This is a genomic window from Bradyrhizobium sp. sBnM-33 (genome assembly GCF_032917945.1).
Taxonomy (GTDB): domain Bacteria; phylum Pseudomonadota; class Alphaproteobacteria; order Rhizobiales; family Xanthobacteraceae; genus Bradyrhizobium.
In genome coordinates this window covers 2515383-2746068 of sequence record NZ_CP136624.1, presented here as the reverse complement: position 1 = coordinate 2746068, position 230686 = coordinate 2515383, and the positions used below count along the sequence as shown (strand labels likewise).

The window sequence follows — 230686 nt, the reverse complement described above, 5'->3', positions numbered from 1 at the left end:
AGGACTGCTGCAACGATACTGAATTGGGAGCGATCGAAGCAGCCCTTGACTGAGGATAAGCGGTCCACTGAACAAGAATGTGCAGGCAGAGCATCGCGAAATGGCGTCCGAGCGAGCACTAAGATCAGCAATTGAGGGCAAGACATTTCGCTATCCGTGAATGACGTCTGGATGAGGCGCGGAAAGCGGAGCTGCGAGCAGCTGAGCCCCTCCTCGGCTCGACAACCAAGTGTCCAGACAATTGGCGGTATTGATCCACGAACAGCGCGATCTGGTTTGCATCACGCGCGGGTGTTTTTCATCGATCTAGACCCAGACTGGTTTCATCGCTTGCTCCTCCCCTAGCGCGCCGGATTAATGTCGTTGAAGCCGCAGATCGCAGTCGGCAGCGACATTCGGCTTGGCCGTTGGTGGTCATGAGGAGGCACACCTCAATTGATCGTCCGGCGAAGCGCCCTGCAAGAGTCGCGCAACATCGATGGTGGAGCGTTCAAATCCCAGAGAGTTGCCAATGAGGCAAAAAGTAGCTCAGAGCGGCTGACTAGGGCTTCCAAAGAAGCTGCTCTGCCGCCAAATTCGAGAACCGCCGCCGCTTCCAATTTATTCCGCTCGCGCGCCGCATCGAGAGCACACCCGCGCGTGGCGGGCGCTCCCGTTGCAGCGCCCCTTCCCGGTGCATGCCGCTACGAGAAATCGGCCACTTTCAGGCCAAGCCGCACCCGGCGCGACTTCTGCTAGCCAGTCCCCGGGCCTAAATTGAGCCGGTCGAAGTACCAAGAAGGATCGTCCCCCGACGAATCCGTTTCGATGTATTCTTCGCCCGAATATTTCTCGACACTTCCTTCGTTTTCGTCATCACTACTCTCAACCTTGGAGAGATATAGCCGAGGCTTGTCCGCCCGCTGCCATTTTCCCTCATCGTTCAGCGTCCACTTGTCGGGATGCTGCCTAGGGTCAAGCACATATTCATTGTCATCTTCATTGTCCCCTACGTGAACAAAACCCATCTGCTCTAGACGGGGCTTCACCTCATCCGTGGCAGGACGCGACATGACCAACGCCCGCTTGCCGTCAAGCCGAAGTTGATGTTCCAGCAGAACATCGCCTGCGTTCTCGACGAGCGGATGAGTAACCCGGAGACCGACAACGGACGAGACGTGTTTTCGCCCAGGAAAGTGCCGCTCCCACGCCTCCCCTCCCATGCGACGTCGACCTTCGGTCTTTAGAAGCCCGACACTCTTGTCACCCAATTGATAGCTGAAATATCGCGCATGGTCCGAATCCTCTACGGTGGATCCGGCTCTGGCGACCATCGCTGTGCGCTCAGCCTTTTCGGAAACAAAATCCGAGTATTCTTGCGGATTATCGGCTATGTGCTTGATGTCCTTACCGTAAAAATTTCTCAGTTCTTCCCTGAATGACTCCCTGTCAATCTCATCGATGGGAGGTTCGGAAATGAGGGAGTACGGCCGTGTCGCCCCCGAGGACGAACCAGGCGCCGTAAGCGTTTCCGTAAACCTACGGCCATCTGCTGATAGCTCCGATTCATCGGCCTGGCTCACACTTGGAACTTGGCTGGAAGAACCAGTGATTCTGCTACTATACATGCGGTTCGCTCTCCCTATCGCAACGTACTGGCCTACTCGAAGACCTGTGGACAATGATAGGCGCCCGAGCTGACAATAAGCTGACGCACAGAGGGGGCGCATCACCCTAGCCCCAATTGCGCACCATCGTTCGCGCGACATGGGGAATGCACCACATGTCCCTGCGCCATGGCTTGAGGTCGTTCTCGGCCAGCCGGCGACGCACGGTCTCGCCCGACAGGCTGTCGTGATCGGTGAGCTTGACCATCGTGTCGGCCAGCAGCGTCAGCGTCCAGCGTTTGCGGCCGGTGGGCGGCTTGGCGCATGCGGTCGCGACCAGCAGGGCCTCTTCCTTGCCCGTCAGCTTGCGTTCCGCGCCCGGACGCGGCTCCTCGCTCAAGGCCCGCTCCAGATTGCCTTCCACGAAGCGGCGCTTGGTCCGGCCGACGGTGGAGAGGCTGACACTCACGGTCCGGGCAATCTCCTCGTCGCGGCGGCCCCGATCGGCCGCCAGCAAAATCTGCGCCCGCTTGAGCTTGCGGGCGGCGTGTTTGCCGCCGCCGAGCATCGCCGTCAGTTCATCGCGCTCGGCTTGGCTCAATTCGACCCGATAACGTACATTCATGCTTTGCCTCCTTGTCGGAGGCCGGGACGAATCCAACGATGAGTCAAAAATCAGGCGCGCGTTTCACCGAGAAGCAGGGGCACTACCTCGCTTTCATCCATACCTATTCGTACATGTTCGGACAGCCGCCCGCCGAAGCCGACATCCAGCGCCATTTCCGCGTCAGCCCGCCGACTGTCCACCAGATGATCGTCACCCTCGAACGGAACGGCTTCATCCGACGTCAACCCGGCGTCCCCAGAAGCATCGAGATTCTCTTGCCACCGGAAAACTTGCCATCCTCAAATGGCTCGGTATCAAAACGTCAAAATCACTATGATGAACCACTAGGAATGCTGAAAAGTGAGTCTCCCCGCACCGCCCGCCGCGCCGCATCATCGAAGCGGTCATGTTTGACCGGCCGATCGGTTCAATGTCGGCGCGCGAGCTTCCATCCTTGTCCGAGGATACGTGGGGTACTCTTCGGGATCGGCTAACGGACGGCGCCCGTGGTAGACAAGACGGGTTGACGGCCAAGTGCCTGCGCTGCGAAAGCCGCGTTTTTTTATTCAGACACGAAAGCAAGGCGAGCGCCGGCTACCCTATTTTGTGCTCTATAAGGGCGGGGATCCTAGGAGCCTGTCCGAGTAATCGGATTTTTCTCGACGAAGAACAAGCGTCGTGATTCAAACGGTGGATGAGCAAGACATTTCGTCCTTGGGACGTTGATCAGGTTTGGCTGCTGCCGCCATCGATCCAGGATTTGATGCCTTCCGGGCACACGGCCCACTTTGTGCGCGACACGGTTCGCACCGGCTTGGACCTGTCGCGGATCATGGATGTCTACGACGAGGAGCGCGGCTTTCCGCCCTATCATCCTGGCATGATGGTAGCGCTGCTGCTTTATGCGTACAGCCAGGGGATCTACTCGTCGCGCAAGATCGCACGGGGCTGCGAGGAGCGGCTGGATTTTGCGGCTGTAACGGGGATGCAGCGTCCGGACTTCCGCACGATCAGCGAGTTCCGCAAGCGGCATTTGGCTGCGCTCTCCGGATTGTTCCGGCAGGTTCTTGCGCTGTGTCGCGCGGCGGGGCTCGTGAAGCTTGGCCACGTGGCGCTCGACGGCACCAAGATCAAGGCCAATGCCGGGATCAACAAGGCGATGAGCTATGGCCGGATGAAAGAGGCCGAGCCGAGGCTTGCGGCGGAGGTCGAGGGCTGGCTGGCCCAGGCCGCCCAAGCCGACAAGGCTGAGGATCGTCAGCTCGGAGCCTCGAAGCGTGGCGACGAAATGCCCGAGTGGATGGCCAACAAAGAGAAGCGGCTGGAGAAGATCCGGACCGCCAAGGCTGCGCTGGAAGCTGAAGCCAAAGCCAAAGCGGCCTCGAAGCCGGGCGACGACCGCTCCGGCGACGGCGGCAAGGGCCGGCCGGGACGCAAGTCCAAGCCCGTCACGGCAGAGCCGAGCGACAAGGCGCAGCGCAACTTCACCGATCCCGACAGCCGCGTGATGCCGACCAAAAACGGCTTCATCCAGGGCTACAACGCACAGGCCGCCGTCGATGGCGCCCATCAGATCATCGTGGCGCACACGCTGACCAACTCGCCAAGCGATCAGGCGCAGCTTGCGCCATTGCTCGATGCCATCAAAGCCAATCTCGGGAAGAACCCGGATGAAGCGTCGGCCGATGCAGGCTATTGCTCGCAAGCCAATCTTCGCACGCTCATTCGACGCCGGATCGAGGGCTACGTCGCCACCGGACGGCAAAAGCACGGCACCAAGGCGGCCACGACAAAAAGAAAGCTCAAATCCGGCACGCTCGTCGCCAGAATGAGCACAAAGCTCAAGCGCGCAGGCTATCGAAGCCGATATCGATTGCGAAAACAAATCGTCGAGCCCGTCTTCGGTCAGATCAAGCAGGCAAGAGGCTTCCGCCAGTTCCTCCTGCGCAGCATCGACAAGGTCAAAGCCGAATGGGCCATGATCTGCATCGCCCACAACCTCGCAAAACTCGCCGCCGCACGCTGAGGAGAACCTGTCTCCCCAAAAAAAGCTTCAGAACCCGCTTCGCTTAATCCTAAGTCCATTATAGGGACAGGCTCCTAGAGAGCGGTTTTCGGTTGATGTGAATCGGAACAGTAAGGGGGTTCCCAGAGGCGCGCAAATCAGATTCGAGTTGCTTTGACAGCAACGGCGAGGTCGCGCGATGGCGAAGGGATACTCGAAGGACCTCAGGGCGCGGGCGGTTGCGCTTGTCGAAGACGGCGAGAGCAGACGGGAAGCGGCGCGGGTGCTCGGTCTCAGCGCCTCGACCGCAATCCGCTGGATCGAGCGCTGGGCGACAACGGGCAGTGTAGCGGCATGCCCGGCACGGGCCACTGCCGCTCGCCGCTCGAGGCGCATCGCCAATGGCTGCTTGATCTGGTCGCAGCGGAGCCGGACTTGACGCTCGAAGAGATTCGCGCGCGGCTCAAGTCCGAGAAGCGGCTGAAAACCGGCACGACCTCGGTCTGGCGCTTCTACGAACGCCACGATATCACGTTCAAAAAAAACTCTGCACGCCGCCGAACAGGATCGTCCTGATGTCGCTGCAGCGCGTGCCGAGCTGAAGGTCGAGCAATCCAAGCTTGATGCGCCGCGCCTCGTGTTCATCGACGAGACGGCGGTTACGACGAAGATGGTCCGGCATCGCGGCCGCTCACCGCGTGGCGAGCGTCTCGTTGCGAGCGTGCCCACGGCCACTGGAAGACGCTGACGCTTGTTGCCGCGTTGCGCATCAACGGCCTGACGGCGCCTTATGTCATTGACGGCGCGATGGATGGGCCATCGTTCCTCGCTTATGTTGAGCAGATCCTCGCGCCGATGCTGCGAAAAGGCGATATTGTCTTCATGGAAAACCTGCGCACCCACAAGATCGACGGCGTTCGCCAGGCGGTCGAAGCGGTCGGCGCCAAAGTGCGCTATTTGCCGGCCTACTCGCCGGACCTCAATCCGATTGAAATGGCATTCTCGAAGCTGAAGACGGCGCTGCGCAAGGGTGCCGCGCGCACCAGAAGGAGCGCGAACTGTACGAGCACCTCGCCGCCCATTTCAGGCAGCTTGCCGAGCAAATCGAAAAGGCCATGGCCGAACGGTCTGAGTGAGCGATTAAAAACCGTGCTGTCCGTTTCCTGCCGCCCCGCAAAGGAGAGAAGGCGGCTTGATAAAGCTCCGCAATTCTCGTCACTCCATCCGAAGTCAGTTCAGAAAACTCATTCTCGCGGGCCCGCTTGAGAGTCCGCCTGCATTCTGTTGCAGAAACCCGAAGAGATTATTTAGCGTTCGTTCCGGCATGTCGACGATATTCTCGACCCCTCGTGCGGAAGTTATCGAAGCTCTGCAAAATCGGGTTTCCTTCGGAAGATCCTGTTCGACGGTCCTCTGCACGCATTCGTACAGAAACTCGGCGTGTGGCGTCGCGTCGAAGAAGCGGTAAAAGTCGCCCGGTATCGTTCACGACCTTCATGTTGCCTTGTGGCGTCGGATCCCCATTCAACACACGGAAGCAATCTAATCGAATAGCTTTCCAGCACTTCCTTGTATTCGCTGATCTTGTCGAGAGTGACTGCCGAAACCGGAATGTCGATTCCAGCGGGATTGAAATCCTCGTCGTGCCAGAACATGGTGCATCAGCTATCGGTGAATGCGGCCATTGCCGTCCTCAAAGCGGTGGATAAAGACGAAACCGAAGGCCAGCACGGCGGCGGCGACGACTGGATCAAGCTCATTTTCCGCCGCATGATCGAATGCGATTGGTCCGCGGACCAGGGAGGCGATATCTTCGTGGCGCGCGCTGATATGATCCGGGATCGGTCTTTGCGTCTCGCGGTCGTGGTCGCCGACGAAACCAGCTTCGGTACGGAAGCCGAGCTTCACGAAGCGCTCATCGCCGATCGCGATGCGCTGCACGCGTAGAACCTCTGCCTCATCGAGCGGTCCCCGTCCCGCCTTCCCGATGACCATTCCCCATCGCTGGATACGGTCCTGCGGTGGTCTCTCGCCTTCTATTGACGTAGCTCGACTTTGAGTCTTTGAGGAGAAGAACGGCAGCGGTTCGCGAGCAGATCTTTTGGAATCTGGCTCACTACGGCGCGGGCGCGTTCCTTGATATCCAGCGCAACAGACCCACCAGTACTGGCGTCTTGAAAACGAGCGGGCAGAAGTCCGGTGTACCCGGCAGATTGTTGCGGACACGATGCCGTGCCGAATTCTGCCCGGAACTGGCGTACTGGAGCTCGGTGTCAACGGAGATTCAAGTCGGCGCCCCAACAGCCATTCATGGAGAAACTAGATGCGACGTGTGTAGAGTTCTTGAAGGAGACGTCCTCTCGGGCGTGACTATCCGAAAGGTACCGCGTTTACCGTGAGGAAACTTCGGCAGGTAAAAGGTTTGCCACGAGAGGCGCTGGCGCACCGCGCGGAGACGATCGAACCTAACGTCAATCAGCGATACGTATGGTTTTACAATCTCATCCTCGCGGCCGGGCCTCACATGAGCAAAGCTTAATGCGGGGCGGCGCGTCTCTCTCCGTTTCGTGATGACTGGCACGGACAGTGCCGTGTAGGGTGCCCGTGCTTTCGCGCCCCGACCGCATGTTCGGGCTTCCATAAGGATCATGATGCCCTCACACCGAGCGACCGCCCTTTTCGTTGCCGCACTTGTTTGCACGACCTCGCTGTCAAGCAGCGGCCTCCGCGCCCAGACCACGGTTACCTCCGAACGCCCCGCCAGCTTCACGCTCGACAACGGCCTGCAGGTTGTGGTGATCCCCAATCACCGCACGCCTGTCGTGACGCAGATGATCTGGTACAAGCTCGGCTCCGCCGACGAGACGCCGGGCAAATCCGGGCTCGCGCATTTCCTCGAACATCTGATGTTCAAGGGCACCGCCAAGCACCCGGCCGGCGAGTTCTCGCAGACCGTGCGGCGGGTCGGCGGCAACGAGAACGCCTTCACCTCGGTCGACTACACTGGCTACTACCAGCGCGTGCCCCGCGAGCAGCTCGGCTCCATGATGGAGTTCGAGGCCGACCGCATGATCGGCCTCATCCTCAAGGACGAGAACGTGCTGCCCGAGCGTGACGTCGTGCTGGAAGAATACAACATGCGCGTCGCCAACGAGCCGGACGAGCGGCTGACCGAGCAGATCATGGCCGCGCTCTACCTCAACCATCCCTACGGCCGCCCGGTGATCGGCTGGCACCAGGAGATCGAAAAGCTCGACTGCGAGGATGCGCTCGCGTTCTACAAGCGCTTCTACGCCCCGAACAACGCAATCCTGGTCATCGCCGGCGACGTCGACGTCAAGGACATCCGCCCGCTGGTGGAGAAGAACTTCGGTCCGATCCCGGCGCAGCACGCGATCCCCGCGAAGCGCGTGCGGCCACAGGAGCCGATGCCGGCGGCGCCGCGCACCGTGACGCTGTCGGATCCGCGTGTCGAGCAGCCCGGCCTGCGCCGCTATTATCTGGTGCCGGCGGCCGCAACGGCGGCAACGGGCGAAAGCCCCGCGCTCGATGTGCTCGCGCAATTGATGGGCGGCGGCGCCAACTCCTATCTCTACCGCGCGCTGGTGATCGACAGGGGTCTCGCGATCAGCGCCGGCGCTGGCTACGATGGCACGGCGCTCGACCCGTCGCAATTCTCGATCTCGGTGACCCCCAAGCAAGGCGTCGAGTTCGCGCCGATCGAGGAGGCGATCGACAAGGTGATCGCCGACCTCGCGCAGAATACCGCACGCGCCGAGGACCTCGAGCGAGTCAAGACCCAGCTCATTGCCGAAGCGATCTACGCCCAGGACAATCAGGCGACCCTGGCGCGCTGGTATGGCGGTGCCCTGACCACCGGTCTCAGCATCGACGATATCAGGAGCTGGCCGGACCGCATCCGCGCCGTCACCGCCGAGCAGGTGCGCGACGCCGCGGCCAAATGGCTCGACAAGAAGCGATCGGTGACCGGCTATCTGATCAAGGATACTGCGCCGAAACATAAGGAGAAGCGCTCGTGACCTATTCCCTCACCCGCCGCGCGGCACTGATCGGCGGCGCCTGCGCCGCGATGCTGACGCTGTCATCCGCGCCCTCGCAGGCTGCAGCCAAGATCCAGCGACTGGTGTCGCCTGGCGGCATCGAGGCGTGGTTCGTGCAGGACGCGACCGTGCCCCTGATCGCGATGAAATATGCCTTCAGCGGCGGCGCGAGCCAGGATCCGGCCGGCAAGCCCGGCGTCGGCAATCTGGTCGCCGACCTGCTTGAGGAAGGCTCAGGCGATCTCGATTACAAGACCTACCATGAGCGGCTCGACCGCCGGGCCATCAAGTTGAGCTTCTCCGCGACGCGCGATCACTTCCGCGGCTCGCTTCGCATGCTCAAGGACAACAAGGACGAAGCGTACGACCTGTTGCGGATGGCGCTGACCTCCGCGCGGTTCGAGCCGGCCGACGTCGAACGCATCCGCGCCCAGGTGATCTCCACCCTGCGCCGTGAATCGACCAATCCGTCCTCGCTGGCCGACCGCAAGGTCCTCGAAGTCGCGTTTGGCGATCATCCCTATGGCAGGCCGGCCACCGGCACGCTGGACAGCGTACCGAAGATCGAGATCGCCGACCTGAAGGACTATGCGCGCCGGATCCTCGCCAAGGATACGCTGCGCATCGTCGTGGTCGGCGACGTCGATCCCGATACGCTCGGCAAGCTGCTCGACAAGACCTTCGGCGCCCTGCCGGCCAAGGCTGAACTGACGCCGATCCCCGACGTCGTGGCGGCCAAGCCGCCGCAGCGCGCCTTCATCCCGCTCGACGTGCCGCAGACCGTCGTCACCTTCGGCGGACCCGGCATCAACAGGCACGACCCGGATTTCATGGCGGCCGATGTGGTGAACCACATTCTCGGCGGCGGCCCGTCGTCGCGGCTCTTCAAGGAAGTGCGCGAGAAGCGCGGGCTGGCCTATTCGATCCATGAAGCGCTGCTCTGGATGGATCACTCCGCGCTGTTCATCGGCGAGACCGGCGCCCGCGCCGATCGCGCCGGCGAGACCGTCGATGCGGTCGAGAAGGAAATCTGCCGCATCGCCGAGGAGGGCCCGACGCAGCAGGAGCTCGACGAGGCGAAGTCCTATCTCAAGGGCTCGCAGATGCTGGCGCTCGACACCTCCTCCAAGCTGGCGCAGGAGATGCTGCAGTATCAGCTCGACAAGCTGCCGATCGACTATATCGAGAAGCGCAACGCCATCGTCGACGCGGTGACGCTTGATGACACCAGGCGGGTCGCGAAGAAGCTCTGGGGCGACGGCCTGCTCACCGTAATCGTCGGCCGCGCCCCGCAGGTGGCCGCCCAGCCGGCAGCGGCGACCCCGAAGTCGAACTGACGCTTTCTAGGCGCACCTCCGTTGCGGCTTATCCCTGTCCCTACCCCCTCCCCCGCGAGGGGCCGCAAGGGGGGACCTGAACGGGGCGCTCACCTCACAGCGCGTTGCAGATGACTCCGAAGTCATTGGGATCAGTAAGGGGCGCATTGGCGGACGGACTCCCTACGGGCTCCCTCCCCCTTTGCTGACGGGATCCCCGAAAGTGATTGATCGAGAGGGAGGAGCCTCGCAGCTCCGCCCACCGGGTCACCGGAGGCGGTCGCCCGCCCCCGGTTCTCACAGAACGTGGCGTGCGGATTTCCCGCACCACGCTCTTCGGCAGTTGGTTCACAGCTTTCACTGCTATCTGTTCAAGTTTCGTTTCCCCATGTGGCCGGCTTTCCCGTCCTCGGAGTGTCGGGTCGGGGGAGTCGCCCATTGAAGGGCTTGCCTCCGCCCGCCGCTCAAACGGCTCGTGCAGTTTTCCCGCAAGCCGCTTTCATGAATGGGCTTTCGTGATCTGAAGTGAAGGGATCAGTGAGACAAGGCAAGGCAAGGCAAGGCCAACTAGTGGTTCATCACAGTGATTTTGACTCTTTGGCGGTGGTTGGATATGCGCGGCCGAGTTTGGCGCGGGCTTTGTCGGTTGTGAACATCCATTTGATGCGGTCTCGTGCTTTGTTTCGCTGCCGTTGCCATGCTGCGATCTCTTTTCGGAGCCGTTTGGGATCGTCGATGCGGCGGCCGAGACACTGGCGCTGTAGCACGCTGATCTCGCACTCGATTCATGTTGAGCCAACTGGCGTGCTTCGGGGTGAAGTGGAATTCGAGGCGACGCAGGATGCGACGGGCCTCGGCGGGCGCAAATGCTTGATACAGCGCCCCAGGCTTATGGATCGACAGATTGTCCTGCACGACACGGATACAGGCGGCATCGGGATAATGGACGTCGACGAGTTCACGCATGCAGTGGGCGTAGTCCACGGCCGCGCGGCGGTCTGTTATCTTGACGTTGCGCCAGCCGCGATGCGGATCGAAGGTGACGAAGAGATTGACGGTGCCGTTGCGGCGGTACTCATAATCGTAGCACTCGCGCTGTCCGGGCTTGGCCGGGATCGGCTGACGCACCTCGCCGATGAGCTGGACGGGGGTCTCGTCGAAGCAGACCAGCGGCCGCTCGGAATCCGGCGCCTCGGAATAGAGATCGAGCACGTCCTCCATGCGGGCGACGTATTCGCCGTCGACATGGGGAATGCACCACCACATGTCCCTGCGCCATGGCTTGAGGTCGTTCTCGGCCAGCCGGCGACGCACGGTCTCGCCCGACAGGCTGTCGTGATCGGTGAGCTTGACCATCGTGTCGGCCAGCAGCGTCAGCGTCCAGCGTTTGCGGCCGGCGGGCGGCTTGGCGCATGCGGTCGCGACCAGCAGGGTCTCTTCCTTGCCCGTCAGCTTGCGTTCCGCGCCCGGACGCGGCTCCTCGCTCAAGGCCCGCTCCAGATTGCTTTCCACGAAGCGGCGCTTGGTCCGGCCGACGGTGGAGAGGCTGACACTCACGGTCCGGGCAATCTCCTCGTCGCGGCGGCCCCGATCGGCCGCCAGCAAAATCTGCGCCCGCTTGAGCTTGCGGGCGGCGTGCTTGCCGCCGCCGAGCATCGCCGTCAGTTCATCGCGCTCGGCTTGGCTCAATTCGACCCGATAACGTACATTCATGCTTTGCCTCCTTGGCGGAGGCCGGGGCCAATCCAACGATGAGGCAAAAATCAGGCGCGCGTTTCACCGAGAAGCAGGGGCACTACCTCGCTTTCATCCATACCTATTCGTACATGTTCGGACAGCCGCCCGCCGAAGCCGACATCCAGCGCCATTTCCGCGTCAGCCCGCCGACTGTCCACCAGATGATCGTCACCCTCGAACGGAACGGCTTCATCCGACGTCAACCCGGCGTCCCCAGAAGCATCGAGATTCTCTTGCCACCGGAAAACTTGCCCATCCTCGAATGGCTCGGTATCAAAACGTCAAAATCACTATGATGAACCACTAGGTGAGAATGAGGGAAGTACTTTTAGCGCCAGTGGCGGACGTCATTCTTCAGTCGATCCGACGGCGAGCCGGAGGTGAAAGGCCGGCCCTGAATGTAGCCGCTGGATTGAACCCAAAATGCGAAAGCATTGTTGCCGTCTTGGCGGCACGAGGGGGACCGGCGTCATTTGTCATCTATCTTGTCGTACCAGTCGTGTCCGGTTGCGGACGTTGATGTGGAGAATCCGACTACTGCACCTAAATCATTCCGCGGGTGCCGCTTCGGGCACGTGCTTTTTCTTCTTCAAGCGACGCGCACAGCACTTTCGCGTTCGGCACGCCGATTGCTGAGATGAAGATGCCGCAGTTAAAAGGCGGCGCGCTGGTCACCGACCCAGGAATTCACAATGAGACTTGCTCGATTGATATTGATCAATGCGGCGTTGAGGCTAGTCGTAACTGTACAAGCGGCAGACATTAATGTGGCCCTCGCCGCCAACTTAACCGCACCGACCAAGGAGATAGCCTCGACCATCAAGCGGACGGCTGGTCACGGGGCAGCTATGAGATCGGGCGCGAATGGACAATGTTACAACCACGTCACGCAAGGTGCGCAATTTCAGATCTCGGCCGACACGCGACCAACGGAGCTGGTCGTGGATGAAACCGTACTACCGGAAGGCCGCTTCATCAACACGATCGGAAACTTCCTACTTTGGAAGAGTGCGAATCTCGTGAACGGCGCGGAGATGTCCAAGAGGATGGCCTTCGTAAAATTATCGATCTGCCTCGCCGAGACACCTTTTAAGGTAGCCGTGATCGAGTCAGTGAGTTCGCCCAGCGTTCATGAGGCCATGCAGCCGAAGGGCATCGAGGGCGCGACAGTCACGCGGGCGGATCAATACGAGATCGGCTATGACGAGCTCGCCTTCGTCACGAGATTTCAATTGATTGGTGATGATGCCTCGCGCTGGCTGATGCCGCAGGAGCTCCATGGTCCCATTGAGCAAGGTGCCGCGTCGTCGAAGGGAAGCGCCGACCGCGAAGCAACGCTGGGGTTCATCTCCGAAAGGCCTGAGGCTCACGTGATCATTGAGCGCTATGGTTAGGTGCTCGAAGAGCCAGCCCTGGACCGCAGGTCGGCTGGGATCTGGTAGTCGGCAAGGCGGACGATCAGGCTCGCCAGCCTCACGGCCGTGATTCTATCGGCATCGGGATGGCGACGTTCACTTGACTTGGTGATCTCGATTTGCTGGGACCCAAATCGACTAGCGCAGCGCAAGCATGGGATACGGATGACGCACTGGGGCAAACCACAACCGCGCGTGATTGAAGGCGGTAAGGCCGATCGCGCATTGCATGCTGATGCTTCACAGCCGCGGATAGTGTGGAACTTCTGGCCGCTTGCGGCGGTCCTCCTCAACGCGCTACTGTGGGTCGGCATCTGCTGGGTCATTTACGCGTTCTCATGAGCAAGGCGGCGTGGCCAAAGCAGCCAAGTTCGCGCCACAAGGATGGGCGCGTTGGCAAGCGCCATCTGGCATACACGCCTGAGGTCATCGACTGACCTCTCTCAGCGGGTCGCGAATATTGGAGGCACGTGCGTACGCACGCCAGTTGGATTAGCCCAACTTAAGCCGTCACCAACGCCAGACGCCGCAATACGCTTCGCCATTGCGCCCTACCACCTAATCAGCCGCAATTCCAGATCGGCCCGGTCGGCGTCCGCGTTCAGCACGGGCCAAAGCTGCCGCCATTGTAGCGGCTGTCGTAAAAGCCGGGCCGGCCGAAATAGTGCCAGGCGCCATCATACCCGTAGTAACGGGGGACCGGGTCAATGTACCAAGGGCGCCGGTCGCGGCGTGCCGATCGCCGCATCGCGTCTTTCTGGGCGTAAAGTGGAAGGCTGTTGTTCAGCGGCTGCTGGTCACCCGGCAGGAAGCCATAGCCGTGCCAGCGCGGAGCCGGCCGCTTTTGAAGCGGTGCGGCCAGAGCGCGACTGATAACAGCGACAGGACGATAGCAGTGAAGAGATACACAAGGCGGGACATGCGGACACCATAGACAGTCGATCGTTGAGAGGCCATTCAAATCCAGGTGCAAAGCTCACGCGCCTATGCAGCTGCGGCATTTTCTATCGCCGTACGCCGGACGATCTAACTACCCCCTTCTTCCACAGCCGAAATCCGCCCTCGAACGCGTTGGTGTTGACGCCGAGGCGGACCTTGCGCGGCAGCTTGTCGACCTTGCCGGCGTTGCCGCCGCCCAGCATGATGTAATCCGGCTCCACGGCTGCGAGCAGGCGCCTGATGACGTCATCGACCGTGCGTTTGCTATTTCTTCCTGCCAACGCGCTTGAGGGCTGCGGCGCCGACATATTGCTCGAATGTCTTGCCGTTGCGGTACGGCAGGTGAGCCAGCTCCATCAATTCCAGAATGCCATCCACGATCATCGCGGAGCCAAGACCCGTGCCGAGGCCGAGGAACAGCATTCGGCCGCCCTGATAGCTGCCGATCGCCTGCATCAGCGCATCGTTGACGACCTTGGTCGGGCGATCGAAGGCCCTTTCGAAATTGAAGCCGGCCCACCCGAGACCGAGATTGTGAGGCTCCGACAGGGGCCGGTTGTTGACCACAGGTCCGGGATATCCGACCGCGACGACGTCATAGGACCAGTCCTTCGTCAGCGCCTTGACCTTCCTGACCATCACTCTCGCTGATAGCTCGGGATCGGACGCAAACGCGCGCCTGGTTCGCTCCCTGTTGGTCGTGACCTTCACACGCGAACCACCGATGTCGATCACGAGGACCGTATGCCGCGATGCTTGCTTGCCCGCTTTCTTCGCCATGAAGCCGCGCCCTGCTCGGCCGGATGATCATAACTCCAGCCGATCCTTACCTGAAGCAGGGAGACAAGCAGCATCACAGCTTTGTTCTCCATTCGACTCTATTTTGTTCGCAAGGAACGAATCGGAATCGCGCAGATCAGTGCGGGCCAATTCTTAACAACGCGTTTGCTTCGTGCTTGCACGCGGATGCAGCAAGCAGCCGGATGAAACGAAACAAGCATAGCCCGGATCAGCAGAGCGCTATCCGAGCCTGCTCGGTCGATCGATCTTACCCTAACCCCCGCCCTCCGGCTTGATCCCCGCCTTCGTGATCGGCAAGAGGCGCGCTCCTCGCTGTCGCGAAAGGCCGATATCTCCTGCGGCGTGGTCGGCCAGGTGGCGGCCCCTATGCGATATGCGAGGCTGCTACGGGTCTTGGGTCAGATCTCAGTATACGTGCTGAATATGCTGGCGAGCCGTGACATTCCCCAAGCGTAACACAGCCTGAAGTGGCCGCTATGTGACTCCATCCCAAGATCAGCCACAGAATCGATTACAATGTAACGCATCGGAAGATCGCCATAAACGGAAATCGATTTTATGGTGTTTGGTGCTGGGAAACCTTTGCAGCCTCCGTTCAGGACCGCGCGTAGAAGCGCGGCCGTTGCGATATCGAACTAGGAGATGCCCCCATCCGGTAGTAGGAACGACAGACAGGCTGATCGAGATGTTCGGAAAATCGCGCATCATTTGAGCTCTGCAAATCAGTCCTAACGGTGCAGCTTAGACGCGTTGGCGAACGCGCTCTCCATGCCAGAACCACAGAAAGCGCTTTTGATGTTGCACGCGCGGCAATGCACAGTGTTACACCTCGCACAGCGCGAGTGAAACGGCACCGTTGTATCGGTCATCGCACAAACGGCTGCATCCGACTTAACACCGATGAATGCGGTCGAGCGTCGATCTCCTATGCTGAAACAGCACCGGCCCGACGCACACTGCCGGGTATGAGGTGCGTCGGGCCGGTTGGGGCATGGCGCGGCACCTGGCCGTGTCCAACCCAGATAAACCCGTGCAAATAATATGCCACACGAAAAGGTGCCGATGATCCGCGTCGAAATCGCCGGTGTCCGGCCACACGGATTTTCATTTGCGGGCGGGCGCGCGTACGTATGGGCCATCTCCTCCGGGCTTAGTTTGCGTTACGCCATCAAGATCGATTTGATCGGTGGCCGGACGATTGCCGAAATTCGATGTCGGGGAGACTTCCTTTGCGCGGCCTGTGACCAGAGGGACGCCGATATCCGAACGGATTAGATTTACTGCGTCACAAATCATGACGGCGCATGAGCTTCCATTTCGATAGCGCAGCACGGACATCTAGGTAGCGTCTAAGCAAATACGCTCGCGAGGCACCGCCGCATGGTAGCGAACGAGTCCGGCATGTCACCCTCTGTTCTGAGCGGGAGCGCCGCGGGTCAGCCAGTCATTGCGATGAGCGGGGCGGACCCGGAGCCGCGCAAAGCGCGAGGTCAAGAAGTCAACGCTGCCGTCGCGCCATTTGACATTCCGCCAAGCTTGTTTCGGTATACCGAGATCAAAGTCCCTTGACCGAGCAAGTATTTTGCTCGTCGTCCCATCGCATCAATTTCGCCGGCGGTCCATTCCCCGACCATTTCTTCGGGCGGTGCGTCCCTGCCGGGCGGCCACACGGAGTGCTCGGCAAGATGCCCGTTTCTTGAATGCTCGTTCGAAACTCTTCCGCTTACGCTTATATGTGAGCCTGCACCCTCTCGGTCATATCGGCCTCCTTTGCATTCACGCACTATTGCCGTTTGTACTTTCGACGCTGCCACCCGCTGGACCAAACAGTGCAGAGGGTGTCACAAATGGTGAAGCCACTTCGCATACCTTACGTACCGAGGTTGTGAGGTTGGATTATCCTTCGCAACGACTTGCGCGCGGTTGCGACACGTGTAGTTGTTGCGACCGAATATGTCCGGACTCCGCCAGGCTGTTTGCGAACACGACATCGGGCAAGTTGGCGCTTGCGTTGCCTGCGGTTGTTGTGGAGGAGAAGAGCGTATGAAGTTCAGTGGCAGACGCCTTTCGATCCTGTTGTCCTTGCTTTCGGCTGTAAGCGTGAGCACGATCGCCAAGGCCGATGAGCCCTCGCCGAAATACGCCGAGGTGCTCAGTGCCCTGCAGGCCGGCAAGAATGTGAAGCTCATACTGGACCTGAACCGCTGTACCACCGTCGATGGCGGCAAGCCCGGGCCGGCCACGCAGGCCGGGTTGGTTATAAGTGCCTTCAGGGTGACGGCCCAGAACGGCATCAGCTTTGCCAATGCGCATCAAACCGTGGATTGACGGAATACATTCCGCCACAGCCTCAGCCGCGAAGGCAAGCTTACGGTGCGGGCCTTCAAGCTGACCGCCGGGGCGACCGAAGTCGTGAATCAGGGCGAATTCATCTGCGAACTGCCGGACGGCGCGAAGTTCGTTTGGGACACTGCGCAGGGCCACGGTGCGGCTTCGCTACCCTGATCCTTTCGAGTGGAGATCTATCGAGCCATAACACGGCAGCCGAGATCGTGATGGCGGCCAGGTCGTTTCTGGCCGTCTTTTCGTAGCCGGTCGCCACGCGGCGAAATTGCTTCGGTTTACCGAAGCAGCACTCGATGAGGTGATGCTGACCTGCCAGGGCTGTTGAAGCACTCAGCCGCGTTCGCAAACGAAGCTTGTATCGTCGCCATTGTGTATGAAGAATTGGCCGACGAGCCTGCCCGCAGTGCCGATCATAACCGATCCGCGACCGCAGGCGGGGTCATTTTCGTCGTGTCCTTCCCATGAGAAACTCCGAGCAGGCCGAACCGTCTCGCGCGCTGTAGCGGACGTCGAGAAGGCGCTTCAGCGCACCGAAGGCGATTTCACAATCGGACTTACCCTCGAAGGTGAGATGCGCCTCTTCGACAAGATCGAGGAAGTCGCTGTCCCAGTTGTCCATTTCGGTGATGCGCCAGCGGCAATGGCCTGGGCGAAGCCGGGCACCTTGGCCATCAGCCGGCCCCGGCAGCCGCACCAGATGAAGTCTTCTGCATCGCAGGCAGGCGGTTACGCCTGCATGGTCCGTCAAATTTGAGTATGACTACCTGCATTTTGGCGGGCCGAGTGTCGCGACCGCTCCGACCGTGCAGTTTCCACCGCTTGCAATTCTTCCGGCGAACACAACCAGCCTATCGAGCAACTATCACATTGGAAAGGTCGGGTTGAATTACCACTTTGGCGCCGACCCGCGGGCGGCGCAATGGTCTGACGCGCCGCTGTATGCAAAAGAACCCACCAGCGTGCCGCCCATTGCGTACACGGCCGATTAGTCATTCGAAGGCGGATCGCGGCTCTGGCGCAGCCGGGGACGATTCCAATGAGACCATAGCGCTGCGCCTCATATACCTGGAGATCCTAGCATTCTCATCTCGAGGCTCACTTATCACGGACTGGACAGACTTCCGGAGAACTATTTGGCGGTCTTGACAGCCCGTGGGGAATATTCCTGAAGGGCAATATTGGCCCCGGGCGCTTCAACAAAGGAAACATAAACAATGAAGATTGGGGCATCGAACGCTCGTTGTCCTGTATCAACAGGCCAGGCCAACGGAAGGTTCACATACTACACGGCCGACGCCGGTTACGATTTGCTGCGCGGCACCAACCATAAGGTCGGCGCATTCATCGGCTGGCCCTATTACGGCCAGAGCTCCGACTCGACGGGATGCGTGCAAATCGCCAACCCCATGTATATATGCCGGCGCCGGCTGACAGGATCATTGGCAGCCAGCATACTAACTGGGATGCATTTCGTGTCGGTCTAAGCGCCGAAACCATGCTCACGGAGCGTTGGCGCTTAAGCACCGACGCGCTTACCTGCCGTGGACCAATTACAGTGGTCGTGACAACCATCTCTTTCGCCATATGACCCACTTCACTGATCAACGCGGGAATGGTGGCGGGGGTACATCTCTCGCCTCGAGGGCGTCCGCAGGTTGGTCGCACAAGTCATCGATGGTGTCGAGTTGCGTTCTCGCAAGGGGATCCTTGCTCCCCGGTTTTGTTTACGACAAGGTCATCCGGGATTGTCGCATTCTTCTGGGCGGCGTGCCCTTTCATGGTTCAGGAAACGACTCGACGTGGCTTGCGGACTTCCGCGCGAAGGTCGAGGCGCTGCCCATATCTTACGTGATGAAGCCCAAGCTTATTGAAGCAGCCATCGAAGCAATGATCAGGTTCGTCCAGCCGGCCTACGTCGATTTGATTGCGGCGGCGGGCCGGCTCGAGGCCTCGTCCAGCACGTGACGATGGCGCCTGGAAGCACCCCAACGGGGGTTGAGTTCTACGCGCAGGCGCTCAGGCACATGACCACGACGGAGCCGTCGGCGACACAAATCCACGAGTACGGGCTGGAGGAGGTCGGCCCGGATCCACGGAGAGATGGAAAGATTAAAGAACTCGCTTGGCTTTGGTGGCGACCTCGCCGCTTTTTTCGAGCACATCAAAACAAGCCCCAAACTTGTCTATCCCGATACTGAGGAGGGACGGAGCACCTACCTCCGCGAAACCTCCCGCGTTATGGATGCGATGTACCGCGATCTCGGCAATTCTTTTGGCAGGCTTCCCAAGGTTGGGTGCGTATCGCGATCCGATGTTCGTGAGCATCCACAAAAACATCTGGCCCGGTTCAGTGGAATCGTCCAGGCGGACTGCTACAACGGCTTCGAGCCGCTGTTCGATCCGAAGAAGAAAGCGCTGCCGATCATGCCGGCATTTTGCCTCGCGCATGCGAGGCGAAAGTTCTTCGAGCTGGCCGACATCGCAAAAAATGCCCGGGAGGGCAAGAAGGGTAAGCCGATCTCCCCGATAGCGCTGGAGGCGGTCAGACGCCTCGATGCACTCTTCGTCATCGAGCGCGAGATCAACGGCTTGACCGCCGCCGAGCGGCTCAGCGTGCGACAGCAAAAGAGCAAGCCGCTGTTCGACCGAACGCGCCACACTCTCGCGCTCCTCCGCGGTTCGCGAGCCGATCGACTACATGCTCAAGCGCTGGGCCGACTTCGCCCGCTTCCTTGATGATGGCAGACTCTGCCTGACCAACAACGCTGCGGAAAGAGCGCTGCGCGGTATCGCTCTCGGAAGACGCAATTGGATCTTTGCCGGTTCTCAGCGCGGGGCAGACCGCGCCGCTGTCATGCTGACGCTTCTCACCACCGCACGCCTCAACGATGTCGACCCGCAAGCCTGGCTCGCCGATGTTCTGGCCCGTATCGCCGATCTGCCTGCCTCGCGCCTGCACGAGTTGCTTCCTTGGGAATGGAAAAGGCTACGCGCGGTCGAGAAACACCTCTGATCAGCGGTCCGTCGCAACCTGAACGTCTCAACCGGCTAGCGACCATCATAACCCAGACCGTCTATGCGCGCGCGTAATCGTTGCGCGGCAGTCCTCGGATGCGTAACGACTAACTGAAGTGACGGGCTCTCGCGAGGCCGCCCCTTGATGTAGGCAGGTCGGACGTCGGCCAAATAACGGCTATATGACAGCTTGTCCTTAACGCGCACCGAATGTCACCTCACGAACACAAAGGTCAATTGGGTGTTGCCGGCGTTGCGGCGGATGGCGCGGCGCCTGGCTGTACTGCCGCTGGCGGCGGCGTCGTGGCCGATGGCGCGGTGGTCGACTGGGCTGCGGCCTGCGGGGAGCTGCCGACGATGACGGTGAGCAGACCCTGGCCCCACAGCCGCTGCGCCGCCTTCCTGGCATCCTCCAGCGTCACCGCATCGACGAGCGCGCAGTGCTTCTCGATATAGTCGATCGGCAGCTTATCGAGCTGATACTGCAGCAGCGCCCGCGCAAGCTTTGACGAGGTATCGAGCGCCAACATCTGCGAGCCCTTCAGGTACGACTTGGCATTATCGAGCTCCTGCTGGGTCGGGCCTTCCTCGGCCATGCGGCGGACCTGCTTTTCGATCTCTTCCACCGTCTCGCCGGCGCGATCGGCGCGGGTGCCGGTATTGCCGACGAACAGCGCGGAATGATCCATCCAGAGCAGCGTCTCATGGACGGAATAGGCGAGCCCACGCTTCTCGCGGACTTCGCGGAACAGCCGCGACGACAGACCGGCGCCGCCGAGGATCTGGTTGACGACATCGGCCGCCATGAAATCCGGCTCGCTGCGGCGGACGCCCGGACCGCCGAAGCTCAGGACCGTCTGCGGCACGTCGAGCGGAACGTAGACGCGCTGCGGCGGCTTTGCCGCAACCACATCGGGGACCTCTGTCAACTGCGCCTTGGCCGGCAGGCTGCCAAAGGTCTTGTCGAGCAATTTGCCAAGCGTCTCTGGATCGACGTCACCGACCACCGCGATCTTGAGCGTGTCCTTGGCGATCACGCGGCGGACATAGTCCTTCAGATCGGCGACGTCGATTTTCGGCACGCTCTCGACCGTGCCTCCGGCCTGGCGAGCATAAGGATGATCGTTAAAGGCGACTTCAAGGAACTTGCGATTGGCGAGCGTTGAAGGATTCGTGGAGTCACGCCGAAGGTTCGCGAGCACCGCCGCACGGATCCGTTCGACATCGGCCGCATCGAAACGGGGCGAGGTCAGCGCCATTCGCAGTAGGTCGAAGGCCTCGTCCCTGTTGTCCTTGAGCATGCGCAAGGAGCCGCGAAACTGGTCACGGGACGAGGTAAAGCTCAGCTCAATGGCGCGGCGGTCGAGCCGCTCGTGAAAGCTCTTGGAATCGAGATCGGCGGAGCCTTCGTCGAGCAGGCTGGCGACCAGGTGACCGACGCCGGGCTTCTCAGCCGGGTCCTGGCTGGCGCCGCCGCCGAAGGCATATTCCATCGCGATCAGCGGGACGGTGGCCTCCTGCACGAACCAGGCTTCGATGCCACCGGGCGAGATCAGGCGCTGGATCTTGGTAGCGGCAAATGATGGTGCAGAGCCGAGCGTCGCGATCGCGAGCGAGGCCCCACCGAGGACGGCACGCCGAGTGAGAGAATGGGTCACGAGCGCTTCTCCTTACGTTTGGGCGCAGATTCCTTGATCAGATAGCCGGTCACGGAGCGTTTCTTGTCGAGCCATGCTTGCGCGGCCTCGCACACCTGCTCGGCGGTGACGGCCCGGATGCGGTCCGGCCAGCTTCGGATATCGTCGATGCTGAGCCCGGTGGTGAGCGCGGTGCCATACCAGCCCGCAAGCGTCGCCTGGTCATCCTGGGCGTAGATCGCTTGCGCAATCAATTGGGTCTTGACGCGCTCGAGATCCTCGGCGCGCGCGGGATTTTGCGCGAGGTCGGCGATCACCTTGTCGATCGCGTCCTCGATCTGGGCGAATTCGACGCCAGGTTTCGGCATGACAGAGATCATGAATTGCGAGGCATCAAGCGAGGTGCCCTCGTAGCTCGCGCCCGTGCTGCTCGCGAGCTGCTTGTCGATCACCAGCACGCGGTAGAGATAGGAGTTGATCCCGCCGCCCATCAACTGCGCGAGCACGTCAAGCGCAGGGCTCTCGCCTGCGGCCGCAGTGGTAGCCGACGGCACGAGATAGGAGCGGCGCCAGGTGGGCTGCTCGACGCGGGGATCGGAGAGCGTCACGGTGCGGGGTGCCGCGGGCGTCGGCTCCTGTGGCCGCACGCGCTTCGCGGGGATCGCGGGCTGCGCAGGAATGTCGCCAAAATTCTCTTCCACCATCGGGCGGATTTCCTTGGGATCGACGTCGCCGGCGATGATCAGGATCGCGTTATTCGGCGCGTAGAAGCGCTTGTAGAACGCGAGCGCGTCCTCGCGGTCGAGCTTCTCGATCTCCTGGCGAAAGCCGATAATGGGGCGGCCGTAGGGGTGGTTGAGGTAAAGCGCCGCCATCATCTGCTCGGTGAGCCGCGCATCGGGATTGTTGGCAACGCGCATGTTGAATTCTTCGAGCACAACATCGCGTTCGGACAGCACGTTCTCATCTTGGAGAACGAGACCGGCCATGCGGTCGGCCTCAAATTCCATCATCTTCGTCAGCTGCTCGCGCGGCACGCGTTGGTAATAGCCGGTGTAGTCGGGCGAGGTGAAGGCATTCTCGTCGCCGCCGACGCGCAGCACGGTCTGGGAGAATTCGCCGGGCGGATGCTTCGCTGTGCCCTTGAACATCAAGTGTTCGAAGAAATGCGCAAGCCCCGATTTGCCCGGCGTCTCATCGGCGGAGCCGACCTTATACCCAATCATCTGGGTCACGACCGGGGTACGATGATCGGGGATCACCACCACCTGCAAGCCGTTCGCAAGCGTGAAGCTTGCTGGTCGTTCCGAGGTGACTGTGATCTGGGTAAGCACGCTCTTGTTTTCAGCAACGTCCCGGAGGCTAGGATTGCTGCTATTATCCCTTTTGTATTCGGCTCTGTATTCGACCGCCAGCGCGGTGGGTGTCGTCAAGGCCATTGCAACAATGGCCGTGCCTAGCACCTTGGTTGTCACGGAACTACAATTCTTCATGCCATCGCCTTTTGGTCACATCGAGATTCACATTCTGCAACGGACGATCCCGACAAAGCAGAGAGCCGCACGCCGTTGGCAAACAATGGAGCAAAAGCCGTGCCAATCGCCTAATGCTTCCGCGCACCGCTGCGCGGGCAGCTGGACGCAAAACGAAGCGCCGCGCGTTCTTTCTCTTCCGAAAGCCAAAGCCGCACTTGTTTGGTATCTGCCAACATGTTGCGAACACGACATTGCACACGAAAACGCACGACAACTCGCCGCCTCGCGCTTGCCTAAATCCTGCGACGCCGCATACTGGCGCCTTGATCTCGCGCCAGAGGCACTGCTCCGCCGTTTCGTGGCCGCGCCGGCGCCCGCCAGGAAACATCCAAAGCTTGTCGCGGCGCGGCCGCACCAGGAGTACCCGGCCGCTTCGACGCCTGCCACCAGCACGGCCAAGCGATCATCGTTTCGATCGATCAATATGCCGAGAAAGCGTTTGGCAAGCGAGACTATTTCCTAAATAGGCCTCCCGGTTTCAGGGGCCGGAGCGACCAAATCCCGAGGTCGACGTCATCTGGGTCTATGGCGCCGGCGAACACGGCGTCATGGCCTTCACCGACTTCGGAAATCTGATCGAGCTCGTCCGGATGCACAAAGAAAATCCGACTTGGCTCAAGCGCTGGCCGCCCGACTAATACAATCAACCTGCGGCCTACGCCGGATGCGTACGGATTTTGTCGAGAACCGGCGAAGCATCAGGAACTGTGATTAGGCTCTGCGTCGCCATCCTCTTTAAGCGTCGGCCACTCCTCTGCGCGTCGGGCTAGCTTCTCATATTCCTCGGCGATCTTAAGGAGCCTATCTCTGGACTTGCCTTCAGCGAACGACACCGCTTTGGTCCGCGTCGCTTCCGCACGGCCTCGCCAGAATTTGGGATCGTAGAACGGATCTATCGGTTTCATGCAAATGAGCATGCAGTTCGTACATTAAGAAAATGCGACATCAGCCCCTCCAACATTACGTAGGCCGCCCTCCCCGCAAAATTCACAAATTCGGCCCAATTGCCTATATCTCGGAAGGAGCGAAGCCACGGGGCGCGATTCGCTTGAGAAAGCCGAAGCGGGGCACACGCATTGAGCGGTTGATAGAGTTGCTTTGCTCATGCCTCGTACACACCTGGTGGCAGCCGGACCAGCACGATACCACCCCCAGCCGCCACGACCTCCTTCGAAAGCGCACTCGGTCAAGTTTCTGCCAGGACGAAGGTTTAGACGCGCAGCATCTAAACCGCCCGCCATCTCGGGCTTGAAAGCTCTTTCCTCTTCGAACTGCTACCACGTCGCGCGATTTGCGCTGACTGGGATCGCAAACCAATCTAATGTTTCGATCTCTCCGACTTGCCGGCTTGGAGGGATCAGCCGTGCTGGAGCTGTCACTTCTAACACGTGCACGGCTGCCCTCGGCCTAGATGGGAATGAAACTGAGATTTTCCGCGCCAGTGAAGGCCTCTCACTCTGATTCGCGCGAGATGGCTCGTGGGGGCGCACGAGTTTGGACATATCCACACGAGCAGTCCTCGAAGGGGCTTGAATCGTACGCAGCGTTAGATTGTACGATCTTAAAAGCAGGTGGCGCCCCTAAGGCCATCTAAAAGCCTCCCGCCAGGTGATGAGAATTGCGAATGTCCCAAACTCTTAAGCTCACGCCGCAAGGGCCCGTCACGATCCTCGAGCACTCCCCCGAAAGCGAAGTGATCTATGGAGCGCATGGCGAACTGGCCAAGTTGCAGCCGGAACAGGACGAAGCATTTGGCACAATCTCGATCTCCGATGTCACGCGTGCCGCTCCTCGCAAGAGGTGGAATGCAGGTCGCGAGAGCGGACCATGTGGGTGATGGCCCCAGCTGTTACAGGCCGATAATGGTTCGCACTCCCCAACCAGGTGCAGCTTCGGGGGCGTGTTGGACGTAGCTGAATGCCGGAATTGCTGGCGGGGTATACCTTACCGCTATCGTAACTTCTTTCGTCTAGCCGGGCCGCAATCGTTGTTTCGCCCTGCTTGGCGGCTCTGAGTATCGGCCGACTGGCGGGTTGTTAGCCGCCTCCTCGCGCTCGGAAAATTACGGTATCTCACGACTAAGCGACCGAGGCACCGCTGCGATGGGTGTACAGATACGCAATGTGCGCTTCCGCGGCCGTCAATGCTTTGAATGGTTCCGGCCTGTTTCCCGGTAGACAGGTCATACTGCGCCTCGCGCAGGACGAACAATACCGCAGGATGTATCGACTTGAAGAGGATATCGTGAATCAAAAGCAGCGAACGCATGGGTCTTGGTTCTTCAAAGCACACCGCTGTGCAACAGCAGTTGCTGTTGCTGTTGTGACGACAACAGCTCTATGCACCGAACAGGCGGGTGCGCGAGATCGGCCGGCGACACCGGAGGAGCGAGAGGCTTGCACTCCGGACGTGTTTCGCTTTTGTGGCAGCCACATACCTGATGCAGGCGCCATTACTGCCTGTCTCAGAGCCAAGTTCACAAACCTGAGTGACCAATGTCGCTACGTGATATCAGTTCGAGACTCTGCCAAAGGAAAGGAAGGCTCGAAATGAGCCAGCGCCAATAGGCCGGCGCCTTCGATCGCCCGCGCTTCGAGACTAGACGACCGATTCCATGAACTTGGCAGTCATGGAACGGGAGGTTTGTTTGTGGATTCCTCGTTTGCGATTGACTGAACGAGGAGTTTCATCATGGCAGGATGGCGGCAAGCGGTCGAGTTGGCGATGACCGACGAAGAGATTGAAACGTTGACGGCTCTTTCGCGGTCGCGGACCGAACCGGCGCGCCGGGTATCGCGGGCTGCGATGCTGCTTGCCTACCGCGAGACCCCGTCGTTCTTTGCGGTGGGACAAAGACTTGGCGCCCATCATCAGACGGTCCAGCGCTGCGTCGAGCGGGCGGCGGCTGATGGCGCGCTGGCGGCGCTCGATGAGCGCCCGCGACCGGGCAAGGAGCCGGTGATCACGCCGGCGGCCAAGGCCTGGCTGGTGTCTCTGGCGTGCGACAAGGCCAAGGAGCATGGCTATCCGCACGAGTTGTGGACGACGCGACTGCTGGCCCGCCATGCCCGCGAGCACGGACCAGAGGCCGGACATGAATGTCTCGCCCGTCTGGTTCAGGGCACGGTGTGCAAGCTTCTCGGTCAGCAGGAAATCAAGCCGCACAAGGTGCGCTACTATCTTGAAAACCGCGACGCCGAGTTCGAGCAGAAGATGGCTGAGGTTCTGTATGTCTATCGCGAGGTCCAGGTCCTGAAAAAAGCCGCCGCCCGATCGAAGAAGTCGGACAAACCGGTAGCGATCGTCTCCTACGACGAGAAGCCGGGAATACAGGCCGTCGCGACGACAGCGCCGGATCTGCCGCCTGTGCCGGGCGTACATGCGACCTTCGCGCGCGATCATGAGTACAAACGTCACGGCACGCTCAGCCTGTTGGCGGGCATTGACCTGCTCACCGGGAAGGTCCACGCGCTCGTCAAAGACCGCCACCGCAGCCGAGAGTTCGTAGAATTCCTCAAGCTTCTCGATGCCGCCTATCCGGCCAGGACCGCGATCAAGTTGATCCTCGACAATCATTCCGCGCACATCTCGAGGGAAACCAGAGCCTGGCTCGACACACGACCGGCAGGCCGCTTCCAGTTTACCTTCACGCCCAAGCACGGCTCCTGGCTCAACCTCATCGAGGGCTTCTTCTCCAAGTTCGCCCGCTCCGTCCTGCGTCACATCAGGGTTACATCAAAGCACGAACTCAAAGAGCGCATCATGGCCGGAATCGACGACGTCAATCGCCATCCCGTCGTCCATACTTGGTCCTACAAACTCGCCGACGCCGCCTGATATGATTCGAACCAAGAAAACGATGATCTAGTACCTCGTCACAGTGATTATGACTCTTTGGCAGCGACGGGATAGGCGCGGCCCATTTTGGCGCGAGCTTTGTCGGTTGTGAACATCCAATTGATGCGAGCGCCGGCGGCGTTTCGTTGTCGTTCCCAGGCGTCGCGGCGGAGCCAGTGTGGGTCGTCGTTTCTGCGGTCCAGGCACTGGCCCGCGGAGCACGCCGATCTCGATCTCGACCATGTTGAGCCAACTGGTATGCTTGGGGGTGTAGTGGAACTCCAGGCGGCGCAGAATCCGTCGGGCTTCGGCGGGTGCGAATGCCTCATAGAGGGCGCCTACGGAGTGGATCGACAGATTATCCTGCACCACCCGGATGCACGCGGCGTCGGGATAATGGACATCGACGAGTTCGCGCATGCAGTGGGCGTAGTCTACTGCCGTCCGCCGCTCGGCGACCTTGACCTTGCGCCAAGGGCAATGGACGTCGATGCAGACGAAGAGATTGACGGTGCCGTTGCGGCGGTACTCGCAATCGTAGCGTTCGAGCTGGCCCGGTTCGGGTGGGATCGGCTGGCGAACCTCGCCGATGAGCTGGACCGGGCTCTCGTCGAAGCAGACCACCGGTCGGTCGGGATCGGGCGCCTCGGCATAGAGGTCGAGCACGTCTTCCATACGGGCGACGTATTCGCCGTCGACCTTTGGAATGCACCACATATCCTTGCGCCAGGGCTTAAGACCGTTTGCGGCCAGCCGCCGGCGCACCGTCTCGCCTGACAGGCTCTCGTGATCGGTGAGATTGACTATCGCCCCGGCCAAAAGCTCCAGCGTCCAGCGAGCGCGGCCCTGCGGGGGACTCGCGCAGGCGGTGGCCACCAACAGGGCTTCCTCCTTGCCGGTGAGCTTGCGCTCCGCCCCAGGACGCGGCTCCTCGCTCAGCGCCCGCTCCAGATTGCCTTCCACGAAACGCCGCTTGGTCCGGTACACGGTGGAACCGCTCACCGCTACCGTGCGCGCAATTTCTTCATCGCTGCAGCCGGCATTGGCTGCCAGCAATATCTGGGCGCGCTTGAGTTTGCGGGCGGCCCGTTTGCCCTTGCTCAACATCGCGGTGAGTTCACTGCGTTCGGCTTGGCTCAGTTCGACCCGATAACGTACATTCATCCCGACCTCCCTGTTGGAGGACCGGACGAATCGACAAATGAATCGAAAATCAGGCGCCGCGCGCAGCCTCAGCGCTCAAGGCTTCACGGAAAAGCAAGGCCAGTACCTGGCTTTCATCTACACCTACGCCCACATGTTCCGGCGCCCGCCCGCCGAGGCCGACATGCAGCGCCACTTTCAAGTCAGTCCGCCCTCGGTACACCAGATGATCGTGACGCTCGAACGAAATGGTCTCATCAGCCGTCAACCCGGCATCGCCCGAAGCATCCAAATCCTCGTGCCTCCGGAAGACCTGCCCATCTTAGATTGGCTCGGAATCAACCAGTCAGAACCATTGTGACGAGGTACTAGTCCCCGGCTGAATTCCAGGACGGCAACGCTGGATGAGGACAGATGAAAGGGCGCGGGCAATTGAGGCGGCACCAACCGCTTGCGACTGACGGAACTCCCGGCATCGGGCACTTGCTTGGACGAATAGGCGAAATGCATACGTTACCCTTCCACACCATTCTGATCGCCAACAGAGGCGAGATTGCCGTACGAATCATCAAGACTTTGCGAAGGCTGGGGCTTCGCTCTGCAATTGTCTACCACGATGCCGATGCGGGGACGCCGGCTGTCTCCATGGCTGACACGGCGATTGCCATCAGCGGTCGCACGCCAATAGCTGCCTATCTCGATATCGCGCCATCGCTGCTGCCCACAAGGCGAGCGCCGACGCCCTTCATCCGGGTTATGGATTTGTCTCCGAGAATGCTGAGTTCGCCAGGGCCGTGATAAAGGCGGTCATTGCGTTCATCGGGCCCGCCCCTGAAAGCATAGAACTGATGGGCGATAAAATCCGGGCCCACAACTTCGTTCAGCGGAACGGTTTTCCGGTCGCACCTTCGGCGATCGAAGAAGATGATCCAGCGACATTCACATTCAGGACGCGAGCTGTTGGAGTTCCTTTGCTGGTGAAACCATCGGCGGGCGGTGGCGGCAAGGGCATGCGGATCGTACGCGACCTCGCTACCCTGGAGGACGCGATTGCGCAGGCGCGCAGTGAGGGGCAGAGGTACTTCGGCGATGGCCGGCTTTACGTCGAACGATATGTCGAAAACCCGCGGCACATCGAAGTATAGGTGCTCGGCGACTCCTTCGGAAACGTGGTCCATCTCTTTGAGCGAGAGTGCTCGGTGCAGCGCCGGTTCCAGAAGATCATCGAGGAGGCGCCGTCGCCCGCACTGTCGCCAGAGTTGCGCAAGCGGGTCTGCGAAACGCCGCCAGCATCGCGCGCGCCGCCAACTATCGAAACGCAGGCACTGTCGAATTCATCTTTGACGGTGGAGAGTTCTATTTTCTTGAGATGAATACGCGTCTGCAAGTCGAGCATACTGTGACCGAGATGATCACCGGCATCGATCTTGTTGCTCAACAGATCTATGTCGCCGCGGGCCGCGAACTTGGATTTTCCCAGTCCAATATCGTCTCGAGAGGACACGCGATCGAGGCTAGACTGTATGCGGAAGCCCCGGAACGTGGATATGTTCCGACGACTGGTAAGGTACTTGTTCTTGAGTACCCGGACGGCGACGGCGCACGGATCGACAGCGGCATCTTGCAAGGCCAGCAGATCACGACAGCGTTCGATCCCATGCTCGCAAAGATCATCGCGCATTCGCCGACGCGCATTGAGGCTGCGCTGAAGGCCCATCGCGCGATGCGGGAGCTGGTGCTTCTCGGCTGCGAGACAAATGCAAACTTTCTCACACGTATCCTCCGCGACGAGGCATTTCTGAGCGGACACGTCCATACGGGATATCTTGAGGAAAATCCGCACATCGCATCGGCCGAGCCTGCGTCCGACTTATCTGCCTTCCTCGCCACAGCCGCCCTCCTGACGAGACCTATCCGCGAATGGACAGATGCCGTGCCCGAGCTTCACGCAGCGCTGGGCAGCTGGAGAAACTGACGTGAAACACTATTTTGAAGTTGATGGCGTAGATTATCAGTTATCGCTTTCACGTTGCCAACAGGGCTATCGCCTTCTCTTGAGTAACAAAGTGATTGGCCCAATCGTGTTCTCCCAGTAAGGCGACGTTTGCGGCGTCCTTACCATCGCTGGCGAAAGCGAACCGGTCAGGTTCGCCATCGACGGCGAGGTTATTCACGTGCACATCCGCGGCAGGACGCGCATTTTGCACTACCGCGACCCGTTGAGAACGCTCGCTTGCGCGAATAATGAGGCAGATCATCTCCTGGCCAGCGCGCCAATGCCGGGTCTCGTCGTTACGACCAGCGTTTCGCCTGGTCAACCCGTTTCCGCAGGCACGGCGCTGATGAAAATCGAGAGCATAAAGTTGGAAACCATCATACGCTCTCCACGGGACGGCGTGATCGACCGAATTCACTTCAACGGAGGCGAGAGCTTCGAGCGAGGCGCAGTGCTGGTTACGCTCTCAGAGGAAGGGCGTTGAGATGCAGCGGATCGCTTCTGCAGCGGATGTCAAATCTCACGAATTCCGCCTCAACGAACTCCACAATAGACGACTTGCGGCCGAATTGAAGGAACGACAACGTGTCGTCCGCTTCAACCGTCCTGAACGAGACCTTGAGCGCCTGCATCGGCAAAACAAGTTGTTTGTACGTGATCGGATCGAGGCTTTGCCCGATCCAGAAACTCCGTTCCTCGAGCTTTCGACGCTAGCCGCTAACAAGGCTTACGACGGCGAGGTGCCTGGCGCTGCGCAGGTCGTCGGCATCGGCATCGTAGCGGGTCGCGAGGTCATTGTTCACGCGGATGACGCCAGCGTGAAGGGCGGCGCATGGTATCCGTTGTCTGTCACGAAGATCGTGCGGGCCTTGGACATAGCGATCGAGAACTGTCTGCCAGTGGTTCATCTGTGCGACTGTGCTGGTGGTTTCCTGCCTTTGCAGGCGGAGTTCTTCGCGGATCGATACTACGCGGGTCGACTCTTCCGCAATCAGTCCATTCTCTCAAAGTCGCCATCGCAATGGGTCATTGCACCGCGGGAGGGGCGTACGTTCCGGCGCTTAGCGACTACAACATCATCGTGGAGGGAACGGGCGCGATTTTTCTAGGAGGCCCCCCGGTCATGAAACCGCCACGGGCGAGACGGTATCCGCCGAAGAGCTTGGTGGCGCTCATATGCATACCAGCGTGTCTGGGACGAGTGACTATTTCGCAAGCTCCGAGATCCACGCGATTGCCATCGCACGGGACATGTCGCTCGCTTCAATCGTGCCACGAAAGCCTCGATGGATCGAGTCTCTCCTGAACCGCCGGCGTACGACGCGTCCGAACTCTACGGCATCATTCCCAGGGATCCTCGAGTGCAGTTCGACATGCGGGAGATCATCACCCGTCTGGTGGATGGCACCCGGTCCACGAATACCAGTCTCTCTATGGCGAGTCTCTGGTGTGCGGCTTCGCGCGGCTTTATGGATATCAGATCGGGGTTATTGCAAACAATGTGTGCTGTTCAGCGACAGTGCGCTGAAGGGCGCTCACTTCATCCAATTGTGCGACAAGAACCGAACGCCCCTGCTCTTTCTGCAGAATATCACGGGTTTCATGGTCGGCCGCGAATACGAACGGCGCGGCATCACCAAGGATGGCGCCAAGCTGATCATGGCCGTCTCTGGGGCGTCGGTGCCCAAGTTCACGGTCGTTTGCAACGGCTCCTACGGAGCGGGGACGTTCGCTATGGCCGGGCGGGCTTTCGATCCACGCTTTATATTCACCTGGCCGCAGTCTCAGATTTCTGCGATGGGTGCAGAGCAAGCAGCAGGCGTGCTCACCCATGTCAAGGCAAGACAATTAACCCGCGAGGGTGGACGCCTGTCTGAGCAGGAGTTGGCAGCTATTCGAGAGCCGATTCTGGAAGAGTATCGGGAACGATCGAGCGCCTGTTATGCAACTTCCGAAATCTGGGACGACGGCATTCTTGATCCTGTCGACACCAGAAACGCGCTCGCAGTCGTCCTGAGCGCTTAGCTCAATACACCGATTGAGGCGCCACATTGCGGCGTGTTCAGAATGTAGCGATCGGATCAGGGCCGCCTTGGCGGGATCATCGAGGTAGAGCAGCGCGATCCAGCCGCACATGAAATGGAAGTCGGCGCGATAATCGCAAAGCGCAAGGCGCCGATTATACCCACCCTCGATCTGGCTGGCTTCAAATCGGCGGCCGGTCTACCTCCACACCGAACGGAAAGGAAGACAAGTGAAACGCATTACCTTCGCCGCGGCGTTGCTCGCGCTGACGCGCGCGGCGCACGCTGGCCCCGAGCTCGAAGCCAGCGGCCGCTTCCTTGCCGGCATCCGCTCGATCAACGTCACCATGCATCGCGTTCGCCCACACAGATCAGGCGCGGCAAGCCGAAAGAAATGTCCAGCCTCGGCGCGCCGTCGCACATCGACGCCGATTACAACGACTGCGGTGCGGTCGGAGCGGTGCGTGCGTCCCTTAACGGGTCGCACAAGACCGGAGAGATCATCGCGAGCAGGATTGCGGCGAGGAAGACCAGGGTGAGCGCGAAAGCGTTTCACCGAAACTACCAGAGCAAGATACAGAGGACAGTCAGAAGCAGAGCAGAGTAATCCGCGCATCCCCGATCGGCGCCGTAACAGATCGCTGGGCGTCATAGGAATATCCGTGTGCCCCCTGATGGATTCCTGACCGCACCACCACGATTCCGGTCCGTCGTCCCGTACTGCAGAACAAACACCGTCCCGTTGAAGCGAGGGATTGAATGCCACCCAGAAGCCGCCGTTTGATTGATGACAACTCCCATCATCGCCTTGGATGACGCAGCTCGAACGCTAGCATTGGTGAGGGATCGCTGGCTTGCTGCTGGCGAATACCGGCGAGGTATCGATGGCGCTCTCCACGGTTTTAATCGCAATCGTGGCCGCGTTGTTGTCAGTTCATCTGAGGACAGGCGGATCCGGTTTCAATGTGCCCATCGTCGACACTCTCGAAGCAGCTAGAAGAGATGGGCTTCAAACCAGTTTCGGTGTGGACCAGTGAGCCGCTGAAGTCTGGCAACCTCACGCAGCACTGCGAACGGTTTCAGAAATGGTCTGTGCCCGTACGACGTCATCACGCAAATGATGATCTATGAGTATCGGATGCCGATATGTCGTTGAACGAACGCGATGTGCTGTCGCAAACACGCAACCGGGCTATCGCCTTAGGCCGGATTCGCTCTTCGCGCGCGGCCGAATCGATGTTTTCGTCGCCCCCCGAGCGGGTCCAGGAGTACACTTAGTGGACAACGCCAACAAACACATAGCGCTTGAAGAACACTCGGGTCGCGAGCAGGTGGTAAAAGATGGAAAATGGCATCACGGCCCGAACCGCGAAGATACTCAGCGCGCCCTTCACAACGGCGGACTTCGCAGCTTTGTCAAAAGGGCAGCCCTCGATTCGGTCCCGTTTGCGCTTTGCGCTCTGATATTGATCAACTGTGGAGCTGCGCTTGCAGTCTTGGCGTTCCTCGAACGTATATCAACCAGAGCCACAATCGATCCGAGCCTTATCGGCGCCCTCGCCTCAGCAACGCTGTCCTTTGCGTTGGGGGCCGCGCTCGCTTTGCTCGCAATGTTCGCCTGCGCCGCAGCTGAAAGGGCGGTTTCGAGGCTCAGTACTTGTGAGCCACCAAGGATCCAAAAGGCACGCCGCTAGCGCGCTGCAAAGACCGCGCGCGTTTGCCACGTCTGTTCGCTTTCTTCCGCGCTGGCCTCGCTAGCTTTATTCGCTTTTGGAATGTCCGAGACGAGCTCCACACCCCCCGATGCTTCTGCAGAGGTAAGCTGCCCAAGTGCCCGCGAGCTGAGAACCCGCCAGGAGCCCCCGCCCATGCAGTGTCCGAAATGCAACTCCGATAACTGGTGCGAAATCGCATCGCATGATCCCTGGAGCGGTCGACCGATGATCCTGCAATGTCTGCGGCGAATATACTGAGCACAAGCTCGCTGAGCGCGAGGAGGCGTACGGCGCCCTGACCGGCGAACACCAACCGACCCGCCGGCTTATCCTGGATGCCCTTGAGAATGCTGGTCTAACGATCGTCCGCACCTTAGAAACAATGGGAGGCCTGCGCATGGGCCCTGCCATTCCTTGCCCGCCCACCCTGTATCCCCGGCTCCGGAAAACGCGGGACTGAGAGGCGGTGCCTGATCGTCATGCGGGCTTCACGCCGTTATGGCCGATCTGAAGCGGCAGGTCGAGCGAGTGGCATCGAGCCGGCGCGATGGAGCTATCGCCGAAAGTTGGTGACGGCGGGAATCGGAAAGGCGGCATATCGTGGGGGTGCTTGACGCCTCCACTTCTCCACCAAAGGAGCGATATGCCGTGTCCAAAGATAACATCATCCAGCTGATTCAGCCAACGAACGTCGTCGATCAACTCACGGAAATCCTACGTACTGGGGCACGTACTCTGTTGGCCCAGGCGATTGAGGCCGAGGTCGCGGACTTTCTCGGCAAGCATGCCGATTTGAAGACCGCAGACGGCCACCAGCGGGTCGTGCGCCACGGTCACCTGCCGGAGCGCGAGGTGATGACCGGGATCGGTCCGGTCGCCGTCCGCCAGCCGCGGGTGCGCGATCGCGAGGCGGACGTGACCTGCCCCGACCGCATCCGGTTCTCTCCGTCGATCCTGCCGCCCTACATGCGCCGCTCGAAATCGATCGAGACGCTGCTGCCGATCCTTTACCTGAAGGGTATCTCCACCGGCGACTTCTCCGAGGCGCTGGCGGCGCTGCTCGGCAAGGATGCCGCTGGGTTGTCGGCATCCGCCATCGGCCGCCTGAAGGACGGTTGGCTTGACGAACACACCGCGTGGCAGAGGCGCGATCTGTCGGCGAAGCGCTACGTCTACATCTGGGCCGATGGCATCCATCTCCAGGCACGTCTCGAAGACGAAAAGCAGTGCATCCTGGTGCTGATCGGCGCGACGCCGGAAGGCCGCAAGGAACTGGTCGGCTTCACCGATGGCGCCCGCGAGAGCGCGCAGGACTGGCGCGATCTGCTGCTCGATCTAAAGCGGCGCGGGCTCGAGGTGTCGCCGCGGCTCGTCATTGCCGATGGCGCACTCGGGTTCTGGAAGGCCGCCGGCGAGGTCTGGCCGAAAACGCGCGAGCAGCGCTGCTGGGTGCACAAGACCGCGAACGTGCTCGCCAAGTTGCCGAAGAGTCAGCAGCCGAAGGCCAAACGCGCGTTGCAGGAGATCTGGATGGCCGAAACCAAGGCCGCCGCCGAGTTGGCGTTCGACGCCTTCATCGAGAGCTACACGCCCAAATACGAGAAGGCGGCCGACTGCCTGAGTAAGGACCGGGACACGCTACTGGCGTTCTACGACTTCCCGGCCGAGCACTGGAAGCACCTGCGGACGACCAATCCCATTGAAAGCACCTTCGCTACCGTGCGCCACCGCACGATCCGATCGAAGGGTTGCCTGTCCAACAGGACGGCGCTCGCGATGGTCTTCAAACTGCTGGAGGCCGCGCAGAAAAGCTGGCGTCGTCTCGATGGCCACAACCAGTTGCCAAAACTCGTTCTCGGTGTGACATTCAACGACGGGATCGAGGTCATCGCCAAACCGACTGACCGTCAGCCCATAACCGCCGCCGCCTGACCGGCTCGGCCGTCACCAAAATTTGGCGATAGCTCGCGCGATGTGCGTTTAGCTAACTATTTCCGTACCGCAACCTCTTGCGCCGCAGTACGGCGAGCACTCGAGGAGGCCACAATCAAGAATAGTGCATAAGCTCGGGGACTCTGAACCGCATCTATTCCACATTGGACGACATGCTCTATCCGCCGCTTCGTGCAATCACGTGGACGCGGCTAGGAGTTGCGGCGGGATCTGCAATGTCGCGATGTCGGCTCCGCTCACCTCACCGCGCGCGTCGCTTGGGTGCAATAAACGTCGGCATTGCAGAACAAGTCGGCTGGGGCACGTATCGGGCTGCCGTTTTTCAATTCTTCTTCTTTGCGCCCATAGGGGATCTTGAGCACGTCTGTCTGGAAACGCCCGCAGTGAGTGTTCTCATATCAGTCAGACTGCGCTGGGAAGGGTTTTCCACGATTGCGGCGGCCTGCATGTGGCCGCTTGTTTCCTCGTACCTCAGGAAGCGGCACAATGGAATACTGGAATAATGTTCAGCCAAGCCACTGAAGGGGGTTGAACCTTACGCTGCGTCAGGTTGTAGGCTTGGAAACCAATTATGACCAAACCTACACCACGCAAGCAATGGTTATCGGCTAACGCGGCAGCGGGGTTGCCGTGCACATGATTTCAGGCTTGGAACTGACGCCTATTCGAATTGACTTCCCACTGATGAAGCCGGAAAGCTGCGAGATCGTGCCGTTTGTCGAGTTCGCATCGGACGAGAGAAGAGCCAAAAGAGAGTCTTCAAGCATGTTGTGCGACAAGCGGCCCCCCGCCCTCGTCACCAAGCTGGACCATCGGGATCGGCTCATCGATCAACGAGGTCGCCTTCGCCCACGCAACCGCTGCCACTAGCAACAGCTAGCACGTTCGAAAGCACGATGAACGCCTTCAACTCGAATATTGGCAAAGTCGCCGGCGGCGCCACGCTGACCCGCGAGGAAGCGGCATCCGCTTTCGACAGCATGATGTCAGGCGAAGCCACACCCGCGCAGATGGGTGGACTTCTCATGGCGCTGCGGGTGCGCGGCGAGACGGTGGAAGAGATTACCGGCGCCGCTTCCGCGATGCGGAGTAAGATGCTGCGAGTCAGTGCGCCGCACGATCCCGTCGACATTGCCGGCACTGGCGGCGACGCTTCGGGCTCGGTCAACGTGTCGACCTGCGCCGCTTTCATCGTCGCTGGTGCTGGCGTGAGGGTTGCCAAACATGGCAATCTCGCACTGTCCTCGCGCTCGGGCGCTGCCGACGTCTTGGCGTCGCTCGGCGTGAGGATCGACATCACCCCTGAAGACGTCACTCGCTGCGTGCACGAAGCCGGCATCGGCTTCATGTTTGCGCCGGTCCATCATCCCGCCATGAAGCACGTTCACCCTACCCGGATTGAGCTCGCTACCCGCACCATCTTCAATCTACTCGGACCGCTGTGCAATCCGGCCGGCGTCAAGCGACAGATAGTCGGAGTGTTTTCGCGGCAGTGGGTGCTGCCCTTGGCGCAGGTGTTGAAGAATCTTGGCGCTGAGTCAGTGTGGGTGGTGCACGGCTCGGACGGACTCGATGAGATCACCCTGACCGGGCCGACCTTTGTTGCCTCGATTGAGACAAGCGAGATCCGCACCTTCGAAGTGCCCCCTGAACAGGGCCGGCCTCCCCCGCTGCGGCAGCGTGGGGCTGAAGGGCGGCGATGCCGATGCCAATGCAGTCGCGCTGCAAAGCGTGCTCGACGGCGCCCCAAGCCCGTATCGCGATATCGCGCTTCTCAATGCGGCCGCGGCATTGAACGGGGGCGGCCGTGCCAAATCCTTGAAGGAAGGCGTCGCCCTTGGGCAGAAGTCGCTTGATAGCGGTGCCGCGGCGGCGCGATTGAAACATCTAGTCGCAATCTCTAACGACTGACAGCCGAGCTGACCGATGTCCGACATTTTGACCAAGATCGAGGCCTACAAGCGCGAAGAGATCGCAGCCGCCAAGCGCGCCTTGCCGCTTTCAGAGGTCGAAGCGCTCGCGCGGGGGGCCCCGCCCCCGCGGGGTTTTCTCGCCGCCATCTGCAACAAGCACGCAGCAGATGAGTATGCGCTGATCGCCGAGATCAAGAAGCCCTCTCCCTCCAAGGGCCTTATCCGGGGCGACTTCGATCCGCCCTCGCTTGCCAGGGCCTATGAAGCGGGCGGCGCGGCCTGCCTGTCGGTGCTGACGGATACGCCCTTCTTTCAGGGGCACCCTGATTTCATGATGGCAGCGCGAGCGGCAACATATCTGCCGGTGCTGCGCAAGGACTTCATGTTCGACACCTATCAGGTGGTGCAAGCGCGCGCTCAGGGGGCCGACTGCATCCTGATCATCATGGCGGCGCTCGACGACGAAACCGCTCGCGAGATCGAGGCTGCGGCCCTGGCCCATGGCATGGATGTGCTGATCGAGATCCATGACCGCGACGAGCTCGATCGGGCGCTAAAACTTCGCTCGCCGATGATCGGCATCAACAACCGCAACCTGCGCACCTTCGAGACCACGCTTACGACCAGCGAGGCGCTGGCGCCGCTCATACCGAAGAATCGCCTGATCGTCGGCGAAAGCGGTATCTGCGGCCCGGGCGATGTTCTGCGTCTTTCGCGGCTTTGCATTTCGACCTTCCTGGTCGGAGAAAGTCTGATGCGGCAGGCTGACGTGACGGCGGCGACCCGCGCGCTGCTCTCGCGCGAGGCGGCGGTTTCGACCGGAGTGCAGTGATGGCGCGCAAAGTCTCCAAGCCGAGCTCGCTTCGCTCCGAATACGGCTCGCCTCAAACGATAGTGAGGTATCGCCGCTGTTGGCGACGGCTAGTCAGCATCCAGAAGGTCCGCGCAACTCAATCAGCACCGAGCCGGTGGGTCTCCCCTGCATTTGACGACGGCCGAGAAGTGCGGCCGGTGATGGTGGGGCGAAATGCACCGTTTGCACGAAATAGCGGTGCATTAGCCTGAGACGGTTAGAGCAAAGTCATGGAAAGTTTTCACAACTCGAGGCCGATGAGGGCAGTCTATGCTCGGAGCAGAGCGCTTATCAGGCTGCAGGATGCGTACCGTATCAATCTTGCTGAGCTAATCGAGGCTAGGGCGGCGCCTGAAAGATCGACGGCCACTCAGATTGCCAGAGCCGGTGCGAAGCGCACCACCGAGATCGTCGAAAAGACAGGCGACTCGGGGACTCGCGCTTCGCGGTACCGCGAAGGAGACAAACAATGATGTCTTGGCGGATGATCACGGTACTCGGATCGATCGCAACGATCGAACTCATGTTTCGTAAGTTTCGTGAGGTGATCGATACAGACGACTCGATCTCGCCCGAGCTGCGGCTTTCGTTGCACGCGACGCTGGATGAGCGTCTTCTCTTCGGGAAAGAGCGCCTTTTCAACAGTATCGGAAAACAAGGCGGCGCGGCGGCCATGCCCATATCACCACCGAGGAACGATTCGCAGTGAATGACGCCACGCGCAGACAGATCACGGACCGCCAGCCCTTCGGACGTACGGGCCGCCTTCGCTGTCGCTACGCGACGAGGACGCGGAACGTATTCGATCTGACGCAAAGGCACGCTGAACGCTATCATCCAAGCGGAGCCACCGATTGTGTTTAGCCGCATCGCCAGATCATGCTGTGGAGCAGTCAGATTATCGGTGCGATCAAACCCGCACTGCGCGGAAGCAAGTTCGAGAGTCGCGACCAACGCAATCTCCGCATAGTTCAAAAGTTCGAGGTCAAACGCCACTCCGGAGCTGGGCTATGAGCTGCCAATCGCCTCCCCGGATCAGCGATATTCAGTCCATCGAGGCGATCGAGTTTCGCCAAGCCATGCGAAATCTGGCGAGCGGCGTCTCCATTGTAGCGACCGGAACGGCCGTCCGACGGCGAGGGTTAACGGTCAGTTCTATTACTTCGATCTGCATGGAGCCGCCCTGCTTGCTGGTCTGCATTAATGCCAGTTCCGAAACTCACGACGCGATACTCGCCAACGGCACTTTTTGGCGTGAGTCTTCTCGGCGGCAATCAGCAGGACCTCGCACTGCGTTTCGCCGGCCGGCATGGCGCAAACGCTGTCCAAGTTTCGATACAGCGCCATGGGATCAGGGCGTTCTTGACGTACCGGTTCTGCAAAGCGCAGTTTGTGTGCTCGAATGCGTCTTGCATCACCACCAACTCGTCGGCACCCATGGGGATCTTTATCGGCCGGATTGTCGCGACGCGATCAGCTCAAGGCAATCCACTCATCAACTTCCGTGGCGAACTTCGAACGTTACTGTACGGCTGAGTGCAGGTTTTCACCGCAATGTCGCCATTCGTAACGACACCCTACGGCTAAGGCTATGTTGAGAGCCACAATGAAGGAGCCGAGTTATGATGATAGAATACTTGCCCGAGAGGGGAGTGCAAATGGCGGAGCCCTTCGATTTTTGCGGGTTTAAGCTCGTCTTGAAGGGCCCGTATGCCGCTAAGCCTTCAGACTTGAAAGGGATCACGCTCGTTGACCACGACAATGCGCTGATGCCTATTTAGTGCCTATCCTGCCTGGCTGCCCCAAGGACAACAAAACCTGGGAAGCAGCCTACGCCAAGATGGTCGCAAGCGCACGCGAGCGCGGCTGGATTGACGCTAAAGTAAATGCAATTCGCGCACACATCGAAAGAAGGTTCTGATCAGAAAGATCCGAAGCAGCTCGCATCCTGAGTTAGTGCCCTGCATGCAAGTGACACTCGTCCCTAATCTGTCTCGATAGCGACTCCTTTGGCAGCTCGGCTTCTTACCCAGAGGCGAACAGCATGATGGCGGCCAGAAGATCAGCCCTGAATGGGAACCCGACACGCATCAGCTGCGCCGCTCACTAAGACGGCGCCTTAAGGCCTTGGCGCTGGCAACGCTAGCCCGGCTCGGCCCAGATCCTATCAGGAAATGGCGGTGCTTTTTCAGTTTTCGTATCATCGCTGCTCCCGGAGGCTTAGGAGTTTGAACATATTCACACGACGGCCGCCCAAATAGGACTTGAATCGCACGTGGCGTCAAATTGTACGATCTCAAAGTAGGTGGCGCCGGCTTCCGGCCGCGCCGCGCTCAATCCGAGAAGCGTGTTTTGTTCTGTCCGCACAGATCCCTGGGAGCTGGTATGGCGACAAGATCGCGCAAACGCATAAAGGTCGATTGGGCTGCAGAAGCTCCCAAGGAGCTGTGGCGGCAAATTTCGCTCGTCACGATCGGCGCGACATCGCAAGAGATTGCCCGGTATCTCGGAGCGGCATGTGAAAAGACCTGACGGCTCCAGGAAGATCTTGCTAGTCAATCACACTCAAGGCCAATGCCGGGCCATTGTCGGCCTCAAAGGTGGACATGCCGGAGCCGCCTATATGTGTGGCGAGCCTGTATTGAGAAGATCGCGCAGGAAACTCTCGTCATGGTGCGCTTATCACCATTGTCTGATGCACGCAGCCCCTGTCGAGCAACACTGAAGTACGTGAGCAAGAGCCTACACTTTAAGTCTCCGGATTACATCCACCCTACCTGAGCCTCACGAGATCGTCACAAGCTGAACTCTTTTGCAGATACCTGACGGAAGGCCCCTCATCTAAGACAATAAAGCCGTAATCGACACCTTCCGAGCGACGTAGAGGAGCTCTCATTGGCCGCTTCGGGAGGCAAGTACTGTGCAAGCCAGGGAAAACGGAAGACTGATGGTTGATCTCTGCACGCTGATTGAGCGCAACGCGGCGTTCACTCCCGACAAGCCCGCGATCAATTTCGAGGGCGAGACCTTAAGCTACGCGATCTTCAATCAACGGATCGAGCAGGTCGCGCGCGCCCTAAAAAGCCAGCTCGGTGTCGAGAGAGGCGATCGCGTCGCGATCCTCAGCCTTAACCGGCCTGACCATCTGGTGCTGCTCTATGCCTGCGCGCGGCTCGGCGCAATGCTCGTGCCATTGAACTGGAGGCTTGCGGTCGCCGAGCAGCTCTTCATCCTGTCCGACGCCGCCGCCAAGGTGCTGGTGATCGAACACGCCTTCGAGGCACTCCTGCCGGCGCTGGCGGAGCAACTGCCGGATATCTTTGTCGTCGGCTTGGATTTTGCGCCCCTCGGCGGAAGCAAATGGGATGGCCTTCTAGACCGAGGGCGCGGCGATGGTCGCAATTTGTACACGGACCTATCCTGCCCACTTCTGATCGTCTATACCTCGGGCACGACAGGGCGGCCGAAAGGGGCTGTGCTGCGCCAAGAGGCCTTGCTGTGGAATGGGGTTATGAGTCAGCACATGCATGGCCTCACCTCGGCTGACCATGTCTTGACAGTGTTGCCGCTGTTCTACGTGGGTGGCCTCAATATCCAGACGACGCCAGCGTTGCATCACGGCGCGACGGTTACGATCCACACGCGGTTTACGCCAGAGGCGACGCTCGCTGCGTTCGAGCGCGAACGGCCAACTCTGGCCGTGCTGGTTCCTGCCATGATTCAAGGCCTGACCGAGCATCCCAAGTGGTCGACCACCGACCTAAGCTCACTCAGAGCAATTTCCACCGGCTCAACCATGGTGCCGCAGCACCTGATCGAACGCTTTGTCGCACGCAGCGTACCAGTGCTGCAGGTGTATGGCTCCACGGAGACCTGCCCAATTTCTGTCTATACGAGACTCGGCGGTGATCTCTCGCGTGAGGGTACGACTGGCCTGCCCGGCCTTTTCTGCGAAGCGGCAATCATCGATGATGGGGGCAACAAGCTGCCGCCAGGCACCCTGGGCGAGATCGCAGTGCGCGGGCCTAATGTTTTCTGCGAATATTGGGGCAATCAAGAAGCAACGCGCGAGGCGCTGCATAACGGCTGGTATCACACTGGCGACATCGGCCGCCGCGATGCTGATGGGTATTTTTGGGTCCATGATCGCAAGAAGAATCTGATCATTTCCAGCGGGGAAAACGTTTATCCGGCAGAAGTCGAGCGTGTGCTTATGGAGCATCCCGATGTCGCAGAATGCGCTGTCGTCGGTCGGCCCGATTCGCGCTGGGATGAAGTACCAGTCGCCTATGTGATCAGGCAGTCGGGCGTGCGGATTGAAGCGGAAGCACTGACCGCGCATATGCAGTCGCAGCTCGCCCGTTTCAAAGTGCCGCGCGAAATCATTTTCACGGAAGAATTGCCGCGAACGGGGTTGGGCAAGATCCAGCATTTTATGCTCAAAGAGCTCGATGCGCAATCAAGTCGGTAAGGAGGCACCAAATGAATATCGCGGATTGGGCGTTGGCAATATTTCTCTTGCCGCCTGCACGCGAACTTATGTCTCTAGCTCACTGAAGTCGTTTCGAACAACTGTACCTACATGAATACGCTTCCGCACGTTCATCGTAGTGCCGGACCGATATGCCAAGTACCACGGAGCTCGTTGATGCCGCGGATCCTAATTATGAACGCCGGTACCGCCCAAATGTCGGGTGCCGATCTGACGGCAATCCAACTTTCGCTTGCCGCCAAGTCAGCCTGGCGCTCCGTATGGTTTGCACAAGCGGGCGACCTAATTGTCTCTCCGGTAGCGATCCCAACTGATCTGCTACGCTACGTTGGCGCGACGCTAAGGTTCGACCCATCGACCGTCTTGGTGCTCGTGCCAGAAAACGCGCACGAGACCCGGGTCCTTAGTGATTTCACTCTGCAGTCCAATACAATTGTTGAACAAATCCGACGCCACATTCGTGAGAAAACACATTGGAAACTCTGTGCTTGCTACTCTACTGAAGGCGTTGCGCGCTTAGCGGCGATGCTCGGCATACAGCAGAAAGGGAACGACTTCGCTCTGCAGCGAGGCCCTGATCTATTGAACCGCAAGAGCCACTTCCGTCAATTGGCAACAAGTGTCACGCTTCCGTTGCCCAGTGGATGCATAGCAACAAGCTCAGAAGAATTGTTCAGAGCGGTCAACTCCCTAAGGCTTGAAACCGGCAGCGTCATTGTAAAATTAGACAATGGAGCCGGCGGGGTTGGAAATGTCATATTAACCGGCAAGGGGAGCGCTCCACTACCTGGGGCAAGGGAGACCCGCCGGGTCCTTTGGCCGTCGTTTGATCCTGATGCACTTTGGTCTGAGATGACAACCCCCTCGTGTAAAACAGTGGTCGTAGAATCATACCACTTGGCCAGTTCTCTGTTCTACCTTGAGTTCGAAATCGAGGAAAATGGTTCAATCGCATACGTCAACAGTGGAAACATACGTCTGCATGGAAGCGAAGGTCGGGCCGAAAGAGCTCTCGTCTGGACTGGTCTAGAGCTTCCAAGCGACTTGAGCAATGAGCAGTACTCGACCGCTTACGCGCACGCCTATCGATTTGTGGAGCTTGCGCGGACCTTGGGTTACCGCGGAATGATCAATATAGATGCCATTTTCTCGATCGACGGGCGGCTGCTGTTTAATGAAGCGAACGGTCGGTGGGGCGGTGGCTCGGTACTGCACAGCATTGCTGACCGGTTGCTAGGAGCCGACTGGTCCCATTCCTACGTGATTTCATCTGTGCGGAACGTCCGACTAAACTCCCTCCAAACGGCACTTGATTGTTTTGTCGATGAAGGATTGCTATTTGATCGCATACACAAGGAAGGCGTTATTCCGCTTGCCGCCGACCAAGAGGCAGGCACGGTGGAGTGTCTCGTGATCGCGCGCGACAGGCTGGTGGGCCGGAATTTCGAGCATCGATTATTGACGATGCTCTGATTTGGATCACTGCCCCATGTTCCGCTCTTCAGGATGCCTTCTTCGGTCCATTTGTTTCAGCTTGAACAACATCCCTATTCCCAACCATGTGTTGAAGCCAAAACGCGCCCTAAGAAGATGGCGAAGCACTCTCTTCCAGGTTGACTGGCGCAGCACTGTCGATTCTTCCGTTCCAAACCCAAGTTGTTCGGCGCACCAACCTTGTCAGGTTTCCTATACCACGCAACCGTGCAAACGGTTTAGTTCTGGGACGACGCGGAGCACGAGAATGCCGGAGCGATGCAGATCGGCACCCAAATCTGCAGTCATTGGCTACATTCTTTAGTTGATTAAAGTAGTTAGGCAGATCGGCTGGACGTACAATATCTTGTCCGGGATATGAGCCTCGCACTTTGACCATCATTGCGCCAGTGGTTAGCGTTCCCCTCTCCTCTTCACGCAGCAAAACTCGCTCCAGTCTGATAACTTACCATCCAGCATCACTGTACAGACGATAGCGACGGGCGAGGAAGACAGCAAAGTATCTTCGTGCGTCGAGTCCGGCATTCGTCTAGTTAGGGAATGCCGGCCTGCATCCATAGACCTCATTCGCACGCCATCATAATCCATTCTATCTAGCTTAGCTACTTTCCGGCGCAAAAAATCGGCGGCCTTGTGCGGCTGCCAGAATCGCTCGCTGTGGCGAAAACTGCAAGGTCGGACGGATTGGCGTTGACTTGAAGCGGCAGCGTTGATTCATTCTTATGAATGATTCGTGATCGAGCCCTTCAAACGCGTGAGAAGCTTGTCGACAAGCTACCGGTCACTGGCGAACTGCTGCGCGGCTCGCTGCTGGAGCGCACGGTTCGTCATAAGAGCGGCTGCCAGAAATGCGCGCGCGGCGAAGGGCACCAGGTGCATGTCCTGACGGTAAGCTATGCGGGCGGACGCGTGCGTCAGTTCAGCGTGCGGCGCGAGCGCGTTGCCGAGGTGCGCCGTTGGCTGGACAATTACCAGAAGCTGAAAGACGCGATCGAGGCGATCTGCGAGCTCAATCACCACCTGCTGCGCCCTGATGCGGCGCTGCCGCGGGGGAGGAAGAAACGTGATTGAGATGCGCAGAGCGCAACTGAGCTTCGGCGACGGCTTGATCGCCGGGGAAGTGATCGATCTTCGCGAAGGCTGGATGACCCATGCTGACCGGGTTCTGGCGGATGAACAGATCGTCGGTGCGGTGTACGAGGCGCTGGCGAGACGACATCCCAAGAGTCGTGGTCGGCTGGGGGCGCCGGCCGAGGTGGTGTTGCGATTGTTGATCCTCAAGCACGTTCGCAACTGGAGCTATCACGTGCTGGAACGCGAAGTGCGCGCCAACCTGGTGTACCGCGACTTCACCCGGGTGGGCGGCGGCAAGACGCCGGACGCCAAGACGATGGGGCGCTGGGGCCTGGCTGTGGATCCGGAAACAATCAGGCAGATCCACGACCGGATCGTGCAAATCGCGCAGCAACAAGGGGTGACGCAGGGACGCAGAATGCGCGTGGATACGACGGTGGTGGAGACCAACATCCACTACCCGACCGACAGCATGTTGCTGGGCGACGGGGTCAGGGTGTTGATCCGCACCATGAAGAAGGTCACCAAGATCGTCGGCACGGCCGGAACAAAACTGCGCGACCGAACGCGAAGCGTAAAACTGCGCCTGCTCGATATCTCGCGAACCGCACGTGCCAAAGGACCGCTCAATCACGAGAAGCTCAAGCAAGGCTACCGGCGGCTGTTGAACTCGACGAGCCGTGTGGTGGGGCAAGCGAAGCGCTTCTCCCATGAGATCGCCACCGGCGTGAAGCGGGCCAGGGGCATCTTGAAGCGGCTGGCGCTGCAAGGCTTGCGGCAGGAGCTGGAAGCGATGATGCCGCTGGTACGGCAGGTGATGCGGCAGGCCCGGGAACGCATCTTCCGCGGCAATACGCGGGCAGAGGACAAGCTCTTCAGCGTGTTCGAGCCCTCGACGGAGATCATTCGTAAGGGCGTAGGAGACCTTTCAATTACCCACATTTGACGTCGGATTTGAACGACGCGCCGCGGGCGAAATCTTGAATCGGCAGAATCTGTTGTGATTCCTTGTTGAGCACCTGATTCGGAAGTGTGGGGTGCGCGATGGGGCTGGTGTTGACGGAATGCGCGGAGGCACGTTCTCAGCGAGTGACGACGGGTGTCGAGACGTGGGTTGATCGGGAAACTGCGGGATGCGAGTTTAAGGATGAGCGGCTTGGCCGCCGGTTCTGCAAATTGCTCGCACAAATCGGGAGCGACATGGGTCAAAGCATCCCGCTGGTTTGTCAGGATTGGGCCAACACGAAGGCCGCCTATCGCTTCTTCTCCAACGAACGGGTCAACGAGGCGGATATTCTTTGCGGTCATTTCGAGGCGACGCGCGGGCGCGCAGCGACGACGGAGGGACCGATCCTCGTCCTCCATGACACGACGGAATTCAGCTTCAAGCGCGAGAAGCCGGATCTGATTGGCTTTACGGGCAAGACGGCAGGGCGCACGCAGTGCGGCATCCTGATGCATTCGAGCCTCGCCGTGACGACCGAGGGGCTTCCGTTCGGACTGGCGGCAATCAAGTTCTGGACACGCAAGAAGTTCAAGGGGACGACGGCGCTGAAGCGAAAGATCAATCCGACACGGGTTCCTATCGAGCAGAAGGAGAGCATCCGCTGGCTGGAGAATTTACGGCAATCGACCGAACTTCTCGCTGCCCCTGCACGATGCGTTCATATTGGTGATCGCGAGAGCGACATCTATGAGCTGTTTTGCCTGGCCGAGGAGGTTGGAACGCATTTCCTGGTGCGAACCTGTGTTGATCGGCTTGCCGGGGACGGCAATCATACAATTGCCGACGAAATGGACGAGGTCACGGTCAAAGGCCTACATCGGATCAAGTTCAAGGACGACAAAGGCGATCCGGATGAAGCGCTTCTCGAAATTCGTTTCCGCAAGCTTCGAATTCTGCCGCCGATCGGCAAGCAGAAGAAATATCCCGCACTCACTCTGACCGTGATCCATGCTCAAGAGCGGGGAAGGCCGAAGCGGCGAAAGAAGATCGAGTGGAAGCTCCTCACCGATCTCCCGGTCCAATCGCGCAAGGACGCCATCGAGAAGATCGAATGGTACGGGTTGAGGTGGAAGATCGAGGTCTTCCATAAGATCCTCAAATCGGGCTGCAAGGCGGAGGAGTCGAAATTGCGAACCGCTGAGCGTCTGGTCAATCTGATCGCGGTTTTCTGCATTGTGAGTTGGCGCGTCTTCTGGATGACGATGCTCAATCGTTCCTCGCCGAATGCCCTACCGCAAACGGCGCTGACAGATCCTGAAATCAGGCTTCTTGATCACTTGGTGAAAGACAGGGATGGCAATCGCTCTCGACGAAGCACACTCTCGCACTATGTGGTCAAGATCGCGCGGCTCGGCGGGTACTTGGCCCGAGCCAACGATCCGCCTCCAGGAAATACCGTGATCTGGCGAGGACTATCGCGGCTGACCGACATCGAACTGGGAGCCGCGATCGAGGCAAAAATTATGGGTAATTGAAAGGTAGGAGACCCCGCATAGCGCGGCGTGTTCGAACAGCAGAGAATCTCCTTGTGATTTGTAAGGAGACTCCTGTGAGCGAACGTATGTCTGATAGCAGAAGCTTCGAGGTTCTCACGGCGAGCCCTGTGCGGCTGTCGAACAGTCCGGCGCGCAGTTACAGGTCATGGTCGGAGGAGGAGAAGGCCAGGATCGTGGGAGAGACGTTGGTTGCGGGAGCAAATGTATCGGCGATTGCGCGATCAAATGGGCTCGATCCGTCGCAGCTTTTCGCGTGGCGTCGCAAGGCGAAGGCCTCTGGAGTGGTTGTGCCATTGGCAGCAGCGGCGAACAAGCCGGTCAAGTTCGCGCGCTTTGATGCGATGCGGAGCGACTTGGTAGAAATCGTTATCGGCGATGTGGTGGTTCGCGCCGGCGGCGACGTCGAGCCTGCCCGGCTTGCCGACGTGATCCGGGCGGTTCGCAAGGCATGATCCCGGCCGGCGTGCAGGTTTATGTAGCGAGCACACCGGTTGACTTCCGCAAGGGGGCGACCGGCTTGATGGCTCTGGTGCGGGACGGCGGCGCTGATCCATTCAGTGGCGCGCTCTACGTCTTCCGTTCGAAAAGAGCAGACCGGATCAAGGCGGTTTGGTTTGATGGTACAGGAGTATGTCTGTTCGCCAAGACGCTTGAGGAAACGCAGTTCTGCTGGCCCCGGATTGGGCCGGTCACGGTGCGGTTGAACCACGCGCAGTTGCTTGCGCTGGTCGATGGCTGGACTGGAAGAAGGTCCGACCGGTGGCTGTGAAGCGGCCGCAATCGATGGGCTGAAAAATCTGTGGCATTTTGAATCAGGCCTTTGGAAAGTTTGGGAAACCGACCGCGAACATGCTCTGATGGCGGCGATGACGATGGCCGTTGCAGAGCTTCCCGACGACGTTGACGCGCTCAAGGCGATGATCGTCGCCATGGCCAAACAGAGGGCGCTGCTGGAGGCACGCACCAGCCATCTCGAAGTGGCGAACAAGACGGCTGACGAGCGGATCGCGACGCTGACGGCGATCGTGAGGATGCTGGAGCGGTCGCGGTACGGCACTCGCTCGGAGCGTCTGCGCGGCGCGACATTGAGCGACGAGCAGCACGCCTTCGTGTTCGACGAAATAAAGACCGGCATGGCGGCGATCGAAGCTGAGCTCGACAGCGCCGTTGAGGACAAGCCGAAACGTGCGCGGCGTCCGCGGAAGGGCTTCGCGGCTCATCTGGAGCGGGTTGAGATTGTCATCGAACCTGAGATTCCCGCAAGCTGCGAGGGGCTGGAGAAGGTTCTGATCGGCGAGGACGTGTCGGAGCGTCTGGACGTGATGCCGGCGAAGTTCGGGGTGATCGTCACGCGCCGCCCGAAATACGCCTACAGGAATCGCGACGGCGTGATCCAGGCGCCGGCGCCACCCCATATCATCGAGAGCGGCATCCCCACCGAGGCGCTTCTGGCCCAAATCGCCGTCTCCAAATATGCCGATGGTCTGCCGCTTTATCAGCAGGAAGCCATCTATGCGCGGGACCAGGTCGAGCTGGACCGTTCGCTGATGGCGCAATGGATGGGCAAAATTGGCTTCGAACTGCAGCCTCGGGTCGAAATCGATTCCAACATTGTCGAGCGCGCCATCCGACCGCAAACAATTACTCGGAAAAATGCATTGTTCGCAGGATCCGCTGGCGGCGGTCGGACCTGGGCAACCCTCGCCACGCTTTTGCAAACCGCAAAAATGAACGATGTCGATCCACACGCCTGGCTCACGCAGACCCTTGAGCGCATTGCTCAAGGCTGGCCGATCTCTAACATCGACCAGCTCATGCCATGGAACTTCAAAGCCTGAACGGCCTCAGCTCGATGGCAAATCGACGAACCATTGCCTGAGACAAAAGCAAAGTCAGCCTTCCTGACCGTATCCATCAGTTCGGTGGTAACGCCTCCGGAATCTCCTGCGCCTCGCTCGCGTCGGCAAAGACCTCATCACGGATCACGCGCAGCGTCACTTGATGAAGATAGGCTTGCAGGGCCTGGTCAAGCTCGGAGAACTCCGGCCACAGAACTTGATCGAGGAACCGTTTGGGTGCGCGAACCATGACCGTGTTGCGCCGCTGCCGATAATAGCGATACGGCTTCATGCCATAACGCCGACACAAGGCAAGAAACAGATGGCGCGACCATTGATCCGGCATCGAGAACTGCATCTCAATTGACGGATCTTGCCGACCAAGTTCCGTCAAACGCTCCCGAACACGTTCCAGCGCCGCTTCCGCCGCGAGCCGCTCGCCGGCCGTTCCGGCACCCGCGAAAAGAGCCTCGATCTTCCGCAACTTCTCGCGCAACTGGGATTCGATAGACATCGGCAGGGCTCTCGGTTGAGTTTAAGAAACCAACCGGCCAAATCGACGTCAATCGCCCGGGCATCGATATCCACGCCTTTCACTCGCCGTCGGGTAAACGATCGCTATCCCCGAACGGCCTCAGCTCGACGCTTACGATCATTCGCAAGGGTAAGGCCGGCAAGCCCAACGAGTTCGGCAAGATGGTCAAGCTGCAGGAGGCCGAAAACCAAATCGTGATCGACTACGAAGTCTACGATCGGCGGCCGAGCGATTCGGACCTGTTGGTTCCGGCCATCGAAATCCACCAAGCCAAGCTCGGTCGCACGCCGCGCCTGGTCGCAGCAGACGCCGGGTTCTATTCCGCCAGGAATGAAGCCGCGGCGAAGGCGAGCGGCGTCAAACGCGTCTGCATCCCCAATCGCTCCACCAACAGCGTCGCGCGCAAGCGCGAGCAGAAGAAGCGGTGGTTCCGCAACGGCCAGAAATGGCGGACCGGATGCGAGGGGCGTATCAGCGTGGCCAAACGGCGGCACGGGCTCGATCGCTGTCGCTACAAAGGCAGCAGCGGAATGAAGCGCTGGGTCGGGCTCGGCGTTGTCGCCGACAACCTCATCAGCATCGGTCGCGTGATGGACGAACAGTCACTCCAAAGGTAGTCCACTTCCAGCGCAACCTTGGCCTCACATCGCCCCGCCGCGCCCCCCGGCGGGGCTTCTCGTTGTCTGCGTGGTTGACCCCGCCCTTCAGAGCCGCGGTTTTTGCGCCGGAAAGTAGCTAGCCGACCTCATGCGCGAGCGGCAGGGCTTTCGATTATCCTGCGGTTCGCACCGCCGTATTTTGAACAAAAGTAGACGAGTGACCGACGCTCCCCGGCGTGCACCTGCCTTACCTCATGCCGGAACCTACATGTGGTGATCAGTACGGTTCCTAAAGGTGGCCGAAACATTTGGAGTTTACGGTTGGTTGGATATACGACGAACTCACCGCCCTCAAAATCTGTCGCTAGCTGAACAATCACAGAATACTCGAAGTCGGGGTCGCTCTCAGCATCCAAATGGATGCCAACGAAGGACCCAGGCGGCATGCGATGCATTTGGCATCGGCGAATGACGTATTCTGATGAGGCTCCGAAGATCTTCCTGAGCGCGGAGATCCGCTCTGTCCTTTCAAGTAGTTCGATGATCTGCGCTGAAGCTGTACCATTCACGTTGCTAGGATTACGGCCGGCGTGATCCAGGCGCACTCGTCTTACAAAAACATTGTGAGAATCGCCGGCATCTCCCTTCCGAACCTCTTCTTCGGGAATATCGGACTGCAACTGATCGATCCTCGTCAACTCATCTTTGGTGAACAACGTCTCGGGGGCAATCAGGACCGTACCTTCATCTGCCAGCTCTGAGCGGTACTTCGCGAGGGCATCTTCTGAAAGCAGACCAAGTTTATCACTCATTGTTCGCGCCTTTCGGATTCACTCAAATTCGACTCTTCTAATCCGCCTGCAACGAGCGGATCGCCAGATCCCAATTCTCGCCGTCGAAATCATCTATTCTTATGCTTTCGATCGTCGTTTTATCTAGGCATCGAACATTTACGCTGAATCCTGACGGATTCGATCGCGGCCGATAAAATGGCTTTACGCCGCAAACCCGACAAAACGTATGCCGAGCGATGTTCTTATTGAACTGATACGTAGTGAGGCGTTCTTCGCCGCATTCAATCCTAAGCTTGTCGTCAGCAACGAGCATGTGCAAAAATCCGGACATTTGGCAGATTGAGCAATTGCACTTCACTGCAGAAATCTCTGCTGGCGCTCGTACGTAGAACTTGACAGCCCCACAGTGGCAGCGGCCACTGTGTTCAACCTCCGGCCGACCATCTCCGTCAAGCGAATCAATTCCGACTAGATTGCGGCACCACTCTAAGCTGAGACCATACGCGCGGTCGAATTCATCCAAGAAACGGCTATTGCAGTCGGCAGGGACCAGTTCGCTAATGAGCCTGCTTGTCATCTCTCCGTGATATTTCTCCGCAGGATCCTCGCCGCCGACATGGACCTGGAAATACTCAAGATCATCAGTGCGAGCATCAAAGGTTCTGACTAAAGTGGTCCAAAGCGCCTGGATCATTTCCGCAGCATGTAGCTCAAAGGCAACCATGTAGGCGCAGCGCACTATGGGGTCTCTCGACGACAAGCCATGATATAGCGCACGCAGGTACCGGCTCGTTGTCGTACTGTAGTTAGGCTGTATTGCTCGGCCAAGTAGGCGCGACGCATCTGTTCTAAAGAGCTTTGAGTGGAAGTTTTCTGTGTCCAGAATACTGGGTAGCGCAGCGTTGCCGCCTTGGAGAACCCGACTGTGACCTCCCGTTTCATCCCAGCAGATAAAATTTGCGACCACACTGGTCAGCTCAACGTCCCTCGGGAGGTCTCGATTGCGACGTATTGCGTCGAATATGAGATCCTTTTGTGATCCCGCCTGCAGGTGCGGGAACGCTTGTGACATCGCTAAGTATTCAGGTAGTAGACTGGCAACCTGATCTTTGGACATCTCCGCAGCGAACGGATGGGGGACAAGCAGAGCCCGGGCTCGCCGAGCCAGTTGCTCGCCAACTGGTATCTCTGAAGGTTGATGCAGTTTAGAGGGAGAAGCTTGGGATAACGTCATTCGAACCCGGGCATAGAGAGAGAGAGAGAGAGAGAGAGAGAGAGAGAGAGAATTTCTTGGCCTAGACCTAGGACCGCCAACCGATACCAATTCCCCCGGATCGGGAGACGAGTTCATTTCCTGCAAAGAGCCATCACTTCGTCTTGAAGGCTCTCGATCTTGTCGATCCATCTAGTATCCTCCGGCTTCGGGTAGACCTTGGTGCGATAGTGCTTTGCTCAACTTATTTGTTCACGGATGTGTGGATTTTCTTGCGCCAAATGATTCCGTCGTCTCGCAGGCGTGCTCATTGGTTTCTCGATTGTGAGCCGTAGTTCCTACCGCGGTCGGTTCGCTTGCGCGAGATCAAAGCCAATTCCACGATGTTCGTAGTCGGCGCGATCTGCTCCCGCACGGCCTCTGCGGCCGCGGGCTCGGGCGGCGACGCATCCGCCTGCTGCATCTCGGGTCCCGGCATCATGTCCATTGGCGCCGCCACGGCGTCCTTGCCACCGCGGCTCTCCTGCTCGGCCCTGGCCAGCACGGCATCCATTTCCAAGAGGCTGAGGCGCCGTTTGGCGGTCGCGGTCTTGCGGCGGATCTCGATGGTTTTCGCCAGCCAGATCGTCCACGTCACCAGCGAGGCGAAGCCTAAGCCCACCATGACCGCCTGCACCACGATGTCCGCATTCACGAACATGTTCCAGGGCGACAGGTTGCGCGGCAGCAGCGCGACATCGGTGGTGGCGAGCGCCGCACTCGGCAACGCAGCCACGCCGGCCGCGCCACACCAACGGATCATAACGTTCAGCATCGTTCGCTGCATGATCGTCTCCCGGGCTGACAATGCGGATCGGTTACACCGCGCGGGCGGGCGCGATCCTTTCCGCAAGCGCATGAAAGCGCTGCAACTGGTCTGCTTCGCAGCGCGCGCGTTTCGTCACGGCCGACGAACACCTTGAACATGATGCCGCCGTCCACATTGATGAATGCGATGAAGGCCGACGACTTGCCCATGAAGGGCCGCTCGACGAAGGCAATCGCCGCGCAGCGCTCGTGCCGGACATGGCCGTGAAGCCCCTTCGGCTGCATCAGGTTGAAGTAGCCGCGGCCGATCTCGCCTGCAGGGATGGCGCCGGTGAATTCGAAGATCGCATCGTCGGTGTGGACGATCAGCGTCACCTCGCCCCATTGCGCGACGTCATTCATCGCAGCGGCGAATTCACTGCCGGGGCCGAGGCGCACCATCGATTCAGGCATAGCCTCCAGGACTGCGCGCGGGCTCACTTTCCGCTCCCGCGCCACGTCCTCGATCACTGCTCCTGGATTGTCAGCCATATACGCCTTGAGTTCGGCAAGCTCCGTGCTCAACATGACAGCCCTCCCCGTCACGCAGCGGCGCTGGATTTGCGCTCGCTCAGGATCACTTCGAAACCTTCGAACTTGGGCTGGCCGAGGTAGAGGCTTTCGCCGGTCTTGTTGTCGGCGCGGGCGTGGGCGCGGCGAAATTCTTCCGATTTGGTCCAGGCTTCGAATGCCGCCTTGTCGATCCAGACCGTGTGCGACGAGTAGAGCGTGTGATCCTCGGCAACGGTCCCCTTCAGCAGGTGAAACTCGACAAAACCGGCCATGTTGCTGAGATAGGACTCGCGCGTGCGCCACACCGTCTCGAAGGCCGCCTCAGAGCCAATCTTCACCTGGAACCGATTCATCGCGATAAACATTTGAAATCTCCTTGCTGGGTTGCTGGGGTGCGCCTGGCGTACCGTTTGAGTTGGTTAGAAACATGGATGCATCGAAGCCGCGCTGGAGCATCAGCGCGGCCCGATGCAACTTGTTTGGTTTGTCAGCTCGTCGAACTAAGCTCCGCCAAAGTGAATTTTCAATCCGGCCTTGTAGACTCTGCCCGGTCCTGGGCTCGACCACAGCACATCGCTTTGGTTGGTGCCATCGGTGGAATTGCCGGGGACGGCATAGGGCCGATAGTACTGGTTCAACAGATTGTCGATCGACGCCGTGAACATAATGTCCTTTGTCGCATGCCAGGTCATGTAGAGCTTGACCAGTTCATACCCGGTCGCGGGCAGATAGCCGGCGGGTACGTCGTTGTTCGCACCGAACGAGGACCACTGTGCCGCCAGGATCAGCCTGCGATCGAGCAGCCGCACGCCGCCGGTCGTGGTGATCTTGCGCAGCGTGATGGTCGCCAGCCCGATATTGGTCGCGACGTTCTTGCCGCGGATCAGGTGGCCGGCGACGCCGACAGCTCTTGCGGTCACTTCCGTTTCCGCCCAGGAGCCTCGACGGGACGCTAATGTAGGAGAGAGCGTCAGCCAGCTGTTACAAGCCCGCCGCTCCTGCGTGTAGCGCAGCCCCTGCAAGCGCTGAGCGGCCCACCCGATAGACTTGTATATCTGAGCCAGCTTCAGGTGCTCTCGTCGGGCATTGCTGTCAGGCGCGATCTGAGCGAGTGATCGGCATTTGTCCAATGCGGCGGTGGTACGACACGCGGGGGCTTGCTTGCACACCGGCCCTTCCCGTCCAAAAAGCCGCGCTTGCCTGCGATCACCCCGGAGTAAGGCCGGGATTTCCATTTCAGCCTCCTGCCAGCGCCAACAGCCGTGCGAGGTAGGTCGGTGGGGTCACCTTCATTTCTCTCTCCATGTTGTCGTTCGGTCCGTGTCCGGTTGGAGACGCCAAGTCGGAAACCTGACAAAGTGGCACTCTCATTCCAGCGCCCCGTCGTCCGGACGCAGGTGCTTATGCTCACGTCAAGCAAGGCTCGCACCAATTCTCGCGACCGGCACCCCGATTGTTGTGATGACATGGAAGGAAGCCGCAGCTGTTGCGCGGATCGGACATAGTCTGCGCACCGGAGCCTGAGCCACAGCAGTCAAAGTTGGACTAATACTCTCGCTGCTATCTGTAGTTGTGTCCAACAGGAAGTTGGCCTGGCGAATTCGTAGGCGTCACGACCCGCGATCCTATTGACTCGTTGCAACTCCGCTTTCCCCGTTTTTGCGTAGGAACGACATGTCTCGCCATGAGCTGCAGTGATCAGCAGACGCGTTCGTACCGGATCGGCATCTATTGGCACATGGCCTCGAGACGGCCGCTGGAGCACGGCAGCGTCGTCGGCCAACGACAGCATCATTGGATCGCGTGCCGCAAGCCGCATCACACCAGCTGATGCTCCGATACTGTGCGCTTAGGTAGGTCGCCATAGGGCACATTTATCCTCAAGGAACGATCTGAATTCAGCGCGTGAGCGGACCTTAGTCAGTTGAGGCTGGCCTTGTCGTATTCAGCCGCGTCCGGTTGGAGACGATGATGAGCGGAACCGGACAGTAGAATGCAACTATTCCTCCAGCGCGGCGCGAAGCACGTGGTTATGCCCTTTTTCAAGCAAGGCTCGCACAATGTCTTTTGCGGCACGCCGATTGCTGAGGACGGGCAGGATCGATTACGTCCATCGCAGTCTCGGAGGCACCGAGCCCGGAGTTCAGATGAAACTTGCTCGATTGATTCGAATCGATGCCATAGACGCCGCACGCTTGAGTGATGGTCCGCCAATTCAGGCTTCGCCCGTCCGTCGCTGGGTGCCCGCGTGGCGTTTGCCCAGGAGCGGCTTTGGTTCTTGTCGGAGGGCGGCAGAGACGCCGCAACATCAAGATGGGTTTGCGCTGACGGAGCTCGACAAGGTTGCGCTGCAGTCGACCTAGGATGGCCACCCTCGTCGAGTTGATTTGCTCAATACTCTTGGCACGTACAGGAGGAGCTGAAATGCGAGCGCTACATGTTGATCATCGTGCGGACCTTTCTCGCGCGTTGCAACGAGCGCTCCTGGATTGCGCTTTTGGCGTTCACGCCCTGCAAGCGCCCACTTCCTTGTGAACTCCCGAATCCCAAGACCACGCTCATGCGCAAGGTTCGCGCCAATATACCGCATAGGTAAGGAAAAGAGAGGTGTCCTCATGTCCAAAAACAATGCGGGCCAATTCAATGAACTTGCCACTCTATATGAAGACACCGCTCACTGGCCCTTTCGAAAAGAGATCGAAATTCCAAGCGTATTACAGGCTATTGGTGACGTTGAGGGTCTCTCGGTCCTCGACTTCGGGTGCGGCACGGGGATGTATTCCCGCTGGCTAAAGCAACGCGGCGCGGGCCGGGTTGTAGGATACGATCCGACGAAAGGCATGCTCAACTACGCGCGGCGTCGGGCGGAGAAGGAGTCTCCGGGCATCTCCTTCGTCACTCGTCTCAGCCCCGATTTGATAGGTCAATTCGACCTGGTTCTTGCCGTGCATGTGCTGCAATACGCTAGCCGCGGACCTGAGCTGCAAGATATGTGCGCCGACATGGTCGGTCTGTTACGTCCTGGCGCGCGCTTGCTGACACTGCCGATTCACCCATCTTACGATCCACGTCGGAGCTATTACGAACGCTATGGCCTCAGGCTCAGCGCCGATGATCTTCAGAAACCATATGTCGATGGTGGAGGTGTAAGGATACGACTCTGCAAAAACGGAAAGCAGGGCAGCGTCTTCGCATCGTATTGGTCCGCTGCTTCTTTGGAGCGGGCGTTAGGGCAAGCCGGCCTCCGATCGTTGAAGTGGCGGGAACTGGATGCCCCAGAATGCGCCGCTTTGGGTCAGGCTCCTAAAGAGCTGCATGCATATCTTCAAAAGCCACACTCGATCATCATCGAGGGTGTGCGCGCTCGTGACCCACAGTAAATCGGACTAGCCATGAAATTTTTCCCTTTCAGGAGCGACGCGTCCCACGCGTTTTGCTCAGGCGTTTCGCAAAAGCTGTCCGACATGGACGAGCATGAATGGGATGCCCTCGTCAGTGACGACAATTTCTACAACAGCTACCGGTGGCTGCGAGGCCTCGAACATTCACTCGGTGCAACGGACGTGCTTTCCGTCCACGGGTCGGCCGGGCTCGTCGCCGCATGTACGCTTTGGGAAGGAGACCAATCGCCTGGGATGTTCTTCCTACCAGCTTGCATGGCGGGCGTTCGGGGCCCCTGGCAAGAGGGCTTTCTTTGGCTCGGCGGTCGGCGCAACACACACAACGAGATTCCCTGCATTCAGGGCAGGCGAAGGCATCAGGCTCTAGCAGAGTTGGGACGCTGCGCGCTAGAGTATGCGCAGCAGCGGGGATATGCCGGCTTTGTGATGCCGTACATGCCCTACCAGGCTGCGGTGGAATTTGCAGATGCCATAGGCGGGGCCGTCGTTCTGCATTCTGCCCAAGCCTCGCTGGAGGTGCCTGATACAGGGCTTGCCGGGATGATGGCAAGCTGGCGCGCGCATGATCGTAATCAGACCAAGTCTGAAATCGCGGCGTTCCGGCGAATGGGAAGTCGGGTCGAATGGGGCGCGCCCGACGAACTCGATGACTCGGTAGCCGCTGATCTCATCACCCAGAACAGGTCACGGTACGGTGGCATGCAGGATCGCGAGTGGGTGCAAGGGATCCTCGCGGGGCAGAGAAAGTCAGGTGTATCGTATTTCGGTGCCGCAGCAGTTTCCAAGCGTGATGAAGATATAACCGCGCTGGCGATCTTCTATCGCTTTGGAGCGACACTTCACTTGCGCTACTTCGGGGCAAACTACAGTCTCGATCTCAATGACTACAGATACTTCGTCCTTTGTTACTACGAGCCCCTCAACTACGCTGCGGCGAACGGCCTCACGAAACTGCGGCTTTCAACCTCCGCTCTGCGCGCCAAGGTGAACCGCGGGGCAAAGATCGAGCCACAGGCCTTGGTCGTCAAATGCGCCGATGAACAGCAGATCTGCCACTCCGAGGCCAAGCGGCACAACCACCGAATGCTCAGGGAATATCAGGACGAGTTCCCTGGCCATCTGAGCTGGGATTGGGAATTGGTCGGGTCCCATCAAAATCCAACAAACTGAACAAGCGCCACATGCTGCACTCTGTGTATCTCTTCCGTCCCATCGCCCCGGGGCGCTCGAACTTGACGGCGTTCTGGCCTCGTCAGTGCGCGCACCGAGCGATCGCGACCGGCTCTACCGATTGATTGCGACCAGGCGTTCCGATTGATCGCGACCACCCATTCCGGGCGATCGCGACCAGCCTGTGGACGGGTGTGACGGGCGCCGTTGGGTGATCTGCGAATCAGCATGGCCTTCGCTCCTTTCCACGAGGAGCGGGGGCAAATGCCAGGACCGAGATTACCCATGCGCAAAATCCGCGACGTGCTGCGGCTGTCGGCCGCCGGCATGTCCAAACGCAAGATCGCCGCCAGCCTGGGGGTGAGCGCGACGGCCGCCGGGGAGTGCATCCGGCGGGCACGGCGCGCTGGCCTCACCTGGCCGGTACCGGAAGGCCTGACGGACGAGGCGCTGGAGACCCGGCTCTACCGACCTCCAACAGTCGGCGCAAAGAATCGTCGACCACAGCCAGACTGGGCGGCGGCCCACCGCGAGCTTCGCCGGCCGGGGGTGACGCTGCAGCTATTGTGGGAGGAGCATCGCGCGGCCTACCCGGAGGGTTACGGGTACTCGCGCTACTGTGAGCTCTATGGCGCCTGGGCGGCGCGGCTGTCGCCAACTATGCGACAGAGCCACGTCGCTGGCGAGCGCATGTTCGTTGATTACGCCGGCACGACGCTTGAAGTGATGGATGGTTCGACCGGCGAGATGTTGACAGCCCAGCTGTTCGTCGCCTCGCTCGGCGCGACGAGCTACACATACGCGGAGGCCACGTGGACGCAGGGCCTGTCCGACTGGATCGGCTCGCACACGCGCGCCTTTGCGTTCATCGGCGGAGTTCCGGCGATGATGGTGTCCGACAATCTGCGCTCGGGCGTCACCAGGGCTTGCTTCTATGAGCCGACGGTCAATCGCACCTACGCCGAGATGGCAGCTCACTACAACACCGCCATTGTTCCAGCCCGGCCGCGGCGCCCAAAAGATAAAGCTAAGGTAGAAGTTGCGGTGCAAGTCGCGACTCGATTCATCATCGCGAAGCTGCGCAACCGGCAGTTCTTCTCGCTCTCCGCATTGAACGTGGCCATCGCCGAGCTGGTCGCGCAGCTCAACAACCGCGTGTCGCGCCATCTCGGCGCGAGCCGCCGCGCGTTGTTCGACGAGATCGAGCGCGCGGCGCTCAAGCCGCTGCCGGCCGACCCCTACGTCTTTGCCGAATGGAAGGAATGCAGGGTCGCGCTCGACTACCACGTCGAGATCGAGAAGCACTACTACTCGGTGCCGCACCAATTGCTGCGCGAGAAGGTTTGGGCGCGCATCACGGCGCGCACGATTGAAGTCTTCCACTGCGGCAAATGCGTTGCCGCCCATGTGCGCTCTTCCTCCGACCGCAAGCATACGACGGTGCGCGAGCACATGCCGTCGAGCCACCGGCGCTATGCCGACTGGACGCCAGAGCGCCTCCGGCGAAGCGCCGCCGAGATCGGCCGCCGCACGTCGGCACTGATCGCGACTATCCTGCGGGAGCGCACGCATCCCGAGCAAGGCTTCCGCGCCTGTGTCGGCATCCTGCGGCTTGCCAAGACATATGGCCGCGAGAGGCTCGAGGCTGCGTGCGGCCGCGCGCTCGAGATCGGCGCGCGCTCCTACAGTTCGGTCAACTCGATCCTCAAGAACAATCTCGATCGCCAGCAGCCCGCAACGCCCACGGACGGGCCAGCGATAGCGCACGACAACATCCGTGGCCCGACCTACTTCCATTGAGGAGATGACGACTGATGCTCTCACATCCCACTCTAGACCAGCTCAGAGCGCTCAAGCTCGACGGCATGGCGCAAGCCTTCACCGAGCTCGAGGTGCAAGAGGAGGCTCGCAATCTCGCGCACGCCGAATGGCTGGCTCTGCTGCTCGACCGCGAGGTCGCCTATCGCAGCACCCGTCGCTTCCAGGCCCGACTGCGCGCCGCCCGGCTGCGGCACAGCCAAGCCGCGGTCGAGGACGTCGACTACCGCACGCCACGCCGGCTCGACAAGGCGCTGTTCCAACAGTTGGCCACCTGCCGCTGGATCGCCGAGCACCGCGGCCTGCTGGTCACCGGCCCGTGCGGAATCGGCAAGTCGTGGTTAGCCTGCGCGCTCGCGCAAAAGGCTTGCCCCGACGGCTACACGGTCCACTACACGCGCGTGCCGCGTCTGTTCGCTGATCTCGATCTCGCTCATGGCGACGGCCGTTTCCCGCGACTGTTCCGGATGCTGGTCAAGGTCGATTTGCTTGTATTGGACGATTGGGGACCCGACCGCCTCTCAGCCAGTCAGCGGCGCGATCTCATGGAGATCGTCGAGGACCGTCATGGCCGCGGCTCCATCCTCATCACCAGCCAACTCCCTGTGGCAACTTGGCACGAGGTTATTGGCGAGCCGATGACTTCATGATGCCTCCTTCTTCGAACGCTTGGTGCGTCGTACCCGATTGCGAAGCTGACGGATTTGGTCGTCTGAGAGCTCGATCTGCCATGGCTGGCCTTTGGCTAACTGACGACCTGCCAGCAATCCCCGCGCGAGATAATCGAACACCGTTTGCGGGGTGACGCCGAGCTCGGCTGCAGCGCCCTGAATTGAGAAGCTTCCATCGGGCCAGCGCATCGGATTCTTGTCCACGCCGTTGATTTTGACGGTGGGAATGCCCCAGCGGGTACGCAACAGCCAGACATTCTCGCCTTTGAAGGCGCAGCCTCGGGCCGCGACAAAGCCTTCCTGATTGAGTATTGCCGCGATCTCGGCATCCATTTTGTGTTCAGCATTCAACTCGACGATCCGTTGCCGCAACCGATCAATGTCGATGTAATCGCGGTAGGTCTGAACGCGCCGTTGCACGTGATGCTCGCTGGTTGCACCGGTCTGCCAGACGATCTTGAGCCACACCTGACCTCGGGTCCGCTTCTGATCAAGAACGACTTCGCGGATCACAAATCGCAGAATGCGCTTGCGATCGGCTGCCGACGTGGTGGCCGCGTTCCAAATCCGCGGTAGGTTCTCGCCGAGCGCTTGTAGCCTGCGCATTCCGCCGGGCCAATCAGAAGCGGCTCTTGCCCGCGCCAACGCGCATGCTCCTGCTCGACCGCCTCTGCGACACGCAGCCTCTCTTCCCAAGCCCGCTCAAGTGAGCGCGCCACAAGACGGTTCTCGGGCTCTACGGCGTCATACTGGCGCCGAGCGCGCTCGGCCTCGTAGCGGGCGCGCTCCACGCGAAGCGCCCACTGGCGCTCGAGCTGACGGCTCTCCTGCTCCAGTTGGCCCGCGGCTGCGAGTGCGATCTCAATCTGATCCGGCACCAGGGCATCGAGGACCATCCGCTCGACCAGCGCGTCAACCGCCAAGGCCCGGACTTCCTGGCACATTGCACTGCCTTGCTGGTCCCGATCCGAGCGGCAGCAATAGACCGGATAGTCGGCATTCGGGCCCGTGTAGCGCATGCTCATGCGCCGTCCTCAACGACCGCAGACCGCAATTCCTTGTAACAGGGCTGCCCCCTTGCGCGGTACGCCAGAGTGTCCTGCCTCATAGCGGCAGACGTTATCTGCCAGTCGCCCCTGGTTGGCCATGAACTCCTCCCAGCTGATATAGCCTGGGTGAGCGGCGTGGAGGCAAACCGCCCAATCCGCGATCGCTACCTTGACCGTTCCCGTCAGCGATCCCGGCCGGCATCGGCTCGGATCCTTTTGCCGGCGGCCATAAACATACGCCCCAGCATAGGCCGGATTCTGAAGAATATTAAGGACGCGTGTGCTATCTGGCGCACGCCAGACGATCTCGTGTGGAGAAGGTCCAAGCAGCGGCCGAACCGGCAAGGACGATCCATTCCTGTCCAAGTAACGCATCACACGACGCGCGCTTTGCAGTTCCCGGAATTTGGCAAACACGAGATGAAGACGGGCCCGCACCTCCTCATCCGGATTGAGAACAATTGTGCCCGCTCGATCGTAGGCGAGACCGGCCGGCAGCGGCAGCCGCAGTTCGCCCCGCGCCGCCTTCTGGCGTTCCCCTTGGTGAAGGCGCATCCGAAGCTGATGCAGCTCCGCCTCGCTCATGATGCCGGACAGGCCCAACAGCAGGCGGTCGTGATAGGCGCGCGGATCGTACGACCACACAGCATGATGCCCCCATTCGGGAGCCATCTGATCAGTTGGAGCAGATTACCGTAACCGACCCAACCCATCCACTATACGGACGGCGCTTTGATTTGGTATCGGCCGGAAGCTCGCTCCGACCCGGCGGCTGCGTTCTCGTTCATTATCGCGACGGCATTTTGCTGAGAATTCGAGCTTCAGCAACCAACCTCTATGGCGAGCGGCTGCCTGTCCCGTCAAGCAAGCTTTCGCTCGCAAGCATTCGAGACTTGCTCCGGCTTTCAAGAGACGTGGTGCTGAGGAGCTTGGCGAATCAGCCCACAAATGATTCTTTAGGGCACGGCTCCGAGTCAAAATTGGCAAGCTCGCGTGGTTCGCTGGAAGGAGAGCCATGAGGTCGGATCTCGTGACGGGGAGCCACCTGTGTCGCAGAGCCGTAATTTACATTCGGCAGTCCACGCCTCATCAGGTGATGACCAACCAGGAAAGCCTGCGGCTGCAGTATGCACTGCGACAGCGAGCCAACGATCTCGGTTGGGATGATACCAATATTGATGTCGTTGATGCCGACCTTGGGTTGAGTGGATCGACAGCCGCACATCGCGAGGGCTTCAAGGACGTTATCGCCCGCGTCACATTGGGTGAAATCGGAATCATTCTCTCCTACGAGGTGACACGTCTCGCGCGCAACTGCTCTGATTGGTACCCGCTACTCGATCTGTGCGGCTACCGGCAATGCCTCATTGCGGATCGCGACGGCGTCTACGATCCTGGCTCAACCAATGGGCGCCTGTTACTCGGCTTAAAGGGCACAATCTCCGAAGTGGAGTTGCACACACTGCGCGGCCGTCTGACGGCGGGGCTGCGCGCCAAGGCCGAGCGCGGCGAGTTGACGTTACTGTTACCGGCGGGTTTGGAGCGTGACGCCAATGGCGTGGCATCGAAGGATCCGAGCAGGGAGGTGCAGCAGCGGATATCACTGGTTTTCACGACATTTCTGGAGGGAGGCTCCGTGGGCAAGGTAATCCGGTCATTCCGAGATCGTGCGCTCTCCATACCGCGGCGGGACCGGTTCGGCGATATTGCGTGGCGGACACCATCAGCCAGCATGATTTCCGGAATTTTGAGGAATCCGGCCTATGCTGGCGCTTTCGTCTATGGCCGTACCAAGTCCTGCCGCACGACCTATGCAAGTGGTAAACTGAAGACGGCCCGCTGCCCAATGGCAGAGTGGAAGGTAGTAGTAAAGGACCGCTATCCTGCATACATCGATTGGGATGGCTTTGAGCGGATCCAGGCCATGTTGCGCGATAACCATGCCGAATACCAACGCAATCAAACGCGTGGCGTGCCCGAGAAGGGACCGCTATCTTGCAGGGCATCACTTGGTGCGGCCGGTGCGGCCACAAGATGTCGATACAATACAAGGGCGGGTCTCGCTACGTCTGCAATTCCCTGTTGAACCACCAAGGCAAGACGCTATGCCAGCATCTTCCCGCCGATCCAATCGACGCACAGGTGGTGGCTGCTTTCTTTGCAGCGATCGCTCCCGCTGAGGTGGAGGCCTGGAGGCGTGCGCTCAATGCGCGGCAGCAGACTGACGAAGCGCTTGATCGCGCCGAAGAGCAGCAGGTTGAGCGACTGCGCTATCAGGCACTCCTGGCCGAACGACAGTATAATCGGGTCGATCCTGACAATCGCCTCATCGCCGCTGAGCTGGAGCGGCGATGGGAAAGAGCGCTACGCGAACTCCGGCAGGCTGAAGAGGCGCTGACCACCCGCCGAGCCACGAAGAGCAAATCAGCCATGTTGACCCCAGAGGAGCAGAATGAGTTTCTTGCGCTTGGTCCACACTTGCCTGAGCTCTGGCAGCGGCCTGATGTGAGCCGGGCAGATAAGAAGCAGTTATTACGAACGCTGCTTGACAAGGTTGTTCTCCACCGCATCACGCGCGATCGAATCGCGGTCCGGATCGTCTGGTGTGGTGGCGAGATATCCGAACTGGAAGTCGAGCCGAGGGTCCATGCACTGCATGCTCTAACTCGAGGGACTGAGATGCAAGCACGGATCCTTGAGCTGGCCCGTCAGGGTTTCGATGATGCCGAAATCGCCAATACCTTGACCCAGGAGGGGCACCGCTCACCGCGCCGAAATTATGTTCCAGTACGAACCGTTCAGATCGTGCGGCAGCGCCATCGCGTACTGCAGGACGGCGTCACAACGCGTGCTCGTCACATTGCTGGCTGGCTGCCGGTGACCGCAATGGCAAAGCGTTTAGGAGTTTCGAGTTCTTGGATCAAGCGACGTATCCGCAGCGGCACCATTGATATCCAGCGCGATCCCTGGGACAAGCGATTCCTCTTTCCTGATACGGAAGCCAGCATTGTTGCGTTGCGAGAGCTTAAGACAGGAGCTCGAGATCACCTCGTTTTCGACCCGAGAGCAAACAAATGAAGGTATCAACATGATCGATCGTAAAGCCGCTCGCCATCCGCAATCAGCACGCCAAATACCGAGCACAGTTCGAGAAGCTGATGCCAGTCCCGGTTATTGCGGGCCAAGCGCGAAGCATCGAGACTCACCACGAGACCGGCGTTGCCAAGGCCGATCTCGGCAATGAGCTTCTGGAAACCATGACGATCCACACCGCCAGCACCGGATTTGCCCAGATCCTCGTCAATGACCTGGACGCGCTCCGGCGGCCAGCCCAGACCGATGGCGCGATCGACGAGGCGGTACTGCAGCTGTCGTGAGCCGCTCGTCAGCGACGTTCAAGCTGATCAGCACGACCCAGTCCTCTTCCGGGCGTGCCGGGAACCGCTTGCATCCGCCGCAACAGCGTGGCGAGGATTTGAGCGATCTGGGTTTGCGTCGCGGTCGACAGATTCGGCCACAGGCGCGGAATGTCGGCCGGACGGCCAGGTGGATTTGCCAACGTCGGTAGGGGTCGATACGCAACGCGACCTGGAAGCGGTCGGTGGGTCATCGCGAATCACCTTCTCGTCGAGAAGGCTCAGACTCGCGCTCAAATGTTGCATCAATGAGATCAGCGTACGTGCACTGATGCGCGGCAGATCGGCGGCGTTTGGGCGGGCAGTGATCGTCTCGGCAAGATCCGTCGACGCGATCCGAACCGCCCGCCGCCGGCCGTCGGGCAGCGCGACAACGACGTAGGCGGGACCGCGCCCCGACCGCTCCTTCAGCACCTCAAGCCGGTGCCCGAACAGAAAATGATGCGGGTCGGTGATCGTGACGTGAGACACGACCCGTTCCAAAATAGGGGTACTCTGTCGTGTTCGGCGAGCCCACCGTCGGCGACGCTGTCCTGGATCGCATTGTCCACAACGCTTATCGGATCGAGCTCGACGGCCCGTCCATGCGCAAGCTCAAAGCCGACGAGGAGCGGCTGGCGCCGGCCGACGCCACAACGCCGGCCAACGGCAGGCCGCCCACGGGAGCAAAAACATGAAGCGCATCGCCAGCCCGCCGGCCGCCCCCGTGGGTCAACAGGAACCTCCCGCGCGCGCTGCTGCGTCAGCCGTGGGGGCACTCCGCAGCGCGCGCGGGTCCCTCCTGTCGACTACGGGGACGGCCTCCGCCGCGCTTGACGCCGAGCCAAAACACTGAGATCAGAAAATGCACCTGACGGCACCATCACACTGGTCGCGATCGATCGGAATAGGTGGTCGCAATCCGTCGTAGCGGGTGGTCGCGATCGTCGGAATACGCACTCGTGAGCGAACGGGAGGATTTGGTCTATCATGGTCTTGATAAGGACAACCGGTCCTCGATGGCATGTCCGCACTGTCGGCCGCCATCTCCACTGAACCGAGCACTCCATCTCGTTCCAGACGAGTCTTCCTGCGGAGCGTGCGAGTACGCCGCGCGCCTGACCACCTTCACATCAAGAAGCTGGAAGGGAATGGCGCGACCGGGGTCCGAAAGCCGAAGGCTAGAACTGGACAGGCGCCGACAGTATCGCACCGCGATGGCACGCGCCGCGCCTACACCCCACTATCGCAAAAGCACGTCTTTCGTATCGCCGGGCGGCTTGAAAACGTCGAGTGTGGGATCGTTGCCCCTTGATCTTCTGGTTCCAGGGCAACTTTTCGTTGAGCGAACTATAGAACCCAAACAAAGAAGGCCACTCCAATGGAGTGGCCCAAGTCAGGGAGGAAACGCCCTTGAGGGGCCTCTGGGATCAGGCCGCAGCCTGTTCGATCGGTGAAAATGGCAGGCCGAGGCTCTCGGCCACGGCCCTATAAGTTAGCCGGCCCCGATAGACATTGAGGCCTGCGCGCAGATGCGGATTTTCGAGCACGGTTGCAAATCCCTGGTTGGCGAGTGCCAAACCAAACGGCAGCGTGGCATTATTCAGTGCCTGGCTTGAGGTAAGCGGGACAGCTCCGGGCATGTTGGCGACACAGTAATGAATGACGCCGTCGACCTCGTAAGTTGGATCAGCATGCGTCGTCGGACGCGATGTCTCGAAGCATCCGCCTTGATCGATAGCAACATCCACGATCACAGAGCCTTTGCGCATCGAGCTTAACATGCGGCGGCTGACTAGATTAGCGTTTTCTTGGTTCGAATCATATCAGGCGGCGTCGGCGAGTTTGTAGGACCACGTGTGGATGACCGGATGGCGATTGACGTCGTCGATACCGGCCATGATGCGCTCCTTGAGTTCGTGTTTTGAGGCCACCCGGATGTGGCGGAGGACTGAACGGGCGAACTTGGAGAAGAACCCCTCGATGAGATTGAGCCATGAGCCGTGCTTGGGAGTGAAGGCGAGCTCGAAGCGTCCCACCGGTCGAGTGGCGAGCCAGGCTCTGGTTTCTCTCGATATATGCGCGGAATGATTGTCGAGGATCAATTTGATCGCAGTGTTCGGCGGATAAGCGGCATCGATAAGCCTGAGGAGTTCGATGAACTCTCGACTGCGGTGACGATCTTTGACAAGGGCGTGGACCTTGCCGGTGAGCAGATCGATCCCAGCCAACAGGCTGAGCGTGCCATGGCGTTTGTATTCATGGTCGCGCGCAAAGGTGGCGTGGACGCCAGGCTTGGGCGGCAAATCCGGCGCCGTCGTTGCGATGGCCTGGATTCCCGGCTTCTCGTCGCAGGAGACGATCGTCACCGGCTTTCCCCGCTTCTTCTTTCCCTTGGCAGAGGCTTTCTTCAGGACTTCGACTTCGCGGTAGACGCACAGCACCTCCGCCATCTTCTGTTCGAACTCGGCGTCGCGATTTTCAAGATAGTAACGCACCTTGTGCGGCTTGATTTCCTCTCGGCCGAGGATCTTGCACACCGTTCCCTGGACCAAATTGGCCAAACACGCATGCCCCGCCGCCGGCCCGTGTTCACGCGCATGGCGCGCCAAGAGCCGCGTCGTCCACAACTCATGTGGATAGCCGTGGTCCTTGGCCTTGTCGCACGCCAGCGACACCAACCAGGCTTTGGCTTCCGGCGTGATGGTTGGTTCCTTGCCCGGTCGCGGACGATCATCAAGGGCCGCCAGCGGGCCATCGGCCAGCGCCCGCTCGACACAGCGCTGCACCGTCTGATGATGGACCCCAAGTCTCTGGCCCACCGCGCAGAACGAAGGATTTTCCCGATACGCCAGCAGCATCTGCGCCCGCGACACCCGGCTCGCCAGTTCGATTCTCGACCGCGAAAGCGTCGTCAAGGTCGCAATCTCTTCATCACTCATTGCCAACTCGACCGCTTGCCGCCATCCTGCCATGATACAGCTCCTCGTTTCGCCGACCGCAAACGAGGAATCCGCCAACAACCCGTCCGTTCCATCAATTCAGCCTGCTGCAGCACGCGGGTTTCATGGAATCGGTCGTCTAGTTTCGGCGCGCTCGCGCCTCGAACGAGCACCGCACCGACAACAACATCGGCCGCAAATACTTCCTCCTCAACGGTGTCAATTGTCGAAAACCTGGTACGAACGCGACCTTCGAACAGCTCATCTAGCTCACGAAGCCGGGGTATCGACCGGTCAAGGATCGTGACCTCGGCACCCAAGCCCGCCGCCATCCGTGCCGCATGCGTACCGACTACGCCGCCTCCAATCACCACGATGCGGGCCGGCTGAACACCGGGCACGCCACCGATCAGCAGCCCCCGCCCGCCCGCATACCGCTTCAGGGCGCTACCTGCCGCCTCGATCGCAAGCCGGCCAGCGACCTCACTCATCGGCGCAAGCAGCGGAAGACCGCCATGCGCATCGGTGACAGTTTCGTAGGCGATTGCGGTGCACCCAGCCTTTAGCAGGCCCTTAGCCTGCTCCGGATCCGGCGCCAGATGCAGATAAGTGAAGAGAATCTGGTTCTCTCGCAACTGCGCCCATTCGGAAGATTGGGGCTCCTTGACCTTTATGATCATCTCGCTCGATGCAAATATCTCATGAGCGGAGTCCAGAATCGTTGCGCCGGCCTTGCGATATTTATCGTCCGTTGCGCCAATGCCGGCACCGGCATTGGTCTCGATCAGCACGCTGTGGCCGGCGGCCACATATCCGCGGACGGCTCCAGGCGTCAGACCGACGCGATATTCGTGCGTCTTGATTTCCTTGGGAACACCGATCTTCACCTGCAATCTCCGTACTTGGACAACCTTTTCTAGTCGGAAGATCGGTTTGTTTTCCTGCAAACTTGCGAAGCAAGCGCCATGTGAAGCAGAAATCCAGCAATATTTGGCACTATTTTGCAGGATTCCAAACAAGAACCGGGCAAGATCGATACGACGATCCAGGCCGAGCTTAGCATCAATGCGACCCAGCGCTCGGATCAGTCACACCGAAGTCTCGAAGCGAATGTGACTCTACTCCGATGGCGCCGGCAGCCCGCGCTGTAAGACAAGGAACATCAGAGGGCATCTACCGATAATTGAGTTCAACCGTTTGCCTCAACAACCCCGACCCGACATTGCGGAGCGCCTAGTCGACCACGTCTCGTGCCTGACCAAGATGGAACCGACCTAGAATCTTTGGATCTATTTACCCGAAATGCGAAGCCCATAGATCGATCGGAAGTGCAAGTGTTCTAAACCTGCATCAAGCCGCCCTCCTCGGTTGAGCCAGGGCAGCGCTAGTATTTTCGGTGCCTGAGAAGGGGTTGGCAATGCGCCTGTGATACCCTTCCGCCAGATCCAGCAGACTACTTGCATCGAGACTCATGCTGCCAAGACTTGGCGCGGTCTATCACCAGAAACGCCGTTTTGTTTTGCAGGCAGGCTAAACTGGAACACAGCCCCCCGAGGTTCATTCGCGGTGACCCATAACCGTCCCCCATGCGCCTCGATGATCGAACTAGAGATGACCAAGCCCATTCCCATCCCCTCAGGCTTGGTGGTGTAAAAGGCCTCGAAGAGGCGGTCCACGATATTCGGATCCACGCCCGGTCCGGTATCCCGCACAGACACGAGTACGCGGTCAGAGGCATCGCTCGAAGTGCTAATCCTGAGCTCCTCCGCGTCCGCGATACAAATCATCGCGTCCACGGCGTTCATGACAAGATTAAGAATCACCTGTTGCAGCTGGACGCGATCGCCTTGCACGAGCGGTAAACCGGTCGCGAGGTCTGTCTGCAGCGAAAGGCCGTGCTTTAGCACTTCGCTTCGGGTCAGAGCGACGACATCAAGGACAGCGTTGTTGATGTCGATGCCATCCTTCCGAGGCGGTGCCTTCTTCAGAAGTCCGCGAATCCCGCTCACGACTTCCCCGGCCCGTACCCCATCTTTAACGATCAGGTCTAGAGACTGACGGACCTGCTCAAGATTGGGCGGATCAACGCTGAGCCAGCGCAAAGCTGCCTGTGCGTTCATTACCACCGCACTAATTGGCTGGTTTACCTCGTGAGCAATTGAGGCCGTGAGTTGCCCCATGGTTGCGACGCGATTGGCGTGCGCGAGCTCAGCCTGCGCCGATCGCAAGGCGTCGGACGCCAATGAATAGTCTGTGAGGTCGTGAAAGATCGAAAGGATGGCTTCAACCCGCTCCGACTTGGAGTGCAAGGGCGAATGGCTTATCGAGATATAGCGTCGAGTGTCAGGGTAAGTAAACCAGTCCGCATATCTGACTTCTTCTCCCTCGAAACATCGGTCGTGCTTGGGTTTGACCGTCTGCTCAAAAACTGTAGTCCCTAAGACATCGGCCACGTGCATCCCGACGAGATCCTTCGCTGATCTTCCCGAAATGAGTTCGAAGACCGGATTAACACGTTGGTACCGATAGTCCCGCCCAATGATGCAGATTGCATCCGGTGAACGCTCAAAAACCAGCTGCGTCAGATGCTCCGCCCGTTTGAGATCGGTGACATCTTGGACCGCTCCAAACAGGCTGAGAGGTCGGCCAGACGCGTCCCTCGTCAGATCACCCTGACTGTGGACAAACCGCACCTCGCCGTCCGGCCTCACTATCCGATAATTAAAGTCGCAGCGAGAGCCGCCGCGTAGCGTGTGCGCTAGTGCTGAGCTCCAGATTGCACGATCCTCCGGATGTAACCGCTCGGTCACTTCCTCAGTCGTAATGGTGCCCTCACGCGGCGCGAGCCCGAAGATGCGACATGCTTCGTCCGAAAAGGTGATCCGTTCTGTTCTGAGATCGCGTTCCCAGTAGCCGACGTGGGCGATGCGTTGCGCTTGTTCGAGCAGCTCCTCTCTCCGGCGCACTTCGTACGGCACCTCGCGCGGAGCAGCGGGACGGATTAATCGTTGCCACAACATGATTGTCCCCTCCATACCATGCCGATTAAGAAGAGGATTTCTTATGGGTAGCCGATCATACGGCTCATCCCGTTACAGGATTTGTGATGCCCGGCTCAATCGCAGTCGAGTCGATCGCCAACCCTCAGGTACAATCACGCCTTCGAAGGTCGGCTAAATGCCGTCAACCTTGCACGTACTCCTGAACAGAACAGGGCCACAACATAGCTCACTAATTCAATAGGATCAACCGCGCGCCCATACCCGATGGACACGCTAGGATCTCGATGGAAGCGGTCGCTACGAGGCAGTTCTTCCTGAATCGGATCACAGGATCTTCGCAAATTTTAGTCTACGCCCAACGCCCTGCTTTCGATGGCCTGCCCAAAATTTATCTTTGCCGTCGGCTGCCAAGGCGAGAGAGAATTAGGAGGCAGTCCGATTTACCAGCGGATCCTAAGTAGCTTCGAGCACACCAGGAAGACCTTCAAGGCGATCCGAACACAGAGTTGCTCAGACTTCGCAATTCAGAGTGGGCCGGCTCGTCCTAGCTGCGACACAGGACGTCGAACCAGACGCAAATATGGAAACGAACATGCTATGGGAACAGCCCACGTGTTTCCTTTGCACTTCGAACGCGATCCACACCTATGGCCATTGCCGCGGTGCGATTGAATATGTTCTCCCGCCTACTTCGTGCCAGTACGCGATCGAAGGCACGATCCAGAAGTTGATACTCCTGACGCATTACCTCCTCCTCCTCCCAGAATAACCGCTGCAGATCCTGCACCCATTCGAAGTAGCTGACCACCACACCTCCCGAATTGCACAGAATGTCGGGGATGAGGAAGATTTCCTCCTGACGGCCTTCCAAGATCCGATCGGCTTCCGGTGTTGTCGGGCCGTTGGCGCCCTCAGCAAGAATACGGCAGCGCAGCTTACCCGCTATTTCGGCGTCGATGACCCGTTCCACTGCGGCCGGAACAAGCACGTCACAGGGCATCGTCAGCATCTCTGCTGGGTCTAGAGCGAGCTCGTTGGAGTAGCCATCCAGGTTACCTTGCAAGGCCGCATGTCTGACCAGCTGTGGTATGTCGAGCCCCTGAGGCCGATAGAGCGCGCCCGTGTGATCGCTGACCGCGATCACCTTCACCCCCATATTATGCAGCTCGAGCGCGGCGACCGAACCGACATTTCCAAAGCCCTGAACGACGGCTGTTGCGCCATTGAGTCGGATCTTGAGCTCGTCCGCGGAGCGGCGAACCAAATGAGCCACACCCCGGCCTGTCGCTTCACGGCGACCGAGCGTTCCGCCGGCGCTGACAGGTTTGCCTGTCACGATCTCGGTGACGGTTTGGCCCTGATACATCGAGTATGTATCCATGAACCACGCCATGATCTGCTCGTTTGTCCCAAGGTCGGGAGCCATGACATCTGTGTGCGGCCCAACAAAGGGGATCATTTCCTGCATATACCGGCGCGACAGGGCTTCAAGCTCACGCTTTGACAAGCTGGAAGGGTCGACGTTAATTCCGCCCTTGGCGCCACCATATGGCAATCCGACCAGCGCACACTTCCAGCTCATCCAGATAGCAAGCGCTGCGACTTCGCCGAGGTCAACTGTTGGCGCGAACCTGGTACCCCCTTTTGTCGGGCCAAGCGTCAGGTGGTGCTGCACCCGGTAGCCCTCGAACACCGCCGTTGTGCCGTCATCACGATGAATTGGACACGACACCGTGACAGATCGCTTCGGCAGCAATAGGCGGGGCCTTGCGTCATCCGGTATGCCCAGATAATTCGCGATCACCTCGAATTGCTTTACGGCCATCTCAAACACTGGCCCACGGTATGCAGTCACGCTAGCTCCTGAGGCTGACTTTGAAACATCGGATGCTCATGCTACAGCGCACCAAGCTCCCTAGTTGCGGGTTGCGCGTTTCCGATGTTGATGAGACAATTTATTCAATCAGCAAGATCGCGCCTCGCGGTCACGCCAACAATACAACCAATGCGACGAAAGCGAGATTGACCAAGGCCGCCACGAATGCCCAACAGCGAATCGCCGCGGGCGAAAATTCAAGACTGTCCTGCGAAGTGTCGACCCAAAGTGGCGGCATCAAGTTAGCTCCAAGGAGCGGGTTAAGAGACAAACCTGCATAAGAGCAGAACCGCCCACGCCGCCAAAAACCGACCGCTTCGAGCGCGCTTAGAGCTCTTGCCGTTACGCCGACCGAACTTGCAAATGAGGAGCCCTCCTCCCGGCTCCGTCGCAGCTGACAACAGGTGCGTAGGCCGCATCAACATCACTTCTCGATCCGGCAAGTGGATCCGGCGGGTCGGCCGCTGTTGTACCCCTCACCTTCGATCTCCCATCCAGTGATGACAGAATAACATTCCTAACGCACGATACTCGGCGTTACGCGCGCCATTCCTCCACTATTTCGGTGAAATTCATCGCAGAAGCGGCGGCTTACGAGGCTTTTCTCTAGGTCCGCCGAAAGGCCGATCGAATCGATTATGGCCGACAAGTCTAGCAACTTTGGTTAAACGGCCGAGGGATCGTCCTCGCGCCGGCAAGAGGTAACGTCCCTTTTGACGTATGCTGCAGCTGGTAGAGGCGAGGCCTTTTGCAAGGGAAAGCATCGGTCTTTCTCCTGCGTACAATTAGCCGATCGTTGTGAGATTGAGTTTCAGCGTGCGCGGCAGCGATCGGCCACCGTCCATGATGATTGATTGTCCCGTCACCGCAGAAAACTCTGGAGTACAGAGAAGGACTGACATTCGGGCAACCTCCTGTTCCGTCACGAGCCTTGCCAAGGGCGTTTCCGCGATCACGGAGCTCTTGTAGTCGACCATCGTGTCGGTGCGTTCGCTGGCGATCTGGCCGGGCACAATTGCATTTACGGTGACGAGTGGCGCAAATTCGAGCGCGAGGCATTCCGTCAAATGGATGAGAGCCTGTTTGGCAAGGCCATATACCGAATGCGACCGCGCGTAAGCCGAGGTTGCGCTCACATTGATGATCCGTCCCCAACCGGTTCGCTCCATGCCTGCGATCGCGCTTTGAGCGAGCTGGTACGGCGCCCTTACGTTGATCGCCATCACCGTCTCCCACTGCGAGATGGACAACGACCGAAACGGCGCATCCGCATAGGGACCTGCATTGTTGACTAGGATGTTGACGTCTCCGAGACGCTCCGCGATGCGCGAAACGAGTGCATACGGCGCCTCGGGATCGCTGAGGTGACCCAGAAAGACCGCTGCCTTTCCACCGATTGCAGCGATGCGAGCGCAAACGCTTTCGCCGTCACTTAATGCACGCCGGCAGTGCACTGCGACACGCGCCCCTCGCCTAGCGAGTTCGATGGCGATTGCAGCGCCCGCGCCGGACGAAGAACCTGTGACAAGGGCGACCTTGCCCTCAAGATCTTTTTCGCCCGCACTCATGGATCGATCCTCGTAGACCAGATGAACTTCAGCTTCGACTCGTCCAGATATTTATTGTGTATTAGTTCGATCAGATCCTTGGCGGATGTGGCCAGCTCCGCCTCCTAGGCGGCGCGATCGGCTACTTCGATCCGTTCTACTGTCGCGCTTGCCTTTTTTATTGAACAAGCTCATCATCTTGGATCTCCCGCCCGTGGCTGCACTACACTCTCAATGAAATACGCGTGCCCCGTCGAGCGGATTCCAACAAAACGAGTCCGTGAGACCTAAGCCGTCCCATTGTCGGACTCTTTCGCAAAAGCCGTCTCGACAGCGGGCCAGACTTGCGTTCCGAAGCGCATAATAACGTCCTCATAGGTGGTGCCAGGAGCCGGAACAGGAAAAATGTTGAAGCCCGTGATGCCGGCGCGGCGAAGGTCAACCATGTGTTGGGTTATTTCCTGCACAGTCCCGCAGAGAGTGAGAGCGTCGACATGCATGTCGGTGACGAGAGGAAAAAGAGGCGCGAACGGGGCCACCCCGGCAGCATAGGCAACGGGACCAATGGTTTCGACGACATTCTTCGGCAGAGTCAATCCTTGTGCTTCCAGCGTGTAGAACCTCGAATTGGCTTGCGCGATGATCCGTGTCACCGAAGGCCGCAATATATCCCGCGCTTGCTTACCGTCGTTAGTGATACAACAATCGAGTCGCGCGACAAGCTTGACCTCGTTCGGAGAACGGCCGGCCTTCCGCGCACCTTCGGCGACCGTCGATGCGAAGGCCTTTGCTTCCTCGACGGAGCCACAGCCCTCCATCATCACGCCGTCGGCGATTGCACCGCCCATTTTCTGGCCCAGCGGTCCGTTGCTAGCGACACGAACAGGAACACGCGATCGCAGCGGCGCGAAATTCAACCGGCCGCGGTGACACTGAATGATCTCGCCCTGATAGTCGACCTCCTGCCCAGCCATGAGCTGACGGATCAGATCAACGGCTTCGCGAATAGCGAGCGGGGGCTTGCGCGATTGGATCCCGAGCTCCGCAAAGCCGGAGACGCCGGCGCCGATGCCGAGGATGGCGCGCCCTTCCGAAACTTCATCGAGGGTGCCCAAAGCCATGGCGGTTAGAGCTGGATGGCGCGCGAATGGATCGGTGACGCAGGGACCGAGATTGACGCGCGCAGTTTGCCCCGCCAGAAGCGAGAGACACGAGTAGGTTTCCCGGAAAAAGCGCTCATCAGCGAGCCAGACGGTCTCGAATCCGCTCTCTTCGGCAAGCCTGGTGCGAGCCGCAAGGCCAGCCACGGGTTGGTCGCCAAGCATCAACAGTTCTATGGACATCAACTTCTCCGATTATTGTCTTCGGCGGCGCGGGGCAGCTGATCCGGCCGATAGGTGATGGTGGTCTTCAACTTTCGGCAAAGGCATTACGACGTTAGAACATCTCGTCTGAAGGTCACGCCGATTTGAAGAAGACCTTTGAACTTAAGGACCAAGAACGGGGCTGCGCCGCTTGCATGGTGAGCAGGCGGCCGTGCGCGCAGTGGACGGTGGCTCGTTCTCGATCGGCGAGGGTGAGACGCTGGGCCTTGTCGGCGAAACTGGCTGCGGCAACTCCATGCCGCACGATGACTGATACGCGTTGGAGGCCACGGGAGGTTGGGATTGCCGGGCAAGAGCTCGATCAGGGAAAAACAGATCACCCTGACGCCGAACAAGGTCGGCGCCAGCAGAGTTACTCTACGAGGCATGGAAGCTAAGCACGACATGACTTATTCAGCTCATCCGGGCTACGCTTCAAGCCAGCTTCATTTTGTTGAAGCGCTCAAAGGAATCCCAATATTTCGCAACGCCCGCGAGCTCGGAACGCGTCACTCTGGCCCAATTGTCGTACCAAAGCAGACCCCAGGCCGCATCATCCAAAAGGATCTTCTGCGCCTCCTTGACCCCGGCCATACGCTTGCCAGGATCAGCCTCGCGCATATTGTCGTCGATGATCTTATCGAGGACCTGATTGGCGTAGGCTCCCTTGTTGGTCGCCGTCGCCTTACTATGGAAGTTCCAATAGAGGTGATAAACTGGATCGTTGATCCAGGATTGCCAGGATTCAATCGACAGCTCGTGCCCGCCGCTCGATGACAGCTGGCGGAAGGTTGCGTCGGTCTCCTTCTCGATGCTGACTTGAAAGCCGATTTTCTCCAGCTCGCGCTGGATCCAAATCGCTGCCTGCTCGTGGGGCGCATAGCCCACACGAACCGCAAGCTTTACTGGAATTGGTCCTGAGCCGTGCCCGGCTTCGGCCATCAATGACTTGGCCTTGCCGACATCATATTTATACGGCGAGAGTGAACCGTCATAGCCGGGGGTCTGAGCTGCGATCGGGCTTTTCATCTGCTCGCCATAGCCGTAAAGGACATTTGGGATGATCGCGTGGATCGGCATCGCGTAGTTGATCGCTTGACGAACCTTCACGTTGTCGAACGGCTTCTTTTTCAGATTCATGCATAGGAAATTGCAGTTGGTGTCGGGCAGAGACACCACAGTGAGGCCCGGCGCGCCCTCGAGATTCTTGAGATTCTTGGGCGACATCGAGTTAGGCCCGACCACCATATCGATGGCCTTGCGCTTGAGCAGCAGAATCCGGTCTGCCTCATTGGATGCATATTTGATGACGATGCGCCTGAAATACGGTGCCGGTCCCCAATAACCGGGGGTCGCTTCCAGGATCACCTCGACGCCCGGATTGTTGCTCACGGGTTTGTAGGGCCCAAGCCCGGCCGTGTTGCGCTTGAGCCATTGAGCGGCCCAGGGGTCGTCGGCAGTCGCGTGTAGCTTGATCTCGTCGGGATCAAGAAGTGCGTTGTTGGACAGGGCGAGCACATCGAGCAACATAGCGCTTGGTGCCGGCAGGTTGATGGCAAAGGTGCTGTCGTCGCGAACCTCGAACTGATCTGCTTGCGTCACCCCGATCATGGTCGGAAAGATGAGCCGCATATAGCCGGGTGATTGCAGTCCGCGGTCAAAGAGATATTTCACCGCCTGGGCATTGACCGGCCGGCCGCTCGGAAACTTCAGGCCTTGTCGGATCTTTACGACAAGGGTCTTGTCGCCATTCTCAAATTTCCAGCTTTCGCCGATGCCACCGATGAAAACACCGGGTTTGGAAATCGACAGGTTAGGCGATCCGGTGACTGGCTCCGCCCCCCAACCCAGCACCGTGTCGTAGATGTTTGCCTGAACGATGTAGGCGCCATCGGACTTGAACTGCGATGGATCAAAGGAATCGATATCCGCGCCCCAGGCGACGGTGAGGGTCGGAACATCCTGCGCATGTGCAGGTCCGGTAAAAAGGTCCGGCGTGAACATCGCACTTCCGCTCGCCGCCAGCTTGAGGAAGTTGCGGCGCGACTGATTTCCAAACATTCAAGTCCCCTGCCTAGATTGTCGATTTGAGTGAACAAGCTCGAAGTAGATGGTTTGGCTGGATAAGCCTCAGGCAGCCTCTTGCAAAGGAGCAGCTACGAAGTTCGCCTGCCTCGGTACAGACCTACCGAAGGTGACGCCGACAACACCCAGCGATCAGGTCGCGCAGCTCGGGATAAAGTACCAGACGCTGCACGACACTCATGCCGACACATCTCGGCGCCTGCGCTTTGGAGCAGCGACCGATCGCGCCTTTTCCGGTTTGTCGATAACGCGCGACAGGCAGTTGGCCGCCTGCATGATGTCATCGGTCACAGCCGCGCGGGCGGCGGGACCGTCTCGATGCATCAGCGCATCGAGGATGCGGCGGTGCGCGTCCATGGAGCGTCGCAGGTGCGTGGCGTCGGGTGCAACGAGCACGAAGCAAGGACCGATCAGGACCCAGAAATTCTCGACCGCACCAAGGATGATGGGCGCTCGAGCGATCTCATAAATCCGCCGGTGAAAGGCGAAATTCGCCGGTAGATAACCGGGCACATCGAGCGCGTCGGCGGCTGCCTGGAGGCGATCATAGAGCTGCGTGATTTCGGCATCATCAACGCCCGTCATGCGGGAGGCTGCGCGCTCGGCCAGGAGACCCTCAAGCGCCACCCGTGCATCGCGCACATCGCGCAGTTGCGCCCCCGACAGCTGAACCACGCTCAGCCGCGCCGTGTCGCTGAACTTGAATGCGCCTTCAGCCTGTAGGCGGCGCAACGCCTCGCGCACCGGCATCGGGCTCGAGCCCAGCGCCTCAGCAAGACCACGAATTGTCAGCCGCTGGCCCGGCGCGAAGCGGCCGGCCATCACGCCGTCACGCAAATGGCGATAAACCTGATCTGCCATCGAATCCCGGGCAACCGACGGCAGTGGCGGCAGCGGTTTAGTATCCTTCACCTTCGCATTTCCCCCATCTTGATTCTAGATATGTGATCACAAATTGGTGCCACGGTCAAGCTATCCCCCTACCCGCTCCTTTGGAAGGACGGCGCTTGCGACAAGCCTGACGTGTGAGTAACTGAGTTGCTGGAGCACGAATTCGACTCCGAACGGCCGCAGTAGCGAAGGTATGTAGCGGTAAGGCTAGGGCCTGTCCTCAATTGAGCCAGATGATAGCAGCCGCGAGGTGAATTGCGGCGAGGAAATTTCTGGCGGTTTTGTCGTAACGGGTTGCGATGGCGCGGTATTCCTTGAGCTTGCAGAAGAAGTTTTCGATGAGATGGCGCGCCTTGTAGGCGTCTCTGTCGAAGTCGCGTTGGACCTTGCGGTTGCTCTTGGGCGGGATCACGAACGACTTTCCCCGTGCCAGCAACGGCTCGATCACCCGTTTGTCGGCATCGAAGGCCTTGTCAGCCAGCAAGGCCTCGGCCGCCATATCCGGCAGCAGCGCGTCAGCGCCTTCCAGATCATGGGCTTGTCCCGGCGTCAGGATGAAGTCCAGCGGATTGCCCAACGCATCGACAAGCGCATGAATCTTGGTGCTCAGCCCGCCTTTGCTGCGCCCGATCGCCTGGCCTTCGCCGTCTTTTTTTGTGCGCCGGCACTGTGCTGATGCGCTCGCACGATCGTGCTGTCGATCATGGCGTACTCATTGTCCGCATCGTTCGCCAGCATCTCAAACAGCATCTTCCACACGCCACTCTTGGCCCAGCGCGAGAAGCGCGTATGGATCTTGATCGGATCGCCAAAGCGTTCGGGCAAGTCCCGCCAAGGGATGCCGGCCCGATAACGGTAGATCACCGCCTCTACAAATAACCGATTGTCCTTGGCTGTTGCCCCGACATGCCCTTCACGGCCGGGCAAAATATCCTTGATCCTGTCCCATTGATCGTCCCGAAGGGCGTAGCGGCGCATCTGTCAGCTCCGAATCAGCTGACCGCCTATGAATCACGCGATAATCTGCTTGGGAATCCTCAATTGAGGACAGGCCCTAAATCGAGATAGCGATTGTCGCGCTTTGAGGGGAGGACCTCGATTCGTTGCTATTGTCCTTGCCTGCTATTTGCGGCGAGCTCTTCGCGTAGCTCTTTCGCCGTGGAATGATATGCGCCTGGACTTTTCAATCCAGGCGCAGCTTGTCTTTCAGCCAATCGAAAATAAATTGCCGCCCAATGCTCGGATTGTCGAGCTGCCGGTGTGATGAACTTATCTCCTCGCCCTTGATAATCCTCAGCTCCATCGGCACGCCGGCTGCGCGGCAGTTCTCATGTAAGGCATGACCTCCTCCAGCCCAACATAATCGTGTTCTCCCACTACGACCAAAGCACGGACACTTGATTTGGCGCGCAAGCTTATAGGACGAGGATAATCTTATATCTGAACCGAAGAAGCTGGCGGTGACAACCTCTGTTCGAGATCATCCCAAAATCCACCGTCGCAAAATGGCCGTCGCCAATCTCGTTTCCGTTGCTGCCACGCGCGTGGCAAGGGCGCCTCCAAGACCGTCGCCTAACTCGATTGATCGCCGGCCTCATTCGTCTGCGGACCGCGGAGCAGGCCGCACGATCAGAAGCCGACATCACCGGTCCCTTTCAGCTTCAGCATGACGCGCGCCTCGTCCGGCGTTGCCAGCTCCAATCCGAGTCCTGCGAGGATCGAGCGGGCTAGTCTCACCTGCTCCGCGCTGGAGCTGGCGAGCTTCCCGGGGCCTGCCCAAAGGCTGTCCTCGAGGCCCACACGGATATTGCCGCCCATCGCAGCCGCCATGGCGCCTACGCGCATCTGCGCGGCGCCAGCGCCGAGCACCGACCAGACATAGTCGTTACCGAACAGCCGCTCGGCAGTGCGGCGCATCGTGGCGACGTCCTCGTAATGCGCGCCGATCCCGCCGAGCAGGCCGAAGACGGATTGGATGAAGAATGGCGGCCGGACCAGACCGCGGTCAACAAAGTGCTTGAGGTTGTAGAGATGGCCAACATCGTAGCACTCGAATTCAAATCGCGTGTCGCCGGGCGCACATAGTGAGAGGACCTCCTCGATCTCGGCGAAGGTGTTGCGGAAAACGAGGTTGCGCGAAGACTCCAGGTGCTGGCGCTCCCATTGATGGGTGAAATCGCAATAGCGCTCGAGCATCGGAAACAGGCCGAAGTTGAAGGAGCCCATGTTGAGCGAGGCGAGTTCGGGCCGAAAATGACGGGCAGGCTCCACGCGTTCGGCAACCGTCATGAACGGGCTGCCGCCGGTGGTGATGTTGATCACGGCTCGGGAACGGCGGCTCAGCTCCGGCAAAATCCTCTGAAATCCTTCGACCGATTGGTCCGGCTGACCCGTCTTAGGGTTACGCGCGTGCACATGCAGGATCGCAGCACCAGCTTCCGCGGCACGTACCCCCTCTTCAATAATCTGGTCCGGCGTCACGGGAAGATGCGCTGACATTGAGGGCGTGTGGATCGCGCCAGTCAGCGCGCAAGTGAGGAGGACCTTGCCGGTCTTGGCCATCGAAAATCTCCAGAGTGAATCGGTGATAGTAAGGGGCGGGCTAGGTGTTCCGGCTTTGCAAGTCTCTCGCCCGGAACTGGCAGGAAGCCGCCGGGATTAGGAGTGCCACCCGCGGTGGCGGGGACAGCATGGAGCGCCCTTGCCTGCCGCTTGATGAAGCTGTCTTGGCCGGCTCAGCTCCCGAAGCGCGGCTCCGGGATGCCCTTGATGCCGAGCCCCGTGATTGCAAATAGCGCGCCGCGCTGCTGTCCGTCGTCGGGAAAGCGCGGCAAGGGCGGCTTCGCCATGGACGTCACGTACAGAATGTCCAGATTGGGACCACCGAACATCACGCTCGTGACCTTGCGCACCGGCATCTCGATAATGCGGTCAAGGCTGCCGTCCGGCGCGTAGCGCACGAGCTTTCCATCGTAGACCAGCGCCTGCCATAGGAAGCCTTCTCCATCGACGGTGGCGCCGTCCGCGGCACCGCCATTCGAACGATCCACTGGCGCGAAACGACGCCGCTTCGTCGCAGCACCGGTCTCGATGTCATAGTCGTAGGCCCAGATCTCTCCCGTCCAGGTGTCGGCGAAATAGAAGGTCCGGTCGTCCGGGCTCCAGCACGGGCCATTGGAGACGATGATCTTCTCATCCAAGACGTGCAGCGAAAGATCGGGATCGAGCCGATAGAGACGGCCGGAGGCCTCGGCCTCCAGCGTATCCATGGAGCCAAACAGAAAACGTCCTCGGCGATCGACTTTACCGTCATTCAGCCGATTGCGCGGCAAATGTGTCTCGGGTGTTGCGATCAGCGTCAGCGCGCCGCTCTCCAGATCGAGATCATGCACTCCCGATTGGAGCGCAACGAGCGCATGCGTACCGTCGCGCCGCAGCGCCATCGAGCCGATCTTCGCCCCGACGTCCCAGGCGCGAAGCTCGCGTCCATCTGCTGTCGTGCGAAAAACGCGACCATCAATGCTGTCTATCCAGTACAGACGCTGCTGCTCGACGTCCCAAAGCGGGCCTTCGCCAAGCGTCGTCTTCAGATCCGCCACGATCTCGATCTGCAAATTCGTCCCCCGTTCTTACGGTTCATAGATATTCCACGTTCCCGTCGATGCTGATCGCCTGGCCGGTCACATTGCGTCCACCTGGCGAGCAGAGGAATAGGGCCATGGCGGCAACGTCCTCGGCCGTCACCATGCGACGCAATGAGATCTTCTTGAGGTATTCCTGGCGCATCGTGTCGTAGCTGGTATGGAGCTGCTCGGCGCGCGCGCGGATCACGCCTTCCATTCGCGGGCCCTCGACGATGCCGGGCAAGAGCGCGTTGACGCGGATGTCCTCGGGACCGAGTTCAGCGGCAAGCGATTTGACGAGCCCGACAATGGCCCATTTCGTTGCGGCGTACGGGGTACGCCATGCATAGCCGAGCCGGCCGGCAACGGAGGCCATGCAGATGATCTGCCCATAGCGCGATTGGCGAAGCATCGGCACCGCGGGACAGGCGAAGCGGTACTGCGCGTTGAGGTTGATGTCGATTGTTTGCTGCCAGTCGAACTCAGCAATAGCGTCGATTCCGCCGGTCGGTCCGGCAATGCCCGCATTGTTGATGAGTACGTCGAGACCGCTCCAACGCGCAGCTTGCGCGCGAAAGACGGTGGCGACCGCCTCGCGATCCGACACGTCGGCCTTTGTGGCAAGCACCTTTGGATGCCGTTCGCGGAAGGCTGCAAGCGCATCCTTGTTGACGTCGCAGATATGCACATGCGCACCTGCCTCAACGAAGGCTCCGGCAAGTGCGGCGCCAATACCGGATGCGCCTGCCGAGATCAGGACACGCAGCTCCGGGTAAGGCACAAGACGCTGCAACACACTCATTCCGGTATATCTCCCCGCCTGCGTCTTGGAGCAGCAACGGAGCGCTCCTTAGCCGCTTTGTCGAGAACGCGAGACAGGCAATTGGCCGCCTGCATGATGTCGTCGGTCACGGCCGCGCGGGCGGCGGGGGCGTCGCGATCCAGCAGCGCATCGAGGATCTGGCGGTGCGCCTCCATGGAGCGCTGCAGGTGGGCAGCGTCGGGCGCAACGAGCACAAAACAGGGACCAATGAGCAGCCAGAAATTCTCGACGGCGCCGAGAATCATCGGGGCCTGCGCGATCTGATAGATCCGCCGGTGAAAGGCAAAATTCGCCCAGAGATAAGCGGTCACATCGACTGCGTCAGCGGCTGCCTGAAGCCGACCGTAGAGCTGCCTGACCTCGTCATCATCGACCCACGTCATGCGCGCGGCTGCGTGCTCCGCCAGCAACCCCTCGAGCGCCACGCGCGCATCGCGCACATCCCGCAGCTGCGCCTCGGACAGCTGACCAACGCTCAGCCGCGCCGTACCGCTGAATTCGAAGGCACCTTCGGCTTGCAGGCGGCGGAGCGCCTCGCGCACCGGCATTGGGCTCGAGCCCAGCGCCTCGGCAAGATCGCGGATTGTCAGCCTCTGGCCCGGCGCAAAGCGGCCCGCCATCAGGCCATCTCTCAGATGTCGGTAAACCTGATCCGTCATCGAGCCTCGGGCAACGGATGGCGATGGCGGCAAGGCAATGATGTTGCTCTTTTCCAAAGTCCCCCCTTATATGAGATATGTGATCACATTACGAAAATTCCGTCAACAGTGGCTCGATGGGCGAATCGATATTCCGAACTGCGCGTTGTGGCAGCGGGCGAAGCGTTGTCGATCGTCTCGGCTTGAGTGCGGCCCATCCAGACCGACGAGGGCCTGCAGCAGCAAACAGCCGCGGACCGAGGCAAGGAGGTTGGACTTTTCACGCACCGAGCAGTTCGTTCGATGACAGCTGAAGGATTCCGACCGCGTGCAGGCCCTCCACGAAGGCCCGGTACTGCGGTCGCGCCGCGACCGTGGCGGCAACGAGTTTCTTTCCCGAGCAAATCTCGCCGGCGCGGATCAGCAGCACACCCTTCCAGAAGGTTGGCTCGAGGTCAGCGCCGATCAGTGCCTGAGCGTCCGTGAGCGTACGCAGTGCTTCCGCAAGCTGCGGACCTGTCGCTGCCGCTTCGCGCGAGAGCAGCCCAGGTGTGAAGACAGAGGCGCCGAAGATCGCGTGTGCTTGACACAGCTTGGCGAGCCTGCGCAATTCGACGAGCGGGGCCGGATGCTCGTCAACTCGTACATCGATGACCCGGTTGCTCCAAGGCGCTGGACCGGTATCGGCAGAAACCACAAGGAGCGCGGCCGACATTCGGCCACGGGCGTCACCTCCGGCGGCCTCACCTGCATCCATGGCCGCGAGCATACGCTCGACGAGTGAGCCGGCAGTGTTCTCATATGCTGCCAGCATGGCAGGAACGACGTCGTCGCTGGCGAGCATGTTGCCCAGCACCACAACGTTATTGGTCTCTAGCTGAGCCCGGTACGGAACGCAGCGATCGCCAGTGAACATGGCTGTCCCGCCGGCGGCATCGAGGAACGCGAACTGGCGAAGTTCTCGCTCGGCGTCCTTTGCGAGCAGACTCGTTAGCGCCGACTCCGCCGACGCGCCTGAGGCCATAAGATCTAGCCCATTCGGCCCGTAAGCCGGATCGACGAAAGACTGGGTCGCAACTGCACCAACGCCGGCTCGCGCAAACGTCACAACGCGCCCAAGAGCAAAATAATGCGACTGGCTGGCCACACCCAGCTCGCCGGTGATTGCGTCTCTGGCGACAATCGAATACGTCATCTTCAGGACTCCACACGTTTGAGATGCGCCTTGATCGCGGCGATCAAAGCCGGCGGATCTTCCAGCATCGGCAAATGACCGATGCCGGGCAGGAGAACGTGTGGGGCATGCAGCATGGCTGCCATTTCCGCGCCGGCCGCGGGAGGGCAGGTAAGGTCGAACTCGCCGGTCACAATCGTCACAGGACAGCTGACACTAGCCACCAGGGCCCGAATATCGGCCGCGCAGGCGGCACGCCACACGCGACGGATGTCATCCTTGCTGTTGGGATTGCGCAATGCCATGGCCTTGGCCACCACCTCGGCGGATGCGTTTGGAGCGAGGGCGTATTTCGGCAGGACTAACTCAAACATCTCGGTGACGGTGTGATGCTCGAGGGTGGATAGCACCGCCGCATTGTCGGGATCTCGCGAGTAGAGCTGGCTGCCCACCGCAACAACCGAGATTACCCGTTTGGGCTCGGCGGCTGCGAGATAGACTGAGATTGCTCCACCAAGCGAGCCGCCGATGGCGTGGAAGCGATCGACGCCCGCCCGGTCGACCGCGTCGATGCAGTCTTTCGCCCACCTCGCAATGTCGTATTGCTCGGCCGGCGGCGAGTCACCGAATCCACGCATGTCAGGGACGATCGCGAACCGGTCGGCGAACGCCGGTACGATCTCCGCCCACGCCGAGCCCCTCAGATTGATCGGATGCACGAACAAGATTGGCAGCCTACTCGTATCCATCCCGTCATAGTAAGAGACGGCAATCGTACCGACTGGTCGCTTGATAGTGAGCCGTCTCATGAATGCTCCACGGGCACGACGTCCTGAAAGGCGGAAAGGACACTCAAGTGCGGGGCGCTCTTTGATTCCAACGAATGCTCGGCCATCGCAGTCCATCCGCTTTTCTGGGGTAGATGGGACAGGAACTTCCGCTGCAAAATCTGTTCTGAATTTCCTTGCAGCACCGGCGGGACCAACCCGTCCCGCCGGAGTGTGATGTCCTGCCGGCCCCCGACAGGCTGGTCGCTTGGGTTATGGCTTTTGGTCGTCCGTGACCGAGAAGCTCTTGCCAAAACTGGGCGGTAGATAGCCCACACCGCGGGTGGCATAGCTATCGCCGAACGGCTGCCGGATCTTATCTTTTGGCGCCATCTCCGAGCAGTGAAAGTGCCAGATCTTCCACTCCGGCTTTCCCTCTCCGTCGTTGCGCACGTAGATCTCGGTGCTGCGCAGGTACTGTTCCGGCTTCTCGAGGGTCTCGAAGTTGCCTTCGCAAAGCAGGTAAGCCATGTCGCCGCGGACATCCAGACGCCAGATGTGCATGACCGCAGGCTTCGAGCGCGGCGTGTCCTTGAACCACTCCCAGAAGGCGGTAAGTTCTTCGCGACCGAAGTACGGATCGCCGCTCAGGTTGAAATTCAAGAATGCGGCGCCACTCGGGAAGCAGGTTCGCATCAAGGGGATGTCCCACTTGTAATTGGCGGCCCACCAGTCGCGGTGTACTTTCAAAATGGCTGCTCGGTCCTCATCTACAGTCGGCATGGATGCTCCTGGGTGGTGTGATCGTGAAATAGGCCGCCGAGGATCCCCCTCAGATTGGCGACCTCATCGGCCTCTGGTCCAAGGACCAGGGCAGATTCTCGTACTTGCTTGGATGATTCCGAAGCCTTGGCCGTCTTCAGACTTTCTGGACAGCAGTTCTGAGCGGACTAGCTGAGCGCGCGCGGCGCGAAACGCGAAATGGCGAGACCTTAAGCGAGACGATGATGCTGTTTTTTGTGATCGCAGGATGTCGATCAGGCCAACGATGCACCGGGACACCTCGCGAGGCACCGCCACCAACTCAACGACGATGGATGCATTGATCCTATGGCCATCGCGACACAGCGCATCGAGCGCCCGCACCAAACTTGAACTGCGTGCTACTGCGAGCATCTGCGCACAGGGGTGGCCGATCGGAACGTGGGCGACCAATAGCCAGCCGAAAGCGTGCGCTGGCGCGATAATTCGGCTCACTCCCGGCTCCTCCAAATCTTAGATATGTGATCACAAATCGAAATAGGCGTCAAGCGCTGGGAGAGGCATTCCGGGCGTTGCCCAAGGGGCGCGCGAACGCCCCCGCTCCGCTAGGTCATGTCAAAAGCGGTGGCACGGGGCTCTGGCACGTCTGCCCTATCGCGGCGGTCGTCTAGTCCAGTAACAATCGGCTTTAGCGCTGGCGGGTTCTGCGACGCTAGATAGCGATCATGCGTAACATCGCCATAGACCGTCGTACGTTGGCACGGCAGGCGTGCCATTTCGCGTATAAGATCTTCCATTTGCTTCGGAGCCATCTCGTGGCCGTGCTGGGCACCGGCTGAGCGCGAGATCGTTTCATCCATCAGCGTGCCGCCGAGATCGTTCACGCCAGCTTCAAGGCAGGCACGAATGCCTTTTTGCCCGAGCTTCACCCACGACGTCTGAATGTTGGAGATCCTCGAGTGGAATACGAGCCGTCCGATCGCGTGCATGAGAACGACTTCGCGAAACGTCGGCCCTTTACGCGAGCGCCCCTTCAAATAGATCGGGGCTTCCATATGGACGAACGGCAGTGGGACGAATTCGGTGAAGCCGCCGGTCTCGGCCTGAAGATCCCGGATGCGCAAGAGATGCTTTGCCCAATGCTCGTAACGATCAACATGGCCGAACATGATGGTTGCGGTGCTGCGCAATCCCGCTCTATGGGCCGCTCCCATGATCTGCAGCCACTGCGCCGTGTTGATCTTGTCGGGACACAGAATGGCGCGGACTTCGTCGTCGAGGATTTCCGCGGCCGTCCCGGGCAATGTGCCAAGCCCGGCTTTCTTCAACTCCCGCAGAAACTCATCGACCGAAATTCCGAGCGTCCTGGCGCCTTGGAACACCTCGAGCGGGGAGAAAGCATGTATATGCATCTCAGGCGTGAACTGCTTTACGGTCCGGCAGATCTCAAGATACTTCGCGCCGGTGTAGGAGGGATGAATGCCGCCCTGCATGCAAACCTCGGTCGCGCCGCGCTCCCAGGCTTCGCGGGCGCGCCGCCCGATCTCATCCATCGCGATATCGTAAGGCCGCCCGCGCAAATTCTCGGCGAGCTTTCCTTTCGAGAACGCGCAGAACTGGCACCTGAAGTAACAGATGTTGGTGTAGTTGATGTTCCGGTTGACGACATAGCTGACGGTGTCGCCATTGACGGAGCGGCGCAGCTCATCTGCGGCGCGGCATACGGCTATGAAATCGCGCTCCTCGGCCTCGAACAGCGACACGATCTCTGCTTCTTCGAGCCGTATCCCAGATTGAGCCTTTGCGACAATTCTACCTACGCTGCCGCTCAAGAGCGCGGGCAAGTTGGCCTCTTCACGCAGCATCACAAGGTCATCGGCAGGCGGATCGCCCCTCGTTCCAGGGCACCATTCGTCCGAACGCGGCCACCCTCTTCCGTCGATAAGACCTAGCAGGCTTTTCTGCAGCGATGTGTCGGTCCAGCGTGCATACTGACGCGCATAGGCTGGATAAACCGCGAGACGTTCGACGAGCTTCTTGCCGCATTCGGCGGTGGCCTCGGCAAGTCGCGCGAGATGCGGCCAAGGCGCCTCGGGATTGACATGGTCCGGCGTGACCGGGGACACGCCGCCCCAGTCATTGATGCCAGCGGCCAAGATCATGTCCAGTACGCCAGGGCTGAGATTGGGCGGCGCCTGGATGTTCATATCGGGCCGGAACAGCAAGCGCGCCAATGCAAGGGTCCACAGATGCTCTTCCAGTGTCGGCGCCGGCGCATGTCTCATCCGCGTATTCGGCTTCGGCTTGAAGTTCTGGATAATGATTTCCTGAATGTGTCCGTGGCGTTCGTCCAGATTGCGCAATGCTAGCAGCGACGAGATGCGCTCAAGCGGCGTCTCGCCGATACCGACCAGCAGTCCGGTCGTGAAGGGGACAGAGAGCTGGCCAGCGAGGTCAATCGTCTGCAGCCGCCTTGCTGGATCCTTGTCAGGTGAACCGAAATGCGATCCCCCGGGCTCGCACAGCCGTGCGGAGGCGCTCTCGAGCATAATCCCTTGCGAGATGGAGACCTTGCGCAAGTTTGCGATATCATCGGCCTCCATCAAGCCTGGATTGAGATGCGGCAATAGGCCTGTCTCGCAGAAAACCGCGCGCGCGGCTTCTTGGAGGTAAGCGAGGGTCGATGTAAAGCCCATTTCGTGCAGCTCACGCTGGGCTTGGCCGTAGCGCAGCTCAGGCTTATCACCCAGCGTAAATAGCGCCTCTTTGCATCCGGCCTCACGACCGGCACGCGCGATCGCGAGCACCTCACCGATAGTGAGGTAGGCGCGCTGCCCTCTTTGGGGGGCATGGGCAAATGTGCAGTAGTGGCAGACATCCCGGCATAGCTGCGTAAGCGGAATGAAGACCTTTCGCGAGTAGGAGATCTTTCTGCCGTGGGCCTCATCCCGCCTCGATGCCGCCATCGCCATGAGATCGGAAAGAGATACGTCGCTGACCAGAGATAGGACCTCGGAAGCGGAAATTTCGCTTCGCCTTAGCGTGTCCAGAAGCATCCGATCCACCATTTTCAGAACTCCTCACGCTCCGCGAATTACAACGGAGCTTCCCTCATTTGCGCAACCAACGTCGAACTCATTTCCGGCGCCCGCATCAACGATCGGGCGGCTGTGTCCAGCACCTCCGCCACGTCGCCGTTCCCTCAGATTGATGGAACGTAAATAGCGGTCCGTCGCGGTCAACGTGCTCAGGTCAAGAAAATCAAAGAGATCGGCGGGACTGTCGAGATCAAGCCCAATTCTTGCATTGCGGCACACGATGGGGTCGATGCCGAGGCGATCGGCTGCGGCGATGTGGCGGGCAAAGCTGTCGGGGCCGAAACACGGCTGCAATGGCCGCGCCAAGGTGAACGCAACGGCGTTCGTGCCGCCATCGCGTGGCGCCGGCACGATCACTACACGGTTGCGCTCCGCGGCCTGAAGCAGCGTTGAAATATCTTCGCTCATGATCGCGGGCACATCGCTCGGCAGAGCGACGACAAGCCGGCCTCCCCTCTTTTCGACCCCTGCGAGACCTGCCGCGATTGCCTCGTTCGTTCCGTTCGCGCCGCCGTCATCAATGACAACAGCACCTAAGCGAGCTGCTTCTCGCGCGACATCGTCTGCACTGGTGACAACAGCGACTTTCTTCGACGTCGGCGCGCTGCATGCTGCCTCAAGAACATCGGTCAGCATGGTACGCGCCAATGTGGCGCGCTCGGATGCGGTCAAAAATGATGAGAGCCGCTGCTTTGCGCGCAAGAACATCTTAGCCGGGACAATTACCCATGCATCAGGGCTGGTCACGATACACCTCCGCTCAAGGGTCCTTTTTCCTGTCCCTTGCGCTTTGTTCGAAGGCTATTGCCGAACATAAGCGCGTGCTCCGCGAGGGCGATTTTTGATTGCAATTCAGTCATCAATGTTGGTGCCAGATGCACGTCGATGCCCAGGTCGGCAGCCCCTTCGGCATCCGTCGTGTCTATGATCAAGCCATCGATCAGCCCGGCGTAATGTCTTGCAATCTCTCGGTTTGTGGCCTCAAGGCCGAGCTCGTCTATGATCTTTCGTGTCGGCCCTTTGATGGCTTGGCCCCCTATGATCGGGGAAATGGCGATGACAGGAACACGGGCCGCTCGCAATTTTTCCGTCGTTCCTGGAACAGCCAGCATCGGATCGATGCTCAGATAGGGGTTGGACGGACATAGGACGATGAGGCGGAGATCATCAGCGTCAAGAGCCTGAAGCACCTCTTGTGTGAGGCAGGCACTTTCCGCCCCACTGAATCGGATCTGCTTGACCGCCGGCTCGCAGCGCCGCCCAACAAAATAGCGTTGGAATTCGAGTTCACCTTCCGTACTTACAACGATGGTGGAAAGCTTGTCGTTGGTAATGGGCAGCACGTTTGAACGAATGCCGAAGCGGCGTGCAATATCGATCGCAATGGCTGTGAGAGTTTCACCGCTTAGCCGCCGGCGGGTTCGCTCCACATGCATGGCCATGTCGCGATCGCCAAGGGAGAACCAGGTCTGCCCGCCGATTTCCTTCAAAGCCTCCATGAAGTTCCAGGTCTCATCGGATCGACCCCAACCACGTTGCTGGTCGCTCAAACCACCGAGCGTATAAAGCACTGTATCCAGATCCGGGGAGATATGTAGCCCGAGATGCTCGAAATCATCCGCGACATTTACGACAACGGTCAGACGTTCTCCGAGGAGGTGCTGCAAGCCGAGAGCAAGTTTTGCTCCTCCGACTCCCCCGCAGAGGGCCACCACACGGCCCTCATCAGACAGATGAGAAGGTCCCTTCATCTGAAAAGATCCTGCTCCTTCGGACGGACAAGAATCGAGGCAGGCTTTGCCGGCGCCTGACATGACAGTCCGCGGACGTGGACGATCGGTTGTCCCTCGGCTGCCTGTCCCATCACCAACGACGCGGCCGCTGCCAGTTCATCAGCCACGGCGATCTCCGTCACCTGCATGGGCCGTCCGAACAAATCGGGCTCCCCAATCATATTCTGAAGCGCAGGCAGCCCTGCACATCCGATTGCCACCCCAACAACACCGTTGCGCCAAGGGCGACCGAAGCTGTCGTTCATGACCACTGCGACATTAACGCCGAAACGTTGATCGAGCCCGGACTTCAAGCGCTCGCAACTGTCATCCGGATCTTTTGGCAGCAGCAGCACGCGATGACTGTGACCTTGATCGATATTGGATTGATCGATCCCGGCATTCGCCATCACGAACCCAAGGCGGTGAGCAACGATGATCACGTTCTGCCTGGAGCGGATGACCTCGCTTGACTCCGAGAGCACCACCTCGATGTGCCGCGGGTCCTTTCCAACCGTTTTTGCGAGTTCCAATGCCCGTGCGGAAGGGCTCACGTCATCGAGATCAACGTACCTATTTTCCGCCTTCGAGACGATTTTTTGTGCAACCACGAAAATGTCACCCGAGGCGACCTCGATGCCAGCGCTAGTAACGCCATCCGCAATGATAGACACCAGATCGTCGTCCGGCCTCACCATAGGGATCCCACGAAGGGCGGTATAAGTGATGCTCCTAGTCATCGTGAGGCCTTTCTCCCTTCGCGGCTGCCCACTTCCCGATTATTAATTCTCGCACATGTGCATCTCGCCTTTAAAATGGTGTCCGCCGACGTGCCCCAGTCACTGCGAATCCGCTATATTCCATCTTCTTCTCCGTGGGCAGCTTGTAAGTGCTCAACTGCCAGATACGCTCTCTCGATGCGATCGTCCTGAAGGAGTGCCGATGAACCTCTTCGCGCTTGCCTCATACACAGCCGCTAACCCAAGTTGGTCACTTGCCTCTACGCTGCGTCCCAGTCGGTCTAATCATTATGAGCGCAGCAGGAGAGATGGATCGCTTCACTATGGTGCGCATTGCAAAGCTGGATTGCAGTCTCGCGACGCCTGGCAACCGCGATAGGTGCTGCTTATGGATACGTTCGTAGTCCTCCATGCCACATGCCAGCACTTGAACCTGATAGTCGTCCGCACCGGACATAAGGTGGCACGAGATTACGTCGGGGCACTTGTGGATTTCAGTCTCAAAGCGTGCGAGTGCATCCTCGTTTTGGCGATCAAGTGTGATGTGAACGATCACTGTCAGTGGGAAGCCAAGCGCATTGACATCGATGTTTGCCGCGTAACCCTTGATGATGCCGGCTTTCTCCATTTGCAGTACGCGCCTCGCACAGGCGGTCGCTGACAGTCCGACCCGTTCGGAGAGAGCCAAGTGGCTTATTCGGGCATCTTGAATGAGTTCGCGCAGAATTTTACGGTCGAGAGAATCGAGGGCTGAGAGCATCGAGAGCCCCTATCGTTGTTCCATTCACGTCAAGCCGGAGATCGAGATGCCGGCGCCTTTCACTTTGTATTTGCGGTTGATCGCGATCAGGACGGAGGTTAGAGCCTCGGCCGCGGTCGAATTCGCGAGGACACCGCCATCGACGCCACGATTGCTCACAGCGTCCGCGAGCGTGATCACTTGGTTGCGGGCATCGGCGTCATCGCTGAACACCAGGACATCGCAGTCTGCCTTGCCGCCAGCATGAAGCTTCTGCGAGCCGACATTGTGGAAGGCGCCGACCACGCGCGAGCTTGGATCAAGCAGCGACTGCGCTATCAGGGCTGCTGAACCAGCACTCGGGAGATGAACGACGGATACCTTTGGCGGCACGAGGGGCACTACCGCGGTGACGACAATCTTGCTCTTGGCAGGATCTTTGATCTCGCCCAGGCTTGCCTCATAGTTGGAGAAAGGAACCGCAACGACGACGATGTCGCTCTTCGCAGCTGCGGCAGCGTTGGTGTCGCCGCTGACATTGGCGAACCCTTCCGACTTCAGGAGCGAGACTGCCTCCTGAGCGCGCTCAATTGAGCGGGATCCGAGAATGACGGAGTATCCGGCGCGACTCCAGCTGCGGGCAAGGCCAGACCCGAGATCGCCGGTGCCGCCGACGATTGACAAAATAGGAAGGTTAGCGTTCGACATGTGGATTGCACCTTCTTTGCTTGCGGCATGACTCTTCCGCGAAACTTTGCTTTGCTTGAGTGTGCCGGACGGTATTCACACCAGACCGAACACTCAACAGGTGAGTGGCTGCCGCATCATCACGTGCACAGGCTCTTCAAATCCAGCGCGCCGGCAGGTCAACAGTTTTGAGCCCCTCCCGGACGAAAGGATTTCATGCTAGCCACCCTCAAGATAGGGAAAGAAATTGAGTTCGGCACCGTCTTCGACTTCGGCGGACAACGGCACCACCACGTCACCAATCGACGCCAGCCAGACCTCATGCTCGGCGCTCAAGGAGTCGATCACGTTGAGAACCGTCGTTCCGTCGGGCAGGTCAAGCTGAATGGATCCAATTCCGTCGGGCAAGAGCCGACGGAGGTTTCCATGCATATTGATCTCGACGCGGATCATGAGTGTTGCACCTGCATTGCGGCGGCAATCTTTTCCGCTGTCATAGGCAGCGAATTCGGCCAACAGCCGGTCGCCGCTGCGATCGCATTTCCGATGGCAGCCGGTGGCTCGATACAGGGTGGCTCGCCGACGCCCTTGGCCCCGTAAGGACCGGCAGCGGAGCGGCATTCCACGATGATGCTCTCGATCTCCGGGACATCCATCGCTGTCGGCATCTTGTAATCGGTCAGGTTCGCATTCATGACGCGACCGTCCTGATAAACGATCTCTTCCGACAGCGCCTGGCCGATACCTTGCGCCACTCCGCCCTCGATCTGGCCCTCGATATAGGTCGGATTGATCGCATATCCGACGTCCTGGGCCACGACATAGCGATTGATGGTCACTTTGCCGGTTGCTTGATCGACCGACAGGTCGACGGCATGGGCATGGTAACTCGGTGTATTCCATACGGGTAGCGGATGGTTCTGAACACGCGTTGGATCATAAGCGGGCGCGGGCGAAATGGCCGTGCCATGCGCGATGAGCCCGCCGCCGGCAAGACGCGAGATGCGCGCCAATTCCGCAATCGAAATCGACTTGTTGCCGGCCACCACATGCTTGTCTTGCAGTTTCATATCCTCGATCGGGGCTTCGAGCTGCTCGGCTGCGAGTTCGAACATCTGGCGCCGCAGCTCGGCGGCAGCAGCAAGACAAGCGTTGCCGACCGAGAAAGTGGTGCGGCTCCCTTGAGCGCCGTAGTCAAACGGGGCGGCCTGGGTGTCGACTCCCGTCACGTTGACGTCGGTTAGATCGAGGGACAACTCCTCGGCCAGGATTTGAGCAGCTCCCGTGATGGCGCCGGTGCCAATTTCGACGGCGCCGCTCACAAGCGTCGCACTTCCATCAGGGTTAATCTTGACATAGACGCCGGACGAGCCACCGGTTGTCATCCACCAGCTGCAGGCAATCCCCTTGCCGCGTCCTGGCTCCGGATTGCGATCGTGCCAGCCGATCGCATCGGCTGCCTTGCGCAGGCATTCCTCGATGCTCACAGACCTATGAATCTCGCCGGAAGGACCTGGGTCTCCCTCCTTGACGACGTTCCGCAGGCGCATTTCGAGAGGATCCAATCCGAGATCCTTCGCGATCATGTCGATCTGGCATTCCATCGCGAAATTTGCCATCGGCCCCGCAGGAGCGCGGAACGAGCCCGAATGGACCTTGTTGGTGTAGACAGCGACGCTTTCGAACGCGAGTGCTCCGGTCTTGTAAGGGCCTGCCATGACCTGCAGCGCGATTGCAGCCGTTCCCGGACCTGAGCCTGCATAAGCGCCACAATCCACGATGATCCTGCCGCTTCGAGCGAGAAGATGTCCTTCTTTGTCGACAGCGGTCTTGAGCAGAACGATGGAGGCCTGACGGGGAAGCGCGGCTGTGAGCTCTTCTTCGCTCGTCGACATCACCTTGACCGGGCGCGCGGTCTTGCGCGCCAGGAGAGCTGCGAAGTGCTCAACGCCGATCCTTAGCTTCCCGCCGAAGCCGCCACCAATGCCTGGCACAGTCACCCGCACACGCGCGGCCGGCAGATCAAGGATCTCGGCCAAAGTGGTTTGCGTATCGAAAGGCAATTGCGTGTTACACCAGACGGTCACGATTCCATTCGCATCCCAGTCGGCGGTCGCAACCCGTGGCTCTGTATATCCGGGATGCTGCAACGCGGTTGAGAAACGATGCTCGTAGACCTTATGGGCTTTTGCGAATGCCGCTTCGGCGTCGCCGACGCGAATGCGCGCTTGACCTGCGATATTGCGGTTTCTCGAAATGATCGGGAGCGCCTTGTAAGTTTCCCAATCCGGATGGATCCGGATATCGCTCTTGAGCGCCTCCTCCGGATCAAACAGCGGTGGCAAATCCTCGTATTCGACCTCAATGGCTGCAAGCGCGCGCTCGGCGATCTCGAGAGAGGTGGCAGCAACGGCGGCTATTGCATGTCCAATGAACAGCGCGCGATCAGTTGCGAACACAGTTGTATCGCGCACTGCCGTTCCGTAACGGATCTGTGGAATGTCAGCCGAGGTGATGATTCCCCGTACGCCCGCAATTGCAGCCGCTCGCGACGTATCGATCTTTTTGATCAGCGCGTGCGCTCGCGTACTGCGCAGAACCCTGCCGTAGAGCATGCCGGAGAGCTTGAAATCTGCGGCATAGACGTGCTTTCCGGTAACCTTGCCGACGCCATCCCGTCGGGGTAAGCGGTGACCGGCAACGCGATGGGTATGTGCGCTCATTGCTTGGCTCCCGAGAGTGCGATGCGGTCTGCCGCGGTTGCCACGGCATCAATGATCTTGCGATAGCCGGTACAGCGGCACAGGGTCCCTGCGATCGCTTCCCTGATTTCGTCGCGCGAGGGCCGGCAGCCCGGATTTTCATCAAGGAATGACTTTGCCGTCAGGATCATTCCCGGGATGCAGTAGCCGCACTGAACAGCACCGCATTCGATGAATGCTTCCTGGAGGGGATGCAGATGCTCGGGATCGCCAATCCCCTCGATCGTTGTGATAGAGCATCCCTCGACCTGGCCTGCGAGCAGGATGCATGAATTGATGGCCTTTCCATCGAGCAGCACCGTACAGACGCCGCACTCTGCTTCCAGGCAGTTCTCTTTCGTGCCCATCATGCCGATCTCGTTGCGCAGGACCTGCAGCAGCGTCCAATGGGGCTCAATGAGCACTTGATGGCTCTCGCCATTGACAACGATATTGAGAATTTTCCGGTTCATTGATTTTGTTCCCGAATTCGTTGCAAACACGTCGTCAGCGCGCGCTCGACCATCACGGCGACAAGACCGCGGCGATAACCGGCCGACGCGCGGACATCAGAGATCGGACTGGAAGCCTCTGCCGCGAGCCTGCCCGCCTCCGCAAAGCTTTCGTTCCCGGCAGGTTTGCCGATGAGGTAGCCTTCCGCCTGTTCGGGCCGGAACGCCTTGGGGCTTGCGGCGCCGATGGCCAGGCGCACGCAAGCGCAACGCGAGGTCGAAGCCTCTAGCGTCAAACAAGCAGCAACACAAACGACCGAAATCTCCATCGCACGCCGACGCCCTTCCTTCAGGAAGGCGGTTGCTGATCTGGCTGGAAGCTTGGCAAATCGGATGCTGGTCACGATCTCTACCGGTGAGAGATTGGTTCGTCCCGGGCCGACGATGAAGTCGCGCAAGGCGACAGAGCGCCGTCCCTTCGGACCGGTAATGTCGAGACTCGCATCGAGCGCGAGCAGCGGCGGCACAAAATCGGCGGCTGGCGAAGCATTGACGATATTGCCGCCGATCGTGGCGATGTTTCGGACCTGATGCCCACCGACGACACTGGCAGCTTCCAGCAGCACCCGCAAATTACCCCGAAACGCAGGATGGGTTTCGATGCTGCGATACTTGGTCAGCGCGCCAAGGGTGAATGCGTCAGCGGTCTCAGTGATCTCGCTCATGCCGGGCAGGCAGGCGACATCGATCAGATGCGCGGGATCAATCTTCTTCCGATTGATCTGGATGACCGTATCTGTCCCGCCGGCGACATAGCGCGCGGTCGGCGCAAAACGTTGAGCGAGGTCAACGGCCTCCGTGACTGTCGCCGGCCGATGAAGATCAAAGCTCATGGCTTCATCCCTTCGTTAGCCTGTACAGCAGGCCAGACCTCGGAGCCCATCTTGGCGATCGTGTCCTCGATTGTACCTCCTTCGGCGGCGAAGGGCATGGAGATGATGCCATCGACCCCGGCATGGCGCAGTTCGATCACACGCGCGGTCACTTCCTCGACATTGCCTGCCAGAGTGAAGGCGTTGATGTGGCGGTCGGTCACGTATGGCAGCAGAGGAAGATAGGGCGTCACGCCGGCGGCGTAGTGGGCACCCTGAACGGTGGCAAGTATATCCTCCGGCAATGTGAGCCCCTGCTCTTCAGCTGTTTCAAACTTAAGACGTCCTGCACCGAGCAAGCGTGCAACCGTTGGCCGCAGAGCGTCACGGGCGGCCTGACCATCTGACGCAATACAGGCATTGAGCCGAACGATCAGTTTGACGGATTTGGGATCGCGGCCGGCCTTCCTGGCCCCCTCATCCAGTCTCGCACGGAACGCCTTGACTTCCGCGGCGTTGCCGCCTGCCTCCATGAACGCGGCGTCAGCGCAAGCGCCCGCGGTCCGTTGGCCGAGCGGCCCGTTACTAGCCACATAGATTGGGATATCGGCCCGTATCGGGGCGAAGTTCAGCTTGCCTTCCCTGAACTGAATGACCTCACCCTCATAGGCGACAGTCTCGCCTCGCAGAAGCATGCGAATGACCTCGATCGCTTCGCTTATGGCGCGCGCGGGCTTCTTCCGATCGATGCCAAGCTCAGCAAAGCCCGAAATCCCGGCGCCGATACCCAGAATTGCGCGCTTGTTAGAAATCTCGTCAAGCGTCGCAATCGCCATAGCCGTCAACGCGGGGTGCCTTGCATAGGGGTCCGTTACACAAGGTCCGAGCCTGACCCGCGACGTGTTTTGAGCAAAATAGCTCAGGCAGGAATAGACCTCCCGATAAAATCGTTCATCGGCAAGCCAGACCGTATCGTAGCCGCTCGCTTCGGCGAGCTTGACGCGATCAAGCATCTTGGTCATGGGCGCGTTGCCGAGAATTAGCAGATCGAGGGTCATCTTATTGTCCTGTTTTGCGGCTTACGTCTTGGGTCAGGCAGAACTCAATGCGACGTCATTCTATCTCATCGCTGACGAAATAGATGTTCTTCGAGCGATCGAGAAACTTGCCATAAAGCTCCTCTCGCAGAGCAACGCCGGCCGGCGAGGCCAGATCCTTGTCATGTTGCTCGAGGCTCTTGACTTCGATCCGCTCGATGTACTGCCACGTTGAATTTTCGGCACCCTGGATGGGGCGGCGAATGCGGTGCACCTTGTAGCTCATATAATTGTCGAGGCTGCGCACAAGAGCATAGTCGCGCTCGCGCACCCATGCCTCGTATTCGGCTGGATCGACCCCAGGCTTTAGCGTGCTGATCAGGAAACGGACTGGCATGCGACTTTCTCCTTGGCTGTTTTCTCAATACGGGTTGACCGAATATCTCCGACGACTTTGACGCGGACGCGCATCGCATTTCCTGGCAGATAGGCGATCGGGGTGTCCTCTGCCTCGACCAAAGCGAGCGAGGCCGGCTCCGCACCGGCCTCCACCGCCCGGGTATCGGCAAGCTTGCGCGCTGAAGCGACGGCCTCATCTCGCGTCAGACCCTGGAAGACCTGGTCGACTTCACCACTGACCTGGGCGATGGCCGCGCCAACTGCATTTGCGCAACCTCCGTGCTGAACGCGGACAACACGCCCGACGCCCTGCAATTCTTCGGGAACAAGAAACGCGCCGCCACCGACCGCGATGAGGGTGACGTCTTCGGCGCTTGTCTTCAACCGATCAACGTTCTCTTCCAGCATCTCCTTGCAGCGGCGCAGAATGCCGTTCACCTCATCGGCAGTTATGTGCGCCACACGCTTACGATCGCCGAGGTCGATCAATCCGGCGGCGACGCCAATGTCAGTTGCCGTCACGCCGTTCCCTCCAAAGACAAGCGCCTCCTTGGACAGGCGATACCCAACACTAAGTGGTCCGATCGTGCCCGCATCAAGATCGACATGGCTGCCGCCCCCAAGTCCGATGGACACGAGGTCCGGCATACGAAACAGCGTCCTGACACCCCCAATATGCACGACCGCGTTGGCCTCACGCGGAAAACCGTTCCGCAGATGGCCAAAATCAGCCGTCGTGCCGCCGACGTCGACCACCACCGCTTCTTTAAGGCCAGAGAGATAGGCCGCCCCGCGCATGGAGTTGGTCGCGCCGGAAGCGAAGCTGAACACCGGGTATGCGGCGGCACGCGAGGCTTCTGCGACGGTGCCATCGTTCTGCGTGACAAAAAGGGGAGCGTTAAGTCCGACCTTTGACTTGGCGTGCTCGAAGGCCGTGATGGTCTCCTCGGCAAGCGCAATGAGAGAGGCGTTAAGAATTGCCGCATTCTCGCGTTCGAGCAAGCCGATCCCGCCGAGCAGATGTGCGCAGGTCACCGACACATCCGGGATTTCCTCGCGCAGGATCGCGGCAACCACTTTTTCGTCAGAAGGGTCGAGTGGAGAGAATAGTGCGTTGACGACGACGTATTTTTGAGCGCGATTGCGGATCTCGCGCGCAATTTGTCTGGCTGCAGCGATATCGAGAGTAGCGAACCTGCGCCCATCGTAATCGTGACCACCTTCGATTTGCCAGACGCCGCCATTGGCAAGCTCAGCAAGGCCAGCCGGCCAATCTGTGAAGGGCGGCAAGGAGCTGGTGGCGGGGAGTGCGATGCGGATCACCGCAACTTTCGTGAGATGGCGACGCTGAACGACCGCATTGATGAAGTGGGTCGTACCGATCATCAGAGCGTCAATGCCGGCCGCAAGGTTGGCACTCAGATGGAGCGCCTCGATGGCCGTAGCCACGCCGCTGGTGACGTCGGCCGTGGTGGCGACCTTCACGCCTTGGACGACCTTTGCGTCGTCGATCAGCACGGCATCCGTGTTGGTGCCACCTACGTCAATACCGATGCGTCTCATGAACAAAATACCGACTTGAAATCGATGTCATAGCCGAAGGCACGGGGGCCGACATGGTCAAGCCCGCGCGGCGAAAGGAAAACCGGAGCAGCCGGAAGTGCGATCACCGTCGTCCGCTGCCCGTAGCGAATGGTTTCTGTTCCGATTGCTTCGCCAGATTCGCTGTCGAGAACGCAAATGAGGTCCGGCGTCGACACGACCGCCTGCCCATCACGCCACACGACGATCCACTCGTTCTGGAAATCGACCCGAATCTGACTGCCGTGATTCTCGCCAAGCCCCTCGATGACGGTGCGGCCGCGCAGGAAGCCCTCTGTTGTCCGCCGCTCCACCTCAACGACTTTGCCGGAGAACAGGAGCTTGCCCGATTCCGCTTTCAGAATGGCCGCAATCGGATCGGCATGCTGGCGGTTGGCTTCGACGACAGCCCTTCCGAGATTGATGGCCTTGGATGTGGTGCGCGGGATCGCCCATTTCTTCACTTCCGCACCAGTGCGCGGCGCCTTGCAAGTCGCGACAATGGATCCGAATTCTGTGCAAAGCTTGCGGCTCACACGCTCCATCCATTTCCAAGAAGAGGTCTTGCCGACGATCGCCTCATTGCCGCGCGGGTCGATCGATGTCAGCGGATAAGGCGCGAGATTGCCAACCGCAAAGCTCGTCATCTGCGCTTCAGGGTAAGCTCGGCCCATCGCATCGGCATCGACAACCGGAATCTTGAGATGGACAGCAGCAAGCAAAGACTGCATGCCATTGCCCCCACCGATCTCGACCGGCATCACCGCCCTGAACTTGCGGCCAAGATGCTCTTCCATGGCCGAGACGGCGCGAGCGATCAGCCGGCTGTCGACCAGCCGCTCCTGGAAAACGAGCGGAGCGCCCATAATCGAGACGACCGCAACCGCATCGTCATCGTCCAACTCGTCGGGGTCAATGAGATTGATGCGAACGCCGTCATTGTAGAAGCGCCGCAAGTTCAGCAGCGCGTGATACGGACTTCCGCCACCACCCGTTCCGAGAATCCAGGCGCCGACCGAGAGCGCCTCGATATCCTCTGGACTCAATTGCCTCATCTATTGCCTCCAAGCCGCAACCAGTTGCGGCGATAGAAAAAAATCAAGCAGCAGTCGAGCCGCCGCCCAGCACACGGTGCGCACGCTGCGAAAGGAACGGATCCCCGAAGCGACTCGCGATCCGCTGGGCCGCGGTGGTAAGCAGCGTGATCATGCGACTCCTCTCTTCATCGCTCAAATGCGAGGCGGGATAAGAGATACAGAAACCCACCGTTTCGCCGATCTCCGGATCGGCTACGCTTACCGAGATCGAGCCGACGCCAGGGATAGCCTCGTCGGCGGCCTCGGCCCAACCGAACCGACGTGGCTGGTCGAGTGCAGTCAGCAACTGATCGACGCTTTGCGGCGCGCGCGGAGAAGGCGGAATGACACCTTCAGCGTGAAGTGAGCGCACAACATCATCCGAAAGCCGCGCCAACAGACTGCGACCGAGTGCAGTCGCAAACGCCGGCGCACGCTGGCCAAGCGGAGTAAACACCCGCAAGGCGTGAGAGCCTTGATGCATCCGGATGACCAAAACGTCAGCACCATCAAGGATCGAGACGTAACCCGTGTGTCCCGTCTCTCGACTGATTTCCCTCACAGCCTCATCGACCGCGTCAATCAACGATGAGCTCAGCTTGTAGAGGCGCGAAATCTCAAAAAGCAGATTTCCGACCTTGTAGCGCGGCGGATTCTCCGAACGCGACAACAACCCTTCCTGCAGCATCGTTTTCAGCAGTCGAGATGCTGAACTTTTAGGCATCTTCAGCAGCTGCGAGACATCCGTCACCGACACTTCGAGCCTGCCAGGCCCAAAAAGCCTAAGTATTTCCGCAGAATTTTCGATTGCGCCCACTTTTTAATCACCATGTTTCGTATATTGAAACTGAGTTGACAATAGCAGGACGATGACAATAATGCAAGTTATCAATGCAAGCCGTGGCGCACCGGATGACCCGCAAGCTGCGCGCAACGTCGGGAGAGGAATGAGATGAGAAGCGACACGCGCCGTCGGGATTTCTTGAAGTTTGCCGCAACCAGCATCGCGGCCCTCACATTCGCCGGCAAAGCTCGTTTGGCTGCCGCGCAGGAAAAGCGAACGCTGACGGTCGCCTGGGATGCCGACATCGACACGCTTGATCCGGCCTCGTTCAAGACGTCGGCAGGCTACACTGTGCAAGCCAATGTTTACGACAGTCCGCTGATGTGGAAGGTGCAGCCGGTCGCGGGAAAGCCGGGAGTGTCGCAAGCAAAGCCGGGCGAGATCGAGGGCGGCATCGCCCAGTCCTGGTCTTTCGAAAATGGCGGCGCCACGCTAGTGCTGAACATCCGCAAAGGCGTGAAATTACCGAGCGGTCGCGATGTCAACGCAACGACTGTGAAGTATCTCCTCGACCGCGGGCTGCAGTCGCCGGGCTATATGCGCATCCTGTTTCCGCGGCTTCTGGGCGTAACGAACCCTGAGCACTTCAAGGTGCGTGACGAGTTTACGATCGAGATCAACATGCCCTCGCCAAGTCCGATGGCGCTGGACACGATGGCGCTCATGAACAACGCGCTGCTTGATCCGGATGAGGTCAAGACGAATGGGACCGCGGAAGATCCCTGGGCTGCCAATTGGTTGAAGCGAAACACCGCCGGGCTCGGACCCTATCAGCTGGTGAAGAACCAGCCAGGGGTCGAGGTCGTCCTAGAAGCGCAGGCCGATCACTGGCGTGGTCGGCCCTATTTCGATCGGGTGGTCTTCAAATATGTGCCGAACGAAGCCGATCGCGTGCTGCTGCTCAAACGCAAGGCCATCGACATGGTGGTCGGCAGATCAACCCTGTCTCCGCGCAATGTGAAGAGTCTCGCAGCCGAGCCAGGTTTGAAGACCGTCTCCGTGCCGGACACCCTGTGTCACTGGCTTTGCATGAACACGCAGAAGGCGCCGCTTAACAACGTCAAAGTGCGTCAGGCCATCAATTACGCGATCCCGGTCCAGGCCATCATCCCGAGCGTGCTGTATGGTTATGGCACCGAGATGAAGAGCCCTGTGCCGAGTTTGACGCCCGGTTACGATAGCACGATTAGCCCCTACAAGTACGACATCACAAAGGCCAAGGAGTTGATGCGCGAGGCGGGCTTTGGCAAGGAGCCGGTTGCGATTGACCTTGCGGTACGCGCTGGGTGGCAGCCGCACGAGCAGGCTTCGATCTGGCTCCAGACCGAGCTGGAGAAGATCGGCTTCAAAGTGAGCATCGTCAAGGAAACCGAGGCCACCTTCCGCCAGATCGCGACCAAAGGCGATCACCAGCTTTCGATCGAGTCGTGGCAGTCTTGGATCAACGATCCCTTCTATCACCTGTTCTTCAACTTCCACAGCACAGCAAAAGGCACCAACACCTCTTTCTATTCCAATCCGGAAGTCGACAAGCTGATCGATGAGAACATGCACGAAACCGACATTGACAAGCGTCTGGCAGCAGCAAAACGCCTGCAGGAGATTATCATCGGCGACGCCGTCTGGGGGCACCTCTGGTACGAGAACTGGACCCGCGTCATGCGATCCGACCTTGTTGGCATTGAGAAGCGCTGGGATAGTTATGAGCGCTTTTTCAGCATGAAGCTCGCCTGAGCACCTCAATTTTCGTCTCAATCGGGAGAGCGCTCCAATGTTTTTTTTCAACTATGTGACGCGGCGGTTTGCGCTGGCTCTGCCGACATTGTTCGGCGTCAGCGTGATCTGCTTCACGCTCACGTACTTGCTTCCTGGCAATCCAGCCATGGTGAAGGCGGGCCCCTTTGCCACGCCAGAACATCTCGCCGAGATGGAACACCAAATGGGATTGGATCGTCCGTTTCCCGAGCAGTACTACCGGTACGTCTCCGGCATCTTCAAAGGCGATCTTGGCGAGAGCGCATCGACGGGACGGCCGGTCTCGCAGGACTTTCTGCAGCGCCTGCCCGCCACTCTCGAGCTCAACCTGGCGAGCCTTCTCATCGCGATCGTGATCGGATTGCCTCTCGGCGTCTTATCTGCGGTGCATCGCGACACGTTGGTAGACCATATCGGACGAGTCGTCGGCATCATGGGGGTCGCGATGCCGAGCTTCTTGACCGGGCTGTTGTTCGTTTACCTCTTCTTTTACGTCCTCGATTTGGCCCCCTCACCTCTTGGACGGCTGGGATCCGGCATAGAACCTCCCGCACACCTCACAGGGCTCTATGTGATCGACTCCCTGATGACCGGAAACTGGACCACCCTGCGATCAAGCCTGCATCAGCTCATGCTCCCTGCAGCGACCCTCGGGCTCAGCGCGATCGCGCCAGTCGCTCGCATGGTGCGCTCCACCATGCTTGAGATTCTCGAGTCCGATTACATCAAGGCGGCGTGGGCGGCCGGATTGCCGCGGCGCACGGTCATCTACAGGGATGCCCTGCGAAATGCGCTGATACCGGTCATCACGATTTCCGGAATCGTTTTTGGATTTCTGATGGCCGGAAATGCGGTGGTGGAGAGCGTGTTCTCATGGCCGGGTATCGGCAACTACGCAGTGACCGCACTGCTCACCAAGGATTCGGCTCCGATCCAGTCATTCATCCTCTTTGTCGCCGTAACGTGTGTCATGGTCAATCTGGCGGTTGATATTGCGTACGGCCTCATCGATCCCCGGATAAGGTTCAGCTGATGTCTTCATCATTGTCTGTGTCCTCCTCAATTTCCAAACCAGTGGCTTCGTCTTTGGTGTGGCAGCGGCTTCAGCGAAATCCAGTTTCGTTTGCGGCACTCTGCGTGATCGTTCTGATCGCAGCGGCTGCGATACTCGCGCCAATCGTGGCGCCCTACGCGCCCGATGCCACCGATCCCGCAGCCTCCCTGCAGCCGCCCTCCTGGCAGCATCCGCTTGGCACTGACGAGTTCGGCCGGGATCAACTCTCGCGGATCATTTTTGCCGCACGCGTCGACCTGCTGGTGGCCTTTGCGGCAACATTGATTGCTGTCACAATCGGAGGCTTGCTTGGAGCGGTCGTAGGATACAGCCGAGGTTGGGCTGATACTCTCGCGATGCGCGTAGTCGACGCTCTCATGGCCTTTCCGGCGTTCGTATTGGCCATGGGCATCACAGCTGGCCTTGGCAATTCCATCACCAATGTCGCAATTGCCATCTCGATCACCCAAATCCCGGCATACTTGCGGCTCACGCGTGGAGAGATGCTTCGGCTTCGCGAAATGGAGTATGCCGATGCAGCACGCACTCTCGGTAATCCAACCTGGAGGATTGTGTTGATTCACTTGCTGCCCAACTGCCTTCCGCCGCTGATCGTACAGGCCACCCTCTCGACGGGTTTCGCGCTTCTGACAATGGCGTCGCTATCGTTTATCGGGCTCGGAATTCAGCCTCCGCAAAGCGAATGGGGCGTTATGACAGCTGAAGGCGCCTCACAGATCGTCACAGGAGAATGGTGGCTCTTCCTGTTTCCTGGTCTGGCGATCATGGTTTCCGTTCTCGCATTCAACCTTATCGGTGATGGACTGCGTGATTTGCTGGACCCGCGCATGAGGGGGCTGAGATGACCGAAATGCTTGAGATCTCGGATCTGACTGTTCATTTTCAGATCAATCAAGGCGCGATTGAAGCCGTCGATCACATTAACCTGACGATTCGCCGAGGCGAGATTCTTGGACTAGTCGGTGAGTCCGGGTCGGGGAAGTCGGTGACGTCTTTCGCCGTCCTGCGCCTGATCCGCCCGCCAGGGCGTGTGGTGTCAGGAAGCGTCCACTTCGACGGCATTGATCTTGGCTCGCTTCCTGAGGAGCAGATGCGCCGAATGCGCGGCGCGAAGATCGCGATGGTCTCGCAAACGCCGCGAACCGCGCTTAACCCGCTCCTGACCGTTGGAAGGCAGATTTCGCGCTTGCTGATGGTGCACGCAGGTTTGTCGACGCGAGAGGCCGAGAAGAGGATGCTGGAGATGCTGCGCCTTGTTCGCATTCCAGCACCAGAGAAGCGGGCCAACCAATACCCGCATCAGCTCTCGGGGGGAATGTGTCAACGCGTCATGATCGCGATGGCGCTTGCAACCTCACCTCAGCTCCTGCTTGCGGACGAGCCCACCACCGGGCTTGACGTGTCGATCGCAGCCAAGATTCTCGATCTTTTACGCGAATTGAGCACCAAGACGGGAGCCGCGATCATGCTCGTTACGCACGATCTGGGCGTCGTTGCCGAAATCTGCGACCGCGTTGCCGTTATGCATGCGGGCCAGCTGGTTGAATGCGCGCCCGTGCGGGACCTGTTCCATAATCCCGCTCATCCATATACGAAGGCGCTCGTCCGATCGATCCCGAGAGTAGATCGGGATGTCGTGCTTGAGCCGATATCGGGCTCGGTTCCTTCATTGATCAACCCGCCCAGCGGCTGCCGTTACGCAGGACGTTGTGAGTGGACGATGGATCGCTGTCGCGTTTCGCGGCCCCCGATGGTCGAGGCCGCTCCCGGCCATGTTGTAGCATGTTATGGATTTGAGGAACGTCGTGGCACTTGTTGAGATTCGTGATCTGCAAATGCACTTTCCGCTGGGCGGGATTGGCGGCACACTCGCGCGCCTACGTGGTCAAGCCGAGCCTGTCTTGCGAGCGGTCGATTCCGTCTCCTTCGACGTAGAGGCCGGCGAAACCCTCGGACTGGTTGGTGAGTCAGGCTGTGGCAAATCGACCGTCGCGCGTTGCCTGGTTCGGTTACTGAAACCGACGGCGGGGTCTGTCCGCTATGCCGGCAAGGAGATCGCGACGCTTGACGCGCAAGCAATGAGGCCATTCCGCCGGGACATCCAAATGGTGTTCCAGGATCCCACCGCGTCCCTCAATCCCAGGCTTTCGGTGAGAAGCATGGTCGAGGAGGCGCTCACGCTTCATACCAAATTTGATGCAAAGGAACGCCGCGCACGGGTCGAAGAGCTCATGCACGAGGTGGGTCTTGGCCGCGATCTTTTGGACAGCTATCCCCACGAGCTTTCGGGTGGCCAACGCCAGCGCGTGAATATTGCCCGGGCGATCGCGACAAATCCTCGCTTTGTTGTTCTCGACGAACCGACGTCCGCACTCGACGTCTCGTTGCGGTCGCGAGCGATTCTCCTGCTGGAGAAGCTGCGCGAACATCTCGGGCTATCCTACCTCTTCATTTCGCACGATCTGGCCACGGTGAAGTACCTCGCGAGCCGCGTTGCAGTGATGTATCTCGGCAGCATCGTGGAATTATCGGACACACGCGATCTGTTCGCGAAGCCCTTGCACCCCTACACGCGAGCGTTATTGGCGGCCGTTCCGGTGCCCGATCCCGACGCAAGGCGGGACGACTTCACATTGGCAGGCGAAATTCCAAGCCCCATTGATGTCGAGACCGGATGCAGGCTGCGCGGGCGTTGTCCATTGGCCAAACCTATCTGCGCAGAAAAACCGCCGTTGAAGGAGATCGCGCCGGGCCGATTCGTCGCCTGTCATCTCGTCTCAGAGCTGTGCCCTTGATTTCAGGTCCGCCATAACAAAGGATGACGATCCATCATGAGGATTGTCCGACTTGTGTTTGCCGCATTGAAGCCGGGTGTCAGTGCGGCAGACTATGAACGCTTCGAGCACGAGCTGGACTATGTCCCATCGCCTCCAATCAAAGACTATCGTGAGCTATCGAACGCACCGCATCACCGAAACCGGTGCTAGCCTATCGGGCGGACCGCGGCACTACGTCGAGCGCATTGAGGTGACCGACCGTGCAGCCTATGAAGCTGAACTTGCCGTTGCCGGCACGGAACTGATCGACGAACTTTACGAGAAATATCTCGATAAATCCAAGACAGTATCGGTCTGGTCAGAGCGCATCGAAGGCGGATCAGGTCCGCATGCGGTCATTTGCGGCGCTGAAACACCATCCCCACTGTACCAAACAAAATAAAACCTGTTCCAGTGACATCTATCTAAGCCCGCCTATTCTACGGTCACCGCTTTAGCAAGATTGCGCGGCTGATCCACGTTGGTGCCCATCACCACCGCGGTATGATAGGCTAAAAGCTGCATCGGAATGTCATAGACCATCGGCGTAAAGGTTGCCGGCATGTCTGGCAGCACGATGGTCACGAGCGGGTCTACGATCGCCTCCCTCGCGCCTTTTGCATCGGTCATCAGGATAATATTGCCGCCTCTTGCTGCAACTTCCTGCATGTTTGAGACGGTCTTTTCGAACACCCCGTCATAGGGCGCGATGACGACCACAGGCATGGTCTCGTCGATCAACGCAATCGGGCCGTGCTTGAGCTCGCCGGCGGCATAGCCTTCGGCGTGGACACAAGAGATTTCCTTCAGCTTCAGCGCGCCTTCCAGCGCCAGCGGGAACGAGGTGCCGCGGCCGAGATAGACGACGTTGCGACATTTCGCCATGTCGCGCGCGAGCTTTTCGATTTGGGGCTCGGTGGCGAGCGCGGTTGCCATCAGCCTCGGAATCTCGATCAACCTCTGCACGAGCCTGGTCTCCTCGGCGTCGGACAATTCACCGCGCGACTTGCCGGCGGCGACCGCGAGCGCGGCGAGCACCATCAGCTGGCAGGTGAACGCTTTGGTCGAGGCGACGCCGATTTGGGGCCCGGCCAGCGTCTGCAGCATGGTCTCGCTCTCACGCGCAATGGCCGAGGTAGGCACGTTGACGACTGAGAGCGTATGGAGCCCTTGCGCCTTGACGTAGCGGAGCGCGGCCAGCGTGTCGGCCGTCTCGCCCGATTGCGAGATGAAGATGGCAAGATCGCCTTTGCGCAGCGGCGCCTCGCGGTAGCGGAATTCGGAGGCAACATCGAGCTCGACTGGGACGCGGGCCAGACGCTCGAACCAATATTTGGCGACATAGCCGGCATAGCTCGAGCTGCCGCAACCCGTGATCGATATGCGGCCAATGTCGTTGAAGTCGAATGGCAGTCTCTGCGGCAACGCGATGCGCTCGGCGGCCACGTCGACATAGCGCCGGAGTGTATGGCCCACCACTTCCGGCTGCGCGTGAATTTCCTTGGCCATGAAGTGACGATAATTCGCCGTTTTGACCAGGAACGACGAGCCCCCTGATTTCACCACCTCGCGATGGGCAACGGCGCCTTGCGCGTTAAAGATCACGCTGGTCTTGCGGGTGAGCACGGCCCAATCGTCGTCCTCGAGATAGGTGATGGTGTCGGGGAACGGCGCAAGCGCAATCGCATCCGAGTCCAGATACGTCGCAACACCCGCAGACTCAGAGCCGCGATAATCCGCCGCTTCAGCGAAGCGACGAGTTGGTCCGCGACCGCAGCGTGTCCCAAAATGCCGACAATCCCGCACACGTAGATCAATCTCCCCCATTAGCTGCACTTGAACGATATCGTCGTCCCGCTTGAAAATGTGGGCGGCAAGCTAACGTCGCGCTGTCCGTCAGATTGATCATGCCTTACCATTTATGTGTTGAGCCACAGGCAGGCAATTAGCATGCCAGCACGCAGTGAATGATGATGTTCTGCTTTTCGAGACGCGGCCGTTGACCTTACAACGCGTATCGGGTCCGCGATACGCCGTTGGAAGGATCGCGGCGATTGATCGGCTGCCTGGTTCGGATCGCGCTAAGCGTGACGCCCGCAGCAATTGCATCGCGCTTCGCGCCGGCCGATACGCCCGGAACTTGGCTTAGATCGAGCGCAATTTTAAAGACTGCAATCGAGAACACTGTGCTCTGGCCGGCTGGACAAGGATGAACGCCTGTCACCGTAATAAAGGGCGGAACGAGGGAGGCCGGCCGGTTCAGGCTTCGCGAGGTCATCGCGCTAAAGTTCAAACGCAGATGGCGGAAGAAACGCGCGCAGCACTATTCGTCCAGTACGTGTTGATCATTGCCCGGAAGGCGAAGCCGCGATTGAGCCTCTCGCCGGACATCTCCATCTTTCGCCTATCTCGCCGCCCCGTTAAGCTCAATTACCTGCTCGACGCTAGCAAGATGTCGGCTCTGTATGACGAGATCTCGTAGAGGGACTCTAGGCCGATGGAGCTGGTCAGGAACAGCTGCCAGAAGTGGCCGGTGAGCTGAGGGACCGCTCTACCCGACGCGGCGCCTCGGGGTTCTCCGATAAGTCCCTGCTTGTACTGCATCAACTCGCCCCCATCCTGCCTGCGTGTTGTCGTGTTCAGCCGTGTCCGGCTGAAGACGGCTATGTGCGGAACCCGACAGGAAGGCGCAAGTAGTTCCACCGGCGCGTCGCCAAGAACATGGTTTTTCCCCTCTGCAACCAAGCTCGCACAACCTCTTTTGTGGCACGCCGATTGCTGGGACACGGTGGGATACACTACGACCACGGCCGTCTCGCAGAGGCGGCCTCGGAGTTCAGATGAAACTCGCTCGATCGATCCAAATCAATGCCATAGACGCTGCACTGTTGAATGCGGTCCCGCCGATTGAAGCTTGGCAGCATGCTTCGCGGGTGCCGCTGTCGTTCGTCCAGCACGGGCTTTGGCACGAGTCGCGCGGTGAAGTACCTCGCGAGCGGCGTTGCAGTGATGTATCTCGGCAGCGTCGTGGAGATGTCTGACACACGCGATTTGTTCGCGACGCGCTTGCACCCTTACGCGAGCCTGACCGGTCGCCGTTCCGTGCCCGATGCCGACGCAAAGCGAGACGACTTCACGTTAGCCGGCGAAATCCCAAGCTCTGTCGATTTCGCGCCCGGATGCAGGCTGCGCGGGCGTTCTCCCCATCTGAGCAGAAAGACCGCCCTTGAAGGAGCTCGCGCCCGGCCGATTTGTCACCTGTCATCTTGGCTCAGAGCTGGTCGCTTGATTTCTGGTCCGTCACAACAAGGAGAAGGATGAATTATGGCTGTTGTCCGATTTGTATTTGCCGCATTAAAGGCGGGTGTCAGCGCGGCAGACTATGAACGCTTCGAACGCGAGGTGGACTATGTCACCGCCGCCAAAATGAAAACTATCGTCAACTATTGTACGCACCGCATCACCGAAACCGGAGCTGGCTTATCGGGCGGCCCGTGGGATTATGTCGAGCGCATTGAGGTGACGGATCGCGCGGCCTATCAAGCTGAATTGGCTGTGGTCGGCAAGGAAATGCTCAACGAACTCTACGAGAAGTATCTCGACAGATCCAAGACAGTGTCGGTCTGGACGGAACGCATCAAACCATGAGTTTGGCCGGCGCGGGCTTCATCGGAAAGCTCGCCCTCGTCATCGGTTCGTCCTCGGACGCCCGGCTCGCGCGTGAATTCGCGCGGCTCGGAGCGCATGTGGCCGTCGACTGTCGGTCCAATTTCGAAGCTGCGCAGTAAGTCGTCAGGGGCCAGTCGGCGGAAGGGACATGCGGCGAGCGCCTTTTGCTGCCGCTGCAGTCCACAGGTTGCCACCGATGCGGCCGAGCAGCTCAGGATGGTTGCGATCCTCGTCAACAATGCGCGATCATTTACCGACACTTCATTCCTTGAATGGAGGAGCGCAGTGGGATGCGGTATTGGCTATAACCTCAAGGCACGATCCTGCTCGTGTAGCGCTTTCGCCGGCAATGATACCGCAAGGCTTGGGCGGGGTGCTCGATATCGGCGCCAGGGATCGGTCCGATCGCATTCGAATCTACGATCCAGCACCATATCGTTTCTGGTCCGAACCTAATGAACCATGAATTTCGCCCGCCTGAACGGCGCGTCAGTGTCGTCAGCAGGTCGTCGGAGGCGAGCGCGGAGATCGCGGTATGCGAGCACTCCAGGCCGCCGGTCGGGATCACTAGCTTGTCTTTGGCCTTACTTGTTCCAGTCCTCCAGCCAGCCGGTCGCGTCTTTGTCGCGGCGCTCGTGGGCTACGTGCTGAACGAATCGATGCCGGACGAGTAGTAGCCGCCTGGGCTGGCGCATCCCGTTCTTTCTCGGTTGCCTAATCATTCCGCTTATCTTCTGCCTGGGCCGCACGCCGGAGGAAACGCCGGAATTTCTGGCGATGAAGAAGCATCCCACGGCCCGCGAGTCTTTGCCCTAGGCACTCGCCAACTGGCGGATCGTCATCCTCGGCATGATGATCGCGATCCTGACCACAACGACCTTCTATTTCGTCAGTAAGCACCCGCGTCTCCAAACACGATCTCGCAGTCGTGCAGCTCTCAACGGAGAAGCGACCATGGAAAGCTCCAGCCCATCGTTGAATGATTCGAGCTATCGAACTTGCCGAAGTGCGTTCAAGAGATGGGAGCAATCGTGCCAAGAATTGATCCAAGCCTTTCCGAAGAATACGGTTGAGTGGAGTTGGCGGCTTGATGCTTACTGTCCGACTTGAGACAACAAGCGTCTTTAAGCCGACAGGTCCTGCTGCAAGTATTGGGAAGCAAATTTGGGATACCTTGCTGACGGCCCGTCGCACGCGAACTGACGGCTGTCGTGGAACCACACTGTGAGCCAGGAATCATCGCGCTCGGCGCCGGCTCATCCGGCGCAACCTTCGATAGGAGCTTGCCGCGGGGCGGGCCGCCCGTCACCTCCGGGCGCGAACATAGGGTCTAGTGGGCGTTTCTCAGCCTGGCACGCCCCTTTCTCTTTCAACACAGCATCAACACGACGCTCCCTGATTTAGGTTCGGACCCCGCGTCGCTTGGACCGGCATCGCGTGCGTGGGATCTGGGACAATACACGCGCGAAACGAAATCGAACGGTTGGGCGGCCTCGATCGACTGCCTGACCCACCAATGGGCGAAGTGCGCGAGCTGAAATCCAGCGTTGCGATCATAGGGAGAAGAGTTGGGATGCATCTTGTGCTTGTTATCAATGGCGGGCGCCGATCCACCTCTTCAACGCCTTCGGGCCTTCCAAGGCAATTGCTGCATTTGCGTGGCTGTTGGTGCAGGTGATGGTGATACCGAGCGCCCCTGGACCTGCACAAGCTAGCATTCCGCCTAACGGAGGTGCCGTTAATCCCGCCGATTCTGAGGACCTCGATGCGGATTACAGGTCCGCGAACGCTCGCTCATTGCCAGCCGGGCATTGTCGCGTCATGCACTCGGGCCTCAGCAGTGTTGGGATTGGCTCAGAATACGCCGAGGTTGTTAACGAATTCGGCTGCGCAGGCGCCCTCAGCTCGAGAGAGATCCTCGGAGGCATCACGTTTCACGTCTTTGCTTGGAACGCGGGGCAGGTTCTGGCACTGTTCGCTAACCGGAGGCTTTTGGTTGCGTCGCGGTCCGACAAATGATTCAGTATGGGGCCCGACTGAGGCGCCGGGCTGCTTGTGAACTCGCGCTCACAGTTAAGCAATGAAGCGGACCGATTTTATCCGTCATCCATGCCGCGATAGCAAGGGCTGTTGCGTTGTTGGAGGGCGAACCCGCGCCATTCGTCACGGGCTCAGGCTCGCCAGACCAGTCGAGTTACGATCAGCTCCGTCGCCGAATCTATCTTTTTACCCGCCCAAGGCTGATAGCATGGTGACCAATGGGCGGATGAAGACTTCAAGTTCATAATGCGCTTGCACAACGTGCTGCCAAGCATCTCTCAGACGAAGACAAATCTCACCCTACACGGCGTGAACTACACGGCCACTATTGGGCCGCCCGGCTTAGAGCACGAGATTTTTCTCCGAAGAAACTGACAAGCCCACCCACCAATCCAGGTAGGTGCCTCTAAGACTTTTCGCCGATACGACTTGGCGGCAAGGGAAGCGAGGTGGCCAGCTTTGCTGAGGGGTGAGCCGGCCACCGAAGTTAGCGGCGCGTGGTAGGGACAGCGCTTCCTCGGTCCACCACGGAGCGCCGAGGCACGTCGCCGCCAACTTCAATGGCCAGCGCGGGCGCGGTAGGGACAGCGTCGGCCTCTCTCAAGTCAAGGCGCCGAGTCCCGATCGCGCTGCCCCAGACGCAAGGTGGATCGGCCCGATAGCTAGATTAGCGTTTGCTTGGTTCGAATCATATCAGGCGGCGTCGGCGAGTTTGTAGGACCACGTGTGGATGACCGGATGGCGATTGACATCGTCGATGCCAGCCATGATGCGCTCCTTAAGCTCGTGTTTTGAGGTCACCCGGATGTGGCGCAGGACTGAACGGGCGAACTTGGAGAAGAATCCCTCGATGAGATTGAGCCACGAGCCGTGCTTGGGCGTGAAGGTGAGCTCGAAGCGCCCGCTTGGTCGAGTGGCGAGCCAGGCTCTGGTTTCTCTCGAGATGTGCGCGGAATGATTGTCGAGGATCAATTTGATCGCAGTGTTCGGCGGATAGGCGGCATCGATAAGTCTGAGGAACTCGATGAACTCTCGACTGCGGTGGCGATCTTTGACAAGGGCGTGGACCTTGCCGGTGAGCAGATCGATCCCAGCCAACAGGCTGAGCGTGCCATGGCGTTTGTATTCATGGTCGCGCGCAAAGCTGGCGTGGATGCCAGGCTTGGGCGGCAAATCCGGCGCCGTCGTTGCGATGGCCTGGATTCCCGGCTTCTCGTCGCAGGAAACGATCGTCACCGGCTTTCCCCGCTTCTTCTTTCCCTTGGCAGAGGCTTTCTTCAGGACTTCGACTTCGCGGTAGACGCACAGCACCTCCGCCATCTTCTGTTCGAACTCGGCGTCGCGATTTTCAAGATAATAGCGCACCTTGTGCGGCTTGATTTCCTCTCGGCCGAGGATCTTGCACACCGTTCCCTGGACCAAATTGGCCAAGCACGCATGCCCCGCCGCCGGCCCGTGTTCACGCGCATGGCGCGCCAAGAGCCGCGTCGTCCACAACTCATGTGGATAGCCGTGGTCCTTGGCCTTGTCGCACGCCAGCGACACCAACCAGGCTTTGGCTTCCGGCGTGATGGTTGGTTCCTTGCCCGGTCGCGGGCGATCGTCGAGGGCTGCCAGCGGGCCATCGGCCAGTGCTCGCTCGACACAGCGCTGCACCGTCTGATGATGGACCCCAAGTCTCTGGCCCACCGCGCAGAACGAAGGATTTTCCCGATACGCCAGCAGCATCTGCGCCCGCGACACCCGGCTCGCCAGTTCGATCCTCGACCGCGAAAGCGTCGTCAAGGTCGCTATCTCTTCATCACTCATTGCCAATTCGACCGCTCGCCGCCATCCTGCCATGATACAGCTCCTCGTTTCGCCGACCGCAAACGAGGAATCCGCCAACAGCCCGTCCGTTCCACCAATTCAGCCTGCTCCATCAGCGCAGGTTTCATGGAATCGGTCGTCTAGTTATGAAGTGGGCGTACGAGACACGCGATGGGTTAGCCGAGATTATCATCGTCCCCGGGCGGGGGCGCCCTCCTGTTTGACGGTCAGATTCTAGGCCAATTCATCTCGCCGGATTATAGCCGCAGAAGGAATCGAGGGGCAGTTCAGGCCGCCGAACTGATCTCCTGCATTCGTCAGGTCTCCGGCGCGCTGGAGGTTGAGAAGCGCGGCCCGCGCAAGCCGAAGGTCGCAGCGATGGCGTGACATGTCCGAGCGCCGGATACTTCCAGCGTCGTCGAGCCGAGACATTCGAGATCGAATGGGGTGGCTTTGGTCCCCACTTTGCTGAGGCTGGGGTTTCATGACGACGGGTCCTGGGCTGATGCGTTCATCAATGGCGGCAAATTCGGCGAGAGCGTCGAAGGCCATCGCGCGCCACGCGGCAGTCGTCTGTTGCTGGCGCTTCAGTACGGAGCCGACATCGACAACGTTGCAACCGCGATCACGCGCGACGGCGCCGGGGCGCCATCCTCGATCCTTGGCACCGTCGTCGACCAGCTCCTGTTGCCAGCCCACGGGAGCAGACGGGATGACCACGCCCTATGAGAACGCGACCATCGCAGCGCGCGACGAGATCACCAAGCTGTTGCGCCGGTTCGGCTGCGAGCATTTCGCCACCGCGGCCGGTCGATGCAGCTGTGCGCCAGCGCGAAAGGCTGGGCTGCGCTGTACCTGAAAGAGCATCCATACAGCTACCGGATTCGCCTTCGCAACGCCCGAGAAGGAGCATCGCGAGCGCGCGCTGGCGCAGGGACCCTAGTCGATCTCGATTCCATCGATCGATGTATGCCGCGCTGCCCGAGATGTGACGGGAGGTCCCATGATCCACATCCACTGGATTGATCGCGGTGGCAAGGCGACGCAACCGCCGGACCCCGACTATCCCTACGGCATCGATGTCGATCTGACCGGCGGCAGGACGCCGTTCTGCGAAACCGCGCTGCCCTACCCGGCAAAGCGTCTCGGCTACTTCACGGTCGCATGCGACCTCTGCGGCTTCACCGCGATGTGACGACCGCGGGCCGCCCCCGACTATCCCAAGAGCGTGAGGCTGCCGTGCAAGATCGAGGACCGCACCGCCCGGGCGGCTCGACATGCAGGAGCGGAGGATGAGTGAGTTCGGACCGGCTTGCGTGATCTGCGGCGCCATTGATTTCGATCAGTCGCTGGCGGATGCAACATCTGCGCGGCCTGCGACATTGGCGATTTCGGTCCGGAGCGCGTGCGCGTCGGCTGCAGTTGGCGGTCGCCGAGCGCTTGGTCCCGGTCGACGATGCGCTGGCCCGCCAGCTCTCACGCTCGATGGCAGAGAACGTTAGATGATCGTGGCCGAGCTACTCGACCACGACCCTTTTAGACTTCGCGGCCGCCTGATCGAACTGGGAGTGCGAGACCTAAAAGCGATGACACGTCAAGCGTTGCCGCTCAATTTGAAGAAGGCCCGATGCTCAACGTAAGGGGGGACCCTCAGGCCAACCCACCCACTCCTGAAGAACTCGATCCCAAGTGCGCAGCCAAAGCGTCCCGAAGCTGCAGATGCTCTTCAGGAGTCAATTCGGTCGCAATAGGCTGACATATCGCTTTTCAATGTTTTCTCCTTTCACGCAGTGTGGCCGGTCAGCGGCTGCTGCCGCCGTTGCATGGGAGCAAGTATCGCGCGAACTGCGCAGAAAGGGCAGAAAAGGGTTTTGCATGCTAAAGGCTGGGATTGTACGGCAGACCGCCTAACGTTACTGCGCGGACGTGACAAGCCCGACAAAAGGCGCGACACGAGGGATTGATGCCGAATGGGCTGATGAGCAGCAGACAACAAGAAGAGAACGGCCGTGTCGCCCGTAGGCATCGAAGATCGAAGAAGCCAAAGAAGGCCGCCTCCGGCGAGAACGAGATGTTGCTGCTGATTGCGGGCGAGGCCGCGAAAGAAGCAACGGCCAGAAGCCAATGACGAGCCTCAAACGAAATCTGCGTTAGGTACTCGTGGACTGCGCCTTCCTCAGCTCAGTAAACGTACCATTGGTAGGCACATCACCAATTACCGACGTTCGGCGGGGCATTCTGGGCAGGCGCCCTGATAGGATAGAGCACATCACCAAGATCTCGGCATTAGCCTAGTGTGGTGAGATATGCCAGGCGGTTGATTGTCAGAAGCGATGGCGAGAGCGGAGCTATCGCTGAAAGTTGGTGACGGCGGGAATCGGGAAGGCGGCATATCGTGGGGGTGCTTGACGCCTCCACTTCTCCACCGAAGGAGCGATATGCCGTGTCCAAGGATAACATCATCAAGCTGATTCAGCCAGGAAACGTCGACGATCAACTCACCGAAATCTTGCGCAATGGGGCGCGTGCTCTGTTGGCCCAGGCGGTCGAGGCCGAGGTCGCGGACTTTCTCGGCAAGCATGCCGATTTGAAGACTGCGGATGGCCACCAGCGCGTCGTGCGCCACGGTCACCTGCCGGAACGCGAGGTGATGACCGGTATCGGTCCGGTCGCCGTCCGCCAGCCGCGTGTACGCGATCGCGAGGCGGACGCTACCGACCCCGACCGCATCCGGTTCTCTCCGTCGATCCTGCCGCCCTACATGCGCCGCTCGAAATCGATCGAGACGCTTCTGCCGATCCTTTACCTGAAGGGTATCTCCACCGGCGACTTCTCCGAGGCTCTGGCGGCGCTGCTCGGCAAGGATGCTGCCGGGTTGTCGGCATCCGCCATCGGCCGCCTGAAGGACGGTTGGCTTGACGAACACACCGCGTGGCAGAGGCGCGATCTGTCGGTGAAGCGCTACGTCTACATCTGGGCCGATGGCATCCATCTCCAGGCACGCCTCGAAGACGAAAAGCAGTGCATCCTGGTGCTGATCGGCGCGACGCCGGAAGGCCGCAAGGAACTGGTCGGCTTCACCGATGGTGCCCGCGAGAGCGCGCAGGACTGGCGCGATCTGCTGCTCGACCTGAAGCGGCGCGGGCTCGACGTGCCGCCGCAGCTCGCCATCGCCGATGGCGCGCTCGGGTTCTGGAAGGCCGCCGGTGAGGTCTGGCCGAGAACGCGCGAGCAGCGCTGCTGGGTGCACAAGACCGCCAACGTGATCGCCAAGTTGCCGAAGAGCCAGCAGCCGAAGGCCAAACGCGCGTTGCAGGAGATCTGGATGGCCGAAACCAAGGCCGCCGCCGAGCTGGCGTTCGACGCCTTCATCGAGAGCTACACGCCCAAATACGAGAAGGCGGCCGACTGCTTGAGTAAGGACCGGGACACGCTACTGGCGTTCTACGACTTCCCGGCCGAGCACTGGAAGCAACTGCGGACGACCAATCCCATTGAAAGCACCTTCGCTACCGTGCGCCACCGCACGATCCGATCGAAGGGTTGCCCTGTCCAACAGGACGGCGCTCGCGATGGTCTTCAAACTGCTTGAGGCCGCGCAGAAAAGCTGGCGTCGTCTCGATGGCCACAACCAGTTGCCAAAACTCGTTCTCGGTGTGACATTCAACGACGGGATCGAGGTCATCGCCAAGCCGACTGACCGTCAGCCCATAACCGCCGCCGCCTGACCGGCCAGGCCGTCACCAAAATTTAGCGATAGCTCGCGAGAGCGCGCCCGCTGCTGGTATCCTAAGACGCCAGACAGTCTACAAATCTGGATTCTATTGTCAGGGGCAGAGAGATTAATGAAACGCCTCTTGACCTATGTCGTGTTCGCGCCTGTTCGATTTGTCGCGTTCGCAACAGTGATGTTCGAGCGGTCTGCCGCACACGCCCATTTAAGTACTTGAAAGAGCGTGCAGATTTTTTTTGCCGTTCCTGCGAAGGTTGGCACGAGACTTGAACTTCCCACGCCGCCTGTCAGCATTTGCTGACCGGCCACACTGACTGATCTTGAAAAGGAGAACACATTGAGAAGCGATATGTCAGCTTATGCTGTGACCGAGCTGACCCCTGAAGAAGCATTTGCGGCTTCGGGAGGCCAAGCCTGCGACGTCTGCGACGTCGTTATCGTGGACTTCCCCGATGGCAGCTTTGACATTATCGTCGACTGCCCGGCACCGGTAGCGTAAGAGTGCCTACGAGCCTGTCTACGACGCGGATAACCTATCCGCGGCGCTAGGCAGGCTCTCTTATGCATTCCGTCGTGCGGCACGAACGATTTTCGCTCGCTAGCAGACGTTTAGAATTTCCGTTCAACGTCTCAGTCGCGGCCGCAGCCGGGCGCAATCACACAATTCTTCCTCTCTCTTTTCGGGCTGCCGAACAATCGGCAGACCGGCACCACCTAGTATTCCACATCTGGACGAGGAACAATAATGAAGGCCGATATGTCAGCGCATGATGTAACCGAAGCTGAAGAAGCAGCCGCAACTTCTGGAGGGTGGGTTCTCGAATTACTTGCAGCGGTTGTTGCAACAATGTTCGCAGCTGTAACTGCATGGGAGATAATGCGTTAGTGGCGGCTTTCGGGTCTGAGAACAATGGGTGGCGCACACTCCCCGTGCGTCGCTCATTAGTCGTTTGGAAGCGCTAATCATCATAAAAGCCGTGACACAACTATTATGACTGATGTCTTACTGCCTCCGGAGGTGCCGTCCGGGAAGTGGTGGGAATTTGGCGTGGCGCATTCTCCGGGAACATGAAGGTATCGTTTCAGGCGGCGAGGTCAATCGGCTGATTGCCAGGCTTTGCGGCGAGCGTCTGCCATCCATCGACCTTGCGCATATTGATCTGTCCGGAGGCGAGCAGCGCCCAGAACAGCATGGCTGCGGTGTCTGCTGACGGCAGCACGGTTTGCGTCTTGATCCTTCGCTTGAACTCTTCGTGCAGCCGTTCGATTGCATTGGTGGTGCGCACGCTGCGCCATTGGCTCGGCGGCAAACGCGTGAAGGTGAACAAGCGTTCTCCTGCCTCCTCCAGGCTGTCGGCGACGGCGCGATGCTTGAGCCTCCATTTGTGGATGAAGGCTTTGCGGCGCGCCTCGATCTCCTCAGGCGTCGTCGCGTAGATCATGTCGTTGTAATCCGCAGTGATCTCGTCATGCAGCCGCTCGGGGGCATGTGCGAACAGGTTCCTGTGCTTGTGGACCGTGCAGCGCTGGACCGGCACGCCGTCCCAGACGGAGGCGATGGCCTTGTCGAGCCCCGGCGCGCCATCGACGATGAGGAATTCCGGACGCCGCAGCCCGCGATTGATGAGGTCAGCGAGGACAGTGCGCCAGGCCTCGGCGCTCTCGCCGCCCATGCTCTTGATCGCGAGCAGCACCTTCTGGCCGTCCTCGCGCACGCCGAGAACGACCAGCAGCGAGATGGAGGTCGCCTTGCGGTCGAGCCGCACGCGCACCACGGTGCCGTCGAGGATCAGGCGCACGATCGGCTCCCCGGTCAGCGAGCGGGTGTGCCAGGCGTCCCAGTCGCTCTTCACCTTGCGCCAGGTCCGGCTCACCGTGTCCTTGCCGACCGTCCCGCCGAACAAGGCCGCGAGCGCACGGCGCACCCGCCGCGTGTTGGTGCCGGCGAGATACGTGCTCGCGATCAGCGCGTCGGCGGCGAGTGTGCGGCGCTGATAGGCCCGCAGCGTCTGGCTCTTCCATTCGGTCGTCTTGCCATCGGCAGTGGTCAGACGGGCGCGCGGCACCGCGATCTCGATCGGTCCGAACGTGCCGGTCAGCGATCGCGTCCGGCTGCCGTGGCTCCCCGCGGAGCAGTTCTTCGATGAACTCACGCGATCGCGCCCGCACTTCGGCCTCAAGCGGATCAAACCAGTTGTCGAAAAGATCGCCGGCCATATCGGCCGCAGACTGCAAAGAATCAGGCTTCGTGGTAATGCTCGTCATGGCGTGGTCTCCAGTCCGACGCTTCAACGCCGGATGATTCGAGGTTGATCACCCCGGAGACTACGCCACACTCAATTCCTACCAACCCCGCGACGGCACCCCTCCGGAAATGGTCAGCTACACTGCAGAGAGCATCCTGTCGCGAGAGTCAGGACGATCTTTGGCGATCTACAAGATCATTGTGTTGTCTGTCGTTGGGGCGTTGGTGTCGCTGCCAGTCATCACCGTGACGCTGTCTGTTCAAAGTGCCGGCACCATTCGTCCCGTCATCGAGAAGACTCCTCTGATCGCGCCCGTGTCCGGACGCATCTCTCGTGTTCTTGCCTTTGAGAACGATCTCGTTGCACAAGGCCGAGAAATCCTCGCTCTCGATGATAAGGTCATTGAGGAAAAGATCGGTGCGCTTTCAGGCGAAATCCGTGTGAAGAGCGATCGTGCCACTGACCTCCAGACCCTTATCTCTTCCGGCGCGCAGGCGGATGCCCCCATCCGCCTCCGGACCGAGTCCGCCACGGCCGAGCGGCTGCATTTTCTCAACTTGTTGCGGGAGAACCAATATGCCCGCAGCAATGCCGCATTAGAATTCAAACGTGCTCAGCGTCTCGTCTCGGTTGCTGCAGCACCCGCAAAGACGATCGACGAAACGGCTTTCGCTCTCCAGAGCCTCGAGGTGAAAGGCGAGATCCTCGCCTCGAGCAAATCCGCCGAATGGAATCAGCAGTTTTTCGATACTAACCTCCGCCTCCAGGAACTCACAGCCAGCTTGCATCAACTCGAGAACGAACGCGATCTGACCCGCATTCGCGCTCCCGTATCAGGCGCTCTCGAGCAATTCACCGGCCTCACCCCCGGCAGCTACGTCCAGGCGGGGCAAACTGTCGGTTGGGTCTCGCCCGACCGCGAACTGGTGGCGGAAATCTACGTTTCGCCCAAAGACATCAGCTTCGTGCAACCGGGCCAGGCGGTGCGGCTCCAGGTCGATGCATTCAACTACAATCAATGGGGTGTGATCGACGCGACAGTACTAGACGTGGCGCATGATTTCACCCTGCAGGACAAGAACCCGGTCTTCAAGGTCCGCTGCGCGCTCTCTCGCAGTTACCTCGAACTCACAAACGGGATCATTGGTCATCTGAGGAAAGGCATGACCGTGCGAGCCCGCTTCCTCGTGGCGGAGCGCACTCTCCTGCAGCTCCTCTACAGCGAGATCGACGAATGGCTCAACCCGCTCCTGGCGGCTCGCTAATTATCTATTTTCCAAAGAGCGAGTGAGCCGCCATGTCGGGTCAGATCATCAAATTCAAGCAGCGCGACATCACCGATTGCGGGGCTGCCAGCCTTGCTTCCGTTGCAGCCTTCTATGGTTACAAGTTGCCATTGTCTCGCATCCGCCAGTATGCTTCGACCGACCGATCGGGCACCACGGTCTCGGGTCTCCTGCAAGCGGCTCAAAAGCTGGGCTTCATTGCCAAGGGCGTCAAGGGTGGCTTCGACAGCTTGTACAAGATCCCCAAGCCCGCCATCGCGCATGTGATCGTCAAGGAAGTCCTGCACCACTTCGTAGTCGTCCAGGCGATCGATGCGAGGTGGGTCACCGTCATGGACCCGGCGTATGGCGAAATCCGCAAGCTGTCGCATGAAGAATTCAAGAGGCAATGGACTGGCGTCCTGGTGCTCCTGGTTCCGGCAGACACCTTCAAGCGCCGCGACGAGACCACCTCACCTCTTCTCCGCTTCGCCCGACTGCTTGCGTCACACAAAGCGGCGCTGACGCAGGCTCTCGTCGGCGCACTGGTAACAACCCTTCTTGGCCTCTCGACGGCCATTTATGTCCAGAAGATCGTCGATCACGTGATCACAGCGGGCAACCGCAATTTGCTAAATCTAATGAGCGTCGCGATGCTGCTGATCCTGGTGCCACAGATCTTAATCAATGTCCTCAGAAACCGGCTAGTCCTGCAGACAGGGCAGAAGATCGATGTCTGCTTGATCCTCGGCTACTACAATCACATCCTAAGCTTACCACAAAAGTTCTTCGATAGCATGCGCATGGGAGAAATCGTCTCCCGGATGAACGACGCGGTGAAAATCAGGAGCTTCCTGAACGATGTCTCCATCACCATTTTCGTCAATGTGCTAGTGATACTGTTCTCCTTCGGGCTGATGTTCATCTACTCGTGGAAGATCGCTGTGGTCGTGGCTATCTCCATCCCACTATACGTCTTAATCTATTGGACCATTAACCGGCTGAATAGGAAGCGCCAGCGCGCGATCATGGAGAATGCCGCCGATCTGGAAGCGCAATTGGTTGAATCGCTCGGAGCTGTTTCCACGATCAAGACATTCGGTGTGGAGAGCTTCGCTTGCCTTAGGATGGAAACTCGCTTCGTCAAGACCCTGCACTCGGTCTACAGCTCCGGCCTCATCTCGATCGTCGGAGACAATGCCTCGAGTTTCCTCTCAACTCTGTTCACAATCGTGCTAATGTGGTTTGGTACGACGCTTGTTCTGGATCAGGCCGTCACTCCGGGTGAATTACTCTCCTGCTACGCGCTGCTCGGCTATATCACCCGGCCTGTCGCCAACCTGATCCAAACCAACAGAATCGTTCAGGACGCCTTTATCGCCGCGGATCGCCTGTTCGAGATCTTCGACCTTGAGCCCGCACGCGGCGGCGGCATTGATGCCACCAAATCAGAGCTTGGTGATATCCGCCTGGAGAACGTCACGTTCCGCCATGGCGCACAGCCGAAGCTCTTTCAAGATCTCAGCGTCACCTTTCGTCGAGGCGAAATGACGGCCGTGGTGGGAGAAAGCGGCTCGGGCAAGAGCTCCCTTGCAGCGCTGCTGCAGAACGTCTACCCCCTCGAGAGTGGGCGCATTCGGATCGGGCCGTATGACCTCAAAGACCTCTCGACCGTATCCCTGCGTAAGGTTATTGCTGCAGTACCGCAAACGACGGACGTGTTCTCAGGCTCGGTGATCGAGAACATCGCGCTTGGCGAGTTCGAGCCGGAGATCGACAGGATCATGAAAATCTGCGATCACACCGGGCTGCGGGAGGTGATCGAGCATTGGTCCGGAGGCTTCCAGGCCTATCTGGGCGAAAACGGCGTACGGCTCTCTGGCGGCGAGAAGCAGCGTCTTTCGCTGGCCCGAGCTCTGTACCGGGATCCGGAGATCCTGATCCTTGACGAGCCGACCTCCTCTCTCGACTCCGTTGCCGAAGCCACTGTTCACCGGCTGATTGAGGATTTGCGCCGTGCCGGGAAGACCATCGTGGTCATCTCTCACCGACTCAGCACCATCTGTGGTGCCGACAAGATCGTCGTCTTAGATAAGGGGCGGATCGTTGCGGAGGGCAGGCATACTGATCTGCTGGGAGAAGGCGCTTACGCTCGCTTGTGGTGGACGCAAACCGGAGGCAGCTAAAGTTGTCGATGATGGCTGATCGGCAGAATGAACACACCATGTAATCGAACCCACACTCGCTTCGTACTAGAAAGCATCAAATGAAGAAACACGCTCTGCTCATTGCGCTTAGCGCCACCATTGCATCTCCGGCATTTGGCTGGGAAATCCACCAGTTCAAAAGCCGCCCGGAACGCACCGAGATCTTAGCAGAACTGCGCAGCGTTGGCGCGACGCTGTACGTCGGTTGCATCAACGGCGAGGCAAGGCCTGTCCTGGAGTTCGACATGCGCATTGGCTCGGCAGGGATTGACGTGAGCTACAGGCTAGACGATGGTCCGATAATACGGCGCAATGCTGGGGTAAGCCAGGACGGTCGCTATCTCTGGATTTGGCAATTGGACGCCAATGAAGCAGTCGAGCGCTTACGGAACGCAAGGCGACTTAGGGTCAGCCTACGCGACATCACGGTCGATTTTGACCTAAGCAAGGGACATCGTGAGCTACCTAAGTTCAGGTGCGCGCCCTTTCCTGTCTGAACACTCAAGCTCTGCGAATGTGGGCGACCTTAATCGGAGTAATGTTTTGAAGAGTTCAAATGGAGGAAACATGACGAGCTCGACCACGCGAATTCCACCGCGGCGTCGGGCTCCTTCATCGTGGCATCATCCTCTTCTCGCTTGCGATGGGCGGGTTTGCGATCGGACCCACCGACTTCGCACCTTGCGTTCGGAGAACGAGGCTTTGAGGCACAACAAGGGCATCATCTAATTCGAGAACGATAGCCTGCGCCGTCAGCTCGCCAAGGCGAACGCCGACCGCGACGACCTGAAGCGCAGGAGCGAGGCGATCAAGGGCCTGCTCGATCAGACCGGCGCGTCGCTGATGCACGGACCGGAGAGTTTAGGCGCCCACATTCGGCAAGAACGTGTTGAAAGCTGTCCTTACAAGACTCGCTCTTGGTGGCGCTTTTGGTCGCCGTGACGAACTTTATATGGAATCCAATGAGGGCGTCGCCGTCTCTGACCGAATCGGCCGCAAGTCCGGTTCTGCTAGCCATTGCCGGCCTTGCGTTAGTGACCGCTTATCCGGCATAGCACTGGCTGGTAAGCGCCCCTACGTTCGGCGAGATGCTCGTGCCGGCGATGATGTTCTCGTTTCTACTTCGGCATCTATAGCGGCACTATGCTGGGCGCTCCGGTCGAGATCGTGCCGAAGCATATGGGCACAACCTGCTTCTCCCTGGCCTTCACGCTCGCGTCCGCCTTGTTCGGCACCTTTACGCCACTGGCCTCGAATTGGCTGATCAACGGACCGATGACAAGGCTTACTCGCTTTTGGTTGATGTTCGCAGCCGTCCTCGGCATCATCGCGGCACTCACCGTCTATCCGGGTCCCTCAAGCCATCGAGAGTTGCGAAGCCGTCGCTGCCTGAGCGGCCCAACAGCGTTTTAGGCGTGCAAGCCACACCGCACTGGCCAGCGGTCCGAATCGCTGACCGGGCGGAGCATCGAGCTTCGGTGACATCGTGTGCTCCTTGTTCGGTGCCCCTGCCAGCATTCGTTGCCGGCAAAGGGCGGGAGTACGGCCGGACTACTTCATTAACGAAAGGTGCGCCTCGACAACGAGGGCTGTGTCCGATCTAGCTCTTTCACATGATCAGTAGTGATCTGCGCCTCCACCAGAACGATCACAAGAGTGGGTCCGCCAGATGATAAGCGTTTCCGCTATGCTCGCTTGATCCAGAGTCGAAATGAGAAAAACTCCGTCGCTCTGCATCTATGATCATCGAAGTGTAAAGTGCTCTAACCGCGCCGTATTCAGGTTAGAGGGCTTAAGATCATGGAGCTTCTTTCAGCTCGGCCAAATCTCAACCTCGCCTGCTTATTGAAGAGCCACGGCCATGCCAACAATGCCGAGCACGGTGGTTGTGATGGCAGCTGAACAGGCAAACATATTCGTAGCTGTTCGCTCCTCTTCGCTTCCCATTCAAGCGACGATGAATTGCCCGATCATACGCTCCAGCAATTCAGCAGAACAGCCAAACAGCTCCCGAATAACCCCGACGGTCGGTCAAAATCCCCCGGGTGAGGTCACCTCAAACTCCCCCACCTGATTCCGCCTGGCTGGGCGGCTGATCGGCCGCAAAGCGCGTAGCAGGACGTTTATTTTCGCCCCCTTTAGGGAAGAGGGGACCGGGAGTTGAACGTCTTGAAGCCGCATCTGCAAAGCACCGTATTTACGTTACTTGAGCGCCAGACGAGCCAACGAGAGATCCAGCGGCTGACGGGGATCGACCGCAAGACGATCCGGCGCTACCAGGCGATTTTCGTGTCCCGGCGAGCGGCGAAGGCAAATTCCCCCGGGGTGACCGCCGGCTCCGAGGCCGCGGATGGCCAAACTCCCCCACCTCCGCGACCGCCGGCTATCGGCATGAAGGTGGCCGCCAAGACGTTTGATTTCGCCCGCTCAGCCTGTGAACCGCATCGGGAATGGATCGAGCAGCAGGTCCGTCTGAAGCGCAATGCGCAGGCGATCTACCAGGATCTGGTTGATCAGCTCGGCTTCACTGCCAGCTACGAGAGCGTCAAGCGTTTCGTGCGCGCCTTGCGCCACATCGATCCCAAACAGTTTGACCGTCTCGAGTTTGCCCCCGGCGAGGAAGCCCAGGTCGATTATGGCGAAGGCGCGCTGACCCGTGATCCGAAGAGCGGTCGTTACCGCCGGCCGCGCCTGTTCGTGATGACCCTGCGCTACTCGCGGCGTAGCTTCCGGCGGGTGGTCTGGAAGTCGAGCCAGCAGATCTGGGCACAGCTCCACGAAGGGGCTTTTCGATATTTTGGCGGCGCCGTCGGCTATGTCGTGCTCGATAATCTGAAGGAAGGCGTCGTCACGCCCGACCTTTACGAGCCCGAGCTCAACCGGCTCTACGGCGCGGTGCTCGCGCATTACGGCGTCGTCGCCGATCCGGCACGGGTGCGGGACCCGAACCGCAAGGGGACCGTGGAGAACGCGATCCAGCACACCCAGGGCACCGCGCTCGCCGGGCGGCGCTTCGAGTCACTCGAGGCTCAGAACAGCTTTCTGGAGCACTGGGAGACGAACTGGGCTTCCAAGCGCATCCATGGCAGCATGAGGCGTCAGGTCGAGGCCATGTTCCAGGAGGAGAAGCCGCATCTGCGGCCATTGCCCGCGACCGGCTTCCGTTACTTCTCCGAGCTCGTGCGTACCGTCTACGACGACACCACCGTGCGGGTGGATCACAGCGACTATGCCGCGCGCCCCGCGCCGATCGGCAGCCAGGTCGTGGTACGCCTTTACGAGACCACGATCGAGATCCGCGACCGCAGCACCCAGGCGCTGCTGCGCGTTCATGCCCGCGCCGCACGGCCGGGTTCGCTCAAACTGCCGCACAACGAGCGCCCGTTCAATCCATCTCGTCAGACCGCCTTCCTGCTGGCAAGCGCCGGCGACATCGGACCGCAAGCGAAGGCGCTCTGTCAGCACCTGTTCGACACCGAAGGTCGCGTTGGACAACGCGCGATGTGGGGCATTGTCGGACTTGCGAAGAAGTATCCCGCCCGGCTCGTCGAGCAAGCCTGCGATCACGCGATGCGTCATCACATCCATCGCTACAAACAGGTGCGCGCCATCCTTGAGCGATTGTTCGAGCGGGCGCTCGAGCGCGTCGATCAGGCACCACAACTCACGCTGTCTCTGACGCAGGATCATCCACTGATCCGTCCCGCAGACGAATACGGCGAACTCTTTCGCCTCGGCGCCCAGAACCGTGCCAGCATCGAGCGCCGGCCTGGCAACAACGGCAATGATCAGCCCGCACCAAACCGCGCTCGCGTCGTCTCCGCAATCCCGGCCAGCTCCGACGACGCGAGCGCTCCCGCCGCGACCTTGATTGCCGATCAACTCTGCCTTTCAACTTCCACAGGAGATCATTCGGAATGACCATGACCTTGCCAGAAATCCATCGCTGCCTACGACAGTTGCGGTTGTCGGGCATACGCGACACTCTCGAGACCCGCGTCCTGCAGGCCCAGGGCGCCAGCCAACCGTTCCTCGAGACCTTCTGCCTGCTCCTGCAGGACGAACTCGATCGTCGTCAGTCCCGTCTCATCGCTCGCCGCTACCAGCAATCCGGGCTTGAAGAGAAGCTCACGCTCGCGGAGTTCGACTGGTCTTTCAATCCCAAACTGCCGCGTCAGGCCTGCTTCCAGCTGCATGCGCTGAAGTTTGTCGCGGTCGGTGAAAACGCTCTGTTCATTGGCAAGCCCGGCACCGGAAAATCGCACGTGGCCAAGGCCGTCGCCTACCAGGCCATCCTGCAAGGCCACAAGGTCCAGTATCTTGAGGCCGATGACTTCTTCAACCGTTACGCCCTCAGCCCGCCGCTCAGCGCGAAGCTCGACTGCGGAGCATCTCTGACTGCGATCTGCTTGTGCTTGACGATCTGTTCCTCGCTCGCACCATCCCCGACGAAGCCGGCACTTTGCTGCAGACTCTGATCCATCAACGCTACAAGTTGCACCGCAGCGTCATCGTCACGTCCAATCGCGTCGTGCAGGATTGGGGCGCTTATCTCCGCGACAACACCATGAGCACGACGATCCTTGACCGCCTCATGCACCATTGTCATCTGCTTGAGTTCGACGGCCGCAGCTACCGCCTCAAGGAAGCCGCCGAAGCCCTTGCACGCAAAACCCAGTCAACCTAAAAGCCTCTTGTCCTGCTCCACAAGTGGGGGAGTTTGCGCGACCACAGGTGGGGGAATTTGAAGTGACCGTCCGGGAATAAGGACATTGACCATATCTGGCGAAGACTTGGGCTAAACATCTTTTTAGCTTCACCAGCCGAAACGGCGCAACGGAGGGAGCGGGATTGGAGTGCGCCGGCCAGATGGATCGAACCAATGAAGGTCCTTGTTAGGCGCCATAGCAGCTGCCCAATCGTCACCGAAACTTGAATAGCTCGCCATAGCCGCCGTGTCGCTGGGCTCCATTCGATGTCACGGGCGGCTCGCTGATGAGCCAGCCGGGCCGCATTCGACGCGACCGTCAACGGTAGTCTCGGCATGGTGTTCGACTCGTAGTGGCGCGGCAACAGCTTTCAGCAGGAGCGACTAACTGCAGTAACGGGCTCTCGTCGGGCCGCCCCTTGATGTAGGCAGGTGGGACGTCGGCCAAATAACGGGCTATAGAACAGCTAGTCCTTTACGCGCATCGAATGCTCGAAGTTCACATTTCTGGCTCCCATGTTTTCGCTTGAGCTAGTGCTGATTCAGCGCCAGGCGCGCGGTAAGCGGAAGCCATTGCCGAAGATTCCGGTCCATGACCACACATCGCCAAAGGATTTTGAGTCCGACTGCTCCTCCCCCGCCTTTGGCCTGCCACCGATGCGCGCGAAGTTCAGGATTGCCTTCGAGACGAGCTGCGGATGGGTGAGGAGAAAGTTGTCCGGCTGGGTGTGCATCAGCGCCGGCATATCCTTGTACTTTTTCAGATCCTCATACGACTCATTCAGCATCTTCTTGTATAGTGAGAAACTATTCGACGTGCTGCGACCGCCGCGCGACTTCACACGGAAGATCGCTTCCGCGGCAATTCGTCCAGAGATCATCGCAACGTTCAGAGGCCCACGATGGCTGGTATTATTGAGTTCGGCGGCATCCCCGACCACCACCCATCCCTTGCCGCGGAGCTGGGGTATGGTGTTGTAGCCGCGTTTCGCGATGAGGTGCGCGGAATATTCCTTGAGCTCTGAGCCGTTGATTAGCGGCACCACCGACGGATGACGCTTGAAGCGATTGAGTAGCCCGTAAGGCGTTTCGCCCGTTCGCTGGAGATCGGAGACGAGGCAGCCGATGCCGAGTGAGATGCACTCCCTATTCGCATAGATGAAACCCATGCCGGTCATGCCGCGCGAGATGGAGCCGGCGGCCTCGATCACGATCCCTTCGTCGCGCTTGAGATTGAAACGGGCTTCGATGGTCTCGCGCGGCAAAAGGTGCATTTCCTTGACCTGCAGCGCAACCTGGTCGGGCGTCGGCCGCTCGCGCAAGCCCGCACACGTCCCGAGCAAGCCATTGACGCCCTCGGCGAGCACAACTACATCGGCGTGGATTATGCCGTCCTGGCGGTCGGTACGCACACCAATGACGCGGCCGCGGCGGTTCTGCGCCAGCTCCGTAACTGTAGTCTGGTACAAGATGGTGGCGCCGGCCTCCCTCACCTTCCGGGAGAACCATTTATCGAATAGGGCGCGGATAACGATATACCGGTTCGGTCGCTCGTCGTTGCAGTCGTTGAAACGGTAGCGCAGTCCGACATGGGAGCGCCTATCCATTAACCAAAAGCGCTGCTCGACAAGGCGGCGCTCGAGCGGCGCGTCCTCGCGGAAATCGGGGGTCAGCTGTTCCACGATGTCCGCATCGAGGATGGCAGTCTGCACGTTCTTTGATCCGGAATATTCGCCGCGCTCGAGCTGCAGCACCTTCATGCCACGCTTGGCCATGGTCAGCGCCGCCGCGTTGCCGGCGATTCCGGCGCCAACCACGATGGCATCGAACCTCTCTTCGATCACGGGGCCTCTCTTTTGTTCAGTGGCGCATGTTCTCAAAATGTCCGCTCGCCTGCTACGCGGTCGCGTGAATGCGGCGACCGCCGGAGGCGGCGAGATCAAGGCCCAAGATCGTGGCTCCCAACAGCAGGATCTCCGGCTTGTGGGTGTTGACAAGATCGGCCAACGCCATGCTGTAGGACTGGTTGCGGTAATCTGCGAGCATGTTGTCGGCGACGAGATGGACAAGGTCCTCGGCGTAGGAGAAGAATTCGACCGCGGCGCTGCGTGTCGCCTCGCCCTCCGGACCGATCTCGACCGCCGCGAGAACAACCTCCAGTTTTTCGGCAAGCTTGCTGCTCTCCCCCATCAGCTTCCAGGAGATTGGATGCACCTCCCCGCGCTCCTGTTCGATGAAGACCAGACATGCTTGTCAGCGTTGAATGCCCCGGCAGCGCCTTCTTGGCGGCGTGCCGTTGCGCAGGCAACGCGGGAGCTCTTATCACGTCGCTCATCGCCAAGACCCTTCAGATCAGGCATCGCGGGCTAGCGCCGCAAGGTCGGTTTCAAGCTTGGGCTGGTGCTTGAAGATGGCGTCGATCAATGCTTGCGCCGGCTGCTCGGCGGCCTCTACCAGCACCGCCTTCTCAGCGCGCGCGGACGGCGCGAAGACACGCTTGACGATGGTCGGCGAGCCCTTGAGACCGCATTTGGAGATGTCCTCGACACCGGCCTCCTGCGCACTCCATTTCACGATCGGCGTCCGGGCGGCACGCAATGCATCGGCCATGGCGCCGCGGCGAATCTGGTTGGTTGCCTCCAGCATGGTGATGAGACACGGCAGCCTGGTGCGAAGGACCTGGACGCCACCTTCGGAGCGCCGTTCCGTTTCAATTGTGCGTGCGGTGAGATCCAGGGCCCTGATCTTTGCGACGTAGGTAAGCTGCAGCACACCGAGCCGCTTCGCGACGCCGGGCCCAACCTGCGCGGTGTCGCCGTCGATGGTCTGCTTACCGGTGAAGATGAGGTCCGGCGGGCCATATTCCTTGCCGATTTTGCGGATGGCGGTCGCCAGCGCGTAAGTCGTTGCCAGCGTATCGGCGCCCGCAAAGCAGCGGTCGGTGAGCAGTACGGCGCGATCGGCGCCAAAGGTCAGCGCTTTGCGTAATGAGTCCTCGGCTGATGACGGCCCCATTGTAAGGACGGTGATCTCGCCGCCGAACTTATCGCGCAGCTCCAACGCGGCCTCGAGCGCGAAGAGGTCGTATGGATTAATGATGGTCGGCACGCCCTGACGCATGATCGTGTTGGTCACGGGGTGCACGCGGATCTGCGCGGAGTCGGGAACCTGCTTGATGCAGACGACGTTGTGCATGTGCTTCTCCAGACGTTGCAACGGCTGGCGAAGAGAACAGCAAGTGTCGTACCATTGCGCGAATTTCAAAATCAGGTGGCAATACAATAGCTTTTGGGAAGCGTCATGTCACTGTAGCCTGACGTCCGCCGGCGGAATTGCGACATTCGTCGTGACTACGACAGCCCGGTTCGCGCGGCGTGATTTGTCGTTGATCTGGATCAAGGAGAGCGGCTCAAAACGGGATGCGCTTTGCTCGAGTCGATCCATACGGGATCCCGAGTCTCCGCAGCGGCCGCTGCGCTCACGAGAGAGCGTAAGCCCTGAGCCGACTTGCACTGGACGATGCTTCGCATCGCCAGGGGCAAGACCAGCGCCGCAATAAGCTTGCGGCGCCTGCGACCGCTTGGCACACGGCGGTCCCTTCGCGCGCAGGCCCGCATCGCGCAGCGGTCGCTGCATATGACGCCGGGCAAATTGAACGAGGTCGAACACCCGATGGTCTCGCTGACTATATCCGGCGTGAGCTAATGGTCGATGGCGACACGGCCAACGAATTCGCGATGACAGCGCCGCGTTCGCACGACCGTTTCGGGCATGGGACCGCCGGTGGTCGCGCGGGCTGATCTCGAGGATGACAAAATCGGGCCGACGCGGGGATCGCATCCGATCGTGATCGGGTCCAAGTCCGCGCCAAACCAACCAAGCCTCTATGTCTGTTTCTCCAGCTATTCGCCCCAACGGCGATGGTCACGGCCCCGACATACCCCAAGGCCGACACTCCTTTCACAAGCGCTTGATCTCGATGCCATATTTCCTCAGGGCGTAGCCAATCTGGCGCGGCGTAAGTCCAAGCAGGCGCGCCGCCTTTGCCTGCACCCAGCCGGATCTTTCCATGGCCGCGATGACACGCTCGCGATCTGTCATCTTAGCACCACCTACGAGGGCTGCGCCGACTGGCGCTAGCGGAGCCAGCTCGCTGCCGAAAGGCGAGAGCGATGTAGCAGCCTCGGCCGGCGATGTGGCCGGCTTGGCGGGCACTGGTACGATCGGCCGCGGCTGCAGCGCTATCTCGTCCGATCCGCTCTTCCACAGCATCGCGGAAAGGCACTGGCCGTGGCAGCAGGCAAAGTCGTCTCTCACGATCGATGGCCCCGGTGCCAGAGTCGCGGTCCGCTGCACGCAATTCTCAAGCTCGCGGACATTTCCCGGAAAACCGCAGTTCATCAGTACTTCAATCGCACTCGTATCGAAGGTGAGCGTACGGCCGTTCTCGCTGTTGAAATTCCTGAGAAACTTGGTGGCGAGGAGCGGGATATCACCGCGCCTTTCGCGCAACGGCGGCAGCAGCAAGGGAACCACGTTGATGCGATAATAGAGGTCGGCGCGGAACTCGTTCCTTGCCACCGCCTCTTCCAGGTTCTTATTCGTCGCGGCAATCACGCGAACATCGACCCTAATGGTCTGGTTGCCGCCGACGCGCTCGAATTCCTGCTCCTGCAGCACGCGCAGTAGCTTTGCCTGGAACGAGGCCGAGATCTCGCCGATCTCGTCCAGAAATAGCGTCCCCTTGTCGGCGAGCTCGAAGCGACCCTTGCGCGTACTGAACGCGCCGGTAAAGGCACCCTTCTCATGACCGAACAATTCGGATTCCAGTACCGTCTCAGTCAGCGCCGCGCAATTGAGTTTTATGAAGGGCCGCTTGGCGCGCGCCGACTGCTCGTGAATGGCCTTGGCGACCAGCTCCTTTCCGGTACCGGACTCGCCGCGCAACAGCATCGTGCTGTTTGATTTGGCTACGACCGCGATCTTCTCGAGCAGCTTGCGCAACGCCGGGCTGTCGCCAATAATCCCCTCGACATGAACCTTCTTGCGCTCCCGCGCAGGCTGCTTGAGCTCGGACAATTCCTTTTGCAGCCGGTCCTTCTCCGCCATCAATCGCTCGCGGTCACACGCGAACAGGCGATGGAGCTTCACTGTCTGCCCCACTAGATTGGCAATCATTGTGAGCAGCCGCACGTCGTAATCGAGCCGAACGCTCGACGCGTTGTCCAGGATGCGGTCGATCGTCAGCGTGCCCACGACATTCGCATCGATGCGAATGGGAACGCCGATGAACGACACTCGCATGTCGTCGGAGGCCCCGAGCACCTCCTTGTCCGCAGCACTAAAGGCCGGATGCACTGCTACGTTTTCGGCGACGAGCGGCTTGTCCGACGCCACGATCTCGTCGATTGCCTTCTGCGGCAGGCGCATCCGGTAGCGCTCGTCGCTGCCTTCGCTCCAGCCGGCGCCCACGGCAATATCCGGCACGCCATCATCGTGGAACAGAGAGACGATGCCGTGCCGCATCTGCACAAACGATTGCAGAAGATCGACGACGTTGGCCAGCGTGACTTCCAGCCGGCAGGGGGCGGTGAGTACTTTCGATATTTCGAAGATCCCGATAATCGCGCTCTCGTACAACGGCACATCAGGGACCGCGTCGTCCGTCTCGGAGTTTGAGTTAGGCCTTTCGCGTACGGAAGGGAGATGCAGCATGACGACGTCTCCGTTGTTATGACCATCCTCGCTGTCCTCCTGTTCGGATTTGCGAATATTGTGTTGCATGTCATCCTCGATCTCGCCGCCATTTTAGGATGACGCAAAAGATACCTTCTATTATGGCACAATGGTAAAACTTACAGCGCGTTGAGCGCGGCATGACGGTAAACTTACAGTGCTTTGACTTGCTTATTGTTCTCTGCTCTTCCGCACCTGTCGCTCGCATTCCGTGGGAACACGAATTCCATTGATGTAGATCAAATCAGCTGCGATTTGTTTGTTGCAGGTGCAGTCTATCACAGGTGTTGGCCGCCATTGATCGGCACCTCGGTGCCTGTGACATAACTTGCCGCATCCGAGCAAAGGAAGAAGATGACCTTCGCGACTTCTTCGGGTGTGCCAACTCGGCGCAGCGGAATATTTGGTACAAGGCGCGCTTCCGTGTTCGGCGACAAAATGTCTGTCTTGATCTCGCCGGGCGCGATCGCATTCACGCGAATGCCATGCGGTGCATAGTCGTGCGCCATCTCGCGCGTGAGACACGCGAGCGCAGCTTTCGATGTCGCATAGGCAGAGCCGGCAAACGGGTGCACCCGCGAGCCTGCGATTGAGGTCACGTTGACAATTGATCCGGTCGCTGCTTTCAGCTCATCAAACAGGCCTTGCGCGAGCAGGATCGGCGCCACCAGATTGAGGTGGAACACCCTCATCCAGGTTTCGACTGACGTCGTCAAGGACGTCAGCCGTGCGCCATTCGGCGTCTTCGGTGAAATGCCGGCATTGTTGACCAACGCGTGCAATGGCGCGCCCGCGAGGCGCTCCTTGACCTTGGCGATGGCGCGCGCCAGCATCCGATGGTTGCTGAGGTCGACTTGGACATGGTTGTCGGCTCCTGACTCCCACGGGCAGCGCCCGCCATCGAACGGTTGGCGCGCGCAAGAAATGATGCGCCAGCCCGCTTCCGAAAACAGCTTTCCGGTGGCATGACCAATGCCGCGCGACGCGCCGGTTAGCACCAACGTCTTCTGTTCTCCCTGCTGGATGCGGACTCTATCGGTGTGAAACGGACAGCCCACGTCGGTCGCGGACGGTGGACCGGCGACCGCTTCGTCGTTTCTCAGATCGAGACTCAAACGCGCCTCCCATTCTCTTGCCCTCGCCCGTGAACGCGGTGCAGGATTTGGGCCAGTGCGATGCAGAGGAAGCTCGCACGTTTTTGCGGCCCAATGTCGCGTTCGCAACAGCTTGTCGGGTTCCACACATCATGCGCGTTTGCTTTCGGACAGTAGCAAACGCTGGTGCACAAGCCGGTTTTCGAGTCTCGCATAACGTGCGCGGCACCCCCATTTGGCTCCGCTCTTGCTCCATGGCTCTACTGCGCGCTGGTTTATCGAAAAATATTTTCAATGCGGTCGGGCAAGGTCCGTCAGCTAAATTGCTGCGCATATCAGAACCGCCGGCGAATTCGCTTAGTTCGCTCTCACACCCTTCGATGCGCTGGAATGAGGTATTGCTGTTGAGCAATCCGCCCCTCCTCTACCGGCCACGTCATTCCAATTCATCATTTCGTGATCGAACTGGGTCTCACGACAGGTGGTAGCAAGCTCTCCCCTGCAGGCGTTTCTCGGCGGCCTATCGCCATCGCAGTCTTCTTGAGCGTGGCGATGGCTCACGGTCGGCTAGCTCGGCTTGCTGCTGCGGCGGCGGAGCTGCCAGGCAGGCACAGTTTCTCATCTCGATCGCGCAATCGACCGCGGCGACGGCCGAAACAGCGATTGACAGCCCTCGCATGAACGGCCGCTTCACAGCTCGAGGCCGCGATCCGCGAGCACCTTGTGCATTACCGCGCTCTTGATCTCGCGGGCGATCTCGTTGCGGATCTCGGCTCCGAGCACCCGCTCGGCATCGGCATCGTCTGTCAAGCCATTCTCGGCGAGCCGTCTATTCAGGCGGCTGTCGAACTCCTCTCCCATCGCATCGATGAGCCGCTCCTGCATCACCGCATGGTCACCGGGGGCGATGCGTCTCACCACGCTCTCCCAAGGTTGCCAGCGCCTTGCCAGATAGTCCCCGAATCCCGTCGCCTCCTGGTCCCGCACCGATGTCGCGGCCATGGCAACGTCGTCTTCTGTCACGTGAGAGATGTTCAAGAAGCGCATGTCTGGGGCGACGTGCCGCAGCTCCAGGGGGTCGCGCAGCTGGGTCTGGTAGGCAAGATAGACCTCGATGTCGTCGATGTCGGCGTCCGGGTCGGCACGGCGGAGCGAGTTGACCGTCTCGCGCGCGATCCCGTCCAGCGCCTCCAAGCGGAACATCACACGGCCGTGTTGGAGCAATTCGTCGAGCCGCCCGTCATAGGCTCCGTCCTCGACATCAGCGTTCAGGCGTGCGGTCTGCATGCCGTTCCAGGCCAAAGTGATGCGATCCTCGCAGCTGTCGCTCGCTCCTAAAGCCTGCTCGAAATAGTGCTCGCGCAATCGCGGCCTGGCCGCCGCTTGCCGCAGATCCTCGGCCACCGCCTGCCGGAACGCCTCGTTGCCATAGTTCACCGTGCCACGGAGCCTGTCGAGGAAGCGTGCGTAGTCCTGGGCACCTGGCTCTTCGGCGAAGCGCTGCCAGGCGGCCACCGTGCCAGTATCGCCCTCGAGCCAGTGCGCGACAACCTCGTGCAGAGGCCGCGGCTCGACTTCCACCGCTTCCTCGGCCATAGACAAAAAGATCTGCGGGCCGGCATAGTCCCCGGCATGCATGGCTGTCGCCAGGTTGGTCAGTATCCCCTCGGGCAGCGGATTATTATCCAGATCAACGCTGGACTCACGGCCCAGCTGCGTCAGCAGGGTCTCTGGCACGCTGGTCAGCTGGTTGTTGCTGGCGCCGAGCCATAGGAGCTCGGCGGGGACCATCTCGGGCAGGCTCGTCAGCTGGTTGTGGGTAACGCTGAGCCATTCGAGCTCGGCCGGGAGGGGCTCGGGCAGATTGGTCAGCTGATTGTAGTCGACGTTCAGGCGCTGGAGCCCGGCTGGAAGGTCGGGCAGACTGGTCAGCTGATTGTTGTCGACGTTCAGGCGCCGGAGCCCGGGCGGCAGGTCTGCGGGCAGGCTGGTCAGCCCGTTGCTGCTGGCGTAGAGCCGCCGGAGCCCGGCTGGAAGGTCGGGCAAGCTGGTCAGCCGATTGTTGCTGGCGTACAGCCGTTGGAGATCGGCTGGAAGGTCGGGCAGGCTGGTCAGCTGATTGTTGTCGACGTTCAGGCGCCGGAGCTCGGGCGGGAGGGGAGCGGACAAGGCGGTCAGGGACAGGGACGACAGATCCAGCGGCTCATCGACATCGCCTGCATCCCGCCAAGCCCTCGTTCGACTTACTGCCTCTTGCCGATCCTCGTCTTCGCCCTGCCCCTCTTCGGCAGCCCGGCCCACCAGGACCTGGTCCTGCGACGAGGCGGGGTCGGCGGCGGACGCCTCCGCCTCCGTCAAGGCTTCGACCCACTGCGCCGCGGCCGGGAACCCTGGTTCGGAGGTTTCGGATTCGGAAGTCTCGGAAGGAGTGCCAGCGCCAAGCTGGGCCCGTTCTGCATTCATCGATGCCGTCTCTTCGGTAGCCAAGTGAAGGGAATGCGCCGGAGCGGTGCTTCTCGAAGTCGGTAGCTCTCACCATGGATGGTGATCACCGACCGACGAAGCAGGCGATCACGGAGCGCGGTTAACACGCTGCGCCATTCGCCCACAGGGCAGTTGCAGCAAGACCAGTACGTCGGGACGGAATCTACGGTTAACGAAAGGGTTTAGGGTTGTTTCGTTAAAGCAATACATCCCCTTCTCCTCTGCAGCAGATCAAGCCGGACTTCTCAGTCCAGATAGACAGTATCTCAATGCTATAAGACTTAGCTGTCCATAAACTGACGAGTCTCGGAAGACTCATAATGCGTCGATGGAAGCCCATCGACGTCTCTCGAAGCTGCAGCGTCAGTGGGGTCCACTGAAGAAAAACTGGCGACGATCTGGCGTTCGGGACGCCTTTCGCGTAAAATCCGCGCACACTCGTCGTCTTGGCTACAGCCTGCTCCGCAGACAGCTCGTCTTCAGTGGCGCCAATTTCCAGCTCTTCGAAGGTCAGCGCGCCAACTGGGTCGATCAGCCGCGATGATCGCTCCGATCGATGGCCGTAGATCTGGCGCTGGAGCTTGGCGATCCTAAGCTTCTGCTGGGCGATCAGAGCTTCGTCTTCCGAGGCTTTTGCACGGGCAAACGCGAGCGGCGCCCAATACCTTCACCAGCATTCGAATATGACCTCAAAGCTAGGAGCCTGTCCCTATAATGGACTTAGGATTAAGCGAAGCGGGTTCTGAAGCTTTTTTTGGGGAGACAGGTTCTCCTCAGCGTGCGGCGGCGAGTTTTGCGAGGTTGTGGGCGATGCAGATCATGGCCCATTCGGCTTTGACCTTGTCGATGCTGCGCAGGAGGAACTGGCGGAAGCCTCTTGCCTGCTTGATCTGACCGAAGACGGGCTCGGCGATCTGTTTTCGCAATCGATATCGGCTTCGATAGCCTGCGCGCTTGAGCTTTGTGCTCATTCTGGCGACGAGCGTGCCGGATTTGAGCTTTCTTTTTGTCGTGGCCGCCTTGGTGCCGTGCTTTTGCCGTCCGGTGGCGACGTACCCTCGATCCGGCGTCGAATGAGCGTGCGAAGATTGGCTTGCGAGCAATAGCCTGCATCGGCCGACGCTTCATCCGGGTTCTTCCCGAGATTGGCTTTGATGGCATCGAGCAATGGCGCAAGCTGCGCCTGATCGCTTGGCGAGTTGGTCAGCGTGTGCGCCACGATGATCTGATGGGCGCCATCGACGGCGGCCTGTGCGTTGTAGCCCTGGATGAAGCCGTTTTTGGTCGGCATCACGCGGCTGTCGGGATCGGTGAAGTTGCGCTGCGCCTTGTCGCTCGGCTCTGCCGTGACGGGCTTGGACTTGCGTCCCGGCCGGCCCTTGCCGCCGTCGCCGGAGCGGTCGTCGCCCGGCTTCGAGGCCGCTTTGGCTTTGGCTTCAGCTTCCAGCGCAGCCTTGGCGGTCCGGATCTTCTCCAGCCGCTTCTCTTTGTTGGCCATCCACTCGGGCATTTCGTCGCCACGCTTCGAGGCTCCGAGCTGACGATCCTCAGCCTTGTCGGCTTGGGCGGCCTGGGCCAGCCAGCCCTCGACCTCCGCCGCAAGCCTCGGCTCGGCCTCTTTCATCCGGCCATAGCTCATCGCCTTGTTGATCCCGGCATTGGCCTTGATCTTGGTGCCGTCGAGCGCCACGTGGCCAAGCTTCACGAGCCCCGCCGCGCGACACAGCGCAAGAACCTGCCGGAACAATCCGGAGAGCGCAGCCAAATGCCGCTTGCGGAACTCGCTGATCGTGCGGAAGTCCGGACGCTGCATCCCCGTTACAGCCGCAAAATCCAGCCGCTCCTCGCAGCCCCGTGCGATCTTGCGCGACGAGTAGATCCCCTGGCTGTACGCATAAAGCAGCAGCGCTACCATCATGCCAGGATGATAGGGCGGAAAGCCGCGCTCCTCGTCGTAGACATCCATGATCCGCGACAGGTCCAAGCCGGTGCGAACCGTGTCCCGCACAAAGTGGGCCGTGTGCCCGGAAGGCACCAAATCCTGGATCGATGGCGGCAGCAGCCAAACCTGATCAACGTCCCAAGGACGAAATGTCTTGCTCATCCACCGTTTGAATCACGACGCTTGTTCTTCGTCGAGAAAAATCCGATTACTCGGACAGGCTCCTAGACTTAAAGTTCACATCCTCAGAAAGACGACCGAACTTCACAAAGCGGCCGCCACCGAAGGGATACATCGAGCGCGACGAGCAGATTTAGAAGATCGAGGCCCTGAACGCATGATCCGGACTTATCCGGCGTTGATGCATTCCATCAAAACAATCGATTTTACCAAGTGGAAGAAACGGATAGCAAGAAATCAACTGGAGGAATTGAATTCAGGCATCCAAAATGGCTATCGATCTTCACCATGGCTCTGAGAAGATTTCTCAGGTGCAGGGGCGAGCATCAACCGAGGCGCATGCCCATTGCGGCCACCTTCTCCGGCGGCCGCGCAAGCTGCACCGCGCCGGCTCAACGCTACAAGCGTCCCCCCGCGTCGCGTAAGCGCTTACCAACGATAAACCTCCGTATAGCTTTTCTAACATTTTTTGTATCACCCGCCTATCTACGTACAATTGAACCAACTCTCGACTTCGCCTTTGCTTTGCGAGCAATCGGGAGCTGCCGATTGCAGGCGCAAATGCTTCTGCGATCCGGCCAAATGGATCGAATTCCATAGCTCTCAGATCATGCAGAAGATGCAGGCGAAAGTCCTCCTCATGTCACGATGCTGCGCACGCGGTCACATATGGAACAGCACGGCTGCCGTTATTTCTTTCAACCAGACAAAGGGAGGTCTCGGGCGGCCGCTCGCTTTGACCAGGCATAAGGGGTTGGAATCATGAGCCGAGATGCCAACGATTTGCCTGCGGTCTGCTTTCTCCTCGGCCTCCCCCGGTCGGGGACGACGCTGCTGTCGCATTTGCTCCAGCAGCACCCAGACATTGTGGCGCCGCCTGAGCCCTGGTTGATGCTGGCACTTGAGGCATTTGGCACGGTGGATCACCGTCACCCAGCGGGGGCATCACTGATTCAGGACGCAACATCCGATTTTTCGGGCCGAATCGATCGTACTATCGTCAGTCGCGCTTTTGCTGATGCGGCTTACGGCCAATATTTGGCAGCAGCGGGCAAGCGTACTTTCGTAGACAAGACGCCGCGTTATTGGATGGTCCTCGATTTTTTGGATTCTCTCTATCCAGAAGCGCCACACATCCTTCTATTGCGTAATCCCTACGCTGTTGCCGCTTCACTGAAATCGACATGGGGCATCCCGCTCGTGCCAGAAAGCTGGCCGCCCGCCAGCCTATCTGATCTCTCCAATCTAGTGCTCATTCTGCCTCCCGACATCGCATCTTCTCTCGCCGATCTCGTTCTGGGCCTACCTGCGCTCGCCGCGCACCGCAGTCGGCGGCAGACGCAGGTGGTGCGGTACGAACTTTTGGTGGCGGACCCCGACGAGGAAATCCCGCGCGTGATCGCTGGCCTCGGCTACGATCCAACGGGCATTACATCGGCGACGATGGAGCAGCCGGAATATCTTCGGTCCAGTCGCTTCGGGGATCGAAAAATCCTCGAGAGAAAGGCAGTCGATGATCGCTCAGTCTACACTTTGCAAACCGAACTGAGCATTCAAGAGATGCAAGCAATAACGGATGCAATCGGCGCCGAGCTTTTGATTGAGCTCGGTTATGAGCAGGAACTTCGGCACGTTCAGCAAGCTGGGATCGTGGACAGAGGTCGGGCCGTAACCGAACAATATCGTCAGGTATTTCAAACCTGCTGGGATTTGCAACGCGCCCAGCGAGGACCTGGTGCGGCATCTGGCGGAAACGGTGCGCCAAACAGTATTGTCTGGCAAGCTGAAGAGAACTCCTCCTCGGCTTTCGACCCCTCCATGGTTCGGAACGGCAACATCTAGCCGAGCCCAACATGGAGGAGAATTTGCGCTTGGCGAATTCGATAGCGGCTAAGTTCGAACAGGCGCTCACGCTGTCCGAGGCCGATCGAGCCGCTGGATGCGGCCATCGAGACGTTGCGGGCGGCAAACGTATGGCTTTATCCGAGGGCAAGACCAGCGGGCGGAAGGCATTCAGCTACGAGCGGTTTGGAGCAGCGCGTTCCCCTTGCGGGCGATCCGCGAACTGATTGAGGCAGCGCTGAAGGACCTGTCGCGAGACTTCCGGAGGCTTTACGCCGGGAAGCCGCTGGTCGATCCCGCCCGAGCGGCTCTTTGCGGGCTCTGCTGCTGGAAGCGTTCTGTTCTACACGGTGCGATCTGAGCGGCAGTTGATCGAGCAGCTCGACCACAATCTTTTGTTCCGCTAATTTGTCGGACTGTCGATCGATGGTTCGGTATGGGATGCCACCGTGTTCTACAAGAACCGTGATCGGCTGCTCGATCGCGATAGTGCGACGACGTTCTTTGTCGCAGTTTCTGAACCTTACGAAAAACGACATCCGACAGGACGAACGGCGATGCTGCGCAAATGCGAAGCGCGCGCCGATATGATCGACGAGGGTGCGGGTTGCAAGTTTCATAAAGCCAGGAGATGTTCGGAGGATTCATCAATCAAGATCAAACGACTCGGATCGTTCAAATCGAACTCAATAACGCGTGGCGCGAAGACGCGGGCATAGCGGGTGAAGGCGCTAGTCGGCGGAAAGCGAATCACAGTATCGCATCGCCCGAGGAGATACATCTCGATGAGGGCGGAGATCCCGCCGTCGACTCCCAGTGCTGCACCATGTAATGGCCCGGCCTGATCCGCCTGGAAGCGTTTTGGGATCGTGAAAAGATCGGGAAACACACCCGACAGCTTGTCAAGCACCTGCGCGCTGTCCGTACACAACAATACCCTCACAGGTCCTGGATGTGGTAACGCTTTGGCCGTATCAATGGCAGTGCATACCTGCCGCAAGGCGAGCTCCGCATCGGCCCAGTAGGGCGTGTGCCCCATTATATCTTCGCCGTTGCCGTGCCGAACATGAACCCCGATTATATTGCGCCCTTCAAAGTGCTCTTGATATAGGGCGTCAATCCGAGCTTGAATTTCGGGCCTTGGTTTGATGCTCCGGAATATTTGTCGTTCGGCATCCTGATCGCAACGCCACATCAAACAAGCATCACACACCACGGTGTTGGCTTCACTATCTTGTTCGGCTTGGAAAAGCTCACTCAGCTCATCACGTTCTCGGAAAATCTGTTCATCTGGGCGGTAAACGCAGTCGATCGATGGCTTATTCCACCATGACGGGAAGAAAGGACCCGGGAATGAGAGCTGGTTGATCTCGTCATCGCAGATGACCCGTACGCCCGCGATGTCTTGAATTGGCTCGAAGAACACCGGAAAGGCGTTCGTGAAGGGTTGATTGAGATAACAGGAGCCACGCCAATCAATGGCTAGAGTCCGCCCCGTCCGCTGCGCATAGCGCCAGGCTGACGCCAGGGACCACAGGCAATCACCGAAACCAGTACGTCGTCGAGAAACAATGAACCGGCCGTTCATCGAGCCGCCAACAAACATTTGTGTTTCCTCGTTAAGGGAATACCGCCTGGATAAGGACGCCACGGAAACTCTACGTATGGCCTCGCCCGATGCTGTCGTCAGCGATCGTGATGTTAGCCAACTTGGCTGGTAGAACTTCATATGCCGCTACCATGGAGGAGCCGCGCGAAAATGTTGCCGTCGACATGCTTGATTTCAGTCGTATCCGCCTTGTTGCAACAGCTCCTCGAAGCCCTTTCTGGCATGTACCATGTCGAATAGAATTTCTGCTGCTGGGGCGCTTGCCGTCTTGCGCTGCCGCTATGGCGCAGCGCCCAAGACTACAAGCATGAGCCCAGCTACCGGGTATGCCGCCTTCAGGGGCCCAGCTGCCCCCGCATTTGGAGACATGCACACGGCCATATTCGTGGTGCTGTTATGCTTTCTCCAGCATTTGATCGCAGTCTTGATGCGCGCGAGCAGCATGTGAAGGATGCAGCCGAAGGCGACGGAGCTCCCATAATCCCCGCAGTTCCTTCACGACAGCTTCACGCCTAGCCCGATCGAAAGTAATTGTATCCAGGAGATCCCTGAGCACGGCTTCGCCCTCGATCTGCATCAGTAGATCGAACGCATCCTGTGAAATACGCACACTGTCACCGCTGGAGTGCGCCGTACGGATTTCGCACACCGTCTCCTGGCGATCTCGCGCTGTGTAAGCGCGAACCCGATAGAGGCCCGCATAAGGCGGCAATGAAACCGCAAGTGCAGTCCAATCCTCCAACGTTGCCGCCCTCTTCTTGACGAGGAACGGCCCGACCACAAGTCCATCCAGCTCCGTCGTCAGAAATGTGGTAATCGCGTCTGCAACCGAATCGACGATCGGCTCGGCATTGTTGTTAAAGGACGTATTGAGCAGAACTGGGATGCCAGTCCGCTTCTTGAACGAATTAATAACCTCCCAGTAGGCGGGATTTGTCTTGCGCGATACTGTTTGCAGTCGCGCAGTGCCGTCGACGTGCGTTATGGCGCCGAGCGCGCTTCGCTTGGAGTCGCGCACGCGAACTACAAAGTTCATGAAGGGAAATTCGCGCGTACCGTCGGGGAGGTCGAAAAATTCGCTCGCATCCTCGTCCAGCACTGATGGCGCGAACGGTCGATAGCCTTCGCGCTTTTTGACCATCGCGTTGATCCGGTCCTTGTTTGCGGCAGGCCGAGGATCGGCAAGAATGCTGCGATTGCCAAGCGCACGTGGCCCGAACTCCGAACGACCCTGCACCCAGCCGATCACGGCGCCGTTAGCCATCCAGTCGGCTGCGCTACCTGCCACGTCGTTACTGGCTTCGACGTCAAGGTGTCCACCCCATGCATCCAGTTCCTGCTGCACGGCGCTCTCGCTCCCGAGATCAGGACCCCAATAGACCTCCTGCAGCCGCTCACGTGGCGCGGGCCGGCCCAGCTCGTTAGACATCATTAGTGCAGCGCCTAATGCGCAGCCAGCGTCATGCGCCGCGGGTTGCACGAAGATGTGTTCGAAAAGCCCCGAATACAGCAGCTTACCGTTCATGGTGCAGTTGTGGGCTACCCCTCCAGCCAGGCACAACCGCTTCATACCGGTAGCCTCGCGATGATGCCGGAGAATGTGAAACACGATCCGCTCCAAGGCTTCCTGCAATGAAGCACTCACATCTCGATGCTGCTGCGTGAATGGCATTCCCTTTCTTCGGACCTGGATGCTCCGGCGCAGCGTCGGACCGATTCGGTCGAGGTAGACGCGGTAGCCACCGTTGTCTAACAGTTCGTAGAACTGCTCGAAGAGCTCGCGATGGGGAGCCGGATCCCCGTAGGGGGCAAGCCCCATGACTTTGTATTCATCGAATAAGCCGTAGCCGAGATACCGGATCGTCTCGAGATAAAATAGCCCTAGAGAATTATTCTCCGGGAAGGTCGCGAGTTGGGTAACCTCGGTTCCAGACCCCACAGCTAAGAGGCCGGAGAGAAAATCACCACCGCCATCGATCGCGAGGATTAGACTTTGCTCGAAGCCAGACATCGCAAAGGCGCTTACGGCGTGCGCCTGATGGTGACTTACGAAAGAGACACGCGACGGATCGACCTCGGTACCAAACTCCTGCGCTAGTAAGCCACGCATCAACAGTTTGGCATCCAAAGGAATGGAGAGGTCCGGCTGAGACCCGAACAGGCCTTCGAGCATAGCATTGCAATAGGCCTCGGTCGCGTAGAACGCGATACGATCGATATCGCTGAGCTGGATCCCTGCGGCTGCAAGGCAGTATTGTATCGAACGGCTTGGGAATTTGTTGGAGTGCTTAATCCGATTGAGGCGCTCCTCTTCAACGGCCGCTATCACGCGGCCGTCCCGGACGAGCACCGCAGCGCCATCGTGTAGAAATGTGTTCGAAAGCTCACGTGTATCTTCATAGACTTTGTCTAGTCCACCGCTCACTCCTAGACAGAACATCTCATTCTCCATTTATCGTGACACGAAGCCCAATTGACTGCCGAATTCGCGGTACTGCATCGCGTCTCTCCATCGCTTCTGCGGAATGTCGGGTTAACGCATCAGGCGCCGGCGAAACAGCGCGATCGAGAGGAAGAACGGCAGCACCGCGTACATGCACAGTGCACCGATATGCAGGCCGATGCCGCCGGCCGGGAGCCCAAGCATCACTGGGCGGATGAGGTCGACCGAATGTGCCAGCGGCAATAAGCCTGCCACGCGCTGAAATGCGCTGGGCATCTGGCTCACCGGAAAGACTGCGCCGCACAGGAACACCATGGGTGTGACGACGAGCGTCTGGTAAAACACGAAATAATCGTAGCTGGGCGCAAGGGATACGACGACCATCGCTAGGCTCGCGAAGACGAAGCCAGTGATTGCGATTGCTGGTATCGAATAGAGGATGGATGCCCACGCAGCGTAGCCCAGGGTCGCGGCAACCACTGCAATTGCCGTTCCGGCCAGAACGGCTTTGGTGGCTGCCCAAGCCAATTCACCGAGAACGATGTCGCCGAGCGTGAGCTGTGTGCACAGGATTGCTTCCCAAGTGCGCTGAGCACGCATGCGGGCGAACGCCGCATACATTGTTTCGAAGGTGGCGGCGGTCATGGCGCTAGTCGCGACCATCCCACCAGCCAGAAACGCGATGTATGAAGTGCCATCAATGAGTCCCACAATTATTCCAAGGCCAAAGCCGAGGCCAAACAGATTAGTCATGGGATCGGCGAGATTCCCGAGAACCGATGCAAGCGCGACTTTCCTCCACGCCAGAAAGTTGCGACGCCATACAGCGACCCAGTTGTATGCGTTGGCGGGCATGACGGCAGCGTAACCTTCACGCATCGTTCATCTCTCCATTTCCCGCCCGGTCAGCCGCAAAAACACATCCTCGAGATTCGCAGGACGCTGCAGAAGGCGTAGACCTGCGCGCCCGCGCAGCTGCACGAGTACCTGCTCTGGATCTGGCGCATAGCAAAAAAGCGTCTCGCCGCTCACTTCGATATGCCGCGCATACGGCCTGATCAGAGAAGATAGCTCGTGCGGATTGCCGCCGTAGATTTCGATCACTTGGCAACCGATCTGCTCATCGATCAACGCGCGAGGCTCGCCTTCTGCGATCTTGCGTCCTGCCTCAAGCACGCACAGCCGATCGCACAACCGCTCGGCCTCTTCCATGAAGTGGGTGGTCAAGAGAATCGTCTTGCCGCGCGCCAGCAGCAATCGCAGGCGTTCCCAGATTAGGTGGCGCGCGTGCGGATCTAGACCGGTGGTCGGCTCGTCCATCACCAGCAGATGTGGGTCGTTGATCAGCGCACGCGCCAGCGTCAGCCGCCGCTTCATGCCGCCGGATAGTTCGGCGACGCGAGCATCCGCCTTGCTCTCCAGGCGAGCGAACTCGAGCAGTTCTGGCACAACTGCTTCGACCTCGCGTGCGCTCATGTTGAAGTAGCGCCCAAATACCAGCAGGTTCTCGCGGACGGTGAATTCCAGTTCGAGATTGTCGAACTGCGGCACCACGCCGATGCGCGCGCGTGCCAGGCGGGCACGCGCCGGTACGGGCTCGCCGAGCACGGTCATCTTGCCGGTGTCCGGCGCTACCATGCCGAGAACCATACGCGCAATCGTGCTTTTTCCCGCCCCGTTTGGTCCGAGGAGGCCAAAGCACTCTCCCGACGCGACAGCAAAGGACAGCCCATCGACGACGATTTTGTCGCCATACGACTTCCTTACGCAGGTAAGGTCGATTGCTACGGTGGACATATGTTCATCTTAGACTGAAAGAAGGCGTTCGGCCGGCGATCGCTCACTTACGACCGTTTTGGTCCACAGCAGGCCATCGCACCATATGTGTTCAACGCGTCCCCACTGGCAGGCTGCTGCGGCATCCGGAAAAAACCCACGTCCATGGTGGTTGGCACTCGTATTGCAAAGCAGCGGAATGCCCGTGAGTTCTTCATATTCGACGAGGAGTTCCGCGATTTTGTGCGGAGAGGTTCTGGGAACGGTCTGCAATCGCGCAGATCCGTCGAGATGTATAATAGCGGGGACTTTGTTCCACCATTCTGCCCGTGTCTGGTGATCGAAAAGCATGTAAGGATCCGGCGTCCCGGGGCTGAAAATTTCCGGCGCACGATCCTCCAGGCAAATCGGCGCGACTGGCCGAAAGAGTTCGCGGAGCTTAATGTCGTTGAGATGATCCTTCATTGCCGGCGAAGTCGCGGCTGCCAGAATGCTTCTGCCACCCAATGCTCGTGGTCCAAGCTCCGCGCGACCGGCGAGGAAAATTACGGGCTTGTTGCTCGCGAGGATGGTCGCAAGTTCACGCATACTGCATGGCACAGCGTTCCATTCGGACGACACATCGCTGCGTATCAGGGCCGGGCCACTGTAGACCGACCATTGCAGCGGCACGAAGCCCTTGTCCGCCGCCATGGCGGAGCACGCGGCACCGATTGCCGAGCCGCTGTCATTCGGAAAGGGCGGCACCCACACATCATCGAACAGGCCGGTCGCACGTAGTGCACTGTTCCATTTGATATTGAGACCGCAGCCACCGGCTATACACAAATTGCGTGGTCCCGGAGAACACGAATGCCGCTCCAAAGCAATGGCCATTTGGCGTATAAGGAGACGCTCGAGGAAACAATGAAACGATGCAAGTACATCTTCGGGCAGCTTGTCCTTCAATCGGAGCTCGCTCGCGTCGAAGAAGTCGTGCATAGCCTCAAGTGAGGCCTCCTCGCTAATGACCTCCGCACGGTGACGACGAGCATGCTCCATGTCGGCCGCAAAGCGCTCCTCGTAGAGCTCCTGAAACACCGCCACGATGTCTTCATTAACAGACCCGAGCGCGATATAGGCCATCAGCTTGCCGGCAACACCTAGATCCCAGCTGGTACGGCTCGCCTGCCTATAAGGTCCGAAGTGATGGCCCGCGACAGCGTAAGCATGGCCTATGATCGGAAACAGGCATTCGATGAACCGCGCGCCGCGGGGTTCTACGTAGTAGAGACGTGGAAAGATGCAGCCGTCCCATACCAGGCAGAAGGCGGGTTGTCCGGCTTTGGCAAAAGGGCTCGTGCAGTATGCGGAGGCCACATGGCCTGTGACGTGCGGATAGCTTTTATAAGGAAAGACCCTGCCGTCGAGCATCAGGTTAAAGCCGTCGCGCGAAGTGAGAAGGCCGCGGACATTCCGTTCAACATACGGCGCCCCTTTGAGAGTGATAGGTGCCACCCCGCTGAGGACCTGGAATTGCGACTCGACCTCCCCGTCCCAGCCGTCAATGACGAACTGATCAACATCCTGCGGATCCAGACCATGCTCCGCCAAAGCGACAACAACTGCGTCAAGATTGTCGATGGTTTGATACCGCGGATTGTTGCCCCGTTTCTCCTGCTCGACGCAAAAGACCAGCCGTCCATCCTCCACAAGAGCGATCGCCCCGTCATGCGTCAGCTTGATGCCGCAGATGCGCATAGTATCTCCATCTCAAGGTCGGCAATTGGATTTAATCGAAACTCGAACCGGATTCCGAAAGTAGACGAGCAAGCAGTCTTCGTTAGCCGACTCACCCTGGCACTGTACGCACTCGACCTCGATCAACGTTTCATTGAGCATGGTGATGACCGCCTCGGCACCAGCAGGGTGCCCCCAACGAGTGCAGGCGGCATCACGCGCCGATCCAAAGACCAGATGCCCACCTGGCGCAAGCATCTGCACCAGATTGCGGATGGCCGCGCGGATCTCAGTTATGTCTTCGAGGTAATAGAGAACTTCCGCCACGACGATCAGATCGAACAGCTCTGGGGTCGAGAACTGTTGAATGTCGGAAGCTATCCACGTGATGTGCGACCACCTCTTCGTCCGTTGGCACGCTCGACCGATCGCTCGCGGCATAACATCGACCACCGTGAGCCGTTTGCAGTGGGGTGCCAGCTTTTCTGTGAATGCGCCGGCTGCGCACCCGACTTCGAGAGCATGTGAAATAACCCCTTGTGAAAGCGACAGCCGGAGCATTTGCGTGTGACGCTCCCGCTCGAACGGATTGCCGTCGAGCCGCCACGGATCGTCGGTCGCCAATTCGAGATCTAACGATTGATATTTCATTTTCCGACTCACGATTTGTGCACCCACGTAACGTTCAAGGTCACTCGCCGCTGCAGATACTGTTCGACGTCACGAACCTCGAAGAACGGCGCGAATGATCCGTCGGACGAATTGACCCAGCAATGACCGAACCTCCTTTAGCGTCGGCGGCTCTTGGTCCAGCGATCGGGTTTGGGATGACGACCTGTCTTTCACTCTCGTTTGGTAACTTTGCAGACTCGCGTGACAGCCAATCGCTGTTGCTCAATGTACACAATGCATAGGCTTTCACGGGCAGTAAGAGAAAGATGTTGATGAGTGTGTGCAGAGAAAAGCCGAGAAATCGAAGTTCGCGAGCACGAAATGCTGCGACGCTGCAGCGAACCACGGTCATTGATGCGATAATCAGTCCTGTCCACCACGGTACTGTGGATGTGAGTGCGAGCTGCGCGAGCGCCGCTATCGATGACAGGGCGAGAAGTAGCGGGCCGAGATTCTGTCCGACTACATCTAGCGTGAGATAGCGATCGAGTTCGGGCAACAGGCGCAGCGCAAGGAAGGTGTCACGGAAAGTGCTCCGCGCCCAACGGAGTTGTTGGCGCAAATATGGCCCTAGCCTATCCGGAACCACTGTTGCCGCGACGGCGTCGGGAACGTACTCCGTTTGAAAACCTGCTTTCAACATGAGGATCGTGAGGTGGCGATCCTCACCGAAGTCGCTTGGCTTTCCCCGAAAAAACTGCGTCTCGTACTGATCTAGCAGCAAAAGGAGCGCGGAACGGCGGTACATGGCACATGGGCCGCAGCAGCACATAACGGCGCCGAAGCGAGCCTGTGCCGCACGCTCCTCGTTGCAAGCCAACCAGTACTCCATGTCGATCAGCCGGGTTAACCAGGTGGCGTTTCGGTTGCTCGCCGTCAACTGACCCATGGCCGCCCCGATCGCTGGATCTTGCATCTTTCGTGCAAGTTTCGTGACTACATCGGCGGCGAGTATCGTGTCCGAATCGACGTTGAGCACCAAATCTCCAGCCGACCCGCGTATCGCGGCGATCTGCGCCTTCCGTTTTCCGACGTTCTTGCCCAGCAGAATAAAGCTGAACCTCGGGTCGTCAGCGTAGGCGTCGTGAACGGGTGCTACAGCGTCGAGATTTCCGGAACCGTCGTCAACTACATAGACCTGCAGTTTCCCGGCATAGTCTTGGCTTGCAATGGATCTCAGACACGCCGATAGCGTGCGCGGGTCCTCGTTGAAGCAGGGGACCATGACATCCACGCTCGGCAAAGCGCCGGAGACGGCCACGTCGTCCGAGGCCGATGATACGTTTGTCGGCAGAGCATAAAGCACCTGCGCGCTTCGATAGAAAGTCGAGAGCAGCGCATACAACGAGATAGCGACTGTGCTGGTCGTGGCAAGAAGATTCATTGGTGTGTCTATTTGTTCAGTGAGGTTGAGGAAGCGAGCGGATTGAGAACCCGCGGCCATGCAATGCTGGAATCAGGCGCGAAAGTGCCAAGACGGTCTGGTCGCGCACACGAGCATGAGTGGCCCGTCCCAACTCCTCGGGAGGACATCCATCGTGTAAGAGCACGATTGCACCCGGGCGGACAGAGGCCAGCACAGCGTCGACAATCGCGTTAACACCGGGAAGAGACCAGTCTCGTGGATCTACCGACCAGTGCAGGGCGGCCAATCCAGCCCTCGCCGACGTAGTGAGCACCTCTTCGCTCCACATACCATAAGGTGCCCGCATATGCCGCAGAGCGGCCTGGGGGCAGGCCATTTTGATGACCCTGCTCGCGGTTAGTATTTCATACTGCACTTCCGTGAGTTTGCATCTGGACAGGTCCGGATGCGTCATCGTGTGGTTTGCGACCTCGTGCCCTTCTGCGATCATTCGTCGGATTAGTTTCGGCTGGTCCGCCGCGTACGCGCCGATGACGAAGAACGTTGCGGGCACTCGGTGTTCCGCGAGCACATCCAGGACATCCGGCGTGCAGAGTGGATCGGGACCGTCGTCAAACGTCAGATAGACGCCGCGACTTTCCGTGCGGTCAGCGTACTCGCTGCGCACTTCGCATAAGCGGTCGAGGTATGTCACAGCTCTGGCCCGTTCCGATCAATCACCGTACCAGTCGGCCACTCGCTGATCGGCCGTCCAATCGGCAGAACCAGGACAAGCACGTCCTCAACGCGCGTGGGCGATAACTTCAGATACACATCCGGAAGGGTGGACCGCACGCTAACCCCAGAGATAATGGTCGCCAGTCCGCGGCGGGCCAGCAACCTTGTAAGGTGTTCCTTCAGCGCATGCCGAACCGTACCGAAACCGAATGGAACGCCAAGCTTCTGCAGTACTGGATACATCACGCGCATTGAGTGGGTGATTCCGAGTCCTTCAAGATCCGGACGTACCCCGTACAATCCTAGCTCGGCCACTAGTAGATCGACGTCTCCGACCTTGATGAAGCGGCGTAGCGCGCCGATATGAGCCGCTACGCCGCGTGCGTCGTAGCCGATTGCACGGAGCTCAGGTCTCGCGCCGGCCCAACTTCGATGGCCTTCGAATGGTTTGGCATTGAATGCCCCGGTGGGACCATAGGTCTTTCGGAAGAAGTCGGAGAGTTCGATATGGTCGGCGAGGCGCATTTCACTTTCCCAGGCCACTCTCCACCGCACCGGAGAGCGCATGGAGATATCTGCCGTAGAGCTTGATACGACAATATTCATGATTGTCTCCCATGCACCGTCTGGCATTTGACGATGGACTTGGTGCACGCGAGCAGTTCACTATCGATGAATGGCTCCACCGGGGAATGGGAAACGCTGGTCTGGCATAGCTCGAGCCCGGCCACTCCGGGCCACTGAACATCCGCTATCAAGCAGGACGTGCTGAGAGGACGGCTGGATTTCAATAACTCATCTGCGCACTGGAAAGGGTCGGGATTGTCGCCTGTCAAACAGAGTACGCCTGTCAGCGCTTCACGGACCGATGCATCGTTATCCACGACGGAGATTACGTCGAGCGCATGTGCCATTCGCACCAGATCTAACTCCTGCATTTTCCGCACGATTTAACTGCTATGGACACGGGATACATTTGGCCGGGTCGCAAAGGCATTTGGCGCCTGCAATCGGCAGCTCCTGATTGGTTGCGACGTTAGAGCGAAGTGGAGGGCTGGATCAATTCTACAGAGGTAAACGCCCAATATAGAAATGCTTCGAGAAGCTATACGAACGTTTACCGGTAGTGAGCGCCGACGCGACCTGCGGCACGCCTGTCGCGTCAAGACACTGCGATGCAGTTTGTACAACCCGTTGACAAATCTGGCTCCAATGGGCATGCGCTTCGATCGGCGCTCGGGGTGCAGCTGAGACTTTTTTCGCGGAGCCAGGGCAAAGACTGGTAAGCATTCCTGATATGCCTGAATTTTTTGTTTGTCCCGACCGACGGCTTTGCTATCCGCCATTCGGCATAATTGGTAAAATCGATTGTTTTTATTGAACTCATCCAAAGGATGGATAACTCCACGCTATGCGCTTCAAAGGCCTTGATCTAAATCTTCTCGTCGCGCTCGATGCTCTGATGACCGAGCGTAATCTCACCGCGGCGGCACGCAGCATCAACCTGAGCCAGCCGGCCATGAGTGCGGCCGTCGCCCGGCTACGCGCCTATTTCCGCGATGAACTATTTACGATGAGGGGCCGGGAGCTTGTCCCAACACCACGAGCGGAACGGCTCGCCGCGCCGATTCGCGAGACTCTGGTGCACATTCAGCTCTCCATTATTTCCCACGACACGTTCAACCCAGCCAAATCGGATCGCCGCTTCAGGATTCTCCTTTCCGATTTCATGACAGTCATTTTTTTTCGAAAGATCGTCGACCGTGTCGCGCGGGAAGCTCCCGCCATCCGGTTCGAATTTCTGCCATTTGTCGATGAGCCCGAAGAGCTTCTGCGGCGCGGCGAGGTCGACTTTCTTGTCATGCCGGAATTGTTCATGTCGAGCGCGCATCCTAAAGCGACACTGTTCGAGGAGACACTCGTGTGCGTAGGCTGCCGCACGAACAAGCAGCTGTCACGGCAGCTCTCGTTCGACAAATACATATCAATGGGACATGTTGCAGCGAAGTTCGGGCAGGCGCTGAGGCCCAATATTGAGGAATGGTTCTTGCTTGAGCACGGTCTTAAGAGGCGCATCGAGGTCGTTGTGCAGGGCTTTACCATGATCCCGCCGATGCTATCGGAGACTGAGCGTATAGCGACGATGCCCTCAAGGTTGGCCCAGCATTTTGCAAAGACAATGCCGCTGCTGATCGTCGAAACTCCACTTCCACTTCCCGCATTCACCGAGGCCATCCAATGGCCCGCCCTCCACAATACTGATCCGGCAAGCATTTGGATGCGGCGGATAATATTGCAGGAGGCATCCCGCATGGCTTCTCCGCGCGAGACCCCCAGAAATCGCAGGCGCTGCTAGGTTTTTACTCAAGGCGTCTTAACACCTGCTCTCGACATCAATCCAGATGCTTCAGGATGTGGTCGCTCGGGCCGATGTCGTTGTGCCGCAATGTCTCAGAGGCCCGCACTGCAAGAGGCACGTACGCCATATTCTACATGCAGAAGAACCCCTGCAACTCGATGTCAGCCGCAGCACGCCCGAATGGCGCACTTGATTTGCCGCTTGATCAAGTAGCGATTTGATCTTGCTTCTCGCGCCCGCCACCTGGCAGGCCCGCCGCAAGATGTTCTTGGAACTAGGCAGAGAGCGCAGCGGAATGGCTTTCCGCGATTGCGGCGGGTTGCATTTGGCACCGGTGTCGGCGACGCGGCTCAGATAATGCGAGAGATGCATTTTGTCGGATGAAATGAGTTCAGCTACACAAATGAAATTGCTTGAATCGCACACCGCGTCAGGTTGTAGGCTTACAAACGACGACCAACGCTAAGCCACGCGGGGGCGTCGATAGCGCATCTGCGGCGCTATTGGCGTAATGGTGCGCAACTGCGCCCTACTCTCAACGGTTCATAGTGATCGATGTGGTGCTGCGAGCGATTGCTGAGCGCACCAAAGGCCCTACTTCAAGACGCGGGCGACTTCCACGCCCGCTCGCATGCTCCGTTGCGCAACCAACATGCTTGCGACCGAGTACGAGAGCCTTCTGTGCGATCGCGCGGTATCCCAAAACGAGCCTAGCTCGGGCGGGGGCGACTGGGACCTTCATAGAAGTAACCGTTGTTGCTCAATGTTTACAACGCAAAGGCTTTCAACGGGAGAAGATATGCCTTTTAAGGGCCTTGATCTAAATCTTCTTGTTGCGCTCGATGCTCTGATGACCGAGCGTAACCTCACCGCGGCGGCACGCAGCATCAAGCTGAGCCAGCCAGCCATGAGCGCCGCCGTCGCACGGCTACGCGCCTATTTCCGCGACGAACTATTTACGATGAGAGGCCGGGAACTTGTCCCAACACCGCGTGCCGAAGGGCTCGCCGCCCCTATTCGCAAGGCTCTGCTGCACATCCAGCTCTCCATTATATCCCAGGATGTGTTCAACCCTGCCAAATCGGATCGCCGCTTCCGGATCCTCCTGTCCGATTTCATGACAATCGTATTTTTTCGAAAGGTCGTGGACCGTGTCGCACGGGACGCTCCCGCCGTCAGTTTCGAATTGCTGCCACTCGCCGATGCGACCGATGAGCTTCTCCGGCGCGGTGAAGTCGATTTTCTTATCTTGCCGGAATTGTTCATGTCGAGTGCACACCCTAAGGCGACATTGTTCGAGGAGAGCCTCGTGTGCGTCGGATGCCGCACGAACAAGCAGCTACCAGCGCAGCTTACATTCGAGAGATACATGTCCATGGGACACGTTGCGGTCAAGTTCGGGCTTACGCGAAAGCCCTCCATTGAGGAATGGTTCTTACTCAAGCACGGTCTCAAGAGGCGCATCGAGGTCGTCGTGCAGAGCTTTAACATGATCCCGCCGGTACTATTGGACACTGGCCGCATAGGTATGATGCCCTCAAGGCTGGTTAAGCATTTCGAAAACACGATGCCCCTGCAGATCGTCGAACTTACGCGGTCACTTCCCGCGTTTACCGAGGCCGTCCAATGGCCCGCTTTTCACAATAGTGATCCGGCAAGCATCTGGATGCGGCAGATATTGTTGGAAGAGGCGTCCCGCATGAGTCCTCCGCCTGAGACCACGAAAGATCCAGGCGCCCCTAAATTCACTTAAAGCGTCTTCTCACCTCCTCTTCGCATCAATCCGGTTACCCCCAATCCTTCGTGAGAACCGACCCTCATTCATCGTAAGCGCGGATTCGCAAAAGCGTCCTACGTCCGTTATATCTGCACCCATATTTCAGCTGTCTCTCGCGAGTCTAATATTAGGCTCCTCTCGGCTTGACGCCATTCTCGCTCGAGCTCGATAGCGACAATTTGCGGCGTTGAAGATTAGTGGCCCGTTGCAAATGGCTATCGAACCTGCCACACCAGCAACGGCCTCAAGCCAGCGGTTGGGCTCGCTCGAGAGGATAGCGATCCAATCGACAGCAGACGCGGAGCGCGACATGTAAACGACCTACGCGATCAACGACATTTCCTACACATCGTTGGCGGCAGTTCTGGCACGAAGTCAGCTCCGATATCTTCTTCTCGCTCGACCTTCGTCTCTTCGGAGCTCATGACTTTCAAAGGGCGCCTGGCCCCTCGGACCGCCCCCTATCCACCTCAAGCAGCGCATCATCTGCAAATCGAAGTGGTTGCAGGACTGATCTGCGAAGGCAAGCCACGCGCTCCTGGCAACCCAAATTGCGCAACGAACTCGCAAGCGCGCTGATAACAGCAAAACTTGCCTGGAGGGCGGGACTAGCGAATCGGCCCAGATGCGCTCAGCGCACTGGCATCGACTAATTTGGAAGGCATTGCCCGTCTGCGTGTCTGTCATTTTGTATACCAGGCGCGGGCGAGCGAGCATGTCGGACAGACCAATCACTTACCGCTTCGCGCCAAGTCTCATCTACCGTGGTCCGATCCGTTGTGAACGGGATCAAAGAGCGGCCACCACTTTGCGATAGATATTGAGGCAGCGGGACCCAAGCTGAGAAAATGCTGGACTATCGTTGTTGGATCAGCATTGGCTGCCGATCGTTGCTCGTATCGGCTCGGCGCTTTCTTGCAGCCATGGCTCAGAATAGCGGCGCACCGAATGTGAGAATCCTCTTCTTCGCCCCGCCAGTTCGGCTGCACATAGGCACTGCGGTGCTCGCAGTTCCGAGAGAAGTTAGTCGATATCGCCTGCGCGGCCTTGAGACGAAGCAAAGCGCGACTGTGTTGCGCAACAGCATCACTTCAACGTATACCGCACCTTCGTCGCTGTACGCCGGCGGTCTGTCTTCTTTTGGCCAAACGTCTTAGCCACGTGCGGCCGCCTTAGCGTTAATCACGGAGCCGAATGTTGCAGCAATACAGTGGTGTCTACGATCCGGAAGACCTCTCGGTCTTGGGAAGGCTTTTTGATGAAGCAGTCGCGGCGTTACCGGCTTCGATGCGAACTCCTGAAAATCGAACGGCAATCGCCACGCTTGTTCTGGAACGTGCAGCAGCCGGTGAGGCCCACTTGGCGTCCCTGATGAACTTAATGGGCGCCATTGCTTCTGCTGCTTGATCAGGCGACTCTCTGAGGACAGCAACCTTGCTGGCGCCAGAAGAGCCGCCTAGCTGGCGCCTGAAACGAAGCCATTTTCAGGTAGACCGTTGAAATAGCTTGAATCTCACGCGACGTCAGGTTGTAGGCTTGAAATTAGAGAACCATGACAAAACCTACACCACGAAGGCGCCGATGGCGCATTGGCGAGCTTGCAGAGGCGACCGGGGTAACGGTACGCACTCTGCATCATTATGAGCACACCGGCTTATTAAGTGCGTCGGAGCGCACCGACGGCGGTCACCGCATGTACGACCATGAAGGCCTCAAACGGGTACATCAAATCCGAGCGCTACGTGAGCTTGACTTCTCGCTTCACGAGATCCGTAGAGCGATAGAGGGCAGAACCTCGCTTACGGACCTATTGCGCAATCATTTGGGGAGAATTGAACTTCACGTCGCGCGTGCAACCCTGTTGCGAAATCGTTTGCGCAACATGACGACGGATAGTGAATTGCACGTCAGTGTAGATGAGCTACCTGCCACTCTGGATGCAATGTTGCGGGTTGAGGAAGAACGCCCTCAGCCGCCCCCATGCACATGCGTCATGGACTCAGATCGAGAGGAGCGGTGGCGGAAGATCCGCGACGAGCTGCGCGATTGTGTGGATCGGGGCGAGCATCCCTGCAGCGAACGGGCAAATGCTGTGGCGCTTAAAGCGCGCTTGCTGATCACAGAAATCGCAGGAGCTGATTCGACCGTTTCAATGATACTGAAAGTTCTTGCGCGATTGAGCGCGCCACGCAGTATGGCTGGCTGGGATCCCTGCCTAATGCAATATCTCGACCTCGCACTTGCCGCCTTGAACGGATGAACTGCGCTGAACCTGCCGCGTATAATGCGTGCACCCCTGCCGTGTTCTCCATCTAGATGAGAATGATATGAGTTTTTAGCGCCAGGAACGCGCCGGTTGTGGTTTGCGTCAGATGGTTGAGGACTCGTGGCGCTCTTCTCTAAGTTTTGCAGCGTCGCTCCTTCATCGAGACATGACTTTGGACACATTTATGAGACGAGCCCCCCGAAGGGCTTGAATCGTACGTGGCGTCAGATTGTACGATCTACGGTAGGTGACCACGGTCCCTGGCAATACGACCTAGGGACAACTCCGCCTAGCCGGGAGGATCGCATGGCCTGCAGTACGTTCAGAGTTTCTGGGCGAGAGCTTCGACATTCGGGACGCAGTGAATGATCATGGTGGCCTTGCAAGTGCTTGATCAGAGCGAGCCGTGCCGGTCGGGGTGATCGCGGGTGTGCTGGATGCTGACGCAGCGTTCGTTACGACGTAGTCGAGCTTCTCGCAAGGAGAGGCTTTGTCCGACAAACGAACAAGACGGATTTATCTATCTCTCACTCACGGATAAGGATCGCAAACTTCGCGGATCTCGCTTCGCTGCAAACCCAATTCGAATCGACATCATGTCGTTGGCACGTCGGTTGCTGCTCCAAAGGTTAAGTTAAGGATTACGAATGTCTCAAGCTGTTAGGCTCACGCCCCACGAGACGGTCAGAAGGCTCGAGCACTTCCGCAAGGAGCGGATTGTCAAGGTGCTCAATACGCCGGATGGGGTGCCGCCGCCGGACAGGAACGGGAGCTCGGTCCGAGTTCGGTATGTGACGTCTCAGGCGCCGGTCCTCACAAAGTATGGAATACAGGCGACGAACCCGCAGACTCCATATACGTAACGCCGCCGCGGGGATGGACATGCGAACCGTTTGCTGTGTTCGATCGATTGCAGCGTCAGGAGCGCGTCGGACGTGATGGAATGCCGAGATTGCCAGCGTTCGGCGGTATCTCACTGCTTATCGCCACATCTTTCCTATAGCGGGACCGCAATGGTTGTTTCGCTCTGCCACGGCAGGTACGGAGGCATCGGCCAGCCGCGGCTTACGCGCTGCCTTGAGGCATCCAAAGCTGGCGTTTATCTCATAACCAAGCGATGCCCTCGCATGGGCAGGAACGGCAAGCTGTTAGCAAACTCAAGCGAACATCCGGAGCTCTAAGTGCCAATTTCTCGAATTACTACAGCTGCAAGTGCAGCACTCCTCTCTTGTGCTTTGGCTTCGACCGCGCCAGCTGCCGACGTTAATATCGCCGTGGTCGGCCCGATGACCGGAAGCACTGCTGCGTTTGGCGTACAGATGCGCGACGGTGCTACTGCGGCTGTCGATGCGTTAAATGCTTCGGGCCTACTTCCCGGTATCAAGGTCATATTGAGCGTCGCCGATGACGCGTGCGATCCCAAGCAGGCCGTCGCAGTTGCCAATCGGCTGACGATGGATCAAGTCAAGTTGGTCGTTGGCCACTTTTGTTCGTCTTCCTCTATCCCCGCTTCCGACGTTTACGCCGAAGCGGCACTTATTCAGATTTCACCTGGCTCAACGAATCCTCAGCTAACAGAGCGTGGTCTCAAGACGGTGTTTCGGATCTGCGGCCGCGACGACCAACAAGGACTCGTGGCGGCCGAATACATCTTGCGACATTATCCGAACAAGAACATTGCCGTCCTTGACGACAAGAGTACCGCCGGCAAGGGCATTGCCGACGTCGTTGAGTCACGCCTTCAGGAAGCGGGCGAAAAGGTCATTCGGCAAAGCTATGTGGCCGGCGAAAAGGACTACACGGCCCTGGTCTCAAGAATGAAAAGAGACGGAATCCAGATCGCCTATATCGGCGGCTATTACAACGAGATCGGCTTGATTGTGCGTCAAGCCGCAGAAGCAGGCGCAGGTCTGACTATCATGGCGAACGATCCATTGATGACCAGCGACTTTTCGGCGATCGCGGGCGAAGCAGCAAACGGCACACTGTTCACCTTCATGCCCGACTCCACCAAGAATGCTCAAGCGGCGGACGCCGTAGCTAGGCTCAAGTCTTCCAACATGTCAGCGGGAGGCTACACGCTCTACGCCTATGCCGCCGTCCAGGCATGGGCGGACGCGGTAAAGCGGGCCGGTACCTTCGACGGTCCGCGAGTAGCAGCTGCGCTTCGTTCGCAGCCAACCCAAACAGTAATCGGGCCGGTCCGGTTCGATACCAAAGGAGACAATGCAGCTCCCGGCTTCGTCGTATACCGGTGGCATAACAACATTGTCGAGACCGTCGAGTAGAACTCATCGTTGTGACCGCAGACGAGCCTAGATATTCAGCGAAGTAATGGAAATGATGAAACGTAATTCCGGACATGACGTGCTACTCGGGTCGGTTCTCGCGCTCGCGGTACTCGCGTCGTTTCTCGCGCTCGCAGTACTGCTCGTGGAGCTATCCGATGACGCCGATGCGCCAACGGAAGAGTTTATGCCCAACGGCACAGCTCGGCCGATGTCGCTGCGTTACTTTTGCTTAGCTCTTTGCCGAACTTCCACTGTGCGATCTGAGACCGATCCGGACCAATATTTGGTACCTGGACCAACGCAGCGTGATATTGCCGCCAACTCAGAAATGACGGCAATGCCAATCCGTGACCGAGGCGGCTGATTGCTGCACTTTGGATGCCGGCCGTGCTCGCTGTCCCAACAAACACTCGAACTCTGTCCTCAGGCCGTCTACCGGACTGACTGACCGGCATGCTGACAACTGCAAGCGCCCTCCGTGGTTCAACGGGAGAAACCTATGTCCGATGCCAAATTGCAAAAGGTGCTCTCTTCTCTTTCGCAGGCAGCGAAACAGTTAGATGCGCTGCCGTCCGGCCGGCCTGCGTCGGCCGCTAATTACGTCAAACTAAACACGAATGAGAACCCATTTCCGTTGCCAACAATCGTATGGCAAAGTGCAATTGCGGCGCTTGAGCGGCAGTATCTGTATCCAGAAGATGACAACATTAGCCTGAGGGAAGCAGCCGCGAATACCTACGGCGTCGCAATCGATCATGTGATTGCCGGCAATGGATCATCTGAGCTTCTCGGGCTCATCTACAGAGCATTTCTTGCCCCCGGGCGACAGCGTCGCAATGCTGTCGCCAGGTTTTTCGTTCAATCGCAAACTTGCTATGTTGCAGGGTGCTCAACTGCTTGAAATCAGATGTAACGAACCTCAGTCGTTGCCGATAGAGCAATTGCTCTTTGGGCCAGCAAAAGATGCCAAGTTCATTCTGTTGGCGAATCCGAACAATCCGACCGGAACGTTCATCCCTATCGCCGATATCGAACGCCTCCTGGCACAATCGGACCGCCTCGTCGTGTTGGATGAAGCGTATGTCGATTTTGCGCCTGATAATGGCCTGCGGCTCCTCAGCCGTTATCCGAATCTTCTGCTCTTAAGAACACTTTCGAAAAGCTATGCCGCCGCTGGCGTTCGCGTCGGCTTCGGGTTCGGCCACCCGCAGCTTATTGGAAGGCTTCGTAACATCCAGAACGTCTTCAACATGAATGTAATCGGGCACGCGGTCGGCATCAGCATTCTTGCGCATCGCGCCGTCTATGAAGAGAACCATAGGCACATCAGGCATGAAAGACAGCGGGTTGCGACCTCACTGTCGCAACTGGGATTTTCTCTAACGCCCTCCCACGCAAACTTCTTGCTAGCGCATGTGCCTGCAGGACACGACGGTGGATGGTGGCAGGCCGCTTTGGAAAGGCAAAGAATACTTGTTGCCTTCCTTCCCGATAACGGTCTTGAAAATTGCATCCGCGTCAGCATCGGGACAAAAATGCAAATGGATGCGCTTCTGGGAGCCGTCAGTGACATTTCTGACAGCTTAAAGATAGAAAGATCGCCAGTTGAGCCGCGCTAAAGTCTGCTTTTTGCGTTACCCAGGCGAACGTATCACGACGGAGCTAAGAGCGGTTGCTGCCAATGGCGAAGATCTGTTTGTGACTGAGCCGCGAACAGTGGCAACGGATCTATCCTCCTTGGCAACGGATGCTGAGGCGTCGAAGAGGGACGGACAATCGTCTCGTGATCAGCGGTGAAGACGAAGCAGAGGAGAACAAAATGTGTGGCCACGATAGGAGACGTCGGCGTCTTTGACCCGCTCAGATGCCGAAAACAAGCGAACTTCCTGCCTTCACACCTACAATTGGAGACAATCCAGTGAAAGACGTCTTTTCTTCAAAACTAACGTTCGGCATCTTCGATCACTTAGACGAGGACGGCCGCGACATCGCCCGACAATACGCAGATCGCCTCGTCCTGGCAGAGGCGTATGACCGCCTCGGCTTCTTTGCATATCACGTGGCAGAACACCACTGTACGCCGCATGGGAGAGGTCCATCGCCAAATTTGTTATTGTCGAGCGTCGCACAGCGCACACGGCAACTTCGTATCGGGCCATTGGTGATGCTGCTTAACCTCTATCATCCCCTGCGTGCGTTTGAAGAGATCTGTATGCTCGATCACTTGAGCGGTGGCCGGCTTGAGGTGGGTATCGGACGCGGCTCTCTTCCGCTTGAATTGGGCTACTACGGCATCAGCGCTGACGCGGCGCCAGGCCGTTATGAAGAAGCAAGCGAAATCCTTATCAGCGCTATGAAAGGCGGCATGCTATCCTATCAAGGTCAACATTTTGAGCTAAACAGCGTTCCGTTGACGGTAAAAACTTATCAGCGTCCAAGGCCGCCGACATGGATTGCGACAAATCGACCCGAGTCCGCAGCTTGGGCGGCTGCCAATGGCGCAAATCTCGCGTGCGTAGGCCCCTCCTCTGCTGTACGCAAAGTTACTGATGCCTTCCGCGCTCATCGAGAGCCCAACGGCGAGGCTCACGATCAAATGCCATTTCTTGGATTGCTTCGCATGGTCGTGATTGCGCGTTCGGAGATAGATGCCTATTCGCTCGCGGCATCTGCTTACGCACAATGGCTCGAGAGCTTTAAGTTCCTTTACGAGCTCAATGCCATCCCTACACCACCACACCTTCCGCTGACCTTCGATGCGGCAATCGAGAGCGAATTGTGCGTCGTCGGAACGCCAGCTTCCGTGCGACAAGTTCTCCTGAAGAGGCAGGTGCGAATTACCTTCTTTGTCAACTCGCATTTGGCAATCTGCCATTAGATGCTTCCCTGTGCACCGCAACCGCAATCCAATCCGAAATCATGGCTGGACTTGGCCGACAATGATTTGCCCGTCCGGCTTTCAACATCAAACGTTGTGGCAGCGCTCCTAGATCCTTCCCGTATAGTCGGCGGGCAGCATGCGCTCACGATCAGCAGCTCCTGTTTGCTCACCACGACGTCCATGGGTCGACGAGGTGCGCTGTTGCCGCGATCCGGCAGCTCACGCTTTTCTAATCACACCTACGGAGGACTGACTAATGACGAAAGACCGATTCGCCATGGGCTTTGCCCTTGCATTGATTCTGATGGCGAGCTTTCCTGGAGCCGCCGGCGCGGAGGAGCCTGCGTACGCGGGGCTGAACGGGGGCGCGCCGATCAACACCGGCGACGTGTTGTTAGGCGAGCTCTACGCGTTTCGCATACGCGATGCCAAGCACGGCAAAAAGGTCGCCTACCATATCATCTCCGCGCCGCGCCGGCTGCCCGAGCCGCACGCGCTGTGCAAGCTAGAGACCGGACCGGTAATGTTTGAGCTGCTCACAACTGGCGAAGCGCACGCCAGTCAGCTGAAGCCACTAGTCGGCAAGAGGATTTCGGTGAAGGTCGATGAAATCGCCTGTGCCGACGCTGAGCAGATGAGCGAGGCGGTGATCAAGAAGTGGAGTCTGGTGAAACAGCGTTGATTTGTTAGAGCCTCCGCTGACGACGTTCCAGCATATCGCGCAGCAAGTTGCGGAATTCGCCCCACTACCGTGGAAGGCAGCTAGCGCAGGGCTAGGATTTGAATCTATAAAGCGAAGCTTAGGCCATGATGAAACATTTTTCGTTGAAGACCCATATAGGCAATCACATGCTGCATCCGAAACGCAGATGCTGAACTACGGCTACGATCCGCAATTATTGCAAGCGGCTAAACCGCCAGTCTTTCTGACCTCGACCTTCGTTTTCCGGACTGCCGAGAAGACGGGATGGACTTTCGATTTCGTCTCAGATCGGCGCGAGCCTCCCGAGGGAATGGGACGCAGGCCTGGTTTATTCGCGGTTCAATCACCCCAACAGCGAAATTGTCGAGGACGGGATTTCCGTCTACGAGCGCATCGAGAATTGCGCACCATCCGGCATGGCGGTGATTGCGACGACGATCCTCGCGTTCGGCAAGCCCTGGCGACGTGATTCTGCACTCTCAACCCACTCTACGGTGCACCGGAAGCGTCGCTTGTGAAGACGCTTGCGGGCCTTTCGATTCGGTGCCGTCGGCTTTGCCGACGGCCTCGACGAGACCGGAGTCAGGCTGGCGACGGGGGACGCGATACACAAAGGCAGGGTTCCAATGATTTTCATCGAAACTCTGGCAAACCCAACCGATGGGCTTGTCGATATTGCGATGGTCCGCCGCGTCGCAGAGATGACCGGCCGCGCCCAGGGGCACACGCCAATCGTCGCGTGCGATAACACATTGCTAGGGCCAGTGTTCCTGCGACCGATCGAACATGGTGCGGATTTCACTTTGTATTCGCTGACCAATATGTCGCGGTCATTCAGACCTGATCGCTGGCGCTGCGCTCGGGTCAAGAGCCCTCATGAAGGACGTCAAAGCGCCGCGAGGCGCCACCCGCACCCAACTGGACCCGCATTCCTGCTGGATGATCAGCCGCTCGCTCGAAACACTGAGCCTTCGCATGGAAAAGCCGATAGAAATGCGCATCTCGTAGCGCAATACCTGCGCGACTACGAAAAAGTGGCCTCGCTCACCACGAGGCAGACGGGCCGCGGGCTGGCTATTCGCGAAGCAATGCACTGGCACAGGTTCCACATTTTCGTTCGATACTGTCGACGGAAAAGCCGCCGCATACAAATTTCGGAACGCGTTGAAACTCGTCAAGCTGGCAGTGAGCCTGGGCGGTACCGAGTCGCTTGCCAGCCTACCCGCAAGCATGACGCACTCAGGTGTTACGACTCACATCCGGGAAAAATCGGCGTCCTCGACTCCACCATCCGGCTATCGATCAGCATCGAACATCCGTCGGACCTAATTGCATATATCGCGCACGCGTTGACCGAGGCATAGCTGCAGGCGTGCGGCTGCTGGGACCGGCCCGCCAGGCGCCCATAAATGCTGTCCCGCGGGGCTTGTTGCCAACTCGACACCTCGGTCCCGTAATCACTTTGACGACGTGCTTGTGACCTCCGAGCAACCCTGAGCTGCGCTGCGCAGAATGCGTGATGGGCAAGCTGCCAGCGCGACTGCTCTTTTCGTCCACAGAGGTCTGATTGCCATATCGATGCCATTAACCGGGCTATCAGGAGCATAGATGCAGCAGCAGCATCGCTAAAGGAGAACCGTAAGTGCGCGTTAGTCCGTATTTTGAGGAGATCAAGGCTCGCGCGCTGCAACTGCTAACTAGCTTTCGGCCCACCGCAACCACATTCCCTCGAATCAAAGGGGAACTCCGACATGCCGTGCGCGGCGCACTCAGCCAAGCACGCGACGAGATGTACAAGCGCGAGAGACCCCGCATCATGGGGTCGCGAGCGGAACGCGCTGCTGCGTATCGGCGCACTCACTTCAACATCGGCAACTTCGCGCGAGCAGAGCGGGAAATTCGCAAGCTCATGTGGACGCGGCTGCACCACTGACAGTGGCGCCTTTATTTTACCCAGCGCTCGGTATCGGCAACTCTTACATACATTGCAGCGTTTTGGCATAAGATCAAATCGCGCGCGAGCCTCGCGCCACCGCATCGTCTGAATGTTTTAGACGCGACACTCTTCGGCTGCATTTGCATCTCAACCAGGGACTCGAAACCTAAATGGACGTTACAAATAGCGGCGTTTCGTCGAGAGACTCTGCGGGCATCGCAAGAGACAGCAAATCCGAGCTTAATAAAGCTCGTCACCGACCGCTACTTCAAACGCGAGCGGAATGGACGCTACCTGCTCGGCGAATCTGTTTCCGACCTGTTAAAGCGCGTCAAGGCGCAGAAGCGCGAAGAAGAGACGAGCCCCGCCTGACAGGATCTGCTCATCGCCCGATCCGAAGAGCGCTTAATGTCGGCGCCGACAAGCCACTAGATTAAGCAACACTGCGCAATCCTCAAGGAGATCTGCGGCGTGCTCAAGTAGACATCTTGCGATCCCATCGATAATTGCAACGGGATCCGGCGTTACGTCGAAGCGCGCCGCGATGATGTTCGAGCGCTGAACAAACGTTCACACGATCCCGTTCGGCTCGCCGAAGAACGCAGGAATGCCAATCCAGCCACTACTGACGACGAGAAGGAGGATCAACGTGTCTGAGCAGCGAATGATCAGGGCAGGCGATTCGACGAGAGGGGCATAAGTTCCTCCTCTTGCACGGGCCGGTCATTCATGACGTCGGCCGCTTTCAACGTCGCACTAAATCGGACAACAGTGCGTCTTTCGATTTCCGCCAATGTCGCTTGCTCGTCTTCGAAGCCTTCTGGCGAGAATTCCTCAAACGGTGAATCGTCAGCTAGGAGCCTGTCCAGTTAGCATCGGGAAGCCAGTTTTATCCGAATGATAGCGGCTCATGCGGCCCTCGCCAGCTTGACGAGGTTGTGAGCGGTGCAAATCAGGGCCCATTCGGGCTTCACTTTGTCGATGCCGCGCAGCAGGAATTGCCTGAACCCTCTTGCCTGTTTGATCTGTCCGAACACGGGTTCGACGATCTGCTTACGCAAGCGGTAGCGACTTCGGTAGCCGGCGCGCTTGAGCTTGGTGCTCATCTTGGCGATCAGCGAGCCGGCTCTTGAAGGCTTTTCCGCGGTGGCGGACTTGGTGCCGTGCTTCTGCCTTCCGGTTGGCGATGTAGCCCTCAATGCGCCGCCGTTTGATCGCGCGAAGATTGGCGGCGGAGCAGTAGCCGGCGTCGGCCGACACTTCGTCGGGATTGGTCCCCAGATTAGCCCTGATCCCGTCGAGCAACGGCGCCAGTTGCGCCTGATCGCTCGAGGAACTGGTCAGCGTCTGCGCCACGATGATCTGATGGGCACCATCGACCGCGGCCTGGGCGTTGTAGCCCTGGATGTAACCGTCCTTGGTCTTCAAGATGCGGCTTTCCGGGTCGGTGAAATTGCGTTGCGCCTTGCCGTCGGGCTCCGTGTTCGGCGGCGCGGACGTCTTGCCGTTCTTTTTGCCGCCTTCGGCGATCCGGCGCTCCTCGGCTTCGGCCCGCGCCTTGCGCTCCGCCTCGGCTGCGGCCTTGGCTTCGGCCTCCAGCGCGGCCTTGGCCTCGCGGATCTTCTCAAGCCGCTTCTGCTTGTCGGCCACCCAATCGGGCATCTCGTCGCCGCGCTTGTCGCCGTAGAGCTTATCCTCCTGCGCATCGGCGGCCTCCGCCGCCTTGAGCCAGCGGTCGACCTCCGCTGCAAGCTCCGCTTCCCGCTTCTTCATGCGATCATAGCTCATCGCCTTGTGCTTGGACGCGTTCGCCTTGATCTTGGTGCCGTCGGCCAACCGCTTTGTGCTTCAGCACCTCTTCGTAGGTATCAGTCACGTAATAGTCGGTCACGGCGATCGCCTCGATGACCGGCATGGCCCGCTCCAGCGCGGTGAGATAGTCACTCCACGCTGTGGGACCGCTGAACTGGTTGTTCATCACCGTGCCCGGTGCATGAATATGCGGCTCCCACCGCCGCCACTCCGATCCCCGACTGAGCATTCGCCTGCCCCTCTATGCGCCCGCGCGGTTGGCCCGCGCGGCGATATCGGCGCAGCGCTCCATCAGACTCTCGAAGGGTTCGGCATCTTCCAAGAGCAACCCGTCCTCGACCATGCGGCCATAGTCTTCCTGCAGCACCTTGGAGGCATCGCCGCCCGGCACGATCTGCAAACCGCCGTTTACGGCCGCCACGTAATCGATCGGACTGCGGTCGGCGGCCTTCTCGGCGAAGAACATGCCCTTGTGGCGCGCGACAGCGTTCGCCAACTCCCGATCCGCGAAAGCCGCATCCGCAAGACCGGCCTGATCCAGCCGCACGACATCGTGCCAGTGTCGTGCGAAGCGATCGCCGCGGAGCCGCTCCTGCAGACAGAAGACGTGGATCGCCGTCGCCTTTTCCCAGAAGGTTCGCTCGGCATGCATCACGCGGGGCCGGGCCATTGGGAAGACCACGCCTTCGACCAGGCCGATGCGTCGCAGGTAATGTCCCGCAGGCTTGCCGGCTCGCCCGTCGATCGCGCGCCGAATTCGAGCATCACGCTTGGCGCCCCGTAGCCAGAGCCTGCGGCAATCGCCTCATAGTCGATGAACAGCTTCTCGCGCTCGACCCAGATCGTGGCAGGCAACGCCTCCGCGGCCAGCGCGTCCGCGATGACCGGCTGTGCGGTTCCCGCCACCCACTCCGGCAAACGCTTGCGCACCTCACTCGACCAGCGCTTCTCCTCGCTGCGCGTTTTCGGCAACGCCTCGCCGTTGTCGCCCACCAGATCCGGCGCAATTGCCCGGATGTCGTAGGTCAGGTCGACGTCCTCGGAAAAACGCCGGATGACTCCATAGGCCTTCGACAGCGATGTGCCGCCCTTGAACACCAGATGCTCGCCGAGCGCCGATCCGTAGAGCGTGGCGAGCGACCAGACGACCCACACATCCTTCTCGAGAAGGTGCGCTGGTCGTCCCGACTGGTCGGCCGCGACGCTCAGCGCCTCGTGGCGATCGGCCACCGGGAGGTGGAGAAAGGCGTCAGCCATGCGCCGCCTTTCCCACACTGCGCGCCAGCCAGGTCGGAAGCTGCGGCGCTGCCGCGACCAGTTCGCTGAAGGTGGACGGCGGGAGCTTCCGCTTCAGTGTTTTCAATGCGGCTTCTGCCTTCTCCGGCCCGAGCCAGGCCAGCGCCCGCACTGCCTCGCCAGCCGGCTTATAGGCCAGGGCGAGTTGCCAGCGCGGAGCATGACGAAGTTCAACGACCTGCTTGCCGAGATTCATCGTTCGGCTGCGGCCGGAGGTCAGATAGACCGACCGAACCGGCACCTGGGTCGTCAGGCCGAGGGTGTTGGCCGCCGCCGCCCCGCTCGGGACGATGACTTCGCCGCGCTGGTTGGCGAGCGCCTCGACCGCCTGCTGGACTGATGGAGCCCTCGTACCGAATCGGCTCGTGATGGGACGGAGATAAACGCCCCGACCGGCCCGGATCAGGTGGCCCCGCTCGGTCAGCCGCGACAAGGCCTGATCCACCGCGGTGCGATTACCGAGGTGAAGCAAGCTCTTAGCCGCCAAGGGAGTGCCTTCCGGCAGTCCTTTGGCATGCGCAAGAATCTGTTCGGTTAACCGTTGCATGGCCATCTCCTGTCAGAAATATACGCAGTTTTCTGACATCTTTTCAAGCCCAAGATATCCCCTCGGACCCGTCCGTTCCTCCTAGACAAGGGCGCGCCCTTATCGAGCAGACCGTGAGCCGCCGCAAAAGCTTGCCGAGAACCGCCTCGTACTCCTCGGGCGTGGAGAAATCGGCGTAGAGCTTGCCTTTCAGGAACTCCGGCAACTCACATTCTTCGTAGAGCAGCGGCAGCACGACCACCTCGCCGCTGGCGATCTCGCGGTTCATCGCCACGTCGAGCTCCTTCTTCACCCAAGGCGCCCCAATCGACTTTTTCGACAGGACAACGGCGATGTAGCGGCTGAGCTTCACCCTTGCATTCGGCCGCAATGACATGGTCTCCGACAGCCGCGACGACATCACCGAGCCCGGACTTCGGGTTGATGGTGATCGTCTGGTCCGCCGGATTGCGATAGACCCCGCCATAGGCGGTGCTACCGAGGCTGGAGACCTTGGTGAACGCTTGCCGCCCCAGCCAGCTCGTGAAATCGAACTGCTTTCCGTGCTCGCCATCGGGATGGATGCGGACGTCACGCGCGCCTTGCGTGCGGAGCAAAGCCTCGAACGACCATATGAATCTTGGTGCTCAGGCCGCCGCGCGAACGGCCGATCGCCTGATCTTCAGACCCCCTTTTTTGGCCCCGGCAGCGTGCTGGTGGGCTCGGACAATAGTGGAATCTGGGCCGTCTTGGCCGTAGTCGCCTCGCTCAACGAGACTGGCCAGCAGCGCGTATGCCTCGAGCGGCGCATCGACAGTTTCCCCGGCCTCGTCGCCGAGACCGCCGGAGAAACGGCGCAGTGCCGACCGCGCGCGCGTCAAGGCACGCCTGAAACCGGACGGGATCAAGGCCAACTTCCTCAAGCCATTCGGCAAAAAGGCCAAGGGCCCCTATCCTGACGAGCTCCATCAGGTTTTCAATGCCGAAGTCGGTGAACGCCATGATGCCGTGGTCACCGACACCGAAGACCCAGATGAGGCCTCGGGATCCATTCCGTTGGCGACGTCGGATATGGCACCGACACCGCTCTGCGTGGAAATATCACCGCACTTGGCTTGAGCTATGTGGCTGGCATCCTGCCACAAACATCGGTATGGACGCCTGGAACTGGGCCGCGGCCGCCGAAGAAGTGGTCGGGGAACGGGCGGCCTCCAAAGTTGCTGCGGCGTGACAGCAAGCACCGACCGATTTCGGCCAAGAAGCTTGCGATCGGCCTGCCATCACATGCTTGGCACAAGATCACGTGGCGTGAGGGTACGGCAGAACCGTTGTCCTCGCGCTTTGCCCGTGTGGCCGTCCGTCCGGCACATCGAGATTACTGGCGCGCCGAAAGCCGGCCGGAGGAATGGCTGCTGATCGAGTGGCCGGCAGGCGAGGAGGCGCCGACCAAATATTGGTTGTCAACGCTTCCGGCGAACATTGGCTTCCGTCAGTTCGTCGATATCGTCAAGCTGCGCTGGCGCATTGAGCGCGACTACCACGAACTCAAACAGGAAGTTGGCCTTGGCCACTTTGAGGGACGAAGCTGGCGTGGCTTCCACCATCACGCAACACTGTGCATTGCCGCCTACGGATTTCTGGTCTCCGAGCGAGAAACGATTCCCCCCTCAGAAACAGCCTCCACCAAGCTGTTCAAGGAAGCTGCAATTCCCGAAACTTATCGACCGAGGGGATCCGCCATTGCGGCCTGAACGACACGTCCCAAATTCGATCGCCACCGTTCGGAGAAGATTGAACGCGGCTCTCGTGTCCACACTATCTCGATGCCCTTGTTGCATCAGACCAATCTCACGTCGAAGTCGGTGAAAATTATGACGCAGTAGGACTAATCTAGACCCTATGTTCGCGCCGTGAGGTGACGGGCGGCCCGCCCCACGGCAAGCTCCTATCGAGGGTTGCGCCGGATGGGCCGGCGCCGAGCCTCAAGCATGGGGAGCGGGCCTAATGAAGGATAGCATTTTCGTGGGGCTGGATGTCCATAAGGCGACGATTTCGGTTGCGCTGGCCGAAGGGCTGCGCGGCGGTGAGGTTCGTAACCTGGGGATCATCGCCAATCGTGCCGATCAGATCACCAAGCTGGTGGAAAAGCTTGGCAAAGGTGGGCGGCAGGTAAGCTTTTGCTACGAAGCCGGTCCCTGCGGTTATGGCCTGCATCGGCAACTGACGGAACTGGGGCAGGATTGCATCGTGATGGCCCCCTCGTTGATCCCGATGAAGCCGGGGGATCGGGTCAAGACCGATCGACGCGACGCGGCGATGCTGGCCAAGCTGCATCGAGCCGGCGAGCTGACCGCGGTATGGGTTCCGGATGCGGCGCATGAGGCCATGCGCGACCTGGTGAGAGCCCGTGCCACGGCGATGCGTGTGCTCGGCAAGGCGCGCCAGCACCTGCAGGGTTTTCTGCTACGGCATGGGCGCATCTATCCCGGCAAGAAGGGCTGGACCTTGGCTTACCGTCGCTGGCTCACCACGGTGCGCTTCGATCACCCCGCGAGCCAAATCGTTCTGCAGGACTACATCCACGCCGTCACTGACGCCGAAGCCCGAGTAGAACGTCTGACTCGGCAAATCGAAGAGTTGGCGCCGCAATGGTCGATGAAGCCATTCGTCGAGGCGGTGCAGGCCATGCGCGGCGTCGCCTTCATTGTCGCGGTGACGGTGATTGCCGAGGTCGGCGACTTCTCCCGCTTCGACAATCCCCGCCAACTGATGGCCTATCTCGGCCTCGTTCCATCGGAGCATTCGAGTGGTACTTCGACCAGGCGCGGCGGCATCACCAAAGCCGGCAACGCCTTGGCCAGGCGGGCTCTGATCGAGGGGGCGTGGACCTATCGCATGCAAGCCCGCGTCAGTCGCAAGCTCCATGACCGTAACGAGCGCTTGCCTCAGGTCATTCGCGACATCGCCTGGAAGGCCCAGGTCAGGCTCTGCGCTCGCTATCGCCGCTTGTCGGTAGCCGGCAAACCCAAGGTAATTGTCACCACCGCCATTGCACGCGAAATGGTTGGCTTCCTGTGGGCGATCGCTCGTCAAGTCCAACTCGGGCCGGCTGCCTGAAAGAACGATGCTCGACCATATCGGTGCCCAGGGCAGGAGGCGGGGCGCGGTGGGGAATCCTCGTTGCCTGCTATGAGCCGGCTTTGCCGACGCTCGTCCTCTAGACCGAGGCAGCCCCAAGACGAAACCACGGTCATGCGGTAGCCAACCCGCGCATGAGAGCTTGCTCAACCGTCGTCTCTGGCTCCGCCTCCCGCCTTGGGCACCGCCGAAACTCAGCGCCTGGGCGCAACCAGGAGAGTCGTGCTCGTTCAAAATCTTGACAGCGAACATGAGAGCAGGCTGTTGAAAAAGGCGCTCGCCGCCGACCGACGACCGTGATTCATTCGCTCCGATGAGATTCGGAGATGGTGTGCGTGCGTGGCGGCGACAATCGAACGGGCGAGCTGTTCAGCTACGTTGACCTGGAGGCGCGGGTGCGGCGAGATCATCCGCCGCGAGCGATCCGGACGATTGTGAACGAGGCGCTTTCGGCGCTGGAGCGCGAGTTTGCCGCGCTCTATTCGCCGATTGGGCGGCCGTCGATCCGCCGGAGAAGCTGCTGCGTGCGATGCTATTGCAGACGTTTTATTCAATCCGCTCGGAGCGGCTTCTGATGGAGCGGCTGGAATACGACCTGCTGTTCCGCTGGTTCGTCGGAGTCGGCGTTGACGACGCAGCCTGGGACCATTCGGTGTTCTCGAAGAACCGCGACCGGCGACTGGAAGGCGACATCTCGGCCAAGTTCCTCGTGGCGTTGCTGGCGCGCAGCCCAAGGTGAAGAAGCTTCTGTCGAGCGATCACTTCTCGGTCGATGGCACGCTGATCGAGGCCTGGGCCTCGATGAAGAGCGTCAAGCCGAAGGACGGCTCGGACGAGCCGCCGGCGCAAGACGGGCGCAATGCCGAAGCGGACTTCCATGGCCAGAGACGCTCGAACGACACCCATGCTTCGACCACCGATCCCGATGCCAGGCTCTATCGCAAGGGTAAAGGCAAGGAGACGAAGCTGTGCTTCATCGGGCATGGGCTGATGGAGACCCTCGCCGCCATCGATCGCCTCGTTCACCACGCCACCATCGTCGAGAGTGTATTGTGAGCAATCACAGGCGCAACAACAGCAGCAGAAACAGAGCTGTTCGCAGCGTGATATCAGGAGATCGGAGCGGCCGAGAATCCAACTAAGAGATTGGTCGCCGTGGCCCCACGGATGGGGTCCACTTCACTGCTACAGGTCCTGATCTATTGGAAAAGGTGCGTCTTTTGAAGCTTTTGTTGGACGGCGAACGAATGCCTCGCCGGGAAGGCGATGTGAGAGGTCCTCCGCAAGAACGGTCACATTTGGATGCTTCAGAAGGGAACCATGGTCGCCAGGAAGAGGGGGCCCTTCAACGAGGCTCTCGAAAGCAGCGTGCCATGGAGTTGCTGCGCTAGTGGACTCCCGAGTGTAATAGACGCAGAGCGCCGAAACCTTCTTAGGTACGTATAGTTTGCCCGCGCGAATATGGCGAATGAACATTTGGAAGATTTCCTCAAGCGCCGGTACACCGATTTTCCATGCACCAAAAGCAGCGCTCGCGAGCGTAGCGAAGTCACCCGGTCGAATTTTCATGGTTGCATCGTGCTCAGGCGACAATCCTCCCTCGTCGACAAGGAATGCAAGGAATTCAGACCATTCCTGGTCCAAGGTGAGAGTGGAAGGCGTCTCTGGCGCCGACGGATGGGCACTATCGATCAATGCCACTAAATCGACCCTCACGTTTGCAGAGATTAGCATCCCAGCAACGGCGTGGGCGAGCACACCGCCAAAAGACCATCCCGCGAGCGTACAAGCCATGTCCGGCAGCACAGGAACAATAGCCCGAGCATAGACTTGGGCGATCTCGTCAATCGAACCCACCTTCAGGAGTTCGTGACCGAACTCTAGGGCATGTATACCGTAGATGGTCTGTGTAGCTGGCAGCGCCCGCACGAGGTCATCATAGACGCTCAGCCCTCCGCCACAAGCGTGACAGAGGATAAGTGGCTGACTATTCGCGAGTCGAAGCGGAATAAGTTGGCTCGCAGATTTTCGATGGTTCTTCGATGCGGGGCGCACCTTCTCGGCGCACTGATCGAGACGAGGATTCGTGAAATGCACGGAAAGATCGAGGATCAAACCCCGCCGCCGGAGTTGCTCAAGCACTTGCAGCGCTAGCAGCGAATGTCCACCGAGGTCAAAGAAGTTGTCGTGCCGCCCGACCCGCGCCACACCGAGAAGCTCCGCCCAGATCGTCGCCAGCGCGGTCTCGGTCTCGCCCCGCGGCGGCTCATAGGCCGCGCGCGCATAGGCCGCATCCTCAGGCATCGGCAGCGCCTTGCGGTCGAGCTTGCCGTTTGCCGTCAGCGGCAGCGCCGCCAGCCGCACAAACGCAGCCGGCACCATGTAGTCGGGCAGCCGCGCACTCACATGCGCGCGCAACGTGCCGGCAAGGTCAGATCCCTCAGCTTCGCCGGCGTGCTCCGCAGCCGCAACCACATAGGCAACAAGACGCTTCTCGCCGGTGCGATCCTGTTGCGCCACGACGACCGCATCGCGCACGAATGCGTGTTCGACGAGCCGTGCCGCGATCTCGCCGGGCTCGATCCGGAAGCCCCGGATCTTCACCTGGTCGTCGTTGCGGCCCAAAAACTCCAGATTGCCGTCCGGCAAGTACCGCGCAACATCCCCGGTCCGGTACATCCGCGCCCCCGCCTCAGCGCTGAACGGATCGGCCACAAACCGCTCCGCCGTCAGCTCGGGCCGGTTCAGATAGCCACGCGCGACCCCCGCCCCGCTGATGTAAAGCTCCCCGACCGCCCCGAACGGAACGGGCGCGCCATGACCGTCCAGCAGGTAAACCTGCGTGTTCGCGATCGGTCGGCCAATCGGGAGCCGCTGGAATGGCTCATCAATCGCGTTGATCTCGCAGACTGTCGCAAAGGTCGTCGTCTCGGTCGGACCGTAGCAGTGCAAGAGATGTTGCGGTCGGTTCTGCCTCAACACCCGTGCTACTGCCGCCACATCAACCGTATCACCACCAACTAATAGCAACCGCAAACTTGCCAGCACCGGGCCTAGATCATTAGCGCTCTGCCTGAACAACCCCGCTGTCAAATGCAGGACGGTAATGCGGTGCTGCTGAACCAGACTGCGCAGCACTTCTGGCTCCAGCACATTAGTGTATGGAATCGCAATCAGGCTCGAACCGTGTAGCAGCGGTGCCCAGACTTCCAGCGTACTGATATCAAACGCGGGATTGCCCAGCCATCCCACACGATCCTTCGAGCTGAACTCCGCATAGCCGTTGTTGATGACGAGCCGGTTGACAGCACGATGAGGAACAACAACTCCCTTGGGAACGCCGGTCGAGCCGGAGGTGTACATTACATAAGCGGCGGCCTCGGCGCTCAATGCCAGGCCTGGATCGGTACTACATCCTGTTCCGGCCATGAGCGGCTCAATGGGCAGAACAGGGATTGTCACCTCAACCAGATCGTCATCGTCACTCTCGCTAAGCACGAGGCGCGCATCACAGTCGGCCAGTATCCAGCTTTGTCGTGCAGATGGAAGAGCGCGATCGATCGGCACATAAACTCCCCCCGCCTTCAGGGTCGCCAACTGCGCCACCACAAGCGCAACGGAGCGGTCCAGCATTGTCGCAACACTATCCCCGGGCCTCACCCCGAGCCCGATCAGATGATGCGCGAGCCGGTTCGCCCGTGCATTGAGCTCGCCATAGCTTAAGCGCGCGTCCGCATCGACCACCGCCACCGCGTCCGGCGCTTGACGCACCTGCGCCTCGAACAGCTGATGAATGCACTGCTCCGCCGGATAGGGGGCCGCCGTCCGGTTCAACTCCTCCAGGAGGTAGGCGCGCTCAGCGGCTGGCAGGATGTCCAGGTCTCGCACCGGCGTATTGGGGGCGTGCTCCAGCGCCTCAGCCACTTGCTCGAGCGCCCGCTGCATGTAACCGCAGACCCGGTCCGCAGCGACGCCCTCCGCCACCTGCGCCGTCAGACCGAGCGCCTCGCCAAAATCCTCCACCGACAAGGACAGGGGATAGTTGGTGCGTTCCTCCCCGCCCAGCCATTCCATCCCCGACAGACCATCATCCGTTCCGGAGCCCGGCATGGCCGCCGGCGTGGTGTGACGATAGTTCAACAGCGCGCTGAACAGCGGCGTCGGTGCCGCAACGCCGCTGCAGCGTTGCGCCAAGGCCAGCGAGGCATGCTCGTGCGCCAGCAGCTCGGCCAGCCGGGCGTGGGTGGTCCGCACGCTCGCCTCGACCCCGGTGCCGTCCAGATCAAGCCGCAGCGGCAGGGTGTTGATGAACAGGCCCATGGCGCGGTCGACACCGGCGCCGCCATGCATGCGGCCGAACAGCACCGTGCCGAACACCACCTGCTCGCGGCCGCTGCTGCGCGCCACCACCTGCCCCCAGGCCAGATGGCACAGGCTCGCCAGGCTCACCCCCAGCCGCCGCGCCTGTTCCCGCAGCCGCTCGTTGAGCGCCTGCGGCAGCATCCGATGCGCCTCGCCGACGCCGCTGCCGTCGCCGTAGACCTCGCTCAACCCGAACGGCATGGTCGGCGCGTCGATGTCGGCCAGCAGCCCCCGGAAGAACTCTTCATGCGCCTTGGCATCAACACCAAGATGCGCCTGCGCCACCAGATTGCGGAACGGCTGCGGGGCTATCAGCTCATGCTCGCGCCCCTCCAGCACGGCCCAGACCTCGGCATGCATCACTTCCAGCGTGGTTTGATCCCCGATCAAATGGTGCTGCAGCTCCAGCAGCAGCCAGCGCGCGCTGCCGGGCTCGCGCGCGGTCACAAACCGCAACAGCGGCGCCCGGCCAAGATCGATGCGGTGCTGGCGCGGATCAAACCGGCGCCGGAGCTCATCGGCGCCGGGACCATGATAGCCATCCAGCTCGACCTCGCTCACCTCCAGCGGCGCACGACGCCACACCACCTGGGCCGGGCTCGACAGCCCCTCCCAGACGAAGGCCGTGCGCAGAATGTCGTGCCGATCCACCACCCGCTGAACCGCGGCAAGATAGCGGTCCAACACGTCACGGTCGGCAAACGCCGTCTGCGACACCAGCAGGTACGGATCGCCATGGCTGGCGAGCAGATGATGGAACAGGATGCCGTCCTGCAGCGGCGACAAGCCATAAATGTCCTGGATGTTGCCGACGCCACCAGGCACCATGGCGACGATCCGATCGATCTCGCCCTGCGTCAGCTCGATCAGCGGCAGCATCTGCGGCGTAATCGCCGTGCTGCTCGCGGTGATCAGGTTGGCCGGGACCGCCGCCTCCTGATGACTGCCCAGGCTTGCGGCCTGATCCGCCAGCACCGGCTTGGCGAACAAGGTCTGCACCTCGATCCCCAGCGACAGCCGCCGCAGACGCGCCATCAGCTGCACCGCCAGCAGCGAATGGCCGCCAAGCTCGAAGAAGTTGTCGTGCCGCCCGACCCGCGCCACACCGAGAAGCTCCGCCCAGATCGTCGCCAGCGCGGTCTCGGTCTCGCCCCGCGGCGGCTCATAGGCCGCGCGCGCATAGGCCGCATCCTCAGGCATCGGCAGCGCCTTGCGGTCGAGCTTGCCGTTTGCCGTCAGCGGCAGCGCCGCCAGCCGCACAAACGCAGCCGGCACCATGTAGTCGGGCAGCCGCGCACTCACATGCGCGCGCAACGTGCCGGCAAGGTCAGATCCCTCAGCTTCGCCGGCGTGCTCCGCAGCCGCAACCACATAGGCAACAAGACGCTTCTCGCCGGTGCGATCCTGTTGCGCCACGACGACCGCATCGCGCACGAATGCGTGTTCGACGAGCCGTGCCGCGATCTCGCCGGGCTCGATCCGGAAGCCCCGGATCTTCACCTGGTCGTCGTTGCGGCCCAAAAACTCCAGATTGCCGTCCGGCAAGTACCGCGCAACATCCCCGGTCCGGTACATCCGCGCCCCCGCCTCAGCGCTGAACGGATCGGCCACAAACCGCTCCGCCGTCAGCTCGGGCCGGTTCAGATAGCCACGCGCGACCCCCGCCCCGCCGATGTAAAGCTCCCCGACCGCCCCGAACGGAACGGGCGCGCCATGACCGTCCAGCAGGTAAACCTGCGTGTTCGCGATCGGTCGGCCAATCGGGAGCCGCTGGAATGGCTCATCAATCGCGTTGATCTCGCAGACTGTCGCAAAGGTCGTCGTCTCGGTCGGACCGTAGCAGTGCAAGAGATGTTGCGGTCGGTTCTGCCTCAACACCCGTGCTACTGCCGCCACATCAACCGTATCACCACCAACTAATAGCAACCGCAAACTTGCCAGCACCGGGCCTAGATCATTAGCGCTCTGCCTGAACAACCCCGCTGTCAAATGCAGGACGGTAATGCGGTGCTGCTGAACCAGACTGCGCAGCACTTCTGGCTCCAGCACATTAGTGTATGGAATCGCAATCAGGCTCGAACCGTGTAGCAGCGGTGCCCAGACTTCCAGCGTACTGATATCAAACGCGGGATTGCCCAGCCATCCCACACGATCCTTCGAGCTGAACTCCGCATAGCCGTTGTTGATGACGAGCCGGTTGACAGCACGATGAGGAACAACAACTCCCTTGGGAACGCCGGTCGAGCCGGAGGTGTACATGACATAAGCAGCAGCCTCGGCGCTTAATGCCAAGCTTGGATCGGTACTACATCCTGTTCCAGCCATCAGCGGCTTAATGGGCAGAACAGGAATCGTCACCCCCTCAACCAGATCATCATCGTCATTCTCGGTAAGCACCAGGCGTGCAGCGCAGTCGGCCATCACCCATCCTTGTCGCGCAGATGGAAGAGTGCGATCGATCGGCACATACACTCCTCCCGCCTTCAGAATCGCAAGCTGCGCCGCGACAAGACTGATGGAACGGTCAAGCACGGTGGCTATACAATCGCCCGGCTTCACCCCGAGCGCGATCAGATGATGCGCCAGCCGGTTCGCCCGTGCATTGAGCTCGCCATAGCTTAAGCGCGCGTCCGCATCGACCACCGCCACCGCGTCCGGCGCTTGACGCACCTGCGCCTCGAACAGCTGATGGATGCACTGCTCCGCCGGATAGGGGGCCGCCGTCCGGTTCAACTCCTCCAGGAGATACGTACGCTCAGCGGACGACAGCAGCTCAATCCGCGCGGCCGCTTGCCGCGCATCGGCCATCACAGCACACAACAAATTTTGCAAATGCTGCGTCATGCGGTCGATCTGCTTGGGCGCCAAGCGACTAGCATCAAAGTGCCATCGGAAGCTCCCATCCAGAGCGCAAACCTCAAACGTTACCAAATCGCCGGATAGGGTTGTCTCAGAACGCGGGCTCGAAGCCAGATCACCAGCGGCAGAAGAGCTATTTGTCGTAACCGTAACGCCAATCGGCCAGGGTCGCCGCGATCGTAGCGCCTCCCTACCCCGCAAGCTCGGAGCGCGCGCGATCACATCCCGCGCAAAGCTATCGTGCTCGCTCAGTTCGGCGCATTCGGCGGCGACCACCCTGCGCACCTCTGCAAAATCATGACCAAGATCAATGGTAATTTCCATCGGCACGACAGAAGCGACAATCACCTCCGCCGCCTTCAACCGGGCCCGCGATCCATTCTGTGCCGGCGTCCATCCCAATTGGAGCTGTGATTCGCCAGTGACGCGAGCGAGATAGGTCAGCCAAGCAGTTATTAGGTGTTCCGTGCGATCAAATGGCGACAGCCTAGCCAAAGCACTTGGAATGAGCCACGAACTCGACTGCCATATGGGTGGAGTCGCAGCTTCTGAAGCCGACAGAAACGGAAGCTGCAATATTTTGAACTGCTCAAGCCGCTGCCGCCAAAAACTCTCCCGAGGCGCCAGCATTTCATGGGCAACAGTTATGTCCCGAGCCTCGTCATCGCTTAAAATCGGGAGGCGATGCCCTAGATCCAGATCGGACTGCCTCGCGAGTGCCCACGCATCCAGAGCCTCACCATCCGGGCTGTCAAACCAAACATCAACATCCTCTGTTCCCGTCGCCACACGCCAGTGGCTGGGGTGGATTTCAACCAGGGAACCCGGCGAAAAGCCCGAGCGGCCAGACGACACCTCCAAGCACCTGACTGCGACTACGTCATCGCCCACAAGAGCCTTGGACAGACATAAAGGATTGGAATGATGCGGCCCAAAGTCTAAGGCGCGCGTCATCGCTGAGAGATCTTGCGCGGATCTATCCCATCGCAGACAGCCCGCAGCATCTGGGCGTCGGCGCCTCGGAAAATAGCTTCTGTCCGCTAGCGCCTGCGGACGGGCGGCAAGCCTTTCGTTCGTTAACCAAGTTAAAAGCTCGCGGAATCCCTCGACTGCGGCTTCATAACATTTGAGGTTCAGGCTTAACGCGGTGTCGGTAGGTCCAATCAGGACTTGGCGTTGAACCACCAGGTCACCCGTATGAACACCATCATCTATGCGATGCCACGTGATGGCATATTCGGACTCTTGGGCCAGCAGCGCCCAAGACGTCGCATGAGTTCCCGCATACCGTGGTAAGGGACCGTCGTGGTAATTGAAAGCACCTCGACGCACTCGCCCAAACACATCCGCCGGCAATATGAAAGGATTGGCAACAGAAAATATCCACTCCACCGGTTCGGTACTGAGCAATGTGGCAAGCTCTTCAACGCTCGCTAGGCACAAGACATTGGCGCGAGCGGCCCAATCGCGGAAGATGGCGTCGGCACACAGGGCCGCGCCGATGACGTAGCCCATCTCCATTGCTAACTCTGCACACCTAATAGCTAGCGTACCACCACCAACAAAGACGGTAGAACCAATTGGTGAGGCTGCAGGTCGTTGCCCACCCCAATCGCCGAGTTCGCAACTCGATGAGGCCAACACACATATGTCGTGATGTTCGTACCCCACTTCCATGACAAAACCTCCACGTGTGTGACGCGCTGAGCGTGTGGCCACCGAGAGACGCGCGCCGGCGTGCACCGGAGGAGACCGATGGGCCATCTTCACGCTCCAGCCAAGCCGTCGCGTAGCCTGGGCAATTCCCGCCCGACGCGCCGCGCCACATAATGACCTAAACCTCTCACAGCAGTTGAGATTTGCTCGGGAGTAACCGAGCTGAACGCCAATCGGATCCGGCAGTCTTGAGAGTTATCCAGTGCGAAGAAGCTCATCGGCATAACAATGACATTGTAATGCGTTGCGCACTCGTCCGCGGTGTTCGCGTCAAATCTGAAAGGAAGATCGAGAGTCAGAAAGAAGCCGCCGGCAGGACGATTCCATCGAACCTGGTCCGACAAAGGCGAAAACACATCGTCCAGCTGACACAACATAAGGTCGCGATTTGCACGATACCAATCCAGCGCCGGCCGGATCCAGCCACGTAAGCTTGTCCGCTGTTCGATCAAGAGCCCCGCCACAATCGCTTGGCTAATTTGGCTCGTATTCACGGTAACGAAACTCTTGCGCTGAACCAGATCTTCCCAAAGTGTCCGGCAAGCACCTGCGTCTCCAAAGATGGTATCGGGCAGTATTGCTGCTCCGACGCGAAGAGCTGGGCTTAGCGTCTTGGAGAATGTTGACAGGTAGATAACACTTCCGACCTCATCCAAAACGGCCATCGGAGGCACCGCATCTCCTTCATACCGAAATGGCCCATATGGATTGTCCTCCAAAACGACGATCCGATGTTTGGCGCACACTTCGAGGATCTCCCGTCGTGCGACCACATCGAGGACGCGTCCTGTCGGATTATCAAAATCGGGAATAAGATATGTTGCCCGAGCTCTTCGACCATTTCGGCCCAATTGCACAACGGCGGACTCGATCGCGTCTGCAACGCAAGACGCTGAGTTGGACAACGCTGCAATAGGCACCCTCGCAGCATTAGCTGCACCAATTGCTCCAATATAGGTGGGATTGCAGACCAGGAGCACATCCGAAGATTCGGGACACAGCGCCGGCAGGCAGAGAGCGAGCGCTTCCTGGCATCCTGAGGTGATCAGGACGCGATCCGCCTTAGCGGGGAGCCCCTCATCGGATCGCACCTGTTGCGCAACAAGCTCGTTGATGATTCCCGCTGTTCGACCATACTGCAACAACTGAGACCATACTTGGCCACGATCGCCAGCCCAATACCTTTGATACACACCGAATGCATTCAACAGCGCATGGGGGTTGAGTCTATCGAAAAACCGGTCACTCGGCCTACCAGACGCAAGCGAGACAGCTGAGGGAAACCGACTCGAGACCTCGTTCAGGAAATTCATTGCCGAACTTTGCAACCGGAAATCCATCATGGAGCCTTGGAGGAGGACGGAGCTATGGGGATCACGCCTACGTCGGAACACGAGCACGACTGGAGGTCTAAGGGCGTACGCCTCTTCGCTCAATACTTGCCGGACTGTTCAAGCTGGTCAAAAAGCTGCTGGACGTTCGATTCGAGGAAACCACTCTCTCCATCTCGGTGAATGATTTCGAAGCTAAGCCCCGTCTCAATGGAGCGGCTCGAGAAGGCCTGTGTCAGTCCAGGGCCACGTATCACATTCGTGTCGAATCCCAGACCACGAGACTTTAGGGTCTCTACAGCAGCATCCACGTCGTCGACCTCAAGAGCGATATGAGCAACTCCAACGCCGTGACGCCGCACGAGCTCTGAGACCTGAGAAGCCGGCTCAGTACCCTGACACAAAACAAACCTGATGCCCCTGCTCTCGAACTCAGCAGATAGCATGCCCGTCGCTCGACCCTTGATGTGAAAACGGCGCTTCAACTCAAAACCTAGCACGTCCCGAAAGAATTGAATTGAGGCCTCAAGATCGAGCACAGCAATCGCAATATGATCGATCCCGCGAAATTGCGACACCGGACTCGCGGTTGTCCGGATGTCATCGGAAGTCGCACCCACTCCGAGCTTGCTATCGATCGTTTTCTGCATAGCACCCACTTTCGATCACACAATCCGACAATCAGGCCAAAGCGACCTCATCGCGCGAGCGACAGGCAACCCTGCTACCAGCAGATCAGCCCTGTACTAGCGTCAAGGTTCTTCAGAATCCTCTGCTCGAGGTCCGCCAACTCAGCCTTACGCCTGGCCACATCCGATTGAGCGCGGAAGAGCTTGGCTTTGAGCTCTTCTCGTTGCCTCATTGCTTCTCGAAGTTCCCAACCGTCCTGCATCGGCTAATTACCTATCTACGAGCGAACGCCGCCTGTCAGCTCCGAAAACATTGCCTGCGCTTCCGCTGCTGCTGGTGTCAGATCGCCGCGCTTCAGCTGGAGGCGGACGTCCGCCAGACCAATCTGTTGGAACGGCTCGCGGCACATCACCTCGAACATGGTGCGCAGCATCTCTTGACTGGCGTCGTTCCGTCCAGTTCCGGGTGCAGAGCAATCCTGTCCTCGCCGGGAGACCGAAGCGCCATCAGGAGATGAGAGGCCCCGCGACGGCCACGCACGTGATGGGCGCAGCAGCAGCAGCATCAGCATCAGCATCAGCATCAGCATCAGCATCAGCATCAGCATGGCACTGATTTGGATCAATCGAGCAAGTTTCATCTGAACTCTCTTAGACAAGGGCTGCGATCGTGGTCGTAACGGATCACCCCCGCATCTCAAGCAACCGACGTGCCAATGACGTTCTGCGAGCGTTTCCTGAAGAAACAACGCGCCTCTCGCTGCGCTGGCGGAATGCTGCCGTCTTACTGTCGGGCTTGGGACATCGACGTCTTGAACCAGACACAGCTCAACACAACAACACGGACGGTCAATGGCGACGATCGCCAAAAGAGCAATTGCCCGAGATCACCCTTGCTGGTCAGAATGCTCTCGCCGCCATTTTTGAGGGTCTCATCATCGAGTGAGAACATCGTGCGATAGGCATCACGCTCGATGCTGGCTCTCTCGCAAGGGGGCGGGGAGAATATCCTCTCGGTGAAGCAAGAGATCGGTTTGCTCGACCGAGGCAAACCGGGGCAGCCTGAATTCATGGAAAAAGACAGCCGAAACAAAACCGGTATCAGTCGTGGCGTCACCGACTGCCGAAATGGGTAGCTGGCCACCACCTCACTGCCGAACTCAGGGAGGAGCACGTCGATTATAAGCGATGCGTGTCATGCCGCAGTCGTGAGACCAAGCTCCGGAAAACCCGCTTGGTGCCGCTGCACGACACGGCAGTAGCGGGCTTGAGGCGCTATCTGGCGCGTCGCCGGCCCCGTTCCGAGGCTGATCCGGTGTTCGTTGACGCGCGTGGTTTGCCGCTGCGCTACATTGCGGTCAAAGAGACCTAGCCAATTCCCGCACAGCGGGAGCAGTTGGCAGCGTCATCGCAGACGCTGCCGAATCCGTGCGGCCAAACAGCGCGCCGGAAACTATTCGATGCAGCGGGCCATCGATCGCTACAGCCGGTAAAATGCTCTCTGTCTCAAGTTGCCGCCATTGCGCAACCAAAACGTCGCCGCGTCAGCTCCGCAGTCTGCCGATAGCAACCCGCGATCTCAAACTATCCCCATAGCCGCGCCACCGTGCATCTTCTCCCGCGCCTTCGCTCAATCCGGCTTCAATGAGGTCGCTTTATAAGCGCTTGCCGCGCCCTCGCGTGAGCGCGACCTCACAGAACCCTCCAGATTCCCTCGAATCTCCAGCCGTGATTCTCTACCCTCCAACGTGATTGGCGGAGGGTTCGATGCGGCACGGGAGCGGCGGGAAAGCGGCGAGCAGGATCTGTTTCGCTCGCGGCTCGACCAAGTCATCAACATGGATCACACGCTGGTGAAGCTGGCGCGGACGATCGACTGGGGGTGCCTGGAAGAGAAGTTCGGTGCGGTGTATGCCGACGGCTCCGGGCGGCCACCGCTGCGGACGCGGCTGATGGCGGGGCTCGCGATTCTCAAGCATACCTACAATCTCAGCGATGAAGTGGTGTGTGAGCAGTGGATCGAGAACCCGTATTACCAGTACTTCTGCGGCGAGGAGTTTTTCCAGCACCGGCTGCCGCTCGATCGCTCCTCGATGACGAACAGGAGCGGCTGCAAGCGCTGTTGCAGGAGAGCCTGGCGGTGGCGACGCGAACCGGCGCGATGAAGCCTTCGGAGCTCTCGCGCGTCATTGTCGACACCACGGTACAGCCGAAGCACATTACCTTCCCGACCGACGCCAAGCTGATGAACCGGGCCCGTGAGAAGCTGGTGCAGCTGGCCAAAAAGCTGGGCGTGGAGCTACGGCAGTCCTATACGCGGGTCGGCAAGTTCGCCCTGATCCAGCATCAGCGATACGCCCATGCTAAGCAGTTCAAGCGCGCCAACCGGGCTTTGCGCACGCTCAAGACCTATCTCGGCCGTGTCATCCGCGACATTGCCCGCAAGATCGACGGCGACCATGGGCTCGAGGGCAGCTTCGCTCACCTGCTCAGCCTTAGCCGGCAGGTGCGCCAGCAGGAGCGCGGGCAGCGCGGCGCCAAGGTCTACAGCCTGCATGCCCCCGAAGTGGAATGCATCGGCAATGGCAAGGCCCACAAGCCTTACGAGTTAATGGCATGGACCACGCCCGCTCTCAGAGGCAACGTGCTACCCCGCGGGGCAGCAGCAGGAGCGCAAGCCATATCGAATACGAACATTATCACAATCGGTATCGATCTCGGGAAGAACACATTCCATGTCGTTGGTCTCGATGCCACCGGCGCAATCACGTTACGCAAGAAGCGATCTAGAATCAGCTTGACCAGTCGCTGAGCAATATTCCGCGTTGCCTAATCGGAATGGAGGCGTGTGCAGGAGCACATCATCAAGCTCGAGAAATTAGGCCATCAAGTACGGCTCTTGCCGGCACAGTACGTCAAACCATACCTCAAGGGTCACAAGAATGACTTTCGGGATGCTGAAGCGATCGCCGAGGCTGCTCAGCGGCCGACAATGCGGTTCGTCCCCAGTGAAGTCGGCCGAACAACTTGATTTACAGGCACTCCACAGAGTTCGCAGTCGATTGGTGACACAGAGAACAGCGGTCATCAATCAAATTCGGGGCTTTTTGCTTGAGCGAGGCCTACCAGTGCGGCAAGGAGCGGCAGCACTCCGATTGGCACTCCCCCAAATCCTCTCGATGCCTTCGGAAAGCCTGTCACCTCAGGTGGTTCGGCTCATCCAGGACTTGGCCGAGGACTGGCGCTATCTCGACCGTCGCGTCGCGTTAGTCACCAAGGAGATCAATGAGATCGCGGAGCAAGATGCGCATTGTCGCCGCCTGATGAGTGCGCCGGGCGTCGGGCCAATCATCTCAAGCGCGATGATCGCCGCGATCGGAACTGGTGATGCGTTCCAGAAGGGCCGCGACTTTGCGGCATGGCTTGGCCTCGTACCAAAACAAATCTCGACCGGTGATCGAACCATTCTCGGTCGCATATCAAGACGCGGCAACCGTTATCTACGAACACTGTTCATTCAGGGAGCCCGAGCCGTATTACTGAGGCGCCAAACCTGGGCCAGGCACGGCTTCGGAGCCTGGCTGGAGGCAGCATCGAAGCGGCTCCACTCGAATGTACTGGTTGTTGCCCTGGCCGCAAAACTCGCGCGGATGGCGTGGAGCATGCTCGCAAAAGGCCGTGACTACGAAGCGAGTTTCCTGGGGCACGCTGCATAGCACGCCCGACCCGGGAAGGAAGGAAGATCCAAGATCCGATCGGAATAGCACACTATCCCGCCGAGGTTTGCGAGACGGAAAGAACGAATGGAGAAACGGTTCCACCGACACTTCTGAAGCCTGGTTCGACTCCATGGCCCTCCTTGAGGCCGGCGAGTTATTGAGGACAGAAGTGGCGCGGATATCCATAATGGCTCGGGGCGACAGCCTCAAATCGAAGCCGGATAGATTGGCGCAAACCGCTTCATCCCTTTGTCGATTCCTCTTGCAACGCGAGCGTGGTCCATAGATCGGCGTCAAGGTCAGCGTTGCTACCCCTCTCAAGCACAGCAAGGGCGGCCAGTTCGTCGCCCATGTACAGGCGCTGCCGGGCAATCCCTATGACGGCCACACGCTGGCTGAGGTGATCCCCGGGATCGAGAAACTCATCGGTACCACGATCGATCGGCTCCACGCCGATGCCGGCTATCGCGGCCACAATGCGCCGGCCGACTACAAGTTCAAAATCTACACCTCAAAACAAAAACGCCGCGTGACCCCGGCAATCAAACGAGAGATGCGCCGCCGCTCTGCCGTCGAGCCCGTCATCGGCCATCTCAAGGACGAGCACCGAATGGGCCGCAACTATCTCGCCCACCGCAACGGCGACCTCAACAACGCCATTCTCGCCGCCGCCGGCTACAACTTCCGCCGCCTCATCAAGTGGCTGAGGATCTTGTTGTACCTCATCCTGATGGCGCTCTTCCCGAAGTCAAAACTATCGCCGGCCTGAAAACGTATTGTTCACAGAAGACTTTCGAGGCTCTGCACCCCGAAAGCTTGCAATCTGAAAATACCTTCGCCAGAAAACTCGAACCCCCGATCAAGCCCTTACAGGTTCTTCACGGGCGACTGCCTCAAGCGCGGGATGCACAGAATCGTTGATGATCACCACGTCACTCAAGCATGCGAGCCCGACCGCGCGTTACAATTCGGGAGAACGTCAATTGGCTGTTAACGGGGCTCGTGCTAGCCTTCTGTACATGGCAAATCAACGCCATCACCTCGAGCGAACCGCATCCCGCCTTTCGAACATTCCGGACAATCCGCATCTTTACGCGGTTCGACCAACTGCAGCCTCCCGGTCAGGGCATTGATGTGCTGGTAGTGCAAGGGACGATCAGCGCGCAGACTCAGATAATCCATTAGAAAATCATTCACGGCGTGCCCCGCGGAGACCGCATTAAGACTGATAACGCTGGGGTTCGGCTCCTCAACGCCATAAGCCTGCGCCTTTCGTTCCGCATCTGTCTTGGCCTCTTTGGCCAAGAGATTAGGATCAATCAGCTGATTGCACCAAAGGCAACCCGCACCTGGACGAAGAGGGCGAATGGCACTGAACGCATCGATCACCCGCCCCTGCTCATCGGCGCGGATTTTCGAGCCCAGCTGAACGGCTGGAATAAGATATTGATGAACCAGTGCGTTCACTACTAGGCGCGCCCGCATTGAGTCCGCCGCAAGAAAGATGTAATCGCAACCTTTGAGCCGATCCGCCACTGAAGCTTTAGCCACGTCCGCGTTGAAGTACTCGATGTGCGCGGATGGATTGGCCTGCTGGATGAGGCGCTGTGCCAACTGAACTTTGGGCGTCCGATTTGCAGCATCGGACTGCGATGCTCCGATAAGTCGTGCAAGGTTGGATGCTTCAACCGCATCGTCATCAACAAGCGTGAAGTGGCCGACGCCCAAGCGGGCCAGATACTCCACAACAAGGCTACCGATCCCGCCTAGCCCGATCACCGCAACGTGAGCGCGCGATAAGGTCTGCTGGCCCGCTCGACCGAACATACGAATTTGGCGGTCATATTGGTCGTCCACCGAGCTCAAATTTCTCGATAGATGGGGTGCGAGACGATCAATCTTCATGCCAATTACGCTCGCCTGATCGAGTTCGCAACGGCTGCCATTGGGCATCCAGAGATCTGCCTGCACGGCCCGCCGCCCCAACACCAGAGCGCCAACCGGCATGCCTTTGGCGATTTGCAATAGAGCCGGATAGCCGCGCTCATGTGATCGGATATCGATATCGCTGAATCCGACTTGCCGATCGCTGCCGTGATTATGAACGGCCAGATAGACTAAACGCTCGTCACGGGCGCGGGTAATCAGCCGATGAATGAATTGTGGCGTTAAGGCTCGGTGACCGATTTTGCCCGCGACATAGTCGATTCCGTCCTTAGCCAGATGCACTTCCCGAACGGTGAGGAGTGGAATCGTGTCTAGTTCGGACAGACCCGCGAGTAAGATGGCTCCGTGCTCATCACCATCCTCGTGATAGAGATGATGCCAAAGTAACTCGTAGTCCGGACGGGTGATGTGGAGCCTGCATTTGGACATCACGACGATCTTTCTAAGAAATCCAGAACCTTGAGAACCTTGGCACAAGCTTTTTGCTTGCCGTTCTGGGCCGTGCTGTTGCGGCGGGAGATCTGCAGAGCCGACCTTCCTTCGAACGCATGTCCCGCGGTGACCGGAGACGCAAAGCCCTGACCGTCAGCGCGCCGGACCTCTCCACCGATGAAAATGGGATAGATGTCGGCATAAGGATATTGCGCGGGGACGTGAAAGCCCACCCACGTCTTGCTAGGGACAAACCGGTCGCTAAGGGCGACCGGTTCGACCACAAGATAGACGCCGCCCTGCCCATCGTCCCGCATGTTGAGGGAGGCAGAGGGAAACTGCTTCTTCAGATCTTCGATGGCGGCAGAAACTTCCACTTTCATGGCAATTTCTGCCTAGGAGTTGTCGTCCGGCGCAATCGCCGTGAACCGAAGATGCTCCCGCAGATGGACGACATCATTGTCGCCCACGATACGGCTGGTGCCATTAGGCAGTTCCTCCTGCAGCACAAAGTTGGGCTGGATCGCCACACCTTGAGTAATGGCGGCCGCCTTGATCTCTGCGCCGGTGGCGGAATGGCCTTTGAGGTTCACCGGCTGTTCGTTGACGGTGATGACGACGATGTGTTCAGGCTTGCGCGCCACAAACACCATTTGATCGTGGAGTTCTATCTGCTCATGGTCTTCAACGCGGCGATGGGTACCATCGTGTAGGACTAGTTCCAGCAGATAGTCCTTGCCGATCTCAACGCCCTGCTCGATCGCAGCGATCTTGATCTGCTCGCCAGTTTCACGCGGGCCCAGCAGCTTTACCGGGCGCTCGTTCACTTTCACCGTGACCAAGTGGTTGTGTCGGAGGCGTTCCGTCTCAAGGATATCCGTGCGTTCGGTAGCCATACGCTTTCTCCTTGCGATTTCGAAGTCGAATTGCTATTAAGCAATAGATAGCGGAACCTAAATAGAAAGTCAATTGCTAAATGGCAATTCCTGGGAGCGCAAGAAATGCTAATGATACCAAGGGCTTTGACGGAGATGCCTTCTACCGAGCGCTGGAGACGACGGTTCAAGCCCGCGACGTCAATTGGAAAGAGGTGTCAGAAGCAACGGGCGTTAGCGCTTCGACCCTGACGCGCATGGCGCAGGGCCGGCGTCCTGACGCGGCCAGTTTGGCCGCGCTTTCTGCCTGGGCTGGACTTAATCCGTCCGATTTTGTCAACGCGCCCTATCGCGCCAGCCAACCAGAGCCCATGATGCAAATTTCTAGCCTTTTGCGGGCGGATCCGGCCCTGGACACCGAGGCCGCAGAAGCAGTGGAAGCAATCGTACGCGCGGCTTACGAGCGCCTGAAGAAGCCCCTCAAGTAGCCGGTTACGCCTTTAGCATTTTAGCTGCCATTGACGGCTTTCAGCCGCTTGCAAACGCCTTTCCTCCACGACTTTGACGATGTCGGGGATCACGTGCTCGTCCATCTCTTTGAGGAACTCTTGCACCAACTTGGCATCGACAGGCGCAAGCCCCTGAAGCATCTCAGGTCTTTCATTTGTCTTGTCGTGCGCACCGTCAGTCATCGTGATCTCCCTGAGGTCCAGAATAGGCTTCGCCGCCCGTCGATAACGCTATTTCGTCTGAGTTGGTCGCAAGTTGCGGTCCATCCGCGAGAACCCTGCATGACCGATATTGGCAAGTTTCAGGCCACCCATGCCGGAAGCGATTTGGCCAACCTGCTTACGATCGAAAATCAAGGCATCGGTGCGGCTGTGGAACAACCAGAGCGGCATCTGCTCGCGTAAGCTGGCCGTGGCGTCGATCACCGCCCGCGCCTCAACCCTTCCATTAGCCCACTGTTCCTCCGTCGAAAACTCCACCACCCAGATAAACTGGGCGTACGGCAGCGTCATGATGTACTGCAAAAGTTTTGGATCAAATTCCGATGCATGCTCTCGCGCGAAATGGCGATAAGACGAGCCGGTGGTGATGAAGTAGCGGACGATGGTGTCGTCCTTGGGCGGGAGACCGATGGCGCGACCAAGCGTGAACAAGGCAGGAGCCAACCGATCAACGGCATCAGCCGGATAATGAACCTTCTCAGGAAGCGCCACGATAAAGGCGTCAACCGCCTCCGCCGCGTAGGGGGTCCCGCTCGACTTCGGAATGGAGACGTACGGAAGATGGTTGTCGTCGACAACAGCAAGCGTTTCGACTTCATCCCAAGCATACCGGAGACCGGAGTGACCTTTCACCGGTTGACGCCATTCATAGCCCACAAGCGCAACCGCATGGCGACGCGAATGCATCGCGGCGAACAGAGGGAAGCCCGATTCTACATAGGCAATCAGTTGCCGATAGAACGGATGGTCCTTAGTACCTGTCGTGGCATTGCGCGCGATGTGGATAGGGAACGCACCCGCTTCTTGAAACACGCGTTCGGCATGAGCGATCTGCAATCCTTTAGACGGCACTAAACCGCCCGGATTGAACTCGTGCGCCATAATTGTGATTTCATGGACCAAATATTCTCTATGAACGTTGTAGCGCTCGCTGTAGTGACGCAAGATGGACCAGCAAGCAGCATGCGCGCACACAGAAATGTCGACATGCTGATCCATCGACGGAAAGCCACGTATTACAAGCTTGTAGCCGAGCAGATGCACCTTATGATCGGCAGTGATGATGAAACGACCCGCGCCTTTGCGGATGTCCGGAGAGAGCACGGTCCTGCCGATGGTAGCAATGCCAGTCGGCCGCAATACCATGTAGCCGAAGTAATGATCGTTCAGTTCGCGATCGGGACAAACTAGCGCAGCATTGGCGTCATCGAACTTCACGGTCTGGTCAAAAAAGTGCAGCCGCACACAGTCGCTGCGATAATACTGCCCCTTCTTCGAATAGAAGCTATAGTAAGTGCTGCGGTAATCCTTATCGATGTAATTGTATTCGATGAGGACGCCCTTCACTGCATCCGAGATCCCTTGGCTCAGAAGCTTTGCGACCAGAGCCGGGTTGTACTCGGAGGTGATGTGCATGGACAGCTGCGCGAGTTCGGCGCTCGTCGCCAAAGAAATCCACTTGTACATTAGAGGCGGGCGTGATTGGAAGCGACGCGCATATGCATCGTAAGAAGCGCCATTAGAAATCCCTTGATCAAAAACACGACGATTCCCTCCCACCGTCGGCCGGACAGAGGTGTAAGCCACCAGCTGACCTTCGTCAAATTTGAGGCCGACAGGTGCCGCTAAAACTAAGACGTTGAGCCAGTATGATTAATCGCGCTGCGCCGCAGCAACCGGACAAAGACGCGAAATCCCTTACTTTCGGGGCTGCCTCTTAATCTCAGCACAACATTTGGCACTAAACCAGCAACGGCCGTCACGCTTAACTAGATTAGCGTTTTCTTGGTTCGAATCATATCAGGCGGCGTCGGCGAGTTTGTAGGACCACGTGTGGATGACCGGATGGCGATTGACGTCGTCGATACCGGCCATGATGCGCTCCTTGAGTTCGTGTTTTGAGGCCACCCGGATGTGGCGGAGGACTGAACGGGCGAACTTGGAGAAGAATCCCTCGATGAGATTGAGCCATGAGCCGTGCTTGGGCGTGAAGGTGAGCTCGAAGCGCCCGCTTGGTCGAGTGGCGAGCCAGGCTCTGGTTTCTCGCGAGATGTGCGCGGAATGATTGTCGAGGATCAACTTGATCGCAGTGTTCGGCGGATAGGCGTCATCGATAAGCCTGAGGAGTTCGACGAACTCTCGACTGCGATGGCGATCTTTGACAAGGGCGTGGACCTTGCCGGTGAGCAGATCAATCCCAGCCAACAGGCTGAGCGTGCCATGGCGTTTGTATTCATGATCGCGCGCAAAGGTGGCGTGGACGCCAGGCTTGGGCGGCAAATCCGGCGCCGTCGTTGCGATGGCCTGGATTCCCGGCTTCTCGTCGCAGGAAACGATCGTCACCGGCTTTCCCCGCTTCTTCTTTCCCTTGGTAGAGGCTTTCTTCAGGATTTCGACTTCACGATAGACGCACAGCACCTCCGCCATCTTCTGTTCGAACTCGGCGTCGCGATTTTCAAGATAGTAACGCACCTTGTGCGGCTTGATTTCCTCCCGGCCGAGGATCTTGCACACCGTTCCCTGGACCAAATTGGCCAAGCACGCATGCCCCGCCGCCGGCCCGTGTTCACGCGCATGGCGCGCCAAGAGCCGCGTCGTCCACAACTCATGTGGATAGCCGTGGTCCTTGGCCTTATCGCAGGCCAGCGACACCAACCAGGCTTTGGCTTCCGGCGTGATGGTTGGTTCCTTGCCCGGTCGCGGGCGATCGTCGAGGGCTGCCAGCGGGCCATCGGCCAGCGCCCGCTCGACACAGCGCTGCACCGTCTGATGATGGACCCCAAGTCTCTGGCCCACCGCGCAGAACGAAGGATTTTCCCGATACGCCAGCAGCATCTGCGCCCGCGACACCCGGCTCGCCAGTTCGATCCTCGACCGCGAAAGCGTCGTCAAGGTCGCTATCTCTTCATCACTCATTGCCAATTCGACCGCTCGCCGCCATCCTGCCATGATACAGCTCCTCGTTTCGCCGACCGCAAACGAGGAATCTTGGCGTACCAGCGAGATAACCACATGCTGTTCGTCGATGGGATTTCCGTCTAGCACGTCATACTGCGTGATCAAGCCGCGCGCGCTTTCGGCGAGGAAGACCTTGTGGCCAAACTCGATCGGCGACCGCACCTTGCCGCGCTTGATGAGGTCCGTGTGGGGCTCAAAAATCGAATAGAGCTTCTCGGCCGTTGGAACTTGCTCGCCGTTAAGCACACGGCGGCGCGACTGATCTGTCACACGGTCTCCAAGACCACAAAAGTGCTCTATCTCTTTGCGCGTCTCCGCGATGGCCAGATCGGTGATCATATCTTTGCCGCGCGCTTTACGGGTTTGCCGGAGCGCCGTTCGTGCGCTTTCGATGACTTCCTCGGCAATGCCAATGAGTTCGCGATATGTCGCGGTCTGCTGATCCTGGCGCTGCCTTTTGGTCATTCGTTGGATCTCTTGCATCCGCCGCCGCGCCGATCGCGTCTGATCTTGGAACCCCTTGATCCGCCGGCGCTCCAGCGCCGTGGCGAGGCGACCGATCAGGCGCGTGACCACGCGAACGACATCCCACAACAGCGTGTTGTCGGTCGGATGATGAATGTCGGTCTGCACCACCGTGGTATCGACACGCAGCTTTTGGCCGTCTTCCAGTCCGAGCTCGACCGCCGCCCGCACCACCAGATCATTGATCGCCTTGAGCGTCTCGGGCGTGAGCCGATTGAAGCCGCGGTGGAACGCATCGTGTCGAGGCACTGGCACACAATAGAAGTCCGTGAACTGGCGCAGCGTGCATCCGTCGGCGATCCGCTCACGTAATTCGCGATAGTTCCAGTTCTTGACGCGCATCAGAACCAGCGAGCGGCAGCACCTGTTGCGGCGTCAGGCCGCTGCGACCCGTCTCGGCCTTCTTCAAACCCCGCGTCAGATCGCAGCGGACCTGGTCGATTATGTCCTTCTGGTCGTCAAGAAAATCGGAAATCGCCTGCAGCAACTCGACACCCGATGTGCTTTATGGCAGGTGGGCATCCACGGCGCTTGTCGATATCGGTTCTCCAACAACGGCGCCGGGAAACGTCCACGCCCCGGTGGGGCGCACGGCGCGCCAATAGTTTGTCAGCACCTCCAGCAACCTGGCCGACAGCATGACATAGCGGTCTTTCTGTCCCTTGCCCTGCTCGACGCGAAGCACCATGTGCTGGCGATCGATAGCTTCAGGCTTCAGACGGGTCGCCTCAGAAATACGCAGGCCGGCGGCATTGCACGTCGTCAGGATCGCCTGGTGTTTGAAGCTCTCGATGCAGCCAAGGAAGTGCAGCGCCTCCTCGGGGCTGAGAATGATGGCCAATGTCTTTGACGCCTTGGGACACGGAATGATCTGGGCGAGATCCCAATCGAGGCGGAGCGTGACGCGGTAGAGAAATCGAAGCGCTGCGACGGTGACGTGCACCGAGCGCGGCGCCAGCTTCTTCTCGTTCGTCAAATAGACCTGATATCCTCCGGGCTGAGCAAAGCCGGCGATTTAGCGAAATGCCGAGCGAACTGCGAAACCTGCAGCAAATAGGAATCCTGCGTGTGTTGCGACAGGTTGCAGACCTGCATGTCTTCCATCATGCGTAACCGTAGCGAGGTCATAGCGAACTCCTTGGCAAGAGGGACGCTGCGCGCGGGCAGCAACGCCATCTTGCCAGGGGCAAGCTGTGGTGCCGGAGTCAGGGACGCTGGCTGGCTTTAAGGGGGTACGCCGCACTCAACACGGATACTCTCCCGCGGAGCGGGTTCGTCCAAAATAGATTATCCGCAATAATCATATCGAGTGTGAGATTGTTGAACGCGCGGTACTTGAACAGCCGCCTCGGAATGCTTTGCTTTTTGGCCATTGCGTCCCCTTGAGCGGCTATCTGGGTCCAGAGTTCTGAACCACCCGAAAATAGTGTTCCACGTTGTCGCCGGTCAGCACTACGATCTCGGCCCAATCGATATTCACGAAGGGCTTGCCGGTTGCTGAATGAATGGAGTCGGGATCGAAATCACCCTCGAACAGATGGCGGCGAAGTACGTAAAGCTTTCGCGCGTCTTCGCTGTTATGCTTGAGGCAATTGACCAGAAGCCTCAACTCTTCCAGGCCGGCCTTGTCGATGACAATCGACGCCTGTGTCAGTGCGGCAACCAGATCGGCGTGGTTTGGCTTCCTTCTCGCCTGCGGCACCCATCGCCGCGCGCCACGCTCCCACAGGTGGTATATTACGATCACGAACGCCTTTCGAAGCAAGAGGAGCGCAGCTTCAGCCTCCAGGCGGCGCTCTCCGAACTCTTCGCCATAGTGGCGTCCAGCGCCGGTTTCCTCATCATAATCCTCCCACTGGGCACTGCCCGCATCGACCCTGCGCTGAAAGTCGTCCGCCTCCTGCTTGGTCTCATCCAGCTCCTGGAAAAAGGGTGCATATGCGGCATGAAAGGCCACGCGCATCTGGCGGACACGATGATCAAATAGGGCACGACGCATTGTTCTCAGGAGGAATGTTATGGGCGACTGGTGGTTTCGAGCGTGGGATCGCGTGCTCGCTTTCAAAGGCCTCGTAGGATTGAGCGCCAGCCCAAGCGATCAACCCTGCGACGGATGGCAGAGACGGCTCGCTTCAGACGAAGTCTGCCGCTCCAACGATCCCTCCCCGACAGCTGCCAAGCGAACACCTTTGCAGGATATACAGCATTGCTGTATATTACAGCAATGCTGGAGACCGATCAATGACCCAATATTCAACCAGTGATCTTTCCAGGAAATCGGGGGATATCATCGCCGAAGCCCTGCGCCGGCCCGTCACCATTACCCAACGGAACAAGCCGCGTCTGGTGCTGCTCAGCATCGAAGACTACCGCAAGCTTACGGCCAGAGCCGACGCCCGGAAGGCCGGTCGGCTCGAGACGATGCCTGACGACTTGTTTGAGGATGTCAAGCGGGCCGTCGACGCCTATGAGCGGGAGAGCGACGAGACGTTGAGCCGGACGAGCTTCGCACCGGATGCGTGATCCGATTTTCCTATTTATGGGTGCGCTAAGCTGAGCGCGGGGAAACGGAAGGCCGCAAGCCTCGCCCGGTGGCTGTGGGTGTACGGATTGCCAGGCCGAAAGGTGAGGACTTGTTGGTGCTGTTTCCGATCACCAGTCAGCCACCCTACTCCGATCGTTTTGCCGTCGAAATTCCTGAGATGGAAAAGCGTCGTGCCGGTCTCGACGCTTCGCGACGCCTCTGGATCATCCTTGACGAATACAATCAGGACGTCATCGGCCAGTCGTTCTACCTTGAGCCAGAGCCGCCACTTGGCCATTTCAGCAAGGCGTTTTTTCTGCCGTTGATGAAAGAATTCATTGCCCGCCGCGCCAGCACGCGCGGCGTTAACCGACAGCGTTAGATGGACGAGCCTGCCAAGAGACCAGACCTTTCACCGGAGCAGCAGAATACGGCGGCCCTGATCCGGCAATTGCTCGGAAAGGGCATGGCCGACTGCTATGTCGACTTCTGCCGGCTGTCGGCTGGCGCGCTTCCGCTCCGGGTATCCATTCCGCTCGCGGCCCACGCCTTGCGGGAGCTTGAATCGGTTCTGCGGCAGACCTTGGCGGGGCCGATGAAGATTGCCGCCAACGTCACACCGGACGATCTCGCAAAAGTCGAAGCCACCAGGAAACACTTGCACGCAGCCGGCTTCAACGACGATCAATCGCGCCGCCAAGGAACTGCAGCCGCGGTTGAGTCACAAGGCACAGATTCAAGCGATCGTCGCGCGTCTCGGATTGGCAGCCGATGGCGATATCGCGCGCGCCTGGATTGCGATTTCGCAAGCACACGGCAAGGCGCATGGTCGCGCTCTCTATCAGTCGCTGGCGGTCGATGCAGAATTTCGCGCCCGATGGCAGGAGCCTCACGATTCTGCACGGCCCTGTCGAGAGCCGCCTGCGCCTTTGCGACCGCCTTCTCGCGTCGCTCACGTTCCTGGCCGTCCGCGGCCTCTTCGCGCCGGCGCTCGACATCACGCCGTTTCGGCTCTTTGTTTAGCTCCGCTACCGCTGTCCGGGCAGCTTTGTCACTGATCGTTGGCGCCGTACGCTTCTTCGGCCTATCGCCGCGTTCACGTCCTGCTTCGTCATGAAGGATGGCGCCGCGGCCAGAACAAGACCCGGCGCGTCTACCGCGAGTTGGGCCTGCAACTGCGCAACAAAACGCCCAAGCGGCGCGTCAAAGCCAAGCTGCGCGATGACCGCTGAACTGCACCCGGCAGCAAGGTTGAGAATGCCTTTTAGTGTGCGCCTTCGGGGCCGGCGCCGAGCGCCGCCGCGATGGCGTTGCGGATGACTTGCTCCTCGGAGGCCGCGAACTCGACGCCCTTGGGCGGGCCGCGACATGAAGGCGAAGAGCTGATAGTGCAACTCGCAGTTCGGTGAGCGCGTCACCGACGGCAGTCACGGCCGCGCCGACCTCAGTCAGGTCGCGGCCGGGACACCGTCATGTGACGCTCACTCATAGCTCGCCTCGGAGGCGAGAAGCTCGTCGCGGACATCGCCGAGATGCTCGGCGACGACCGAGCCAGCTTCGTCCGACATGTCGACCTCCCGCGAGACCCAGTCGATGTGTCTGGCGGCGTCAGGCCTATCGACAATGGCAAAACGTCTGGGGCGCGACGAACTCGCGCGGCCCGCGTCGAAGAAGGCGAGCGATTCATTGGCAGAGGCGGGCACGATCTGACCAGTCAACTACCAACCCTATCAATTGATGGAGAAGACAGGTACATGGCAACCGTGATCCATGGACACCGTCAAGAAAGTTGCATCGGAATTGGGTCAAGAAGGATGAAAAGAATCCTGCTGGGCACGGTAGCCCTGGTGGTGCTGGCCGCCTCTGCCGCTGATCTGGCCGCGCGGCTCTCCCGAGCGAAGCGGTTCCTACATCGGTATCAATAGCGGTGGCGGCCCCGCGCGTCGATGCTGGCATCTCGTCAACGCTGGCGTTGTGGTCCGCGCTCCGCCCCTTCCCATCAGGAGCCATAGTGCGACAGGAGGCCCGCTCGGCGGCGAAATCCGCTTCCGCTGGCAGATAGCCAACTCGGTGTTCGGCATCCGGGCGAACGGCAACTGCGCTGATTTCAAGGACTCCAACGCTAACCTCACTTTCGTAGGCCTCCAGGATGAAACCAGGGTTGATGCATTCGGCCTGCTCACGGGCCTGCTTGGCTACGCCTGGACTGACGTGCTGCTGTATGTGAAAGGCGGCGCTGCGGTCGCCCGCGATAAATATCAACTCTCCGAATTTGCGACTGGGCTGCCCTCACCGACGGTAGCGAAACCCGGCGGCGCGGTACAGTAGGGGCGGACCTTGAGCGCTTTTTTCAATAACCGTCGGCGCTGAGTACGATTGCCTGTTCATGGGCCCTCGGAACCTGCACTTCTTTTCAACCGGGATCGCGGGCTTTTCCAGCGAGCGGCCTCGCAGGAACTGCCCGCATTGGGCAGGACATCGGCATCGGTTTGGTCCACGTGAACTAACGCTGGGACGTCGCGGACGTCTTTGATCGTCGCTTTGGTTCGAGGCGAACAACAAGAGGAACTGATGTCCAGAATTTTGGCTGTTGGGACGGCTTTGCCAACATTCCGAATTTCGCAAACCGAGGCCAAGGTACTAGCGGGTCGCCACTTCGGATCTAGAATGGAGAAGCTGAAGAGGTATCTTACAGTATTCGATAATACGCTAGTCGATCAGCGTTTCTTTTGTGTAGCGCCCGAATGGCTTCTCAGCGAGCATCGCATAAGTGAGACAAACCAGATATACTTGGAATGTGCAAAGGAGCTCGCATGCAAAGCGACCGTGCTCTGTCTCAACAGGGCCGGCGTGAAGCCCGAACACGTCGATCGGATTATATTTGTCTCGTCGAGCGGGATAGCTACCCCCAGTCTCGATGTGGATGTGATCTCGAAGGTCGGACTGCGAACAAATGTACGACGGACGCCCATATTCGGCCTCCGATGTGCCGGAGGAGCATCGGGAGTTAGCTTGGCAGGAGCGATTTGCCGCGCAACGAGCGAACGCGTTCTCCTCATTGCTGTGGAGCTGACATCCCTTACATTCCAGCCGAATGATCTCACCCCGAAGAACGTTGTTGCTTCAAGCCTCTTTGGGGATGGCGCTGCCGCGCTCCTAATCGGCCCAGCTGAAAGCGGCTCTGGCAAACTGGGTATCGTAAGAAATACGAGTTTGCTTTACCCCGACTCGACTTCTTTAATGGGCTGGCATTTTGGCGACGCCGGATTTGAAGTCGTCGTCTCTGAGCGCATTCCATCAATGATTAGCGAATTGATGCCACATGCACTGCGGTCGTTGCTAGCGGAGGATGGCATCCATTCTAACCAAGCGAAGAGCTTAATCTTTCATCCCGGCGGGAGAAAAGTATTGGATGTTTGTGAGCAGGGCCTTGGGAGATCGTCTGAAAACTTCTTTTCCAGCTATGAAACTCTTCGACGTCATGGAAATATGTCGAGCGCAACTGTACTATTCGTTTTGGATCACGTGCTTGAGCATGAGGAGCAGGCGCCAGGATCATACGGAATCCTAGCTGCGTTCGGACCAGGGTTCTCGGCCGAACTGTCGTTACTGAAATGGGTTGACAGCGAAGCGGCTCAGCGAGGGTCTGCACATCTTGAGTCAGTCGGTGACCGATTGGCGCGGATCGCGTAGTAGTGGCCGGCATCAACAAATTCGTTGCCGGTGCTGCTGAGCGCCAGCGTGCCCGAGATGCGTACTCTGCCGCCCTGCTCGGCCACCGCGTTAATGCCGCCGCACTGGAGGTGCCGATTTATGAAGGATGGCGGCGCGATGCATTACAATGTGTTCTCAACGACGATGACGGCCTCGATCCGGTGACCGTCCTCAACTTGGACCTCGGCAGGCGGCGGCAAATATGACGACATCTATGACCGAAGGCCTTTGATAATCGACGGTTCGAGCAAGAGGTGCCGATTACAACCAACGCGCGTTTGTTCAGCCGCCCTTAAGCCGAGGTATGACAATAACGTTGACGCCCAGCGGATTGTTAGGGGTCACCTCCCTCAACCCTGCAGCCAACTGCGCCATGTAGGGATGACCATGGATGTAAAAATGTGTCGTCGGCTGGAACGGCCTCGGGAAGGCGTCTACTCTATTCAGCACGCCGAGCAGGACGTCCGGGGCCAGTTGGGGACCGTGGTTCCAGCCCGAGCCTACGATGTGCGTGAAATCATCATCTAATCTCCTAGCCCGTACATCGAACGCTGGACGTGACAACCGCCGCGGCAGGTCCAAATGGCTTGCCCCGCCGGCTAATTTCCCCTCGACTTTCCCTTTCGAGCCGCTAGGCTCCCCCACATTCCGCGGACTGAACTGTCCCGCGAGTTTCTCGGTCCGAATTTTCTCCAACTCCGCAACGAAGTCCGCGGTCCATTGCTGGATGGGATACGCTAGAAGCGTCCTCATCATGTCTTGCCAGCGCGAGATGCGCTCGGCAGGCGACATCGAAATTGCGGCCGAAATCTTGTCTGCTATGTCATCAATGTTGTTCGGATCGACGAGCAGCGCCTCCTCCAGCTCTTTGGCCGCGCCGGCAAATTTAGACAATATCAGCACACCGGGATCGTTCGGATCTTGCGCAGCGACATATTCTTTCGCCACCAGATTCATGCCGTCACGCAACGGCGTTACCACGGCAACTTTCGCTGCGCGGTAAAGAATTGCGAGGTCGGCCTGACTGAAGCCCTCCTCGAAATGACTAATCGGGGTCCAGTCGCCCCTACGATGGCGGTTGTTGATATCGCAGACAAGGCCGGCGACATCTTTCTGCAGATTGCTGTAGGCCTCAATGCCGCTGCGCGACGGGGTGGCGATCTGCAATAGCGAGATGCTGTGCGCGAGATGCGGCCGTTTGGTCCACAGGCGGTTTAAAGCGTGGAGGCGTTTGTCGATACCCTTGGAGTAATCGATCCGATCGACGCTGATAGCAATCTTCTCGCTATTAAGACCGCGCCGTATCCACGAGATCCAGGGCTCCGAGGCCGCGTCGGCGCTCAATTGCGCGAACTTGGCCGGATCGATGCCGATCGGAAACACTTGGGATCGCGTTTGGCCATGACCCGAGGTTACAACACAGTCCTCGATGGTAAGCCTGAGATGCCTGAGATCGGTGCTGACATAGGCGATGAAATTCCTCCGGTCCTCCTCGGTCTGAAAGCCGATCAGGTCGTAAGCCAACATCGCCTCGATCAGTTCGCGATGATGCGGCACACTCCGCATCATGGCTGGCAGCGGCCATGGCGTGTGCAGGAAGAAACCGATCGGCTGCTTGATGCCGACCTTACGCAGCTCAGTGCCGAGCGGGAGGAAATGATAATCATGCACCCAGAACGCGGTCGGCTCATCGAACCGGAGCAGTCTTTTTGCCATCACCGTGTTGATCTCGCGATAGCTGAGATAGTCTAACGCCGAGGCGTCGATCAGGTCGGCGCGCGAATGCAAGGCCGGCCATAGTGCCGAGTTGGCAAAGCCCTCATAGTAACGCCGGTAATGCACGGCAGGCAGATTCAGCGTCACAAGCTTGCCTGCGCCGAGCGTCTCGACAAGCGGCGCTTTACGACAACCATCGCCCAATTGGTCCGAGGATCCCACCCAGATTGCTCCGGATTGTTCGACCACAGGGAGTAGCGCAGCCGCAAGGCCGCCTATCTTGGGTTGATTGGCGTCGCCGCTGTCAACCCGGTTCGACACGACGATGAGATTCACAAGTCATCCTTGCCCGTCTGATCTGCCGTCACCCGGCGTTCAATCAATATGGCTTGATTATCGCTTCAACCAAGACGAACCCAAATCACGCGCGCAGGCATTCAGTCTTGCTACTGGAAACAAGAAATTTAATGCAAAGATATTCTTGCACGCAGTTGCGCGGTGTGGAACCGCGGAGACACACTAAGGCTCTCGCGTGGTCCCATTCGCACGTCTATTTATCGACGATTCCATACGCGCTTCGTCGGCTGCCACCAATCACAGCAGGTCGGCTCGAATGACGGGCGGGCCACGCACATCCCCTCGCCGACCCGCAAGACAAATGTGGTCATTCCGGAGCCATTGCACCAACAGCTCCGCCTCGCGAGAGCAGCTTTCCAAAGGACTGCGAAGCACGGGTTTTGTGCAGACGGAAGAGCTTGTACCGTTCGGCAATCGCCGCAAGCCCCCTTATGATGCTGTCTTCTATCTGGTCGCTCAAGCGGAATCCGAGCCGATGAAGGCGCCGCGCAAGCAAGTCGCGGTTCTCCACGACACGATCGACGACCAAAGTCTTGCAGTTCGGATCGGCCATGTACGCAACGCTGGCTGATCTTCTTGCCCACCTAATCTGGTATGTGACACATAGACGCGTCCGCATAGGCGGAACGCAAGTCCGTCACGCTCGAGAAATATAGCGAAGAAGCGACAATTGTCTCGGCGGGTCTCATGCCCATTCTTGTAAAGCCACGCACACTGGGTCTGTTGACCAAATGCGAGCGCCGTCCTCCCGGGGCAAGCCTCATCATTTCCGTTTTCGCGATGTTCGACCTCGCCAACCCGAGCGCGGACCGCCTGGAAGGCGAGCAGGAACTTTGGGTGATGGCCGCGAAGGAGCTTCCGCCCGGCAACCCTCTCGACATCGGCATGCCCAAGCCGCAAGCGGAAGTGCTCATCGCCGGACATGCGGCGGCGCCTGAGGGACGGCCGACGGAGCGCATGATGTTGGGCTGGACGGTCGGACCGATGCAGAAGCACCTTCTGGTGACCGGCGACCGTTATTGGCAGATGACCGCCTTCGGCTGGCAGCCGACAGCCGCGCAACCATTCCGGCAAATGCCGCTAACGCGGCAACGCGCGTTCGGCGGGCCCGGCTACGCCGCGAACCCCGTCGGCGCCGGCCACGGGGCTCTTCGCCGCAGCATGGCCGGCGAACTGGTGGCGCTGCCCAACGTGGAAAACCCCGAGCACGCGATTCAGTTCATCGAAACGATCGCACCGCCCGCAGCCTTTGGACCAATGGCGCTCGATGATAAGGAGCGCCTGCGATACGCGGGGACCTATGACGCCGCGTGGCTGAAATCGGTTGCTCCCGCTCTGGCGAGCGATGCCGATCCGCGCCTTTTCCTGTTTGCGCCGCCAGACCAGCGCATGGCCGGCTTCATCTCGGGCGGAGAACCCTACGCGCTGCAGAACTTCTCCGCGGAGCATCCGTTGATCGAAGGCCGCCTGCCGGCCTTTCGCGTGCGCTGCTTCGTCGGCTGGAGCGATGCGACGCGTGGCGTCACGGAACTGCCGACGCGCATCGATACCCTGTGGCTGTTCGCGGGAGCCCGCCGCGGCGTCATGATCTACCGCACCGCGACCGCCGTGCAGAAATTGGACGGCAGTGACGTTGGCGACATTATGGTCGCTTACGAACAACAAGGCGAGCCCGCGCGGCCGTTCGATCATTATCTGAATGTCCGGCAGCTGCGGCTCGACCCGACGAGCGCCGCACGGTATGCCTTTTCGGAACATCAACTTGCCCCTGAGATTTCGGCTGCCGAACGCGAACGCCGCGCGGCGCGGCGTCGCTATTTGGCCGAACAGCGCGCAGCGCGGCAGCTGGCCTCCATGCGCTGGGCGCTCGAGCAGGAGTTCGCGGGCATTGAGCTTCCGCCTTCGCTGCGCCCGACGATCGAGATACCGTCGATCGAACCGTCAAGCATTCCGGAATTGTTGCCGGAGGAACTCGAGAGTGGCGAGATCGAATTGGCCGAGATCCTCGACGCCTTGGAGACGGTACAGGCCAAGGCAGAATCCGATCTCGACAAGCTTGACGCTCAATATCAACCCGTGCGCGCGGCCTATGAAAAGATTGCCAGTCGAAACGCCGCATCAAGCGATATCGACGCCTTGCTTGCCGCGATCGGCTCCACGGACGCTGCGCAGTCGATGGACGCAAGCTTTGAGCAAGCTCCGCCATTCCCTGCGCTGCCGGACACTGATCCGGCCCTCATAGGCGATATCGAAGACAAGCTCGCGCGGGCGAAAAACTGGCGTCGCGAAATCCTTGGCGCAGCAACGCAACCGCTCGACGAGCAAAAACAATCCGAACTTGCACATGCTCGTTTCTTTAACTTGGCGGCTGGACGACCGCTCGAGCCGATACGCAACGCCATATCGGACGGCGCCTTTTCGCTTCCCGATATTCCCGCGCTTGTACTTCCGGAAGAAACGCGGAGCCTCACGCCAGAGGCGCCGCCGCGCCTGACCATTGACGACATACTGGCGCAGATCGAGGCCTCCGGTACACCGCCTGACGCCGCCCAACGAGCGCATACGGCCCTCGCCGATGCTGAAGCGGCGCTCAGAAGGGCCCTTCCTGCGTTACGGTCCGATGACCGCCCGCCGTTCGAGGCCTTGAATGCGCCGCATCAAACGGCAAGCGCTGATGAGCCCGAAGGAAGGATCGCCGCGGCTAAAACGGAAACTACGAAAGCATTGACCGTCCTGCGGACCGAGATCGATAAAGCCGAGGGCCAGTTGGCAGCCGGCATGGCCGCAGCAAGGCTCGCCTCACCCAAGCCGCTCAGGCCTGAAACGATGCTGGCACCAGCTGTCGCACGTGCGCTGGGGGATCTGGTGGAAGAGGAGTTCCGGCGCGGCGGCACGATTGCTGGTCGCGATCTAGCCGGCGCCGACCTATCCGGGCGGCGATTCGCGAACGCGGACTTCTCCGGCGCCTTTCTTGAGCGCGCGAAGCTGAGCGGGACCAACCTGGCCGGCGCAAAACTGATGAAAGCCGCACTGTCCGGCGCAACGCTCATCAACGCTGATTTAAGCGCGACCGATCTCACCGAAGCCAATCTCGGTGAAGCCGACTGCCGCGGAACGCGTTTCGCAGGCAGCCAGCTTGTGCGCACCAATCTTCTCGGCGCGCGCATGGTGGGCGCATCCTTCGACCAAGCACGGCTTGGCGAGCTCCAGGTTTTGCGGGTACCGATGATCGGGGCAACCTTCCGCTCTGCGCAAATACATCAATGCTCCTTCATCAAAGCCGACCTCGAGAACAGCGTTTGGGGGGACGCCGTCCTCGAGCGCGGACAATTCATGGATTTATCGCTGTCTGGTGCGAGCTTTGCTGGCGCGCGACTTAAGCAAACCTGCTTTCTCAAAGTGGCAGCGCCCCAACTCGATCTCAGCAGCTCGCAATTTGACCAAGTCAGCTTCATCGGCGACATCGATCTGCGCGACGCCCGCTTCGGCCGCAGCAGCGCCGAGGCGCTCTCTTTTCAGGCGGCCGACCTCAGCGGCACCGACTTCACCATGGCTCGACTAAACGGTGTCTATTTCGGCAAGTCGACGCTGGCGCGCGCCATCTTTCGAATGACATCGCTGAAACGCGCGGTCTTCACTGGCAACGATCTGCGCGGCACCGACTTCTATGCCGCTAACCTGCTCGAGGCACATCTCAATGAAGCCGACCTCACCGGCGCCAGTCTACGCCATGCAAATCTCTATGGCGCCGACCTGATGGATGCTTCTTTGGTCGCGACCGATTTGAGCAACGCAAATATCGACCGCACCGTCCTGATGGTCACGAGCCATGTCAATTGATCTCTTATTGCAATCGGTCGACCATAAGTTCCCCGTACGCGAAGCCAACCTCGATGGCCAGATGCTGTCTGGACTGAGCCTGAACGATGGCGTTGTGCTGAGTTCTTCTTTTCGCGGCAGCCAGTTCACGCGTGCCCGCCTGACCGGCATGACGTTTCAGGACTGCGACTTCACCGGCGCTTCCTTCGCCGACGGTTGCCTTGAAAAATGCATATTCGTCGGTTGCCGCGCTGGCAGATCCGACTGGCGGCGGGCGCGCTTCACCCAGTCGACGTTCATGTCATCAGATTTCAGCCATAGCAACTTCAGCGAGACGCGGTTCAGCCAGACGACAGCCATGCGTTGCGTATTGGACCAGACCACCCTGCGCGGGGCCACCCTATCTCAAAGCGCTCTCATGGATTGTGGGCTCGCCGATGTCGTACTCGACAACGCCACGCTGACGAACGCCGCGATAACGCAGGCCGATTTGCGCAGTGCACAGCTCACGGGACTGCATTGCGACACGATTCTCTTCTCGGAATGCGATCTGTCGGAGCGGGACCTCTCCGGGCTGATGCTTGCGCGAGCAAACTTGAGCGGCGCCAAGCTGAACCGCACAAACCTGTCCGGAGCAGACCTCTCCGGTGCGGTGTTGGCGGGCGCGAGCCTCGTTGGCGCCGACCTCTCCAGCGCGACGGCTCCGAACGCACTGTTTGTCAGGGCTAACCTGCAAACCGCAAGGCTGCGCAATGCCAATTTGACGCAATGCATCTTCGTAGAGGCGTGCCTCGACGGCTGCGATCTTTCGGGCACAACATTGGCGATGGCCGTTTTCACACGTGCATCGGCCAAGTTCGCCTTGTTTGCCGGCGCCGACATGTCCTATGCGCTGATGCACCACGCCAAGGTTGATGGCAGCGATTTTTCCGGCTCGCGCTTTCTGCGCACTGACTTTCACTGCGCGTCGACCGAAGGCAGTCTGTTCGTGACCCAGCGTGGGAGTGCCCTGCATACTGTGCCGGAACGCGCCGTCGCTGAACTCTACGATGCAAGCCGCGTCATCCCTCTCAACGGAGTGAGCTAAACAAATGACTTTTGTCAATTCAAGTGGCCCGATGTCGGCGGAGGATCAAGCGTTTCCCGACGTCTGCAACACGCCATCCGGTCCCGCCGTTGTGCCTACCCCCTATCCAAACGTCGCTATGAACACGACGGCTATTCCTACGCAGTCTCGGTTCCTAATCATGTGTATGCCTGCACACAACATGACGACCGAGCGCGCGACATCGATGGGTGATAGCGCAGGTGTGGCCCTCGGCGTCATCTCTGGCCTTGTCATGGGTCCAGGCCGCGCCAAAGCGGGATCGGACAATTTGTCAATCGGCGGGTCACCGGCAACCAAAATGGGGATGCCGACTAAGCAGAATGGTGCCAACCCGAACGCGTTCGGACTTTCGATATCGCCCTCTCAAACCCGCTTGATGGCGCAGCGCTGAGGTGCCCACAGCCACACGATTAGGGAAGCCTACTATGCCAAATGCCTATACGCGACTGGTCGTTCCAGAAACACCGTCTTCTCCCCTGACCAAGTCGAGTTATCTGCGCCTCGGTTCTTATTCGGACGAAGAAGAAACACTTGTCACGGGTCTCACAACGACTATTGGCGAAAGTCCAGCTGCGATCAGCAAACATGAAAGTGACAATGCCGGCTTACTTGCCTTCACCAACAAGGACTTCCAGGCAAATATCGAAGGCGCTGCACTGCTCAAAATCGGTCGCGGTCAGACCACGGAGGTCACGAACGGCAACTCCCAACATCAGGTCTCGAAAGGCACTTATGAGATCTCCGCCGAGAATGGCGTGTCAATCAGTGCTGGCGCTAATGGGACGCCTGCGGACATCATCCTGACGGCCTCGAACCGCGTCAAGTTCATCAACAACGGCCACAAGCTGGAAACGACCGTTGGCAACTCGGAAAAGCAGACGATGGGCGACACCAAGGAATTCTTTCAAGGCACTAAATTCACCTGCATGAGAGGCGCAGCTACCACGCTGGCGATGGCCAATAATGTATGCATGTTCTTTGGGGAAGCGTTCACCTTCAAGATCTCAAGAGAATGTTCATTCAATCTGAGCGATATGAACTCTATCACCATCGGCAACAAACTTGACATTGTCGAAGGAAACGACGTCAAGCAAGTGATCGGCAATTCGGCCAAGTGTGTTTTTGGACCCGACTTCAAGTCGGCCGATAGTGATACCAAGATTCTCAGGACAAGCAATTTCAAGCTCGCGCCAGTTGACGACTTGAAGGTGGTCGGCCGCGACGGCAAGGTCTGCAAGATGAGCGTGTCCGTAACGGAAGAAGAATTGAGTCAGGGAAAGTCAAGCACGGAACAGTACGAGCTTGTGACCCGAGCAGCTGAGATCATGTCCAGCACCGGCAATGAGGAAGTCATACAAAAGAAGTCGATAAATTTCATGTAGCCGGCTGGAGAGCAGGAATGACGATGACGATCCGTGCCACAAACACCGACATCTTGGCGATGGCCGAGCGCTTGCTTGAACCTGGACATCACACAGCCCGTGTAGTGTCAGTCAGCGATGATGGCACTGCGATGGAGGTCGAAGTCGCTGGCGCTCGTCACACGGCGACGGTGGCTGTTGGCTGCCTGGTCCGGCCTATACCACGGGACATGGTGCTGCTCTTCGCTAACGTGGAGCAAGCCTTCGTCGTGACCGTGCTCGAGCGGGCGGCTTCCAATGGTGGCATGGTCGGCCTACCAGGAGGTCGCAACATGTCGATTGAGGGCGAGACCATCACCATCGCCGCGCGCCAGCGCATATCCTTGCGCGCCGATAGTATCGATCTGCAGGCTAAGTTGTTTGCGGTGCTCGCGAACAAAGGCACCTGGATCGGCAAGCTCTACACGTTAGTCGCGGACCGTGTCCGATGCTCGGCGCGGATCCAGGAAGCGAGCGCCGAGTTGCTTACGGTGAAGGCGGTCGAGCGTGTCGCGGTGATCGAGCGTATTGACTCATTGCAGACCGAAACCCAGGCCATTAGGGTCACCGGCATTGCCTCCGAGATTGCCCACAGCAAAGTCATCGCGGTGAGCGAGGATCTCCGCCTCGACGGCAAACGCGTCACGGTTGCATAGCACAGATGCTGTCCACTGGCATGCCGGCTCCGACCCGGCAGGAGAGGGTTAGAACGGTCCAGGAGTTTATCGCGGCCGGCCGTCTCGAGGAGGCGGAGGAGCTACTGGAGGAGGTCGCCACCACAAGTGATCCCGATACGCTCAATGCGAGGGCCACACTGGCACTTGCGCGGCGGCGGCTCGAGTTTGCCTTCGACATGCTGTCGGAAGCGGCGACCATCTACCCCGAACACGCCGGCCTCACCACCAATCTCGGCATCGCCCACGGATTGCTCGGCCGCGCTGAGGAGGCGGTGATTTGCCTCGAACGCGCGGCGGCTCTCGCTCCGCGCAACGAGGAGATCAAGCTGGCGCTCGCTCATGCCCTACTGAGCCGCGGCAACGTTGCGGAAGCCCGCGCGATGACGGAGACCGTTGTCCGACACGAGCCAGGGAATGCGCGTGCCCTCCTTCAACTCGGCGCCATCGAGTTCGCCTTGGGCCACAGCTCGTCGGCTGAGGCTGTCCTGCTTCGTGCGCTTGAGATTGCTCCGGACGATCCCGATGCGCTGGTCAATTTATCGGTGCTCATGCTCGAACGCAGCCGCTTCGACGAGGCGCTCAACCTTGCGGAACGCGCGCATCTGCGCGCCCCGCTCGATACAGCCGGGCTCTTTCATCTGGCTTATTGCCGCGCCGCAACCGGACTCTGGCCGCAAGCGGAGGCCACCTGCAAGAAACTGCTCGCCTATGCGCCGGCTCATGTTGGTGCGCGCGAAATCGTGGCCCGCGTTACGATTGCCAAGGGTGAGGTGGACCGAGGCATTGCGCAACTGACGGAATTCGTTCGCGCTCGCAAATCGGATCCTTCCGCCACGCTTGCTCTGGCGCGTGTCCTGCATCTCGTTGGCCGGTTCGATGAATCCCTCAAGCTTGTCGGCCACGTCGTGCACACGCGACCAGAGAGCGAAGCAGCGAAGTCTCTACAGACGACGCTTGAACTGACGCTCGGTCACTTCCCGACACCTGATCCGGCCGCCTTGGCGCTTGTGCCGCAGATAGTCGTGCCGCCGACGACGGGCACCCTCGAATTCGTAGCACTCGTTCGTCTCTTGCGTCGGCTGACGAGCCAGCAAAATGTGCATGTGGTCGCGGAGCCACGTTACCAGGCTCTTCTTGCTGGCCTCGCTGAGCAGGTCATTTCGGACGAGCCGAGGCCCGAGGTCTCAGCTATGCCGTTGCAATCGTTATTGCGCGTTCTGTCGACCGACGCCCGCAACATTGCCGATGGCATTCCCTACCTACGCCCCGAAGCCGAACTGTTCGCCAAATGGCGGGATGCTCTGGCCGCGTTCGCAAGGCCTTTGGTGGGCATCGTGTGGGAGGATGGCGCTCTCGGCCTCTCGATGGAGCACGTCGCCGCCGTGATCTCTCACTCCGTCGCCCCGGTCAGTTTGATGAGCGGGGCGCAACGGCATGACATGAAGCGATGGAGTCGCCCGATCGATGCTGGTGTGCATATCGAGTGTCCTGCGGAATTGATCGCAGCGATCGCCAATCTCGACGCCGTGGTTGGGCCCGACAGCTTCGCCGTCCATATCGCCGGAGCGCTCGGCGTTCCCGGCGTGGTCTTCGTGCCGCGCGGTTATCCCTGGTATTGGGCTCAGGCCGACGGCAAGCCATTGTGGTATCCTTCATTCGAGGTTGTCGTGCAGGAACGGTTCGGCCATTGGTCCGGCGCGATCGACAATGGTCGGCGCCGGCTCGAGACCCTGCTGCGCACACGAACGATTGACTGAGCGGCGCTCCCACAGCATCGCGGCAAGCCCAAGTCGCTGGTTGCTGAAGCTGCGATTTCCTGCTTCCTTTCTCCAGACGATTGCGATTGGCGGCTGGGCTGCGATAGCCAAAGGGGCGAACGCATCGCGCACGTGCTCGAGCGGCTTGAACGCAATGAAAGTGTCACGTTCGAGACAATCACGTTGTTCATCCGCTTTTGGATGACGGTAACATCCGAAGGGCGTTACGCGAGACTTGCCGCCCATGAGAACGTTTCTATCTAGGAGTCACCGGTCCTGCTTGATCTGGTCAGATTTGGAGGTGAATGTGATGAATCCCGTCAACAATATCAACAGAGTCGACGGTCGCAGATTTCGTGCAGACGTACTACGTCCGGCTGCAACTGTTCGGCCGGTCCTTGATCGCTGCTTCATCAATCGTCGGTGATCACCATCCGTGGTGACGGCTATCGGCTTCGAGAAGAGCCGTTCCGGCGCACTTGCTTGCCGGAGAAGACGGCATTGATGAAGACAGAACAAGCCCAGCGAGGCGCTGGAATGACTTTGACCATGTTCCGCGCAGTCGATCACTGCGCCATTCTGGGTGACTGCGGCACCGTCATGGCCAACTTCTCGTTCTTAGAGCGCGACCGAAATCGTCCTTGAAGTCGCGACATTCGGTCGCGTCCCCGCCCTATCATCCCCTCCAACGAACAGCTTTTTTTCATCCTATCGGGTTCGACGTCCAGCTTCTCGGGAAGCAGGCGTGCAAAGAGATCGGACCTAACTCGTGTTCCAGCTCAGACCGCCTCGAGAGCGTCGCTCGCTAATGCACCACTCCTTACGGCATCAACTCTGCTTCGAGAGATATCTGCCGCCGTAATACTCTCGCGCGGCCTTCCGACACACCCCCTCGTAGAACTCATCCGCGTCTTCGGTGGTGTAGCCAGCACCGGCGAAGCAGCCGCGTGCCACCTCGTGGAGCGTATGCCGTATTGACGTCGTGTCGTCGTATACGGCGTTAAGGCACGCGACGATGACTATAACGTCCTCCTTTGAGAGGCGTGGCTGGCCACTCATCAAGCGCGCGTGATTGATGCAGGCGACGGCATTGGCGCACGTGAACGAATCGCCCAACCCTGAGCAATCCTCGAACCCATTGCCCTGCTCGTTCAACTTGAAGTGCGCGATGGGCAGATTTTTCATGTCATCGATCGCCCGGTGGTTCAACTCCTCACCTATCACGGGATCATGACCCGATCGCCTCTCCTGAAGCCAGACGTCGAGTTGGTGTAGTCCCGGCCCAACCCAGCTTTTGTTGCGTTTGAGCGGGTTCTTATTTGGATCTTCGAACATAAGCGTCGCATCGAGCTTGTCGGTTTCGGCCCGTGACAGCCAGCCGTGCTCGTACAGGGTCTGCATCACGACGTTCTCAGCGTGTCCCCAATGCTCGTCCGCAGCGTAGACCTGCCTGAAGTTCAGGATGGCTTGGCCAGCCGCGAACTGGGCCTCCTCTCTGAGACCGCCATCCTTGTCGAGCAGCGCCTCCAGCCTCTCGATGCATCGCTTGAAAGTTAGTCCCTTCTCGCTCTGGAAGGTGGCGTCCCGGAAGTGCTGAACGCCTTTGTTCACGAAAGGTTGGGTGATCGACCTCGAGGTGTAGCCATAAGCACCAGTTTCATCGTTGAGCACGCCCGTCAATGCGTACTTGTTCTTTCTGTCGTATAGCGGGCTGTTCGTCAGGTCCGGATCCTTCGGCACTTTGGATGGCCTGTACTTGGCCACGCACTCGTCCTTCACGAGATGACCCTTCATGCAGCTCAGGTTCAGCACAAGAGAAGTGTGCGCCGCTATGGAATCCACCAGGCGACCAACGTGTACATAGGTCGCCGCCCGGTAATCGATCATCGTTACGAACAGGTTGTTACCGCAGGTACGGATTGGATTGAGGGGACGTTCATTGAGGCGCCGAGTGTCAGGGTCGGCAGCGTGATACGACGTGTAATACTCCCTCGCCTTCGCCTGAGCCAACCTAAGCCGTTCGTTACTGGTGAAGCCCTTCTTCCCGTCGTGCAGTGATGTGGTAGAAAGGAAAAAGTCGTTTGCGACCTCATTATAGGCGTAGCCCGCGCCCGCGAGATACAATCCGTATTTCACTGCGCGCGCAAAGTTTGGCCCGTCTCCCCTCCCGCCCTTCGCTCCGTCTCCATTATTCGTTCCCTTCTCGACCTGCCGCAGTGCAGAGTTCCTCCCAGTTGGAGTTGCCACACTCCGGGCACTGACCGCAGCAAGTGAATGCCCCTCTCCATTGAGCGCAGTCATCGCACTCGGGGTCTCGGCCTGTCCGCCGACGATTTGCCAAACCTGGGAGCGAAGCGCAGCAAGTGAATGACCCGCCTGGTGAAACGCACTGAGCATATTTGGGGCCTCAGCCTGGCCGCCAACGATCCGCCAAACCCGGGAACGTAGAGAAGCAAGGGAATTGCCCATTTCGTAGAACGCGGTCATCGCGCTAAGCTGTCAGGCAGTCCACAAACGATCCGCCGGTTGAGTCCCGAACGCTGTGAAGGCTGGTTGTTCCCAATTCGCATCTCATGTTCGTCAATCACTACCCATGACGGCTACACGCGCGATATTTCGGTCCGAACACGACCCACTTGATGCACCGCGAGGCCCTAAAGCCACCAAATGAACCGGCGTATCTTTGCCGCATGTCTACGTTGTGCGTCCGACAATTCGTCCGATCAGCAGGCATATGAGCCCGGCTTGCTCAATTGGCCCAGCCTCAATGCGCCAATCGGCAATGGCAGCCAATGCTCCCGGCCTATCCAACATTCTGTTGAGCAAGGCTGGACCGATCTACCTACTCTTAGCATTGTCTGCACACTGCCGTGAAGCAGACCGGCATGGCCACTTCCAAGTCCTGCGACGCGTCGAATGTGCGCAATGTATCCACCATGTACCGGACGGTGCCTGGGACCAAGTCACCGTCCTTGGCTTGGCGGGGGTGCACAGCGCTTCGTAGACGCCGCAAAACGGCGACAGCGCAAACGTCGCGGCGTTGTCACCATTTATCCTCGCCGCTCGTGCTGCCGGGCACGTGCTCCCATTTCACTTCTTTGTAGGTGAACGACCAGTCTTCCATGTTCTGAAAGAAGTTGTTCTGCGGATTGATCGTCAGCGGCACATAAGCCTTGCCCTCGACTAACGTCGCGTTCTTCCAGCTTATTTTGAAGAAGTTCTGCGGCTGCGGCATGCCCCCTGGATCGGTGCGGTAGAACTCGCAGACCACCTCTTCGAGCACCTCGTTGGTGGCCAGCGCCTGCCATAGCAGCGGCGAGGCCCGATCGAAAAACTTGGTGAAGAGCACCGGCTGGTGGTTGCGAGCGCCCGTGGCGACACCGCTCGCCACATCGCGCGGAACGATGATGCCGCTGGTGAAGGCGACAACGGTGATCTTCCCTTGCTTACCCGCATCACTCTTGCCGACCTGCCCGATGCTGACCGGCTTGGAGGCATCCTTGGAGATGTCGCCCTGCTTCTTTCCCTTGATTGTCATGTAGGCTTCAAGTGACACGTTCGTCTCCCAGTCTTTGGCATACGCCGGCACACACCGGCACGATGGACATCGCAACATCCGTGCCAAGAGCCGTGTGCACCCGACACCTGAATTTTCGGGCCTTCCGGACGTGATGGTCAATAGGGCTGGGCAGATTTCCAGGCACCGGCACCCATCACGCAAAGACCTCGTCGCGATCGCGACAGCAATCCGTCACGGCATGACAGGGCCGACCTGTTCCAATTGACACTCAACATCGAGAAATGCACGTGTGGCAACGTCGAGGACAGCCTGCCCCGTCACACGGTAACCCATGCGGTTATCAACAACGGCATTGCCCTGCAGGGCGTAGACGAGCACCGTGCAAGGACCGCGTCGTTCCTGCTCGAGATAGTGCGCGGATAATTTGAGGCGCAATTCTCGTCCGTCACGAAGCCGTTGCGAGCAAATGCCATCGGCCGACGGCAGTGGTATGTTGATCGATGCTGTTGGCAGGATGGTCGCGCGTGCCGTATTGGCGACCGCTTCCAATAGCGGGTCGATCTCGTGAGTCGCTGGGCGCCAGACGGCCATTAGGCTCCATGAGGTGAAGAAATCACGCAGGTCCGTCGTACATCACGATCGAGGCGCCAGATTGCGACATAAGGCGATTGGACAAGTGCGTGTCCGAGGTCACTCCTCCCTTCATATCTGGATTGTGGACCGCTCCGACCACTACCGGCCGGTCAATGTCGCCGTTGATGTAGCCGACCAGAACTTCCGTTCCGGGGACCAACGGACAATGCAAGCCGGTTTGATTCGGACCTGCATAAGGTTCGAGCTTGCGCACGTAGTCGCTGCCAGGGCCCTCGGCCGGTTCGTCGGCGAATGTAAGCTGCAGCTTGTAGCGGCCCTGGTCGTCGATCTCGGCCCGCCCGTTCCAAGCTTCTCCATCGACTGTGGCGGTGTGGAGGCCGACGCCAAGAGGGACAGGCGTCATCGCAACCGGTCGATAAGGCACGTCCGAGCGGATGCAATGGACCATGTTCTGGTAGGCTCGCCCATTTTGCCCGAATGCGCCGAATCCGGTTGGCGCCGGGCGATAGGCCGAGTGATCCGCGGCGATGACGAGATATTCACCATCGAAGCGGGGATGGCCCTCCAGTTCGAAAATGACGCCAGCGCGCAGCTCCGGTGCGTCGCTGTGGGCGATGTACATTGTCTGGCCGGCGCAGACCTGCTCGGCACGGATCCGGGCCAGCGTGGCCGCTTCTGCTTCGGTCGCAAAATGCCCGCCGAAGCGCGAGGCTTTGCCCAAGAAGCCGCTGCCTTGTCCGACCTGCTTATCGACGGACACGACGGAAGGCACCGTTTCGTTGTAATCGCGGAGCGCGATGGTCTTTGTCGAGAGAACCCGGCGCTGCCGGAATGACCGAACGGCGCTTTCGTCGACGCCTCGCGATGTCTTGCGCTCGTGCTGGCGCGCATAAAGAATCGCCGACTTAACGCCGAACCCGATCTTGGGGAAGGCCAGATTCTTGTCGCCGAAGACGACGGTTTCACCCTCGTCTTCCTGCTTGAAGAAGTAGAAAATTCCGTTCCGTTCGCAAAGGCGCGAAATGAACGTCAAATCACTTTCATTGTATTGCACAACATAATTTCGCTTGGGATAGCGATCAAGATTGTATTCGGTGGGAATGTTGATGCTCACCTTGTTCAACTGCTGTTTAATGATGTCATCGACGCCCATGGGTTGGCCAGGGCCATAAATGCGGCTCGCGAAGGAGAGCTCGGCGACCGAAAAACGCGGCCGCAGGACGAACTGGAGCACCCGCAGGTCAGTCACCGTTGGATCGAGTTCCTCAACTTGGGCGCACAGGCCCGAGGCAAGCCATCGCCCGCATGCGGTTTTGACAGACAGCTTGGCGCGCTCGCCTATCAAAGAGTCGGTATCGACATTGCTCGATGTCGTGGCATAGATCACGTAGCTGAACGGCAGGGAAATGCACTCTGTGCCCTCGAACCCTTGCACGTCGAGTTCAATGTCGGGCTTGCTGCAAATGTGCAGGTCAATACTGAGATTGGAGTCGTTGGTCATCGGTGCACCAAGTCAAACTGTGGCAGTGTTAGGCATGCTCGTCACAGGTGCCGCGGAGCGCGGGTCGATTGGGAGCCCGAAGCACTCAATGCTAACGATATCTCACCTTCCTTACGCGTTTTACGACAGCAGCATGTCGCCGACAGCAGAACTTAGTAAAGCCAGGCACGGGACGGTCGAGACGCCGGACGAACTCACCGACAGGCTCGATACGGTCGCGGCGGTTTAGGGCCTGAAGCGAGCCCCCGCCATTCCGCTGGCGAGATGGTAGCTTCTCGTTGCCATGCATAGTGCATCGCGATCGGCTAGCGGCGCCGTGATGCACGTCCAAACGGCGCATCTGGCGACATTGGTTCTGAAGAGTTCATCGCTCTCTCCAACAGCTCCGAGCGCAAGCTGCATCTCACACGGTGAGCCTTGCCCATCAGCACGGATACGACACCCGGGTGTGCATTCGAACTGCCTGCGGCGCTAGCATTGGCCGCCTCTTTCGCGCCATTGTTGTGAAGCCGATCGACTGGCCCACGCGCCTGTTGTGTGCGCTCTCAGGTGCGGTGGTAGATACGCTGGGTTTCCTTCTCAAAACGATGCACACGGGTTCAAGGGAAAGAGAGCATCATTCGTCTTGCGCTTCGTGTACTCAGCCAATCGGTGTCGCTACATCTCAATAGCAACAGCCGTGCCAATGACGTCTCCTCATTTGATCTCTGATTAGGTTTTGAAAAACTGAGGTGTGGCAAATAAGTGTTCTCAACCTGACAGAGGCGGCGCGACTGTCAGACACTGGACAAAGCTGGTCGAACCCTGACATGAGGCCGTTTCGCGGCATCCCATGATTTGTCGCTCGACAAGGTTATATTTTTAAAACCGACCTCCAGAGGAACGGTCCAAGATGATCAGCAAGTGACGTGCCGCGCGAGGCTGCCAAAGAGAGGCCTTTCGACGGCTGATGGCGAGCCTGTTTGGTGGGCCACAACATTGAAGACGGTACTTCGATTCTAAGACTGCCCAGCAAACAGACATGTCGATCATTGAACAGAAAGTGTTTGTGACCGAACAGACAGTGCAGATTGGTCTGTTTCACTTTCTGGCATCGCGATCTCTTGTTCTAGCCTGAGCACCTCAGAAAAGCACGACGCGCCTTGCGCTCCTAAGAGGTGGCGCGTTATGACCGCTTCAGGCTAGACGCGGCAACTGAAGATTGTGGCTCCTGTCTTCGAACCGCCTTGGATGCGAGGCCGAGATAACCCCGGAGCTATCGAGGGCGCCGACATTGCGACGCGACAGGACAACCATGGCTCCGGTCCGTGCGCAGACAAGGAAAGGGATCCGAGGAGCAGAGCGTGAGGCGCAGATGAGCCGGCAGTTTGAGCTTCTCGTCGCTCGGGATCATACGGCAGCCGATCGACTCGTTATTGCTCCGGTAGAATTGCCATTTATGGGCGAACGCGAGAACGTGTCTCGAGAAGTTCAGATGGTCGACGTCGTCGGATTCCTCATGGTCATCGCAGCATATATGGCGCTACCGAACGACGGAGTGTGGGCTGTTGGAAGATTGATCGCAAACAAGCTGGAGCGGCGGCGAATCGTGCTGCTTTTCAATTCGAAAACATCGGGCAAGACGGCCCCCAACCGAACTCACGCGACGTGCGCGCTTCGGATCGAGCGAGCATGCCTTACCGCTGCAGTTGCACCTTTTACCGGAGGTTCGCGTGAGTGACAGCAGTAGCGGCTCCAATCAGTGGCCCCGCCCCTATGCGGTGGATACGCAGCTTTATGACCACTTCTGGAACTGGCTTGCTGCGAAGCTTCCGCGCCGCCGCTCCTACGGTGCCGCCGTTGCCGCAGGCGATATGTACGACTTCCTCGCGTGGATCCGCGAGACCAACAGACCCCCAATGGCTGACCGGATTGCACTGCCGTCGTTGGATACGGACATAGAAGCTTATGCAGCCGACTATATAGGGCGCGATGTACCGGCGATTGGCGGGTTTCGTAACCGCCTCCTGAACTTGCGAGATATGCTTCGGGACCTGCATTTCGAGAACTGGGCCCGTGAGAGGCATGTGATGTTTCAGGGCTTTGATGGAGCCGGGCCGTCGTCGGGCAGCCGCAGTAGCAGCCATAACACCGACAGCAGCGGCTCCAATCAGGGACCCGGCCCTTCTGATGTGGATTTACCGCTCTATGAGGACTTTTGGAATTGGCTTACTGAGAAGCTCCCGAACCGCCGCTCGCGCGGCGCCAATCATGCCGCAGACGATATGAGCGATTTCCTCAAGTGGATCCGCGAGACCAACAGACCCCCAATGGCTGACCGGATTGCACTGCCGTCGTTGGATACGGACATACAAGCCTATGCAGGCGACTATATAGGGCGCGACTCACCCACGATTGGCGGATTTCGTAACCGTCTGCTGAATTTGCGAGATATGGCCAGGGCGGGCGCCCGTGACCCCAAACAATCCGCAAGGCGAAAACTTTATTCTCACGCCTGGATACAGGGAATTAGCATTACAGTTGCGTTCTTGGAAGGTTTCTGAATCCATGGGCAACCATGATTCGGAGATCGTGGACGCGGGCAGCGTCGATTGAGGAGACGCTTGCGTTGTGGGCGGCGTCGCTTCGAGAGATCAAGAAGCTGATACGTCCGTTGTTCACGCAAGAGCGTGTTGCGATGAATGCAGGCCTGTTCCTGGAAGGTCTGCTCGGAGATGAGCAGCGCAAGACCGGTTGGATGCGCGCGGAGGCGGCTGGCGATCCAGGCCCATGGCGGCAGCAGGCAATCCTGGGTCGTGGGGATTGGGACGCTGATGCCCTGCGCGATATCGTGCGCGACTATGTCATCGAGCATTTGGCGGATGACGATGCGGTCCTCGTGATCGACGAGACCGGTTTTCTCAAGCAGGGCAAGGCGTCGTGCGGAGTGGCGCGGCAATACACTGGTTCGGCGGGCAAGATCACGAACTGCCAGATCGGCGTCTTCGCTGCCTATGTTTCGCGCCACGGTCATGCATTCATCGATCGTGCGCTGTATCTTCCGAAGGAGTGGACCGACGATCCGGATCGTCTGGAAGCGGCCTATGTGCCTGCCGATGTCGGCTTTGCGACCAAACCAAAGCTTGCGACGAGAATGATCGCACGCGCGATAGCCGCGCCTGTACCATTCAGGTGGGTTGCCGCTGATACCGTCTACGGCGTTGGCGACATCGAACAGCAATTACGTCGGGCAGGCAAAGGCTACGTGCTTGGGGTCAGCAGCGCTCATGTGTTTCGATCTTGGGGCAAACGACCGCCGGTCGCCGGTACGGCCGCAGACATCGCGCGGACGCGGCGCTCATCCGACTGGAAGCGCTTGTCGGCAGGAGCCGGAACCAAGGGACCGCGGCTGCACGATTGGTGTTATCTCGAATTGGCCGACCTCGAGGTCGAAGAATTCAACAGCGCAAATCAAGGTCTGTGGACGCGCGGTCTACTGATCCGTCGTCGCATCGCCGATGGTGACCTCGCCTTCTTCACCACCTGGTGCCCAGCGGGAACATCAATTGAAACGCTGATCGCGGTCGAAGGCCATCGATGGGCGATCGAGGACAGCTTTGAAACCGCGAAAAACGAGTTCGGGCTCGATCACAACGAGAGCAGATCCTGGCATGGCTGGCACCGTCACGTGTCCCTGGTGATGCTTGCCTTCGCCATGATGGCCGCGATCCGACATCGAGCTAACCCGCCACCGCCCAAAAAAACAAAACGGCGCCCCCCGGCAAAAGCCAAAACACAACCACGGCGCCGCTGATCCGTTGGTCAATCCAGGAAATCCGCCGCATTGCCATCAGACTCGCTCGAAACCGTATTCAACCCGCACACATCATCGCATGGTCATTCTGGCGTAGAGCTCATCAGGCGGCCGCTCAGCGCGCGCACGTCAAAACAAAAAGGCAACTGTAATGTTAGGGCTGCAGCCTCACCCTCGAGTTGAGCCGATGAATGAAATCGGGCCATTGCCCGATATTGGAGAGAATGTCGGCCGTGACTGGATCCACGGCCCGCGCGTGGCCGACGACCTCCTGATCAGCGTACTGAGAGAGTTCAGACTGCTGCCAACCCCGGCGGTCCCAATGACACTTTTCTACATCCATCGTGAGCGATACACAGCCGAATCGGGACCAGACGACCGCATCCTTGTCATCCATCGACCCTAAGCTTGCTAAGGGAACGCGTTTGGGCTGCAACCAGAGGCATCAGCTAACCGCACCATCGATAGAACCAGGGCGGGCGGCCAAGACGCTGGACGAACTCACCGACGGTTTCGATACGGTCACGGCGGTTGAGGGCAAGCCCGGAAGCGAGGACCCGCCATTGCGCTGGCGAAATAGTCGGCGGCGGCGCCGGTGTGAGATTTGCGTTGAGCGCCTCGTTGGCTGGCCACTGCGCATACGGGTGGGTGCCGGTCAGGGTCAGGTAGGCGACCACCGCGAGAGAATAGACATCGTCGCTTTCTGCCCGTGGCTCACCCATCAGCATCTCCGGCGACGCATAAGCCGGCGTCAACAGTCCAATCTGATCGAGCAGAGCCGCAGCCCTTTCGTGGTGCCGCGGACCGTCCAGCATGAGGACTGTCCCAAAGTCCACAATTTTGATTTCGCCGGTCGAGGTCATGAAGATATTTCCCGGTTTGAGGTCACCATGGACGATCCCTAGACTATGCATGTGGACGAGGCCCTGCCCGGCGGCGCGGACGATCTGAAAGGACACAGAGGGTGACAGCGGCCGTCCCTGACGATCGGCCAGGATCTGCGCCAGCGAGCGGCCTTTTAAGAACTCCATGACTAGGTAATGGTACTTGCCGTCGTAGTCGGAATCGTAGACCCGCACCAAATTCCGGTGTACGCAATCACGCAAAAGACGCGCCTCGCGGTGCAACAACTCCACTAATTTCTGGCGGATCTTCGCATGTGGTTGGATGACCTTCACTGCGACTTCTGGACTTTGTTCGCGCGCCCACAGGCCGATGCGATCAATCGCACGATAGACGGTGCTGGTGCCGCCCTCGCTAATGACCTCCGCCAGGTCGAAACGGCCGCCGAGCACGTATCCCAAGGGGGCCGTACTCACAATGCAGCCTCGGCCAGGCATTCGACGATCGCACTCGTGTCGTTGATAGCCTGTTGCGCAAGAGCGCAAGGCAGAACCCTGCCCGTCGGAACGTCGACCGCCAATAATCCGTTGAGCTCGTGATACGGTGTTGCCGTTACGATCTGGTTGCGGCCTACCTGGCACGTGTCGCGTAGCTTACTCGTCGCCACCAGGGGACGGCGTACCAGCGTTGCGGCCGAACCAACCCCTCGGGCCAAGGTGCCGCCAGCGGCATGTGCCCGCCTCCCCCCGAAAAAGCTAAAAAGAACTCTCACGGCGCTCCTATCATAGGTGATCCGGACATCGGAACGAACGAAGGGCACCCAAGCTGAACGGATTGCTTACACTGTCCGGCCGCAGTTCATAGGTCACGTCGGGCCGGTCAGGTCGACCGATCGTGATCGTGAAACGGTCGGGAGCGCCACGCGAGGAGGGCCGCGAGGCGTCGATGAGACGGAACAGAGCCCAAGGGCCTGAGCGCTCAACCTTCTCCTCAGTTCCATCCACGGAGACACGTGTGACGGAGGCTGTGCTTGCATCGGTTAGACTCGGCCATTTAAGGTCATAGGCACGGGGCGCCTCGTGACGATAGACGATCTCCCTGCCATCCATGACAAAAGTCGCGCGCAGAAGTTTAGAGGCGAGATAGAGCGGCTTGATGCTGAACTTCACGGCCGGTGCGAAGCCCGAGCCGCTGAAAAAGGACCTGCGAATCTCTTGCGCGCGCTGAAATTGAGTCAGGGCATCGGCATGGATCGGCGCCGCCGCACCGTCGATTGTCGCCAGCACAACGCCGGTTCTGCCCTCGATGACGAATGGCGACAGGTATTTCTGAAAAAAATCATCGAGGATTCCGCGGGGGCGAAAGAGATCGCTGAAGTCCTTTAAAGTTACGTCCTCGGTCGCGGCCGCAAACAATGGATAACGCTCGTAGACGCCAGCTTGGCAGATCGGCGCAACTTCCCGCGTCCACATAGCATTGACATGACCGTGTGCCTGTCGAAGCAAGACGCTCCATGTCGAGAGCGCGATGTCGTTCATGATGGTACGGACCAACTCGGGTCGTAGCGCCGAGTCAGCGCGCAAGGTGCCGAAGGCATCGTTGCTCGGATCCTTGACGCGCCGCTGAAAGAGCTGAAATGCGGCCTGGTCGGGATCGGGCGCGGTCGCGATATTGGCCATCGTTGCATACAGGCCGCCGAAAAGATCGCGGATGCGATCCATGCTGGCCCCCTGTCCCGAGGCTCCGCCTATGCTCAATTGGACCAGAGGCTGGAAGGCTTCGGAGATCCGTGTTCCCGGCCAGGGGGCGTCGCCGAATGCCGCCGAGAACACGGCGGCCGTTGTCTCCCCCGCCTTGGCCGCGATCTGCTCTCCGGGCGGCGGCAGGTTCGTATTGTCGCGTACGAGGGAAATGATCTGCTGCAGTGCGCTTTGCGGGCCGGCCAGCCCGCGCAGGATCGCCGAGGCGCGCTGTATATCGTCGAACTTGACGACGCGGACGCTGCTCAGCGCGTTTGTCCAAATGCGAATGTAATCGGCAACATAGCGATCGATGACCTTGCGCACGACTTGTTGTGTATCCGCCGCGTCGAAGGAGCTGCCGGCAAGGACCCAGTCGCCGCTTTGCTCGTCTTGGATGATGAGTGGAAGGTGTGGCAGCAGGAAATCGATCAAACCAGCCCGTGTGAAGATGCCCGGGATGATCGCAGTATCGCCCGAAGAAGGGAGCTCCTGATGGCCTATGGCGGGGAAAACAGCCTGGGGCTTTATCTCCAGCTGGCCGGCTCCCAGCAGACTGACCAGATCGATTGGCCGGAGCCGCGTATTCTGAGCGCCTTCGCGCAAAAGCCGGGCGTAGACCTGCTCGACGAGGGGAAGTTCCATCAGCCGCGAGCCGACCGCAATCACGAGTTTCTGGTCATTCGTGATGGGCTTCGGCAGCAACTCGATGAGGCGCGAAAAATGCCCCAGCAGTTCGCCCGCTGATGTCGTCTCGAGCGCAAACGCACGCACCACTTCCCTGTGCATAGCCTGCTCGACGTTGCCGCGATCGAAATGCCTCGGATCGCTCAGCATCAAATAGGTGCGGAACATTTCCTTGACTTGGTCCAGCAGAGTATCATCGCCAGTACGCAATAGCGCTTCGATGCGATCGGCAAGCCTTTGGGCAAAAACCGGCAGCAGACGATCGACCAGAATCTGATCATAAGCTTGTTGCGCGGCTGGCGCGAGCACCGGGTTCGCCGAAATCCCGAGGCCACCGAGCCATGCAACCCAAGTGTTCTCGCCAGCTGCCAGACGCAGCCGGCGCGCGGCATTGAGGGTTGGCAGGAGCTTTACCAGATCCAGCGGCTCGCGCGCTTCCTTGAGGCGCGCTTGCATTGTCTGTGCGGCCATTCTGGTTTCAGCGATGCGCATTTCGCTGCGGGCGAAGGCGTCGTACCACTGAGTAAATGCGGCTACCGCCAGTATGACCGCCGCGAGATAGCCACCACAGTGCACCATCGCGAGCTTGCGTTCGAGTTTGAGATTGCGGCCGACCAGGCCCTGCTCAGCAAAGATCACATCGGTCAGCAACTGCTTGATGAAGAATGTCCTTCCCGGCCCGATGGACGACCGCGGTGGGCTTGCGTGCAGACCGAAATTCCTTCTGATCGCACCGCTCATCCTCTCAATCGGCGCTCCTTCCTGGGCAGCGCTTGTCAAGTAGACCCCGCGCAGCATCGGTCGCACTTCGAAGCGGCTCGGCCGGAAGACCTCGCTAACGAAGCCGGCGACCGCGGTCCGGATGCTCCACAATTCTTTCGGGAACATGTACATCATTGCACGACGGTTAGGATTGCGTTCGTCATGCATGCGAAACGCCAAGTTGCCCTCGAGCCGCTCGGCAAGTTGCTGGATCTCGAGTGTTACGAGGTCGTCGATGTGATCGCCTGGTCCTTCGAGAGGAAAGGTCTTGCCCCAGACCTGGGCACGACCTTCATGGTCGAGATCGTCGAAATACTCGGTGAAGCCAGGTACCAGATCGCATTTGGTTACCAGAACATAGACCGGAATGCGCATGCCAAATGTCTTGACCAGCTCCTGTATCCGCGAACGAATCGACTGGACGAGCCTGCGCCTGTTACCATCTGCCGTTGAGAGATCAGACAGGCTGATCGCAACCAAGATCCCGTTGATCGGTCGCCGGCGCCGATGCATCGTAAGAAGATTGAGAAAACCGTGCCAGGCCGCGCGATCGACCTCGACATCCGTATCCTGTGTCGTGTAACGGCTTGCCGTGTCGATAAAGACTGCCTCTTCAGTAAACCACCAGTCGCAGTTTCGCGTGCCGCCGACGCCCGCCACCGGATCGACGCCGAGCCGTTCGGCCAGCGGAAACTCGAGGCCCGAGTTGCGCAGGATCGTTGTCTTGCCGGCGCGCGATGGCCCAATGATGATGTACCAGGGCAACTCGAACAGATAGCTCGGTCCGCGCTTGCCGGCGAACACCGGACTGCGCAGGACCTTCAGCGCGTCCTCGAAACGTCTACGGATGAGATCGACCTCCTCCTGGCCACGATTTTTGGAGGTCGTAACGAGGCCCTCGCTCTCCATCAGCGACTTGATAACACGCCGGTTAGCACGGCGCGCCAGCCAGTAACGGACAAGGATGATGACGACGACCGTCAGGGAGAGGCAGCCGATTGTGGCCGCACGAACAATCACCGAGCCGAGCGGATGTTGACCGAACAGGTCAAGGTAAGGGGCGCCGAACCAGATCAACGCGTCGACCACCAGCAAGGCGATCAGCGTGATGACGCCTCGAGCCGAAAAGAGTGCCGCGAATCGAGCGCCAAACACCTGCACCTCCCTTTAGCGTGGTCCAGACTGGCCAATCACGACGAGCAGCTGCTCGACGGGCGCGAGTTCGGCCGATAGGCGCCAATGCAAGACACCGTAGCCGATCAGCATAGTGACGGCCGCGGCGGTGAAGGTGATCCACAACGGCACGTAGCGACGCACCCGCGTACGTACTTTGGCGCCGCGCCATCGGATCGATAGTTCGGCCGCTGGTTCGCTCGTATAACCCCGCAACAGACGCTGAACGTCGGAACGCAGGTCTTCAAGCCGCTCGCGGCCCCCCTCCACCACGCGATATTTGCCCTCAAACCCCATCAACAAGCAGATGTTGATGAGCTTGAGCAAGGCGAGGTATTTGGCCGGCTTTGCCTGTACGTGTTCGAGTATCTGGAAGACCTTCTCGCCACCCCACGTCTCGTTATGGAACTGGTTGAGCAGGCTGTTGTCACTCCAGACGCTTTCACTGCCCCAGTGCGTGGTCATCACCGCCTCGTCCAGCAACGCGCATATCACGTAACGGGCGGCTGTTACGTCGCTGCCGACGGCTTGATCTTTGGCCGCACGCTCCTCGAAGCGGCGGATTTGCTCGACCATCCCACGACGCAGCGCGCCGATATCGGCATTGTTGACGATGCGAAGCTGCGCGACGACCAAAAGGAGCGGTGTCGCGGCCGCGACCAAGGCGTCCTCCACTGCCTTTGGCTCGAATTGCACAATGATCTCGGTAGGGTTAGCTCCCAATACGTCGTCGGATTCAGATACAGGCGACGGCAGAGCGCCCGTCGGGGCGGCAATCTTCGGCGTAACGCAAGCGGAGGATTGCCCGCCTTGAGTGTTACGGGTCGGACCGATTGGCCTGCGTCCGATGACTGTCGGTTCATCCATGTGTTTCAGGCCCGTCAGGTACGTTTCCTACGGATGGCCCAGAACTCGAGATGGAGATCCGAGTAGTCACCGCTGACATGGAAAGCAAAGGCCGCCGAGCGCGGCAGGATACGCCACAGCTCCACCGACTGGTCCAGCTCGAAATAGACGGCATTCTGGATGTAGGGCAACTCGCGAGGCGCCACAGCGAGCGCGCGAATCGGAACACCCGGGAGCTGAAGATTGACGAGATCGCGAATCTGCTCGACTGAGCCTACTTTCAGCTGCGCCGGAAGCTGGTTGCGCAACGTCTCAGTCGGTACGCTTGCCACAGCGACGAGGACGAACCGAGAGCCCTGGAACAAGGTGCGGTCGGTGATCAGGCCGATCAGGATGCCGTAGCCCCGGTCCTGCAACGGGAGCGATATTGCGGCGCTCTCGATCACGACAGACAGCAGCCGACGCAGGATATCAGCCAGCGGCGTGAAGCAGCTCTCGAGATCCTCATGCCGATAGAGAGGTATTTCTTGCGGTTTGCGGCGATCGCCAACGAAACTCGACAGCTGCCCGGTAAGGCTCAGCAACGCGCGAAAGAAGGCTTCAGGATGATGCCCACGTGTTGCTGCGAAGTGGTCGAACACGGCTTCTGCACCATTCACGATCGACAAAGTAACAAGATCAATCAATCCGGCTCCGTCTGCCCTCGTGCGCGAGGGATCCGCGCGCGCAGCAAGTGCCTCTGCGCGCGTCCGCAGCAGCGATCTGACCTCGTTCAACAGCGCAATCAGCGGCTTGGCTGCGTGGATGTCGATGG

165 protein-coding genes and 44 pseudogenes (2 of these 209 only partly in view) are annotated in these 230686 nt (G+C 59.4%); 99 read left to right on the top strand and 110 right to left on the bottom strand.

Annotation, left to right across the window (positions count from 1 at the left end; translation table 11 throughout):
- Positions 1–53 carry the final stretch of a hypothetical protein gene (locus RX328_RS12640; RefSeq protein ID WP_213256177.1) on the top strand. Its footprint begins 127 nt before the window's first position, so 53 of the gene's 180 nt are visible here — the last part of the coding sequence; the start codon falls outside the window, past its left edge; the stop codon is at positions 51–53.
- Positions 54–734: 681 nt separating this feature from the next.
- On the opposite strand, the gene RX328_RS12635 is transcribed toward RX328_RS12640, so the two are convergent.
- Positions 735–1607: a host specificity protein gene (locus tag RX328_RS12635; protein WP_213256148.1), complete on the bottom strand. Its 873-nt coding sequence runs from the start codon at positions 1605–1607 to the stop codon at positions 735–737.
- A 136-nt stretch (positions 1608–1743) separates the two neighbouring features.
- A pseudogene (locus RX328_RS12630) lies at positions 1744–2211 on the bottom strand (helix-turn-helix domain-containing protein); the annotation flags it as partial.
- A gap of 38 nt (positions 2212–2249) precedes the next feature.
- Here RX328_RS12630 and RX328_RS12625 point away from each other — a divergent pair.
- The 4 genes from RX328_RS12625 (at position 2250) to RX328_RS12615 (ending at position 4774) form a co-directional block, all read left to right on the top strand.
- A complete protein-coding gene (locus RX328_RS12625; RefSeq protein WP_317258727.1) occupies positions 2250–2687 on the top strand; it encodes a LexA family protein in 438 nt (145 codons plus the stop codon).
- A gap of 200 nt (positions 2688–2887) precedes the next feature.
- Positions 2888–4219 carry an IS1182 family transposase gene (locus tag RX328_RS12620; RefSeq protein WP_317258726.1) on the top strand — a complete coding sequence of 444 codons (1332 nt, stop codon included), beginning with the start codon at positions 2888–2890 and terminating at the stop codon, positions 4217–4219.
- 178 nt (positions 4220–4397) lie between these two features.
- Complete coding sequence (locus RX328_RS43540; protein ID WP_213257398.1) at positions 4398–4637, top strand: helix-turn-helix domain-containing protein; 240 nt, start codon at positions 4398–4400, stop codon at positions 4635–4637.
- Complete coding sequence (locus tag RX328_RS12615; RefSeq protein WP_213257402.1) at positions 4553–4774, top strand: hypothetical protein; 222 nt, start codon at positions 4553–4555, stop codon at positions 4772–4774. The genes RX328_RS43540 and RX328_RS12615 overlap by 85 nt, the downstream gene beginning before the upstream one ends.
- Here RX328_RS12615 and RX328_RS43535 read toward each other — a convergent pair.
- Positions 4734–4880, bottom strand: a complete 147-nt coding sequence (locus tag RX328_RS43535) for a hypothetical protein (protein ID WP_213257399.1) — start codon at positions 4878–4880, stop codon at positions 4734–4736. The genes RX328_RS12615 and RX328_RS43535 overlap by 41 nt on opposite strands.
- A gap of 80 nt (positions 4881–4960) precedes the next feature.
- Here RX328_RS43535 and RX328_RS12610 point away from each other — a divergent pair, with 80 nt between their 5' ends.
- Positions 4961–5464: a transposase gene (locus tag RX328_RS12610; RefSeq protein WP_249727349.1), complete on the top strand. Its 504-nt coding sequence runs from the start codon at positions 4961–4963 to the stop codon at positions 5462–5464.
- Between the two features lie 399 nt (positions 5465–5863).
- Here RX328_RS12610 and RX328_RS12605 read toward each other — a convergent pair whose 3' ends face one another.
- Entirely contained in the window at positions 5864–6193 is a 330-nt protein-coding gene (locus tag RX328_RS12605; RefSeq protein WP_249727351.1) for a Fic family protein, read from the bottom strand.
- 656 nt (positions 6194–6849) lie between these two features.
- Between RX328_RS12605 and RX328_RS12600 the strand changes: the two genes are divergently transcribed.
- Together RX328_RS12600 and RX328_RS12595 are read left to right on the top strand one after the other, a co-directional pair.
- On the top strand, positions 6850–8238 hold the full coding sequence (locus RX328_RS12600) for a M16 family metallopeptidase (protein WP_409410922.1): 1389 nt from the start codon (positions 6850–6852) through the stop codon (positions 8236–8238).
- On the top strand, positions 8235–9596 hold the full coding sequence (locus RX328_RS12595; protein ID WP_409410923.1) for a M16 family metallopeptidase: 1362 nt from the start codon (positions 8235–8237) through the stop codon (positions 9594–9596). The genes RX328_RS12600 and RX328_RS12595 overlap by 4 nt, the downstream gene beginning before the upstream one ends.
- A gap of 557 nt (positions 9597–10153) precedes the next feature.
- Here the strand turns inward: RX328_RS12595 and RX328_RS12590 are convergent.
- Positions 10154–11288 (bottom strand): IS630 family transposase gene (locus tag RX328_RS12590; RefSeq protein ID WP_317258725.1). Its coding sequence is split into 2 segments (ribosomal slippage): positions 10154–10360 and positions 10362–11288, totalling 1134 coding nucleotides; the frame shifts between segments, so codons are not numbered across the junction.
- Positions 11289–11326: 38 nt separating this feature from the next.
- Here RX328_RS12590 and RX328_RS12585 point away from each other — a divergent pair.
- A complete protein-coding gene (locus RX328_RS12585; protein WP_108522735.1) occupies positions 11327–11608 on the top strand; it encodes a LexA family protein in 282 nt (93 codons plus the stop codon).
- Between the two features lie 396 nt (positions 11609–12004).
- Positions 12005–12706, top strand: coding sequence for a molybdate ABC transporter substrate-binding protein (locus RX328_RS12580; protein WP_213255937.1), 702 nt, complete (start codon positions 12005–12007; stop codon positions 12704–12706).
- A gap of 622 nt (positions 12707–13328) precedes the next feature.
- Here RX328_RS12580 and RX328_RS12575 read toward each other — a convergent pair.
- Positions 13329–13648 (bottom strand): annotated as a pseudogene (locus tag RX328_RS12575) (hypothetical protein).
- A gap of 83 nt (positions 13649–13731) precedes the next feature.
- Positions 13732–14446, bottom strand: a pseudogene (locus RX328_RS12570) (ROK family protein).
- A gap of 2064 nt (positions 14447–16510) precedes the next feature.
- Between RX328_RS12570 and RX328_RS12565 the strand changes: the two are divergent.
- Positions 16511–16795: a VirK family protein gene (locus tag RX328_RS12565; RefSeq protein ID WP_244608742.1), complete on the top strand. Its 285-nt coding sequence runs from the start codon at positions 16511–16513 to the stop codon at positions 16793–16795.
- A 199-nt stretch (positions 16796–16994) separates the two neighbouring features.
- On the opposite strand, the pseudogene RX328_RS12560 reads toward RX328_RS12565, so the two are convergent.
- Positions 16995–17129: pseudogene (locus RX328_RS12560) on the bottom strand (IS5/IS1182 family transposase); the annotation flags it as partial.
- Between the two features lie 14 nt (positions 17130–17143).
- Positions 17144–17485 (bottom strand): annotated as a pseudogene (locus RX328_RS12555) (hypothetical protein).
- A 1035-nt stretch (positions 17486–18520) separates the two neighbouring features.
- Between RX328_RS12555 and RX328_RS12550 the strand changes: the two are divergent.
- The 3 genes and pseudogenes from RX328_RS12550 to RX328_RS43525 all read left to right on the top strand — a co-directional run bounded on the left by RX328_RS12550 (position 18521) and on the right by RX328_RS43525 (position 19826).
- Complete coding sequence (locus RX328_RS12550) at positions 18521–18778, top strand: hypothetical protein (protein WP_213255935.1); 258 nt, start codon at positions 18521–18523, stop codon at positions 18776–18778.
- Between the two features lie 135 nt (positions 18779–18913).
- Positions 18914–19595 (top strand): annotated as a pseudogene (locus tag RX328_RS43530) (IS66 family transposase); the annotation flags it as partial.
- Positions 19596–19667: 72 nt separating this feature from the next.
- Positions 19668–19826 (top strand): transposase domain-containing protein, encoded by a 159-nt coding sequence (locus RX328_RS43525; protein WP_375293254.1) that lies wholly within the window; start codon positions 19668–19670, stop codon positions 19824–19826.
- A 235-nt stretch (positions 19827–20061) separates the two neighbouring features.
- Here the strand turns inward: RX328_RS43525 and RX328_RS12535 are convergent, their stop codons facing one another.
- From RX328_RS12535 to RX328_RS12525, 3 genes and pseudogenes are all read right to left on the bottom strand, one after another.
- On the bottom strand, positions 20062–21486 hold the full coding sequence (locus RX328_RS12535; protein WP_213255933.1) for a M16 family metallopeptidase: 1425 nt from the start codon (positions 21484–21486) through the stop codon (positions 20062–20064).
- The gene (locus RX328_RS12530) at positions 21483–22958 is read right to left on the bottom strand and encodes a M16 family metallopeptidase (protein WP_375293253.1); all 1476 of its coding nucleotides are present in this window, start codon (positions 22956–22958) and stop codon (positions 21483–21485) included. Before RX328_RS12530 ends, RX328_RS12535 begins: the two co-directional genes overlap by 4 nt.
- 304 nt (positions 22959–23262) lie before the next feature.
- Positions 23263–23358: pseudogene (locus RX328_RS12525) on the bottom strand (NUDIX hydrolase); the annotation flags it as partial.
- 1266 nt (positions 23359–24624) lie between these two features.
- Between RX328_RS12525 and RX328_RS12520 the strand changes: the two are divergent.
- The gene (locus RX328_RS12520; RefSeq protein WP_108521523.1) at positions 24625–24837 is read left to right on the top strand and encodes a hypothetical protein; all 213 of its coding nucleotides are present in this window, start codon (positions 24625–24627) and stop codon (positions 24835–24837) included.
- An 854-nt stretch (positions 24838–25691) separates the two neighbouring features.
- A complete protein-coding gene (locus RX328_RS12515) occupies positions 25692–26837 on the top strand; it encodes an IS630 family transposase (protein ID WP_213255931.1) in 1146 nt (381 codons plus the stop codon).
- A gap of 47 nt (positions 26838–26884) precedes the next feature.
- Here the strand turns inward: RX328_RS12515 and RX328_RS12510 are convergent.
- Positions 26885–28001, bottom strand: a protein-coding gene (locus RX328_RS12510; protein ID WP_249727131.1) for an IS630 family transposase whose coding sequence is annotated in 2 segments (ribosomal slippage) — positions 26885–27052 and positions 27054–28001 — 1116 coding nt in all. Because the reading frame shifts where the segments join, the coding sequence is not laid out codon by codon here.
- 37 nt (positions 28002–28038) lie between these two features.
- Here RX328_RS12510 and RX328_RS12505 point away from each other — a divergent pair.
- From RX328_RS12505 to RX328_RS12485, 3 genes and pseudogenes are all read left to right on the top strand, one after another.
- The gene (locus RX328_RS12505; protein ID WP_213255929.1) at positions 28039–28341 is read left to right on the top strand and encodes a LexA family protein; all 303 of its coding nucleotides are present in this window, start codon (positions 28039–28041) and stop codon (positions 28339–28341) included.
- 53 nt (positions 28342–28394) lie between these two features.
- Positions 28395–29388, top strand: a pseudogene (locus tag RX328_RS43520) (biotin carboxylase N-terminal domain-containing protein); the annotation flags it as partial.
- On the top strand, positions 29389–29955 hold the full coding sequence (locus RX328_RS12485) for a hypothetical protein (RefSeq protein ID WP_249727136.1): 567 nt from the start codon (positions 29389–29391) through the stop codon (positions 29953–29955).
- A 49-nt stretch (positions 29956–30004) separates the two neighbouring features.
- Here RX328_RS12485 and RX328_RS12480 read toward each other — a convergent pair whose 3' ends face one another.
- Entirely contained in the window at positions 30005–30298 is a 294-nt protein-coding gene (locus tag RX328_RS12480; RefSeq protein WP_213255943.1) for a hypothetical protein, read from the bottom strand.
- Between RX328_RS12480 and RX328_RS43515 the strand changes: the two genes are divergently transcribed.
- The 16 genes and pseudogenes from RX328_RS43515 (at position 30257) to RX328_RS12400 (ending at position 49834) form a co-directional block, all read left to right on the top strand.
- Positions 30257–30460, top strand: a complete 204-nt coding sequence (locus tag RX328_RS43515) for an acetyl-CoA carboxylase biotin carboxyl carrier protein subunit (protein WP_375293265.1) — start codon at positions 30257–30259, stop codon at positions 30458–30460. The two genes, RX328_RS12480 and RX328_RS43515, sit on opposite strands and share 42 nt — an antisense overlap.
- A gap of 1 nt (position 30461) precedes the next feature.
- Positions 30462–32001: pseudogene (locus RX328_RS43510) on the top strand (acyl-CoA carboxylase subunit beta).
- Positions 32002–32854: 853 nt separating this feature from the next.
- Positions 32855–33037 carry a hypothetical protein gene (locus RX328_RS12460; RefSeq protein WP_213255925.1) on the top strand — a complete coding sequence of 61 codons (183 nt, stop codon included), beginning with the start codon at positions 32855–32857 and terminating at the stop codon, positions 33035–33037.
- Between the two features lie 1326 nt (positions 33038–34363).
- A complete protein-coding gene (locus RX328_RS12455; RefSeq protein ID WP_213255916.1) occupies positions 34364–35647 on the top strand; it encodes an IS256 family transposase in 1284 nt (427 codons plus the stop codon).
- A 917-nt stretch (positions 35648–36564) separates the two neighbouring features.
- Positions 36565–37579 (top strand): annotated as a pseudogene (gene trpD, locus RX328_RS12450) (anthranilate phosphoribosyltransferase).
- A 15-nt stretch (positions 37580–37594) separates the two neighbouring features.
- The gene (trpC, locus tag RX328_RS12445; RefSeq protein WP_213255914.1) at positions 37595–38413 is read left to right on the top strand and encodes an indole-3-glycerol phosphate synthase TrpC; all 819 of its coding nucleotides are present in this window, start codon (positions 37595–37597) and stop codon (positions 38411–38413) included.
- 490 nt (positions 38414–38903) lie between these two features.
- Complete coding sequence (locus tag RX328_RS12440) at positions 38904–39143, top strand: hypothetical protein (protein ID WP_213255941.1); 240 nt, start codon at positions 38904–38906, stop codon at positions 39141–39143.
- Positions 39144–39444: 301 nt separating this feature from the next.
- Entirely contained in the window at positions 39445–40032 is a 588-nt protein-coding gene (locus tag RX328_RS43505; RefSeq protein ID WP_213255912.1) for a flavin reductase family protein, read from the top strand.
- Positions 40033–41381: 1349 nt separating this feature from the next.
- Positions 41382–42905 carry a class I adenylate-forming enzyme family protein gene (locus RX328_RS12435; protein ID WP_213255910.1) on the top strand — a complete coding sequence of 508 codons (1524 nt, stop codon included), beginning with the start codon at positions 41382–41384 and terminating at the stop codon, positions 42903–42905.
- Between the two features lie 195 nt (positions 42906–43100).
- The gene (locus RX328_RS12430; RefSeq protein ID WP_249727126.1) at positions 43101–44399 is read left to right on the top strand and encodes a hypothetical protein; all 1299 of its coding nucleotides are present in this window, start codon (positions 43101–43103) and stop codon (positions 44397–44399) included.
- A 747-nt stretch (positions 44400–45146) separates the two neighbouring features.
- On the top strand, positions 45147–45491 hold the full coding sequence (locus tag RX328_RS12425) for a DUF6788 family protein (RefSeq protein ID WP_317258724.1): 345 nt from the start codon (positions 45147–45149) through the stop codon (positions 45489–45491).
- Position 45492: 1 nt separating this feature from the next.
- Positions 45493–46410: pseudogene (locus RX328_RS12420) on the top strand (transposase); the annotation flags it as partial.
- Positions 46411–46538: 128 nt separating this feature from the next.
- Positions 46539–47975, top strand: coding sequence for an IS4 family transposase (locus RX328_RS12415; protein ID WP_317258723.1), 1437 nt, complete (start codon positions 46539–46541; stop codon positions 47973–47975).
- 86 nt (positions 47976–48061) lie between these two features.
- A complete protein-coding gene (locus tag RX328_RS12410; RefSeq protein ID WP_249727389.1) occupies positions 48062–48448 on the top strand; it encodes a transposase in 387 nt (128 codons plus the stop codon).
- A complete protein-coding gene (gene tnpB / locus RX328_RS12405; protein ID WP_213257580.1) occupies positions 48445–48765 on the top strand; it encodes an IS66 family insertion sequence element accessory protein TnpB in 321 nt (106 codons plus the stop codon). The genes RX328_RS12410 and tnpB overlap by 4 nt, the downstream gene beginning before the upstream one ends.
- A 97-nt stretch (positions 48766–48862) precedes the next feature.
- Positions 48863–49834 (top strand): IS66 family transposase, encoded by a 972-nt coding sequence (locus RX328_RS12400; RefSeq protein ID WP_213257584.1) that lies wholly within the window; start codon positions 48863–48865, stop codon positions 49832–49834.
- A 76-nt stretch (positions 49835–49910) separates the two neighbouring features.
- Here RX328_RS12400 and RX328_RS12395 read toward each other — a convergent pair whose 3' ends face one another.
- Positions 49911–50330, bottom strand: a complete 420-nt coding sequence (locus RX328_RS12395; protein ID WP_249727388.1) for a hypothetical protein — start codon at positions 50328–50330, stop codon at positions 49911–49913.
- 155 nt (positions 50331–50485) lie between these two features.
- Between RX328_RS12395 and RX328_RS12390 the strand changes: the two are divergent.
- Positions 50486–50986 (top strand): annotated as a pseudogene (locus tag RX328_RS12390) (transposase); the annotation flags it as partial.
- A gap of 128 nt (positions 50987–51114) precedes the next feature.
- Here RX328_RS12390 and RX328_RS12385 read toward each other — a convergent pair.
- From RX328_RS12385 to RX328_RS12360, 6 genes and pseudogenes are all read right to left on the bottom strand, one after another.
- Positions 51115–51780, bottom strand: coding sequence for a 2OG-Fe(II) oxygenase (locus RX328_RS12385; RefSeq protein WP_213257281.1), 666 nt, complete (start codon positions 51778–51780; stop codon positions 51115–51117).
- Positions 51781–51817: 37 nt separating this feature from the next.
- Positions 51818–52879, bottom strand: coding sequence for a GFA family protein (locus tag RX328_RS12380; protein WP_317258722.1), 1062 nt, complete (start codon positions 52877–52879; stop codon positions 51818–51820).
- A gap of 403 nt (positions 52880–53282) precedes the next feature.
- The gene (locus tag RX328_RS12375; RefSeq protein WP_312018170.1) at positions 53283–53750 is read right to left on the bottom strand and encodes a hypothetical protein; all 468 of its coding nucleotides are present in this window, start codon (positions 53748–53750) and stop codon (positions 53283–53285) included.
- 82 nt (positions 53751–53832) lie between these two features.
- Positions 53833–54349: pseudogene (gene hutX / locus RX328_RS12370) on the bottom strand (heme utilization cystosolic carrier protein HutX).
- A gap of 14 nt (positions 54350–54363) precedes the next feature.
- Positions 54364–54699, bottom strand: a complete 336-nt coding sequence (locus RX328_RS12365) for an antibiotic biosynthesis monooxygenase family protein (protein WP_213257277.1) — start codon at positions 54697–54699, stop codon at positions 54364–54366.
- 135 nt (positions 54700–54834) lie between these two features.
- Positions 54835–55239, bottom strand: a pseudogene (locus RX328_RS12360) (TonB-dependent receptor); the annotation flags it as partial.
- Between the two features lie 1710 nt (positions 55240–56949).
- On the opposite strand from RX328_RS12360, the gene RX328_RS12355 reads away from it, so the two are divergent.
- The 4 genes from RX328_RS12355 (at position 56950) to istB (RX328_RS12340) (ending at position 61373) form a co-directional block, all read left to right on the top strand.
- Positions 56950–57714: a class I SAM-dependent methyltransferase gene (locus tag RX328_RS12355; RefSeq protein ID WP_213257274.1), complete on the top strand. Its 765-nt coding sequence runs from the start codon at positions 56950–56952 to the stop codon at positions 57712–57714.
- A 12-nt stretch (positions 57715–57726) separates the two neighbouring features.
- On the top strand, positions 57727–58905 hold the full coding sequence (locus RX328_RS12350) for a peptidogalycan biosysnthesis protein (RefSeq protein ID WP_213257272.1): 1179 nt from the start codon (positions 57727–57729) through the stop codon (positions 58903–58905).
- 285 nt (positions 58906–59190) lie between these two features.
- Positions 59191–60705 carry an IS21 family transposase gene (istA, locus tag RX328_RS12345; RefSeq protein ID WP_317258721.1) on the top strand — a complete coding sequence of 505 codons (1515 nt, stop codon included), beginning with the start codon at positions 59191–59193 and terminating at the stop codon, positions 60703–60705.
- Between the two features lie 14 nt (positions 60706–60719).
- The gene (gene istB, locus RX328_RS12340; RefSeq protein ID WP_317258720.1) at positions 60720–61373 is read left to right on the top strand and encodes an IS21-like element helper ATPase IstB; all 654 of its coding nucleotides are present in this window, start codon (positions 60720–60722) and stop codon (positions 61371–61373) included.
- On the opposite strand, the gene RX328_RS12335 is transcribed toward istB (RX328_RS12340), so the two are convergent.
- The 3 genes from RX328_RS12335 to RX328_RS12325 are packed head-to-tail and all read right to left on the bottom strand — an operon-like array spanning position 61368 to position 63046.
- On the bottom strand, positions 61368–61907 hold the full coding sequence (locus tag RX328_RS12335) for a hypothetical protein (protein ID WP_317258719.1): 540 nt from the start codon (positions 61905–61907) through the stop codon (positions 61368–61370). The two genes, istB (RX328_RS12340) and RX328_RS12335, sit on opposite strands and share 6 nt — an antisense overlap.
- Positions 61904–62419 (bottom strand): hypothetical protein, encoded by a 516-nt coding sequence (locus tag RX328_RS12330; protein WP_213257605.1) that lies wholly within the window; start codon positions 62417–62419, stop codon positions 61904–61906. The genes RX328_RS12335 and RX328_RS12330 overlap by 4 nt, the downstream gene beginning before the upstream one ends.
- A gap of 9 nt (positions 62420–62428) precedes the next feature.
- Positions 62429–63046, bottom strand: a complete 618-nt coding sequence (locus tag RX328_RS12325; protein ID WP_317258718.1) for a recombinase family protein — start codon at positions 63044–63046, stop codon at positions 62429–62431.
- A gap of 493 nt (positions 63047–63539) precedes the next feature.
- Here RX328_RS12325 and RX328_RS12320 point away from each other — a divergent pair, with 493 nt between their 5' ends.
- Positions 63540–64529: a recombinase family protein gene (locus tag RX328_RS12320; RefSeq protein WP_317258717.1), complete on the top strand. Its 990-nt coding sequence runs from the start codon at positions 63540–63542 to the stop codon at positions 64527–64529.
- Positions 64478–65521 carry a hypothetical protein gene (locus RX328_RS12315; protein ID WP_317258797.1) on the top strand — a complete coding sequence of 348 codons (1044 nt, stop codon included), beginning with the start codon at positions 64478–64480 and terminating at the stop codon, positions 65519–65521. The genes RX328_RS12320 and RX328_RS12315 overlap by 52 nt, the downstream gene beginning before the upstream one ends.
- 5 nt (positions 65522–65526) lie before the next feature.
- Here RX328_RS12315 and RX328_RS12310 read toward each other — a convergent pair whose 3' ends face one another.
- A complete protein-coding gene (locus RX328_RS12310) occupies positions 65527–65712 on the bottom strand; it encodes a recombinase family protein (protein ID WP_312018179.1) in 186 nt (61 codons plus the stop codon).
- Between the two features lie 647 nt (positions 65713–66359).
- Here RX328_RS12310 and RX328_RS12305 point away from each other — a divergent pair.
- Positions 66360–66536 (top strand): annotated as a pseudogene (locus RX328_RS12305) (hypothetical protein); the annotation flags it as partial.
- 732 nt (positions 66537–67268) lie between these two features.
- Here RX328_RS12305 and RX328_RS12300 read toward each other — a convergent pair.
- The 7 genes and pseudogenes from RX328_RS12300 to RX328_RS12270 form a co-directional block, all read right to left on the bottom strand.
- Positions 67269–67637 (bottom strand): annotated as a pseudogene (locus tag RX328_RS12300) (alanine dehydrogenase); the annotation flags it as partial.
- A 27-nt stretch (positions 67638–67664) separates the two neighbouring features.
- Positions 67665–68813 (bottom strand): IS630 family transposase, encoded by a 1149-nt coding sequence (locus tag RX328_RS12295; protein WP_317258716.1) that lies wholly within the window; start codon positions 68811–68813, stop codon positions 67665–67667.
- Positions 68814–68911: 98 nt separating this feature from the next.
- Positions 68912–69667, bottom strand: a pseudogene (locus RX328_RS12290) (alanine dehydrogenase); the annotation flags it as partial.
- Positions 69668–70249: 582 nt separating this feature from the next.
- Entirely contained in the window at positions 70250–71800 is a 1551-nt protein-coding gene (locus RX328_RS12285; RefSeq protein WP_249726990.1) for a PAS domain S-box protein, read from the bottom strand.
- 577 nt (positions 71801–72377) lie between these two features.
- Complete coding sequence (locus RX328_RS12280) at positions 72378–73637, bottom strand: Glu/Leu/Phe/Val family dehydrogenase (RefSeq protein WP_213254592.1); 1260 nt, start codon at positions 73635–73637, stop codon at positions 72378–72380.
- An 806-nt stretch (positions 73638–74443) separates the two neighbouring features.
- Complete coding sequence (locus tag RX328_RS12275) at positions 74444–75226, bottom strand: SDR family NAD(P)-dependent oxidoreductase (RefSeq protein ID WP_213254593.1); 783 nt, start codon at positions 75224–75226, stop codon at positions 74444–74446.
- Positions 75227–75492: 266 nt separating this feature from the next.
- A complete protein-coding gene (locus RX328_RS12270; protein WP_057853310.1) occupies positions 75493–76548 on the bottom strand; it encodes an LLM class flavin-dependent oxidoreductase in 1056 nt (351 codons plus the stop codon).
- A 163-nt stretch (positions 76549–76711) separates the two neighbouring features.
- Between RX328_RS12270 and RX328_RS12265 the strand changes: the two are divergent.
- Positions 76712–76825: pseudogene (locus RX328_RS12265) on the top strand (peptide ABC transporter ATP-binding protein); the annotation flags it as partial.
- Between the two features lie 179 nt (positions 76826–77004).
- Here the strand turns inward: RX328_RS12265 and RX328_RS12260 are convergent.
- The 26 genes and pseudogenes from RX328_RS12260 to RX328_RS12140 all read right to left on the bottom strand — a co-directional run bounded on the left by RX328_RS12260 (position 77005) and on the right by RX328_RS12140 (position 103343).
- Positions 77005–78630 carry an ABC transporter substrate-binding protein gene (locus RX328_RS12260; RefSeq protein ID WP_213254594.1) on the bottom strand — a complete coding sequence of 542 codons (1626 nt, stop codon included), beginning with the start codon at positions 78628–78630 and terminating at the stop codon, positions 77005–77007.
- Between the two features lie 201 nt (positions 78631–78831).
- On the bottom strand, positions 78832–79404 hold the full coding sequence (locus RX328_RS12255; RefSeq protein ID WP_317258715.1) for a GntR family transcriptional regulator: 573 nt from the start codon (positions 79402–79404) through the stop codon (positions 78832–78834).
- An 18-nt stretch (positions 79405–79422) separates the two neighbouring features.
- A pseudogene (locus RX328_RS43500) lies at positions 79423–79476 on the bottom strand (hypothetical protein); the annotation flags it as partial.
- 289 nt (positions 79477–79765) lie between these two features.
- A protein-coding gene (locus tag RX328_RS12250) for an IS5 family transposase (protein WP_410734046.1) occupies positions 79766–80523 on the bottom strand; the annotation gives its coding sequence in 2 pieces (ribosomal slippage) (positions 79766–80251 and positions 80254–80523; 756 coding nt in all).
- A 651-nt stretch (positions 80524–81174) separates the two neighbouring features.
- Positions 81175–82107: a 3-keto-5-aminohexanoate cleavage protein gene (locus RX328_RS12245; RefSeq protein ID WP_213254596.1), complete on the bottom strand. Its 933-nt coding sequence runs from the start codon at positions 82105–82107 to the stop codon at positions 81175–81177.
- Positions 82108–82280: 173 nt separating this feature from the next.
- Positions 82281–83159 (bottom strand): SMP-30/gluconolactonase/LRE family protein, encoded by an 879-nt coding sequence (locus RX328_RS12240; protein WP_213254597.1) that lies wholly within the window; start codon positions 83157–83159, stop codon positions 82281–82283.
- 22 nt (positions 83160–83181) lie between these two features.
- Entirely contained in the window at positions 83182–83970 is a 789-nt protein-coding gene (locus RX328_RS12235; protein WP_057846021.1) for an SDR family oxidoreductase, read from the bottom strand.
- Positions 83967–84611, bottom strand: a complete 645-nt coding sequence (locus RX328_RS12230; protein WP_213254641.1) for a GntR family transcriptional regulator — start codon at positions 84609–84611, stop codon at positions 83967–83969. Before RX328_RS12230 ends, RX328_RS12235 begins: the two co-directional genes overlap by 4 nt.
- Before the next feature lie 298 nt (positions 84612–84909).
- Positions 84910–85824, bottom strand: a complete 915-nt coding sequence (locus RX328_RS12225; RefSeq protein ID WP_213254598.1) for a DUF1028 domain-containing protein — start codon at positions 85822–85824, stop codon at positions 84910–84912.
- A 2-nt stretch (positions 85825–85826) separates the two neighbouring features.
- Positions 85827–86522 carry an alpha/beta fold hydrolase gene (locus tag RX328_RS12220; protein ID WP_245310903.1) on the bottom strand — a complete coding sequence of 232 codons (696 nt, stop codon included), beginning with the start codon at positions 86520–86522 and terminating at the stop codon, positions 85827–85829.
- Between the two features lie 321 nt (positions 86523–86843).
- A complete protein-coding gene (locus RX328_RS12215; RefSeq protein ID WP_065730066.1) occupies positions 86844–87353 on the bottom strand; it encodes a YybH family protein in 510 nt (169 codons plus the stop codon).
- Positions 87354–87937: 584 nt separating this feature from the next.
- On the bottom strand, positions 87938–90400 hold the full coding sequence (cofH, locus tag RX328_RS12210; RefSeq protein WP_213254599.1) for a 5-amino-6-(D-ribitylamino)uracil--L-tyrosine 4-hydroxyphenyl transferase CofH: 2463 nt from the start codon (positions 90398–90400) through the stop codon (positions 87938–87940).
- Positions 90401–90412: 12 nt separating this feature from the next.
- Positions 90413–91177, bottom strand: coding sequence for a 2-phospho-L-lactate guanylyltransferase (gene cofC, locus RX328_RS12205; protein ID WP_213254600.1), 765 nt, complete (start codon positions 91175–91177; stop codon positions 90413–90415).
- A complete protein-coding gene (cofD, locus tag RX328_RS12200) occupies positions 91174–92181 on the bottom strand; it encodes a 2-phospho-L-lactate transferase (RefSeq protein WP_213254601.1) in 1008 nt (335 codons plus the stop codon). Before cofD ends, cofC begins: the two co-directional genes overlap by 4 nt.
- A complete protein-coding gene (cofE, locus tag RX328_RS12195) occupies positions 92178–92942 on the bottom strand; it encodes a coenzyme F420-0:L-glutamate ligase (protein WP_213254602.1) in 765 nt (254 codons plus the stop codon). Before cofE ends, cofD begins: the two co-directional genes overlap by 4 nt.
- A 250-nt stretch (positions 92943–93192) precedes the next feature.
- Positions 93193–93702, bottom strand: a complete 510-nt coding sequence (locus RX328_RS12190) for an Lrp/AsnC family transcriptional regulator (protein ID WP_213254603.1) — start codon at positions 93700–93702, stop codon at positions 93193–93195.
- Positions 93703–93726: 24 nt separating this feature from the next.
- Complete coding sequence (gene npdG / locus RX328_RS12185) at positions 93727–94389, bottom strand: NADPH-dependent F420 reductase (RefSeq protein WP_057846014.1); 663 nt, start codon at positions 94387–94389, stop codon at positions 93727–93729.
- Positions 94390–94587: 198 nt separating this feature from the next.
- Positions 94588–94821 carry a MoaD/ThiS family protein gene (locus RX328_RS12180; protein ID WP_057853297.1) on the bottom strand — a complete coding sequence of 78 codons (234 nt, stop codon included), beginning with the start codon at positions 94819–94821 and terminating at the stop codon, positions 94588–94590.
- A complete protein-coding gene (locus tag RX328_RS12175; RefSeq protein WP_213254604.1) occupies positions 94818–97091 on the bottom strand; it encodes a xanthine dehydrogenase family protein molybdopterin-binding subunit in 2274 nt (757 codons plus the stop codon). The genes RX328_RS12180 and RX328_RS12175 overlap by 4 nt, the downstream gene beginning before the upstream one ends.
- The gene (locus RX328_RS12170) at positions 97088–97582 is read right to left on the bottom strand and encodes a (2Fe-2S)-binding protein (RefSeq protein WP_057846011.1); all 495 of its coding nucleotides are present in this window, start codon (positions 97580–97582) and stop codon (positions 97088–97090) included. The genes RX328_RS12175 and RX328_RS12170 overlap by 4 nt, the downstream gene beginning before the upstream one ends.
- On the bottom strand, positions 97579–98454 hold the full coding sequence (locus RX328_RS12165; protein WP_213254605.1) for an FAD binding domain-containing protein: 876 nt from the start codon (positions 98452–98454) through the stop codon (positions 97579–97581). Before RX328_RS12165 ends, RX328_RS12170 begins: the two co-directional genes overlap by 4 nt.
- Positions 98451–99491 carry an LLM class flavin-dependent oxidoreductase gene (locus RX328_RS12160; RefSeq protein WP_213254610.1) on the bottom strand — a complete coding sequence of 347 codons (1041 nt, stop codon included), beginning with the start codon at positions 99489–99491 and terminating at the stop codon, positions 98451–98453. Before RX328_RS12160 ends, RX328_RS12165 begins: the two co-directional genes overlap by 4 nt.
- Positions 99492–99546: 55 nt before the next feature.
- Positions 99547–99867: a hypothetical protein gene (locus RX328_RS12155; protein ID WP_057853293.1), complete on the bottom strand. Its 321-nt coding sequence runs from the start codon at positions 99865–99867 to the stop codon at positions 99547–99549.
- On the bottom strand, positions 99849–101432 hold the full coding sequence (locus RX328_RS12150; RefSeq protein ID WP_213254612.1) for a hydantoinase/oxoprolinase N-terminal domain-containing protein: 1584 nt from the start codon (positions 101430–101432) through the stop codon (positions 99849–99851). Before RX328_RS12150 ends, RX328_RS12155 begins: the two co-directional genes overlap by 19 nt.
- Positions 101429–102505 (bottom strand): DUF917 domain-containing protein, encoded by a 1077-nt coding sequence (locus RX328_RS12145; RefSeq protein WP_213254614.1) that lies wholly within the window; start codon positions 102503–102505, stop codon positions 101429–101431. Before RX328_RS12145 ends, RX328_RS12150 begins: the two co-directional genes overlap by 4 nt.
- A 43-nt stretch (positions 102506–102548) precedes the next feature.
- A complete protein-coding gene (locus tag RX328_RS12140; RefSeq protein WP_213254616.1) occupies positions 102549–103343 on the bottom strand; it encodes an IclR family transcriptional regulator in 795 nt (264 codons plus the stop codon).
- 135 nt (positions 103344–103478) lie between these two features.
- On the opposite strand from RX328_RS12140, the gene RX328_RS12135 reads away from it, so the two are divergent.
- The 6 genes from RX328_RS12135 (at position 103479) to RX328_RS12110 (ending at position 109419) form a co-directional block, all read left to right on the top strand.
- Positions 103479–105104 (top strand): ABC transporter substrate-binding protein, encoded by a 1626-nt coding sequence (locus RX328_RS12135; protein ID WP_213254624.1) that lies wholly within the window; start codon positions 103479–103481, stop codon positions 105102–105104.
- Positions 105105–105192: 88 nt separating this feature from the next.
- On the top strand, positions 105193–106158 hold the full coding sequence (locus RX328_RS12130) for an ABC transporter permease (RefSeq protein ID WP_249726992.1): 966 nt from the start codon (positions 105193–105195) through the stop codon (positions 106156–106158).
- A gap of 104 nt (positions 106159–106262) precedes the next feature.
- On the top strand, positions 106263–107045 hold the full coding sequence (locus RX328_RS12125; protein WP_317258714.1) for an ABC transporter permease: 783 nt from the start codon (positions 106263–106265) through the stop codon (positions 107043–107045).
- Positions 107042–108019 (top strand): ABC transporter ATP-binding protein, encoded by a 978-nt coding sequence (locus tag RX328_RS12120; protein WP_213254630.1) that lies wholly within the window; start codon positions 107042–107044, stop codon positions 108017–108019. Before RX328_RS12125 ends, RX328_RS12120 begins: the two co-directional genes overlap by 4 nt.
- Positions 108006–108995 (top strand): ABC transporter ATP-binding protein, encoded by a 990-nt coding sequence (locus RX328_RS12115; RefSeq protein ID WP_309142503.1) that lies wholly within the window; start codon positions 108006–108008, stop codon positions 108993–108995. Before RX328_RS12120 ends, RX328_RS12115 begins: the two co-directional genes overlap by 14 nt.
- Before the next feature lie 121 nt (positions 108996–109116).
- Positions 109117–109419: a hypothetical protein gene (locus tag RX328_RS12110; protein ID WP_213254634.1), complete on the top strand. Its 303-nt coding sequence runs from the start codon at positions 109117–109119 to the stop codon at positions 109417–109419.
- A 32-nt stretch (positions 109420–109451) separates the two neighbouring features.
- Here the strand turns inward: RX328_RS12110 and glmS are convergent.
- Positions 109452–110717: pseudogene (glmS, locus tag RX328_RS12105) on the bottom strand (glutamine--fructose-6-phosphate transaminase (isomerizing)); the annotation flags it as partial.
- 1191 nt (positions 110718–111908) lie between these two features.
- Here glmS and RX328_RS43495 point away from each other — a divergent pair.
- From RX328_RS43495 to RX328_RS12095, 3 genes and pseudogenes are all read left to right on the top strand, one after another.
- Positions 111909–112337: a hypothetical protein gene (locus tag RX328_RS43495; RefSeq protein ID WP_410734045.1), complete on the top strand. Its 429-nt coding sequence runs from the start codon at positions 111909–111911 to the stop codon at positions 112335–112337.
- 3 nt (positions 112338–112340) lie between these two features.
- Positions 112341–112664, top strand: a complete 324-nt coding sequence (locus RX328_RS12100; RefSeq protein ID WP_213254636.1) for a hypothetical protein — start codon at positions 112341–112343, stop codon at positions 112662–112664.
- Positions 112665–113225: 561 nt separating this feature from the next.
- Positions 113226–113579 (top strand): annotated as a pseudogene (locus tag RX328_RS12095) (MFS transporter); the annotation flags it as partial.
- 1839 nt (positions 113580–115418) lie between these two features.
- On the opposite strand, the gene RX328_RS12090 reads toward RX328_RS12095, so the two are convergent.
- On the bottom strand, positions 115419–116567 hold the full coding sequence (locus RX328_RS12090) for an IS630 family transposase (RefSeq protein ID WP_317258713.1): 1149 nt from the start codon (positions 116565–116567) through the stop codon (positions 115419–115421).
- A 414-nt stretch (positions 116568–116981) separates the two neighbouring features.
- On the opposite strand from RX328_RS12090, the gene RX328_RS12085 reads away from it, so the two are divergent.
- The 6 genes and pseudogenes from RX328_RS12085 (at position 116982) to RX328_RS12060 (ending at position 121153) form a co-directional block, all read left to right on the top strand.
- On the top strand, positions 116982–117263 hold the full coding sequence (locus RX328_RS12085; protein ID WP_213256468.1) for a hypothetical protein: 282 nt from the start codon (positions 116982–116984) through the stop codon (positions 117261–117263).
- Positions 117247–117393: a hypothetical protein gene (locus RX328_RS12080; protein ID WP_213256467.1), complete on the top strand. Its 147-nt coding sequence runs from the start codon at positions 117247–117249 to the stop codon at positions 117391–117393. The genes RX328_RS12085 and RX328_RS12080 overlap by 17 nt, the downstream gene beginning before the upstream one ends.
- Positions 117394–117537: 144 nt before the next feature.
- Entirely contained in the window at positions 117538–117729 is a 192-nt protein-coding gene (locus RX328_RS12075) for a hypothetical protein (RefSeq protein ID WP_213256465.1), read from the top strand.
- Positions 117730–118497: 768 nt separating this feature from the next.
- Positions 118498–118662 (top strand): hypothetical protein, encoded by a 165-nt coding sequence (locus RX328_RS12070; RefSeq protein WP_213256463.1) that lies wholly within the window; start codon positions 118498–118500, stop codon positions 118660–118662.
- Between the two features lie 315 nt (positions 118663–118977).
- Positions 118978–120262: pseudogene (locus RX328_RS12065) on the top strand (IS256 family transposase).
- 750 nt (positions 120263–121012) lie between these two features.
- Positions 121013–121153, top strand: a complete 141-nt coding sequence (locus RX328_RS12060) for a hypothetical protein (protein ID WP_213256461.1) — start codon at positions 121013–121015, stop codon at positions 121151–121153.
- A gap of 196 nt (positions 121154–121349) precedes the next feature.
- Here the strand turns inward: RX328_RS12060 and RX328_RS12055 are convergent.
- Positions 121350–122387, bottom strand: a pseudogene (locus RX328_RS12055) (IS256 family transposase); the annotation flags it as partial.
- 305 nt (positions 122388–122692) lie between these two features.
- Here RX328_RS12055 and RX328_RS12050 point away from each other — a divergent pair.
- From RX328_RS12050 to istB (RX328_RS12025), 6 genes and pseudogenes are all read left to right on the top strand, one after another.
- The gene (locus tag RX328_RS12050; RefSeq protein WP_213256459.1) at positions 122693–123778 is read left to right on the top strand and encodes an HlyD family secretion protein; all 1086 of its coding nucleotides are present in this window, start codon (positions 122693–122695) and stop codon (positions 123776–123778) included.
- A 32-nt stretch (positions 123779–123810) separates the two neighbouring features.
- Positions 123811–125964 (top strand): peptidase domain-containing ABC transporter, encoded by a 2154-nt coding sequence (locus RX328_RS12045; RefSeq protein WP_213256457.1) that lies wholly within the window; start codon positions 123811–123813, stop codon positions 125962–125964.
- A gap of 80 nt (positions 125965–126044) precedes the next feature.
- Positions 126045–126482, top strand: coding sequence for a hypothetical protein (locus RX328_RS12040; RefSeq protein WP_213256455.1), 438 nt, complete (start codon positions 126045–126047; stop codon positions 126480–126482).
- 371 nt (positions 126483–126853) lie between these two features.
- Positions 126854–127378 (top strand): annotated as a pseudogene (locus tag RX328_RS12035) (MFS transporter); the annotation flags it as partial.
- Between the two features lie 767 nt (positions 127379–128145).
- Positions 128146–129906, top strand: coding sequence for an IS21 family transposase (istA, locus tag RX328_RS12030; RefSeq protein WP_249727217.1), 1761 nt, complete (start codon positions 128146–128148; stop codon positions 129904–129906).
- A 2-nt stretch (positions 129907–129908) separates the two neighbouring features.
- A pseudogene (istB, locus tag RX328_RS12025) lies at positions 129909–130672 on the top strand (IS21-like element helper ATPase IstB).
- A gap of 563 nt (positions 130673–131235) precedes the next feature.
- Here istB (RX328_RS12025) and RX328_RS12020 read toward each other — a convergent pair.
- The 8 genes and pseudogenes from RX328_RS12020 to RX328_RS11985 all read right to left on the bottom strand — a co-directional run bounded on the left by RX328_RS12020 (position 131236) and on the right by RX328_RS11985 (position 142111).
- A complete protein-coding gene (locus tag RX328_RS12020; protein ID WP_213256451.1) occupies positions 131236–132537 on the bottom strand; it encodes an FAD-dependent oxidoreductase in 1302 nt (433 codons plus the stop codon).
- A gap of 82 nt (positions 132538–132619) precedes the next feature.
- Positions 132620–133028, bottom strand: a pseudogene (locus tag RX328_RS12015) (electron transfer flavoprotein subunit alpha); the annotation flags it as partial.
- 17 nt (positions 133029–133045) lie between these two features.
- Positions 133046–133888, bottom strand: coding sequence for an electron transfer flavoprotein subunit beta/FixA family protein (locus RX328_RS12010; protein WP_057853273.1), 843 nt, complete (start codon positions 133886–133888; stop codon positions 133046–133048).
- 765 nt (positions 133889–134653) lie between these two features.
- Positions 134654–136477 carry a nif-specific transcriptional activator NifA gene (nifA, locus tag RX328_RS12005; protein ID WP_213256449.1) on the bottom strand — a complete coding sequence of 608 codons (1824 nt, stop codon included), beginning with the start codon at positions 136475–136477 and terminating at the stop codon, positions 134654–134656.
- Positions 136478–136707: 230 nt separating this feature from the next.
- A complete protein-coding gene (locus RX328_RS12000) occupies positions 136708–137487 on the bottom strand; it encodes an SDR family NAD(P)-dependent oxidoreductase (protein WP_409410910.1) in 780 nt (259 codons plus the stop codon).
- A gap of 726 nt (positions 137488–138213) precedes the next feature.
- Positions 138214–139986: an NEL-type E3 ubiquitin ligase domain-containing protein gene (locus tag RX328_RS11995; protein ID WP_213256445.1), complete on the bottom strand. Its 1773-nt coding sequence runs from the start codon at positions 139984–139986 to the stop codon at positions 138214–138216.
- Between the two features lie 436 nt (positions 139987–140422).
- Positions 140423–140665: pseudogene (locus RX328_RS11990) on the bottom strand (IS66 family transposase); the annotation flags it as partial.
- Positions 140666–140780: 115 nt separating this feature from the next.
- Positions 140781–142111 (bottom strand): annotated as a pseudogene (locus RX328_RS11985) (IS1182 family transposase).
- 780 nt (positions 142112–142891) lie between these two features.
- Here RX328_RS11985 and RX328_RS11980 point away from each other — a divergent pair.
- Positions 142892–143971, top strand: coding sequence for a sulfotransferase family protein (locus tag RX328_RS11980; RefSeq protein ID WP_283772440.1), 1080 nt, complete (start codon positions 142892–142894; stop codon positions 143969–143971).
- Between the two features lie 616 nt (positions 143972–144587).
- Here the strand turns inward: RX328_RS11980 and RX328_RS11970 are convergent.
- From RX328_RS11970 to RX328_RS11930, 9 genes are all read right to left on the bottom strand, one after another.
- Positions 144588–145700 carry a nodulation protein NodZ gene (locus RX328_RS11970; protein ID WP_409410899.1) on the bottom strand — a complete coding sequence of 371 codons (1113 nt, stop codon included), beginning with the start codon at positions 145698–145700 and terminating at the stop codon, positions 144588–144590.
- Positions 145701–145974: 274 nt separating this feature from the next.
- Complete coding sequence (locus tag RX328_RS11965; RefSeq protein ID WP_213255695.1) at positions 145975–148020, bottom strand: carbamoyltransferase; 2046 nt, start codon at positions 148018–148020, stop codon at positions 145975–145977.
- Between the two features lie 93 nt (positions 148021–148113).
- Positions 148114–148902 (bottom strand): ABC transporter permease, encoded by a 789-nt coding sequence (locus RX328_RS11960; protein WP_057853266.1) that lies wholly within the window; start codon positions 148900–148902, stop codon positions 148114–148116.
- A gap of 3 nt (positions 148903–148905) precedes the next feature.
- Positions 148906–149820 (bottom strand): nodulation factor ABC transporter ATP-binding protein NodI, encoded by a 915-nt coding sequence (gene nodI / locus RX328_RS11955; RefSeq protein WP_108521574.1) that lies wholly within the window; start codon positions 149818–149820, stop codon positions 148906–148908.
- 9 nt (positions 149821–149829) lie between these two features.
- Positions 149830–151539: a nodulation protein NodU gene (gene nodU, locus RX328_RS11950; protein ID WP_213255697.1), complete on the bottom strand. Its 1710-nt coding sequence runs from the start codon at positions 151537–151539 to the stop codon at positions 149830–149832.
- A gap of 12 nt (positions 151540–151551) precedes the next feature.
- Positions 151552–152169, bottom strand: a complete 618-nt coding sequence (nodS, locus tag RX328_RS11945; protein WP_213255699.1) for a nodulation methyltransferase NodS — start codon at positions 152167–152169, stop codon at positions 151552–151554.
- 40 nt (positions 152170–152209) lie between these two features.
- Positions 152210–153574 carry a chitooligosaccharide synthase NodC gene (nodC, locus tag RX328_RS11940; RefSeq protein WP_213255701.1) on the bottom strand — a complete coding sequence of 455 codons (1365 nt, stop codon included), beginning with the start codon at positions 153572–153574 and terminating at the stop codon, positions 152210–152212.
- Between the two features lie 16 nt (positions 153575–153590).
- Complete coding sequence (gene nodB / locus RX328_RS11935; protein WP_213255702.1) at positions 153591–154250, bottom strand: chitooligosaccharide deacetylase NodB; 660 nt, start codon at positions 154248–154250, stop codon at positions 153591–153593.
- Positions 154247–154879, bottom strand: coding sequence for a NodA family N-acyltransferase (locus RX328_RS11930; RefSeq protein WP_283772442.1), 633 nt, complete (start codon positions 154877–154879; stop codon positions 154247–154249). The genes nodB and RX328_RS11930 overlap by 4 nt, the downstream gene beginning before the upstream one ends.
- An 805-nt stretch (positions 154880–155684) precedes the next feature.
- Between RX328_RS11930 and RX328_RS11925 the strand changes: the two genes are divergently transcribed.
- From RX328_RS11925 to RX328_RS43485, 10 genes and pseudogenes are all read left to right on the top strand, one after another.
- Complete coding sequence (locus RX328_RS11925; RefSeq protein ID WP_108521586.1) at positions 155685–156629, top strand: LysR family transcriptional regulator; 945 nt, start codon at positions 155685–155687, stop codon at positions 156627–156629.
- Positions 156630–157431: 802 nt separating this feature from the next.
- Positions 157432–158385 carry a LysR family transcriptional regulator gene (locus RX328_RS11920; RefSeq protein WP_213255704.1) on the top strand — a complete coding sequence of 318 codons (954 nt, stop codon included), beginning with the start codon at positions 157432–157434 and terminating at the stop codon, positions 158383–158385.
- A gap of 1218 nt (positions 158386–159603) precedes the next feature.
- Positions 159604–159816: a hypothetical protein gene (locus RX328_RS11915; RefSeq protein WP_244608561.1), complete on the top strand. Its 213-nt coding sequence runs from the start codon at positions 159604–159606 to the stop codon at positions 159814–159816.
- Positions 159817–159961: 145 nt separating this feature from the next.
- On the top strand, positions 159962–160669 hold the full coding sequence (locus RX328_RS11910) for a MerR family transcriptional regulator (protein WP_213255706.1): 708 nt from the start codon (positions 159962–159964) through the stop codon (positions 160667–160669).
- A 1187-nt stretch (positions 160670–161856) separates the two neighbouring features.
- Entirely contained in the window at positions 161857–162963 is a 1107-nt protein-coding gene (locus RX328_RS11905) for a branched-chain amino acid ABC transporter substrate-binding protein (protein WP_312018116.1), read from the top strand.
- A gap of 502 nt (positions 162964–163465) precedes the next feature.
- Positions 163466–164585, top strand: a pseudogene (hisC, locus tag RX328_RS11900) (histidinol-phosphate transaminase).
- Positions 164586–164884: 299 nt separating this feature from the next.
- Positions 164885–165909: pseudogene (locus RX328_RS11895) on the top strand (LLM class flavin-dependent oxidoreductase).
- 194 nt (positions 165910–166103) lie between these two features.
- Positions 166104–166529, top strand: coding sequence for a hypothetical protein (locus tag RX328_RS11890; RefSeq protein WP_213255708.1), 426 nt, complete (start codon positions 166104–166106; stop codon positions 166527–166529).
- Positions 166530–167176: 647 nt separating this feature from the next.
- Positions 167177–167308: pseudogene (locus tag RX328_RS43490) on the top strand (methionine gamma-lyase); the annotation flags it as partial.
- A 118-nt stretch (positions 167309–167426) separates the two neighbouring features.
- A pseudogene (locus RX328_RS43485) lies at positions 167427–167879 on the top strand (PLP-dependent transferase).
- A 1515-nt stretch (positions 167880–169394) separates the two neighbouring features.
- Here RX328_RS43485 and RX328_RS11880 read toward each other — a convergent pair.
- From RX328_RS11880 to RX328_RS11850, 7 genes and pseudogenes are all read right to left on the bottom strand, one after another.
- Positions 169395–169592: a transposase gene (locus tag RX328_RS11880; protein WP_317258712.1), complete on the bottom strand. Its 198-nt coding sequence runs from the start codon at positions 169590–169592 to the stop codon at positions 169395–169397.
- Entirely contained in the window at positions 169540–170274 is a 735-nt protein-coding gene (locus RX328_RS11875) for a transposase (RefSeq protein ID WP_317258711.1), read from the bottom strand. Before RX328_RS11875 ends, RX328_RS11880 begins: the two co-directional genes overlap by 53 nt.
- Before the next feature lie 40 nt (positions 170275–170314).
- A pseudogene (locus tag RX328_RS11870) lies at positions 170315–170527 on the bottom strand (hypothetical protein); the annotation flags it as partial.
- A 12-nt stretch (positions 170528–170539) separates the two neighbouring features.
- Positions 170540–171555, bottom strand: a pseudogene (locus RX328_RS11865) (nucleotidyl transferase AbiEii/AbiGii toxin family protein).
- Positions 171548–172141 (bottom strand): DUF6088 family protein, encoded by a 594-nt coding sequence (locus tag RX328_RS11860; protein ID WP_213255712.1) that lies wholly within the window; start codon positions 172139–172141, stop codon positions 171548–171550. The pseudogene RX328_RS11865 and the gene RX328_RS11860 overlap by 8 nt, the downstream one beginning before the upstream one ends.
- A gap of 43 nt (positions 172142–172184) precedes the next feature.
- Positions 172185–172493, bottom strand: a complete 309-nt coding sequence (locus RX328_RS11855; RefSeq protein ID WP_312018118.1) for a toll/interleukin-1 receptor domain-containing protein — start codon at positions 172491–172493, stop codon at positions 172185–172187.
- A gap of 245 nt (positions 172494–172738) precedes the next feature.
- A pseudogene (locus tag RX328_RS11850) lies at positions 172739–172860 on the bottom strand (IS5/IS1182 family transposase); the annotation flags it as partial.
- A gap of 321 nt (positions 172861–173181) precedes the next feature.
- Between RX328_RS11850 and RX328_RS11845 the strand changes: the two are divergent.
- From RX328_RS11845 to RX328_RS11835, 3 genes and pseudogenes are all read left to right on the top strand, one after another.
- A pseudogene (locus RX328_RS11845) lies at positions 173182–173871 on the top strand (IS701 family transposase); the annotation flags it as partial.
- Between the two features lie 253 nt (positions 173872–174124).
- The gene (locus tag RX328_RS11840; protein WP_213255714.1) at positions 174125–175237 is read left to right on the top strand and encodes an IS110 family transposase; all 1113 of its coding nucleotides are present in this window, start codon (positions 174125–174127) and stop codon (positions 175235–175237) included.
- Positions 175238–175593: 356 nt separating this feature from the next.
- Positions 175594–176254 (top strand): annotated as a pseudogene (locus tag RX328_RS11835) (transposase); the annotation flags it as partial.
- A gap of 189 nt (positions 176255–176443) precedes the next feature.
- Here the strand turns inward: RX328_RS11835 and RX328_RS11830 are convergent.
- From RX328_RS11830 to RX328_RS43480, 5 genes and pseudogenes are all read right to left on the bottom strand, one after another.
- Positions 176444–184000, bottom strand: coding sequence for a non-ribosomal peptide synthetase (locus RX328_RS11830; RefSeq protein WP_317258710.1), 7557 nt, complete (start codon positions 183998–184000; stop codon positions 176444–176446).
- Between the two features lie 245 nt (positions 184001–184245).
- Positions 184246–185538, bottom strand: coding sequence for a PLP-dependent aminotransferase family protein (locus RX328_RS11825; protein ID WP_317258709.1), 1293 nt, complete (start codon positions 185536–185538; stop codon positions 184246–184248).
- A gap of 89 nt (positions 185539–185627) precedes the next feature.
- Positions 185628–186176, bottom strand: a complete 549-nt coding sequence (locus RX328_RS11820; RefSeq protein WP_057846699.1) for a VOC family protein — start codon at positions 186174–186176, stop codon at positions 185628–185630.
- A 257-nt stretch (positions 186177–186433) separates the two neighbouring features.
- Positions 186434–186796, bottom strand: coding sequence for a hypothetical protein (locus tag RX328_RS11815; RefSeq protein WP_213257059.1), 363 nt, complete (start codon positions 186794–186796; stop codon positions 186434–186436).
- Positions 186797–187002: 206 nt separating this feature from the next.
- Positions 187003–187131 (bottom strand): annotated as a pseudogene (locus tag RX328_RS43480) (AAA family ATPase); the annotation flags it as partial.
- Positions 187132–187906: 775 nt separating this feature from the next.
- Between RX328_RS43480 and RX328_RS11810 the strand changes: the two are divergent.
- From RX328_RS11810 to RX328_RS11800, 3 pseudogenes are all read left to right on the top strand, one after another.
- Positions 187907–188763: pseudogene (locus RX328_RS11810) on the top strand (IS5 family transposase); the annotation flags it as partial.
- 3 nt (positions 188764–188766) lie between these two features.
- Positions 188767–189871: pseudogene (locus RX328_RS11805) on the top strand (IS110 family transposase).
- Positions 189872–190163: 292 nt separating this feature from the next.
- A pseudogene (locus RX328_RS11800) lies at positions 190164–190643 on the top strand (IS5/IS1182 family transposase); the annotation flags it as partial.
- A gap of 236 nt (positions 190644–190879) precedes the next feature.
- Here the strand turns inward: RX328_RS11800 and RX328_RS11795 are convergent.
- From RX328_RS11795 to RX328_RS11785, 3 genes are read right to left on the bottom strand one after another with little or no spacing between them, the layout of a single operon-like run.
- Positions 190880–192250, bottom strand: a complete 1371-nt coding sequence (locus RX328_RS11795) for a HesA/MoeB/ThiF family protein (protein ID WP_213257057.1) — start codon at positions 192248–192250, stop codon at positions 190880–190882.
- Positions 192250–192636 (bottom strand): hypothetical protein, encoded by a 387-nt coding sequence (locus RX328_RS11790; RefSeq protein ID WP_108521638.1) that lies wholly within the window; start codon positions 192634–192636, stop codon positions 192250–192252. Before RX328_RS11790 ends, RX328_RS11795 begins: the two co-directional genes overlap by 1 nt.
- Before the next feature lie 12 nt (positions 192637–192648).
- The gene (locus RX328_RS11785; protein ID WP_202975806.1) at positions 192649–193149 is read right to left on the bottom strand and encodes a multiubiquitin domain-containing protein; all 501 of its coding nucleotides are present in this window, start codon (positions 193147–193149) and stop codon (positions 192649–192651) included.
- 80 nt (positions 193150–193229) lie between these two features.
- On the opposite strand from RX328_RS11785, the gene RX328_RS11780 reads away from it, so the two are divergent.
- Positions 193230–193616 carry a helix-turn-helix domain-containing protein gene (locus RX328_RS11780; protein ID WP_213257042.1) on the top strand — a complete coding sequence of 129 codons (387 nt, stop codon included), beginning with the start codon at positions 193230–193232 and terminating at the stop codon, positions 193614–193616.
- Between the two features lie 12 nt (positions 193617–193628).
- Here RX328_RS11780 and RX328_RS11775 read toward each other — a convergent pair whose 3' ends face one another.
- The 6 genes and pseudogenes from RX328_RS11775 to RX328_RS11750 form a co-directional block, all read right to left on the bottom strand.
- Positions 193629–193820 carry a hypothetical protein gene (locus RX328_RS11775; protein WP_108521642.1) on the bottom strand — a complete coding sequence of 64 codons (192 nt, stop codon included), beginning with the start codon at positions 193818–193820 and terminating at the stop codon, positions 193629–193631.
- Between the two features lie 48 nt (positions 193821–193868).
- Entirely contained in the window at positions 193869–195446 is a 1578-nt protein-coding gene (locus tag RX328_RS11770; protein ID WP_213257040.1) for a hypothetical protein, read from the bottom strand.
- Between the two features lie 213 nt (positions 195447–195659).
- On the bottom strand, positions 195660–197684 hold the full coding sequence (locus tag RX328_RS11765; RefSeq protein ID WP_317258708.1) for an IS630 family transposase: 2025 nt from the start codon (positions 197682–197684) through the stop codon (positions 195660–195662).
- Positions 197647–197829, bottom strand: a complete 183-nt coding sequence (locus tag RX328_RS11760; RefSeq protein ID WP_317258816.1) for a hypothetical protein — start codon at positions 197827–197829, stop codon at positions 197647–197649. Before RX328_RS11760 ends, RX328_RS11765 begins: the two co-directional genes overlap by 38 nt.
- A 2-nt stretch (positions 197830–197831) precedes the next feature.
- Positions 197832–198470, bottom strand: a pseudogene (locus tag RX328_RS11755) (tyrosine-type recombinase/integrase); the annotation flags it as partial.
- A gap of 262 nt (positions 198471–198732) precedes the next feature.
- Positions 198733–199341, bottom strand: coding sequence for a hypothetical protein (locus RX328_RS11750; RefSeq protein WP_213256442.1), 609 nt, complete (start codon positions 199339–199341; stop codon positions 198733–198735).
- A 242-nt stretch (positions 199342–199583) separates the two neighbouring features.
- Here RX328_RS11750 and RX328_RS11745 point away from each other — a divergent pair, with 242 nt between their 5' ends.
- The 4 genes and pseudogenes from RX328_RS11745 to RX328_RS11730 all read left to right on the top strand — a co-directional run.
- Entirely contained in the window at positions 199584–199865 is a 282-nt protein-coding gene (locus RX328_RS11745) for a type II toxin-antitoxin system Phd/YefM family antitoxin (RefSeq protein ID WP_108522816.1), read from the top strand.
- A gap of 116 nt (positions 199866–199981) precedes the next feature.
- Positions 199982–200248: a hypothetical protein gene (locus RX328_RS11740; protein WP_312018141.1), complete on the top strand. Its 267-nt coding sequence runs from the start codon at positions 199982–199984 to the stop codon at positions 200246–200248.
- A gap of 389 nt (positions 200249–200637) precedes the next feature.
- Positions 200638–200889, top strand: coding sequence for a hypothetical protein (locus RX328_RS11735; protein ID WP_317258707.1), 252 nt, complete (start codon positions 200638–200640; stop codon positions 200887–200889).
- Positions 200890–200951: 62 nt separating this feature from the next.
- Positions 200952–201095: pseudogene (locus RX328_RS11730) on the top strand (IS3 family transposase); the annotation flags it as partial.
- A gap of 252 nt (positions 201096–201347) precedes the next feature.
- Here the strand turns inward: RX328_RS11730 and RX328_RS11725 are convergent.
- On the bottom strand, positions 201348–201584 hold the full coding sequence (locus RX328_RS11725) for a hypothetical protein (protein WP_244608668.1): 237 nt from the start codon (positions 201582–201584) through the stop codon (positions 201348–201350).
- Positions 201585–201936: 352 nt separating this feature from the next.
- On the opposite strand from RX328_RS11725, the gene RX328_RS11720 reads away from it, so the two are divergent.
- From RX328_RS11720 to RX328_RS11710, 3 genes are all read left to right on the top strand, one after another.
- Positions 201937–202194 carry an outer membrane protein gene (locus RX328_RS11720; RefSeq protein ID WP_190242167.1) on the top strand — a complete coding sequence of 86 codons (258 nt, stop codon included), beginning with the start codon at positions 201937–201939 and terminating at the stop codon, positions 202192–202194.
- 243 nt (positions 202195–202437) lie between these two features.
- Entirely contained in the window at positions 202438–203559 is a 1122-nt protein-coding gene (locus tag RX328_RS11715; RefSeq protein ID WP_213256438.1) for a type III polyketide synthase, read from the top strand.
- Between the two features lie 2 nt (positions 203560–203561).
- On the top strand, positions 203562–203786 hold the full coding sequence (locus RX328_RS11710) for a hypothetical protein (protein ID WP_213256436.1): 225 nt from the start codon (positions 203562–203564) through the stop codon (positions 203784–203786).
- Between the two features lie 460 nt (positions 203787–204246).
- Here the strand turns inward: RX328_RS11710 and RX328_RS11705 are convergent.
- Together RX328_RS11705 and RX328_RS11700 are read right to left on the bottom strand one after the other, a co-directional pair.
- Positions 204247–205632: pseudogene (locus tag RX328_RS11705) on the bottom strand (trehalose-6-phosphate synthase); the annotation flags it as partial.
- Between the two features lie 328 nt (positions 205633–205960).
- Positions 205961–206206, bottom strand: coding sequence for a hypothetical protein (locus tag RX328_RS11700; protein ID WP_108522811.1), 246 nt, complete (start codon positions 206204–206206; stop codon positions 205961–205963).
- Positions 206207–206433: 227 nt separating this feature from the next.
- Between RX328_RS11700 and RX328_RS11695 the strand changes: the two genes are divergently transcribed.
- Genes RX328_RS11695 through RX328_RS11675 form a run of 6 tightly spaced genes read left to right on the top strand, consistent with a single transcriptional unit; the run spans position 206434 to position 214414 of the window.
- Entirely contained in the window at positions 206434–209493 is a 3060-nt protein-coding gene (locus tag RX328_RS11695) for a DUF2169 domain-containing protein (protein ID WP_213256433.1), read from the top strand.
- Positions 209483–210559, top strand: coding sequence for a pentapeptide repeat-containing protein (locus RX328_RS11690; RefSeq protein WP_213256431.1), 1077 nt, complete (start codon positions 209483–209485; stop codon positions 210557–210559). The genes RX328_RS11695 and RX328_RS11690 overlap by 11 nt, the downstream gene beginning before the upstream one ends.
- A gap of 4 nt (positions 210560–210563) precedes the next feature.
- Complete coding sequence (locus RX328_RS43475) at positions 210564–210971, top strand: DUF4150 domain-containing protein (protein WP_213256429.1); 408 nt, start codon at positions 210564–210566, stop codon at positions 210969–210971.
- Between the two features lie 34 nt (positions 210972–211005).
- A complete protein-coding gene (locus RX328_RS11685; RefSeq protein WP_213256427.1) occupies positions 211006–211962 on the top strand; it encodes a hypothetical protein in 957 nt (318 codons plus the stop codon).
- 17 nt (positions 211963–211979) lie between these two features.
- On the top strand, positions 211980–212636 hold the full coding sequence (locus RX328_RS11680) for a DUF3540 domain-containing protein (RefSeq protein ID WP_108522807.1): 657 nt from the start codon (positions 211980–211982) through the stop codon (positions 212634–212636).
- A gap of 5 nt (positions 212637–212641) precedes the next feature.
- Positions 212642–214414 (top strand): tetratricopeptide repeat protein, encoded by a 1773-nt coding sequence (locus RX328_RS11675; RefSeq protein ID WP_213256425.1) that lies wholly within the window; start codon positions 212642–212644, stop codon positions 214412–214414.
- 828 nt (positions 214415–215242) lie between these two features.
- On the opposite strand, the gene xopAG is transcribed toward RX328_RS11675, so the two are convergent.
- The 4 genes from xopAG to RX328_RS11655 all read right to left on the bottom strand — a co-directional run bounded on the left by xopAG (position 215243) and on the right by RX328_RS11655 (position 220029).
- Positions 215243–216715 carry a XopAG/AvrGf1 family type III secretion system effector gene (gene xopAG, locus RX328_RS11670; protein WP_213256421.1) on the bottom strand — a complete coding sequence of 491 codons (1473 nt, stop codon included), beginning with the start codon at positions 216713–216715 and terminating at the stop codon, positions 215243–215245.
- A 742-nt stretch (positions 216716–217457) separates the two neighbouring features.
- Entirely contained in the window at positions 217458–218003 is a 546-nt protein-coding gene (locus RX328_RS11665; protein ID WP_317258706.1) for an Hcp family type VI secretion system effector, read from the bottom strand.
- Positions 218004–218165: 162 nt separating this feature from the next.
- Complete coding sequence (locus RX328_RS11660) at positions 218166–218525, bottom strand: hypothetical protein (RefSeq protein ID WP_108522804.1); 360 nt, start codon at positions 218523–218525, stop codon at positions 218166–218168.
- Positions 218526–218547: 22 nt separating this feature from the next.
- Positions 218548–220029, bottom strand: a complete 1482-nt coding sequence (locus RX328_RS11655; protein ID WP_213256417.1) for a type VI secretion system Vgr family protein — start codon at positions 220027–220029, stop codon at positions 218548–218550.
- A 1354-nt stretch (positions 220030–221383) separates the two neighbouring features.
- Between RX328_RS11655 and RX328_RS11650 the strand changes: the two genes are divergently transcribed.
- Genes RX328_RS11650 through RX328_RS11640 form a run of 3 tightly spaced genes read left to right on the top strand, consistent with a single transcriptional unit; the run spans position 221384 to position 223822 of the window.
- A complete protein-coding gene (locus tag RX328_RS11650) occupies positions 221384–221749 on the top strand; it encodes a hypothetical protein (RefSeq protein WP_213256415.1) in 366 nt (121 codons plus the stop codon).
- Positions 221742–222572 carry a hypothetical protein gene (locus RX328_RS11645; protein WP_213256413.1) on the top strand — a complete coding sequence of 277 codons (831 nt, stop codon included), beginning with the start codon at positions 221742–221744 and terminating at the stop codon, positions 222570–222572. The genes RX328_RS11650 and RX328_RS11645 overlap by 8 nt, the downstream gene beginning before the upstream one ends.
- A gap of 14 nt (positions 222573–222586) precedes the next feature.
- Positions 222587–223822, top strand: coding sequence for an IS701 family transposase (locus tag RX328_RS11640; RefSeq protein ID WP_317258705.1), 1236 nt, complete (start codon positions 222587–222589; stop codon positions 223820–223822).
- 449 nt (positions 223823–224271) lie between these two features.
- Here the strand turns inward: RX328_RS11640 and RX328_RS11635 are convergent, their stop codons facing one another.
- From RX328_RS11635 to tssK, 4 genes are all read right to left on the bottom strand, one after another.
- Positions 224272–225117, bottom strand: a complete 846-nt coding sequence (locus RX328_RS11635) for a serine/threonine-protein kinase (RefSeq protein ID WP_244608669.1) — start codon at positions 225115–225117, stop codon at positions 224272–224274.
- A 330-nt stretch (positions 225118–225447) separates the two neighbouring features.
- Positions 225448–228942: a type VI secretion system membrane subunit TssM gene (tssM, locus tag RX328_RS11630; protein ID WP_317258796.1), complete on the bottom strand. Its 3495-nt coding sequence runs from the start codon at positions 228940–228942 to the stop codon at positions 225448–225450.
- Between the two features lie 78 nt (positions 228943–229020).
- Entirely contained in the window at positions 229021–229689 is a 669-nt protein-coding gene (gene icmH, locus RX328_RS11625; protein WP_213253709.1) for a type IVB secretion system protein IcmH/DotU, read from the bottom strand.
- Between the two features lie 218 nt (positions 229690–229907).
- On the bottom strand, positions 229908–230686 hold the 3' portion of the coding sequence (gene tssK, locus RX328_RS11620; protein ID WP_213253708.1) for a type VI secretion system baseplate subunit TssK. The gene runs 562 nt beyond the window's last position; only the last 779 of its 1341 coding nucleotides appear in the window; the start codon falls outside the window, past its right edge — the gene reads right to left on this strand; it ends in the stop codon at positions 229908–229910.

Coding starts and splice junctions, on each gene's coding strand:
- RX328_RS12150 (WP_213254612.1), bottom strand. CDS start 101,432: ATGAGACGCATCGGTATTGACGTAGGTGGCACCAACACGGATGCCGTG.
- RX328_RS11795 (WP_213257057.1), bottom strand. CDS start 192,250: ATGTCCAAATGCAGGCTCCACATCACCCGTCCGGACTACGAGTTACTT.
- RX328_RS11925 (WP_108521586.1), top strand. CDS start 155,685: ATGCGCTTCAAAGGCCTTGATCTAAATCTTCTCGTCGCGCTCGATGCT.
- RX328_RS12515 (WP_213255931.1), top strand. CDS start 25,692: ATGGCAGGATGGCGGCAAGCGGTCGAGTTGGCGATGACCGACGAAGAG.
- RX328_RS12330 (WP_213257605.1), bottom strand. CDS start 62,419: ATGAGCATGCGCTACACGGGCCCGAATGCCGACTATCCGGTCTATTGC.
- RX328_RS12155 (WP_057853293.1), bottom strand. CDS start 99,867: ATGCCAGTCCGTTTCCTGATCAGCACGCTAAAGCCTGGGGTCGATCCA.
- RX328_RS43505 (WP_213255912.1), top strand. CDS start 39,445: ATGAGCTGCCAATCGCCTCCCCGGATCAGCGATATTCAGTCCATCGAG.
- istB (WP_317258720.1), top strand. CDS start 60,720: ATGCTCTCACATCCCACTCTAGACCAGCTCAGAGCGCTCAAGCTCGAC.
- RX328_RS11700 (WP_108522811.1), bottom strand. CDS start 206,206: ATGGCCGATCCGAACTGCAAGACTTTGGTCGTCGATCGTGTCGTGGAG.
- RX328_RS12520 (WP_108521523.1), top strand. CDS start 24,625: ATGTCCCAAACTCTTAAGCTCACGCCGCAAGGGCCCGTCACGATCCTC.
- cofD (WP_213254601.1), bottom strand. CDS start 92,181: ATGAAGGGACCTTCTCATCTGTCTGATGAGGGCCGTGTGGTGGCCCTC.
- RX328_RS12235 (WP_057846021.1), bottom strand. CDS start 83,970: ATGAGTGTGTTGCAGCGTCTTGTGCCTTACCCGGAGCTGCGTGTCCTG.
- trpC (WP_213255914.1), top strand. CDS start 37,595: ATGTCCGACATTTTGACCAAGATCGAGGCCTACAAGCGCGAAGAGATC.
- RX328_RS43495 (WP_410734045.1), top strand. CDS start 111,909: ATGCGGTCCCGCCGATTGAAGCTTGGCAGCATGCTTCGCGGGTGCCGC.
- RX328_RS11840 (WP_213255714.1), top strand. CDS start 174,125: ATGAAGGATAGCATTTTCGTGGGGCTGGATGTCCATAAGGCGACGATT.
- RX328_RS12530 (WP_375293253.1), bottom strand. CDS start 22,958: ATGAAGAATTGTAGTTCCGTGACAACCAAGGTGCTAGGCACGGCCATT.
- RX328_RS11765 (WP_317258708.1), bottom strand. CDS start 197,684: ATGCGCGTCAAGAACTGGAACTATCGCGAATTACGTGAGCGGATCGCC.
- RX328_RS11995 (WP_213256445.1), bottom strand. CDS start 139,986: ATGAATGCAGAACGGGCCCAGCTTGGCGCTGGCACTCCTTCCGAGACT.
- RX328_RS11860 (WP_213255712.1), bottom strand. CDS start 172,141: ATGCAACGGTTAACCGAACAGATTCTTGCGCATGCCAAAGGACTGCCG.
- RX328_RS11920 (WP_213255704.1), top strand. CDS start 157,432: ATGCCTTTTAAGGGCCTTGATCTAAATCTTCTTGTTGCGCTCGATGCT.
- RX328_RS11750 (WP_213256442.1), bottom strand. CDS start 199,341: ATGCGTCGTGCCCTATTTGATCATCGTGTCCGCCAGATGCGCGTGGCC.
- RX328_RS43515 (WP_375293265.1), top strand. CDS start 30,257: ATGCCGGGTCTCGTCGTTACGACCAGCGTTTCGCCTGGTCAACCCGTT.
- RX328_RS11915 (WP_244608561.1), top strand. CDS start 159,604: ATGTTGCAGCAATACAGTGGTGTCTACGATCCGGAAGACCTCTCGGTC.
- RX328_RS11825 (WP_317258709.1), bottom strand. CDS start 185,538: ATGATGGATTTCCGGTTGCAAAGTTCGGCAATGAATTTCCTGAACGAG.
- RX328_RS11890 (WP_213255708.1), top strand. CDS start 166,104: ATGACGAAAGACCGATTCGCCATGGGCTTTGCCCTTGCATTGATTCTG.
- RX328_RS12605 (WP_249727351.1), bottom strand. CDS start 6,193: ATGGTCATCGGGAAGGCGGGACGGGGACCGCTCGATGAGGCAGAGGTT.
- RX328_RS11715 (WP_213256438.1), top strand. CDS start 202,438: ATGTCCAGAATTTTGGCTGTTGGGACGGCTTTGCCAACATTCCGAATT.
- RX328_RS11680 (WP_108522807.1), top strand. CDS start 211,980: ATGACGATGACGATCCGTGCCACAAACACCGACATCTTGGCGATGGCC.
- RX328_RS12075 (WP_213256465.1), top strand. CDS start 117,538: ATGATCCACATCCACTGGATTGATCGCGGTGGCAAGGCGACGCAACCG.
- RX328_RS12260 (WP_213254594.1), bottom strand. CDS start 78,630: ATGTTTGGAAATCAGTCGCGCCGCAACTTCCTCAAGCTGGCGGCGAGC.
- RX328_RS12180 (WP_057853297.1), bottom strand. CDS start 94,821: ATGATCCGCGTCGAGATCAATATGCATGGAAACCTCCGTCGGCTCTTG.
- RX328_RS12215 (WP_065730066.1), bottom strand. CDS start 87,353: ATGCCGACTGTAGATGAGGACCGAGCAGCCATTTTGAAAGTACACCGC.
- RX328_RS12110 (WP_213254634.1), top strand. CDS start 109,117: ATGTCCCATCGCCTCCAATCAAAGACTATCGTGAGCTATCGAACGCAC.
- nifA (WP_213256449.1), bottom strand. CDS start 136,477: ATGCAACACAATATTCGCAAATCCGAACAGGAGGACAGCGAGGATGGT.
- RX328_RS12230 (WP_213254641.1), bottom strand. CDS start 84,611: ATGGCGGGCCGCTTTGCGCCGGGCCAGAGGCTGACAATCCGCGATCTT.
- RX328_RS11875 (WP_317258711.1), bottom strand. CDS start 170,274: ATGAGCTATGATCGCATGAAGAAGCGGGAAGCGGAGCTTGCAGCGGAG.
- RX328_RS12070 (WP_213256463.1), top strand. CDS start 118,498: ATGCCGAATGGGCTGATGAGCAGCAGACAACAAGAAGAGAACGGCCGT.
- RX328_RS11775 (WP_108521642.1), bottom strand. CDS start 193,820: ATGACTGACGGTGCGCACGACAAGACAAATGAAAGACCTGAGATGCTT.
- RX328_RS12045 (WP_213256457.1), top strand. CDS start 123,811: ATGTCGGGTCAGATCATCAAATTCAAGCAGCGCGACATCACCGATTGC.
- RX328_RS12585 (WP_108522735.1), top strand. CDS start 11,327: ATGAGGCAAAAATCAGGCGCGCGTTTCACCGAGAAGCAGGGGCACTAC.
- RX328_RS12010 (WP_057853273.1), bottom strand. CDS start 133,888: ATGCACAACGTCGTCTGCATCAAGCAGGTTCCCGACTCCGCGCAGATC.
- RX328_RS12635 (WP_213256148.1), bottom strand. CDS start 1,607: ATGTATAGTAGCAGAATCACTGGTTCTTCCAGCCAAGTTCCAAGTGTG.
- RX328_RS43535 (WP_213257399.1), bottom strand. CDS start 4,880: ATGCCGGACCATCTTCGTCGTAACCGCCGTCTCGTCGATGAACACGAG.
- nodC (WP_213255701.1), bottom strand. CDS start 153,574: ATGAATCTTCTTGCCACGACCAGCACAGTCGCTATCTCGTTGTATGCG.
- RX328_RS12170 (WP_057846011.1), bottom strand. CDS start 97,582: ATGAACCGGAAAATTCTCAATATCGTTGTCAATGGCGAGAGCCATCAA.
- RX328_RS11880 (WP_317258712.1), bottom strand. CDS start 169,592: ATGAGCACCAAGCTCAAGCGCGCCGGCTACCGAAGTCGCTACCGCTTG.
- RX328_RS12255 (WP_317258715.1), bottom strand. CDS start 79,404: ATGCCGGTGCGCGAGGCGTTGCGCCGCCTACAGGCTGAAGGCGCATTC.
- RX328_RS11655 (WP_213256417.1), bottom strand. CDS start 220,029: ATGACCAACGACTCCAATCTCAGTATTGACCTGCACATTTGCAGCAAG.
- RX328_RS11660 (WP_108522804.1), bottom strand. CDS start 218,525: ATGGCCGTCTGGCGCCCAGCGACTCACGAGATCGACCCGCTATTGGAA.
- RX328_RS43540 (WP_213257398.1), top strand. CDS start 4,398: ATGGCGAAGGGATACTCGAAGGACCTCAGGGCGCGGGCGGTTGCGCTT.
- RX328_RS12385 (WP_213257281.1), bottom strand. CDS start 51,780: ATGAGTGATAAACTTGGTCTGCTTTCAGAAGATGCCCTCGCGAAGTAC.
- RX328_RS11910 (WP_213255706.1), top strand. CDS start 159,962: ATGACAAAACCTACACCACGAAGGCGCCGATGGCGCATTGGCGAGCTT.
- RX328_RS11930 (WP_283772442.1), bottom strand. CDS start 154,879: ATGAATATTGTCGTATCAAGCTCTACGGCAGATATCTCCATGCGCTCT.
- RX328_RS12410 (WP_249727389.1), top strand. CDS start 48,062: ATGTCTGATAGCAGAAGCTTCGAGGTTCTCACGGCGAGCCCTGTGCGG.
- RX328_RS12485 (WP_249727136.1), top strand. CDS start 29,389: ATGATCACCGGCATCGATCTTGTTGCTCAACAGATCTATGTCGCCGCG.
- RX328_RS11745 (WP_108522816.1), top strand. CDS start 199,584: ATGACCCAATATTCAACCAGTGATCTTTCCAGGAAATCGGGGGATATC.
- RX328_RS11735 (WP_317258707.1), top strand. CDS start 200,638: ATGGCGATATCGCGCGCGCCTGGATTGCGATTTCGCAAGCACACGGCA.
- xopAG (WP_213256421.1), bottom strand. CDS start 216,715: ATGACTGCGCTCAATGGAGAGGGGCATTCACTTGCTGCGGTCAGTGCC.
- RX328_RS11695 (WP_213256433.1), top strand. CDS start 206,434: ATGTTCGACCTCGCCAACCCGAGCGCGGACCGCCTGGAAGGCGAGCAG.
- RX328_RS12350 (WP_213257272.1), top strand. CDS start 57,727: ATGAAATTTTTCCCTTTCAGGAGCGACGCGTCCCACGCGTTTTGCTCA.
- RX328_RS11685 (WP_213256427.1), top strand. CDS start 211,006: ATGCCAAATGCCTATACGCGACTGGTCGTTCCAGAAACACCGTCTTCT.
- RX328_RS12100 (WP_213254636.1), top strand. CDS start 112,341: ATGGCTGTTGTCCGATTTGTATTTGCCGCATTAAAGGCGGGTGTCAGC.
- RX328_RS12060 (WP_213256461.1), top strand. CDS start 121,013: ATGAAGGCCGATATGTCAGCGCATGATGTAACCGAAGCTGAAGAAGCA.
- RX328_RS12270 (WP_057853310.1), bottom strand. CDS start 76,548: ATGTCCATAGAACTGTTGATGCTTGGCGACCAACCCGTGGCTGGCCTT.
- RX328_RS12160 (WP_213254610.1), bottom strand. CDS start 99,491: ATGACCCTCGATCTGCTAATTCTCGGCAACGCGCCCATGACCAAGATG.
- RX328_RS11790 (WP_108521638.1), bottom strand. CDS start 192,636: ATGAAAGTGGAAGTTTCTGCCGCCATCGAAGATCTGAAGAAGCAGTTT.
- cofH (WP_213254599.1), bottom strand. CDS start 90,400: ATGGTGGATCGGATGCTTCTGGACACGCTAAGGCGAAGCGAAATTTCC.
- RX328_RS12435 (WP_213255910.1), top strand. CDS start 41,382: ATGGTTGATCTCTGCACGCTGATTGAGCGCAACGCGGCGTTCACTCCC.
- RX328_RS12165 (WP_213254605.1), bottom strand. CDS start 98,454: ATGAGCTTTGATCTTCATCGGCCGGCGACAGTCACGGAGGCCGTTGAC.
- RX328_RS12565 (WP_244608742.1), top strand. CDS start 16,511: ATGAAGTTCAGTGGCAGACGCCTTTCGATCCTGTTGTCCTTGCTTTCG.
- RX328_RS12315 (WP_317258797.1), top strand. CDS start 64,478: ATGTCGATACAATACAAGGGCGGGTCTCGCTACGTCTGCAATTCCCTG.
- RX328_RS12135 (WP_213254624.1), top strand. CDS start 103,479: ATGAGAAGCGACACGCGCCGTCGGGATTTCTTGAAGTTTGCCGCAACC.
- RX328_RS12145 (WP_213254614.1), bottom strand. CDS start 102,505: ATGAGGCAATTGAGTCCAGAGGATATCGAGGCGCTCTCGGTCGGCGCC.
- RX328_RS11650 (WP_213256415.1), top strand. CDS start 221,384: ATGAGCCGGCAGTTTGAGCTTCTCGTCGCTCGGGATCATACGGCAGCC.
- RX328_RS12415 (WP_317258723.1), top strand. CDS start 46,539: ATGGGGCTGGTGTTGACGGAATGCGCGGAGGCACGTTCTCAGCGAGTG.
- RX328_RS12365 (WP_213257277.1), bottom strand. CDS start 54,699: ATGTTTATCGCGATGAATCGGTTCCAGGTGAAGATTGGCTCTGAGGCG.
- RX328_RS12285 (WP_249726990.1), bottom strand. CDS start 71,800: ATGTTGTGGCAACGATTAATCCGTCCCGCTGCTCCGCGCGAGGTGCCG.
- RX328_RS12425 (WP_317258724.1), top strand. CDS start 45,147: ATGATTCGTGATCGAGCCCTTCAAACGCGTGAGAAGCTTGTCGACAAG.
- istA (WP_317258721.1), top strand. CDS start 59,191: ATGCGCAAAATCCGCGACGTGCTGCGGCTGTCGGCCGCCGGCATGTCC.
- RX328_RS43525 (WP_375293254.1), top strand. CDS start 19,668: ATGCTGACGCTTCTCACCACCGCACGCCTCAACGATGTCGACCCGCAA.
- RX328_RS11640 (WP_317258705.1), top strand. CDS start 222,587: ATGATTCGGAGATCGTGGACGCGGGCAGCGTCGATTGAGGAGACGCTT.
- RX328_RS12090 (WP_317258713.1), bottom strand. CDS start 116,567: ATGGCAGGATGGCGGCGAGCGGTCGAATTGGCAATGAGTGATGAAGAG.
- RX328_RS11690 (WP_213256431.1), top strand. CDS start 209,483: ATGTCAATTGATCTCTTATTGCAATCGGTCGACCATAAGTTCCCCGTA.
- RX328_RS11815 (WP_213257059.1), bottom strand. CDS start 186,796: ATGAAACTTGCTCGATTGATCCAAATCAGTGCCATGCTGATGCTGATG.
- RX328_RS12080 (WP_213256467.1), top strand. CDS start 117,247: ATGACCACGCCCTATGAGAACGCGACCATCGCAGCGCGCGACGAGATC.
- RX328_RS12120 (WP_213254630.1), top strand. CDS start 107,042: ATGACCGAAATGCTTGAGATCTCGGATCTGACTGTTCATTTTCAGATC.
- RX328_RS12430 (WP_249727126.1), top strand. CDS start 43,101: ATGAACGCCGGTACCGCCCAAATGTCGGGTGCCGATCTGACGGCAATC.
- RX328_RS11965 (WP_213255695.1), bottom strand. CDS start 148,020: ATGTTCTGTCTAGGAGTGAGCGGTGGACTAGACAAAGTCTATGAAGAT.
- RX328_RS12225 (WP_213254598.1), bottom strand. CDS start 85,824: ATGACGTATTCGATTGTCGCCAGAGACGCAATCACCGGCGAGCTGGGT.
- RX328_RS12620 (WP_317258726.1), top strand. CDS start 2,888: ATGAGCAAGACATTTCGTCCTTGGGACGTTGATCAGGTTTGGCTGCTG.
- RX328_RS12505 (WP_213255929.1), top strand. CDS start 28,039: ATGAATCGAAAATCAGGCGCCGCGCGCAGCCTCAGCGCTCAAGGCTTC.
- RX328_RS12190 (WP_213254603.1), bottom strand. CDS start 93,702: ATGCTCTCAGCCCTCGATTCTCTCGACCGTAAAATTCTGCGCGAACTC.
- nodS (WP_213255699.1), bottom strand. CDS start 152,169: ATGAAATATCAATCGTTAGATCTCGAATTGGCGACCGACGATCCGTGG.
- RX328_RS11820 (WP_057846699.1), bottom strand. CDS start 186,176: ATGCAGAAAACGATCGATAGCAAGCTCGGAGTGGGTGCGACTTCCGAT.
- RX328_RS11830 (WP_317258710.1), bottom strand. CDS start 184,000: ATGGAGATGGGCTACGTCATCGGCGCGGCCCTGTGTGCCGACGCCATC.
- cofE (WP_213254602.1), bottom strand. CDS start 92,942: ATGACTAGGAGCATCACTTATACCGCCCTTCGTGGGATCCCTATGGTG.
- RX328_RS12320 (WP_317258717.1), top strand. CDS start 63,540: ATGACCAACCAGGAAAGCCTGCGGCTGCAGTATGCACTGCGACAGCGA.
- RX328_RS12440 (WP_213255941.1), top strand. CDS start 38,904: ATGATGTCTTGGCGGATGATCACGGTACTCGGATCGATCGCAACGATC.
- RX328_RS12615 (WP_213257402.1), top strand. CDS start 4,553: ATGCCCGGCACGGGCCACTGCCGCTCGCCGCTCGAGGCGCATCGCCAA.
- nodI (WP_108521574.1), bottom strand. CDS start 149,820: ATGTCCACCGTAGCAATCGACCTTACCTGCGTAAGGAAGTCGTATGGC.
- RX328_RS12625 (WP_317258727.1), top strand. CDS start 2,250: ATGAGTCAAAAATCAGGCGCGCGTTTCACCGAGAAGCAGGGGCACTAC.
- RX328_RS12400 (WP_213257584.1), top strand. CDS start 48,863: ATGACGATGGCCGTTGCAGAGCTTCCCGACGACGTTGACGCGCTCAAG.
- RX328_RS11960 (WP_057853266.1), bottom strand. CDS start 148,902: ATGCGTGAAGGTTACGCTGCCGTCATGCCCGCCAACGCATACAACTGG.
- RX328_RS11675 (WP_213256425.1), top strand. CDS start 212,642: ATGCTGTCCACTGGCATGCCGGCTCCGACCCGGCAGGAGAGGGTTAGA.
- nodU (WP_213255697.1), bottom strand. CDS start 151,539: ATGCGCATCTGCGGCATCAAGCTGACGCATGACGGGGCGATCGCTCTT.
- RX328_RS12275 (WP_213254593.1), bottom strand. CDS start 75,226: ATGAGTGCGGGCGAAAAAGATCTTGAGGGCAAGGTCGCCCTTGTCACA.
- RX328_RS12380 (WP_317258722.1), bottom strand. CDS start 52,879: ATGTCCAAAGATCAGGTTGCCAGTCTACTACCTGAATACTTAGCGATG.
- tnpB (WP_213257580.1), top strand. CDS start 48,445: ATGATCCCGGCCGGCGTGCAGGTTTATGTAGCGAGCACACCGGTTGAC.
- RX328_RS12245 (WP_213254596.1), bottom strand. CDS start 82,107: ATGGCCAAGACCGGCAAGGTCCTCCTCACTTGCGCGCTGACTGGCGCG.
- RX328_RS12040 (WP_213256455.1), top strand. CDS start 126,045: ATGAAGAAACACGCTCTGCTCATTGCGCTTAGCGCCACCATTGCATCT.
- RX328_RS43475 (WP_213256429.1), top strand. CDS start 210,564: ATGACTTTTGTCAATTCAAGTGGCCCGATGTCGGCGGAGGATCAAGCG.
- RX328_RS12580 (WP_213255937.1), top strand. CDS start 12,005: ATGAGACTTGCTCGATTGATATTGATCAATGCGGCGTTGAGGCTAGTC.
- RX328_RS12295 (WP_317258716.1), bottom strand. CDS start 68,813: ATGGCAGGATGGCGGCAAGCGGTCGAGTTGGCAATGAGTGATGAAGAG.
- RX328_RS11970 (WP_409410899.1), bottom strand. CDS start 145,700: ATGAAGTTCTACCAGCCAAGTTGGCTAACATCACGATCGCTGACGACA.
- RX328_RS11785 (WP_202975806.1), bottom strand. CDS start 193,149: ATGGCTACCGAACGCACGGATATCCTTGAGACGGAACGCCTCCGACAC.
- npdG (WP_057846014.1), bottom strand. CDS start 94,389: ATGTCGAACGCTAACCTTCCTATTTTGTCAATCGTCGGCGGCACCGGC.
- RX328_RS11780 (WP_213257042.1), top strand. CDS start 193,230: ATGGCAATTCCTGGGAGCGCAAGAAATGCTAATGATACCAAGGGCTTT.
- RX328_RS12355 (WP_213257274.1), top strand. CDS start 56,950: ATGTCCAAAAACAATGCGGGCCAATTCAATGAACTTGCCACTCTATAT.
- RX328_RS11980 (WP_283772440.1), top strand. CDS start 142,892: ATGAGCCGAGATGCCAACGATTTGCCTGCGGTCTGCTTTCTCCTCGGC.
- RX328_RS12175 (WP_213254604.1), bottom strand. CDS start 97,091: ATGAGCGCACATACCCATCGCGTTGCCGGTCACCGCTTACCCCGACGG.
- RX328_RS12600 (WP_409410922.1), top strand. CDS start 6,850: ATGCCCTCACACCGAGCGACCGCCCTTTTCGTTGCCGCACTTGTTTGC.